At 65.1% G+C, this 225,672-nt stretch carries 216 protein-coding genes, 6 tRNA genes and 2 riboswitches (2 of these 224 only partly in view); of the genes, 156 read left to right on the top strand and 66 right to left on the bottom strand.

Features of this window, described 5'->3' with window-relative positions:
- The 9 genes from eno to rpoS form a co-directional block, all read left to right on the top strand.
- On the top strand, nt 1–99 hold the 3' end of the coding sequence (gene eno / locus KUV81_RS00270; protein ID WP_222541845.1) for a phosphopyruvate hydratase. The gene continues 1,197 nt to the left of window position 1, outside the view; 99 of the gene's 1,296 nt are visible here — the last part of the coding sequence; the start codon falls outside the window, past its left edge; the stop codon is at nt 97–99.
- Nucleotides 100–203: 104 nt separating this feature from the next.
- A complete protein-coding gene (gene ftsB / locus KUV81_RS00275; protein ID WP_222541846.1) occupies nt 204–485 on the top strand; it encodes a cell division protein FtsB in 282 nt (93 codons plus the stop codon).
- A 19-nt stretch (nt 486–504) separates the two neighbouring features.
- Entirely contained in the window at nt 505–1,200 is a 696-nt protein-coding gene (gene ispD, locus KUV81_RS00280) for a 2-C-methyl-D-erythritol 4-phosphate cytidylyltransferase (protein WP_222541847.1), read from the top strand.
- Nucleotides 1,197–1,676 carry a 2-C-methyl-D-erythritol 2,4-cyclodiphosphate synthase gene (gene ispF, locus KUV81_RS00285; protein WP_222541848.1) on the top strand — a complete coding sequence of 160 codons (480 nt, stop codon included), beginning with the start codon at nt 1,197–1,199 and terminating at the stop codon, nt 1,674–1,676. Before ispD ends, ispF begins: the two co-directional genes overlap by 4 nt.
- The gene (gene truD / locus KUV81_RS00290) at nt 1,669–2,721 is read left to right on the top strand and encodes a tRNA pseudouridine(13) synthase TruD (protein ID WP_222541849.1); all 1,053 of its coding nucleotides are present in this window, start codon (nt 1,669–1,671) and stop codon (nt 2,719–2,721) included. Before ispF ends, truD begins: the two co-directional genes overlap by 8 nt.
- 10 nt (nt 2,722–2,731) lie before the next feature.
- The gene (surE, locus tag KUV81_RS00295) at nt 2,732–3,481 is read left to right on the top strand and encodes a 5'/3'-nucleotidase SurE (protein ID WP_222543315.1); all 750 of its coding nucleotides are present in this window, start codon (nt 2,732–2,734) and stop codon (nt 3,479–3,481) included.
- The gene (locus tag KUV81_RS00300) at nt 3,478–4,116 is read left to right on the top strand and encodes a protein-L-isoaspartate(D-aspartate) O-methyltransferase (protein ID WP_222541850.1); all 639 of its coding nucleotides are present in this window, start codon (nt 3,478–3,480) and stop codon (nt 4,114–4,116) included. Before surE ends, KUV81_RS00300 begins: the two co-directional genes overlap by 4 nt.
- Entirely contained in the window at nt 4,117–5,025 is a 909-nt protein-coding gene (locus tag KUV81_RS00305) for a peptidoglycan DD-metalloendopeptidase family protein (RefSeq protein ID WP_222541851.1), read from the top strand.
- A 77-nt stretch (nt 5,026–5,102) separates the two neighbouring features.
- Nucleotides 5,103–6,092: an RNA polymerase sigma factor RpoS gene (rpoS, locus tag KUV81_RS00310; RefSeq protein ID WP_222541852.1), complete on the top strand. Its 990-nt coding sequence runs from the start codon at nt 5,103–5,105 to the stop codon at nt 6,090–6,092.
- Between the two features lie 56 nt (nt 6,093–6,148).
- Here the strand turns inward: rpoS and mutS are convergent, their stop codons facing one another.
- Nucleotides 6,149–8,671, bottom strand: coding sequence for a DNA mismatch repair protein MutS (gene mutS / locus KUV81_RS00315; RefSeq protein WP_222543316.1), 2,523 nt, complete (start codon nt 8,669–8,671; stop codon nt 6,149–6,151).
- A gap of 238 nt (nt 8,672–8,909) precedes the next feature.
- Between mutS and recA the strand changes: the two genes are divergently transcribed.
- The 14 genes from recA to KUV81_RS00385 all read left to right on the top strand — a co-directional run bounded on the left by recA (nt 8,910) and on the right by KUV81_RS00385 (nt 19,093).
- Entirely contained in the window at nt 8,910–9,950 is a 1,041-nt protein-coding gene (gene recA, locus KUV81_RS00320) for a recombinase RecA (protein WP_222541853.1), read from the top strand.
- 6 nt (nt 9,951–9,956) lie between these two features.
- Entirely contained in the window at nt 9,957–10,415 is a 459-nt protein-coding gene (locus tag KUV81_RS00325) for a regulatory protein RecX (protein ID WP_222541854.1), read from the top strand.
- A 137-nt stretch (nt 10,416–10,552) separates the two neighbouring features.
- The gene (alaS, locus tag KUV81_RS00330; protein ID WP_222541855.1) at nt 10,553–13,177 is read left to right on the top strand and encodes an alanine--tRNA ligase; all 2,625 of its coding nucleotides are present in this window, start codon (nt 10,553–10,555) and stop codon (nt 13,175–13,177) included.
- 12 nt (nt 13,178–13,189) lie between these two features.
- Nucleotides 13,190–14,413, top strand: coding sequence for an aspartate kinase (locus tag KUV81_RS00335; protein WP_222541856.1), 1,224 nt, complete (start codon nt 13,190–13,192; stop codon nt 14,411–14,413).
- Between the two features lie 98 nt (nt 14,414–14,511).
- Complete coding sequence (csrA, locus tag KUV81_RS00340) at nt 14,512–14,709, top strand: carbon storage regulator CsrA (RefSeq protein ID WP_013344374.1); 198 nt, start codon at nt 14,512–14,514, stop codon at nt 14,707–14,709.
- A 193-nt stretch (nt 14,710–14,902) separates the two neighbouring features.
- Nucleotides 14,903–14,993: transfer RNA gene (locus KUV81_RS00345), tRNA-Ser, on the top strand.
- 4 nt (nt 14,994–14,997) lie between these two features.
- Nucleotides 14,998–15,074 (top strand) — tRNA-Arg (locus KUV81_RS00350).
- 67 nt (nt 15,075–15,141) lie between these two features.
- Nucleotides 15,142–15,218: transfer RNA gene (locus KUV81_RS00355), tRNA-Arg, on the top strand.
- A 99-nt stretch (nt 15,219–15,317) separates the two neighbouring features.
- A tRNA-Arg gene (locus tag KUV81_RS00360) sits at nt 15,318–15,394 on the top strand.
- Nucleotides 15,395–15,433: 39 nt separating this feature from the next.
- A tRNA-Arg gene (locus KUV81_RS00365) sits at nt 15,434–15,510 on the top strand.
- Nucleotides 15,511–15,549: 39 nt separating this feature from the next.
- A tRNA-Arg gene (locus KUV81_RS00370) sits at nt 15,550–15,626 on the top strand.
- A gap of 287 nt (nt 15,627–15,913) precedes the next feature.
- On the top strand, nt 15,914–16,153 hold the full coding sequence (locus KUV81_RS00375; RefSeq protein WP_222541857.1) for an OadG family protein: 240 nt from the start codon (nt 15,914–15,916) through the stop codon (nt 16,151–16,153).
- A gap of 12 nt (nt 16,154–16,165) precedes the next feature.
- Complete coding sequence (gene oadA / locus KUV81_RS00380; RefSeq protein ID WP_222541858.1) at nt 16,166–17,953, top strand: sodium-extruding oxaloacetate decarboxylase subunit alpha; 1,788 nt, start codon at nt 16,166–16,168, stop codon at nt 17,951–17,953.
- Nucleotides 17,954–17,962: 9 nt separating this feature from the next.
- The gene (locus KUV81_RS00385; protein WP_222541859.1) at nt 17,963–19,093 is read left to right on the top strand and encodes a sodium ion-translocating decarboxylase subunit beta; all 1,131 of its coding nucleotides are present in this window, start codon (nt 17,963–17,965) and stop codon (nt 19,091–19,093) included.
- Nucleotides 19,094–19,102: 9 nt separating this feature from the next.
- On the opposite strand, the gene KUV81_RS00390 is transcribed toward KUV81_RS00385, so the two are convergent.
- The gene (locus KUV81_RS00390; protein ID WP_222541860.1) at nt 19,103–19,285 is read right to left on the bottom strand and encodes a hypothetical protein; all 183 of its coding nucleotides are present in this window, start codon (nt 19,283–19,285) and stop codon (nt 19,103–19,105) included.
- Nucleotides 19,286–19,445: 160 nt separating this feature from the next.
- Between KUV81_RS00390 and KUV81_RS00395 the strand changes: the two genes are divergently transcribed.
- The 6 genes from KUV81_RS00395 to KUV81_RS00420 all read left to right on the top strand — a co-directional run bounded on the left by KUV81_RS00395 (nt 19,446) and on the right by KUV81_RS00420 (nt 25,715).
- Nucleotides 19,446–19,835 (top strand): hypothetical protein, encoded by a 390-nt coding sequence (locus KUV81_RS00395; protein WP_222541861.1) that lies wholly within the window; start codon nt 19,446–19,448, stop codon nt 19,833–19,835.
- Nucleotides 19,836–19,914: 79 nt separating this feature from the next.
- Entirely contained in the window at nt 19,915–20,352 is a 438-nt protein-coding gene (gene nsrR / locus KUV81_RS00400) for a nitric oxide-sensing transcriptional repressor NsrR (protein ID WP_222541862.1), read from the top strand.
- Nucleotides 20,353–20,359: 7 nt separating this feature from the next.
- A complete protein-coding gene (locus KUV81_RS00405; RefSeq protein ID WP_261389169.1) occupies nt 20,360–20,797 on the top strand; it encodes a YqaA family protein in 438 nt (145 codons plus the stop codon).
- 23 nt (nt 20,798–20,820) lie between these two features.
- Nucleotides 20,821–23,667: a M16 family metallopeptidase gene (locus KUV81_RS00410; protein WP_222541864.1), complete on the top strand. Its 2,847-nt coding sequence runs from the start codon at nt 20,821–20,823 to the stop codon at nt 23,665–23,667.
- A 74-nt stretch (nt 23,668–23,741) separates the two neighbouring features.
- Nucleotides 23,742–25,286, top strand: a complete 1,545-nt coding sequence (gene gshA / locus KUV81_RS00415; protein WP_222541865.1) for a glutamate--cysteine ligase — start codon at nt 23,742–23,744, stop codon at nt 25,284–25,286.
- 12 nt (nt 25,287–25,298) lie between these two features.
- Nucleotides 25,299–25,715, top strand: coding sequence for a hypothetical protein (locus tag KUV81_RS00420; RefSeq protein ID WP_222541866.1), 417 nt, complete (start codon nt 25,299–25,301; stop codon nt 25,713–25,715).
- 32 nt (nt 25,716–25,747) lie between these two features.
- On the opposite strand, the gene KUV81_RS00425 is transcribed toward KUV81_RS00420, so the two are convergent.
- On the bottom strand, nt 25,748–26,365 hold the full coding sequence (locus KUV81_RS00425) for a LysE family translocator (RefSeq protein ID WP_222541867.1): 618 nt from the start codon (nt 26,363–26,365) through the stop codon (nt 25,748–25,750).
- 231 nt (nt 26,366–26,596) lie between these two features.
- Here KUV81_RS00425 and KUV81_RS00430 point away from each other — a divergent pair, with 231 nt between their 5' ends.
- Together KUV81_RS00430 and KUV81_RS00435 are read left to right on the top strand one after the other, a co-directional pair.
- Nucleotides 26,597–27,223 carry a hypothetical protein gene (locus KUV81_RS00430; RefSeq protein WP_222541868.1) on the top strand — a complete coding sequence of 209 codons (627 nt, stop codon included), beginning with the start codon at nt 26,597–26,599 and terminating at the stop codon, nt 27,221–27,223.
- 58 nt (nt 27,224–27,281) lie between these two features.
- Complete coding sequence (locus tag KUV81_RS00435; RefSeq protein WP_222541869.1) at nt 27,282–27,647, top strand: DUF952 domain-containing protein; 366 nt, start codon at nt 27,282–27,284, stop codon at nt 27,645–27,647.
- Nucleotides 27,648–27,708: 61 nt separating this feature from the next.
- Here the strand turns inward: KUV81_RS00435 and dxs are convergent, their stop codons facing one another.
- From dxs to xseB, 3 genes are read right to left on the bottom strand one after another with little or no spacing between them, the layout of a single operon-like run.
- On the bottom strand, nt 27,709–29,574 hold the full coding sequence (dxs, locus tag KUV81_RS00440; RefSeq protein ID WP_222541870.1) for a 1-deoxy-D-xylulose-5-phosphate synthase: 1,866 nt from the start codon (nt 29,572–29,574) through the stop codon (nt 27,709–27,711).
- Between the two features lie 26 nt (nt 29,575–29,600).
- On the bottom strand, nt 29,601–30,488 hold the full coding sequence (gene ispA / locus KUV81_RS00445) for a (2E,6E)-farnesyl diphosphate synthase (RefSeq protein WP_409995551.1): 888 nt from the start codon (nt 30,486–30,488) through the stop codon (nt 29,601–29,603).
- A complete protein-coding gene (gene xseB, locus KUV81_RS00450) occupies nt 30,485–30,721 on the bottom strand; it encodes an exodeoxyribonuclease VII small subunit (protein WP_222541872.1) in 237 nt (78 codons plus the stop codon). Before xseB ends, ispA begins: the two co-directional genes overlap by 4 nt.
- Before the next feature lie 198 nt (nt 30,722–30,919).
- Here xseB and pomA point away from each other — a divergent pair, with 198 nt between their 5' ends.
- The 4 genes from pomA (at nt 30,920) to aroG (ending at nt 35,402) form a co-directional block, all read left to right on the top strand.
- On the top strand, nt 30,920–31,684 hold the full coding sequence (gene pomA / locus KUV81_RS00455) for a flagellar motor protein PomA (protein ID WP_222541873.1): 765 nt from the start codon (nt 30,920–30,922) through the stop codon (nt 31,682–31,684).
- Nucleotides 31,684–32,631: a flagellar motor protein MotB gene (locus tag KUV81_RS00460; RefSeq protein WP_222541874.1), complete on the top strand. Its 948-nt coding sequence runs from the start codon at nt 31,684–31,686 to the stop codon at nt 32,629–32,631. Before pomA ends, KUV81_RS00460 begins: the two co-directional genes overlap by 1 nt.
- 128 nt (nt 32,632–32,759) lie before the next feature.
- A complete protein-coding gene (gene thiI, locus KUV81_RS00465; protein WP_222541875.1) occupies nt 32,760–34,214 on the top strand; it encodes a tRNA uracil 4-sulfurtransferase ThiI in 1,455 nt (484 codons plus the stop codon).
- A gap of 129 nt (nt 34,215–34,343) precedes the next feature.
- Nucleotides 34,344–35,402 (top strand): 3-deoxy-7-phosphoheptulonate synthase AroG, encoded by a 1,059-nt coding sequence (gene aroG, locus KUV81_RS00470; RefSeq protein ID WP_222541876.1) that lies wholly within the window; start codon nt 34,344–34,346, stop codon nt 35,400–35,402.
- Between the two features lie 39 nt (nt 35,403–35,441).
- On the opposite strand, the gene KUV81_RS00475 is transcribed toward aroG, so the two are convergent.
- Both KUV81_RS00475 and KUV81_RS00480 read right to left on the bottom strand, forming a co-directional pair.
- Complete coding sequence (locus KUV81_RS00475; RefSeq protein ID WP_222541877.1) at nt 35,442–36,311, bottom strand: ketopantoate reductase family protein; 870 nt, start codon at nt 36,309–36,311, stop codon at nt 35,442–35,444.
- Nucleotides 36,308–36,676: a VanZ family protein gene (locus KUV81_RS00480; RefSeq protein ID WP_222541878.1), complete on the bottom strand. Its 369-nt coding sequence runs from the start codon at nt 36,674–36,676 to the stop codon at nt 36,308–36,310. The genes KUV81_RS00475 and KUV81_RS00480 overlap by 4 nt, the downstream gene beginning before the upstream one ends.
- 121 nt (nt 36,677–36,797) lie before the next feature.
- On the opposite strand from KUV81_RS00480, the gene KUV81_RS00485 reads away from it, so the two are divergent.
- Together KUV81_RS00485 and KUV81_RS00490 are read left to right on the top strand one after the other, a co-directional pair.
- Nucleotides 36,798–37,283, top strand: coding sequence for a YajQ family cyclic di-GMP-binding protein (locus KUV81_RS00485; RefSeq protein WP_222541879.1), 486 nt, complete (start codon nt 36,798–36,800; stop codon nt 37,281–37,283).
- Between the two features lie 137 nt (nt 37,284–37,420).
- Nucleotides 37,421–37,780, top strand: coding sequence for a nuclear transport factor 2 family protein (locus KUV81_RS00490; RefSeq protein ID WP_222541880.1), 360 nt, complete (start codon nt 37,421–37,423; stop codon nt 37,778–37,780).
- 50 nt (nt 37,781–37,830) lie between these two features.
- Here the strand turns inward: KUV81_RS00490 and KUV81_RS00495 are convergent, their stop codons facing one another.
- The 6 genes from KUV81_RS00495 to KUV81_RS00520 all read right to left on the bottom strand — a co-directional run bounded on the left by KUV81_RS00495 (nt 37,831) and on the right by KUV81_RS00520 (nt 43,220).
- Nucleotides 37,831–38,949 carry a GGDEF domain-containing protein gene (locus tag KUV81_RS00495; protein WP_222541881.1) on the bottom strand — a complete coding sequence of 373 codons (1,119 nt, stop codon included), beginning with the start codon at nt 38,947–38,949 and terminating at the stop codon, nt 37,831–37,833.
- 68 nt (nt 38,950–39,017) lie between these two features.
- Nucleotides 39,018–40,412, bottom strand: a complete 1,395-nt coding sequence (locus tag KUV81_RS00500; protein ID WP_222541882.1) for an AmpG family muropeptide MFS transporter — start codon at nt 40,410–40,412, stop codon at nt 39,018–39,020.
- Nucleotides 40,409–40,774, bottom strand: coding sequence for a DUF4156 domain-containing protein (locus KUV81_RS00505; RefSeq protein WP_222541883.1), 366 nt, complete (start codon nt 40,772–40,774; stop codon nt 40,409–40,411). Before KUV81_RS00505 ends, KUV81_RS00500 begins: the two co-directional genes overlap by 4 nt.
- Nucleotides 40,775–40,871: 97 nt before the next feature.
- Complete coding sequence (locus KUV81_RS00510; RefSeq protein WP_222541884.1) at nt 40,872–41,462, bottom strand: peptidylprolyl isomerase; 591 nt, start codon at nt 41,460–41,462, stop codon at nt 40,872–40,874.
- Between the two features lie 10 nt (nt 41,463–41,472).
- Nucleotides 41,473–42,027: a YajG family lipoprotein gene (locus KUV81_RS00515; RefSeq protein ID WP_222541885.1), complete on the bottom strand. Its 555-nt coding sequence runs from the start codon at nt 42,025–42,027 to the stop codon at nt 41,473–41,475.
- A gap of 86 nt (nt 42,028–42,113) precedes the next feature.
- Nucleotides 42,114–43,220: a methyltransferase gene (locus KUV81_RS00520; protein WP_222541886.1), complete on the bottom strand. Its 1,107-nt coding sequence runs from the start codon at nt 43,218–43,220 to the stop codon at nt 42,114–42,116.
- Nucleotides 43,221–43,260: 40 nt separating this feature from the next.
- On the opposite strand from KUV81_RS00520, the gene KUV81_RS00525 reads away from it, so the two are divergent.
- The 18 genes from KUV81_RS00525 (at nt 43,261) to KUV81_RS00610 (ending at nt 61,062) form a co-directional block, all read left to right on the top strand.
- Complete coding sequence (locus KUV81_RS00525) at nt 43,261–43,845, top strand: alpha-ketoglutarate-dependent dioxygenase AlkB family protein (RefSeq protein ID WP_222541887.1); 585 nt, start codon at nt 43,261–43,263, stop codon at nt 43,843–43,845.
- A gap of 54 nt (nt 43,846–43,899) precedes the next feature.
- Nucleotides 43,900–44,196 carry a BolA family protein gene (locus KUV81_RS00530; RefSeq protein WP_222541888.1) on the top strand — a complete coding sequence of 99 codons (297 nt, stop codon included), beginning with the start codon at nt 43,900–43,902 and terminating at the stop codon, nt 44,194–44,196.
- Nucleotides 44,197–44,274: 78 nt separating this feature from the next.
- The gene (locus KUV81_RS00535) at nt 44,275–44,790 is read left to right on the top strand and encodes a TRAP transporter small permease subunit (protein ID WP_222541889.1); all 516 of its coding nucleotides are present in this window, start codon (nt 44,275–44,277) and stop codon (nt 44,788–44,790) included.
- Nucleotides 44,787–46,151: a TRAP transporter large permease subunit gene (locus KUV81_RS00540; protein WP_222541890.1), complete on the top strand. Its 1,365-nt coding sequence runs from the start codon at nt 44,787–44,789 to the stop codon at nt 46,149–46,151. Before KUV81_RS00535 ends, KUV81_RS00540 begins: the two co-directional genes overlap by 4 nt.
- 16 nt (nt 46,152–46,167) lie before the next feature.
- On the top strand, nt 46,168–47,259 hold the full coding sequence (locus KUV81_RS00545) for a TRAP transporter substrate-binding protein (protein WP_222541891.1): 1,092 nt from the start codon (nt 46,168–46,170) through the stop codon (nt 47,257–47,259).
- A 73-nt stretch (nt 47,260–47,332) separates the two neighbouring features.
- Nucleotides 47,333–47,842, top strand: a complete 510-nt coding sequence (luxS, locus tag KUV81_RS00550; RefSeq protein ID WP_222541892.1) for an S-ribosylhomocysteine lyase — start codon at nt 47,333–47,335, stop codon at nt 47,840–47,842.
- Nucleotides 47,843–48,356: 514 nt separating this feature from the next.
- Nucleotides 48,357–49,697, top strand: a complete 1,341-nt coding sequence (locus KUV81_RS00555; protein ID WP_222541893.1) for a Na(+)-translocating NADH-quinone reductase subunit A — start codon at nt 48,357–48,359, stop codon at nt 49,695–49,697.
- Entirely contained in the window at nt 49,697–50,923 is a 1,227-nt protein-coding gene (locus KUV81_RS00560) for an NADH:ubiquinone reductase (Na(+)-transporting) subunit B (protein ID WP_222541894.1), read from the top strand. Before KUV81_RS00555 ends, KUV81_RS00560 begins: the two co-directional genes overlap by 1 nt.
- Nucleotides 50,916–51,695 carry a Na(+)-translocating NADH-quinone reductase subunit C gene (locus KUV81_RS00565; protein WP_222541895.1) on the top strand — a complete coding sequence of 260 codons (780 nt, stop codon included), beginning with the start codon at nt 50,916–50,918 and terminating at the stop codon, nt 51,693–51,695. Before KUV81_RS00560 ends, KUV81_RS00565 begins: the two co-directional genes overlap by 8 nt.
- Nucleotides 51,688–52,317: an NADH:ubiquinone reductase (Na(+)-transporting) subunit D gene (locus tag KUV81_RS00570; RefSeq protein ID WP_222541896.1), complete on the top strand. Its 630-nt coding sequence runs from the start codon at nt 51,688–51,690 to the stop codon at nt 52,315–52,317. The genes KUV81_RS00565 and KUV81_RS00570 overlap by 8 nt, the downstream gene beginning before the upstream one ends.
- A 9-nt stretch (nt 52,318–52,326) precedes the next feature.
- Nucleotides 52,327–52,935: an NADH:ubiquinone reductase (Na(+)-transporting) subunit E gene (nqrE, locus tag KUV81_RS00575; RefSeq protein ID WP_222541897.1), complete on the top strand. Its 609-nt coding sequence runs from the start codon at nt 52,327–52,329 to the stop codon at nt 52,933–52,935.
- Nucleotides 52,936–52,969: 34 nt separating this feature from the next.
- Nucleotides 52,970–54,193 carry an NADH:ubiquinone reductase (Na(+)-transporting) subunit F gene (gene nqrF, locus KUV81_RS00580; RefSeq protein ID WP_222541898.1) on the top strand — a complete coding sequence of 408 codons (1,224 nt, stop codon included), beginning with the start codon at nt 52,970–52,972 and terminating at the stop codon, nt 54,191–54,193.
- Between the two features lie 32 nt (nt 54,194–54,225).
- Nucleotides 54,226–55,251 carry an FAD:protein FMN transferase gene (locus tag KUV81_RS00585; protein ID WP_222541899.1) on the top strand — a complete coding sequence of 342 codons (1,026 nt, stop codon included), beginning with the start codon at nt 54,226–54,228 and terminating at the stop codon, nt 55,249–55,251.
- Nucleotides 55,248–55,481 carry a (Na+)-NQR maturation NqrM gene (nqrM, locus tag KUV81_RS00590; protein WP_222541900.1) on the top strand — a complete coding sequence of 78 codons (234 nt, stop codon included), beginning with the start codon at nt 55,248–55,250 and terminating at the stop codon, nt 55,479–55,481. Before KUV81_RS00585 ends, nqrM begins: the two co-directional genes overlap by 4 nt.
- Before the next feature lie 173 nt (nt 55,482–55,654).
- The gene (locus KUV81_RS00595; protein ID WP_222541901.1) at nt 55,655–57,655 is read left to right on the top strand and encodes a methyl-accepting chemotaxis protein; all 2,001 of its coding nucleotides are present in this window, start codon (nt 55,655–55,657) and stop codon (nt 57,653–57,655) included.
- A gap of 167 nt (nt 57,656–57,822) precedes the next feature.
- Nucleotides 57,823–58,896, top strand: coding sequence for a DNA polymerase IV (gene dinB / locus KUV81_RS00600; protein ID WP_222541902.1), 1,074 nt, complete (start codon nt 57,823–57,825; stop codon nt 58,894–58,896).
- 236 nt (nt 58,897–59,132) lie between these two features.
- Nucleotides 59,133–59,546, top strand: a complete 414-nt coding sequence (locus tag KUV81_RS00605; protein WP_222541903.1) for a hypothetical protein — start codon at nt 59,133–59,135, stop codon at nt 59,544–59,546.
- Between the two features lie 127 nt (nt 59,547–59,673).
- Entirely contained in the window at nt 59,674–61,062 is a 1,389-nt protein-coding gene (locus tag KUV81_RS00610; RefSeq protein WP_222541904.1) for a metal-dependent hydrolase family protein, read from the top strand.
- Here the strand turns inward: KUV81_RS00610 and KUV81_RS00615 are convergent.
- Nucleotides 61,059–61,667, bottom strand: coding sequence for a TetR/AcrR family transcriptional regulator (locus tag KUV81_RS00615; protein ID WP_222541905.1), 609 nt, complete (start codon nt 61,665–61,667; stop codon nt 61,059–61,061). The genes KUV81_RS00610 and KUV81_RS00615 overlap by 4 nt on opposite strands.
- Nucleotides 61,668–61,824: 157 nt before the next feature.
- Between KUV81_RS00615 and KUV81_RS00620 the strand changes: the two genes are divergently transcribed.
- The gene (locus tag KUV81_RS00620) at nt 61,825–62,877 is read left to right on the top strand and encodes an MBL fold metallo-hydrolase (protein ID WP_222541906.1); all 1,053 of its coding nucleotides are present in this window, start codon (nt 61,825–61,827) and stop codon (nt 62,875–62,877) included.
- Here the strand turns inward: KUV81_RS00620 and KUV81_RS00625 are convergent.
- The 3 genes from KUV81_RS00625 to KUV81_RS00635 are packed head-to-tail and all read right to left on the bottom strand — an operon-like array spanning nt 62,874 to nt 64,686.
- Nucleotides 62,874–63,569, bottom strand: coding sequence for a putative DNA-binding domain-containing protein (locus tag KUV81_RS00625; RefSeq protein WP_222541907.1), 696 nt, complete (start codon nt 63,567–63,569; stop codon nt 62,874–62,876). The two genes, KUV81_RS00620 and KUV81_RS00625, sit on opposite strands and share 4 nt — an antisense overlap.
- Entirely contained in the window at nt 63,566–64,393 is an 828-nt protein-coding gene (locus KUV81_RS00630; RefSeq protein ID WP_222541908.1) for a DUF692 domain-containing protein, read from the bottom strand. Before KUV81_RS00630 ends, KUV81_RS00625 begins: the two co-directional genes overlap by 4 nt.
- A 2-nt stretch (nt 64,394–64,395) precedes the next feature.
- Complete coding sequence (locus KUV81_RS00635) at nt 64,396–64,686, bottom strand: DUF2282 domain-containing protein (RefSeq protein ID WP_222541909.1); 291 nt, start codon at nt 64,684–64,686, stop codon at nt 64,396–64,398.
- Between the two features lie 188 nt (nt 64,687–64,874).
- Here KUV81_RS00635 and KUV81_RS00640 point away from each other — a divergent pair, with 188 nt between their 5' ends.
- Together KUV81_RS00640 and KUV81_RS00645 are read left to right on the top strand one after the other, a co-directional pair.
- The gene (locus KUV81_RS00640) at nt 64,875–67,535 is read left to right on the top strand and encodes a M14 family metallopeptidase (protein ID WP_222541910.1); all 2,661 of its coding nucleotides are present in this window, start codon (nt 64,875–64,877) and stop codon (nt 67,533–67,535) included.
- A gap of 72 nt (nt 67,536–67,607) precedes the next feature.
- Entirely contained in the window at nt 67,608–68,381 is a 774-nt protein-coding gene (locus tag KUV81_RS00645; protein ID WP_222541911.1) for a hypothetical protein, read from the top strand.
- A gap of 65 nt (nt 68,382–68,446) precedes the next feature.
- On the opposite strand, the gene KUV81_RS00650 is transcribed toward KUV81_RS00645, so the two are convergent.
- On the bottom strand, nt 68,447–69,904 hold the full coding sequence (locus tag KUV81_RS00650) for an aminoacyl-histidine dipeptidase (RefSeq protein WP_222541912.1): 1,458 nt from the start codon (nt 69,902–69,904) through the stop codon (nt 68,447–68,449).
- A 133-nt stretch (nt 69,905–70,037) separates the two neighbouring features.
- Between KUV81_RS00650 and KUV81_RS00655 the strand changes: the two genes are divergently transcribed.
- From KUV81_RS00655 to KUV81_RS00670, 4 genes are all read left to right on the top strand, one after another.
- The gene (locus tag KUV81_RS00655) at nt 70,038–71,558 is read left to right on the top strand and encodes a leucyl aminopeptidase family protein (protein ID WP_222541913.1); all 1,521 of its coding nucleotides are present in this window, start codon (nt 70,038–70,040) and stop codon (nt 71,556–71,558) included.
- Nucleotides 71,559–72,212: 654 nt separating this feature from the next.
- Nucleotides 72,213–73,502, top strand: coding sequence for an NCS2 family permease (locus KUV81_RS00660; protein ID WP_222541914.1), 1,290 nt, complete (start codon nt 72,213–72,215; stop codon nt 73,500–73,502).
- A gap of 123 nt (nt 73,503–73,625) precedes the next feature.
- A complete protein-coding gene (gene proB, locus KUV81_RS00665; RefSeq protein WP_222543317.1) occupies nt 73,626–74,765 on the top strand; it encodes a glutamate 5-kinase in 1,140 nt (379 codons plus the stop codon).
- On the top strand, nt 74,762–76,018 hold the full coding sequence (locus KUV81_RS00670; protein WP_222541915.1) for a glutamate-5-semialdehyde dehydrogenase: 1,257 nt from the start codon (nt 74,762–74,764) through the stop codon (nt 76,016–76,018). The genes proB and KUV81_RS00670 overlap by 4 nt, the downstream gene beginning before the upstream one ends.
- Nucleotides 76,019–76,077: 59 nt before the next feature.
- On the opposite strand, the gene KUV81_RS00675 is transcribed toward KUV81_RS00670, so the two are convergent.
- Complete coding sequence (locus tag KUV81_RS00675; protein WP_222541916.1) at nt 76,078–77,619, bottom strand: methyl-accepting chemotaxis protein; 1,542 nt, start codon at nt 77,617–77,619, stop codon at nt 76,078–76,080.
- Between the two features lie 136 nt (nt 77,620–77,755).
- Here KUV81_RS00675 and KUV81_RS00680 point away from each other — a divergent pair, with 136 nt between their 5' ends.
- Together KUV81_RS00680 and KUV81_RS00685 are read left to right on the top strand one after the other, a co-directional pair.
- Nucleotides 77,756–80,620 (top strand): M16 family metallopeptidase, encoded by a 2,865-nt coding sequence (locus tag KUV81_RS00680; RefSeq protein ID WP_222541917.1) that lies wholly within the window; start codon nt 77,756–77,758, stop codon nt 80,618–80,620.
- 133 nt (nt 80,621–80,753) lie between these two features.
- Nucleotides 80,754–81,422: a hypothetical protein gene (locus KUV81_RS00685; protein WP_222541918.1), complete on the top strand. Its 669-nt coding sequence runs from the start codon at nt 80,754–80,756 to the stop codon at nt 81,420–81,422.
- On the opposite strand, the gene KUV81_RS00690 is transcribed toward KUV81_RS00685, so the two are convergent.
- Together KUV81_RS00690 and KUV81_RS00695 are read right to left on the bottom strand one after the other, a co-directional pair.
- On the bottom strand, nt 81,419–82,315 hold the full coding sequence (locus KUV81_RS00690) for a U32 family peptidase (RefSeq protein ID WP_222541919.1): 897 nt from the start codon (nt 82,313–82,315) through the stop codon (nt 81,419–81,421). The two genes, KUV81_RS00685 and KUV81_RS00690, sit on opposite strands and share 4 nt — an antisense overlap.
- Nucleotides 82,312–83,307, bottom strand: a complete 996-nt coding sequence (locus KUV81_RS00695; RefSeq protein ID WP_222541920.1) for a peptidase U32 family protein — start codon at nt 83,305–83,307, stop codon at nt 82,312–82,314. Before KUV81_RS00695 ends, KUV81_RS00690 begins: the two co-directional genes overlap by 4 nt.
- Nucleotides 83,308–83,448: 141 nt before the next feature.
- Here KUV81_RS00695 and KUV81_RS00700 point away from each other — a divergent pair, with 141 nt between their 5' ends.
- From KUV81_RS00700 to KUV81_RS00715, 4 genes are all read left to right on the top strand, one after another.
- Nucleotides 83,449–83,850, top strand: a complete 402-nt coding sequence (locus KUV81_RS00700; protein WP_222541921.1) for an SCP2 domain-containing protein — start codon at nt 83,449–83,451, stop codon at nt 83,848–83,850.
- A 44-nt stretch (nt 83,851–83,894) separates the two neighbouring features.
- Nucleotides 83,895–84,281, top strand: a complete 387-nt coding sequence (locus KUV81_RS00705; protein ID WP_222541922.1) for an MAPEG family protein — start codon at nt 83,895–83,897, stop codon at nt 84,279–84,281.
- 101 nt (nt 84,282–84,382) lie between these two features.
- Complete coding sequence (locus KUV81_RS00710) at nt 84,383–85,381, top strand: plasmid segregation protein ParM (RefSeq protein ID WP_261389170.1); 999 nt, start codon at nt 84,383–84,385, stop codon at nt 85,379–85,381.
- Between the two features lie 10 nt (nt 85,382–85,391).
- A complete protein-coding gene (locus KUV81_RS00715; protein WP_222541924.1) occupies nt 85,392–86,030 on the top strand; it encodes a plasmid partitioning/stability family protein in 639 nt (212 codons plus the stop codon).
- 52 nt (nt 86,031–86,082) lie between these two features.
- Here KUV81_RS00715 and KUV81_RS00720 read toward each other — a convergent pair whose 3' ends face one another.
- A complete protein-coding gene (locus KUV81_RS00720; protein ID WP_222541925.1) occupies nt 86,083–86,334 on the bottom strand; it encodes a YfhL family 4Fe-4S dicluster ferredoxin in 252 nt (83 codons plus the stop codon).
- A 1-nt stretch (nt 86,335) separates the two neighbouring features.
- Complete coding sequence (gene yegQ, locus KUV81_RS00725) at nt 86,336–87,703, bottom strand: tRNA 5-hydroxyuridine modification protein YegQ (protein WP_222541926.1); 1,368 nt, start codon at nt 87,701–87,703, stop codon at nt 86,336–86,338.
- 146 nt (nt 87,704–87,849) lie between these two features.
- On the opposite strand from yegQ, the gene KUV81_RS00730 reads away from it, so the two are divergent.
- On the top strand, nt 87,850–88,719 hold the full coding sequence (locus KUV81_RS00730; protein ID WP_222541927.1) for an HDOD domain-containing protein: 870 nt from the start codon (nt 87,850–87,852) through the stop codon (nt 88,717–88,719).
- Nucleotides 88,720–88,766: 47 nt separating this feature from the next.
- On the opposite strand, the gene queF is transcribed toward KUV81_RS00730, so the two are convergent.
- Nucleotides 88,767–89,624, bottom strand: a complete 858-nt coding sequence (queF, locus tag KUV81_RS00735; protein WP_222543318.1) for an NADPH-dependent 7-cyano-7-deazaguanine reductase QueF — start codon at nt 89,622–89,624, stop codon at nt 88,767–88,769.
- A 71-nt stretch (nt 89,625–89,695) separates the two neighbouring features.
- Here queF and syd point away from each other — a divergent pair, with 71 nt between their 5' ends.
- The 4 genes from syd to KUV81_RS00755 all read left to right on the top strand — a co-directional run bounded on the left by syd (nt 89,696) and on the right by KUV81_RS00755 (nt 96,322).
- Nucleotides 89,696–90,325 (top strand): SecY-interacting protein, encoded by a 630-nt coding sequence (syd, locus tag KUV81_RS00740; protein WP_222541928.1) that lies wholly within the window; start codon nt 89,696–89,698, stop codon nt 90,323–90,325.
- 148 nt (nt 90,326–90,473) lie between these two features.
- Nucleotides 90,474–91,391, top strand: coding sequence for a LysR family transcriptional regulator (locus tag KUV81_RS00745; RefSeq protein ID WP_261389235.1), 918 nt, complete (start codon nt 90,474–90,476; stop codon nt 91,389–91,391).
- Between the two features lie 222 nt (nt 91,392–91,613).
- Nucleotides 91,614–93,908 carry an OmcA/MtrC family decaheme c-type cytochrome gene (locus tag KUV81_RS00750; protein ID WP_222541930.1) on the top strand — a complete coding sequence of 765 codons (2,295 nt, stop codon included), beginning with the start codon at nt 91,614–91,616 and terminating at the stop codon, nt 93,906–93,908.
- A gap of 212 nt (nt 93,909–94,120) precedes the next feature.
- Nucleotides 94,121–96,322 (top strand): OmcA/MtrC family decaheme c-type cytochrome, encoded by a 2,202-nt coding sequence (locus KUV81_RS00755; protein WP_222541931.1) that lies wholly within the window; start codon nt 94,121–94,123, stop codon nt 96,320–96,322.
- Between the two features lie 61 nt (nt 96,323–96,383).
- Here KUV81_RS00755 and KUV81_RS00760 read toward each other — a convergent pair whose 3' ends face one another.
- The 3 genes from KUV81_RS00760 to KUV81_RS00770 all read right to left on the bottom strand — a co-directional run bounded on the left by KUV81_RS00760 (nt 96,384) and on the right by KUV81_RS00770 (nt 99,097).
- A complete protein-coding gene (locus tag KUV81_RS00760) occupies nt 96,384–97,904 on the bottom strand; it encodes an aldehyde dehydrogenase family protein (protein WP_222541932.1) in 1,521 nt (506 codons plus the stop codon).
- A gap of 76 nt (nt 97,905–97,980) precedes the next feature.
- Complete coding sequence (locus tag KUV81_RS00765) at nt 97,981–98,763, bottom strand: Zn-ribbon-containing protein (RefSeq protein ID WP_222541933.1); 783 nt, start codon at nt 98,761–98,763, stop codon at nt 97,981–97,983.
- A 52-nt stretch (nt 98,764–98,815) separates the two neighbouring features.
- Nucleotides 98,816–99,097, bottom strand: coding sequence for a hypothetical protein (locus KUV81_RS00770; protein WP_222541934.1), 282 nt, complete (start codon nt 99,095–99,097; stop codon nt 98,816–98,818).
- Nucleotides 99,098–99,251: 154 nt separating this feature from the next.
- On the opposite strand from KUV81_RS00770, the gene KUV81_RS00775 reads away from it, so the two are divergent.
- Nucleotides 99,252–99,635 carry a DUF3192 domain-containing protein gene (locus KUV81_RS00775; RefSeq protein ID WP_222541935.1) on the top strand — a complete coding sequence of 128 codons (384 nt, stop codon included), beginning with the start codon at nt 99,252–99,254 and terminating at the stop codon, nt 99,633–99,635.
- Nucleotides 99,636–99,637: 2 nt separating this feature from the next.
- Here KUV81_RS00775 and KUV81_RS00780 read toward each other — a convergent pair whose 3' ends face one another.
- Nucleotides 99,638–99,868, bottom strand: coding sequence for a DUF2789 domain-containing protein (locus KUV81_RS00780; protein ID WP_222541936.1), 231 nt, complete (start codon nt 99,866–99,868; stop codon nt 99,638–99,640).
- 84 nt (nt 99,869–99,952) lie between these two features.
- On the opposite strand from KUV81_RS00780, the gene KUV81_RS00785 reads away from it, so the two are divergent.
- A complete protein-coding gene (locus tag KUV81_RS00785) occupies nt 99,953–100,573 on the top strand; it encodes a GNAT family N-acetyltransferase (protein ID WP_222541937.1) in 621 nt (206 codons plus the stop codon).
- A 1,193-nt stretch (nt 100,574–101,766) separates the two neighbouring features.
- On the opposite strand, the gene KUV81_RS00790 is transcribed toward KUV81_RS00785, so the two are convergent.
- Together KUV81_RS00790 and KUV81_RS00795 are read right to left on the bottom strand one after the other, a co-directional pair.
- On the bottom strand, nt 101,767–102,177 hold the full coding sequence (locus tag KUV81_RS00790; protein ID WP_222541938.1) for a DUF3301 domain-containing protein: 411 nt from the start codon (nt 102,175–102,177) through the stop codon (nt 101,767–101,769).
- A 4-nt stretch (nt 102,178–102,181) separates the two neighbouring features.
- Entirely contained in the window at nt 102,182–103,198 is a 1,017-nt protein-coding gene (locus KUV81_RS00795) for a DUF3549 family protein (RefSeq protein WP_222541939.1), read from the bottom strand.
- A 91-nt stretch (nt 103,199–103,289) separates the two neighbouring features.
- On the opposite strand from KUV81_RS00795, the gene KUV81_RS00800 reads away from it, so the two are divergent.
- On the top strand, nt 103,290–103,625 hold the full coding sequence (locus tag KUV81_RS00800; protein ID WP_222541940.1) for a YqcC family protein: 336 nt from the start codon (nt 103,290–103,292) through the stop codon (nt 103,623–103,625).
- Nucleotides 103,622–104,374 carry a tRNA pseudouridine(65) synthase TruC gene (gene truC / locus KUV81_RS00805; protein ID WP_222541941.1) on the top strand — a complete coding sequence of 251 codons (753 nt, stop codon included), beginning with the start codon at nt 103,622–103,624 and terminating at the stop codon, nt 104,372–104,374. Before KUV81_RS00800 ends, truC begins: the two co-directional genes overlap by 4 nt.
- On the opposite strand, the gene KUV81_RS00810 is transcribed toward truC, so the two are convergent.
- Nucleotides 104,352–104,489, bottom strand: coding sequence for a hypothetical protein (locus KUV81_RS00810; RefSeq protein WP_222541942.1), 138 nt, complete (start codon nt 104,487–104,489; stop codon nt 104,352–104,354). The two genes, truC and KUV81_RS00810, sit on opposite strands and share 23 nt — an antisense overlap.
- Nucleotides 104,490–104,572: 83 nt before the next feature.
- Between KUV81_RS00810 and KUV81_RS00815 the strand changes: the two genes are divergently transcribed.
- Together KUV81_RS00815 and KUV81_RS00820 are read left to right on the top strand one after the other, a co-directional pair.
- The gene (locus KUV81_RS00815) at nt 104,573–105,046 is read left to right on the top strand and encodes a flavodoxin (protein WP_222541943.1); all 474 of its coding nucleotides are present in this window, start codon (nt 104,573–104,575) and stop codon (nt 105,044–105,046) included.
- Between the two features lie 3 nt (nt 105,047–105,049).
- Nucleotides 105,050–106,471: a PTS transporter subunit EIIC gene (locus KUV81_RS00820; protein ID WP_222541944.1), complete on the top strand. Its 1,422-nt coding sequence runs from the start codon at nt 105,050–105,052 to the stop codon at nt 106,469–106,471.
- A 35-nt stretch (nt 106,472–106,506) separates the two neighbouring features.
- On the opposite strand, the gene KUV81_RS00825 is transcribed toward KUV81_RS00820, so the two are convergent.
- The 4 genes from KUV81_RS00825 to map all read right to left on the bottom strand — a co-directional run bounded on the left by KUV81_RS00825 (nt 106,507) and on the right by map (nt 111,441).
- The gene (locus KUV81_RS00825) at nt 106,507–106,851 is read right to left on the bottom strand and encodes a DUF3718 domain-containing protein (protein WP_222541945.1); all 345 of its coding nucleotides are present in this window, start codon (nt 106,849–106,851) and stop codon (nt 106,507–106,509) included.
- 358 nt (nt 106,852–107,209) lie between these two features.
- Nucleotides 107,210–108,034 carry a 2,3,4,5-tetrahydropyridine-2,6-dicarboxylate N-succinyltransferase gene (dapD, locus tag KUV81_RS00830; protein ID WP_222541946.1) on the bottom strand — a complete coding sequence of 275 codons (825 nt, stop codon included), beginning with the start codon at nt 108,032–108,034 and terminating at the stop codon, nt 107,210–107,212.
- A 9-nt stretch (nt 108,035–108,043) separates the two neighbouring features.
- Nucleotides 108,044–110,611 carry a [protein-PII] uridylyltransferase gene (gene glnD, locus KUV81_RS00835; RefSeq protein ID WP_409995552.1) on the bottom strand — a complete coding sequence of 856 codons (2,568 nt, stop codon included), beginning with the start codon at nt 110,609–110,611 and terminating at the stop codon, nt 108,044–108,046.
- Nucleotides 110,612–110,646: 35 nt separating this feature from the next.
- The gene (map, locus tag KUV81_RS00840) at nt 110,647–111,441 is read right to left on the bottom strand and encodes a type I methionyl aminopeptidase (RefSeq protein WP_222541947.1); all 795 of its coding nucleotides are present in this window, start codon (nt 111,439–111,441) and stop codon (nt 110,647–110,649) included.
- Between the two features lie 268 nt (nt 111,442–111,709).
- Here map and rpsB point away from each other — a divergent pair, with 268 nt between their 5' ends.
- The 19 genes from rpsB to KUV81_RS00935 all read left to right on the top strand — a co-directional run bounded on the left by rpsB (nt 111,710) and on the right by KUV81_RS00935 (nt 134,019).
- Nucleotides 111,710–112,438: a 30S ribosomal protein S2 gene (gene rpsB / locus KUV81_RS00845; RefSeq protein WP_222541948.1), complete on the top strand. Its 729-nt coding sequence runs from the start codon at nt 111,710–111,712 to the stop codon at nt 112,436–112,438.
- A 111-nt stretch (nt 112,439–112,549) separates the two neighbouring features.
- The gene (gene tsf, locus KUV81_RS00850; RefSeq protein WP_222541949.1) at nt 112,550–113,422 is read left to right on the top strand and encodes a translation elongation factor Ts; all 873 of its coding nucleotides are present in this window, start codon (nt 112,550–112,552) and stop codon (nt 113,420–113,422) included.
- 69 nt (nt 113,423–113,491) lie between these two features.
- Nucleotides 113,492–114,223, top strand: a complete 732-nt coding sequence (gene pyrH / locus KUV81_RS00855; protein WP_222541950.1) for a UMP kinase — start codon at nt 113,492–113,494, stop codon at nt 114,221–114,223.
- A 23-nt stretch (nt 114,224–114,246) separates the two neighbouring features.
- On the top strand, nt 114,247–114,804 hold the full coding sequence (frr, locus tag KUV81_RS00860; RefSeq protein ID WP_222541951.1) for a ribosome recycling factor: 558 nt from the start codon (nt 114,247–114,249) through the stop codon (nt 114,802–114,804).
- Between the two features lie 91 nt (nt 114,805–114,895).
- Nucleotides 114,896–115,645, top strand: coding sequence for a polyprenyl diphosphate synthase (gene uppS, locus KUV81_RS00865; RefSeq protein ID WP_261389171.1), 750 nt, complete (start codon nt 114,896–114,898; stop codon nt 115,643–115,645).
- Nucleotides 115,646–115,712: 67 nt separating this feature from the next.
- Nucleotides 115,713–116,567 (top strand): phosphatidate cytidylyltransferase, encoded by an 855-nt coding sequence (locus KUV81_RS00870; RefSeq protein ID WP_222541953.1) that lies wholly within the window; start codon nt 115,713–115,715, stop codon nt 116,565–116,567.
- A gap of 4 nt (nt 116,568–116,571) precedes the next feature.
- The gene (ispC, locus tag KUV81_RS00875; protein ID WP_222541954.1) at nt 116,572–117,762 is read left to right on the top strand and encodes a 1-deoxy-D-xylulose-5-phosphate reductoisomerase; all 1,191 of its coding nucleotides are present in this window, start codon (nt 116,572–116,574) and stop codon (nt 117,760–117,762) included.
- Nucleotides 117,762–119,111 carry a sigma E protease regulator RseP gene (rseP, locus tag KUV81_RS00880; protein WP_222541955.1) on the top strand — a complete coding sequence of 450 codons (1,350 nt, stop codon included), beginning with the start codon at nt 117,762–117,764 and terminating at the stop codon, nt 119,109–119,111. Before ispC ends, rseP begins: the two co-directional genes overlap by 1 nt.
- 29 nt (nt 119,112–119,140) lie before the next feature.
- On the top strand, nt 119,141–121,639 hold the full coding sequence (bamA, locus tag KUV81_RS00885) for an outer membrane protein assembly factor BamA (RefSeq protein ID WP_222541956.1): 2,499 nt from the start codon (nt 119,141–119,143) through the stop codon (nt 121,637–121,639).
- 41 nt (nt 121,640–121,680) lie between these two features.
- Entirely contained in the window at nt 121,681–122,184 is a 504-nt protein-coding gene (locus KUV81_RS00890; protein WP_222541957.1) for an OmpH family outer membrane protein, read from the top strand.
- Nucleotides 122,185–122,189: 5 nt separating this feature from the next.
- Nucleotides 122,190–123,227 carry a UDP-3-O-(3-hydroxymyristoyl)glucosamine N-acyltransferase gene (gene lpxD, locus KUV81_RS00895; RefSeq protein ID WP_222541958.1) on the top strand — a complete coding sequence of 346 codons (1,038 nt, stop codon included), beginning with the start codon at nt 122,190–122,192 and terminating at the stop codon, nt 123,225–123,227.
- 20 nt (nt 123,228–123,247) lie between these two features.
- Complete coding sequence (gene fabZ / locus KUV81_RS00900) at nt 123,248–123,697, top strand: 3-hydroxyacyl-ACP dehydratase FabZ (RefSeq protein ID WP_222541959.1); 450 nt, start codon at nt 123,248–123,250, stop codon at nt 123,695–123,697.
- Between the two features lie 4 nt (nt 123,698–123,701).
- Entirely contained in the window at nt 123,702–124,472 is a 771-nt protein-coding gene (gene lpxA / locus KUV81_RS00905; protein WP_222541960.1) for an acyl-ACP--UDP-N-acetylglucosamine O-acyltransferase, read from the top strand.
- 16 nt (nt 124,473–124,488) lie between these two features.
- Nucleotides 124,489–125,649 carry a lipid-A-disaccharide synthase gene (lpxB, locus tag KUV81_RS00910; protein WP_222541961.1) on the top strand — a complete coding sequence of 387 codons (1,161 nt, stop codon included), beginning with the start codon at nt 124,489–124,491 and terminating at the stop codon, nt 125,647–125,649.
- Nucleotides 125,646–126,221, top strand: coding sequence for a ribonuclease HII (gene rnhB, locus KUV81_RS00915; protein ID WP_222541962.1), 576 nt, complete (start codon nt 125,646–125,648; stop codon nt 126,219–126,221). Before lpxB ends, rnhB begins: the two co-directional genes overlap by 4 nt.
- A gap of 11 nt (nt 126,222–126,232) precedes the next feature.
- Nucleotides 126,233–129,730, top strand: a complete 3,498-nt coding sequence (dnaE, locus tag KUV81_RS00920) for a DNA polymerase III subunit alpha (RefSeq protein ID WP_222541963.1) — start codon at nt 126,233–126,235, stop codon at nt 129,728–129,730.
- 38 nt (nt 129,731–129,768) lie between these two features.
- A complete protein-coding gene (accA, locus tag KUV81_RS00925) occupies nt 129,769–130,728 on the top strand; it encodes an acetyl-CoA carboxylase carboxyl transferase subunit alpha (protein WP_222541964.1) in 960 nt (319 codons plus the stop codon).
- Nucleotides 130,719–132,056, top strand: coding sequence for a tRNA lysidine(34) synthetase TilS (gene tilS, locus KUV81_RS00930; protein WP_222541965.1), 1,338 nt, complete (start codon nt 130,719–130,721; stop codon nt 132,054–132,056). The genes accA and tilS overlap by 10 nt, the downstream gene beginning before the upstream one ends.
- Before the next feature lie 19 nt (nt 132,057–132,075).
- Nucleotides 132,076–134,019, top strand: coding sequence for a cation:proton antiporter (locus tag KUV81_RS00935; protein ID WP_222541966.1), 1,944 nt, complete (start codon nt 132,076–132,078; stop codon nt 134,017–134,019).
- A gap of 34 nt (nt 134,020–134,053) precedes the next feature.
- Here KUV81_RS00935 and KUV81_RS00940 read toward each other — a convergent pair whose 3' ends face one another.
- Both KUV81_RS00940 and KUV81_RS00945 read right to left on the bottom strand, forming a co-directional pair.
- Entirely contained in the window at nt 134,054–135,175 is a 1,122-nt protein-coding gene (locus KUV81_RS00940; protein WP_315900022.1) for a patatin-like phospholipase family protein, read from the bottom strand.
- A 319-nt stretch (nt 135,176–135,494) separates the two neighbouring features.
- Nucleotides 135,495–137,207, bottom strand: coding sequence for a proline--tRNA ligase (locus tag KUV81_RS00945; protein ID WP_222541968.1), 1,713 nt, complete (start codon nt 137,205–137,207; stop codon nt 135,495–135,497).
- 180 nt (nt 137,208–137,387) lie between these two features.
- On the opposite strand from KUV81_RS00945, the gene KUV81_RS00950 reads away from it, so the two are divergent.
- Entirely contained in the window at nt 137,388–138,968 is a 1,581-nt protein-coding gene (locus KUV81_RS00950; protein ID WP_222541969.1) for a CHASE domain-containing protein, read from the top strand.
- Here the strand turns inward: KUV81_RS00950 and KUV81_RS00955 are convergent.
- From KUV81_RS00955 to KUV81_RS00980, 6 genes are all read right to left on the bottom strand, one after another.
- Entirely contained in the window at nt 138,965–139,531 is a 567-nt protein-coding gene (locus tag KUV81_RS00955; protein ID WP_261389239.1) for an acyltransferase, read from the bottom strand. The genes KUV81_RS00950 and KUV81_RS00955 overlap by 4 nt on opposite strands.
- 41 nt (nt 139,532–139,572) lie before the next feature.
- Nucleotides 139,573–140,277, bottom strand: a complete 705-nt coding sequence (gene tsaA / locus KUV81_RS00960; protein ID WP_222541970.1) for a tRNA (N6-threonylcarbamoyladenosine(37)-N6)-methyltransferase TrmO — start codon at nt 140,275–140,277, stop codon at nt 139,573–139,575.
- Complete coding sequence (gene rcsF / locus KUV81_RS00965; RefSeq protein ID WP_222541971.1) at nt 140,267–140,647, bottom strand: Rcs stress response system protein RcsF; 381 nt, start codon at nt 140,645–140,647, stop codon at nt 140,267–140,269. The genes tsaA and rcsF overlap by 11 nt, the downstream gene beginning before the upstream one ends.
- Before the next feature lie 45 nt (nt 140,648–140,692).
- The gene (locus KUV81_RS00970; protein WP_222541972.1) at nt 140,693–141,961 is read right to left on the bottom strand and encodes an amidohydrolase family protein; all 1,269 of its coding nucleotides are present in this window, start codon (nt 141,959–141,961) and stop codon (nt 140,693–140,695) included.
- Between the two features lie 12 nt (nt 141,962–141,973).
- Nucleotides 141,974–145,030, bottom strand: coding sequence for an amidohydrolase family protein (locus tag KUV81_RS00975; protein ID WP_222541973.1), 3,057 nt, complete (start codon nt 145,028–145,030; stop codon nt 141,974–141,976).
- 163 nt (nt 145,031–145,193) lie between these two features.
- Entirely contained in the window at nt 145,194–145,589 is a 396-nt protein-coding gene (locus KUV81_RS00980) for an H-NS family nucleoid-associated regulatory protein (protein ID WP_222541974.1), read from the bottom strand.
- A gap of 359 nt (nt 145,590–145,948) precedes the next feature.
- On the opposite strand from KUV81_RS00980, the gene KUV81_RS00985 reads away from it, so the two are divergent.
- From KUV81_RS00985 to KUV81_RS01000, 4 genes are all read left to right on the top strand, one after another.
- Complete coding sequence (locus KUV81_RS00985) at nt 145,949–146,698, top strand: electron transfer flavoprotein subunit beta/FixA family protein (protein ID WP_222541975.1); 750 nt, start codon at nt 145,949–145,951, stop codon at nt 146,696–146,698.
- Nucleotides 146,698–147,624, top strand: coding sequence for an FAD-binding protein (locus KUV81_RS00990; protein ID WP_222541976.1), 927 nt, complete (start codon nt 146,698–146,700; stop codon nt 147,622–147,624). Before KUV81_RS00985 ends, KUV81_RS00990 begins: the two co-directional genes overlap by 1 nt.
- Nucleotides 147,625–147,728: 104 nt before the next feature.
- Nucleotides 147,729–147,926: riboswitch (Lysine riboswitch) on the top strand.
- An 82-nt stretch (nt 147,927–148,008) separates the two neighbouring features.
- On the top strand, nt 148,009–149,595 hold the full coding sequence (locus KUV81_RS00995; RefSeq protein ID WP_222541977.1) for a Na+/H+ antiporter NhaC family protein: 1,587 nt from the start codon (nt 148,009–148,011) through the stop codon (nt 149,593–149,595).
- Between the two features lie 78 nt (nt 149,596–149,673).
- The gene (locus KUV81_RS01000) at nt 149,674–150,252 is read left to right on the top strand and encodes a thymidine kinase (RefSeq protein WP_222541978.1); all 579 of its coding nucleotides are present in this window, start codon (nt 149,674–149,676) and stop codon (nt 150,250–150,252) included.
- A gap of 56 nt (nt 150,253–150,308) precedes the next feature.
- Here KUV81_RS01000 and KUV81_RS01005 read toward each other — a convergent pair whose 3' ends face one another.
- The 9 genes from KUV81_RS01005 to KUV81_RS01045 all read right to left on the bottom strand — a co-directional run bounded on the left by KUV81_RS01005 (nt 150,309) and on the right by KUV81_RS01045 (nt 159,536).
- The gene (locus KUV81_RS01005) at nt 150,309–151,019 is read right to left on the bottom strand and encodes a transporter (RefSeq protein ID WP_222541979.1); all 711 of its coding nucleotides are present in this window, start codon (nt 151,017–151,019) and stop codon (nt 150,309–150,311) included.
- Between the two features lie 166 nt (nt 151,020–151,185).
- Nucleotides 151,186–151,851 carry a CoA transferase subunit B gene (locus KUV81_RS01010; protein WP_222541980.1) on the bottom strand — a complete coding sequence of 222 codons (666 nt, stop codon included), beginning with the start codon at nt 151,849–151,851 and terminating at the stop codon, nt 151,186–151,188.
- A gap of 12 nt (nt 151,852–151,863) precedes the next feature.
- Nucleotides 151,864–152,565 (bottom strand): CoA transferase subunit A, encoded by a 702-nt coding sequence (locus KUV81_RS01015; RefSeq protein ID WP_222541981.1) that lies wholly within the window; start codon nt 152,563–152,565, stop codon nt 151,864–151,866.
- Between the two features lie 17 nt (nt 152,566–152,582).
- Nucleotides 152,583–153,494, bottom strand: a complete 912-nt coding sequence (locus tag KUV81_RS01020; RefSeq protein ID WP_222541982.1) for a hydroxymethylglutaryl-CoA lyase — start codon at nt 153,492–153,494, stop codon at nt 152,583–152,585.
- On the bottom strand, nt 153,491–155,446 hold the full coding sequence (locus KUV81_RS01025; protein WP_222541983.1) for an acetyl/propionyl/methylcrotonyl-CoA carboxylase subunit alpha: 1,956 nt from the start codon (nt 155,444–155,446) through the stop codon (nt 153,491–153,493). The genes KUV81_RS01020 and KUV81_RS01025 overlap by 4 nt, the downstream gene beginning before the upstream one ends.
- Nucleotides 155,443–156,243 carry an enoyl-CoA hydratase-related protein gene (locus KUV81_RS01030; RefSeq protein WP_222541984.1) on the bottom strand — a complete coding sequence of 267 codons (801 nt, stop codon included), beginning with the start codon at nt 156,241–156,243 and terminating at the stop codon, nt 155,443–155,445. Before KUV81_RS01030 ends, KUV81_RS01025 begins: the two co-directional genes overlap by 4 nt.
- Nucleotides 156,244–156,246: 3 nt before the next feature.
- Nucleotides 156,247–157,854 (bottom strand): carboxyl transferase domain-containing protein, encoded by a 1,608-nt coding sequence (locus tag KUV81_RS01035; protein WP_222541985.1) that lies wholly within the window; start codon nt 157,852–157,854, stop codon nt 156,247–156,249.
- A gap of 72 nt (nt 157,855–157,926) precedes the next feature.
- Entirely contained in the window at nt 157,927–159,090 is a 1,164-nt protein-coding gene (locus KUV81_RS01040) for an isovaleryl-CoA dehydrogenase (RefSeq protein ID WP_222541986.1), read from the bottom strand.
- 53 nt (nt 159,091–159,143) lie between these two features.
- Nucleotides 159,144–159,536 carry a MerR family transcriptional regulator gene (locus KUV81_RS01045; protein ID WP_222541987.1) on the bottom strand — a complete coding sequence of 131 codons (393 nt, stop codon included), beginning with the start codon at nt 159,534–159,536 and terminating at the stop codon, nt 159,144–159,146.
- Between the two features lie 200 nt (nt 159,537–159,736).
- Between KUV81_RS01045 and KUV81_RS01050 the strand changes: the two genes are divergently transcribed.
- Nucleotides 159,737–161,644, top strand: a complete 1,908-nt coding sequence (locus KUV81_RS01050; RefSeq protein WP_222541988.1) for a propionyl-CoA synthetase — start codon at nt 159,737–159,739, stop codon at nt 161,642–161,644.
- Between the two features lie 72 nt (nt 161,645–161,716).
- On the opposite strand, the gene KUV81_RS01055 is transcribed toward KUV81_RS01050, so the two are convergent.
- Nucleotides 161,717–162,607 carry a 1,4-dihydroxy-2-naphthoate polyprenyltransferase gene (locus tag KUV81_RS01055; RefSeq protein WP_222541989.1) on the bottom strand — a complete coding sequence of 297 codons (891 nt, stop codon included), beginning with the start codon at nt 162,605–162,607 and terminating at the stop codon, nt 161,717–161,719.
- A 182-nt stretch (nt 162,608–162,789) separates the two neighbouring features.
- Here KUV81_RS01055 and KUV81_RS01060 point away from each other — a divergent pair, with 182 nt between their 5' ends.
- The 4 genes from KUV81_RS01060 (at nt 162,790) to KUV81_RS01075 (ending at nt 166,820) form a co-directional block, all read left to right on the top strand.
- A complete protein-coding gene (locus KUV81_RS01060) occupies nt 162,790–163,692 on the top strand; it encodes an SDR family NAD(P)-dependent oxidoreductase (RefSeq protein WP_222541990.1) in 903 nt (300 codons plus the stop codon).
- A 58-nt stretch (nt 163,693–163,750) separates the two neighbouring features.
- Nucleotides 163,751–164,614, top strand: coding sequence for an acyl-CoA thioesterase II (tesB, locus tag KUV81_RS01065; RefSeq protein ID WP_222541991.1), 864 nt, complete (start codon nt 163,751–163,753; stop codon nt 164,612–164,614).
- A 184-nt stretch (nt 164,615–164,798) separates the two neighbouring features.
- Nucleotides 164,799–164,891: riboswitch (glycine riboswitch) on the top strand.
- Nucleotides 164,892–165,005: 114 nt separating this feature from the next.
- The gene (locus tag KUV81_RS01070) at nt 165,006–166,367 is read left to right on the top strand and encodes an alanine/glycine:cation symporter family protein (RefSeq protein ID WP_222541992.1); all 1,362 of its coding nucleotides are present in this window, start codon (nt 165,006–165,008) and stop codon (nt 166,365–166,367) included.
- A 60-nt stretch (nt 166,368–166,427) separates the two neighbouring features.
- Entirely contained in the window at nt 166,428–166,820 is a 393-nt protein-coding gene (locus KUV81_RS01075) for a YbaY family lipoprotein (protein ID WP_222541993.1), read from the top strand.
- A 208-nt stretch (nt 166,821–167,028) separates the two neighbouring features.
- Here KUV81_RS01075 and KUV81_RS01080 read toward each other — a convergent pair whose 3' ends face one another.
- The 6 genes from KUV81_RS01080 to KUV81_RS01105 all read right to left on the bottom strand — a co-directional run bounded on the left by KUV81_RS01080 (nt 167,029) and on the right by KUV81_RS01105 (nt 173,222).
- The gene (locus tag KUV81_RS01080; protein ID WP_222541994.1) at nt 167,029–167,745 is read right to left on the bottom strand and encodes a DNA-binding protein; all 717 of its coding nucleotides are present in this window, start codon (nt 167,743–167,745) and stop codon (nt 167,029–167,031) included.
- On the bottom strand, nt 167,742–168,296 hold the full coding sequence (locus tag KUV81_RS01085) for a core component of ECF transporter (RefSeq protein ID WP_222541995.1): 555 nt from the start codon (nt 168,294–168,296) through the stop codon (nt 167,742–167,744). Before KUV81_RS01085 ends, KUV81_RS01080 begins: the two co-directional genes overlap by 4 nt.
- Nucleotides 168,293–168,919 carry an energy-coupling factor transporter transmembrane component T gene (locus tag KUV81_RS01090; protein WP_222541996.1) on the bottom strand — a complete coding sequence of 209 codons (627 nt, stop codon included), beginning with the start codon at nt 168,917–168,919 and terminating at the stop codon, nt 168,293–168,295. The genes KUV81_RS01085 and KUV81_RS01090 overlap by 4 nt, the downstream gene beginning before the upstream one ends.
- Entirely contained in the window at nt 168,906–170,147 is a 1,242-nt protein-coding gene (locus KUV81_RS01095) for an ABC transporter ATP-binding protein (protein WP_222541997.1), read from the bottom strand. Before KUV81_RS01095 ends, KUV81_RS01090 begins: the two co-directional genes overlap by 14 nt.
- Nucleotides 170,144–172,105: a TonB-dependent receptor plug domain-containing protein gene (locus KUV81_RS01100; protein ID WP_222541998.1), complete on the bottom strand. Its 1,962-nt coding sequence runs from the start codon at nt 172,103–172,105 to the stop codon at nt 170,144–170,146. Before KUV81_RS01100 ends, KUV81_RS01095 begins: the two co-directional genes overlap by 4 nt.
- Before the next feature lie 217 nt (nt 172,106–172,322).
- Nucleotides 172,323–173,222, bottom strand: coding sequence for an aldo/keto reductase family oxidoreductase (locus tag KUV81_RS01105; RefSeq protein WP_222541999.1), 900 nt, complete (start codon nt 173,220–173,222; stop codon nt 172,323–172,325).
- A gap of 200 nt (nt 173,223–173,422) precedes the next feature.
- Between KUV81_RS01105 and ompW the strand changes: the two genes are divergently transcribed.
- Nucleotides 173,423–174,043, top strand: coding sequence for an outer membrane protein OmpW (ompW, locus tag KUV81_RS01110; protein ID WP_409995540.1), 621 nt, complete (start codon nt 173,423–173,425; stop codon nt 174,041–174,043).
- A 54-nt stretch (nt 174,044–174,097) separates the two neighbouring features.
- Here the strand turns inward: ompW and KUV81_RS01115 are convergent, their stop codons facing one another.
- A complete protein-coding gene (locus tag KUV81_RS01115) occupies nt 174,098–174,826 on the bottom strand; it encodes an SDR family NAD(P)-dependent oxidoreductase (RefSeq protein ID WP_222542001.1) in 729 nt (242 codons plus the stop codon).
- Nucleotides 174,827–174,980: 154 nt separating this feature from the next.
- On the opposite strand from KUV81_RS01115, the gene metA reads away from it, so the two are divergent.
- Complete coding sequence (gene metA / locus KUV81_RS01120; RefSeq protein WP_222542002.1) at nt 174,981–175,922, top strand: homoserine O-succinyltransferase; 942 nt, start codon at nt 174,981–174,983, stop codon at nt 175,920–175,922.
- Nucleotides 175,923–176,016: 94 nt separating this feature from the next.
- On the opposite strand, the gene KUV81_RS01125 is transcribed toward metA, so the two are convergent.
- Nucleotides 176,017–176,412 (bottom strand): hypothetical protein, encoded by a 396-nt coding sequence (locus KUV81_RS01125; RefSeq protein WP_222542003.1) that lies wholly within the window; start codon nt 176,410–176,412, stop codon nt 176,017–176,019.
- Between the two features lie 118 nt (nt 176,413–176,530).
- On the bottom strand, nt 176,531–178,027 hold the full coding sequence (locus tag KUV81_RS01130) for an FMN-binding glutamate synthase family protein (RefSeq protein WP_222543321.1): 1,497 nt from the start codon (nt 178,025–178,027) through the stop codon (nt 176,531–176,533).
- A 413-nt stretch (nt 178,028–178,440) separates the two neighbouring features.
- Between KUV81_RS01130 and KUV81_RS01135 the strand changes: the two genes are divergently transcribed.
- From KUV81_RS01135 to KUV81_RS01350, 44 genes are all read left to right on the top strand, one after another.
- Nucleotides 178,441–179,625 carry a thiolase family protein gene (locus KUV81_RS01135; protein WP_222542004.1) on the top strand — a complete coding sequence of 395 codons (1,185 nt, stop codon included), beginning with the start codon at nt 178,441–178,443 and terminating at the stop codon, nt 179,623–179,625.
- A gap of 69 nt (nt 179,626–179,694) precedes the next feature.
- On the top strand, nt 179,695–181,188 hold the full coding sequence (locus tag KUV81_RS01140; RefSeq protein ID WP_222542005.1) for a CoA-acylating methylmalonate-semialdehyde dehydrogenase: 1,494 nt from the start codon (nt 179,695–179,697) through the stop codon (nt 181,186–181,188).
- Nucleotides 181,189–181,198: 10 nt separating this feature from the next.
- On the top strand, nt 181,199–182,356 hold the full coding sequence (locus KUV81_RS01145; protein ID WP_222542006.1) for an acyl-CoA dehydrogenase family protein: 1,158 nt from the start codon (nt 181,199–181,201) through the stop codon (nt 182,354–182,356).
- A gap of 53 nt (nt 182,357–182,409) precedes the next feature.
- Complete coding sequence (locus tag KUV81_RS01150; protein ID WP_222542007.1) at nt 182,410–183,183, top strand: enoyl-CoA hydratase; 774 nt, start codon at nt 182,410–182,412, stop codon at nt 183,181–183,183.
- Complete coding sequence (locus tag KUV81_RS01155) at nt 183,183–184,310, top strand: enoyl-CoA hydratase/isomerase family protein (protein ID WP_222543322.1); 1,128 nt, start codon at nt 183,183–183,185, stop codon at nt 184,308–184,310. The genes KUV81_RS01150 and KUV81_RS01155 overlap by 1 nt, the downstream gene beginning before the upstream one ends.
- Complete coding sequence (gene mmsB, locus KUV81_RS01160) at nt 184,307–185,197, top strand: 3-hydroxyisobutyrate dehydrogenase (protein ID WP_222542008.1); 891 nt, start codon at nt 184,307–184,309, stop codon at nt 185,195–185,197. The genes KUV81_RS01155 and mmsB overlap by 4 nt, the downstream gene beginning before the upstream one ends.
- Before the next feature lie 20 nt (nt 185,198–185,217).
- On the top strand, nt 185,218–185,979 hold the full coding sequence (locus KUV81_RS01165; RefSeq protein WP_222542009.1) for an SDR family oxidoreductase: 762 nt from the start codon (nt 185,218–185,220) through the stop codon (nt 185,977–185,979).
- 237 nt (nt 185,980–186,216) lie between these two features.
- The gene (locus tag KUV81_RS01170; protein ID WP_222542010.1) at nt 186,217–187,599 is read left to right on the top strand and encodes a flagellin; all 1,383 of its coding nucleotides are present in this window, start codon (nt 186,217–186,219) and stop codon (nt 187,597–187,599) included.
- Nucleotides 187,600–187,956: 357 nt separating this feature from the next.
- A complete protein-coding gene (locus tag KUV81_RS19815; RefSeq protein ID WP_222542011.1) occupies nt 187,957–189,354 on the top strand; it encodes a flagellin in 1,398 nt (465 codons plus the stop codon).
- 135 nt (nt 189,355–189,489) lie between these two features.
- Entirely contained in the window at nt 189,490–189,894 is a 405-nt protein-coding gene (locus KUV81_RS01180) for a flagellar protein FlaG (RefSeq protein WP_222542012.1), read from the top strand.
- A gap of 18 nt (nt 189,895–189,912) precedes the next feature.
- Entirely contained in the window at nt 189,913–191,298 is a 1,386-nt protein-coding gene (fliD, locus tag KUV81_RS01185; protein WP_222542013.1) for a flagellar filament capping protein FliD, read from the top strand.
- Nucleotides 191,295–191,624, top strand: coding sequence for a hypothetical protein (locus tag KUV81_RS01190; RefSeq protein ID WP_222542014.1), 330 nt, complete (start codon nt 191,295–191,297; stop codon nt 191,622–191,624). Before fliD ends, KUV81_RS01190 begins: the two co-directional genes overlap by 4 nt.
- Nucleotides 191,624–192,025: a flagellar export chaperone FliS gene (gene fliS, locus KUV81_RS01195; RefSeq protein WP_222542015.1), complete on the top strand. Its 402-nt coding sequence runs from the start codon at nt 191,624–191,626 to the stop codon at nt 192,023–192,025. Before KUV81_RS01190 ends, fliS begins: the two co-directional genes overlap by 1 nt.
- A gap of 285 nt (nt 192,026–192,310) precedes the next feature.
- Nucleotides 192,311–193,741: a sigma-54 dependent transcriptional regulator gene (locus tag KUV81_RS01200; RefSeq protein ID WP_222542016.1), complete on the top strand. Its 1,431-nt coding sequence runs from the start codon at nt 192,311–192,313 to the stop codon at nt 193,739–193,741.
- Between the two features lie 87 nt (nt 193,742–193,828).
- Complete coding sequence (locus KUV81_RS01205) at nt 193,829–194,863, top strand: sensor histidine kinase (protein WP_222542017.1); 1,035 nt, start codon at nt 193,829–193,831, stop codon at nt 194,861–194,863.
- Nucleotides 194,856–196,208, top strand: a complete 1,353-nt coding sequence (locus KUV81_RS01210) for a sigma-54-dependent transcriptional regulator (RefSeq protein WP_222542018.1) — start codon at nt 194,856–194,858, stop codon at nt 196,206–196,208. Before KUV81_RS01205 ends, KUV81_RS01210 begins: the two co-directional genes overlap by 8 nt.
- A gap of 103 nt (nt 196,209–196,311) precedes the next feature.
- Nucleotides 196,312–196,626, top strand: coding sequence for a flagellar hook-basal body complex protein FliE (gene fliE, locus KUV81_RS01215; protein ID WP_222542019.1), 315 nt, complete (start codon nt 196,312–196,314; stop codon nt 196,624–196,626).
- 18 nt (nt 196,627–196,644) lie between these two features.
- Nucleotides 196,645–198,396, top strand: a complete 1,752-nt coding sequence (fliF, locus tag KUV81_RS01220) for a flagellar basal-body MS-ring/collar protein FliF (protein WP_315900028.1) — start codon at nt 196,645–196,647, stop codon at nt 198,394–198,396.
- Nucleotides 198,389–199,432: a flagellar motor switch protein FliG gene (gene fliG, locus KUV81_RS01225; protein ID WP_222542020.1), complete on the top strand. Its 1,044-nt coding sequence runs from the start codon at nt 198,389–198,391 to the stop codon at nt 199,430–199,432. The genes fliF and fliG overlap by 8 nt, the downstream gene beginning before the upstream one ends.
- Before the next feature lie 3 nt (nt 199,433–199,435).
- A complete protein-coding gene (locus KUV81_RS01230) occupies nt 199,436–200,398 on the top strand; it encodes a flagellar assembly protein FliH (protein WP_222542021.1) in 963 nt (320 codons plus the stop codon).
- Nucleotides 200,395–201,735 carry a flagellar protein export ATPase FliI gene (gene fliI / locus KUV81_RS01235; protein WP_222542022.1) on the top strand — a complete coding sequence of 447 codons (1,341 nt, stop codon included), beginning with the start codon at nt 200,395–200,397 and terminating at the stop codon, nt 201,733–201,735. The genes KUV81_RS01230 and fliI overlap by 4 nt, the downstream gene beginning before the upstream one ends.
- A gap of 6 nt (nt 201,736–201,741) precedes the next feature.
- Entirely contained in the window at nt 201,742–202,182 is a 441-nt protein-coding gene (gene fliJ, locus KUV81_RS01240) for a flagellar export protein FliJ (protein ID WP_222542023.1), read from the top strand.
- Nucleotides 202,183–202,245: 63 nt separating this feature from the next.
- Nucleotides 202,246–203,736 carry a flagellar hook-length control protein FliK gene (locus tag KUV81_RS01245; RefSeq protein WP_222542024.1) on the top strand — a complete coding sequence of 497 codons (1,491 nt, stop codon included), beginning with the start codon at nt 202,246–202,248 and terminating at the stop codon, nt 203,734–203,736.
- Between the two features lie 61 nt (nt 203,737–203,797).
- Entirely contained in the window at nt 203,798–204,313 is a 516-nt protein-coding gene (gene fliL / locus KUV81_RS01250) for a flagellar basal body-associated protein FliL (RefSeq protein WP_222542025.1), read from the top strand.
- An 8-nt stretch (nt 204,314–204,321) separates the two neighbouring features.
- Nucleotides 204,322–205,380: a flagellar motor switch protein FliM gene (gene fliM / locus KUV81_RS01255; RefSeq protein ID WP_222542026.1), complete on the top strand. Its 1,059-nt coding sequence runs from the start codon at nt 204,322–204,324 to the stop codon at nt 205,378–205,380.
- A gap of 11 nt (nt 205,381–205,391) precedes the next feature.
- Nucleotides 205,392–205,781, top strand: a complete 390-nt coding sequence (gene fliN / locus KUV81_RS01260; protein WP_222542027.1) for a flagellar motor switch protein FliN — start codon at nt 205,392–205,394, stop codon at nt 205,779–205,781.
- Nucleotides 205,778–206,158 (top strand): flagellar biosynthetic protein FliO, encoded by a 381-nt coding sequence (fliO, locus tag KUV81_RS01265; RefSeq protein WP_222542028.1) that lies wholly within the window; start codon nt 205,778–205,780, stop codon nt 206,156–206,158. Before fliN ends, fliO begins: the two co-directional genes overlap by 4 nt.
- 1 nt (nt 206,159) lies before the next feature.
- Nucleotides 206,160–206,903 (top strand): flagellar type III secretion system pore protein FliP, encoded by a 744-nt coding sequence (gene fliP, locus KUV81_RS01270; protein WP_222542029.1) that lies wholly within the window; start codon nt 206,160–206,162, stop codon nt 206,901–206,903.
- On the top strand, nt 206,900–207,169 hold the full coding sequence (gene fliQ / locus KUV81_RS01275) for a flagellar biosynthesis protein FliQ (RefSeq protein WP_222542030.1): 270 nt from the start codon (nt 206,900–206,902) through the stop codon (nt 207,167–207,169). The genes fliP and fliQ overlap by 4 nt, the downstream gene beginning before the upstream one ends.
- Nucleotides 207,169–207,954: a flagellar biosynthetic protein FliR gene (gene fliR, locus KUV81_RS01280; protein WP_222542031.1), complete on the top strand. Its 786-nt coding sequence runs from the start codon at nt 207,169–207,171 to the stop codon at nt 207,952–207,954. The genes fliQ and fliR overlap by 1 nt, the downstream gene beginning before the upstream one ends.
- The gene (gene flhB / locus KUV81_RS01285) at nt 207,954–209,099 is read left to right on the top strand and encodes a flagellar biosynthesis protein FlhB (RefSeq protein ID WP_222542032.1); all 1,146 of its coding nucleotides are present in this window, start codon (nt 207,954–207,956) and stop codon (nt 209,097–209,099) included. Before fliR ends, flhB begins: the two co-directional genes overlap by 1 nt.
- A gap of 81 nt (nt 209,100–209,180) precedes the next feature.
- Entirely contained in the window at nt 209,181–211,280 is a 2,100-nt protein-coding gene (gene flhA / locus KUV81_RS01290; protein ID WP_222542033.1) for a flagellar biosynthesis protein FlhA, read from the top strand.
- A gap of 22 nt (nt 211,281–211,302) precedes the next feature.
- Nucleotides 211,303–212,742 carry a flagellar biosynthesis protein FlhF gene (gene flhF / locus KUV81_RS01295; RefSeq protein ID WP_222542034.1) on the top strand — a complete coding sequence of 480 codons (1,440 nt, stop codon included), beginning with the start codon at nt 211,303–211,305 and terminating at the stop codon, nt 212,740–212,742.
- Complete coding sequence (locus tag KUV81_RS01300) at nt 212,735–213,625, top strand: MinD/ParA family protein (protein ID WP_315900029.1); 891 nt, start codon at nt 212,735–212,737, stop codon at nt 213,623–213,625. Before flhF ends, KUV81_RS01300 begins: the two co-directional genes overlap by 8 nt.
- On the top strand, nt 213,618–214,331 hold the full coding sequence (locus KUV81_RS01305; protein WP_222542036.1) for an RNA polymerase sigma factor FliA: 714 nt from the start codon (nt 213,618–213,620) through the stop codon (nt 214,329–214,331). The genes KUV81_RS01300 and KUV81_RS01305 overlap by 8 nt, the downstream gene beginning before the upstream one ends.
- A gap of 37 nt (nt 214,332–214,368) precedes the next feature.
- Complete coding sequence (gene cheY, locus KUV81_RS01310) at nt 214,369–214,752, top strand: chemotaxis response regulator CheY (protein WP_222542037.1); 384 nt, start codon at nt 214,369–214,371, stop codon at nt 214,750–214,752.
- Between the two features lie 14 nt (nt 214,753–214,766).
- Nucleotides 214,767–215,495 carry a protein phosphatase CheZ gene (locus KUV81_RS01315; RefSeq protein ID WP_409995553.1) on the top strand — a complete coding sequence of 243 codons (729 nt, stop codon included), beginning with the start codon at nt 214,767–214,769 and terminating at the stop codon, nt 215,493–215,495.
- A 10-nt stretch (nt 215,496–215,505) separates the two neighbouring features.
- On the top strand, nt 215,506–217,683 hold the full coding sequence (locus tag KUV81_RS01320) for a chemotaxis protein CheA (protein ID WP_222542039.1): 2,178 nt from the start codon (nt 215,506–215,508) through the stop codon (nt 217,681–217,683).
- A gap of 33 nt (nt 217,684–217,716) precedes the next feature.
- Entirely contained in the window at nt 217,717–218,829 is a 1,113-nt protein-coding gene (locus tag KUV81_RS01325; RefSeq protein ID WP_222542040.1) for a chemotaxis response regulator protein-glutamate methylesterase, read from the top strand.
- Complete coding sequence (locus tag KUV81_RS01330; protein WP_222542041.1) at nt 218,822–219,163, top strand: hypothetical protein; 342 nt, start codon at nt 218,822–218,824, stop codon at nt 219,161–219,163. Before KUV81_RS01325 ends, KUV81_RS01330 begins: the two co-directional genes overlap by 8 nt.
- 8 nt (nt 219,164–219,171) lie before the next feature.
- Entirely contained in the window at nt 219,172–219,978 is an 807-nt protein-coding gene (locus KUV81_RS01335; RefSeq protein WP_222542042.1) for a ParA family protein, read from the top strand.
- Nucleotides 219,947–220,705: a chemotaxis protein CheW gene (locus tag KUV81_RS01340; protein ID WP_222542043.1), complete on the top strand. Its 759-nt coding sequence runs from the start codon at nt 219,947–219,949 to the stop codon at nt 220,703–220,705. The genes KUV81_RS01335 and KUV81_RS01340 overlap by 32 nt, the downstream gene beginning before the upstream one ends.
- 3 nt (nt 220,706–220,708) lie before the next feature.
- Entirely contained in the window at nt 220,709–221,203 is a 495-nt protein-coding gene (locus KUV81_RS01345; protein WP_222542044.1) for a chemotaxis protein CheW, read from the top strand.
- Nucleotides 221,200–221,613, top strand: a complete 414-nt coding sequence (locus KUV81_RS01350) for a DUF2802 domain-containing protein (RefSeq protein WP_315900030.1) — start codon at nt 221,200–221,202, stop codon at nt 221,611–221,613. Before KUV81_RS01345 ends, KUV81_RS01350 begins: the two co-directional genes overlap by 4 nt.
- 20 nt (nt 221,614–221,633) lie before the next feature.
- Here the strand turns inward: KUV81_RS01350 and KUV81_RS01355 are convergent, their stop codons facing one another.
- Nucleotides 221,634–221,930: an EscU/YscU/HrcU family type III secretion system export apparatus switch protein gene (locus tag KUV81_RS01355; RefSeq protein ID WP_222542045.1), complete on the bottom strand. Its 297-nt coding sequence runs from the start codon at nt 221,928–221,930 to the stop codon at nt 221,634–221,636.
- Nucleotides 221,923–222,987: a hypothetical protein gene (locus tag KUV81_RS01360; RefSeq protein WP_222542046.1), complete on the bottom strand. Its 1,065-nt coding sequence runs from the start codon at nt 222,985–222,987 to the stop codon at nt 221,923–221,925. The genes KUV81_RS01355 and KUV81_RS01360 overlap by 8 nt, the downstream gene beginning before the upstream one ends.
- A gap of 350 nt (nt 222,988–223,337) precedes the next feature.
- Here KUV81_RS01360 and KUV81_RS01365 point away from each other — a divergent pair, with 350 nt between their 5' ends.
- Both KUV81_RS01365 and KUV81_RS01370 read left to right on the top strand, forming a co-directional pair.
- The gene (locus KUV81_RS01365; protein WP_315900031.1) at nt 223,338–224,096 is read left to right on the top strand and encodes a VacJ family lipoprotein; all 759 of its coding nucleotides are present in this window, start codon (nt 223,338–223,340) and stop codon (nt 224,094–224,096) included.
- A gap of 40 nt (nt 224,097–224,136) precedes the next feature.
- On the top strand, nt 224,137–225,258 hold the full coding sequence (locus tag KUV81_RS01370) for a response regulator (protein WP_222542048.1): 1,122 nt from the start codon (nt 224,137–224,139) through the stop codon (nt 225,256–225,258).
- A gap of 68 nt (nt 225,259–225,326) precedes the next feature.
- On the opposite strand, the gene KUV81_RS01375 is transcribed toward KUV81_RS01370, so the two are convergent.
- A protein-coding gene (locus KUV81_RS01375) for a peptide MFS transporter (RefSeq protein WP_222542049.1) crosses the window boundary here: on the bottom strand, nt 225,327–225,672 show its end. The gene runs 1,124 nt beyond the window's last position; the window shows 346 of its 1,470 coding nt (coding positions 1,125–1,470); the start codon falls outside the window, past its right edge — the gene reads right to left on this strand; the stop codon is at nt 225,327–225,329.

Raw genomic sequence — 225,672 nt, forward strand, 5'->3', positions numbered from 1 at the left:
GACCGCGTCGCCAAGTACAACCAGCTGCTGCGCATCGAGGAGCAGCTGGGTGAGCAGGCCCCCTACCGCGGCCGCTCCGAGGTGAACGGCCAGACCTAAGGGCACTGCTCCTGACCAGAAAAGCCGCCTTCGGGCGGCTTTTTGCTTTTCTTTTTCCGGCGCTTGCGCCAAGATCTTTTGAATAACGGAGTGGGGCAGGACAGATGCGGATCCTTTTGCTGGTGTTGACCATATTGCTGCTGGCTTTGCAGTACCGCCTGTGGGCGGGGGAGAACAGCCTGCGCGAGGTGGTGCGCCTGCAGGAACAGATCCAGCGCCAGCTGGACGGCAACGCCGAACTGGTGGAGCGCAACCAGGTGCTGCAGCGGGAGATCGACGATCTCCGCGAAGGGCTCGATGCCGTCGAGGAGCGGGCCCGTCATGAGCTGGGCATGGTCCGCGAAGGCGAGCAGTTCTACCGGGTGATCCGCCGGCCCCAGTCCTGATGTTGTTTGCGGAGTCTTCATGCCCCTGAATCCCACCTCTCTCCTCTACGCCGTGGTGCCCGCCGCCGGTGTCGGCAAGCGCATGGGCGCCAACCGGCCCAAGCAGTACCTGACGCTCAACGGTCGGCCCATCCTCTCTCACACCCTGGCACTGCTGCTGAACCACCCGAGGATCCATCGGGTGATCGTGGCGCTGGGGCCGGAGGATGGGTATTTCGCTGACCTGGAGGAGGCGAACCACCCCAGGCTGTTGCGGGTCGAGGGTGGCGCCGAGCGCGCCGACTCGGTGCGCCTGGCCCTGGCGGCGATCCCCGAGCCCGAGGCGTGGGCGCTGGTGCACGACGCCGCGCGCCCCTGCCTGAGCCACTCGGACATTGACAAGCTGCTGGCCTTTCCCGGCGAGCAGGGCGCCATCCTGGCGGCGCCGGTGCGCGACACCATGAAGCGGGCCAACGGTGAAGGTGGCATCGACCATACTGTGGCAAGGGAGCGCCTGTGGCACGCCCTGACGCCACAGCTGTTCCCGGCCCAGGCCTTGCGCGACGCACTGACGCGGGCCGAGCAGGCGGGGGCGGTCATCACCGACGAAGCCTCCGCCATGGAGCGGGAGGGCTGGCACCCGGCCCTGGTGGCCGGTCGCCCGGACAACATCAAGATCACCCACCCCGACGACCTGCGCCTGGCGCAGCTGTTTTTAGCCAGTCAAGAGGCTTGAGAATGCGAATTGGACACGGATTCGACGTACACAAATTTGGTGGTGATGGGCCCCTGACCCTGGGGGGCGTCAGCGTGCCCTTCGAGCAGGGCCTGCTGGCCCACTCCGATGGAGACGTGGTGCTGCACGCGGTCAGCGACGCCCTGTTGGGGGCCCTGGCCCTGGGCGACATCGGGCGCCACTTTCCCGATACCGATCCCGCCTTCGAGGGGGCCGACAGCCGAGTGCTGCTGCGCCACTGCTTCGAACTGGTGCGGAACAAGGGCTACCGCCTGGGCAACCTGGACGTCACCATCATTGCCCAGATGCCCAAGATGGCCCCGCACATCGAAGCGATGCGCGATACCCTGGCCGCGGATCTCGACACCGAGCGGGATCGCATCAACGTTAAGGCAACCACCACCGAACGCCTGGGCTTTACCGGCCGCGGTGAGGGGATCGCCACCGAAGCTGTGGTGCTGCTGACCCATGACTGATTACACCCTGCCCCAGTGGCACCATCTGTACGGCCTCCCCGAGGCCGAGGGCCGGATCCGCAGTCAGGCCGAACATTTCCAGGTGGACGAGCTGCTGCCCTTCACCCCGGACGGCGCCGGTGAACACCACCTGCTGCACATCGAGAAACGGGACCTCACCACCCATCATCTGGCCAAGACCCTGGCCCGCTTCGCCGGCGTGCCCGCCCGGGACGTCAGCTGGGCCGGCCTCAAGGACCGACACGGCGTCACCCGCCAATGGCTGTCGGTGCGGATCCCCGGCAAGGTGGAGCCCCAGTGGCACGAGTTGAACGACGAGCGCATCACCCTGCTGGCGGCCCACCGCCACGGCCGCAAGCTGCGCACCGGCGCCCTGGCCGGCAACCGCTTTCGCATTGCGGTGGCGGGACTGAGTGAGAGCCCGGCCCTGACCGCCCGCCTGGCCCAGGTGGCCCAGGGGGTGCCCAACTACTTCGGTGAGCAGCGTTTCGGTCACGGCGGTCAGAACGTCGAGCGCGCTGCCCAGATGTTCGGCGGTCGCAAGGTGAAGGATCGCAACAAGCGCAGCATCTACCTCTCCGCCGCCCGTAGCTACCTGTTCAACCAGGTGGTCTCCGCCCGGCTGGCCAACCAGGGGCTGGCGCCCCTGGCCGGTGACGCCGTCATGCTGGCCGGCAGCAACAGCTTCTTTGTGGCCGAGCAGTGGGACGCGACCCATCTCGCCCGCCTCGAGGAGGGCGACATTGAGCTCTCCGCCCCCATGCCCGGCGATGGCCCTCTGTTGAGTGCCGGCGATGCGGAAGCTTTTGAAGCCGAGGTGCTGGCGCCCTTCGCACCCCTGCTGGAGGGCCTCAAGGGGGCCCGGGTGGATCCGGACCGGCGCCGGTTGCTGCTCAAACCCGAGCAGTTCCGCCACCAGTGGCAGGAGGGTCTGCTGTGGCTGGAGTTTGTCCTGCCACCGGGGGCCTTTGCCACCAGCGTCCTGCGGGAACTGGTGCGCTATCAGGATGCGCAAGCCGTTGAGCTGCGTACTGAAAATGAATAACAATAGGCGGATTATGAAGATACTTGTCAGCAACGACGATGGCGTCCACGCCCCGGGGATCAAGGCCCTGAGCGACGCCCTGTCCGCCCTTGCCGAAACCGTGACCGTGGCGCCGGATCGCAACTGCTCCGGGGCGTCCAACTCCCTGACGCTGACCAACCCCCTGCGGGCCCAGCAACTGGACAACGGCTACATCCAGGTCAACGGCACCCCCACCGACTGCGTCCATCTGGCGATCCGCGAGCTGATGGACGGTGAGCCGGATCTGGTGGTTTCCGGCATCAACGCCGGGGCCAACCTGGGGGACGATACCCTCTACTCCGGTACGGTGGCGGCCGCCATGGAGGGGCGCCACCTGGGCCTGCCCACCATTGCCGTCTCCCTGGTGGGGCGCAAGTTGGAGCACTACGACACCGCCGCGGCCATCACCGCCCGCATCGTCAAAGGCCTGCTCCACAATCCGCTGCCCCGGGAGCAGATCCTCAATATCAATGTGCCGGATCTGCCCCTGGCGGAGATCCAGGGGATCAAGGTGACGCGCCTCGGTGCCCGCCACAAGGCGGAGGGGATGGTGAAAACCCAGGACCCCGCCGGCCGAGACGTCTACTGGCTTGGTCCCCCTGGGGTGGAGCAGGACGCCGGCGAGGGCACCGACTTTCATGCGGTGGCCAACGGCTTCGTGTCGGTGACGCCACTGACGGTGGATCTCACCGCCCACAGCCAGCTGACCACTCTGTCCCGCTGGTTCGACGCCCTATGAACGGACCCGCCATGGCTTACGGTTCTCGATTGAGTCAGCAACTGCAGGAGGGGGGGATCCGAGACCCTCGCGTGCTGCAGGCGATCACCCAGACCCCGCGCCAGCTGTTCGTGGACGGCGGCCTGGCGCTGCGGGCCTGGGAGAACACCGCCCTGCCCATCGGTCAGGGCCAGACCATCTCCCAGCCCTACATTGTGGCCCGCATGACCGAACTGCTGTTGGAGCGCTTGGGCCCGGGTCCGGTGCTGGAGATCGGCACAGGCTCCGGATATCAGGCGGCGATCCTGGCCAGCCTGGTGCCGCAGCTGTGCACCGTGGAGCGGATCAAAAGCTTGCAGATCCTGGCCCGGCGCCGCCTCAAGCAGCTGGACCTGCACAACATCGCCTTCAAGTACGGGGATGGTTGGCAGGGGTGGCCCAGTAAAGCCCCCTTCGGCGGGATCCTGGTGACCGCGGCGGCCAGTGAGGTGCCGCCGGCGCTGCTGGCCCAGTTGGCCGACAGCGGACGCCTGGTGATCCCGGTGGGGGATCACTACCAGGTGCTGCGGGTGATCGATCGGGTGGGCGACGAGTGGGTCAGCCAGGACGTCGAGGCGGTGCGCTTCGTGCCCCTGGTGCCGGGAGAGACCGAGTAGATGGCCCGGCTCGGCAGCCTCGCCCAGCGGATCAGACGGTTCGGACCGCTGACGCTGCTGTTGCTCGGGGGCTGCAGTTTTCACAGCCAAGACCCGGCGCCGGTGGAGAGCCTCTACACCGGCCAGACCTACCGGGAGCGCCCCAAGGGCAGCCTGCAGGGCCAGAGCTACCGGGTGCAACCGGGGGACACCCTCTACTCCATCGCCTGGGCCTCGGACCAGGATTTTCGCTCCCTGGCGGAGCGCAATAACCTCAGCGCCCCCTATCTGATCCGACCAGGTCAGATGCTTAGATTATCTGGATCTGACCAAAGAGCTAACAATTCATCAACAGCCCCTACGCCGCGTCCGGCACCCGCCAAACCCAGAGCTGGCGCGGCCTCCACAGGGCAAGTCGCTAAAACACCCACAGAAAACCAACAGATCAAACCGGTTGATCCTGCCTCGCAGCCTAGTTATTCTGGATCGGCGTCTTCACAAACCGGCAACAAGCCCGGTGCGCTGTCGACGCCGCGAGACACCGCATTACCGGACCGCGTTGCCAAGTGGCGCTGGCCTGTTCAAGGCAAGATCGTTCGCCGTTTTTCGGCCACGGAGCAGGGCAACAAGGGACTCGATATTGCTGCCGCAGCGGGAACCCCGGTGCGCAGTGCCGCCGAAGGGCGGGTGGTGTACGCGGGGAGCGCTCTGCGTGGCTATGGCAAACTGATCATCATCAAACACTCCGATGAGTACCTCAGTGCCTACGCCCACAACAGGCGGATCCTGGTCGAAGAAAAACAAAGGGTCAGTGCTGGACAGCAGATCGCCGAAGTGGGGAACAGTGACGCCGACAGGGCCATGCTGCACTTCGAGATACGCTACAAAGGCAAGTCGGTCGATCCGTTACACTATTTACCCCGAAAATGACGGGGTCAGGGTTGTCAAACATGGAGGAAAAAACCGTGAGAATTGATTAGGTTTGGGACAAATTGGGAGATTAGCCAATGAATCGCAAGAGCAACGCTTTTGATGATGTGGCTGCCGTCGATTTAAGCTGTACCGAGGTTGTGGGGACCCCGGCAGAAGTCGAAGCCAACGAAACTGAGGAAAAAACCACCTCAGCCACCATAGACCAACTGGTCCAGGATGACCTTCAGAAGAACCTGGACGCCACCCAGCTGTACCTCAGCGAGATCGGGTTTTCCCCCTTGCTGACGGCCGAAGAGGAAGTCTACTACGCCCGTCGGGCGCAGCGAGACTGTGCGAAGTCCCGAAACCGGATGATCGAGAGCAATCTGCGTCTCGTGGTCAAGATTGCCCGCCGTTACAACAATCGAGGCCTGGCACTGCTGGATCTGATTGAAGAGGGGAACCTTGGATTGATCCGCGCCGTGGAGAAGTTCGATCCGGAACGCGGCTTCCGCTTCTCAACCTACGCCACCTGGTGGATCCGTCAGACCATAGAGCGGGCCATCATGAACCAAACCCGCACCATCCGTCTGCCGATCCACGTGGTCAAAGAGCTGAACGTTTACCTGCGGACCGCTCGGGAGCTGGCCCATACCCTGGACCATGAGCCGACGGCCGAAGAGATCGCCATGAAGCTGGACAAGCCGGTGGAAGACGTCAGTCGGATGCTGAAGCTGAACGAGAAGATCAGCTCCGTGGATACCCCCATCGGGGGCGATTCGGATAAGGCACTGCTGGATGTGATCGCCGACGACGATCGCGTTTGTCCCGAGGTGCAGGCCCAGGATGACGACATCAAGGGCTCCGTGGTGCGCTGGCTGGGTGAACTGAACTCCAAGCAACGCGAAGTGCTGGCACGGCGGTTTGGTCTGCTGGGTTATGAGCCCTCCACCCTGGAGGACGTGGGACGGGAGATTGGCCTGACCCGGGAGAGGGTGAGGCAGATTCAGGTGGAGGCGCTGCGTCGTCTGCGGGAGCAGATCGGCTCACAGGGCCTGTCGGTGGAATCCCTGTTCAAACCTTAAAGGGCAACCCGTCCAAATGAGAAAACGCCGCTCAGTGAGCGGCGTTTTTTGTGGTCTCAGAGCTGGCCTTTGAGCCGGTAGAGGCAATCCAGGGCCTGGCGGGGGGTCAGGGCATCGGGATCCAACCGTTCCAGTTCCCCCACCACCGGGTGGGGCTCCGGCAGCAGGGCCAGTTGCGCCGGAGCGCTGGCGCTGCCCGGGTCACGGGTCGGTTGCTGCTCCAACAGGGCCAGACGGTTTTTCGCCGCCTGCACCACGACCTTGGGCACCCCGGCCAGGGCCGCCACCTGCAGGCCATAACTGCGGCTGGCCGGCCCCTCCTGCACCGCGTGCATAAAGGCGATGGTGTCGCCGTGTTCCACCGCGTCCAGGTGGACGTTGTACACCCCGTCGAGCTGCTCCGGCAACTGGGTCAACTCGAAGTAGTGGGTGGCAAACAGGGTCATCGCCTTGATCTGGCTTGCCAGGTGCTGGGCCGCGGCCCAGGCCAGGGAGAGCCCATCGTAGGTGGAGGTGCCCCGGCCAATCTCATCCATCAGCACCAGGCTGCGCTCGGTGGCGTTGTTGAGGATGTTGGCGGTTTCGGTCATCTCCACCATAAAGGTGGAACGACCCGAGGCGAGATCGTCCGAGGCGCCGATTCGGGTGAAGATCCGATCCACCGGACCGATGAGCGCGTGCTCGGCGGGAACGAAACTGCCGATGTGGGCCATCAGGGTGATGAGCGCGGTTTGGCGCATGTAGGTGGACTTGCCCCCCATGTTGGGGCCGGTGACGATCAGCATGCGCCGCTCGGGGGAGAGCAGCACCGGGTTGGCGATAAAGGGTTCGCTCATCACCTGCTCGACTACCGGGTGGCGGCCACCGTCGATCTGCAGGCCGGGTTGCTCGCTCAACTGGGGGCGGTGGTAGTCCAGGGTGTCGGCCCGCTCCGCCAGGTTTTGCAGCACGTCCAGCTCAGCGCAGGCCGAGGCGCACTCCTGCAAAGCCGGCAACACCGGCAGCAGCAGGTCGAACAGCTCGTCGTAGAGGCGCTTTTCCAGTGCCAGGGCCTGGCTTTGACTGGTGAGCACCTTGTCCTCGTGCTCCTTGAGCTCAGGGATGATGTAGCGCTCGGTGTTCTTGAGGGTTTGCCGACGGATGTAGTTGGCCGGCACCAGGGCGGATTGGGCCCGGCTCACCTCGATAAAGTAGCCGTGCACCTTGTTGTAGCCCACCTTCAAGGTGGCGATGCCGCTGCGCTCCTTCTCTCGCTGCTCCAGCTCCTGCAGGTAGTCGGTGGCCCCCTGAGAAAGCGCCCGCAACTCATCCAGTTCGGCGCTGTAGCCGTCGGCCAGCACGCCGCCGTCGCGAAGCACTACCGGCGGGTTCTCCTTGATGGCCCGACTCAGCAGGTCGAACTGCTCGGGAAACTCGCCGAGCTGTTGATGAAGCTGGGCCAACTGGCGTCCCTCCAGGGCGCTGAGCTGATCCCGCAGCAGGGGTAACTGCCCCAGCGCCTGGCGCAGCCGGCTCATGTCCCGGGGGCGGGCGCTGCGCAGGGCCAGGCGGGCCAGCACCCGCTCCAGATCCCCCACAGGCTTGAGATCTTCGGCCAGCGCCAGGTAGGCGGCGTCGACCTTCAACCGGCTGACGGCATCCAGTCGCCCCTCCAGCACGCTGCGCTGGGTCAACGGCTGGTGTAACCAGCGTTTGAGCAGCCGGGCGCCCATGGCGGTGGTGGTGCGATCCAGTACCGAGGCCAGGGTATTGTCCATCCCACCGGAGAGGTTTTGAGTTAGCTCCAGGTTCCTGCGGGTGGCGGCATCCAGTACGATGCTGCCGCCATCGCGTTCTTTGAGGATGGCGCGGATGTGGGGCAGGGCGGTGCGTTGGGTGTCCTTGACGTACTGCATCAGACAGCCGGCGGCGCACAGGGCGCGCTCGTCCTGCTCGACACCAAAACCGCTCAGATCCCGGGTACCAAACTGGTCGTTCAACAGTGCGCGGGCGGTGCCCAGTTCAAACTCCCACTCCGGTCGCCGGCGGCACCCCTTGATGGACTCGATAAGGTCCATATGGGCAAAGAGTTCGGGATAGAGCAGCTCCGCCGGTCGGGTGCGCTGCAGCTCCGCCTGCAGGGCTTCGGCGTCGTTCAGTTCGGTTACCACGAAGCGGCCGGAACCGATGTCCAGGGTGGCGTAACCGTATTGGCCCCGCAGCTCATAGACCGCTGCCAGCAGGTTGTCCTGGCGCTCCTGCAGCAGCGCTTCGTCGGTGACGGTGCCCGGGGTGACGATGCGCACCACCTGACGCTCCACCGGCCCCTTGCTGGTGGCCGGATCGCCGATCTGTTCGCAGATGGCGACCGACTCCCCCTGTTGAACCAGCCGCGCCAGGTAGCCCTCCACTGCGTGGTAGGGCACCCCGGCCATGGGGATGGGGTCACCGCCGGACTGACCGCGGGCGGTGAGGGAGATGTCCAGCAGCTCCGCCGCCCGCTTGGCGTCGTCGAAGAACAGCTCGTAGAAGTCCCCCATGCGATAAAACAGCAGGACATCGGGATGCTGGGCCTTGATGGTCAGGTATTGGCGCATCATCGGCGTGTGCTGGTCCAGGTTGGCCGGGCTGAGCTGAGTCACAAGGTCTCCTGAAGACGAAGTTGAGCAAGCCCGCTATCATACCGGAAAATGCCGCTGTGGCGGGGCATGGCGGGGAAAAATCCCCCTGTTTGGCCACTTGCTGTTCAGCCAGGGTTGATACTGTATGATTGTACAGTATACTACTGGCATTACATCGAATCCTGTCGCCGCCAAGGCATCTTCATTGGAGCTTGAAATGGACGAGAACAAAAAACGTGCCCTAAGTGCCGCACTGGGTCAAATCGAGAAGCAGTTTGGTAAAGGGTCGATCATGCGTCTTGGCGATGCGACCACACTGGACATCGAGTCCGTCTCCACCGGTTCCCTGGGGTTGGACATCGCCCTGGGCATTGGCGGCCTGCCCTACGGCCGGATCGTGGAGATCTACGGGCCGGAATCCTCCGGTAAAACCACCCTCACCCTGCAGGTGATCGCCGAAGCCCAGAAGCAGGGCAAGACCTGCGCCTTCGTCGACGCCGAACACGCCCTGGATCCGGTGTACGCCGAGAAGCTGGGGGTCAACGTGGATGAACTGCTGGTGTCCCAGCCGGACACCGGTGAACAGGCCCTGGAGATCTGCGACATGCTGGTGCGCTCCGGCGCCGTGGACGTGGTGATCGTCGACTCCGTGGCGGCTTTGACGCCCAAGGCGGAGATCGAAGGTGAGATGGGCGACTCCCACGTGGGCCTGCAGGCTCGCCTGATGTCCCAGGCGCTGCGTAAGCTGACCGCCAACATCAAGCGTTCCAACACCCTGTGCGTTTTCATCAACCAGATCCGGATGAAGATCGGCGTGATGTTCGGCAGCCCGGAAACCACCACCGGCGGTAACGCCCTGAAGTTCTACTCCTCCGTACGCCTGGACATCCGTCGCATCGGCGCTGTTAAGGACGGTGACGAGGTGGTGGGCAACGAAACCCGCGTCAAGGTGGTGAAGAACAAGGTCTCCCCGCCGTTCAAGCAGGCAGAGTTCCAGATCCTCTACGGTGAGGGCTCCTCCAAAGAGGGCGAGCTTATCGACTTGGGGGTCAAGCAGAAGCTGGTGGAGAAATCCGGCGCCTGGTACAGCTACCAGGGCGAGAAGATTGGTCAGGGCAAGGCCAACAGCATCCGCTTCCTCAAGGAGAACGTGGCCATCGCCCAGGAGATCGAGCAACAGCTTCGCGCCCAACTGCTGGTGAAAGCCACCCCGCAGCCGGAGAACGAAGAAGATCTCGAGGCGCCGGAGCTGAGCTAAGCCCCGGTGGGTCAAGAGAAGGGCGGCCAGGACGCGGTCGCCGCGGCGGTGGGGCTGCTGTCCCGCCGTGATCACAGCCGCGAAGAGCTCAGGCAGAAGCTGCGCTCTCGCGGCTTTGTTGCGTCTGAGATAGAGCAGGCTTTGAGCCGGGCCGACGACTGGGGCTACCTGGACGATGCGCGCTTTGCCGAGGGCTTTGTGCGCTACCGCTCGGCCCGCGGTATGGGGCCCATCCGCCTGGCCAACGAGTTGCGCGAACGGGGCGTGGCCAGCGACATCATCAAGGCCGCGATCGGAGAGTGCGAGCAGGACTGGTTTGCCCTGTGTGAGACCACCTGTGAGCGCAAGTTCGGCCGCCGTCCTCCCACCGATTTCAAGAGCCGCGCCAAGGTGCAGCGCTACCTGGCTTACCGCGGTTTCGACATGGAACAGATCCGCTACGCCCTGGACGCCTTGACCTCCTAGGCCCCATTTTCCCACCCCGGTCCGGGATTCTGCCCCCGGGGTGCTGGTTTGAGCGCCGCCGATGCGCATATAATTGGCCGTTTACATGGCCGCTGGCGGTAAGCCGGCACACTTGTCAGTTTTTTCAGGATGACCTCATGCACATGACCACCGCCGAGATCCGGACCGCGTTTCTGGAGTATTTCCGTTCTCAAGGCCACGAAGTGGTGGCATCCAGCTCCCTGGTGCCCCATGACGATCCCACGCTGCTGTTCACCAACGCCGGTATGAACCAGTTCAAGGATTGCTTCCTGGGTGCGGAGAAGCGGGCGTACACCCGGGCGACCACGTCGCAGCGCTGCGTTCGAGCCGGTGGTAAGCACAACGATCTGGAGAACGTGGGCTTCACCGCCCGTCACCACACCTTTTTCGAGATGCTGGGCAACTTCAGCTTCGGCGACTACTTCAAGCGCGACGCCATCCAGTACGCCTGGCAGTTCCTGACCGAGGTGCTGCAGCTGCCCAAAGAGAAGCTGTGCGTGACCATCTACCACACCGACGACGAGGCCTTCGACATCTGGGCCAAGGAGATCGGCGTGGCGGAGGAGAACATCATCCGCATCGGTGACAAGCCCGGTGGGCCGGCCTATGCCTCCGACAACTTCTGGCAGATGGGCGATACCGGCCCCTGCGGCCCCTGCACCGAAATCTTCTACGACCACGGTGAAGGGATCTGGGGCGGCCGTCCGGGCACCCCGGAAGAGGACGGTGACCGCTTTATCGAGATCTGGAACATCGTGTTCATGCAGTTCAACCGCCAGGCCGATGGCACCATGGAGCCGCTGCCCAAGCCCTCCGTGGATACCGGCATGGGGATCGAGCGGATCGCCGCCATCATGCAGGGCGGTCACTCCAACTACGACATCGACATCTTCCAGCGGCTGATCAAAAAAGCCGCCGAGGTCACCGGTGCCAGCGATCTGGACAACAAATCCCTGCGAGTGGTGGCGGATCACATCCGCTCCTGCGCCTACCTGATCGTCGACGGCGTGATGCCCTCCAACGAGGGGCGGGGCTACGTGCTGCGCCGCATCATCCGCCGCGCCATCCGCCACGGCCGCAAGCTGGGGGCTAACGACACCTTCTTCTATCAGCTCGTCGGCGAGTTGGCCGAGGTGATGGGCCCGGCCGGCGACGAGCTGAAACAGCAGCAAGCTATGGTGGAGAAGGTGCTGCGCATCGAAGAGGAAAACTTCGCCCGCACCCTGGATCGCGGCATGCAGCTGCTGAACGAATCCCTCGACGGCCTGGACGGCGAGGTGCTGGACGGCGCCACCGTGTTCAAGCTGTACGACACCTACGGTTTCCCGGCGGATTTGACCAACGACGTGGCCCGTGAGCGCGGCGTCAGCATCGACGAAGCGGGCTTCGAAGCCGAGATGGCGCAGCAGCGCCAGCGCGCCCGCGACGCCAACCGCTTCTCCGTGGACTACAACCAGCTGACCCAGGTGGGTGTGGCGAGCGAGTTCACCGGCTACGACGAGCTGAAGCAGTGGGCCAAGGTGGTCGCTCTGTACAAGGACGGCGAGTCTGTGGGCCAGCTGCTGGAAGGGGAGGAGGGTCAGGTGATCCTCGATACCACCAGCTTCTACGCCGAGAGTGGCGGCCAGGTGGGCGACACCGGTGAGCTGCTGATGACCGACGGGGCCTTTACCGTCACCGACACCAAGAAGTCCGGCGACGCCATCCTGCACATCGGGTACGTCTCCGGTGGCGAGATCCACGTGGGCGAGGAGCTGACCGCCTCCGTGGACGGCGGCCGACGCCAGGCGATCCGCCTGAACCACACCGCCACCCACCTGCTGCACGCCGCGCTGCGCAAGGTGCTGGGCGAGCACGTTACCCAGAAGGGCTCCCTGGTTTCTGCCGATGGCCTGCGCTTCGACTTCAGCCACTTCGAGGCGGTGGGCACCGGCGTGCTGCAAACCATCGAGAAGCTGGTGAACGACCAGATCCGGGAGAACCACCAGGTGGGCACCCGACTGATGAACATCGACGACGCCAAGGCCGCCGGTGCCATGGCGCTGTTCGGCGAGAAGTACGACGACGAAGTGCGCGTCGTGGGCTTGGGCGAGTTCTCCACCGAGCTGTGTGGTGGCACCCACGTCGAGCGCTCCGGCGACATCGGCTTCTTCAAGATCGTCTCCGAGGGGGGCATCGCTGCCGGCGTGCGCCGCATCGAGGCGATCACCGGTGAGCGGGCCATCGACGCCATGCACGAGATGGGCGAGCAGCTGCTCGACCTGGTCGGTGTGCTGAAAAGCGACAGCCGCAACATCGGTGACGCGGTGCGCTCCCTGGTGGATCGCACCCGCTGGCTGGAGAAGGAGCTGGAGCGTCTCAACGCCAAGATGGCCGGTCACGAGGTGGCCCTGCTGGCCGAAGACGCGGACAGCATCAACCAGGTGCCTGTGGTGCTGGCCAAGCTGGACAGCGTGGATCCCAAGGCGCTGCGCGACACCATGGACCAGCTGAAGAACCGGCTGGGCAGTGGCGTTGCCGTCCTGGCCGCGGTCAAGGAGGGCAAAGTCAGCCTGGTGGCCGGCGTCTCCAAGGATCTGGTGGGTAAGGTGAAGGCCGGCGAGCTGGTGAACCTGGTGGCCCAGCAGGTGGGTGGCAAGGGGGGCGGTCGTCCCGACATGGCCATGGCCGGTGGCACCGACGCCGCGGCGCTGCCTCAAGCCCTGGAGGCCGCCAAGGCCTGGCTGACCGAAAAGTTGTAATTAGGACACTCTGTGACACTGTTAGTACAGAAGTTTGGCGGCACCTCGGTGGGCTCTTTCGAGCGCATCGAGGCCGTGGCGGACCGCATCGCCCGCAGTGCCCGCGCCGGGCACCGTCTGGTGGTGGTGTTGTCGGCCATGGCCGGGGAGACCAACCGCCTGTTGTCTCTGGCTAAGCAGGTGGCGGCGACCCCTTCTCCCCGTGAGCTCGACATGTTGGTGAGCACCGGGGAGCAGGTCTCCATCGCTTTGATGGCCATGGCACTGCAGAAACGGGGCCTCAACGCCGCGTCGTTGCTTGGCGAGCAGGTGGGGATCCTCACCGACGACCGCCACGGCCGTGCGCGGATCCGCGAAGTGGCCACCGAACGTTTGACCGGCCTGCTGGATCAGGGGATCATCCCCATAGTGGCGGGCTTCCAAGGCCGCTGTGACGCCAACCAGGTGACCACCCTGGGGCGGGGCGGCTCGGACACCACGGCCGTGGCCATCGCCGCGGCATTGGGGGCCGACGAGTGCCAGATCTTCACCGATGTCGACGGGGTCTACACCACGGATCCCCGGGTGGAGCCCAAGGCCCGCAAGATGGACAGCATCACCTTTGAGGAGATGATGGAGCTCTCCAGCCTCGGCGCCAAGGTGCTGCAGATCCGCTCGGTGGAATACGCCGGTCGGTTCAACGTGCCGCTGCGGGTGTTGTCGAGCTTTCGCGATGGCGAGGGCACCCTGATCACCTACGAGGAGGGCAACATGGACGCACCCCTGGTTTCCGGCATCGCCTTTAGCCGTGACGAAGCCAGCCTGACCCTGGTGGGCGTACCGGATGAGGCCAACGTGGCCGCCACCATCCTGTCCCCCATCGGGGATGCCGGCATCGACATCGACATGATCGTTCAAACCGCCACCGGTGACGGCAAGGCGGACTTCACCTTCACCGTGGCACGCCATGACCTGGACCAGGCCAAGGCGCTGCTCAACCCGGTTCTGCCCCAACTTGGGGTGGCCAGCCTGCGCAGCGATGATACCCTGTGTAAAGTCTCTGTGGTTGGGGTGGGGATGAAGAACCATTCGGGTGTGGCCAGTCGCATGTTCCAGACCCTGGGGCAGGAGGGGATCAGCTTGCAGTTGATCTCCACCTCCGAGATTAAAATTTCCGTGGCCATCGACGAGAAGTATCTGGAGCTGGCGGTGCGCAGTTTGCACCAATCATTTGGACTGGCGGGCGAAGAGAATTAGTCCCCGGTAGCTCTAGATTTAATCTAGTCTAACTTTATAATACTGTTGAAAGATTCAACCGCCGCTGCGGAATGAGTTGGAGAGAGAGGAGCAATAGAATGCTGATTTTGACTCGCCGTGTTGGCGAAACCTTGATGATCGGTGATGAAGTCACCGTTACCGTACTGGGTGTCAAGGGCAACCAGGTACGTATCGGGGTGAACGCTCCGAAAGAGGTTTCCGTTCATCGCGAAGAGATTTACATGCGCATCCAGGCCGAGAAAGACGGCGGCGCTGCCCCCAGCGGCAATTTCTGAGTTCGAAAGACCGGCCATCGCGCCGGTTTTTTTCTGCCGGTTTCCCGCCTCAAAACGCCCCCGAAAGCTCACAAAAACACCGGCCTTTGACGGCCTTGCCAGCAGTCTGTCGGAATTCCGTGCAAACGCTTTGCGGCGGCAGAAAAAGCGTTTGACTTATTTCCCTTAGGCCGTAATATACGCCCCACGAAACGGTGAGGTGGCCGAGTGGCTGAAGGCGCGCCCCTGCTAAGGGCGTATAGGCTTATCCCCTATCGAGGGTTCGAATCCCTCCCTCACCGCCATTGCGCGTCCGTAGCTCAGCTGGATAGAGTACCTGGCTACGAACCAGGCGGTCGGAGGTTCGAATCCTCCCGGACGCGCCACTATCTCAAGGAGCCGCGCGCAGCGCGGCTCCTTGGTTTTCATCGGAAGAAAACCCACCAGAATTACGCATCCGTAGCTCAGCTGGATAGAGTACCTGGCTACGAACCAGGCGGTCGGAGGTTCGAATCCTCCCGGATGCGCCATTTCTTCGCCAACCCCGTTGGCAATTTTGCTTCGCCCACCCAGAAGGGCAGTGCGGAGCACTATACTTCGCATCCAATGCGAACGACAAAGTTTGATGCGCGTCCGTAGCTCAGCTGGATAGAGTACCTGGCTACGAACCAGGCGGTCGGAGGTTCGAATCCTCCCGGACGCGCCATCTTCCCCCTTGTGGCTGGGGCAATCGCCACATCGATGCGCGTCCGTAGCTCAGCTGGATAGAGTACCTGGCTACGAACCAGGCGGTCGGAGGTTCGAATCCTCCCGGACGCGCCATCTTCCCCCTCGTGGCCGGGGCAATCGCCACACCGATGCGCGTCCGTAGCTCAGCTGGATAGAGTACCTGGCTACGAACCAGGCGGTCGGAGGTTCGAATCCTCCCGGACGCGCCATCTTCCCAACCCGGCCTCAGGCCGGGTTTTTTTATCCCCCGTTTTTGCCTGTCTTTTGCTCCCTGAGCGCGCACTTCGGCTGCCTGACTCCGGATCCCCAATCTCATTCAGCTCGTTCAAATTGGTAAGGCCAATTTATAAGCTGTTGTTCATCATAGGTAAGCTTCTGAATTTCAGCGGCTGAATTGGTAAAGCCACTGGGATTTTTACCGCCCGGCCTTTGACATTTTTATTCTCTCCATGTGAATATCGATGCCCTGATTAACAAAGGTGCAACCGGTGAGAGTATGGAAACGTTGACGCCGCTGCTTGTTCAAGCCGCCAGTTTGATGGTGATGGGGATGGTGCTGGTGTTCCTGTTCCTGGGCACCCTGGTGCTGGCCTTGAAGCTACTGGCGCATTTCTGCGCGCCCAAGGCGAGCGAGGCGCCGACAATGCCCCCTGCTGCGCCCGGGGCACTGACCCCGCAACTCAAGGCCGCCATCACCGCCGCCGTGCACCAGCACCGCCAGCGAACCACAGGATAAGGAGAACCGACGATGACACAGCCTTTGGCCCTCACCGATGTGGTGCTGCGCGATGCCCACCAATCCCTACTGGCCACCCGGGTGCGCCTGGATGATATGCTGCCGGCGGCGGAGCTGCTGGACAAGGTGGGATTCTGGTCGCTGGAAAGCTGGGGCGGCGCCACCTTCGATGCCTGCATCCGCTACCTGGGCGAAGACCCCTGGTACCGGATCCGCGCCCTCAAGGAGGCGATGCCCAACACCCCCCAGCAGATGCTGCTGCGGGGCCAAAACCTGCTGGGGTACCGTCACTACGCGGACGACGTGGTGGACACCTTTGTGCGCCGGGCCTACCACAGCGGGGTGGAGGTGTTCCGCATCTTCGATGCCCTCAACGACACCCGCAACCTGGAGACCGCCATCCGCTCGGTCAACGCTGTGGGGGGCCACGCCCAGGGCACCCTCTCCTACACCACCTCGCCGGTGCACCACCTGGAGACCTGGCTGACCCTGGCCAAGGAGCTCGAGGCCCTGGGCTGCCAGTCACTGTGCATCAAGGACATGGCGGGTCTTCTGACCCCCTACGCGGCCGATGAGCTGATCACCGCCTTGAAGAGCGAAACGGCGCTGCCCATCGCCATGCAGTGCCACGCCACCACCGGCCTCTCCACCGCCACCTACCAGAAGGCGATCGACGCCGGCATCGACATGCTGGACACCGCTATCTCCCCCATGAGCATGACCTACGGCCACACCGCCACAGAAACCGTGATGGCCATGGTGGCGGGCACCGAGCGGGACACCGGCTACGATCCAGCCCTGCTGGAGGGGATCGCCAGCCACTTCCGCCAGGTGCGCAGCAAGTACGCCCAGTTCGAGGGCAGCCTCAAGGGGGTGGACGCGCGGATCCTGCGGGCCCAGGTGCCCGGGGGTATGCTCACCAACATGGAGAACCAGTTGAAGGACCAGGGGGCCTTGGACCGCCTGGACGAGGTGCTGGAGGAGATCCCCCGGGTCCGCGAGGAGCTGGGCTTCCTGCCCCTGGTGACCCCCACCTCTCAGATCGTCGGTACCCAGGCGGTGCTCAATGTGCTGACCGGCACCCGCTACCAGAGCATCACCAAGGAGACCCAGGGGGTGCTCAAGGGCGCCTACGGCCGCACTCCGGCTCCGGTGGACGCCGAGCTGCAGGCCCGGGTGCTCGACGGCCAGCCCCCCATGACCCAGCGCCCGGCGGACGAGCTGGCGCCGGAGATGCCCCGACTGACCGAGGAGCTGGCCCAGATGGCCAGCAACGAGGGCTTCACCCTGGCCAAGGAGACGGTGGACGACGTGCTCACCTACGCGCTGTTCCCGCAGATAGGCCACAAGTTCCTGGTCAACCGGGAGCGGCCCGAGGCCTTTGAACCGGCCCCGGGCAGTGAACCGGCGGTCCCGGCCGCGTCCGCCGCGCCGAGCGCCGGCGGAGCCCCCGCCGGCCCCGCGGTTTACCAGGTCAAGGTGGACGGCCAGGCCTTTACCGTCGAGGTGAGCGACGGCGGTGAGGTGGGGGCGATCACCCCGGCGGCGCCCACCGTCGAGCCCGCCGCGGCACCGGCGACGGCGGTGGCCAGCTCGGTGACCGCGCCCCTGGCGGGCAACGTGTTCAAGATCCTGGTGCAGGATGGACAGGCTGTTGCCGCCGGTGAGGTGGTGATGGTGATGGAGGCGATGAAGATGGAGACCGAGATCCGGGCCAGCGAGGCGGGCCGGGTGCAGAGCCTTCACGTCAAGGAGGGCGACGCGGTCGCCGTGGGCGATACTCTGGTCAGCCTGGGCTAAGGAGCAGTCGTGGAAGGGATCCTCGCGTTTTGGCAGCAATCCGGCATCGCCAACTTCACCTGGGGCCAGGCCATCATGATGGCTGTGGGGGCGCTGCTGCTCTACCTGGCCATCGCCCGGCGATTCGAGCCCCTGTTGCTGCTGCCCATCGGCTTCGGCGCGGTGCTGGCCAACATTCCCGGGGGGGGCTTCACCGAGCCCGGGGGCCTGCTCTACTACGTCTACTACGTCGGCATTGAGAGCGGCGTCTTTCCCCTGCTGATCTTCATGGGGGTGGGGGCCATGACCGACTTCGGCGCCCTGATCGCCAACCCCCGCACTCTGTTTCTCGGCGCGGCGGCCCAGTTCGGGATCTTCGGCACCCTGCTGGGGGCCATCGCACTGAACCTGGTGCCCGGGTTCCAGTTCAGCATCCAGGACGCGGCGGCCATCGCCATCATTGGCGGGGCCGACGGCCCCACCGCCATCTTCCTGGCTTCCCGCCTGGCACCGGATCTGTTGGGGGCCATCGCCGTGGCGGCCTACTCCTACATGGCGCTGGTGCCCCTCATTCAGCCGCCCATCATGAAGGCCCTGACCACGGAGTCGGAGCGGCGCATCGAGATGGCGCAGTTGCGGGAGGTGAGTCAGCGGGAGAAGGTGCTCTTTCCCCTGCTGGTGCTGGGGCTGACCATCCTGGTGCTGCCGGCGGCCACTCCCCTGGTGGGGATGTTCTGCCTGGGTAACCTGATGCGCGAGGCGGGGGTGGTGGAGCGCCTCTCCAGCACCGCCCAGAATGAGCTCATCAACATCGTCACCATCTTCCTGGGACTGGCGGTGGGCTCCAAGCTGTCGGCGGAGCAGTTCTTGACGCTCAACACCCTGGGGATCCTCGCCCTGGGGGCGGTGGCCTTCTCAGTGGGAACCGCAACCGGAGTCTTGCTGGCCAAGCTGATGTGCCGCCTCTCCGGGGGCAAGATCAATCCGCTTATCGGCGCGGCCGGGGTGTCGGCGGTGCCCATGGCGGCACGGGTGGTGAACAAGGTGGGACTGGAAGCCAACCCCCACAACTTCCTGTTGATGCACGCCATGGGGCCGAACGTGGCCGGGGTGCTGGGCAGTGCCGTGGCCGCCGGTGTGCTGCTGGCGGTGCTGGGCTGATCGAGGGGGCTAGAGGGCGGGGGTGTTGGTGAGCCAGAGCAGCAGGCTCATGACCCCCAGCAGGCCACTGGAGAAGACCAGAATGTAGATGAACCCCTGTTTGCCCTGCTTCAGGCTGTAACCGTTGACCTGAAGGTACACGAACCACAGCAGGCTGAGCACCAGGGGGATCAGAAAGAGCCGGGCGATCATGTCATTTTTTCCTGTCGTTTTTCCTTAGCTTATCACCAGAATCCGACCTCTGTCAGGGGATGTAAACGGGGTGTCAACAAGTCGCGGGCTGTGATCGGGATCACGCAGGGGGCACGGCAGAATGGGTAGCATGGCCGCTGCCCAATTCAAGGAGCCGCCCATGCGCACCCCGTTGTTGTTACTGCTGTTTCCCCTGACCGCCCAGGCGTTTTGGGGCTTGAGTCTGCCGGAGTGGCTGGACCGGGAGAGCAAGCAGCTGGCCCAGGAGCTCAACAAGGGAGTGGGCCAGAGCCAGAACCCCAACTTCCTCAAGGCGGAGTACCGGGGCGGGGTGATGACCTTCTACTACAAGGCCACCAGCGCCGACGCCCTGGCGCCCTTCGGGGCCGTGGTGGAGGACCAGAGCGAGGCGGTGATCCAGCGCTACTGTCAGAGCGCCTACTACCGGCAGCGGCTGGAGGCGGGGCTGGTGTACCGGCACATCTACCAGGGGCCCAATGCCCCGGACTCGCTCACCGTTAACGCCGCCGCCTGCCAGGGCCACTATTGAGGCCCAGCTCAAAGTTGCACCGACAAGTCATGTTCCTTTCCCGCAATTACGGTAAACTGGGCGGTCGGAGGTACTCTCAGTGCAATTAACCAGTTTCAGCGACTTCGCCTTTCGGGCCCTGCTCTATCTCGGCACCCTGCCGGAGGGAGAGCTCACCAGCATCAGCAAGGTCACGGACATCTACGGGGTGTCCCGCAACCACATGGTGAAGGTGATCAACAAGCTGGGCCACGCCGGCTTCGTCACCACGGTGCGGGGCAAAAACGGCGGGATCCGCCTGGCCAAGGCCCCCTCCGAAATCGTGCTCGGTGACGTGGTGCGGGCGCTGGAGCCGCTGAAACTGGTGGACTGTGGTAGCCCCTTCTGCCACATCGTGCCCGCCTGCCGCCTCAAAGACGTGCTGCAGGAAGCCACCGAGGCCTTCCTGTCCTCCCTGGATCAGTACCGTCTGTCCGACATGCTCAAGGACAACCCCCAGCTGGTGAACCTGCTGAACACTCCGCCTGTTCGCGCCTGACGCCATGATGACCAGCATGACCCTGTGGGGGCTGTTCATCAGCGCCTTCGTCGCCGCGACCCTGGCCCCCGGTGGCTCGGAAGCGATCCTGGCCTACCTGGTGACCCAGGGGGAGTGGTCCCTGCCGGTGCTGCTGCTGGCCGCCACCGTGGGCAACACCCTGGGATCCATGACCAGTTACGCCATCGGCCGCTACGTCCACCGCCACAAATCCCCCGAAGATCTGGTCTCCGGTCGTGAGAGCCGGGTGCTAGGCTGGGTACAAAGGTACGGGATCTGGTCACTGCTGTTGGCCTGGTTGCCGGTGGTGGGCGACGCCATCCCCCTGCTGGCGGGTTGGTTTCGTTTTCCCATCCTCTTTAGTACCCTGTTGATCTTTATAGGCAAATTTCTGCGTTATCTGGCTGTGGCCGGATTGACTCTGGGGGTGTTTGGCGCCCTCTGAGCCCCCGTTAGCATGGAGGTTACATGAAGGGTTGGCATTCACTCACCTTGGCCGCCGCGGCCTCGGCTCTGTTGCTGGCGTGCGCCGGCGAACCCCGCTCCCCCGCACTGCCCCAGGGCTTCACCCTGGTGGAGGAGGTCAAAGCCGCCCCGGGGGAGGTCCGCATCCCCTACCAGAAATACGAGATGGCCAACGGCCTGACGGTGATCCTCCACCCGGACGACTCCGACCCCCTGGTGCACGTGGACGTCACCTACCACGTGGGCTCCGCGAGAGAGGAGCTGGGCAAGTCCGGCTTTGCCCACTTCTTCGAGCACATGATGTTCCAGGGCTCCAAGCACGTGGCCGATGAGCAGCATTTCCAGCTGGTCACCGAGGCCGGCGGCACCTTGAACGGCACCACCAACACCGACCGCACCAACTACTTCGAGACCGTCCCGGACAACCAGCTGGAGAAGATGCTCTGGCTGGAAGCCGATCGCATGGGCTTCTTGCTGGACGCCGTCACCGAGGAGGCGTTCGAGATCCAGCGGGCCACGGTCAAGAACGAACGCGGCCAGCGGGTGGACAACCGCCCCTACGGTCGCCTGAGCGAGCGGGTGGGGCAGGCGATGTACCCGCAAGGGCACCCCTACTCCTGGCCGGTGATCGGCTGGCTGGAGGATCTGGACCGGAGCAACGTCGAGGATCTGCGCCGCTTTTTCCTGCGCTGGTACGGCCCCAACAACGCCACCCTCACCGTCGGTGGCAACATCGATATCCCCCAGACCCTGGCCTGGGTGGAGAAGTACTTCGGCCCCATCCCCACCGGCCCCGAGGTGCGCTCTGCGCCCAAGCAGCCGGCGACCCTGGACGCCGACCGCTATATCTCCATGGAGGACCGGGTGCACCTGCCGCTGCTCTACATGAGCTTCCCCACGGTGTACGCCCGTCACGAGGATGAGGCGGCGCTGGATTTGCTGGCTAACATCCTCGGCGGCGGCCGCACCTCCATCTTTTACAAAAACCTGGTGCAGGAGGGCTACGCGGTGCAGGCCCAGGTCAGTCACCCCTGCCGGGAGCTGGCCTGTGAATTCACCCTCTACGCCCTGGCCAACCCCGCCCGCCAGCTGGACCTGGCCGCCATGGAGACCCTGATCCGCCAGTCCATCGCCGAGTTCGAGCAGCGCGGTGTCACCGCCGACGACCTGCTCAAGGCCAAGGTGCAGCACGAGGCGCGCACCCTCTACGGCCTGCAGAGCGTCCGCGGCAAGGTCAGCACCCTGGCGTTCAATGAGACCTTCTTCGGCAACCCGGATCTCATCGCCGAGGAGCTGGAGCGTTACGACTCGGTCACCGCCGACGACGTGGTGCGGGTGTTCAACACCTACATCAAGGACAAGGCCGCGGTGATCATGAGCGTGGTGCCCCAGGGGCAGCTGGGGATCATCGCCGCCGAGGACAACTGGACCCCGGCGCCGCTGGCCCTGGACCCGGCACCCCAGACTCTGCAGGCGGTGCAGCCGCCGGTGATTGAGGACAGCTTCGATCGCAGCCAGGTGCCGCCGGCCGGCCCCAACCCCCAGGTGGAGGTGCCCAGCCTGTGGCGCAGCGAGCTGGCCAATGGGATCCCGGTGATCGGCACCCAAACCCTGGAGACCCCCACGGTGGAGCTGCTGATCGCCCTGGACGGCGGCAACCGGTTGCTGGACCCGGCCCAGGCCGGCTTGGCCCAGCTCACCGCCGCCATGATGGGGGAGTCCACCGAGCGCTTCTCCACCCCACAGTTCGCCGAGGAGCTGGAGAAGCTGGGGTCACGGATCAGCGTCGGCGCGTCGGGCTACCGCACTTACGTCAGCGTCAGCGCCCTGAGCCGCAACCTGGCGCCCACCCTGGCGCTGCTGGAGGAGCGTCTGTGGCATTCGGCCTTTAACGAGACCGACTTCGCCCGGGTCAAGGAGCAGCACATCCAGGGTCTCAAACACTCCATGAATGAGCCCGGCTGGCTGGCTTCCGCCGCCTGGAGTGCCCTGGCCTACGGGGAGGGTAACCCCCAGGGCCACCCTTTGGATGGCACCGTCCAGAGCGTGTCCGCCCTCACCCTGGATGACGTCAAAGCCTTCTATCGTGACCAGTTCCAGGCCGGCAATGCCGCCATCGTGGTGGTGGGTGACCGGCCCCAGGCCGAGCTGATGGCCGCCCTCAAGCCCCTGGGACAGTGGCAGGGGGCCAAGACCCCCTGGCCGGTAATGCAACCGATGCCACAGATGGGCGGGCCCATCATCTACCTGTTGGATAAGCCGGGCTCCGCTCAGTCGGTGATCCGCATCGGCAAGCGCACCGTGCCCTTCGACGCCACCGGTGAGCACTTCCTCTCCACCTTGATGAACTACCCCCTGGGTGGGGCGTTCAACAGCCGCATCAACTTGAATCTGCGCGAGGACAAGGGCTACACCTACGGCGCCCGCAGTCGCTTCGATGCCGGGCCGGAGCTGGGCCAGTTCCTGGCCTCGGCGGACGTGCGCTCCGATGCCACCGCCGCATCTGTATCGGAGTTCATCATGGAGATCACCCGTTTCCAGGCCGAAGGCATGAGCGAGGCGGAGCTGCGCTTTATGCAGTCCTCTATCTCCCAGTCCGAAGCACTGAAGTTCGAGACCCCGGGTCAGAAGGCCCGTTTCCTCGGTAAGCTGCAGCGGTATGGGCTCAGCGACGATTACGTCAAGCAGCAGGGGCGGATCATCGCCGATGCCACCCTGGCCCAGCTCAACGCGGTGGCGGCCCGGGAGCTGAAGCTGGAGGAGATGGTGATCCTGGTGGTGGGCGATAAGGCCAGCAACGAGGCGGCCCTGCGTGAGCTGGGCTATGACGTCCGCCTGATTAGCCTGTAAACTACCGGCCAGACCTTTTCACACACGGTACGCGGGTGACCCCGGTCGCCCGCGACCCAAACTAGAGATTGGCTTTGAACGCCTTCAATACAGCTGTAGAGCGGTTGCGCCAGCCCCAGTGGCAGGCGGCCCTGCGAGGCCTCAACCGCGGCATCGAGCGGGAAGCCCTGCGCATCGAGTCTGACGGCCGCCTGGCCCAGAATCCCCACCCCGAGGCCCTGGGCTCGGCCCTGACCCACCCCTGGATCACCACCGACTTCAGCGAGTCCTTGATGGAGCTGATCACCCCGGTGTTCCAGGATCCCAAGGCCCTGCTGGACCACCTGGCGGACACCCACACCTACGTGCTGCGCCACATCGATGAACAGCGGCTCTGGCCCCTGTCGATGCCCTGTTTCATCAGTGCCGAACAGGCGATCCCCATCGCCCAGTACGGCGCCTCTCACGTAGGCCGGATGAAAACCCTCTACCGGGTCGGGCTGCAGCACCGCTACGGGGCGATGATGCAGGCGATCGCCGGGCTGCACTTCAACTTCTCCCTGCCCACGGCCCTGTGGCCGGCGCTGGGGGTGGATGGCGACGACCAGGCGGCGGTGTCCGACCGCTACTTCTCGCTGCTGCGACACTTCAAACGCCACGTCTGGGTGCTGGCCTACCTGTTTGGCGCCTCCCCCAGCCTGTGCCGCTCCTTCCTCCAGGACAAAGTGCCGGCGCTGCCGTTCGAAGAGCAGGGGGGCACCCTCTACCTGCCCTACGCCACCTCACTGCGGATGAGTGATCTGGGCTACACCAACCAGGCCCAGGACAGCCTGTCGGTCAGCCTGGACTCGGTGGATGCCTACGTGCGGGATCTGAAAAAGGCGATCAGCCTGCCGTCGGAGCAGTACGCCGAGATTGGCGTCAAGGTCAACGGCGAGTACCGTCAGCTCAACGCCAATATCCTGCAGATCGAGAACGAGCTCTACTCTCCGGTGCGCCCCAAGCGCACCGCCCAAAGCGGCGAGACCCCGTCCGAGGCCCTGGCCCGGGGGGGCGTGGAGTACATCGAGGTGCGGGCGCTGGACGTCAACCCCTTCGCCCCGCTGGGGATCACCGAAGATCAGGTGCTGCTGCTGGATCTCTTCCTGCTCGACGGCCTGTTGGAGCCCCAGCCGAGTCAAACCGACGAGGGGATCGCCGAGTCCAAGGCCAACTTCGAAGCGGTGGTCCTGGACGGCCGCCGGCCGGGCAAAACCCTGAGCCGGGACGGTCAGAGCGTGGCGCTGGCGGACTGGATGAGCGAGCTGATGGCCCGCTGGGCCGAGCTGGCCCAGGTGATGGACGCCGCCGCAGGCGACCAGCGCTACCAGCAGGCACTGGCCCGCTGGCAGGGCGCCGCCCGGGACCCGGAACAGACCCTGTCCGCCCAGGTGCTGGCCCAGAGTCTGCACGAGGGGCACGGCCACTGGGCGGCCCGCCTGGCGAAAGAACACCGCGACACCCTGCTCAATCGGGATTATGCTCGGTTAAGCAAGGCGATGCTGAGTGAGGCCGCGGCGACCTCCCGGGTCGAGCAGGCCCAGCGGGAAGCGGCGGACAGCGGTAGCTTCGACGAGTTCCTGGCGGATTACTTTCGATAACGAGGAGGGGATATGGTGAGAGCCGGATGGAGTGCGGCGCTGGTGTTGGCCCTGGCCGGGTGCGCCAGTCAGACGGAGGTGGTCCAGCCCTGTGGTGAGCTGTCCACCTTCCACCAACCCCCGCAGACCCAGGATCTGTTCAAGGTGATCGTCACCCGCATCGACGACAACAACGTGGTCAGCAAGCCCACCTACAAGTTGGCGCCGGGCACCTACCAGCTGCGTCTGGTGGAGCTGATTGACGATCCCCGGCTGTCGGTGACGCTGCGCAACCGGGGCTACAAGGATCTGACGGTGACGGTGGAGGCCGGGGTGCGTTACCACCTGGCGGCCCAGTTCAACAGCGACAAGCGCTACCAGGGGGTGTCCCGGCAGTACTGGGACCCAATAGTCTGGCGGGAGTCCCCCACCGAGTGCACCATGAAATAAACCAACGCCCCGCATCGCGGGGCGTTGTGCTATCAGGAGAGCAGCATCACACCACCCAGGGCGATGAACACCCCGCCGCAGAGGCGGTTGAAGCCCCGCTGGGCGCTGGGGCTGGCCAACTGGTTAGCCAGGGCGCAGCCCCCCAGGGCCACCAGGTTGAGGATCAGAAAATCCACCAGGGTGAAGGTGAGGCTCAGCAGCGCAAACTGCTGGGGGAGGTTGTCGCCGGATTGGATGAACTGGGGGAAGAGGGCGGCAAAGAACAGCAGCCCCTTGGGGTTGGCCAGGCCCACCAGCAAGGTCTCACGGAACAGCTTGCTCCGACTGCGGCACTGGTGCTGGTAACCCTCGGCGGTGCTGGTGGCCTTGCGCACCCGCCAGGCGTTGATCCCCAGCCAGATGAGGTAGGCAGCGCCGCCGTATCGCAGCAGCTCGAACAGCAGAGGCTGGGCGGTGATCAGGGCGCCGATCCCGGTGGCGGAGAGGATCATCAGGATCAGGCCGGCGGCGTTGGAACCCAGGACGGTATAGAGGGCGCGGCCGTGGCCAAAACGCACGCTGGTGGACAGGGTCATCATGGTCATGGGGCCCGGCGCGGCCAGGAGCACCACGACGGTGGCCAGGTAGACCAGGTACAGCTCGGTGGACATCTGGAATACAAACGAGGTTCAAAGCAGGCGCGCAATTTAATCAGTCGCGGGGTCGTCTGTAAAGTGGTGGGCAAAAAAAACGGGAACCCCTGCCAAGGTTCCCGGAAAATTAGGAGGATAATGATGAACACAGTAAATCGGTTCACTATTTCAGACTGTGCCCCTTTCCTTAAGTTCCACTTGCAGGCAAACTTTTTTTATAACTGACAAAAAGGCTGATTAAACAGGCTGATGCACCCACTATCCATACGACGCACTTTCCTGGTGGCCACCCTGGCCCTCACCCTGGCCGGCTGTGCCACCCCGCCGCCCCGGGACCCGGAAAACCTGTGCAACATCTTTAAAGAGAATCGAAGCTGGTATAAAGCGGCGAAAAGCACCCGGGACAAGTGGGGGGTGCCGGTGCACGTGCCCATGGCGATGATGTACCAGGAGAGCTCCTTCCGGCACAACGCCCGGCCGCCGATGCAGTACTGGCTGGGCTTTATCCCGGTGGGCCGGGCGTCCAGCGCCTACGGCTACGCCCAGGCCAAGACACTGACCTGGGACGATTACGTGCGGGAGAACAACCGCCGCTTCGCCAGTCGCACCAATTTTGCCGATGCCCATGATTTTATGGGCTGGTTCATCTATAAGTCTCACCAGGTCAACGGCGTGTCCAAGTGGGACGCCTACGCTCAGTACCTCAACTACCACGAGGGGTGGGGCGGCTACCGGCGGGGCACCTTCAACCAGAAGCCCTGGCTCATCAAGGTGTCAAGAACCGTTGACGAGCGGGCCAAGCGTTACGCCGCTCAATACCGCCAATGCGAAAAAGATTTGGACCGCAGCTGGCTGTGGCGGTTGTTTTTCGGGTAAGCAGACAGGATTTCAGGGCGCCTTCGGGCGCCCCAGTTATAGCCACAGGGAGGGGACCATGACCGTACTCTATCGAGTGCTGGGACGAGACGACTGGGAGCAGGCGCAGCTGCTGGGCAGAGTGCCACTGTGCGGCAGCGACCAACGGGCGGGCTGGGTGCACCTCAACTGCCCGGAGGACGTCACCCTGGTGACCGGCCGCTACTTCTTGCCGGAGGAGCAGCCCCTGGCCCTGGAGCTGGATCTGGCGGGTCTGGAGGGCAAGCTGGAGTGGTTGGCCCCGACCCGGGAGAAGAACTGGCAGCAGCCGGTGCTCAAGGTCGCCGCCATCGAGGTGGCCTGGGTGCGGGCAGTCCACGAACTGACCCCCCGTCGCCAGGGGGAGAGCATCCAGTACCGCCTGGGGGTGGCCGAACCGGTCTGAGCCTCGGCGAAAACACAAAAAGCCCGGTCGAAACCGGGCTTTTTTTGTGTGTGGGCGAACCTTACAGGTCGAAGAACGCCTTGGCCTGCTTGACGATGCCGGGGCCGTCCAGCTCCAGCACCGCGTGCATCTCCTCCTGGCTGCCCTGCTCGATAAAGCGATCCGGCAGGCCCAACTGCAGCAGGGGCTTGGCCAGCCCCTGTTGGGCCAGGGACTCCAGCACCGCGGAGCCGGCACCGCCCATGATGGCGTTCTCTTCCAGGGTGATGAGGCGGTCGTGGCCTTCGGCCATCCGCTTGACCATGTCGTGATCCAGCGGCTTGACGAAGCGCATGTTGACCACGGTGGCGTCCAGGGCCTCGGCGGCCTCCAGCGCGTAGGGCAGCATGGTGCCGAAGCTGAAGATGCACAGCCCGGCGCCCTCGCGGCGGACTTCTGCCTTGCCCAGGGGCAGGGCGGTCATCTCGGCCACTGGCTCGGTGCCCATGCCGTTGCCCCGGGGGTAGCGCACCGCCACCGGACCGTTGTGGATATGGCCGGTGTAGAGCATCTGGCGGCACTCGTTCTCGTCCGCCGGGGTCATCACCGTCAGGTTGGGGATGGCGCGCAGGTAGCTGAGATCAAACGCCCCCTGGTGGGTCTGACCGTCGGCGCCCACCAGGCCACCGCGGTCGATGGCGAACAGCACCGGCAGGTTCATGATCCCCACATCGTGGATCACCTGGTCGTAGGCCCGCTGCAGGAAGGTGGAGTAGATGGCCACCACCGGGTTGAGCCCCTCGCAGGCGAAGCCGGCGCCCAGGGTCACCGCGTGCTGCTCGGCGATGGCGGCGTCGAAGTACTTGTCCGGGAAGCGCTGGGAGAACTCCACCATGCCGGAGCCTTCGCGCATCGCCGGGGTGATCGCCACCAGCTTGTCGTCCTGCTCGGCCATGTCGCACAGCCAGTCACCGAACACCTTGGAGAAGGTGGGTTTGCCGGGGGCGGACTTGGGCAGCTTCCACTCCTCGGGGTTGAACTTGGGCACCCCGTGGTAGCCGATGGGGTCCTCCTCCGCCGGCTGGTAGCCTTTGCCCTTCTTGGTCATCACATGGAGGATCTGGGGGCCCTTCAAGTTGCGCATGTTGCGCAGGGTGTCCACCAGCCCTTCCACATCGTGACCGTCGATGGGACCGATGTAGTTGAAGCCCAGCTCCTCAAACAGGGTGCCGGGCACCACCATCCCCTTGAGGTGCTCCTCGGCCCGGCGGGCCAGCTCCTTGATGGGGGGCATGGCGCCCAGCACCTTCTTGCCGCCTTCGCGGATGCTGGTGTAGAGATTGCCGGAGAGCAGACGGGCCATGTGCTTGTTCAGCGCCCCGACGTTCTCCGAGATGGACATCTCGTTGTCGTTGATGATGACCAGCATGTCCTTGTGGATGTCACCGGCGTGGTTGAGCGCCTCGAAGGCCATGCCGCCGGTCAGGGCGCCATCGCCGATCACCGCCACCACCTTGCGGCCCGCCGCTTCGCGGTCGGCGGCGATGGCCATGCCCAGGGCCGCACTGATGGAGGTGCTGGAGTGGCCCACGCTGAAGGTGTCGAACTCGCTCTCTTCCCGCCAGGGGAAGGGGTGCAGGCCATCCTTCTGGCGGATGGTGTGCATCTGCTCCGCCCGGCCGGTCAGGATCTTGTGGGGGTAGGCCTGGTGGCCCACGTCCCACACCAGACGATCGAAGGGCGTGTTGTAGACGTAGTGCAGTGCCAGGGTGAGTTCGACGGCGCCGAGGCCCGAGGCCAGGTGGCCGGAGGAGCGGCTGACCGAGCGCAGCAGGAAGGTGCGCACCTCATCGGCCAGCGGGGTCAGTTGTTCTTGGGGCAACTGCCGCAGCTGCTCGGGCATCAGGGCTTTCGACAGCAGCGGGTAGTCAGACAGGTCCTGGCTCATTATCCGTGTTCGCTTTGGTGTGACTGTTACTGGCCGCGCTCGATGATGTAGCGAGCGAAGGCCTGAAGTTGTTCGGTATTGTACGGCAACTGGTCCAGGGCTGTCAGGGCGTCCTGGTACAGAGTCTGCGCCGCATCACGAGCGCCGTCCAGGCCGAGCAGGGCGGGGAAGGTGCTCTTGTCCGCCGCCAGGTCCGATCCCTGGGGCTTGCCCAGCTGGTCTGTATCGGCGGTGATGTCCAGGATGTCGTCCTGAACCTGAAACGCCAGACCCACCTTTTCGGCGTACTGCAGCAGGGCGCTTCGGTGGGCCGGGTCCAAATTGGGTACGCCGTAGCTGCCCAGCTCCACGGCGGCGCGGATCAGGGCGCCGGTCTTGAGTCTGTGCAGCTGGGTCAGCTGGTCAAGCTCGATACGCTGGCCGGTGCTGGCCAGATCGATCGCCTGGCCACCGCACATGCCGTTGTACCCGGAGGCCCGGGCCAGGGCCCGGATCATGGCGATACGCTGGGGTTCCAGCTCTGCCGGCAGGGGGGACTCGGCCAGCAGCTCGTAGGCCAGCCCCTGCAGGGCGTCACCGGCCAAGATGGCGGTGGCCTCGTCGAAGGCGATGTGCACCGTGGGCTGGCCCCGGCGCAGGTGATCGTCGTCCATCGCCGGCAGGTCGTCGTGGATCAGGGAGTAGGCGTGGATGCACTCGACGGCGGCGGCCAGGGGATCCAGCGCCGCTTCGTCGGCCCCCAGCATGGTGCCGGTGGCGTAGACCAGGAAGGGGCGGGCGCGTTTGCCCCCCAGCAGGGTGCCGTAGCGCATCGCCTCCAGCAGTCGGGTGTCGGTCACCGGCATCTTGGCGAACAGATCCGCCAGCACCCCGTTGACCCGGGTCTGGTAGTGGCCCAGTGCCTGATGCATCAGGCCTCCTCGGTGCCGAAGGGCTGAAGGGGGGCGTCCGGGCTCTGGCTCAGGATGCTGACCTGCTGCTGCGCCTGCTCCAGCTTCTGCTGGCTGGCGCGCACCAGGCCGATGCCCCGTTCAAACTGGCTGAGGGCCTGCTCCAGGGGGATCTCCCCCTGCTCCAGCTGGGCCACAATCCCCTCCAGCTCGGCCAGGGCCGCCTCGAAGCTCATATTTTCCGGTTTTTTCGCCACAGTGGGACTCCCATCAACTAAGGGGCTAAAAGGTACTGCTTTGGGCCCCCTGGATCAATGAAGCAGCGCCCAGCTTCGGGATTTTTCTCTAAACTTGCCAGTGCCGGAACCGATAAGGACAATAGGGCAGCATTTTCAACTCGCTGCGGCCGTCTTTGGTCAAGTAACCCCTTAACTGGATTGTAGCTAGGAGCATCTGTGGATCTGGCAACCCTCATCGGCCTTATCGGTGCCTTTGCCTTTGTGATCATGGCCATGGTCCAGGGCGGTGACGTCATGATTTTCTTCAACGTGCAGTCGGTGCTCATCGTGATGCTGGGCTCGCTGTTCGTGGTGATGATGAAATTCAACCTGCGACAGTTCCTGGGGGCGGTGAAGATCGCCGCCAAGGCCTTCATGTTCAAGCTGGACAAGCCGGAGGAGCTGATCGACCAGTCGGTGACCATGGCCGACTCCGCCCGCAAGGGGGGCTTCCTCGCCCTGGAGGAGGCGGAGGTCAACAATAGCTTTATGAAGAAGGCGGTGGATCTGCTGGTGGACGGTCACGACGCCGAAGTGGTGCGCGGGGCCCTGTCCAAGGACATCGGCCTGACCGCCGAGCGTCACACCCAGGGGATCGACATCTTCCGCAAGCTGGGGGACGTGGCCCCGGCGATGGGGATGATCGGCACCCTGATCGGTCTGGTGGCCATGCTCAACAACATGGACGACCCCAAAACCATCGGTCCGGCCATGGCGGTGGCCCTGCTGACCACCCTCTATGGGGCGATCATCGCCAACATGGTGGCCCTGCCCATCGCTGACAAGCTGGAGCTGCGGATGCAGGAGGAGATGCTCAACCGCCGGCTCATCATGGACGCGGTGCTGGCGATCCAGGACGGTCAGAACCCCAGGGTGATCGAGGGCTTCCTCAAGAACTACCTCAATGAGAAGAAGCGCGCCATCGACACCACGGAGGATTGATGTCGGATCTGACCCCCAAGCGACAGAAGAAGGCCGGCGCCCCGGCCTGGATGGCCACCTTCGCGGACCTGGCCACCCTGCTAATGTGCTTCTTCGTGCTGCTGCTGGCCTTCTCCGAGATGGACGTGCTCAAGTTCAAGCAGATCGCCGGCTCCATGAAGTACGCCTTCGGGGTGCAGAATAAGCTGGATGTGAAGGACATCCCCCGGGGCACCTCGGTGATCGCCCAGGAGTTTCGCCCCGGCCGCCCCGAGCCCACCCCCATCGACGTGATTCAGCAGCAGACCGTGGAGTTCACCCGCGACATGCTCAACTACCAGCCCGGTGAGTCCGACGAGGCCGGTGGTCAGCAGAACCAGAGCGGCAACAGCCGCGGCGGAAGCTCGACCCAGACCGCCAACCAGCCCCGCGAGCAGGCCCGGGCGCCCCAGTCCGCCCAGGCCGCCTCCGCCTCGGACGCCGACCACGTCAACGATCTGGCCAAAAAGATCGCCCACCAGCTGGAGGATCAGATCCTCGACGGTGCCATCGAAGTGGAATCCCTGGGCCAGCAGATCATCATCCGCATCCGCGAGAAGGGCGCCTTCCCCGCCGGCTCCGCCTTCCTGCAACCCCGTTTCCGTCCGGTGATCCACGCGGTGGGCAACCTGCTTAAGGACGTGCCCGGCATCGTCAGCGTCACCGGCCACAGCGACAACACCAGCATCGACAACGAGCTGTACCGCTCCAACTGGGAGCTCTCCAGCCAGCGGGCAGTGGCGGTGGGCCACGAACTGTTGCGGGTGCAGGGGTTTGATCCGGGGCGGATGGAGCTGCGCGGTGTGGCGGACAACGAGCCGCTGGTCAGCAACGACACCTGGGAGGGGCGGGTGCGCAACCGCCGGGTGGAGATCGCCATCAACCAGGGTAAGCCCAAGACCTCCGAAGAGATCCAGGTGATGCCCTGAGCCGGCCGCGGCCGCCTTTGCGCAGCCGCGGGGGGAGTTCTATGCTCCCAAAAGCACCGGGAGGCTCCCGCGCCGTGCCGCCCTGGGGTATAATCCCGCGCTTTTAGAGCTTAGGTGTCAGACAGGTCATGAAATTTATCGTCAAGCTGCACTCGGAAGTGATGATCAAATCCAAGCCGGTGCGCAAGCGTTTCTCCAAGATGCTGGTGTCCAACATCCGCAACGTGCTGCGGAAAGTGGACGAGGAGGCGCGGGTCCGGTTCAACTGGGATCACATCGTGATCAGCAGCCGGAATGACGACAGTGACCTGCGTGATCGCTACGTGGCCAAGCTCCAGTGCATCCCCGGGATCACCCACTTCCTCGAGGTGACCCAGCACCCCTTCGAGACCGTCGACGACATCTACCAGCACACCCAGCGGATCTTCGGCGAGCGCCTGGCGGGCAAGACCTTCTGCGTGCGGGTCAAGCGCTCCGGCAACCACGAGTTCAGCTCCCTGGACGTGGAGCGCTACGTCGGTGGCGGCCTGAACCAGCATTGCGATACCGCCGGAGTCAAGCTCAAGAACCCGGACTTCACCGTCCACATCCAGATCGAAGAAGACAAGTGCTACCTGGTGGAGCATCGCCACGAGGGGCTGGGGGGCTTCCCCATCGGCACCCAGGAGGACGTGCTCAGCCTGATCTCCGGCGGCTTCGACTCCGGCGTCTCTACCTACCAGGCGATCAAGCGGGGCACCCGCACCCACTACTGCTTCTTCAACCTCGGCGGCGCCGACCACGAGCGTGGCGTGAAGGAGGTGGCCTACTACCTCTGGCACAAGTACGGCAGCTCCCACAAGGTGCGCTTCATCTCCGTGCCCTTCGAACCGGTGGTGGAGGAGATCCTGGAGCGGGTCGATAATGGCCAGATGGGGGTGGTGCTGAAGCGGATGATGATGAAGGTGGCGGCGGAGGTGGCGGCCCGGTTCGACATCCCCGCGCTGGTCACCGGCGAGGCGATGGGCCAGGTCTCCTCCCAGACCCTGTCCAACCTCAACGTCATTGACCGCGCCACCGACACCGTGATCCTGCGTCCGCTGATCACCTGGGACAAGCAGGAGATCGTCGACACCGCCCGGCACATCGGCACCGCGCCCTTTGCCGAGGTGATGCCGGAGTACTGCGGGGTGATCTCCCAGCGCCCCACCGTCAAGGCGGTGCTCAGCAAGATCGAAGCCGAGGAGGCCAAGTTCTCCGAGGATCTCATTGAGCGGGTGCTGGAAGCTGCCCAGGTACAGGACATTCGGGAGTTGGCCATGGCACAAACCACTCAGACCGTGGAGATGGAAACCGTCCAGCAGGCGGCCGATGGCGAGGTGATCCTCGACATCCGCGCCCCGGAGGAGGAGGAGCAGAGCCCGCTGGAGGTGCCCGGCAGCGAGGTGATCACCCTGCCGTTCTTCAAGCTGGCCAGCCAGTTCGATTCCCTGGACCCCCAGCGCACCTACCTGCTCTACTGCGACCGTGGGGTGATGAGCAAGCTCCAGGCCCTCTATCTGCAGGAGCAGGGACACCAGAACGTTAAGGTATACCGGCCCTGAGCCCGGCTCCTCCCCTAAGCGGCGCCCTCGGGCGCCGTTTTTTGTTGGCTTTCCTCAAGGCTGTGATAGGGTACAGGAGTCAAAGCCATCCAGAAGGCCAAATTTTCCTCCAATCACAGTGTGGTAGCCATGTATTACAAGAATGACGATGTTCGCATCAACGAAATCAAAGAACTCCTTCCCCCCATCGCCATTCTGGAACGATTTCCGGCTACCGAAGTGGCCTCCGAGACCGTGTTTAACGCCCGTCGGGCGATCCACAAGCTGCTGCAGCGGGAGGACGATCGCCTGCTGGTGGTGATCGGGCCCTGCTCCATCCACGACCCCGAGGCCGCCCTGGAGTACGGCCGCCGCCTCAAGGCGCTGCGGGACCAGTACCAGGACACCCTGGAGGTGGTGATGCGGGTCTATTTCGAAAAGCCCCGCACCACCGTGGGCTGGAAGGGGCTTATCAATGACCCGGGTCTGGACAACAGCTTCCGCCTCAACGACGGTCTGCGCACCGCCCGCAAGCTGCTGGTGGATCTCAACGATCTGGGCCTGCCCACTGCCGGGGAGTACCTGGACATGATCACCCCCCAGTACGTGGCAGACATGATGAGCTGGGGGGCCATCGGCGCCCGCACCACCGAGTCCCAGGTACACCGGGAGCTGGCCTCCGGCCTCTCCTGCCCGGTAGGGTTCAAAAACGGCACCGACGGCACCATCAAGATCGCCATCGACGCCATCGCCTCCGCCAGTGCGCCGCACCACTTCCTCTCGGTGACCAAGTACGGTCACTCCGCCATCGTTGCTACCGCCGGCAACCCGGATTGCCACATCATCCTGCGGGGGGGCAAGGCCCCCAACTACCAGGCGGAGCACGTGCAGCGGATCAGCGCCGAGCTGGCGGACGCCGGGCTGCCCCAGAACCTGATGATCGACTTCAGCCACGCCAACAGCCAGAAGCAGTACCAGCGTCAGCTCAACGTCTGCGAGGACGTCGCCGGCCAATTGGCGGCGGGGGAGCGGGCGATCTTCGGGGTGATGATCGAAAGCCACCTGGTGGAGGGGCGTCAGGATCTGGCTGCCGGCAAGGCCCTGACCTTCGGCCAGAGTGTCACCGACGCCTGCATCGGCTGGGCGGACACCGAGCGGGTGCTGGCCCAGCTCTCCGACGGGGTGGCCCGTCGCCGACAGGCCGGCTGAGCCTACAACGAAAAAAGGCCCGCGATTGCGGGCCTTTTTTTATGCCGGGGCGAGCGAGGCCATCAGGCGCCGGTGATGGGGGCAGGGCAGTTCAAGTCGCCGGGCTTCGGCCAGCAGGTAGCCGGTGATGGCGGGCAGCTCGGTGGGCCGGCCCGCCTCCACGTCCTGCAGCATGGAGGAGCGGTTGGCGGCGGTGGCCTGGGCCACAGTCAGCACCCGGTCGCGGACGGCCTCGGCAGGCTCCGGGTAGCCCAGGGCCTGGCCCAGTGCGGTGATCTCCTGGCACAGGGCGGCGATCTCCGGCTGATAGGCGGCCTTGAGCAGCGCGCCGTTGGGGACCCGGTCCCGGGCGGTCAGCGGGTTGATCACCAGATTGACCGTCAGTTTCTGCCACAGGGCGGCGAGGATGTCGGGGTCGGACTCGAACCCCAGGGTGGCCAGGGCCGGGGGGATCGGAGCATCGGGGCCCAGTGGGCCGGCCCGGCGCACGCCCTGACCGGTGTGGCGAACCTGTCGGGGGGCCAGGCGCAGGGCGCCGTCGGTCAGGCTGCCCGCCCACCAGGAGTGGGTAGGCCAGCGCTTGGGGGCCTCGAACTGGGGGCCCAGGCCGTTGTGCAATAACACCACGGGCACCGAATTCGGCAGCCAGGTCATCAAGGGGGCCAGGGCCTCCAGGCAGTGGTGGGCCTTGGTCAGCACCAGCACCAGGCTGAGTGGGTTGGGGCGGTCGCTGGGATGGCGGGGCAGCTCGGCCTGCCGGGTTTGGCCGTCAAGGCCGATAAGCTGGTGCGGGAGGGTTTCTGGCTGGCCGCCGGGGCGGGTCAGCAGGTGCGCCGGGAGCCCGTGCTCAATCAATTGGTGGGCCAGAAGCTGACCCAGGGCACCGGCACCGAGGACGCCAACGGTCATGGGCGGTGCCAGCGGCGCAACAGCAACAGCAGCAGGTGGAAGCCCAGGGCGCCGGCCATGTCCGCCGCCAGATCCGCCAGATCGGCGCTGCGGTAGGGCAGTTGGGATTGCACCACCTCGATGGCGGCCGCATAGGCCAGCAGCAGGGTGAGCTGGGTCAGGGGGCGCCAGTTGGTGGCCAGTTGCAGCAGGGCGGCCAGGAAGAAGAAGGCGCCCAGGTGGCCCAGCTTATCGAAGTGATCGAACGGCTGTCTGTAGCCCGGCTTGGAGAACACCATCACCGAGGTCACTACCAGCGCCAGCAGCAGCATCATCTGGCCGAGTCGGCGCTGATCCCGGTTGGGTTGTACGATTAATTGCAACATGGGCGCATCTTAAGAGGCTTGCTCCTCGGTGTCATTAAAAAAGCGTAGGCGGTGATCCCTCGCGGTGCGGGCACCGGGCCGATGGGGTACACTTGCCCAAAAATTATGGTAGGAGAATCCCATGCCGTCATTTGACATCGTGTCCGAGGTGGACGCGGTCGAGATCAAAAACGCCGTCGACAACGCCAGCCGCGAGCTGGACACCCGCTTCGATTTCCGCGGTGTCGAGGCCAGCTTTGCCTATAAGGATCTGGTGGTCACCATGAAGGCGGAGGCGGAGTTTCAGATCCAGCAGATGGAAACCATCCTGCGGGGCAACCTGGCCAAGCGCAAGGTGGACGCCGACGCCATGCAGCTGGCGAGCAAAGCGGAGTTCTCCGGCAAAACCGTCTCTCGCAACGCCACCTTCCGGGAGGGGATCGAGCAGGACTTTGCCAAGAAGCTGGTGAAACTCATCAAGGACGCCAAGCTCAAGGTGCAGGCCTCCATCCAGGGCGACAAGGTGCGGGTCACCGGCAAGAAGCGGGATGATCTGCAGGCGGTGATGGCCCTGCTGCGCGGCGAAAACCTGGATCAGCCGGTTCAGTTCAACAACTTCCGCGACTGAGCCGCCCTGGCCATGATGACAACGGGCTGCCCTGGGGCGGCCCATTTTTTTTCGTTTAACCCCGCTTAAACGGTGGCATTGGGCCCGGTCTGTGTGGGAGGTTGGTCCGTCGATGATGTTCCAGAAGAGGTGATGTAATGACGCCAAAAGCGCTGGTGGAGAAGTGGGTTGAGGCGTTTAATGCCGGAGATGCCCGGGTTATTGGCGATTTTTATGCGCCGGATGCGGTCAACCATCAGGTGGCCAATGAGCCTGTGGTGGGCAAAGAGGCGATCACCGCCATGTTCGAGGTGGAGTTTGCCCAGGCGGAGATGGTCTGCCTGGTGGAGAACCTCTTCGAGGACGGTGACTGGGCGATCCTGGAGTGGAAAGACCCCCTGGGCCTGAGAGGCTGCGGCTTCTTCCAGGTCAAAGCGGGCAAGATCGTGTTCCAGCGTGGCTACTGGGACAAACTCAGCTTCTTACGCCAGCACCGGCTGCCGCTGCCCACGGAGTGAGGGGGCCCTGACAACGTAAAACGCCGGCGTGATGCCGGCGTTTTACGTTGTCAGGCGGTCATGGCGGCAAACTGGGTGTTGTTGCGGCCCTGTCGCTTGGCGTGGAGGAGGCGCTGGTCCGCCTCCTCCAGCAGCTGTTGGGGTGTGGCGTGGTCGTCGGTCAGGCCGCTGACCCCGGCGCTGAAGGTCAGGGACAGCGGCTTGGCCAGCCCCAGCTCGAAGGGGGCGTCGTTCACTGCCCGGGTCAGCTTGCGCATCACCTGGCGGGCTTCCACCATGGAGGTCTGGCTCAGCACCAGGCAAAACTCCTCTCCCCCCACCCGGGCCAGCAGGTCACCGCCACGCAGCGCGCCTTGCAGCCGCTGGCCGAAGGCCACCAGGGCCTTGTCTCCCACCCCGTGGCCGAAGCGGTCGTTCACCGACTTGAAGTTGTCCAGATCCAGCATCACCACAGACAGGGGCTGTTGGTTGCGTCGGGCCCGGTGCAGGGTCAGCTCCAGGTGCTGACTCAAAAAGGCGCGGTTGTAGAGCCCGGTCAGGGGGTCGTGCAGGGCGTCCTGCTCCAGGGCGCTGGCCCGTTTGACCAGCACCCAGGCCAGGATCGCGGCCATCAACAGGAAGATGAGCCGGCTGGCCTGGTCCGGCAGGTAGAGCTCACCATAGCGGGCCAGCCAGCGGGGATCCGTGGTGGCCGGATCGTACCGGGGCAGGGCAACCGCCAGCAGGGCCAGGTAGGAACCGATGGCCAGGACGCCGCCGTAGAGGCTCAGCCGCCGATCGTAGCGCAGCGCCGTGGTGGTGATGGCCAGGAAGTAGAGGCAGAAGGTGCCCTTGTTGTTCACCAGCGCCAGCGGCGTCTCCCGGCTGAGGTAATCCAGCCACAGCCCCAGGGTGATAAAGGAGATGTCCAGGGTGACCGAGAAGAAGGCCATGGCTGGGACATACTCCCGCCGTTTCAGGAAGGTGCGCCACAGCAGGGCCACCCCGAGGGCGCCGTAGCTGACGCCCAGGGCCAGGGTGAGATCGCTGCCGGTCAGCAATTTGTAGCTGGGCACCAGGGTGATGAGCAGGATCAGCACCACCCGAAGCCGTGCCATGGTGTGCTCGCCTGACGACGCTGCCGCCAGGGTGCTGTGACCAGGCCCCTGCCAGAGCCGCGAAACCTTCATTGCCCAAGTCCTTGGCAAATGTTGGAAGTATGTTAATTAAAACAGGTCGTTGCGTTCAGGTCGAGCAATTATCCACCAGCGTCCTGGGGCTTGGCCTGGGCGGCATCGGGGGTGGGGGAGAGGGGTTGGCGCTGCAGCAGGGCAATCAGCCCCAGCACCGGCACCCCCAGCAGGCTGGCAAACACGAAGAACCACTCGTAGCCGACGGCGTCCACCACCACCCCGGAGAAGCCCGCCACAAACTTGGGAAACAGCAGCATCATCGAGGAGAGCAGGGCGTACTGGGTGGCGGAGTAGGCGGTGTTCACCAGGCTCGACAGGTAGGCGATAAAGGCGGAGGTGGCGATCCCGGCGCTCAGGTTGTCGGCACTGATGGCGAACACCAGCAGGGTGAGGTTGTAGCCGACGTGGGCCTGGACGGCGAAAAGCAGGTTGGTGGCCGCCACCAGCAGCGCGCCGAGAAAGAGGATGCGGATGGTGCCGAAGCGGTACACCAGGGCGCCGCCCAGGGCGGCCCCCACCAGGGTCATGATCACCCCGAACACTTTTGAGACCGCGGCGATCTCCGCCTTGGAGAAGCCCATGTCGATGTAGAACACGTTGGCCATCACCCCCATCACCACGTCGGAGATGCGGTAGCAGGCAATCAGGGCCAGGATCAGCAGCGCCTGGCGGCCGTAGCGGGCAAAGAAGTCGCGGAAGGGCGCCACCAGTGCGCTGTAGCCCCAGGCCAGCAGCCGGGCCAGGGGCGCCGGCAGGTGGGCCAGTCGGGCCAGCTGCGCGGCCTGATCCGACTCCGCCTGGCGGCGGTCCACCTCAGGTTCGCTGGCCAACAGGGTGGTGAGCAGTCCCACTCCCATGGCGGCGGCCATCACCAGGTAGGCGGTGCGCCAGGCTTCCACCCGATAGACGTCGGGATCGGGATCCGCCCAGGCGGCGATGGCCAGGGCACCGGCGCTGGAGAGGATCATCGCCAGGCGATACCCCATCTGGTAGGCGGCGGCCAGGGCGGCCTGCATCTTCTCCGGGGCCGCCTCGATGCGAAAGGCGTCCACCACGATGTCCTGGGTGGCGGAGGCGAAGGCCACCAGCAGGGCAAAACCCACCAGGGTAAACAACTGGGCGGTGGGGTCGGTGCCCGCCATCCCCACCAGCCCCAGGATCAGGGTCAGCTGGGCCAGCAGCAGCCAGGCCCGGCGTCGGCCGAAAAAGCGGGAGAGCAGCGGCAGGGGCAGGCGATCCACCAGGGGGGCCCAGAGAAACTTAACGCTGTAGGCCAGGGTCACCCAACTGAGAAAGCCGATGGTGGCCCGCTCGATCCCCGCTTCCCGCAACCAGGCGGAGAGGGTGCCGAACACCAGCATCAGGGGCAGGCCGGAGGAGAAGCCCAGGGCCAGCAGCACCAGCACCCGCTTGTGGGCGTAGACCTTGAGGGCGCCGAGCCGGTCCATCAGGCCGGTCATGCGTCGGGCCCGTCATGCCCGGTGTCGTCCGGGCAATGGTAGATGTGGCCGACGTAGGTCACCGAGGTGGCGAAGTCCATCATCTCCTTGATCTCCACCAGATTGCCGCCAATCTCGGCGGCGTGGTTGCGCAGCTGGTTGAGGGCGCCGGTGGTCAAATCGAAGTTGCTGATGAACAGGTAGGTGTACCAGTGGCCTTCGGAGCCGACCCAGGTGTCCAGGCGTCGGCACTGGGTCAGTGGCGTGGCGTTATCGAACACCATGGTGATCGCCTCGGCCTCCGAGTCTCTGGGGGTGACCTCGGTGAAGGTGGCGCAGCCGGTCAGCGTCAGCGCCGCAAGGAGGGCGGGCCAGATTCGCATGGGCACTCCAGAGCCAGAGCCGGCCAGGGCCGGCGCAATTGAGGAAGGGGTCTGCCGCTAGGGTACGGGAGAAGCGCCGCTGGGTACAAGGTCGGGCTCACTCCGGCAGCAGGGTGGCTTTTTTCAGCACCAGCGGGGTCACCGGCACGGTGCCGCCGGCGATCTCGGCGTGATCGCCGGTCTCCACCGCGGCCATGGCTTCGAGCACCTCCAGCCCCTCCACCACTTCGCCGAACACCGCGTAGCCCCAGCGGCGGCTGGAGGGATCCAGACGCTCGTTGTCCGCCACGTTGAAGTAGAACTGGTTGGTGGCGCTGTGGGGATCGTCGGTGCGGGCCATGGCGATGGTGCCCATCTGGTTGGACAGGCCGTTGCCGGACTCGTTAACCACAGGATCCCGCTCCGTCACTGCCGCGTAGTCAGTGAGGTAGCCGCCGCCCTGGACCACAAAATCGCCGATCACCCGGTGGAACACCGTGTTGTCGTAGGCGCCGTCCACCACGTAGAGCAGGAAGTTGTCCACGGTGCGCTCCGCCCGGCTGCGATCCAGCTCCACCACCAGGGTGCCAAGACTGGTCTCCATCTGCACCTTGGGAAAGAGATTGCCGGGTTGAATGCGGGGGTCATCGGCGGCCTGGACCAGGGCGGTCAGGCTGAGGGTGAAAGCCAGGAGGAGGGCGCGCATCATCGAGGTGTCCTTACTGAATGAATTGGTGCAGTTCCGGGTCGTTCAACATGCTGTTGAGCAACTGGTTGAGGCGGTCGTTGACCTCCCGCTCCAGGCGGGCCATGTCCACCCGCATCACCCCCTTGAGGGTGCCCCTGGCCTGGTAGCGTTTGACCAGCTGCCGACCGTCCTTGTCCACCACCACGCTGGCGATGGCGTAGCTGGTGGCGGTGTGGTTGAGGCTGCCCTGTTCCACGTCCACCAGCAGCTGCTCCAGGGTCAGGTTCAGGCGCACCTCCCCCAGACGGTCCAGGTCGTAGCCCTGGCCCTGCAGCCCCTGGCGCAGGCCGGACTCCAGCAGCGCCCGGGGGTTGCTGCCGGCACTGACCAGCTGGGCCGGCTGATCCTCCCGCTGGATCCGCACCAGGAAGGTCTCGGTGCGGTGGTCCTGGCTGGTCAGGTCGATGCCCACCTGGTGGTCGGCGCGCAGGGTGGGGAAGGGTTCGGTGGGGGCCAAAATCAGCTGCTCCGGCTGACTGGCGCAGCCGCCCAGGGCGAGGGCGGCAATCAAAAACAGTCTTTTCATCAAGTTACCCCTGAATCAATCGATGCCAAGCAGGATACCCGATTCTGAAACACAGATCTTGTGGTCGCCGTGGCCCTCGGGAACGTTCAACGCTTTTGGGCCTCCAGCACCACAAACTTGGCGTTGGCGGCCACCGTGGTGCAGCCGCCGAACAGGCGGGTCAGCTTGATGTGGTAGCCCAGGTGCCGGTTGCCGACGATGCGCAATCGGCCACCGGTCTTGAGCACCCGCTTGGCGTCGCGGAACATCTGCCAGGCGATGTGATCGGTGATCGCCTGCTGCTGGTGAAAGGGCGGGTTGCACAGCACCCAGTCCGCCTGGCCGCCCTCGACGCCGCTGAGGCAATCGTTCCACAGCAGCTCGATGCGCGACGGATCCGCCAGGGGCGTCAGATTCTGACGACAGGACTGGATGGCGTCCCAGGACTCGTCCACCGCCAGCACCCGCGCCTCGGGGTTGGCCTGCAACAGGCCCATGGAGAGCACGCCGTTGCCGCAGCCCAGATCCACTACCAGACCCTGGGTGCTGGGCAGGGACTTGAGCAGCAGCCGCGCCCCCAGGTCCAGCCGGCTACCGCCGTAGACGTTGGGGTGGTTGTGCACCGTCAGGCCCAGCTCCGGACAGGGCCAGCTGACCACCTGGGGCAGATCGCTGCTGCGCCCGCTGAGCTGGCCGTAGACCAGACGGGCCTTCTTGACCGCCCGGGAGGGGTGCACCTGGTCCAGCAACTGGCGGGTCAAATCCGGCAACGTGGAGGGCATGTCCCGCTGGCGGGCACCGATCACCACCGGGGTGCCCGCCGGCAGCTGGCGGTTGAGCCAGTCCAGCTGGGCGGTGAGCAGGCGCAGGTTACGGGGCAGCTTGAGGATCACCCCCACCGGGGCCGGCCAGGCCGGGTCCGGGGTGGGGGCGGTGTGCTCCAGCGGGTCAAGCTGGTTCAGTTCCAGGTTCTGGGCCAGGGCCTGGTGGGCGACAAAGCTGTCGTTAACCCAACAGAGGGAACGCTCCTGCAGGCGCAGGCCGCAGCCCAGGGCGCCGAAGTGGTCGTTCAGCACCCACAGGGGGCCGTCCGCCAACTGGTGTGCCGACAGCAGCAGCTCGTCCGCCGCGTCCCAGGCCTGCAGCGGATCCTGGGGTTGGGGCGGGTAGCGCTCGAGGCGCAGTTCGGTGTCGTTGACGGTAAACTGGGTCATGGGGACTCGTTGTCGATGCAAAGGGAAAATTTTCGCAAAAATGATCAACGCTGAACAGAGTATTACCGATGATAGCGGCCGTGTGTTGGCCCGTTACTGGCCCCAGTGGCTGGCCCCCTCGGAGAGTGAACGCCTGGGCCCGGTGCTGGCGGCGTTGCCCTGGCAGCAGCCCCAGGTGCGGATCTTCGGGCGCACCCACCCCATTCCCCGCCAGCAGTGCTACCTGGGGGCCCCGAATTGTCACTACCGCTACTCCGGGCTGCTGCTGGCCCCGGAGCCGGTGCCGCCGGTCATTGCGGCGCTGATGACCCGGCTGGCGCCCCTGGGCACCGAGTTCAACGCGGTGCTGGTGAACCGCTACCGGGACGGACAGGACCGCATGGGCTGGCACAAGGACGACGAGCCGGAGCTGGATCCCCAGTTGGCGATCCTCTCCCTGGGCGCCAGCCGTCGGCTGCGTCTGAGGTTCGAACCCAAGGACAGCCGGGCGGTGGAGCTGGCTCACGGCAGCCTGTTGTGGCTGGCCCCGGGGGTCTACCACAGCCTGCCCGCCACCGCCCGGGCCAAGTCGGAGCGGGTCAGCCTCACCTTTCGGCGGGTGACGCCGGGTTTCCACCTGCCTTGAGCCCCGGGGTCAGACCCGGTATAACAGCGCAAACCGCGAATCAAGGAGTGCCCCATGAGCATGCATGCCACCATCGAAACCAAGGTGCGCGACGCCTTTGCCCCCAGTCACCTGGAGGTGCTGAACGAGAGCCATATGCACCGCGGCCCCGCCGAAGAGAGCCACTTCAAGCTGGTGCTGGTCAGTGAGGCCTTCGAGGGGCAGCGTCTGCTGGCCCGTCACCGTGCGGTCAACGCCGTGCTGGCCGAGGAGCTGGCCGGCAGTCTGCATGCCCTGGCGCTGCACACCTACACCCCGGCGGAGTGGGCTGAACAGCAGTCAGCGCCCCGCACCCCCAGCTGCCTGGGATAGGTCGTCGCACCAAGGGCGTATCTTTCGCTCCCGGGATTTGTTATCAAAAGGTAAACAAAGCTTTAGGTAACGGATCCCATGACGGTAATCCGATCCGCTCAACGGGGGATTGAGCGTTTCAGCCAGGCCCTGGGCTGGCTCTGCGGCCTGTTGATGCTGGTGATGCTGCTGCTGGCGGTGCTGGTGGTGGTGTTGCGCTACGGCCTGGCCTCCGGCTCCATCGCCCTGCAGGAGGGGGTGCTCTACCTCCACGGCGCCCTCTTTACCCTGGGCGCCGGCTTCACCCTCAAACACAACGCCCACGTCCGGGTGGACATCTTCTACCGCAACTGGTCGGCCCGGCGCCGGGCCTGGGTGGACCTGTTGGGCACCCTGTTGCTGCTCTTGCCCTTTTTGCTGTTCATCGGCTGGCAGAGCTGGGGCTACGTGAGCGCCAGCTGGGTTCGGATGGAGGGCTCGGTGGAGGCCGGGGGACTGCCCCTGGTGTACCTGCAAAAATCCCTGATCCTGGCGCTGGTGGTGACCCTGGGGCTGCAAGCCCTGGCGGAGATCGCCCGCGCCCTGGCGGTGCTGCGCGGGGAGGCCGAGTCATGATGGCCCTGGTGCTCTTCCTCTGCGTCTGCCTGGTGCTGCTCAGCGGCTTTCCCGTGGCCTTTGCCCTGGGGGGCACCGCCCTCTGGTTTGCCCTGATCGGCTCCGCCACCGGCCACCTCGACGCCGCCTTCCTCGGTGCCCTGCCCAATCGCCTCTACGGCATCATCAACAACCAGACCCTGATGGCGGTGCCCCTGTTTGTGCTGATGGGGGTGATCCTGGAGCGTTCACGCCAGGCGGAACAACTGCTGGACGCCATGGGCAAGCTGTTCGGCCGGGTGCGGGCGGGGATGGCGATCTCGGTGATGCTGGTGGGGGTGCTGCTGGCGGCCAGCACCGGCATCGTCGGCGCCACCGTGGTCACCATGGGGCTGCTCTCCTTGCCGGCCATGCTCAAGCGCGGCTACCACCCGGCCTTTGCCTCCGGGGCGATCTGCGCCACCGGCACCCTGGGCCAGATCATCCCCCCCTCCATCGCCCTGGTGCTGCTGGGAGACGTGCTCTCCTCCGCCTACCAGCAGGCGCAGCTGAAGATGGGGATCTTCTCCCCCCGCACGGTGTCGGTGGGGGATCTCTTTGCCGGGGCGCTGATCCCCGGTCTGGTGCTGGTGGGGCTCTACATACTCTACACCCTGGTGCTCTCCTGGCGCCGGCCGGATCTCTTCGCTCCCGCCACGCCCACCCGCCTGGATCTGGCCTTCCTGAAAACGCTGCTCAAGGCATTGGTGCCACCTATTTCCCTGATCTTATTGGTTTTAGGGTCTATTCTCATGGGATTGGCGACCCCCACCGAGGCGGCCGCGGTGGGGGCTTTCGGCGCCCTGGCCCTGGCCCTGGTACGCCGAAGCCTGGACTGGCCGGCACTGATGTCGGCGCTGCAGGAGTCGGTGCGGGTCACCGCCATGGTGTTCATGATCCTGTTCGGTGCGGCGCTGTTCTCCCTGGTGTTTCGGGGCCTGGGTGGCGAGACCCTGATTCACAGTGCGCTGTCGGATCTGCCCGGCGGGGTGATCGGCGCCACCCTGGTGGTGATGACGGTGATCTTCCTGCTGGGGTTCATTCTCGATTTCATCGAGATCACTTTCGTGGTGGTGCCCATGGTGGCGCCCACCCTGTTAATGCTGGGGCTGGACCCGGTGTGGCTGGGGATCATGCTGGGACTTAACCTGCAGACCTCCTTCCTCACCCCGCCATTCGGGTTCGCCCTGTTTTACTTGCGTGGCGTGGCGCCGCCGGAGCTGGACAGCGCCACCCTGTACCGGGGCGTCGCCCCCTTTATTGCCCTGCAGATCCTGATGATGTTGTTGCTGGCGCTGTGGCCTGAGTTGGCCACCTGGCTGCCGGAACGGATCTACGGCTAACCACTAGGAGACCAAGATGAAACGGATAGCCTGCAGTCTGCTGTTGACCACCCTGACCCTGATGGGGTGCCAGCCGGCCCCCCAGGGGGACGCCCAGGCCCCCGCGGCCGAACCCCAGCAAACCCACCAGTGGAAACTGGTGACCTCCTGGCCCAAGAACTTCCCCGGCCTGGGGATGGCCCCGGAACGCTTCGCCGAAAAGGTCAACGCCATGTCTGGCGGTCGCCTGACGGTCACCGTCTACGGCGCCGGCGATCTGGTGCCGGCCTTCGAGGTGTTCGACGCGGTCAGCCAGGGCACCGCCGAAATGGGCCACAGCGCCGCCTACTACTGGAAGGGCAAGGCGCCGGCCACCCAGATCTTCACCTCCATCCCCTTTGGCATGAACGCCCAGGAGATGAACGGCTGGCTCAACTACGGCGGGGGCATGGCCCTGTGGCGGGAGGTGTACGCCCCCTTTGGCATCATCCCCCTGGTGGGGGGCAATACCGGCGTCCAGATGGGCGGCTGGTTTAACAAGGAGATCAACAGCATCGACGATCTCCAGGGGCTCAAGATGCGCCTGCCGGGGCTGGGGGGCGAGGTGCTTTCCCGGGTCGGTGGCGTGCCGGTGGCCCTGCCGGGCCGCGAGCTGTTCACCGCCCTGCAGACCGGCGCCATCGACGCCACCGAGTGGGTCGGCCCCTACAATGACCTGGCCTTTGGCCTCTATAAGGCCGCCAAGTTCTACTATTACCCCGGTTGGCACGAGCCTGGCACCACCCTGGAGTTTTTGATCAACCAGGCCGCCTACGAGAGCCTGCCGGCGGATCTGCAGGCCATCGTCGAGACCGCCGCCCAGGCGGTGAACCAGGACATGCTGGACGAGTACACCACCCGCAACATCGCCGCGCTGGACACCCTGGTGAACGAGCATGGGGTGGAGCTGCGCCAGTGGCCGGAGGAGGTGATCCTGGCCCTGCGGGAGGCCAACGCCGAGGTGATGGCGGAGCAGGTGGCCACGGATCCCATGATGAAGAAGGTGTATGAGCACTACCGGGCCTACCAGGCCGGGGTAGGGCGCTACCACAGCATCTCCGAGGAAGCCTACAACGCCATCCGCCGCTGAACCATTGACCCCGCCGCACCGGCGGGGTTACCTTTTGCCCAGCGGATGGATAGACGTATAGAAGGAGATCGCCATGCCCCTGTTAGACAGCTTTACCGTGGACCACACCCGGATGGAAGCCCCGGCGGTGCGGGTGGCCAAGACCATGGCCACCCCCAAGGGGGACACCATCACGGTGTTTGATCTGCGGTTTTGCCTGCCCAACGCCGAGATCCTGAGCGAGAAGGGGATCCACACCCTGGAGCACCTGTTCGCCGGCTTTATGCGCGACCACCTCAATGGCGACGGGGTGGAGATCATCGACATCTCCCCCATGGGCTGCCGCACCGGCTTCTACATGAGCCTGGTTGGCACCCCGGACGAGGCCCAGGTGGCCGGCGCCTGGCGGGCCAGCATGGAGGATGTGCTCCAGGTGGCGGATCAGAGCCAGATCCCGGAGCTCAACGAGTACCAGTGCGGCACCGCTGCCATGCACTCCCTGGCGGAGGCCCAACAGATCGCCCGCGGGATCCTGGAGCGGGGCATCGGGGTGAACCGCAACGACGTGCTCACCTTGAGTCCGGAGCAGCTTAAAGGTTTGTGACTCAAGCGATTTTGAAAAGGCGCCCCTGGGGCGCCTTTTTTGATCCTGGACCTGCGGATGAGGACGTCGCCCCGGGGCGGTGCCGGGAAGGGAAAAAGGGGCTTTTCGGACCCCTGTGAGGCAGCGGCGGCCCAAGGGCTCATTTTGACCGATTTTGATTCGAAAATGGGCCTGAATCGGCCTCACCTATTGCCACTGGCTTCTGTGAGCTGCTTCGGCTGTTTGGCCCGTTAGGAGTGAAAAAGGCTGCCCAAGTGGTGCAAAAGTGGTCAATTGGCCGCGAATTTCGGCGACTAACTTGTCGCCACTAAAGGTAAGGCCATTTTTCATGGCAGCCCCTGGGCCTTTGCGGTATGATGCGCCCGAGTCGCCGTGACGCAGGTCGCAATTATTGGGATTTTTTGCGCCACCGGGTGTCCAGCGACGTAAGTGAGAACGATGTCAAGAAAGCCGCCGGGCTGTGATGCCGAAACGGCGACGAGATGGACTTCCCAGACAAAGCAGTGCAGTGAGTATGATTACAATAAAACAAGGATTGGACCTGCCCCTGACCGGCGGTCCAGAACAAGTAATCCAGGATGGTCCCGCCATCGCTCGCGTTGCGATCCTGGGTGAAGAGTATATTGGCATGCGCCCCACCATGTCCGTTCGTGAGGGGGATCGCGTTAAGAAAGGCCAGGTGATCTTCGAAGATAAGAAGAATCCCGGCGTCCAATATACCGCCTTCGCCAGCGGGGTTATCAGCGCAATCAATCGAGGCGCCAAGCGGGTGCTCCAGTCCGTGGTCATCGACGTAGACGGTGACGAGGCGGAGCAGTTCGCCAAGTACGACGCCGCCGAACTGGCCTCCCTGGAGCGTCAGGCCGTGCAGGACAACCTGGTGGCCAGCGGTCTGTGGACCGCCCTGCGGACTCGCCCCTTCAGCAAAGTGCCCGCCCTGGACAGCGTCCCGGCGGGCATTTTTGTGACCGCCATCGACAGCAACCCGCTGGCGGCGGACCCCAAGGTGGTGATCGCCGAACAGGCCGAGGCCTTCGCCCACGGGCTGACCGTGCTGACCAAGCTGACCGACGGTCAGCTGTACCTGTGCGGCGCCGGTGACACCCTGCCGGGCGCAGAGCTCGACGGCGTGGAGAGCCACCAGTTTGCTGGCCCCCACCCGGCCGGCCTGCCGGGCACCCACATCCACACCCTGCTGCCGGCCAGTGCCACCCGCACCGTCTGGCACATCGGCTACCAGGACGTCATCGCCGTCGGCAAGCTGTTCACCACCGGTGAGCTGTTCACCGATCGCGTGGTGGCCCTGGCGGGTCCCTCCGTGGTCAAGCCGCGCCTGGTCCGCAGCCGCCTCGGTGCCGATGTGGTTCAGCTGACCCAGGGCGAGCTGAACCACAGCCACGTTCGAGCCATCTCCGGCTCCGTGCTGTCCGGCACCAACGCTCAGGGGCCCCACGCCTTCCTGGGCCGTTACCACAACCAGGTAACCGTGCTGGCGGAAGGGGACGAGAAGGAGCTGTTTGGCTGGGTGCTGCCCGGTGCCAACAAGTTCTCCTTCACCCGCACCTTCCTGTCCCACTTCAGCCCCGGCAAGCTGTTCAACATGACCACCAGCACCGGCGGTTCCGACCGCGCCATGGTGCCGATCGGCAACTACGAGCGGGTCATGCCGCTGGACATTCTGCCCACCCTGCTGCTGCGGGATCTCATCGCCCGGGACACCGACAACGCCCAGAAGCTGGGTGCCCTGGAGCTGGATGAGGAAGATCTGGCCCTGTGCACCTTCGTCTGCCCCGGCAAGTACGACTATGGCCAAGAGCTGCGCAGCTGCCTTGAGATCATCGAGAGGGAAGGCTAATGAGTCTGAAGCAATTTATTGAGCGTATTGAGCCCGACTTCGAGAAGGGCGGGAAATACGAGAAGTGGTATGCGCTCTATGAAGCGGCCGCCACCATCCTCTACACCCCGGGCAAAACCACCCGAGGTGCCACCCACGTCCGTGACAACATCGACCTGAAGCGGATGATGATCACCGTCTGGCTGTGCACCTTCCCGGCGATGTTCTTCGGCATGTACAACGTCGGTTGGCAGGCCCAGGCCGCGCTGGCCGCCGGCTTCGGCACCCCCGACGTCTGGCAGGTCGCCCTGTTCGAACTGCTCGGCGGCAGCCTGAGCGCCGAGTCCGGTGTGCTGGGCCTGATGTTCTACGGCGCCTGTTTCTTCCTGCCCATCTACGCGGTGACCTTCGCCGTCGGGGGCTTCTGGGAGGTGCTGTTCGCCTCGGTGCGCAAGCACGAAGTGAACGAAGGCTTCTTCGTGACCTCGGTGCTGTTTGCCCTGACCCTGCCCGCCACCATTCCGCTGTGGCAGGTGGCCCTGGGCATCACCTTCGGTGTGGTCGTGGCCAAGGAGCTGTTCGGTGGCACCGGTCGCAACTTCCTGAACCCCGCCCTGGCCGGCCGTGCCTTCCTGTTCTTCGCCTACCCGGCGCAGATCTCCGGTGACGCCGTTTGGGTGGTGGCCGATGGCTTCTCCGGCGCCACCATGCTGGGTCAGGCCGCCGCGGGCACCGTGGAGTTCGCCAACTACGCCTGGTACGCCGCCTTCTCCGATCCGGCCTGGCAGGACGCCTTCTTCGGCTTCATCCAGGGTTCCGTTGGTGAGACCAGCACTCTGGCGCTGGCCATTGGTGGCCTGGCCATCATGTACACCCGCATCGCCGCCTGGCGCATCGTGCTGGGTGTGATGGTCGGGATGATCGCCATGTCCGCCCTGTTCAACCTGATTGGCTCCGACACCAACCCCATGTTCCACCTGCCGTGGACCTGGCACCTGGTGCTGGGGGGCTTCGCCTTCGGCATGTTCTTTATGGCCACCGATCCGGTCTCCGCCTCCTTTACCAACCAGGGTAAGTGGGCCTACGGCCTGTTGATCGGCGTCATGGTGGTGCTGATCCGGGTGGTGAACCCCGCGTTCCCCGAGGGGATGATGCTGGCGATTCTGTTCGCCAACCTGTGGGCGCCGCTGTTTGACCACTTCGTGGCGCAGTCCAACATCAAGCGGAGACTGGCACGCAATGTCTAAGAATAACGATACCTTCGGTAAAACCCTGGGCGTGGTGATCGGCCTCTGCCTGGTGTGCTCCCTGGTGGTTTCCTCCGCGGCGGTGGCCCTCAAGCCCCTGCAGGAACGCAACAAGGCGGAAGACACCCAGCGCTACATCCTGGAAGCGGCGGGCATGCTGGACAAGATTGACGGCGGCATCCAGGCCACCTTCAAGCGTTACATCGACGCCCGCGTCATCGACTTCGCCACCGGCGAGTTCGATACCGAGATTGACCCCCTGACCTACGACCAGCGCAAGGCTGCCCGTGAAACCGCCACCTCCACGGTGCCGGCCAACGACATCGCCTCCATCAAGCGCCGGGCGGACAAGGGTCTGGTCTACCTGGTCAACGACCAAAGTGGTGCCCTGGAAACCGTCATCCTGCCGATCCACGGCTACGGCCTGTGGTCCACCATGTACGCCTTCGTGGCCCTGGAGCCCGACTTCAACACCGTCAAGGCGCTGGTGTACTACGACCAGGGGGAAACCCCGGGTCTGGGCGCCGAGGTGGAAAACGCACGCTGGAAAGCCCAGTGGGTCGGCAAGCAACTGTTTGACGCCAACGGCGACATCGCCATCAAGGTGGTCAAAGGCGGTGCCCGCGAAGGTGACATCCACGGCGTGGATGGCCTCTCCGGTGCCACCCTGACCAGCAACGGTGTCCAGAACAGCCTCGACTTCTGGATGGGTGAAGAAGGCTACGCCGCCTTCCTGGCCAAGGCCCGCAAAGGAGAGCTGAACAATGGCTGAGAAATCCTTGAAAGAGGTCCTGGTCGGACCGATCTTCGGCAACAACCCCATTGCCCTGCAGGTGCTGGGTGTCTGTTCCGCCCTGGCGGTGACCACCAAGATGGAAACCTCCGCCGTAATGACGATGGCGCTGATCTTCGTGACCGCCTTCTCCAACCTGTTCATCTCGCTGATGCGCCACCACATCCCCGGCAGCGTGCGGATCATCGTCCAGATGACCGTCATCGCCTCCCTGGTGATCGTGGTGGACCAGGTGCTCAAGGCCTACGCCTATGACATCTCCAAGCAGCTGGCGGTGTTCGTTGGTCTTATCATCACCAACTGCATCGTGATGGGCCGCGCCGAGGCCTTCGCCATGAAGAGTCCGCCGCTGGTGAGCTTCGTGGACGGCATCGGTAACGGCCTGGGTTACGGCTTCATCCTGCTGACCGTGGGTTTCTTCCGCGAGCTGTTCGGCTCCGGCACCCTGTTCGGCGTGGAGATCCTGGCCAAGGCCTCCGAAGGCGGCTGGTACGAGCCCAACGGCCTGATGCTGCTGGCCCCCAGCGCCTTCTTCCTGATTGGCTTCATCATCTGGGCCCTGCGCACCTGGAAGCCGGATCAGGTTGAGCCCAAGGAGTAAGGAGCGAACATGGAACATTACATTAGCCTGCTGGTGCGGGCGATCTTCATTGAAAACATGGCCCTCTCCTTCTTCCTGGGGATGTGCACCTTCCTGGCGGTGTCCAAGAAGGTCACCACCGCCATGGGCCTGGGCGTGGCCGTTATCGTGGTACTGACCCTGGCGGTACCGGTCAACCAGGTGATCTACACCAACATCCTGGCGCCGGGCGCCCTCAAGTGGGCCGGCCTGCCGGACGCGGACCTGAGCTTCCTGCAGTTCATCACCTTTATCGGGGTGATCGCCGCACTGGTTCAGATCCTGGAGATGACCCTGGATAAGTACTTCCCGCCGCTGTACAACGCGCTGGGGATCTTCCTGCCGCTCATCACCGTGAACTGCGCCATCTTCGGGGCCGTCTCCTTTATGGCGCAAAAGGACTACAGCTTCGGCGAGTCCGTGGTCTACGGCTTCGGCGCCGGCCTGGGCTGGGCCATTGCGCTGGTCTTGCTGGCGGGGCTGCGTGAAAAGATGAAGTACTCCGATGTGCCGGACGGCCTGCGTGGCCTGGGCATCACCTTCATCACCGCGGGCCTGATGGCCTTGGGCTTCATGTCCTTCTCCGGGGTGTCGCTGTAAGCGGCCGTCGCATAGGAAGTAAAAGGATAAGTCGATGGAAATTGTACTCGGCGTAGGAATGTTTACCGCGATTGTGACCGTGCTGGTGCTGGTGATTTTGTTCGCCAAATCCAAGCTGGTGGCCAGCGGTGACGTTCAGATCAGCATCAACGGCGATCCCGACAAGGGGATCATCACCAACCCCGGCGACAAACTGCTGGGCAGCCTCGCCAACAACGGCGTCTTCATCTCCTCCGCCTGTGGTGGCGGCGGCTCCTGCGGCCAGTGCCGCGTCAAGGTGAAATCCGGTGGCGGCGACATCCTGCCCACGGAGCTGGACCACATCACCAAGCGTGAAGCCCGCGACGGCTGCCGTCTGGCCTGCCAGGTGGCGGTGAAGAGCGACATGGATATCGAACTGCCCGAAGAGGTGTTCGGCATCAAGAAGTGGGAGTGCACCGTTATCTCCAACGATAACAAGGCCACTTTCATTAAGGAGCTCAAGCTTGGGATCCCCGAGGGCGAGTCCGTGCCTTTCCGGGCCGGTGGTTACATCCAGATCGAGGCCCCGGCGCACCACGTCAAATACAAGGATTTTGACATCCCGGAAGAGTACCGTCCGGACTGGGAGCGCTTCGGTTTCTTCAATCTGGAATCCAAGGTGGATGACGAAACCATCCGTGCCTACTCCATGGCGAACTACCCCGAAGAGCACGGCATCATCATGCTCAACGTGCGGATCGCCACTCCGCCGCCGAACAACCTGTCCCTGCCCTGCGGTAAGATGTCCTCCTACATCTGGAGCCTCAAGGCCGGCGACAAGGTGACCATCTCCGGGCCCTTCGGTGAGTTCTTCGCCAAGGAGACCGATGCCGAGATGGTGTTTATTGGCGGTGGTGCCGGCATGGCGCCCATGCGCTCGCACATCTTCGATCAGCTCAAGCGCCTGAACTCCAAGCGTAAGATCAGCTTCTGGTACGGTGCCCGTTCTAAGCGCGAAATGTTCTATGTGGAAGATTTCGACGGCCTGGCGGCGGAGAACGACAACTTCCAGTGGCATGTGGCCCTGTCCGATCCTCAGCCCGAGGACAACTGGGACGGCTACACCGGCTTCATCCACAACGTGCTGTTTGAGCATTACCTCAAGAACCACGAAGCGCCGGAAGATTGTGAGTTCTACATGTGTGGTCCGCCGGTGATGAACGCCGCCGTGATCAACATGCTCAAGGACCTGGGCGTGGAAGAAGAGAACATCCTGCTGGATGACTTCGGCGGCTGATCGGCCCATCGAGAATGAATAGAGGGTTCACGTTGTACCGAACCACACTGCAATGGCTGGCCCCACTGGGGCTGGCCCTTTTGCTCTTAGGCTGCACCCCGGCGCAGGAGGTGATCTCCATCCAGGGCCGCACCATGGGCACCACTTACCACATCTCCTGGGTTCAGCCGGCCAAGCCGGTGGAGAAGCTGACCCTTCAGGCGGCCATCGACACCCGTCTGGAGCAGGTCAACGACTCCATGTCCACCTGGCGCCCGGACTCGCTCATCAGCCAGTTTAACCGCCACCAGTTCACCACCCCCATGCGGGTCGACTCCGACTTCGTCCGGGTGGTGCGCGAAGGGGTGCGCCTGGCTGAGCTGACCGACGGGGCGCTGGACGTCACCGTGGGCCCGCTGGTCAACCTCTGGGGCTTCGGCCCGGACGGTCGAATCGAGTCGGCCCCCAGTGCCGAGGCGATCCGCGAGGCCCAGGCCCGGGTCGGGGTGAGCCACCTGGTCCTGGACGGCCATTTCCTGCGCAAGGATCGGCCGGACATCTACCTGGATCTCTCCGCCATCGCCAAGGGCTACGGCGTTGACGTGGTTGCACAGGTGCTGGAAGATAGGGGCATCCACGACTACCTGGTTGAGGTGGGCGGTGAGCTGCGACTCAAGGGGGTCAAGCCCGACGGCCAGCGCTGGCGCATCGCCGTGGAGCAGCCGGACGAGTCGGGTCGGGAAGTTTTCAAGGTGATCGAGCCGGGTGAGATGGCGGTGGCCACCTCGGGGGACTACCGCAATTTCTTCGAAGAGGACGGCCGTCGCTTCTCCCACCTGATCGATCCCCGCACCGGGGAGCCGGTCAACACCCGCCTGGCTTCGGCCACGGTACTGGCCCCCTCGTCGATGACCGCGGACGGCCTGGCCACCGCCTTCATTGTCATGGGCACCGAAGCGTCCCTGGCCCTGGCGGAGCGCCAGAACCTGCCGGTGATGCTGATTGAGAAATCGGAGCAGGGGTACCAGGTGTACTACTCCTCCACCTTTAAGCCTTACTTGTTGGAGTCCAATCCATGAGTACCTTTATCGCCACCTTCGGCTTTATGTTGTTGCTGTTTGGCCTGATGTCGGTGGGTTACCTGGTCAAGAAAAAATCGATCAGTGGCTCCTGCGGTGGCCTGGCCGGGGTCGGCATCGACAAAGAGTGCGACTGCCCCGAGCCCTGCGACAAACGCAAGGCCAAGATGGCCAAAGAAGCGGCGGAAGCCGAGCGCCGAGAACGCCTGGTCCAGCACCGCATCATCTGATGCCCCCCTCTTATCCACGCGGCCTTCGGGCCGCGTTTTTCGTTTCGCCGCCCCCGTCCGCAGTCCCCTCCTCCTTCTCGTTGTTTTTTCTAAATTAGTCGGTATTTTGTTATCAAAGCGTTGCGCATGACGCCGATAACGATAAGACACAGACAGGGTTTTGGGAGAGAGGGATGGAGTTCCTACGTCGTTCCATCACGCGACAGCTGGTGGCCGCCATCGGTGGCAGCGTGTTCGCGATATTGTTGCTGGCCAGCGTGGTGCTGGTCATGAAAACCGCCGATCAGACCCGGGCCGAAGTGGCCCAAGAGGTCAGCCAGATGGTCAAACGGCAAAGCACCGCGGTCACCGGCTTTTTCGAGTCCCGTGGCCAGGTGATCCACAGCGTCTTCGCCAATCCCCAGGTGGTGGACTTCTTCCGCGATTACGACAGTCGCGGTGGCAGCCTGGCGGGGAACGCCGACTACCCCAAGGTAGTGGAGTACTTCCGCTTCTTCTCCGACAACGACAGCAGCATCAAGAGCGTCTTCTTCGGCAGCGAGAACACCCACGAGTACTTCGATCTCAATGGTCGCTACGAGGGGGATCCCAACTACTACACCGCCAAGCGCCCCTGGTGGGGCGAAGCCATCGCCCAGGGTCGGCTGTTCGTCGGGGATCCGGCGGTGGACGCCAATGACGGCTCCATCTCCGCCACCATCAAGCTGCCCCTCTACCAGGAGGGACGCTTTCTCGGCATCGGCGGCATGGACATCCTGATCTCCACCATCGGCGCCCAGCTGCTCTCCGAGGTGCGCTACCAGGACCAGGGTCAGGCGTTTCTGGTGACCGAACAGGGCAAGCTGGTGTTCTTCCCCGGCTTCAGCGACGCCTTCCCCCCCGGCTCCCCCATGGCGGAGGTGGATGGCCACTTCGCCGACACCCAGGGTTTCGGTGCCCTGGCCGCCGCCCTCAAGCAGGCCCCCGCGGGGCAGTCCGAGGTGCAGTTCCAGGGTCAGAGCATGGTGGTGAACTGGGAGAGCGTCTCCAGCGACTACCCCCATCTGCGCTGGCAGCTGGGCTTGATGCTGCCGGAGTCGGTGATCGCCGAGCAGGTGGCGGACGCCGCCTGGTCCACCGCCTGGGGCAGCATCGGCTTCACCCTGCTGCTGTCCGCCCTGGTGTGGGTGTTGCTGCTGCCGCTGCGCACCCAGCTGAATCGTCTGCTGGGGGCGATGGAGGAGATCGCCGACGGCGATGCCGATCTGCGCCGCCGCATCGAGCTGGACCGCATCGACGAGTTCGGCCGACTGGGCACCGCCTTTAACCGGTTTGCCGAGCGGGTCCACGGCCTGGTTCGCCAGACCGCCAACATGACCAGCTCGGTCACCTCCGCCAGTCGCAACGCCACCGGGGTGTGGCAGCAGACCATGCAGGCCATTGAGGACCAGAAGCTGGAGATCGATCAGGTCTCCACCGCCACCACCGAGATGGCCCAGACCAGCCACGAGATGGCCGAAGCGGCCAGCCGGGTCAGCGATCACGCCGAGTCCGCCCAGCGCCGGGTGGGACGGGCCGCCGATGAGGTGGTGGCGGCCACCGAGGGGCTGCAGAGGTTGAATCAGCAGGTGCAAAGCGCCGCCAACGTGGTGGCGGACCTGCGGGCCAACTCCGAGCAGATCGGCGAGGTGCTCAGTGTCATCCGCACCATCGCTGAGCAGACCAACCTGCTGGCGCTCAACGCCGCCATCGAGGCGGCACGGGCCGGGGAGCAGGGCCGCGGTTTTGCCGTGGTGGCGGACGAGGTGCGCACCCTGGCCTCCCGCACCCAGGACTCCACCGCCAACATCCAGCAGATCATCGAGCGGCTGCAGCACGCCTCCGAGGCGGCGGAGCAGGCGATGCAGGACAGCTGCGACGAGGCCCAGAACAGCGAGGAGATCAGCGACAAGATCCGTCAGGCCCTGGGCCGCGCCAACGAGGCGGTGAGCGGGATCCAGGGGCAGATCCATGAGATCAGCGCCGCGGTCAGCCAGCAGGCGACGGTGGCGGAGGAGATCGACGCCAAGGTGATCCGGGTGCGGGAGCTGTCCGACACCACCGCCCAGGCCTCCGAGGCCCTGGAGGGCGCCGTGGGTGAGATGACCTCCTCCGCCCGGGAGATCGGCGTGCAGCTGGAGCAGTTCAAGGTCTGAGTTGCCGGCCGCACCCACAAAAAGGGGGCCCTGGGGCCCCCTTTTTGTGGGTGCGGCGCGATTTATTGGTGCGGCGCGATGCTGGAGCTGGACTGGTCCGTTTGCCCCACCCGGGGGCTGTGGTACCATGGTAACTGGATATATATACAGTTATCGGGCAACCGGCAATGACCGACGCGGCCAGCCCCGGCCAAACGGGGCGCAAGATCATTCACGTGGACATGGACTGCTTCTACGCCGCGGTGGAGATGCGGGACAATCCGGCCTACCGGGGCAAACCCCTGGCGGTGGGCGGGGCGGCGGACTCCCGCGGGGTGATCGCCACCTGCAACTACGAGGCGCGGGCCTTCGGTGTGCGCTCCGCCATGGCCAGCAGCGAAGCCAAGCGCCGCTGCCCAGAGCTTATCCTGGTGCGCGGCCGCATGGCGGTGTACAAGGCGGTCTCGGCCCAGATCCGCGCCATCTTCGAGCGCTACACCGACCTGATTGAGCCCCTCTCCCTGGACGAAGCCTACCTGGACGTCACTCAATGCACCGCCTGTCGGGGCAGCGCGACGCTGATCGCCGAGGCGATCCGGGCAGAGATCTTGGCGGAAACCGGCCTCACCGCCTCGGCAGGCATCGCCCCCAACAAGTTCCTCGCCAAGATCGCCTCCGATGAGAACAAGCCCAACGGCCAGTGCGTGATCCCTCCGGGCCGGACCGCCGAGTTCGCCGCCGGCCTGGCGCTGCGCAAGATCCCCGGGGTGGGCCCCAAGACCGCCGAGCGCCTGGCGGCGCGGGGGCTGCACCAGGGGGCGGACCTGCTCAAGCACAGCCCACAAGAGCTGGCGCAGTGGCTGGGCAAGTTCGGTCCGGTGCTGCACCAGCGGGCCCAGGGGATCGATCCCCGCCCGGTGCAGCCCCACCGGGAGCGCAAGTCCGTAGGGGTGGAGACCACCCTGGCGGAGGATCTGGTGGACGCCGGCGCCTGCCAGCGGGTGCTGGACGGCTTGCTGCCGGAGCTGACGCGGCGACTCAATGGCCGGGCCTACAAGGGGGTGCAGGTGAAACTGAAGTTCCACGATTTTCAGCAAACCACCCTGGCTCAGCAGGCCACCGGGCTGGACCCGGTGCAGCTGGACGCCATGGTGGAGGCGGCCTTCGCCCGGGGGGCGGGACGCCGGGTGCGCCTGGTGGGGGTCAGCGTCACCCTGGCCTCGGAGTGCACCCGCGAACAGCTGACGTTGGGACTCGGCTGAACATTCAGTTTAACTTGCTATTTATTCTGCACTTTATTGGCAAAAGCCACTGCGGTGAGCGGCTTTGGGCAGCGACCCTAACGCCGATGCCGCTGAAATTGAATACTTATGTTGCGCAACTGTTGTTTTGTTGATCGGGATCAACGGGCGATCCGCCGGTTCGGCCTAGTCTGAAATTGAGGCCCCGTCGCCAGCAGATCAAAGGGGCTGACCCGAGCAGCGAAAGGAGGCCCAACATGAGAATACGAAGCCTATACCGCCAACTTGTGACCGCCGTGATGATGCTGGGCGTGGTCAGCGTCGGGCTCTTCGCCCTGGCGGTCCAGTTCACCGATGCCCGTCCCCTGCGGGATCATGAGCGGTTCGATCTCTACACCGGCGAGAAAACCTACTGCCGCACCCTCAACCACTACGCCGCCAGCGCCGAGCAGAAGACCGTGGATCGCCTCATCGACTACGGCGACCAGAACGCCATGCGATTCATCCTCTGGCGCTTCGGCAAGGAGAAGGGGCGCGACATGGTCGATACCTGCGAAAAGGCCAAGAAAGCCCACATCATTGAGCGCTGTCAGCAGGCGCCGGATCTGGCCATCGAGCAGGTGATCCTCGAATACAATCGCCCGGCCATTAAGGAGAAGGGCTACATCTGACACCACGGGGACCTCGGTCCCCGTTGCTTTACCTGCCTTTTTCGCTCCCTCCACTACACTTATCTGCCCCGGCCCAGCCTCTGGGCTTCCCCTTTGGCGCCCATAGAGGCGATGTCAGGAGCGGATCATGAGAACCCTGTGTGGCCTGTTATCCCTGGTGCTCGTTACCCTAACCGGTGCGGCCATGGCCGAGGAGGCGCCCCCCAGCCGGGTGCTGTTTCGCAACGTCAACGTGTTCAACGGCGTCGACGCCAAGCTGATGACCAACCACCACGTGCTGGTGGAGGGCAACCGCATCGTCACCGTGTCCGCCAACCCCATCGGCTCCGAGGGCGCGGAGATCATCGACGGGGCGGGCCGCACCCTGATGCCGGGGCTCATCGACGGCCACGCCCACGTGATGATCAATGCCCACTTCGACACCGTCGAGAAGGACATGGATCTGGGGGACATCAGCATCCGCTCCATTCGGGTGGCGGAGCGCTTCTTGATGGACGGCTTCACCTCGGTTCGGGACATGGGCGGTCCCGCCTTTGCCCTGGCCCGCAACATCGACAACGGCCGCATCATCGGGCCGCGGATCTACCCCTCCGGCGGCTTCATCTCCCAAACCTCCGGCCACGGCGACTTCCGCGACCGGGCGGATCCGGGCTTCTCTCAGCACGATGGTGGCGATCTCTCCAATTTCGAGCGGATGGGGATCGGTAACGTGGCCAATGGCGTGCCCGAAGTGCTCAAGGCGGTGCGACTGAACCTGCGTAACGGCGCCACCCAGATCAAGATCATGGCCGGCGGCGGGGGCAGCTCCCGCTTCGATCCCATCGACACCACCCAGTTCTCCACCGAAGAGGTGTGCGCGGCGGTGGAAGCGGCGGCGGACTGGGGCACCTACGTGGCGGCCCACGTGTTCACCGACCGGGCGGTGAATCGCCTGCTGGATTGCGGGGTGAAAACCATGGAGCACGGTTTCTTCATCAGCGAGGAGACCATGAAACGATTGGCCAAGGAGGGGGCCTTCGTGGTGCCGCAGATGTGGGGGATCTCGCCGGATCTGGCGCGCAACCCCCTGATGCCTGCCGCCAAGATCCCCATGGTCAAGGCGCTGGGGGAGCAGTACGCCGACTTCGGCGAGAAGCTGCTCAAACACGATGTGAAGGTGGTGTTTGCCTCGGATTACGTGGGGGTGCCGGAGGACGCCGAGCGGGCCCGGCGTTACGAGATCTGGTGGCGCACCCAGAAGTTTGGCGGCAACTTCGAGGTGCTCAAGCAGCTGACCTCCACCGCCGGTGAGATGCTGGCCCTGTCCGGCCCTCGCAACCCCGCCAAGGGCAAACTCGGAGTGGTGGAGGAGGGCGCTTTGGCGGACTTGCTGCTCATCGACGGCAATCCTCTTGAGGACATCAGCGTCATTGGTGGCACCGAGCAGTGGTTTGATGCCGATCCCGAATATCGCCCCATCGACACCCTGGTGGTGATCATGAAAGACGGGGTGATCTACAAGAACACGCTGCGCTAGGGCAACTCGTAACGGCCCAGGATCAGGGCCACGGTGTCCGCCACCAGGGCGGCGCGGGCCTCGGGGGGCGGCGCCGGTACGTGGGCCAACAGCTGCGGCCAGAGGGCGAAGGTCTTCAGCAGTCCGTAGAACTGGTGGGCCACCACCTTGGGGTCCCCCGGGGCTAACCGGCCGTCCGCCATTGCCGCGGCAAACCATGCGCTGGCCCCATCTTCACTCTGCTCAAAGCGGGCCATCGCCGCCTGGGCCAGCTCCGGGCTGCGCATGTACTCCCCCATCACCGAACGGGCCAGGCCGATGTAGCCGGGGGCCGCCATCAGATCCAACTTCTTCACGGCCAGGGCGCTGAGCTGCTCCGCCAGCGGGGCGTCGGGACGGTACTCCAGGGCATCATCCTGCTGCCAGAGGCACTCGGTGATCTGGCCAAACAGCGCTTCTTTGTTGGCAAAGTGGTTGTACAGGGTGCGCTTGGACACCTCGGCCCGGGCGCTGATCCCATCCATGCTGGCGCCCTGAAATCCCTTCTCCTCGAACTCCAATCGGGCGGCAGCCAGGATGGCCGCGCGCTTTTGCTCGCTGCGGGTGGGGCGGGGTGATTGGGACATGGGGCAATCCTGTGGGTAATGATGAGGCCATTTTACACTGGTGGGTTTACTTTTCAAAAATTCAAAGTAAACTGCACCGAGTAGTTTACTTTTGTTCCCCGGGGGAGTCATGAAATCAGGTGCCAAGCTCGCCCTGCTGTTCACTGGAGTCGTCATCATGTCCTTATCCGTTTTCTCCTGCGCCCAGACCCCGAAGCGGGACTGGGGATCTGATCAGTTCCGCGAGGGGCGTTTCCACAACGCCGACGCCACCGCCACCGCCGGCGGCAACATGGGACGGGTGCTCTACCGCTTCCTATTTGAGAAGCGGGTGGACCCGGTGCCCCAGGCCCCCATCCCGGTTCAACCCTTGGATCGGACCAAGCTGGATGAACAAAGTGGCGATCTGGCGGTGCGTCTGGGCCACTCCACGGTGCTGCTGCGTCTCTCTGGCCAGTATTTCCTGACCGATCCTGTGTTCGGCGAGCGCGCCTCCCCGGTGCAGTGGGCCGGCCCCAAGCGTTTCCACGACAGCCCCATCCCCCTGGAGGGCCTGCCCACCCTGGCCGGGGTGATCCTCTCTCACGATCACTACGACCACCTGGACAAGGCCACCGCCCTGGCCCTGGCCGAGCGGGGTACCCCCTTCTACGCCCCCCTGGGGGTCGGCCAGCGCCTGGTGCGCTGGGGCGTGGACCCGGCGCAGGTCACCGAACTGGATTGGTGGCAGAGCGTCCAGGTGGGCTCGGTCAAGCTGGTGGCCACCCCAGCTCAGCACTTCTCCGGGCGCAGCCTGAGCGACAGCAACCGCACCCTGTGGGCGTCCTGGGCGCTGCTGGGGGAGGAGAGCCGGGTGTTCTTCAGTGGCGACAGCGGTTACTTCGATGGCTTCGCCGAGATTGGCCGCCGCTTCGGGCCCTTTGATCTGACCCTGGTGGAGACCGGCGCCTACGACGAGGATTGGCCGGACATCCACATGAGCCCGGAGCAGAGCGTGCAGGCGCACCGGGACCTTAACGGCCGGGTGATGATCCCCATTCACAACTCCACCTTCGACCTGGCGCTGCACGCCTGGTACGAGCCGATGGAGCGGGCGCTGGCGGAAGCGGCCCGGGACCAGCAGGTGCTGAGCCTGCCGATGATCGGTGAGCCCCTGACCCTGGGCAGCGCCCCGCAGATCAGCCACTGGTGGCGGGCCCCCGAGGGGGAGTGGGCGCTGAGCCAGCCCTAAGGGACGGACACCAGCCAACCTCGCGCCAGGGCCTGGGCCAGGGTGTCGGGGTGGGGCAGGGGGGCCTGAAGCGGCTCGCGCACCCAGCGCAGCCAGGGCCAGATGGTCGCCTCCTCCTCGGCCAGGCCCACCGCCTCCGGCGCTGGCCACAGGGCCCAGTGCCGGCGGGGGCCGGGACAGATGGTCAGCTCTTCGGTGGCCTGCCCCTCCCGCAGCCCCTTGAGGGTGCGGTGGATGGCGTCGATGGGGTAGCGGGAGCTCACCACCGTCAGGGCCGGCTGAGCACGCCAGGGGCAGGGACGTTTGGGTGCCTGCAGCCACCGGAAGCAGGCCTCGGCGCAAAGCGGCGCCAGCGCCGGACTGTGGTAGGCCCGGTGCCAGCCCCACTCGAAGCGCAGCAGCGCCGGCAGGAAGGGGTAGTCGGACAGCAGGGCGCTGGATTGGGGCTGGGCCAGCAGCCAGGGCAGGAAGGCCTCGCCGGTGCGGTTGAGATCCCGCTGACTGGGCTGGGCCCGGGTGAAATGCCAGGCCAGGGTGGTCATCAGGGATTCCCCCAGCAGCTGCTCCGTCATGGGGAAAGTCAGCTGCACCGCCCGGGCGCGGGCCCCCTCGCGGTTGGCCCGGTAGATGGCCTGGGCCTTGGCCAGGCGAGGATCTTCGCCATCATCGGGCAGCGTCAGGGGGTCTCTCATGCCACCACCTGCGCCTGCAGCAACCAGCGCTGGGCCCGCTGGGCCTCATCCAGCAAGCGGGGCAGGGGCGGCAAATTGTTGTCCCACTCGATGATGGTGGGGTGGCAACCCACCGTCTTGAGGCAGTGTCGATAGAGCACCCACACCGGTTCGGCCACCTCGGCGCCGTGGCTGTCCACCAGCAGGGGCGCGTTTTGGTGGTGTCCTGCCAGGTGGTACTGGCGCACCGCGGACAGGGGGTAGCTGGCCAGCAGGGTGTAAGGGTCCGACTCCAGGTTGTGGGCGGTGACGTAGAGGTTGTTCACATCCAGCAGCAGGCCGACTCCGGTCTGCGCCACCAGCTCCTGGCACAGGGCTCCCTCCTCCAGTTCGTCATCCGGGTAGCGCAGGTAGCGGGAGACGTTCTCCAGCAACAAAGGCACCGGCAAGGCCGCCTGCAGGGCCGCCACCTTGGCCACCAGGCCGGGCAGGAAGCGTTTTTGGTAGTTCAGCGGCAACAGGTCATGGACAAAGCCGTGGGGGGTCTGGCTGAGGCTCAGGTGATCGGACACCGTGACGGCGTTCAGCTCCCTGGCCATCCGGGCCACCCGGGCGAGGTAATCCGTTTCCAGCGGGGTGTCGGAGCCGATGGAGAAGCCCACGCAGTGCAGCAGCACCGGGTAGCGCTCCGCCAGGGCCCGCAGCTTGGCGTAATGGGGGCCCCGCAGGGCCAGGAAGTTGTCCGCCAGGACTTCGATAAAGGGCAGTTGAGGGGGCCGCGCCAGCAGGGTCTCCAGGTGGCTTTCCCGGAGGCTGATGCTGGCGCCGGCCAACAGGGCGCTCATCCTTACGCGTCTTTCGCGGGCTTGACCTTGGCGACGGTGCCACCGAGCTTCTTACAGGTGCCTTCGGGCACGTACACCCACTCATTGGGGTCGTTGTCCATCTTGGCCTGACCGGCACAGCCGTGGCTGCCGTCCAGGGAACCGCAATCGTTCATCCCCTTCTTGGCCACACCGGCGCACTTTTCCCAGGCTTTGGGTTGATCCGGTACCGCCAAGGCCTGGCTGGTGGCCAGGGTAAAACTGGCCACCATAATGCCGGCCAGGGTGGAACTCATCGAGAGGGGCTTTGCCATAACGTCGTCTCCGTTTTGAAGGGCAAAGACAAAGATAGGGACGGGGCCGGTTCCCTTGCGTCCCGGCTGATAACGATTTGTTTGAGCCCACAATCGATTGGCTATATATCATGCGATCCGCTGGTGGCCAGCGGCCCCTCCCGGGTATCATCTTCCCTTTAGGCGATAAGAAATCACAAGGAAAGACAATGCCTTCAGGGAAGATTGCCGGCCTGTTGCTGGCCCTTATGCTGCTGAGCCGACCGCTGGGGGCCGAGCCCCTGGCCTGGCCCGAGGTGGCCTACGACCCGGCCATCCCCACGGTGGCCGAGGTGCTGGGGTACCCGGTGGGGGCGCGGATCTCCACCCCGGCCCAGGCCCGACGCTATTTCGACGCCCTGGTGGCCGCGGCCCCTAACCGCATCCGCCTGGTGGAGTACGCCCAGAGTTGGGAGGGCCGCCCGCTCTACTACACGGTGATCGGCACCCCGGAACGGCTGGCGGACCTGACCGGCTTTGCCGCCGACATGCAGGCCCTGGCGGATCCCCGTCAAACCGACGAAGCCCAGGCCGAGGCGCTGATCGGCCGCCTGCCCGCCTCGCTGTGGCTGGGCTACGCGGTGCACGGCAACGAGATCAGCGGCACCGACGCGGCCATGCTCACCGCCTATCACCTGCTGGCGGCCCAAGACCATCCCATGACGCAGACCATCCTGGCGGACAGCCTGGTGTTTATCGACCCGCTGCAAAACCCCGATGGCCGTGCCCGCTTCACCAGCCGCTACTACGCCACCGTGGGTCTGGCCCCCTCCGACGACCGGCTCAGCGCCGAGCACAACGAGCCCTGGCCCCGTGGGCGCACCAACCACTACCTGTTCGACATGAACCGGGACTGGCTGGCCCAGACTCAGCCGGAGACCCGGGGGCGGATCGCCGTCCTCAACCACTACCTGCCCCTGGTGGTGATCGACCTGCACGAGATGGGGGGCGACGAAAGCTATTACTTCGCCCCGCCGGCCCAGCCCTTAAACCCCCACATGAGCCCAACCCAGCTGGCCAACATCGGCGCCATCGGTCGCAACCACGGCCGCCACTTCGACGCCTTCGGCTTCGACTACTTCACCCGTGAGGTGTTCGACGCCTTCTACCCCGGCTACGGCGACAGCTGGCCGGTGTTCTACGGTGCCGCCGCCTCCACCTACGAGGTGGGCTCGGCCCGGGGCCACCACTTCCGCCGCCGCACCGGGGAGCAGTTGACCTACGCCGACACCGTGCTGCAACACTTTGTCGCCTCCCTCTCCACCGCCGAGGCGGTGGCGGCCCAGCGCCAGAAACTGCTGAGGGACTTCCACCAGTACCAGAGGGACGCCATCGCCGCCGGCCGATCGGACTCCGAGCGTCTGGTGATCCTGCCCCCGCAATCCGACCGGGCCGGTCAGCACCGGCTGGCCACCCTGATGGCCCGCCACGGGGTCGAGGTGCACCGGGCCAGCCAGGACTTTCGTGCCTGCGGCCAGGACCACCCGGCGGGCAGCGTGCTCATCGATCTGGCCCAGCCCCGGGGCCGTTTCGCCAAGACCACCCTCACCGAGCAGGTGGCCATGGACGCCGAGTTCGTCGCCGAGCAGGAGCGGCGCCGGGCCCGCCGACTGGACAACGAGATCTACGACGTCACCGGCTGGTCGCTGCCACTGATGTTCAACCTGGACGTGGCCCGCTGCAACCGCGTGCCCAAGGTGGCCACCACGGCGGTGACCGACGCCACCCCCCTGGTGGGGGAGGTGGTGAATCCTGAGGCCAGCGTGGCCTTTTTGGTGCCCTGGCAGGACATGGCCGCCGGACGCTTCCTGGCGGCGGCCCTGCAGCGGGGCTTGACGGTCAAAAGCGCGGAGAAGGCGTTCACCCTGGAGGGGGGGCAGGGTTTCGGCGCCGGCACCCTCATCCTGGAGCGCCGTCGCAACGGCGAGGACCTTGCGGCGCAGGTTCAGGCCCTGGCCCGGCAAACCGGCGCCCGGGTCCTGGGGGTGGACACCAGCTGGGTGGTGGCGGGGCCGAGCTTTGGCAGCGGCCACACCCCCACTCTGATGGCCCCCAAGATCGCCCTGGCCTGGGACGAGCCGACCGAGGATCTCAGCGCCGGCAACACCCGGTTTGTCATCGAGCGCCAGCTGGGCTACCCGGTTACCGCCATCCGCACCACCACCCTGGCCTCGGCGGACCTGTCCGGCTACCAGGTGCTGGTGCTGCCCAGCGGCGACTACGCCGAGCACCTGGATCCCGAGCGACTGACCGCCTGGATGGAGCGCGGAGGGGTGCTGATCACCCTGGGGGAGGCCACCGTGTTCGCCGCCGACAGCGGCCTGTTGGCCACCCGCCTGGAGTCCGCCCTGGCCCCGCAAGGGGCGGCCGAGCCCGACGCCGAGAACGAGCCCGAGGTGACCCGGGCCCCGGGCAGCCAACTGGCCAGCGCCGACGCCCTGGCCGAGGCGGTTCAGGCCGGGCAGAGCGAGCCGGACCATGTGGCCGGGGTCTTGGCCCGGGTCAGCGTGGACACCGAGCACTGGCTTACCGCCGGGGTGAAACCCGAGCTTATCGCCCTGGTGGAGGGCAATGACATCTTCGCCCCCCTGACGCTGGAACACGGCCGCAACCTGGCCTGGTTTAACGACGCCGATACCCTGCTGGCCAGTGGCCACCTGTGGCAGGAGAACCGTGAACAGCTGGCCTACAAACCCTTCCTGCTTCAGCAGGGCCACGGCAAGGGGATGGTGATTGGCTTTACCCAGGCGCCCACCACCCGGGCCTACCTCGAGGGCCTGAACCTCTTGTTCACCAATACCCTGCTGCGCAGCCCCGCCCACACCCGTTGACCCTGCCGACGGGGCGCAAAGCGCCCCGTCGGACTATCTTTGTTACACGACCGGCTCATTGGGAGAGACGATATGCGTTCTGTGGTCCCCTTGTTCGCCGTACTCTGGTTGGCCGCCTGCGGAGGCGGCGACTCCGATCTCGAGACCCGCCCTAACAGCGTTGAGCGTCAGGCGCGGGTCAGCGTCTTTAACTTCTCCGAAAGGCCCATCTCCGCCGTTCCGGCCAGCTTCGTCGATGTGGAGGCGCTGGTGGACATCCAGGATGAGAGTCAGGACCTGTCGAGCAACCTGGGCTACCTCTTTATCGATAACGCCAATCTCCGCTGGTTCCAGATCTACCTGGGCAGCACGGTGCCGGCCCCGGAGCCAGTGGTGAGCACCTACCGGCTGAGGGACAGCAACAGCCGGGTGCAGCTGGCCCAGTTGCAGGTGGAGGTGGAGCACGTCGGCCACTACTGGTTGTTCGCCACCGGGGTGCACCAGGACAACGTGGTTCTGCAGCAGTTCACCGCCAACAACCTCCTGCCACCGCCGGGCCATGTGGCGATGCAGCTGTTCCAGGGGGACGGCCGCCAGAGCGCCCGACGATTGGATCTCTACATCGACCGTCAGCTGCGTTTCGCCGACGTGCCCTGGGGCAGCCTCAGTGCGGTGATGACCCTGACTCTGGAGGAGGCCAACGGCGAAGTGGACATCCTGGAGGCGGGAACCGAGCCCAGTTTCGACCAGCCTCTACGCCACCTCTGGCACAGCAACTCCCTGGGGCTCTCCGGCGATCAGCGCTACCTGCTGGCCACGGTCAACGACAGCAGTGGCAAGCTGACCCTCTTTGTCCATGGCTACTGAGCCGGGCATCGGCCCAAAAAAAAGCCGCCCATCGGGGCGGCTTTTTGCGCAAAGCGACAAACGGATTATTTGGCCGGAATGGCCTTGAGCACCGCCAGTAGCAGCTGCCAGTACTTCTCCACCGAGGCGATCTCCACCTTCTCGTCCGGGGAGTGGGGGAAGCGGATGGTGGGGCCGATGGAGACCATGTCCAGCTTGGGATAGGGCTCCTTGAACAGGCCACACTCCAGACCGGCGTGGATCACCTGGATGTTGGGCAGTTTGCCGAACAGGCCCTGGTAGGTCTCGCGCACCACCGCCATGATGGGGGAGCTGGGGTCCGGCTGCCAGCCCGGGTAGGCGCCGCTGATGGTCACCTCGGCACCGGACAGGGCGCCCAGGGCCTGGATCATGTTCTCCACCATGCTGCGACCGGAGTCGACGGTGGAGCGAATCAGGCACATCACCCGCACGCTGTCCGCCTTGGTGGTGATGACGCCCATGTTCAGGGAGGTCTCCACCACGCCAGGGAAGGCGTCACTCATCCGGATCACCCCGTTGGGGCCGGCGTGGATCAGCGCCAGCAGACGGGACTGGGCGTTGGCCTCGAACACCTCACTCGGCATCTCGATGGGGCCCAGCGCCAGGCTCAGATCGGTTTCGATCGCCTTGAGCTCGTTCTCCAGGATGGCGCGGTAGTGGCCCACCAGGCGCTCCAGCTCTGCCACCTTGTCCGCTGGCAGCACGAACTCGGCCACCGCTTCCCGGGGGATGGCGTTGCGCAGGCTGCCGCCCTTGAGCTTGGCCAGGCGCAGCCCCAGCTCGGCAGCGTGGCCGAACAGGAAGCGGCCCAGCAGCTTGTTGGCGTTGCCCCGGCCAGTGTGGATGTCGCAGCCGGAGTGGCCGCCTTTGAGGCCGGTCAGGGACAGCTGCAGGGCGACGTGATCCGCCGGGACCGCTTCGCGGCCCACCGCCAGCTTAAGCTCGGCGTCAACGCCGCCGGCGCAGCCCATGTACACCTCGCCCTCCTCCTCGGAGTCGGTGTTGATCAGGATCTCCCCCTCCAGCACGCCGGCCTCCAGGCCGAAGGCGCCGGTCATCCCCGCCTCCTCGTCGATGGTCAGCAGCACCTCCAGGGGGCCGTGCTCGATGCTGTCGTCCGCCAGCACCGCCAGGGCGGAGGCCATGCCGATGCCATTGTCGGCGCCCAGGGTGGTGTCCTTGGCGGTCACCCAGTCACCGTCGATGTAGGCCTGGATGGGGTCGCGGTCGAAGCGGTGATCGGTCCCGGAGTTCTTCTGCGGCACCATGTCCAGGTGGGCCTGGAGGATCACCCCTTTGAGGTGCTCGTAACCCGGGGTAGCGGGCTTGCGCAGGATCAGGTTGCCGACGCCGTCGAGGGTGACGCCCAGCCCCTGGGTGTCGGCCCATTGCTGGATGTGATCGCGCAGGGCGATCTCCCGCTTGGAGGGGTGGGGGATGGAGCAGATGGTTTCAAACCAGGTCCACAGGCCCTGGGGTGACAGGGTGCGCAATGACGACACGGCACTCTCCTTATGGTGGTCAATGGGGGATTACAAACCGCGCCAGTGTATCACAGCGCCGCCGGTGGCGAAGGGGGGAGGGCAGCTGCTAAGGTGAGGCTCACCAATGGCCTGAAAAGATAGGAAAAGGACAATGAGCAAGCTGCTGATTCAGGGGGTGGACCACCCCGAGGCGCTGTTTGGCGAAGGGGGCTGGGACGCCGTGGTGGTGGTCAGCGACGGGTTTGAGCTGGCGGCGAATCCTGAGATCCGCCAGCTGGTGAGCCACGCGGCCAGCGTCGATGCCCGGGTGAGCCGCGAAGCGCTGATGCTGATGGCCCCGGGCCTAGCCGGTGGCCGCCTGGTGCTGGCCCCCACCGGGGATCTGGACGGCGAGTACGAGGACGTCCGCCGCTTCGCCGAGGCGGCCCAGGCCGGGGTGGGGATCGCCCTGCGGGCCGGGGCCCGGGCGCCGCTGCTGCTGGTGGAGGCCCCGGAGGGGGACCTGCGCTTCGCCGAGGCGCTGTCGGTGGCGTTGCTGGGGGCGGGCCATGAGATCTACCGCCCCTTCGATGTGGCCGGCGACGCGGTCACCCTGGGGGTGCTGGGGCTGGCGGACGCCGCCCGGGCCAACGCCCTGGAGAACGGCCGCATTGCCGCCCGGGACCTGTGCGGCGGCGATCCCGAGCAGATGGCCCCGCCGGCCTTTGCCGATTACTGCGTTGAGCTGTTCGAGGGCGGACCGGTCAGCGTGTCGGTGATCGACGATGCCGAGACCCTGGTGCGGGACTACCCGCTGCTGAGCGCCGTGGCCCGGGCCTCCTTTGCCGTACCCCGTCATGCCCCCCGGGTGGTGCGTCTGGAGTACGTGGGCGAGGGCGTGGTGAGCCGCAACTGGTTCCTGGCCGGCAAAGGGGTGACCTTCGACACCGGCGGCGCGGACCTGAAGATCGGCGGTGCCATGGCCGGTATGAGCCGGGACAAGGGGGGCGCGGCGGCGGTGGCTGGCCTGATGGCCACCCTGGCCCAGCTTCAACCCAAGGGCGTTCGGGTGGTGGCCGAGCTGGGCCTGGTGCGCAACAGCATCGGCTCCGAGGCCTTCGTGCCCGATGAGATCATCCAGAGCCACGCCGGGGCCAAGGTGCGGATCGGCAACACCGACGCCGAGGGGCGCCTGGTGCTGGCGGACGTGCTCAGCCACCTGCGGGAAACGGCAGCGGAGTGCGAGAACCCGGTGATGATGTCTCTGGCGACCCTGACCGGCCACGTGGGTCGCGCCTACGGCCCCTACAGCGCGGTGATCGAAAATGCCGTGGCCCGGGGCCAGGCGATGGGCGGTCAGTTGCAGCTGGTGTCGGAGCTGTGGGGCGAGCCCTTCGAGCTCTCCCGCCTGCGTCGGGAGGACTTTGCCCAGGTGGCCGCCCGCTCCCCCTCCGAGCGGCTGCTCTCCTCCAACAACGGCCCCTCGGTGGCGATCTCCCGTGGCCACCAGTTCCCCATGGCCTTCTTGATCCAGGCCGCCGGCCTGGACCGCCACGGTTTGGGCAGCGACCACCCTATCGCCTACCTTCACCTGGACATCGCCGCCTCCGCGGTGGAGAAGCGCGATCCCCTCTACGGTCAACCCACCGCCACGCCGGTGGCCAGCTTGCTGGCTAACCTGCTGGATCACTAGGGTTTTAGGCCCCCGGGTGAATCTCGGGGGTCTTCGCATTACAAACCTTCATGCGGTAATAAATTTTCATCCTGAAGGAATATGACCTTTAGGGTGGGGGCTGGGTTGTAATAAAACTACATTTTGCTATGATGCCTGCCATCGGAAGCTGACGACTTCCGACCACGTTAGGCTAGGAAAGCCCCTGATCTCCAAGGAACCGAGTAACGATGACTCCAAGGAACCGACTTGAGTGTTAAGGAACAACACGGTTGTCATTTGTCATCCAATTACTGATTGTCGGAGTGCTTTATGAACTACCCGTTTTCCTATGACGTGACCCTGTACAACACCTGGTACAGCCAGAGCTGGACCACCGGGGCCCTGTACAGCCTGGGTCGCTGATCGTCACGATTTTGCTTCATCAACCTGTAATTCGAGTGATCTGGTGAGCGGTCAGGCAGGCCGTTTTGGACACTCCAGAAGAGTTTCTCTTCCTTCGGCGCCCTAGTGGCGCCATTTTTTTGCCCGTAACACTCTCAATTCTGCGCCCTTCTTGTGGCGATCGACCCGCAAAACAGGGATAATCCCGCGCCAACTTCCCCGCGCCTTGGTTGCGGCGGCGAGTTTGCCTCTCTGTACTATATAAATGATATAAAAATCAAAGGTCTAACCATGTTAGAGTCGATCTTCAAGATCCGCGCGAACCAGACCAGCGTTCGCCAGGAAGTTGTGGCGGGGGTCACCACCTTCCTCACCATGGCCTACATCATCTTCGTCAATCCCGCCATGCTGGCCGACGCCGGCATGGATCACGGCGCCGTCTTTGTCGCCACCTGCGTGGCCGCCGCCATTGGCTGCCTGGTGATGGGCCTGGTGGCCAACTACCCCATCGCCCTGGCGCCGGGCATGGGCCTCAACGCCTTCTTCACCTACACCGTGGTGCTGGAGATGGGCCACAGCTGGGAGACCGCCCTGGGGGCCGTGTTCCTCTCCGGTGTGCTCTTCCTGCTGCTGTCGGTGCTCAAAATTCGCGAGTGGATCGTCAACGCCATCCCCATGTCCCTGCGCCTGGGGATCGCCGCCGGTATTGGCCTGTTCCTGGCGCTCATTGGCCTGAAAAACGCCGGCATCGTGGTGGCCAACCCCGCCACCATCGTCGGCCTGGGGGACGTCACCAGCTTCCCGGTGGTGATGGCGGCCCTGGGCTTTGCCCTGATCATCGCCCTGGTGCACTTCGGCCTGAAAGCCGCGGTGATGATCTCCATCCTCAGCATCACCGTGCTGGGCCTGCTGTTCGGTGACGTGCAGTACGGTGGCCTGGTCTCCCTGCCGCCCTCCGTCTCCCCGACCCTGGCGGCCCTGGACATCCGCGGCGCCCTGGAAGTGGGAATGCTCTCCGTGGTGTTCGCCTTCCTGTTCGTGGACCTGTTCGACACCTCCGGCACCCTGGTGGCCGTGGCCCAGCGTGGCGGCATGCTGGACGACAAGGGCCGTCTGCCCCGCGCCAACCGCGCCATGATGGCCGACTCCTCCGCCACCCTGGCCGGCGCCTTCCTCGGCACCTCCACCACCACCAGCTACATCGAGAGCACTGCCGGCGTTTCCGCCGGGGGCCGCACCGGCCTGACCGCCGTCGTGGTCGGCCTGCTGTTCCTCGGCTGTTTGTTCCTGGCCCCGCTGGCGGGCATGGTCCCGGCCTACGCCACCACCGGCGCCCTGGTCTACGTGGCCATTCTGATGATGTCCGGCCTGGTGCATCTGGAGTGGGACGACCTGACCGAAGCCGCTCCGGTGGTGGTCACCGCCATCATGATGCCGCTGACCTTCTCCATCGCCCACGGCATCGCCATCGGCTTCATCACCTACGCCGCCATCAAGCTGCTGAGCCGTCGCTTCCAGGACGTCAGCCCGGCGGTGGCGATCCTCGCCGTGCTCTTCGTGCTTAAGTTCATCTACTTGTAAGTTAAGCCACAACGGTCTGAGCACCGTACGCCCCTGAACACCGCCTCCCCCTGGGAGGCGGTGTCGTTTCTGTGGCCTGGCGCGGCTGTGCTTTGCCCGGATTTTCGGTATAAAGAAAGGTTCCTGTATCTACCCGAGTTCTTTGTTCGAGTGAATCCGCTACGTTACCGCCGGATCGTGGTCAAACTGGGCACCAGCGTCCTGACCTCCGGCAGCCCCCGCCTGGACCGCGCCCACATGGTGGAGCTGGTCCGCCAGATGGCCCGCCTGCGTCAGGCCGGGTGCGAACTGATCCTGGTCACCTCCGGCGCCATTGCCGCCGGCCGCGAGCACCTGGGCTTTCCCGAGCTGCCCGACTCCCTGGCCAGCAAGCAGATGCTGGCGGCGGTGGGCCAGAGCCAGCTTATCCGCAGTTGGGAGCAGCTGTTCAACCTCTACAACCTGCACGTGGGGCAGATCCTGCTGACCCGCGCGGATCTGGACGATCGTGAGCGTTACCTCAACGCCCGCGACACCCTGCAGGCGCTGCTGGACAACGGCATCATCCCGGTGATCAACGAGAACGACGCCGTGGCCATCGCCGAGATCAAGGTGGGGGACAACGACAACCTCTCCGCCCTGGCGGCACTGCTGGGGGAGGCGGAGCTGCTGATGCTGCTCACCGACCAGCCCGGGCTGTTCGACGCCGATCCTCGCAGCAACCCCCAGGCCCAGCTGATCCCCGAAGTGGCCCACATCGACGACAGCCTGCGCCGCCTGGCCGGCGGCAGCGGCACCAACCTGGGCACCGGGGGCATGGCCACCAAGCTGCAGGCCGCCGATGTGGCTCGCCGCGCCGGTGTGGAGGTGGTGATCGCTGCCGGTCACGCCGAGGGGGTGATCGAAGGGCTGGCCCGGGGCGAGGCCCTGGGCACCCGCTTTCCGGCCCTGGCCTGTCCGCTGGACGGCCGCAAACGCTGGATCCTGGCCGGTCCGCCGCCGGCGGGCAGCCTGCATTTGGACGCCGGTGCCGTGAACGCCCTGGTGGCCAAGGGCTCCAGTCTGCTGCCCAAGGGGATCACCGCGGTGGAGGGGGAGTTCGCCCGGGGCGAGACCTTGATGCTCAAAGACCCGGAGGGCCAATTGATTGGCCGCGGCATCGCCCGCTATGGGGCGCCGGAGCTGCGCCGTTTGGCGGGCCAGCACTCCAACGACATTGAAACCCTGCTGGGCTACAGCTACGGCCCGGTGGCGATCCACAGAAACGACCTGGTGGTGTTATGACAACCAACCCGCTTTTGCCGATGGGCCAGCGCGCCCGTCAGGCCAGCTACGCCCTGCTGGCCCTGGGGGCGGCCCAGAAGAACGCCCTGCTGGGCGCCATCGCCGACGCCCTTGGTGAACACGAGGCAGCCATCCTGGCCGCCAATGAACAGGACATGGCCCTGGCCCGCGACGCCGGCCTCAGCGGTGCCATGCTGGACCGTCTGTTGCTGACCCCGGAGCGCCTGGCGGCGATCCGCGCCGACATCGGCACGGTGATCGCCCTGGCGGATCCGGTGGGCGTGGACATCGACAGCCGCCTGCTGGACAACGGCATGCGCCTGGCCCGGCGCCGCATCCCCCTGGGCGTCTTGGGGGTGATCTACGAGGCCCGGCCCAACGTCACCGTCGATGTGGCGGTGCTGGCGCTCAAAACCGGCAATGCCGCCATCATGCGCGGCGGCAAGGAGACCCTGCACTCCAACCGGGCCCTGCTGGCGGCCATCCACTCGGCCCTGAACGCCCAGGACCTGCCCACCGACGCGGTGCAGCTCATCAACAGCCCGGACCGGGCCCTGGTCACGGCCCTTTTGAACCTCGACAGCCACATCGACATGGTGATCCCCCGGGGTGGGGCGGGCCTGCATCAGCTGTGCAAGGAGCAGGCGCGGATGCCGGTGATCACCGGCGGCATCGGGATCTGCCACATGTACATCGACCGGGCGGCGGATCTCACCCGTGCCCTGCCCCTGGTGGAGAACGCCAAGGTGCAGCGCCCCACGGTGTGCAACGCCTTGGACACCCTGCTGGTGCACCAGGCCGTGGCCGCCGAACTCTTGCCCCAGGTGGCGGCCCGACTGGGCCCGCTGGGGGTCACTTTCAAGGCCAGTCCCGGTGCCTTGACGCTGCTGGGTACGGCCGCCGAAGCGGCGGGCGAGGGGGACTTTGACACCGAATGGCTGGCGCTGGTGCTGGGGGTGAAGGTGGTGGCCGACGTCAATGAGGCGATCGACCACATCCGGGCCCACTCCTCCGAACACTCCGAGAGCGTCATCACCGAAGATCGTCGCGTGGCCGACCAGTTTGTGGCCGCCATCAACTCGGCGGCGGTTTACGTCAACGCCAGCACCCGCTTTACCGACGGCAGCCAGTTTGGCCTGGGGGCGGAGGTGGCGGTGAGCACTCAGAAGCTCCACGCCCGCGGCCCCATGGGCCTGGAAGCCCTGACCACCTACAAGTGGGTGGGCACCGGCGACTACCACGCCCGGGGCTGATCCCGGCAACGCAAAAAGGGACGCCGAGGCGTCCCTTTTTTTGTCTCTGTGTGGTGGGCTCAGCCGAAGGTGCGGCCCAGGTTGCCGATCACCGCCACCTCCTCCTTGACCTGCTCGGCGGTCTGCTCCACCTGCTCGGCCTGGGTGAGGATGGTCTGGGTCAGCTGATGGATGGAGTCCAGGTTCTGGGCGATCTCGCCGGCGGCCATCCGCTGCTGACCGGCGGCGGTGGCGGTCTCCCCGGCCATCTGCTCCACCTGCTGGATCTGGCCGTTGATGGTCTCCACCTGGGCGGCGCTGTCCCGGGCGTGGCTGGCGCACTCGTCCGCCTGGGCCCGGTTGGCCTCCATCTGGGCCACCCACTGGCCCAGGGTCTGGTTCATCTCCTGCACGCTGGCCTGGATGGCGGTGGTGGCCTGCTGGGTGCGGCTGGACAGCGCCCGCACCTCGTCCGCCACCACGGCAAACCCCCGGCCCTGCTCCCCGGCCCGGGCCGCCTCGATGGCGGCGTTGAGGGCCAGCAGGTTGGTCTGCTCGGCGATGCCGTCGATCTCCTGCATCGCCGCCTCCACCTTCTCCGCCTCCTGGTGCAGTGAGCCGGCCCGGTTGGCGGCTTGGTCCACGCTGCGGGCCAGGGCGTCGATCCGCTCGGAGCTCTCCAGCATCGCCTGACGGGTCTGCTGGCAGGTGTGGTGGGTCTGCTGTACCTGCTCGGAGTTGCTCTCGGCGTGCTGGGCGATCTCGCCGATGGTGGCGTTCATCTCCTCAACTGCAGCGGCGATCTGCTCCAAACGGCAGCGTTCGTCGTCGATCCCCTCGCGAGCCTGGTGGGCGATGGCCACCAGATCCCGGGCCGAGTCGTCCAGCCGGCGACCGGCGTCGGCGGTGCGCCCCAGCACCCCCTGCATCCGGGCCTGGGCCAGGCCCAGCTGGAAGCGGGCCACGCTGGCGCTGCCGGTGCCCTCGTACACCCGGCGGCTGACGCTGTCGTACTCCTGTTGCAGCTGGGCCAGCAGCGCGGGCACCCGCACCGCCTCGTCCCAGAACAGGCCCGCCAGCAACGCGAAGCTGGCCAGGGCCGGCACCACCACCCAGGGGGAGAAGGCCCAGGCGCAGGCCCCCAGGATCCCAAGCCCCAGTACTGCGGCGATCCCCTGCTTCTGCCCCAGGGTCATCTCCCGGGACAGGGCCTTGCCCGATTGGACCCGCCCGTAGAGGGCGCTGGCGCGGCGGATAAGCTCGGGGCTGGCCTGGCGGCGCACCGACTGGTAACCGGTGATCCGGCCACCGTCGAAGATGGGGGTGACGAAGGCATCCACCCAGTAGTAGCGGCCATCCTTGCAGCGGTTTTTCACCACCCCGCGCCAGCTGCGACCCGCCTTGAGGTGATCCCAGAGGTCCTGGAAGGCGGCGGCGGGCATGTCCGGGTGACGCACTCTATTGTGGTTGTGGCTGACCAGCTCCGACTCGCTGTAGCCACTGATGCGGATGAAGTCGGCGTTGGCGTAGGTGATGATGCCGCGGGTGTCGGTGGTGGAGACCAGCTCGTCCTCGGGGCGGACCGGAACCTCTTGGTCGATGCAGTGGAGCGTCCTTGCCATGGTGATTTACATCCTGTTACGGGGAGTTTGTGTGAGCGCGATCCATTTTATCGGCTCGTTGTGGGAAAATCTTTATGATCACAAGCTAAGAGATTGAAATTTATTCATCTTTGTCGCAACAAGGAGAGGCGAAATCATGACGTTTCGGCACTGGCCCCTGGCGGGACTGCTGACCCTGGCCCTGTGGGGCTGTGGCAGCACCCCGGACAGCGCGGCACCCCAACCGACCCCCGATGAACCGACCGACCGGCTGTTCACCCTGGACTATCGCCAGCTCACCCTGGACAACGGCCTGACCCTGGTGATGGTGCCCACCGCCTACCCGGACGTGGTGGCGATGGAGATGACCGTGGGCACCGGCTCCCGCAACGAGGTGGAGCCGGGCAAGACCGGGTTTGCCCACTTTTTCGAGCACATGATGTTCAAGGGCACCGAGACCCACCCCCAGGCGGTGTACCAGGCGATGCTCAAAGAGCGCGGGGTGGATAACCGGGCCTACACCACCGACGACTACACCAACTACCACCAGGTGTTCGCCAAGGACCATCTGGAGACTATGCTGGCCCTGGAGGCGGACCGCTTCCAGAACCTGAGCTACGACGAAAGCACCTTCCGCACCGAGGCGCTGACGGTAAAGGGCGAGTACCTGAAAAACTTCGCCAGCCCGGTCAACAAGCTGTACGCCGGGCTGCGGGAGCGGGCCTACGTCCGCCACACCTACCGCCACAGCACAATGGGCTTCTTCGAGGACATCGAGGCGATGCCGGACCAGCTCGACTACGCCGAGCTGTTTTTCGAGCGCTACTACAAGCCCGAGTACGTCACCCTGACCCTGGTGGGGGACTTTGATCCGGACCAGGCCGAGGCCTGGGTGAAGCGCTACTGGGGCGAGTGGGCCCAGGGGGATTACCAGGTCACGGTGCCGGCCGAACCGACCCAGGTGGCCGCCAAGTACGATCACCTGCAGGAGGCCAGCGGCGGCCAGTACTGGTACGCCATCGGCTTCCACGGCCCCGCCTTCAGCGACCGCACCACGGAGTTTGCCGCCGTGGCCCTGCTCGGGGAGCAGTTCTTCGGCCCCAACTCCGCGCTCTACCAGCAGCTGGTGGTCAACGAGCAGGTGGCCAACCAGATGTTCCACTACTTCCCCCAGCGCACCGATCCCGGCCAGCTGATGCTGTTCTTCCGCTCCGGCTCCGAGGCGGATCTGCTGCGGGTGCGTGAGGCCCTGGTGGAGACCCTGGCCCAACTGCGCACCCAACCGATGGACGAGGCGGATCTGGAGCGGCTGAAAAGCCACCTCAAATACCGCTTCGCCAATGGCCTGGACAGCTCCAAGGCGATCGCCGATGTGCTGGCCACCTACCTGCACTTCGACCGGGACCTGGAGACCCTCAATCGCTACTACGCCCAGCTGGACCGGGTGACGCCGGCCGAGATCCAGGCCGCCGCCAACCGCTTCTTTATCGAGTCCGGCAGCACCGGATTGACCCTGGGCAGCGGTCCCGAATTGCCGGGCTTCGACGCCCCCCTGGGCCTGGAGGCCCGGGTCGCGGCCCTGGGTGAGGCCCCCGAGGTGGGCTTCGCGGTGCTGGATCAGCGCTCCGCCTCCCCCATCATCGATCTCAACCTGCTGTTCCACACCGGGGCCGCCTGGGATCCCGCCGAGGCCAAGGGGCTGGCCCAGTTCACCGCCCGGATGCTGGTGGACGCCGGCTCCGCCCAGCGCAGCTACCGGGATCTGGAGCAGGCCAACTACCCCTTGGGGGGCAGCCTGAGCGTCCAGGTGGACAAGGAGATGGTCAGCGTCCGGGGCCGGGTGCACAAGGACAACTTCGACGCCTGGTACCCGCTGTTTGCCGAGCGGGTGCTGAGCCCGGGGTGGCGCGAGGAGGACATCAACCGCCTGCGCACCGAGCTGGTCAACGCCATCCAGTCTGGCCTCAAGGCCGCCAACGACGAGGAGCTGGGTAAGGAGGCCCTGTACCAGCAGATCTACCAGGGTCACCCCTATCAGAGCCTCAACCTGGGCCGGGTCAGCCACCTGGAGGGGATCACCCCGGCGCAGCTGGAGACCTTCTACCGAGATCACTTCACCCAGGCCAACCTGACCCTCGGGGTGGCCGGGGATCTCTCCGACGCCCAGTTGGCCCGCCTGAAGGCGGATCTGGCCGCCCTGCCCGGTGAGGGGGCACAGCAGCCCGCCATTAAGGCCCCGGCACCCTTGGCCGGTCGCCAGGCGCTGGTGATCAGCAAGCCAGAAACCAAGGCCACCGCGGTGAGCTTCGGCTTCCCCATCACCTTGAACCGGGCGGACTCGGACTGGGTGGCCCTGTGGCTGGTGCGCTCCTACCTGGGGGAGCACCGCTCCGCCAACAGCTTCCTCTACCAGCGGATCCGGGAGCTTCGGGGGATGAACTACGGCGACTACGCCTACATCGAGTACTTCCCCCGGGGGATGTTCCAGACCCGGCCGGACGCCAACCTGGGGCGCTCCAGCCAGATCTTCCAGGTGTGGCTGCGGCCGCTGCGGGACAATCAGGACGCCCATTTCGCCACCCGGGTCGCGATGCACGAGCTGGAAAAATTGGTGAGCGAGGGGATGAGCGGCGAGGCCTTCGAGGCCACCCGCAACTTCCTCACCAACGCGGCGCCGCAACTGGTGGCCAGCCAGGACCGGCTGCTGGGCTACGCCCTGGACAGCGCCTACTACGGCACCGACGCCTTCGTCGAGACGGTGCGCGCCGGCCTGGCCTCCCTCACCCTGGAGCAGGTCAACCGGGTGATCCGCGAGCAGCTGGTGCTGGACAATATCCAGTTCGTTTTCGTCAGCCCCGAGGCCAATAAGATGGCCGAGCGCCTGCGCAGTGAGCGGCCCTCGCCCATGCGCTACAACACCGAGATGCCGGAGCCGGTGCAGGCGGAGGACGCGCGGATCCAGGCACTGCCTTTGGGGATCCGACGGGTGGAGGTGGTGCCTCTGGAGGGGCTATTCCAGTAAAATCCAACGGCACATCAACAGGATGAGAGCCGAAACCCAGAACGACAAACGCAGCCGATGGCTGCGTTTTTTCTTGCGGCGCTTTCGAGTATGCTGCCTGTTGGACCCGATTCAGAGAGTGTGCCGAACGGCGATGGCCAGCAACGACGGACAAACCCTGCTACGACTTGCCAACCGGCTGGGATCCCTGGGGATCATCATGCTGGTGCTGCCTTCGCTGCTGGCGTCGCTGGTGTACGTGGGCGAGGCGGGGGAGGCGTTCAACTTCCTCAACCACTCCCTGTCGGAGCTGGGTCGCTACGACTCCTCCCCCCTGGCGTTGCTGGTCAACGGCGGGCTGTTCTTCGGCGGCCTGTTCCTGGTGGTCAGCTTCACCTCCCGGGGCTGGCTGCGCCGGCGTCGGCCCATCAAGCTCTCCCTCAACCTCTCCGGGGTGCTGATGTCCTTGAGCGTCGCCGCCTGCGGCCTCTTTCCGGTCAACGTCGGCATGGTACACGCCTGGGCCATGACCGCCTTCTACGTCATGACCCCCATCTGCGCCGTGCTCTACTGCTTCGCCATCCTCACCGAGATCCCGCCCCGTTGGGGGGTGATCCCCGCCCTGGCGGCGGCAGGCTGCGCCATCGCCCTGTTGATGCGGCCGGACCGATTGCTGGCGCTGATGGACCGCTACCCCTATGGCCTGTTCGGGGCCGACCGGCCGCTGATCTGGTGGCCGGCCCTGCTGGGCTGGATGTTGCTGGGCTTCGTGGCCATCTGGCTGCTCTACGCCCTGGTGCTGGTCAAGCGCCGCAACGCCTAGTCGTTGGACAGCGCCACCGTCTGCTGCTGACGCTGCCAGAACTGACGCATCCCCACCACCGGCGGGTCAAACCGCTCCGCCCCCGCCTTCAGGGCGGATTGCAGATCCCAGGCCCATTGCCACTCCAGTGAGGGGCCCGGATCCAGCCGCAGCCAATCCAGTTTGAGTGCCCGCAGCGTGGCCAGGCTGTCCAGCAGATCGATGGGCCGGTCGCCGTGCACCTGCACGCCGTTGAGGGTCAGCAGGGGCTGGCCCTCCAGGGAGTGGGCCGGCTGGGCCCCCACCTGCTGACACACCGTCTCGCAGCGTTTGCGGTTGCGTCCGGCCACCCGGGCGGTGGCGCAGCGGGCGGAGACCGCCAGGGGCGGTTGGCCGTAGCCCAGCAGTTCCAGTTCGAAGCGCTCGCGCACCCCGGTCTGCTCCGCCTGGGCCATCAGGGCGCTGAGCACCGGCTGGGCCATCTCCAGCGGCGGCTGGTAGGTGGTCATCCCCAGCTCCAGCAGCCAGTTGAGGCTGTCCAGGTTGTAGATATTGAGGCCACTGCCGGCGACAAAGGGCAGGCCCGCTTCGGCGGCCGCCCCCACGGCGCCCATCTCGTTGGCCTCCAGGGTGATCCCCTCCAGCTGGCAGAGTGACTCCAGCAGGGCCAGATCCCGGGGGCCGGCCAGCAGGCTCAGGCTGGTCAGCACCACCTCCTTGCCGGCGTCGCTCAGGGTGCGGGCCAGGGTCATCAGGGTGCGGGGGGCCAGACGGTCACGCAGGGCGCAGACGCTCTCCCCCAGGTAGAGGCGCTCGAAGGGGCTGTCCAGCAGGGCATCCAGGTGGTCGTGCTGGGCGGTGCGGTCCATGGGCCACCAGTTGGGGGCCAGGCTCAATCGGATGGGGTGGGTCATTGCCATGGGTTCAGGTAGGGTCCGGTGGTCAGGGTCTGGCCCTCCGCCAGCTGGCGCAGGCGGGCCTGGGCGGTGGGATCGGTGCGGTAGCGTTCGGGATCGCGCCGGTAGGCGTCGATGGCCTGGCGCCACACCGCGGTCACCTCGGCACTGTAGTGGGCGCTGCGCTGGCGTCCCTCCAGCTTGAGCGCCGCCACACCGGCCCGGGCCAGGCGCGGCATCAGGGGCAGGGTGGAGAGGGAGCAGGGGCTGGAGATGGGGTGCTGGGTCTGCCCCGCCACCTGGTATCGTCCCTTGCACACCGTGGGGTAGCCGCCGGGCTGGCCCGGGGCGGCCCGGTCCAGCAGCACGCCATTAAGCCGGGCTTCGCGCCCCTTGGGGGTCTCCTGCCAGCGCACCAGGCTGGCCGGCGAGCAGGCGCCGCCGGAGTTGGGGGAGTGGCCGCTGACCCAGGTGGAGAGCTGGCAGCGCCCCTCGGCCATGACACAGAGTGAGCCGGAGGCGAACACCTCGATCTCCACCGGCGCGTCGGCCGCGATCCGCTCGATCTGCTCGATGTCCAGCACCCGGGGCAGCACCGCCCGGGTGATGCCGAACTGGCGCTGGAACAGCCTCAGGGCCGGCAGGTTGGCGGCGCTGGATTGCACCGACAGGTGGCGCTCCAGGTCCGGATGGCGGCGACTGGCGTAGCCCAGCAGGCCGGGATCGGCCATGATCACCGCGCTGACCCGGGCCTCGGCGGCCAGGTCCACCGCCCGGTGCCAGCGTGCTTCCTGGCCCGGCTGGGGGAAGGTGTTGATGGCCACGTACAGTTTGCGGCCGGCGTCCCGGCACAGTTGAGCCGCCCGAGCCAGCTCGTCCGGGGTGAAGTTCAGGCCGGCAAAGCGCCGGGCGTTGGTGTCGTCCTTCAGGCCGACGTAGACGGCGTCGGCCCCCTGGGCCAACGCGGGGGCCAGACCGGCCAGGTTGCCCACCGGGGCAAGCAGCTCCATGGCGAAACTCCGAAAGTGGGGGAGAAAAACTCAATCGCTCACCTTAGCAGCGGGATCGCGGTCATTTCTTGATGTAAAACAGGATCGGGATCGAACTGCGGCGTTATCATCCAGCGATCCCGGTTCCTTGTTGGAGATGCCATGCTGCCCCGCCCCCCCATTGCCCCGATTCGGGCGCTGTTGTTGCCCCTGTTTCATCATCGCCTGGCAGACCCGCTGGCGGCGGGGGAACTGGCCTTTCTCGAGGGGCGCAGCGTGGCCCTGGCGGTGACCGGGCTGCCGCTGGGCTTGGAGGTGGGGGTACAGGATGGGGCCTTCTGGCTGGATTGGGCCCGAGCCGACGCCGAAGCGCAACTGACCGGCGAGGCCCGGGCGCTGCTGCTGATGGCCCTGGGGATCGCCGACGGGGATGCCCTGTTTTTCCAGCGCCGGCTGGCGATGGAGGGGGATACCGAACTGGCGATGGAGCTCAAATCCCTGCTGGCCCGCTACCCCCTGCTGCCCCGGGCCCCCAAACCCCTGGAAACCCTGCTGGCCCGGTAACGGGTCTATACTCTTAAGGCATTCAATTCCTTAGGAGAAATCCCATGCCCCTGGTGCTCTGGTCACTGGTCCTGCTGCTGTTGCTCCCCTATGTGCTGGCGGGACTGGGAGGCTATTACAAGATGCGCCACCTGGGGGGGCTGGACGTTCACCATCCCCGGCTGCAGGACGCCGGCCTGGCGGGGATGGGCAACCGCATCCGCGCCTCACAAAGCAACGCCTGGGAGGCCCTGGCGTTTTTTGGCGCCTGCGTGCTGGTGGCCCATCTGCGCGGTGCCGACCTCGACGCCCTGGACCTGCCCGCTTTGCTGTTTGTCGCCACCCGCCTGGCCCACCCGCTGCTCTACGTGGGCAATCTGCCGCCGCTGCGCACCGCCGTGGTGCTGCTTGGGGTGGGGCTGGGCCTCTATTTGGCCATTTGGGCCGGATAACATTTCAGTTTTCCCGATCCCCTGTCGCATTAGCCCACGTAAGTGGGCTTTTTTCCTTTGGGCTTTTCTTTTTTGAGGGATTTGGGATGGCGTTAGCCAAGATGAAATTTGCCATTGATGATGGTTCCACCAACGTCAAAATCAGCTGGATCGAGGGGGGGCAGCTGCGCAGCGTGATCTCCCCCAACTCCTTTCGTAAGGATTGGAAGAGCGCGGCGCTTTTGAGCGACAAGAAGGTGTTCAACTACCAGGTGGGCACCACCAAGTACACCTTCGACGCCACCTCCGACAAGGCGCTGGCCACCACGCACGTGGCCTACCAGTACGACGATCTCAACCTGCTGTCGGTGCACCACGCCCTGCTGCAGACCGGCGTGACACCGGGCCCGGTCAGCATCATGGTGACCCTGCCGATCACCGAATACTACAACGCCGACGATTGCCAGAAGAACGAGGTGAACATCGCCCGTAAGAAGGCCAACCTGATGCGGGCCATTGAGCTCAACAAGGGGGAGCTGTTCGACATCGTCGAGGTGGAAGTACTGCCGGAGAGCCTGCCGGCGGTGCTCACCACCTTGATGGACTCCGGCGTCAACGAGTTCACCAAGTCCCTGGTGATCGACTGCGGCGGCACCACGTTGGACATGGGCGTGGTGGTGGGGGAGTTTGACGACGTCTCCGCGGTGTACGGCAACGCCGAGATCGGGGTCTCCATGGTCACCGACGCCGCCCGCAAGGCCCTGGCCGCCGCCGACAGCGACGCCAGCTACCTGGTGGCCAACGAGCTGATCAAGCGCCGAGACGACCGCGCCTTTGTCGAGCAGGTGATCAACGACCTGTCCAAGGTGGAGTGGGTGATGGGTCGCATCGAGGAGAAGATCGCAGAGTTGGGGGCGGCGGTGGCCTACGAGGCCAAGACCTTTGCCCGCAACCCCAACCGCATCTACCTGGTGGGCGGCGGCGCGCACCTGGTGGCCCCGGCCATCCGCGACGCCTACTCCACCCTGGGGGACAAGGTGGTGGTGGTGGACGAGCCCCAGTCCGCCCTGGCCCGGGAGATCTGCTGCTACCACGCGGCGGACGCCGCCGAGGCCAGCTAAGGAGGCCCCCATGCGGTTAAGTTGCAGTTTTACCCTGAGCCCGGACCAGCACGAGGCGGACGCCTTCGCGGTGCAGACCCTGAAGGCCTGGCAGCTGGCGGAGCAGGGGCGGGGCGACAGTGCCGAGGTGCAGCGTCAGCGGCGCAATGCCTTTCACCGCCAGATCTACCTCTCGGGCCTCTTCCTGCATCAGCTGGCCCCCAAGCTGCCGGCGCTGCTGGCCGAGGCGTTGGGGGAGCGGGTCAGCGCCCAGACCCTGACCGCCCTGGCCGAAGGGGCCGGCGTCAGCCTGGACAGTCAAAGTGGCCTGTCCGAGCCCCAGTGGCAGAAGCTCACGGCCCTGATGGCCACGGCGCCGGCTCCGGCGCCCAATCCGGAGCCCGGGTTTGATCCTGCGCCCCTGCTGGCGGCGATGGAGGCCCTGGGCCAGGCACCGGCGCTGGGCGATGGCAATGCCGAGGTGCTGATGGCCCTGGCCTCGGAGATGGAGGCGCTCAAGGAGGGGCAGGACACCGCCCTGGCCCAGCTGTCGGCACTGAAGCGTCAACTGGCCGAGCAGGACCGTCCGGTGACGGCCCCGGCGGAGGCGGGAGCCCTCTCCAGCCAGCTGGACAAGGCGCGCAAGGTCAAGGAGAAGGGGCTCTGGTAAGCCCCTCAGCACCATCAAAAAAGGCAGCCCGTGGGCTGCCTTTTTTGATGGTTCAGGCCTTACCTGTAAGGATCAGGTACTTGGCCATCAGGGTGTCCTGGTCTTCGGTGTGTTCCGGGTCCACCTCGATGCAATCGATGGGGCAGACGCTGACACAGGTGGGCTTGTCGTAGTGGCCCACGCACTCGGTGCAGCGGTCCGGATCGATCTCGTAGATCTCCTCCCCCATGGTGATGGCGGCATTGGGACACTCCGGCTCACACATGTCGCAGTTGATGCAGGTGTCGAGGATCACCAGCGCCATCTTAACCCTCCTTGGCCTGGGGGTTGCGGGTGGTCTGCCCCTCCCCGAGGTTGCGCATCAGGATGGCGTGGGAGAGATCCAGCTGCTCCGGCAGGGGCAGGTACATGGTGTGGCCGTTGCCCGGCGCCACTTCCACGGATTCGCCCTTGCGGTTCTCGATGTGGCCCAGGCTCAGGTTGAGGTTGCCCTGGGGGGTCATCAGCTCCACCTGGTTGCCCACCTCGAAACGGTTCTTCACCAGCACCTCCGCCAGGCCCTGGGCGTTGCGCTCGCCGGTGAACTCGCCCACAAACTGCTGCTTGTCCGACACCGAGTAGCCGTAGTCGTAGTTCTGGTAGGCGTCGTGGGTGTGGCGGCGCAGGAAGCCCTCGGTGTAGCCCCGGTGGGCCAGGGACTCCAGACTGTGCATCAGGCTGGCGTCGAAGGGGCGGCCGGCGGCGGCGTCGTCGATCGCCTTGCGGTAGAGCTGGGCGGTGCGGGCCACGTAGTAGAAGCTCTTGGTGCGCCCCTCGATCTTAAGGGAGTGCACACCCATCTTGGCCAAGCGATCCACGTGCTGGATCGCCCGCAGGTCCTTGGAGTTCATGATGTAGGTGCCGTGCTCGTCCTCGAAGGCGGGCATGTACTCACCGGGGCGGTTCTCCTCCTGCAACAGGAAGATGCGGTCGGTGGCCGGGCCTTCGCCCAGGGTCGGCTGCTGGATCTGCACCTCGGGCTGCATCGCCACCACATCGCCGGAGGCGTCCTCCTTGGCTTCGTGGACGTCGTACTTCCAGCGGCAGGCGTTGGTGCAGGTGCCCTGGTTGGGATCCCGCTTATTGATGTAGCCGGATAGCAGGCAGCGGCCGGAGTAGGCCATGCACAGGGCACCGTGGACAAACACCTCAAGCTCCATCTCGGGCACCTGGGTGCGGATCTCCTCGATCTCGTCCAGGGACAGCTCCCGGGAGAGGATCACCCGCTCCACCCCCATCTGCTGCCAGAACTTCACCGACGCCCAGTTGATGGCGTTGGCCTGCACCGACAGGTGGATGGGCTGATCCGGCCATTTTTCCCGCACCATCATGATCATCCCGGGGTCGGACATGATCAGCGCATCGGGCCCCATCTCAATTACCGGTGTTAAATCTTTGATAAAAGTTTTAAGTTTGGCGTTGTGAGGGGCGATATTGGAGACCACGTACAGCTTCTTGCCCTGGCCGTGGGCTTCTTCGATCCCGGTGGCCAGGTTCGCCAAATTGAAGTCGTTGTTGCGCACCCGCAGACTGTAACGGGGCTGGCCGGCGTAGACCGCATCGGCCCCATAGGCGAAGGCGTAGCGCATGTTCTTCAAGGTCCCGGCGGGGGAGAGCAGTTCGGGTTTGTGCATGGTGGCCTCAAGGGGAATCATCGCGGCCGGCAATTCTACTGCCGGGCCTGGCCTGTTGCAAATGTAGACAAGGGGCCGGGGTGAGCGGTTCCCGACCTGCCCTATACTGGGTATTACAACTCAGGGAATGAGAAAAAGAGTTTGATATGTCGAGCGATCACGCACTACTGGTTCAGCTGTTAGGAAAGGTCAAAAGTGGCGACATGGTGCTGCCCAGTCTGCCCGAGGTGGCCATCGCCGTGCGTGAACTGGCCCGTCAGCCGGATTGTGCCCTGTCGGATCTGGCCTCGGAGATAAGCAAAGACCCGGCCCTGGCGGCCCGCATCGTCAGCCTGTCCAACAGCGCCGCCTTCGGTGGCGTCAGCAAATCCACCAGCGTCATCGCTGCCGTCACCCGGCTGGGTCTGGACCGGACCCGGGACCTGGCGGTGGCCGCGGCGATGCAGCAGCTGTTTCGCTCCTCCCGAAGCATGACCTGGGACCTGATGGACGAAATTTGGCGCCACAACGTCGAGGTGGCCTCCTGCGCCTGCGCCGTGCTGGCCTGCCAGCAGGAGCTGGGCAACCTCACCGGCCTCTCCGCCGACACCCTGCTGCTGGCGGCCCTGATCCACAACATCGGCGCCCTGCCGGTGCTGGAGGAGGCGGAGACCCAGCCCAAGCTGTTCGCCGAGCGGGAGCAACTGCGTCGGGTCACCCAGTTGCTCAAGGCCCCCATCGGCCGCACCGTACTGCTGGAGTGGGGGTTCGAGGACGAGATGGTGGAGGTGGTGCACCGCTGGAACGACTTCAGCTTCCAAAGTCCCGAAGTGGGCTACCTGGACCTGGTGCGTCTGGCCGCCATCTACACCCGGGAGGTGGTGCTGGCGGATCCCTTCCATTCGGTGCTGGAGATGTTTGTCACCAAGGGGGTGATCCCAAGCCTCGACCTGTTCGGTATGGAGACCTACTTCCTGACCTACAACGAGATCAAGGCCAGCTTCGACAGCGGGCCGGGATTTCGGCGCACCGGCTGAGGCCGGGGCACCCAAGGAAAAGGGCACCGAAGGGTGCCCTTTGTCGTTTATTGCCGTGCCAGGCGCACGTTGTCCGGCAGGGGCTCGAAGTCCGAGCGGAAGGGGTTGATGTCCAGCCCTCCGCGCCGGGTGTAGCGGGCGTACACCGTCAGTTTCTCGCACTGGCAGTAGCGCTTGAGGTCCATAAAGATCCGCTCCACGCACTGCTCGTGAAACTCGTTATGGCGGCGGAAGCTGATGAGGTAGCGCAGCAGGGCCTCGCGGTCGATCTGCGGGCCCTGGTAGCGGATCTGCACGCTGCCCCAGTCCGGCTGAGAGGTGATGAGGCAGTTGGACTTGAGCAGATCCGAACGCAGGGTCTCGTTGACCACGGGGCCGTCCGGGTTGGCGGCGCCCTCCAGGTGGGCCGGCTCGAAGCTGTAATCGGCGATCTCGATGTCCAGGTCGTCAATCAGCTCGCCCTCCAGCTCCGACAGGGGCTGGCGGCCAAAGTCGCTGGGCAGGATCAGGCTGACCTCGACCGGCCCCTCGGCGCAGCGGGAGAGATCCTCGCTCAGGGTACGCTGCAGGGCCTCGACGGAGGCCACCTTGGTCTGGTTGAAGCTGTTGAGGTAGAGCTTGAAGCTCTTGGACTCCACCAGGTTGATGCTGCTGGCGGGCAGCACGAACTGGGCGATGGCCACCATGGGCTTGCCCTTTGGGTTGAGCCAGGACAGCTCGTAGCCGGTCCAGATGTCGGCCCCGTCGAAGGGCAGGGCGTCGCCCAGGACCAGGGCGTCCCGGTTCAGGGAGCGGGGCACCGGTTGCAGCAGGCTGGGATCGTATTGGTCCTGGTATTCGGTTTTCTGGCCCAGGGTCAGGCCATCAAGCGCCTTGGCGCCGGCGTAGGGATCGTGATGAGGCATGGGGTTGTCGTCCGCGGGGCGGGTTTTCTGGCACACTATGGCCTCATTGTACCTCAACTGGATGCGAGAACATGTCCCAGGACGCCTTGGCCCACTTTTTCCAACGTTACCACGCCAGCTGGCAGCAGAGCCTGGGGCAGGACCCGGTCAGCGAACAGACCGAACAGGGGCCGGCGCTCACCGGGCGGGATGACCAGGGCCGGGCCCTGTGGCAGGCCCATCACCGGACCAAACCGGGCCAGTTCGATAACGTGGCGGAGGCGCTGGAGCTGACGCTGCACCCGGCACTGACCGAGTTCTACGGCCATTACTTTGCCGGCCACCTGGCCTTCGACGCCCCCTTCGGCCGCGGCGAGCTGCTGCAGCCCTGGAACCAGGCGGATTTCGAGTACCTGCAGGAGAACCTCATCGGCCACCTGCTGATGAAGCGCAAGCTCAAACAGCCCCCCACCCTCTTTATCGGCGTGGTGGGGGAGGGGATGCTGGTGCTGGACAACGCCGATGGCTCGGTCTGGCTCGAGGTGCCCGGCCAGGAGCCCCACCAAAGGGTGGCCGATTCCGTCGCCGCGCTGCTGAGCGAGCTGACCCCCTGCGCCGAGCTGCCCAAGGCGGCCCCCGAGCCGGACCAGGCGCCCTCAACCGGATTCTGGGCGCGGGTCAAGACCATGGTGTCCCACCTGATGCCGAAATCACGACGCTGATTTTCCATAATTTCGCCGGAGAGGATCACGAATTCCGATGTTTGCAATTGCGGGGGGGCAGCGGGTTAATTACTTTGCATGCACCCCCCCAATAAAAGTCGGAAGGGATATGTTGGAACGACTTAGAGAACTGGATGTTTTCAGCATGATGGTGTTCAAAGCGATCTTTGAAACCGGACATGCCAATCAGACCGCCAAAGTATTATCGGTCTCCGCACCTAAAATCAGCCGCTGTTTAAACCACATGAGGGGAATATTTGACGACGAGCTGTTTTATCGCCGTCAATATGGCCTCAAACCCACTCCCCTGGCGGAAACCCTCTATCCCAGCATCTGCCGGGCCCTGTCCACCCTGCTGGGCCTCTCCCAGGGCACGCCCCTGGGGCAGAACCCCGACGGCCCCTGTTTGACCCTGGCGGTCCACTCCCACCTGCTGATCCCACTGAGTCAGCGGATCCGTCAGCAGCAGCGGGCGGGGCAGCTGGGGCCGGTGCACCTGCAGCTGTGGCGGGATGACACCGCCGAGCGACTGCACCGGGGGGATCTGGACCTGGGCATCGCCCTGGAAGCCCCCAACTTCGATGATCTTGAGGCCCAGCCACTGGGGGAGGTGGCCAGCGTCTGTGTGGTGGCCCGGGAGGACCATCCGCTGTGGAGCCTGCCCCAGCCACTGACCCTGGAGCTTCTAAGCCAGTACCCCTTCCTCTACTACATCGGCCAGGGGTTCAATGAGCGCATGGATCCCCTGGAGGCCTACTGCCGCCGGGAAGGGCTCACCCTGCCCCGGGTGGATGGCGTCACCGACCGGGAGGAGTGGGTCGCCCACTTGCTGACCATGGACAGCTTCGCCTTTGCCGGGCCTGCCGCCTGCTGTGGCCCATTGGCCCAGCTGCCGGGCCTGCAGTGCCAGGTGCTGCCCGATGAGCAGGTGGCGCGGCTGCACGGCGCCATGGTGGCCCCCAGGTACTACCTGGTGGAACGTCGTGCCGCCTATCGGCGCTATGACGACGCGGTCCGGGCCCAGGTATTGGGTTGGCTGGACGGCGTATTGGACTCACCGAAATAAGTGGCGCTTATTTAATGGTGTGTATGGGATATTAATCCGCGAAACTTTATGGCCATTTTTGATAAGGCGAATATTCAATTTCAATTGCCAAAATTGGTGAAATGGAATCTTTAAATTCATTTCACAAAGCCAAAGGAAAGGGCCCATCAGGGCCTTTTTTCATCTCCCGCCCTTTTTTACAGTCGAGTCACTGCAACTGCAGGTGATAAAAAAAAGGACGTGATGATGAAACGCTTCAATCTCTCAATACTGGCGTTGGCCCTGGGTGGCGCCTTGGCCCTCGCCGGGTGCAGCGACGGCAAAGACGGGGCCGATGGGGCTCCGGGAGCCCCGGGTGAACCGGGTGCACCGGGCACCCCCGGTGCCCCCGCCGGCGCCTTCGTGGACACCGTGGCCAGCGCGGCGGACTTCGCCCTGACCCTGGCTCCTGGCGACATCGTGGTGAACGGGGAGGAGCCCTTCCACGTGGCGTTCTCCGCCCAGGGGCGCAACGCCAAGGGCGAGATGGTGCCCTTCGTCGGCCTGGACAAGGTGGCCTTCTACGTCTTGAACCAGACCGAGAACCCGGAGGCGGTTGGCGCACCCGTAGTGTGGACCAACCACGCCATGGCCAACGACGCCAGCTACTACCTGACCTGTACGCCGGAGGGGGTTTACACCTCCCGCGGGGAAGAGAAAGAAGCCTGCACCCTGGTGGAGGACGAGGCCAACCCCGGTCACTACACCGGCACCTGGGAGCACGAGGGCACCGCCCCCATCATCCTGGACAGCGACCCCAACGCCCTGCACCGGGTGATGGTGCGCACCTTCAACCTGGTGGACGCCGAGGGCAACGGTGTGGCGGACAAGGTGCTCACCGCGGCGATGGACTACATCCCCGCCACCGGCGAACTGGCGGTGTCCCTCAAGGACAGCGTCTCCAGCGAAGCCTGCATCCGCTGTCACGGCCAACTGGACGGGTACCCGGAGGGGGATGGCCGTTTTGCCAACGTCCACGCCCACCACAACTACCAGAAGGTGGAAAACTGCGTGATGTGCCACAACCCGGCCATCGCCGGCGGTGAGGACGATCCCGAGAAGGGCTGGAACGCCGACTTCGCGCCCATGGTGCACCGCCTCCACGCCGGCCACCGCATCGCCGACAGCCTGACCGGTGAGGCGGCGGAGCTGTTCGCCCACATCGGTTTCCCGGCGGAGCTGAACGAGTGTGCGGTCTGCCACGACGGCGAACCGACCTGGCAGTTCAACGTCTACGCCGACGCCTGTGAGGCCTGCCACGTGGACGTCAACTTCGCCACCGGCGAGGGCCACTCCGACATGTCCATCCCCCAGGCCGACGACAGCGCCTGCGGCGCCTGCCACACCGGCAACCTCTCCCCCATGGCGGTACACCAGCCCGGCCGACGTGACGCCATGATGGCCAACGGCGCCTTCAAGGTGGCTGTCCAGTCCGTCGAGAAGGTGGACAACGGGGTGGATGACGACATGAGCCTGCTGCGGGTGACCGCCGAGATCACCCTGAATGGGGCGGCTCCGGCGGACGACATCGACTTTGCCGAGTACATGACCAGCACCTCCCGCGGCCTGCTGATCGGCAACCTGGACGCCAAGGGCACCGTGACCCGGGGCCTGGGGATGTCCATCCTCACCGACGCGGTCAGCCTGACCAATGGCGTGCTGATCACCGAGAAGGCGTTTGATGACGCCCGCCTGGTGGGCAGCCTGTACGCCACTGCCGAAGTGCAGGTGTGCGGCAACGGCATTGAGGCGGTCAAGTGCGACGCCGAGGACGCCCTGGATGCCGGCTTCGCCAACGAGGCCCCGGTGTTCTACGTCAACCTCGATGGCGGTGACGCGGTGATGGCCCGCCTGGACCAGCCGGAGCGCACCACCGTGGATGAGGCTAGCTGTAACGTCTGTCACGACAACCTGACCCACATCAAGGGCACCCACGGCGCCTACGACTTCACCCAGTGCATGGACTGCCACAACGAAACCTGGGGCGGCTCCTACCACCCGGTGGTCGAATACATGACTGACGAGGTGGACGCGGATGGCAACCCGGTGTTCAAGGAGATTGAGGGCCTGAGCTTCAGCACCCGTGACCTGGTGATCGTGGCCCACCGCTTCCACAGCGGCCTGTGGGACGACAACCGGGGTGTTCCGGCAATCTACCTGGATGCCAACGGCAGCCTGCACGGCTACCCGGCGCCCCAGAGCGACTGCCAGGCCTGTCACCTTGAGGGTGCGCCCCTGTTCGCCCCGGACGGCGGTCTGCACTCCGGCAAGCGGGCCATGAACGTCGGCACCGATGCGTACATCTCGCCGGTCTCCGAGGCCTGCCGCAGCTGCCACCAGCACGCCGACGCGGCGGCCCTGGCCCACTTCGAGGCCAACGGCGCCTACGTCGAGGGCAAGCCGGCCAGCACCGCGGATCTGCCGGTGGAAAGCTGTGCCACCTGCCACGCCGAGGGCAAGACCTACGGCATCGACAAGGTGCACGGCGGCGGCCACTGAGGCGAGGCGCCTGTTTCCCCCGAGCGGCCCTGCAACGCTCGGGGGATGACCCGAAAAAGGGGGCCAGTCGGCCCCCTTGCTTGTTCCCCCTGCCGGTCAAAATTGCGACAGGTCAACGTTCCCATAAATAAAGTGTGGGTTAACCTGTCGGTTGCGCAAAAGCTGACCTACCTTTACCAGCGCTGAATTGCATTCGGTAGGGAATAATCATGATGAATACCCGTAATCTTCCCCTGAGTTTGCTCCTGGTGAGTGCCCTATTGGGGCTGGGCGCCTGTGACGGTGACGACGGCGCGGATGGGCCTCCCGGTCCTCCCGGTCCAGTGGGACCGCCCGGTCAACCCGGCTTGCCCGCCGGCTCCTTCACCACCACCGCCGAGAGCGCCTCTGACGTGACCCTCTCCCTGGCCCCCGCCGACATCGTGGTGGTGGGCAGTGAACCCTTTGCCTTGACCTTCCAGGCGATGGGCACCTCCTCCTCCGGTGAAATGGTGCCCTTTGTCGGCCTCTCCCGCATCGCCGTCTACGTCCTGAACGAGTCCGCTCGCATGGACGACATGGGCGCGCCGATGCAATGGCAGAGCCACACCCAGGCTAACGGGGCCGGCTCCTCCATGGAGTGTACCCTCACCGGCATGACCTCCAGTGACGGCATGGCCTGTACCCTGGTGGAAGACGCGGAAAACCCCGGCACCTACACCGGGAGCTGGACCCATGAGGGTAACGCCCCCGTGGTGCTGGCCGATGGCGATCCCAACAACCTGCACCGGGTAGTGCTGCGCGGCTACGACATCGTCGACAGCATGGGGCAGGGGGTGGCCGATAAAGTGTTGTCCACGCCGCTGGACTTCATCCCCGCCTCGGGCGAGGAGGGGATGTCGATGAAGGACACGGTGACCAACGCCGCCTGCATTCAGTGTCACGGCATGCTTGATGGCTACGCCGAGGACGACATGCGCTTCGCCTACATCTCGGCCCACCGCAACTACCAGAAGGTGGAGCAGTGCGTGGCCTGTCATACCCCGGCCCTGGGGATGGCGGACTTTGCCCCCATGGTGCACGGCATCCACTCTGGCGTACGAGAAGGATATGAGACCGTCGGATACCCGGCGGAGATCTACCAGTGCCTGCACTGCCACGGCGAAGGGGACAGTTGGGAAGCCAACGTCTGGGGCATGGCCTGTGAGTCCTGCCACACCAGCGCGGCGGAGCACATCGCCAACGTCGGCAACGACGCCAGCTGCGTGAACTGCCACGGGGTGGATTCGGTGCCCGGCACCGGCGTGCCCGGCCCGGTGGCCATGAGCCACGTGCCCACCCGGCGCATGGATCTGATGACCAACCAGGCGCTCAAACTGACCATCGAGTCCGCCGAGGTGACGGCGGCGCCCACCGAAGGGGTCAGCACCCTGACGGTCACCACCGATGTGGTGTTCAATGGCGCTCCGGCTCCGGATGACTTTGATTTCACCCCCTACATGACCAACGCCAACCGCGGTCTGCTGATCGGGAATGTCGACGCCAACGGCTTCGTCACCCGCAGCACCATGGGGATGAACATCCAGACCGATCGGGTCAGCCTGACCGGCGGCAAGCTGGTCACCGCCCGGGAGATCAGCGACACCCTGTTGACCGGCACCCTCTACCTGACCGCCGAGGTGCAATACTGCGGCGACAAGATGATGGCGGCCCTGTGCGGGGAAACCTCGGACGGCGTGGGTTACGCCAACGAGGCCAACATCCTCTACGTCAACCTGGACGGCGGCGAACCTGTGATGGCCCGCCACAGCATGCCCGAGCGGGTGTCGGTGACCGTGGAGAGCTGCAACAGCTGCCACGAGAACCTGACCCACGTTAAAGGCACCCATGGCGCCACCGAGTTCACTCAGTGCATGGCGTGTCACAACAGCACCTGGGGCGGCTCCTTCCATCCCACCGTCAACCTGGTGAACTCCGACGGCAGCGGCTTTACCACCCTGGAGGGGCTGACCTACAGCAACCGGGACCTGGTGACCGTGGTGCACCGCTACCACAGCGGTGTCTGGGACAACGAGGCGATCGGCGGGGTCTACCTGGATGAGAACCAGGCGCTGAACGGCTACCCCAGTGGCATCAGCAGCTGTCGTGAGTGCCACACCGAGGGCGCATCGCTGTTCGCGGCCGACGGTGGCCTGCTCTCCGGCAAGCGCGCCATTTCGGTGGTCGAGGGGATGCAGTACATCTCACCGGTGGCCGAGAGCTGTCGCTCCTGCCACGCCCACTCCTCCGCCGCTGCGCTGGCCCACTTCAGCAGCAACGGCGCCACCATCGAAAGTGACATGGCGACCACACCGGACTTGCCGGTGGAAAGCTGCGCCACCTGTCACGCCGAAGGTAAGAGCGTGGGCATCGACAAGGTCCACAACTGGCAATAAGCCGGTCGGATGACACAGTGAAAAGGGGGCCCGAGGGCCCCCTTTTTTTAAGGATGTGCGTTCAGAAGAAGCCCAGGGGGTTGGGATCGTAGCTGACCAGCAGGTTCTTGGTCTGCTGATAGTTGCCCAGGGCCATCTTGTGGGTTTCCCGACCGATGCCGGAGCCCTTATAGCCGCCAAAGGCGGCGTGGGCCGGGTAGAGGTGGTAGCAGTTGATCCACACCCGCCCGGCCTGGATCCCGCGACCCAGGCGGAAGGCCCGGTTCTGGTCCATGGTCCAGACGCCGGCCCCCAGGCCGTAGCTGGTGTCGTTGGCGATGGCCAGGGCCTGCGCCTCATCCTTGAAGGTGGTCACCCCCAGGGTGGGGCCGAAGATCTCCTCCTGGAACACCCGCATCTCGTTACGCCCCTTGAGCAGGGTGGGCTGGATGTAGAATCCGCCGGCCAGCTCGGCCTCCAGGTTGGCGGCCTGACCCCCGAGCAGGAACTCGGCCCCCTCCTCCCGGGCGATCTCCATGTAGGAGAGGATCTTGTCGAACTGCTCCTGGGAGGCCTGGGCCCCCACCTGGGTCTCGGTGTCCAGCGGGTTGCCCTGGCGGATGGATTGGGCCCGGGCCAGCACCCGCTCCATAAACTCGGGGTAGATGGACTCCTGCACCAGGGCCCGGGAGGGGCAGGTGCACACCTCGCCCTGGTTGAAAAAGCCCAGCAGCAGGCCCTCGACGCACTTGTCCAGGTAGGCCTCACCCTGGTCCATCACGTCTTCGAAATAGAGGTTGGGGGACTTGCCGCCCAGCTCCAGGGTCACCGGGATCAGGGCATCGGCGCCGCAGCGCATGATGTGCCGGCCCACGGCGCTGGAGCCGGTAAACGCCAGCTTGGCGATGCGATTGGAGCTGGCCAGGGCCTGTCCGGCCTCCTCGCCCAGACCGTTGACCACGTTCACCACCCCCGGCGGGATGAGATCCCCCACCAGCTCCATCAGCACCAGGATGGAGACCGGAGTCTGCTCCGCCGGTTTGAGCACCACTGAGCAGCCCGCCGCCAGGGCCGGCGCCAGCTTCCAGGCAGCCATCAGCAGGGGAAAGTTCCAGGGGATGATCTGCCCCACTACCCCGATGGGCTCATGAAAGTGGTAGGCGGCGGTGCCGGCGTCCAGATCCGCCGCGCTGCCTTCCTGGGCGCGGATCGCCCCAGCGAAGTAGCGGAAGTGGTCGACGCACAGGGGCAGATCGGCGTTGAGGGTCTCGCGGATCGCCTTGCCGTTGTCCCAGGTCTCCACGTAGGCCAGGGTCTCGCTGTGTTGTTCGATGCGATCGGCGATCTTTAGCAGCAGATTGGCGCGCTCGGCGGCGGCGGTTTTGCCCCAGCTCGACTGCGCCTGGTGGGCGGCGTCCAGGGCCAGCTCGATGTCGCTGGCGTCGGAGCGGGGGATCTCACAGATGGCGGCACCGGTGACCGGACTGGGATTGACGAAGTAGCGGCCGGCCCGGGGCGGCTGCCACTGGCCTCCGATGTAGTTGGCGTACCGGCTTTGGAACTGGAACAGGGCACCTTCGGTGCCGGGTTGGGCGTAGATCATCAGACATCCTCCGTGATTGGGGTCCGTCTAAGTCTTAGCCCATATTTCCCTACCCGGCTGAAAACTCACACTGAGATCAACCGTTTTGCAGATCCCAGGAGAGGTTGGAGACCAGTCGGCAGGGCTCGCACTGAAAGGCGAACAGATCGTGCAGGGGCTGTTCCAGTGCCCAGCTGGGGTTGCCGCAACGGGGGCAGGGGCGAGAGCGCTCCTCGGCCAGGCTGGTGCCGCCCACCCGGTAGAGGTAGTAGTAGGTGGGCACCCCGGTGAGGTACTCGAGGCGGCCGCGCAGGTCCCAGCCGCGGCGAAACAGCACGCTGCGGTGGTCGGCGATCTCGCCAAGGGCGGCAAACTCCACCGCCCCGCTGCCGGCCATCTGCAGCTCGTCACAGGCCTGCCACTCGGTTTGCCACTTCACCAGCGCCTTATGGTCGCCGTTAAAGCTGTTGGGCAGACGGTACAGGGGGACCGGCATCAGGGTGTCGCCGTCGCGCAGCGGCGAGCAGCTGTGGACGTAGGTGGTGTAGAGCAGCTGCCAGTTCTCGGGCAGTTGCTCGGCGCTGGCTTCGGAGTTGATGTCGCGCCCCAGCAGCTTCACCCTTGGCTGCAGCAGCTTGGCCTCGGTCAGTGCGGCTAGGGCCTGGCGGGCCCAGGGGGAGTGAAACCGGCTGTGCAGGCTGTCCTGCTCAGGACACATTGCCCGCAGGCGAAACTCGGCGTCGTGCTGGACCAGGGGAAACTCCCGGCCCAGCAGCTGGCCGTTGTGGCGCCAGGCCTCCACCAGGCCGTTGATGGCGCGCTCCACGGCGCTGAAGGTGGTGTCGGCGAAACACTCGAATCGGATCTCAACCAGGTACATCAAGGTCTCCGGGGAAATGGGGGAAGGCGGGCGTTTGGGGCCCGCATCGGGCTCATTTGAGCCGGTCGATCTCTTGGCGCAGTTCGGCCACGGTTTTGTGCAGCGCATCGATCTGCTGCTGCAGGGAGGCCAGGGTGGGGGCCTGCGGCTCCCGAGTGGCGCTGGGCAGGGGGCCGTCCAGCGGTTGCGGGGCCACCTTCCACTGCTTCAGCGCCTGGATCAGCACCGGCATGGGGTAGGCGTTGGGGCCCAGCTGGGCTTTGAGCAGGGCCAGGGTGGGGGCTTTGCCGGCCCGCTCCAGCCTCGTCAGGGCGATGCGAAGGGCGTCGTCCATGGGGATCTCGGTGGTCAAATTTCCCAATAGTTTGCCTTATCCCTTACTTTACCGCCAACCAGGATTCCTAAGCTTATGAAAGTGAAGGGATTTAATTTGTGGCACAATGCCTGCTAACTCTCTGTCGAACCCACTGATCACTAAAGGATTAATGATGAATAAGAGAACCTTGCTGGCGGCGACTGTGGCTATGGCCCTGACGGTAAACCTGAGCGGCTGCATCGTGGCTGTCGATAAGGGCGGCTGGGACTACCAGACCAACTCGGACTGGGAGAAGACCCAGGAGAAGAACCGCCGCCATCTGGAGCAGGTGGAGTTGGGGATGGCCCTGAGCCAGGTGCGCACCATCATGGGCACCGCCGACTTTAACGAACTGCACCAGAACGACGGCGCGCAGGTTCAGGTGCTCTTCTACCGCACCCACCGCTCCCACGGCGACGGCAAGACCAGCAAAGACGAGTGCACCCCCATTGTCCTGACCGATGGCATCGTCACCGGCTGGGGGGACACCGCCTACCAGAAGGCGGTGCAGCTCTAGATCTACTGCCGTAACAGGCTGTCCAGGACGTCGATGGTTTCACTCCACTCGGCGTCCTGGGCACGCTCCTCCAATAGGAACGCCCGCTGACTGGCGTTCCAAAACGCCGCCTTCTCCAGCGCTTCGCCTCGACCCAGCCGATGCTGGCGTAGGAAGCGCCCAATGGCGCCGGGGGAGCTGTCCAGGCCGAGCTGGTCGAACAGGTGACTCAGATCGTTCGGGGTGGTGTCCATGATGGAGCGCCCTCAAGACTTGCCTTTTGACTAAGTTTTAGTCGATGTTTAGCCAGGACATGCCGGAGATTGAGGAGCCCAGCCATGGAATTGGCCAACGAACTGCCCCCCCAGCCCCACATCGCGTATCTCGAGACGGAACACCTGCGGGTGGCCGCCTCGGTCCTGCTCACCGCCTACAAGGACGACCCCTTTTTTCGTTCCGTCCTGCCGGCGGAGGACTACGAGCAGCGGCTCAGAGCCGCCCTGCGTGAGGAGCTGCAGGCACTGTGGCAGGGGGAGCAGCGTCTGCCCGGGCTGTTTCTTGGCGAGACCCTGGTGGGGGTCGCAGCGCTGCTGGACGACGGCTATCCCCAGGGGCAGACCCGTTACTGGAACTGGCGCCTGAAGATGGCCCTGGGGGCGGGCTGGACCAGTGCCCGGCAGTGGATGGCCCGGGAAGAGGAGATCCGGGACATGGCGCCGGCGCAGCCTCACTGGTTGCTGCCCTTTATTGCCATCGCCCCCAACTACCAGGGCAAAGGGTACGGTCGCCTGCTGATCGAGGCGATCTGCCGCGAGGCGGGCCTCAGTGGCCAGTCGGTGGCGGCCTATGTCTACCAGGGCCCCCACTTGGCGCTGTTCAAGTCTCAGGGTTTTGAAACTATTGGAAAAATTCTTTCTTCCGGGGTTGAAGGACAGCTGATGCATTGGCAAAAGCCTTAAAGTTACTAAGGTTATGTTGTGGGTGATGAGCCTGGGTTTGCGTAAGAGATATCTCACACGACTGTAGGAGATATGAAGTTTGCTAACTGGAGATAAACTGCAAACCATATGTTAAATGTCAGTCTAAACATACGGTTATCTCGATTTGATGCCGATCACGTTTTGAATGACATTTCTGATGCCGTCCGCCGGGGGTTGCCGGCAGGGCGCTGAGCGATAGAATGGCGGTGTGTCAAAGGAAAGGCATCCAAAAGCGCCAGACCGGTACTGACAGGGAGTCGGAACCACGTCAGCGGGATTGGGAGTAAGGGAAGCCAATCTAACAGGGAGTTGGAGCGGCGGATACTGCTCACTGTCAGGAAGACAGTTTCAAGGACGGTTAAGGACACCTCCAGGACGGAGAGGCGATCGGCAATAGGACGTTGTCGACACAGGGAGATTCAGTACCTCTGGTACAGGGAAACCGACGGAACGGTACAAGGAAGACGCCAGGCAGGCAGCACGTACGCAAGGATGGGCCAGGGTAGGCATCAATTTAAGCGGGATGGCTTAGCGTAAAAACAAGGGGCGCAACTTCGGTTGCGCCCCGTTCTCGTTTTGGGCCCCCAAACCCGTCCCACCGCAGCGGATACGCAGCCGTTGCCCATCCTGTCTGATGGCACTGTGCGAGATGGCTAACAAGGGTGTAAGCCGCCGCCGTTAGTGTCCCCCGGCATTGACTCCCGCCCGCAAGTAAAATCCTTTTAAAACATTGGTTTATATCTTTGATTTGGTCCCTGTTCGCCAATTTTGCCTGGCCGGTTATTTCACCCTGGCTTGAGGGATCTTCCCTTTGTTCTACAATGAGTTGTGTATCGAGATTGAATTGATTGAGGCGTCGGCCCGGGTAACAGGATGTGACCCAAACCGGCGACTTGCCCCGCCCCCGGGACAGGAGGTCTCGGCCAGGGAGCAGCACTTTTCAAGGACGGTACAGGAGATCTCCAGGAAGGAGAACGTTCGACGACAGGATGTTGTCGTGGAAGGGAATCTCAGTACGAAAGTACATGGAAGCCGAAGGACAGGCTCAAGGAAGACGCTAGGAAGCAGCAGTACGCATGGAAGACTAGGGAAGACAATCTGCACACGGATGGCAGCGTAAAGGCAGTACCCGAACCGCAACAGACTCTCTGTTGCGGTTCTTTTTTGTGGGCTTAACGGCAGCCGGTGTTGCAGCCGCTTTTCGGGGCACAGCTGCCACCGCCGCAGCCGCCCATGCCGACCTTGCCCCGCGCCATGGGGGCCTGGTCCCATTCGGGTTCCGGGTAGAAGGGCATCTGTACCGCCTTCAATCGGTTGCCCATCATCTCCAGGGTGGCGGTCAACTGGTTCATGCCATCGGTGCTGAACTCGCACTGGTATTCGCAGTGCCAACCGATGCCGCCCCCGGGGATCCAGCCCAGGCGCGCCTTGCTGCGGGCCACGTTCAGCAGCTGCAACCGGCGTTGCCGGCAGGCCCGCTGGGCGTGAAACTGAGCCACTTCGGAGATCCGTCGCAACTGCCAGAACAGGGCACCGATCCCCACCAGCACCATGACGATCACCAGGTCGAACAGATCAAACATCCTTTTACCCCTTTACCGACTGAACCAGTTGTGAAATTGCGGCGCTCAGCGCCTCGGAACGCTGGGGCGATCTCAAGGCGGTGAGCACCCAGGCGCGCTGGCCCGGCACCGCCACCAGATCGCTGTAGAGCTGATTGAACAAGGGCCCCGGGTGGGCCGCCAGGTGCTCGAGGTAGCGTGGCATCCGCGCCGCATCCAGGCTCTCCCACAATCGGGCGGTGATGAGCACCAGCCACTCGGGGGCCAGGGCATCACAGGCCAGCAGCCGTTCGACCGCCTGGTCTCGCCGTTCCGGCGCGCCGGCCAGGGCCCGCAGGCAGATCTGACGTTCGTCGTCCCCTTCGGCCCCCTGCCAGCGATCAAACCAGGCCTGGGCCACCGGCTGGGCCAGGGCGGTGTGCTCCATCACCGAGCCCAGGGCCGCCAAAGGCGCCAGGGGCAGCTTAGCGATGCTTTGGGCCAGACGCTCCGGCTCGACACTCTGGCCCCGGCAGACCAGGTCGGCAAAGCCCTGCAGACCCAGTTGCTGCCATTCGTCCCAGGGGCGCTGGCCACTCAAGTATTGCTGAACCGGCTCGAAGTAGACCGACGCCGGCTGGGCCAGGAGCTGGCGTACCCGGGCGTGGAACACCGCCATCTTCTCCTGGCTGGGGGTGAAGGTGAAGGGGTTGTTGTTCAACCGCTCCTGCTGCGCTTCGCTGAGCGCCGCGGAGGGATCCTGACCCAGAGCTTCGACCACCATCTGCAGGAACTGGTTGCGGGCGGCGGGATTCAGCAGGCCCCGTTCGTCCAGGGGCAACTTGAGAAACCAGACGTAGTGCTGCTGTGAGGCGGTGGTGTTCCAGAACAGCACCGCCAGCCAGGCGCAACCGGCGCGAGGCGTGGGGTAGGGCAGGGTGCCCGCTTCCACCTGGGCAAACTGGATGGGGTCCAGCGCCGTGACTCGGCGGCCCAGATCGTACACCTGGAACTGGGTGCCGGCCTGGGTCAAAAACTGGCTGAGTGTGGTGATCGCTTCCATAACGGCTCGATTGCGAATTTTGCCGCCATTATAGGGGCAAGGGGGCCCGGATGGTATGATCCGGCGCCCAGGTTCCCATTCGGAGAAAGTGATGCCCCAAGGTGTCCAGGTTCGGACCGCACTCGAGGCCATCGAGCAGGAGATGAAACGCCACCGGCTGTGGCAGGCGGCCACGCCTTCGGCCGAAGCCCTGGCCAGTGTCCAGCCCTTTTGCTGTGACACCCTGGCCTTCGAGCAGTGGCTGCAGTTTGTGCTGCTGCCCCGAATGCACGCCCTGCTGGACGCGGGGGCGGCGCTGCCCACGCAGGTGAGCGTCTGCCCCATGGCGGAGGAGGCGTTTCGCGGTCAGCGTCAGTTGATGCCGCTCATCGAGCGGATCGCCGATCTGGATGAGTTGCTGTCCGGTCGACGGGTGCGCGAGTCATGATTGAGATCCTCTACGAAGACGACCACCTGGTGGCGGTGCACAAGCCCTCCGGCCTCTTGGTGCACCGCAGCTGGCTGGATCGCCACGAAACCCAGTTTGCCATGCAGATGACCCGGGATTTGGTGGGGTGCCACGTCTTCCCGGTGCATCGCCTGGACCGACCGACCTCCGGCGTGCTGCTGTTCACCAAAAGCGCCGAGACCGCCAATGCCCTGATGGAGCAGATGGTGGCGCGGACGGTGGAGAAACGCTATCTGGCCCTGGTGCGGGGCTACGTGGACGAGGCGGGCGAGCTGGATTATCCGCTTAAGCGGGAGTTGGATGACATTGCCGACAAGCGGGCCAACCCGGATCAGGCGCCGCAAGAGGCGGTCACCCGATACCGGCCCCTGGCCCGGGTGGAGTTGCCGTTCGAAGTGGGGCGCTACCCCACGGCCCGCTATACCCTGATGGCGATGGAGCCACTCACCGGTCGCAAGCATCAGCTGCGCCGTCATATGGCCCATCTGCGCCACCCCATCATCGGTGACACCACCCACGGCGATCGCCACCACAACAAGTTTTACCGGGCCCAGTTCGGCCGACAGCGGTTGTGGTTGATGAACAAGGCAATGGGGCTGGACCACCCGGTCAGTGGCGAGCGCCTCTGGCTGGAGGCGCCGATGGAGGCGGAGTGGTTGGCGCTGTTCGAGCGCTTTGGCTGGCCGACGTCGGACGACGCCTATCTCAGCCGCTCTTGGGGCGATTAGACCACAGCACGACCACCTCTTTTTGCTCCGCGCCGAAGAACAGCGCCCGGCGGATCTGCCGGCGGTGGTGGACCTTCCGTTGGGCCTGGCGACGCCTGAGGCTTCGCTGTTGCATGGTGTTGGCTCCCTGGGGCCTGGTTGCGCCCCGCTGGCCCTTACAGTAAGTTGGAAACCAGTCGGTTTCAAGTGGGTAACCCAATGGCAGCATTTTATCTGGTCGTCGGCAGTGTGTACGGCGCCGCAGAGCACGTGAGCGAAGAAGTGATGGCCGCCCTGACGGCCCAGGGACACCAGGCGTCCCTGCTTGAGGGGGATGACCCTGAATTGATTAGCGGATTGGGGGAGGGCAGCCTGCTGGTGATCACCTCCACCACCGGCAGCGGTGACCTGCCGGACAACCTGGCGCCCCTGTTTTTTGCCCTCAAAGACCGGTTTCCCTTGCTGCCCAATCTGCGCTACGGGGTGATCGCCCTGGGGGACTCCAGCTACGGGGAGACCTTCTGTGGGGCAGGCCGCCAGTTCGACGAGCTGCTGACCGAGCTGGGCGCCAAGCGGGTGGGGGAGCGGTTGCAGATCGACGCCTGCGAAACCTTCGAGCCGGAGGCGGAAGCCCTGAAGTGGCTGCCCCAGTGGCTCGAGCAACTGGAGCGCCTGCCCGTCAGCGCCGCCTAACCCATGCACCGCACCTGGTTCCATCGCCTGCAACGGATCGGCAAGGCCTTGATGGTGCCGGTGGCGGTATTGCCCGCCGCCGGGCTGCTGGTGGGGCTGGGCACCAGCCCCATCCCCTTCATTCCCGATCTGCTCCACGACCTGCTGCTCTACTGCGGCGCCGCCGTCTTCTCCCTGCTGCCGTTGATGTTCGCCATCGCCGTGGCGCTGACCTTCTGTCACCAGGACGGCACCGCCGCCCTGGCCGCCACCACAGGCTACGCCTCCATGCTGGCGGGGATGGCGGCCCTGGCCAAACATTTCGAGTGGCCCACCCGGGCGGTGTTGGGGTTTGAGACCCTGGATACCGGGGTGCTGGGTGGGGTACTGATGGGGTTGGTGACCAGCTGGGTCTACCGCAAGTTTCACCGGGTGACCCTGCCCGAGTTCCTGGCGTTTTTCTCCGGCCAGCGGTTGGTGCCCCTGGTCAACGTGATGGCCGGGATGGCGTTGGCGGTGGTGCTGGCCTCTTTATGGCCCCTGCTGGCCCTGTGGCTGGAGCGATTCTCCGACTGGGCCGTGTACCAGCAGCCGGCCCTGGCCTGGGGGATCTACGGGGCGGTGGAGCGACTGCTGATCCCCCTGGGGCTGCACCACATCTGGAATCTGCCCTTTTTCTATGAGATTGGCAGTTACTCCACCGCCGGCGGTTACCTGGTGCAGGGGGAGGTGGGACGCTTCCTGGCCGGGGATCCCAACGCCGGTCATCTGGCCGGCGGCTACCTCATCAAGATGTTCGGCCTGCCGGCGGCGGCCCTGGCGATCTGGCGCAGTGCCGAGCCGCGTCAGCGTGCCCAGACCGGCGGCATCATGCTGTCGGCGGCCTTCACGTCCGGGCTGACCGGGGTGACCGAGCCCATCGAGTTTGCCTTTCTCTTTATCGCCCCCACGCTGTTTCTGCTGCATGCCCTGCTCACCGGGCTGGCCTACGTGCTGGCGGTGCAGCTGGCCATCCACCACGGCATCGTTTTCTCCCAGGGCATGGTGGATTTCCTGCTCTATTTCCACCTGGGGGACAATCTAGGGCAGCTATTGTGGCTGGGCCCGGCTTACGCGCTGCTCTACTACGGGATCTTCCGCATCGCCATCGTCCGCTACAACCTGGCCACCCCGGGGCGGCAGCGGCAACGGCCGGCCAAGGTGTCTCGAGCCGAACCCAACGATTTGCTGGCGGCCCTGGGGGGCGCGGCCAACCTCAAAGATCTGGACGCCTGCCTGACCCGGCTGCGGCTGTCCGTATGGGATCCGGCCAAGGTGGACGCCGACGCACTGCGGCGGCTGGGCGCCAAAGGGGTGGTGCAGCACGGCAGCGGGGTTCAGGTGGTGGTGGGGCCCCAGGCCGACGGCATCAAAACCGCCCTGGACCGATATATTAAGGGGGGATAGCAATCAGCCCGGCGATGCCGGGCTGATGGGGGGATTCACTCTTCGAACCAGACCTGAACCGGTTGGTTCATGGCGATGTCCTGGATGGTCACGGTACCCGGCAGGTAGCGCTGGATGTGCGCCGCGGTCTTGTCGGCGCCGCGATTCAGGGCAAATTCCTGGATCTCTTCACCGTTGCACATCAGGTTGGGCAGGATCCGCTGACCGTTCACCCGATAATCCTTCATGGTGTTGTTAAAGGTCACCACCCGGTTGCTCAGGCTGGCCTTGCACACGGCCACCAGTGACTGTTCCATCCAGCCGCCGATCTCGGCCTGGCTGACCCCGCTGAAGCTCATGCCCACGACCAGCGCGGACAGCAATACGGTGCGCTTTCTCATCTTCACGCTCCCCTGTTTCAGTCAAGAATGTTGCCACCTAAAGATGGCCACCGGGGGAGGCATTTTCCTTGTTGCAGCTGTTGCAATCCGTTGCCCCTGCACGTCGAGCCCAGTGCGCGGGATAAAAGGGTTTGGGAATGCGTCAGATGGGGGCCACAACTGGTTACAAAGGGCAGGGGAGAGGGCCTAAATCGGCCACCAAAACCGGGAGGTCGAGCGGGAGCTGTGTCCGGTTGTAATCAAGGACGTCAGCGGACACAAACGGGGCCATTATGAAATGGAATTTACACCGGCTTACAGCATGGGAAAAAAAGCGGAGAAAAAAGCACGGGCCCCGTGATGGGGCCCGTGTTGGGGATCACTCGGCGCTGCGCAGCAGCTCGTTGATGCCCACCTTGCCGCGGGTCTTGGCGTCCACCTTCTTGACGATGATGGCCGCGTACAGGTCGCAGGTGCCGCACTTGGAGGGCAGGGTGCCGGAGACCACCACGGAGCCGGCCGGAACGCGGCCGTAGTGGATCTCACCGGTTTCCCGATCGAAGATGCGGGTGGATTGGCCGATGTAGACCCCCATGGAGATCACCGATCCCTCTTCGACGATCACCCCTTCGACCACCTCGGAACGGGCGCCGATAAAGCAGTTGTCTTCGATGATGGTGGGGCTGGCCTGCAGCGGCTCCAGCACACCACCGATCCCCACGCCACCAGACAGGTGCACGTTCTTGCCAATCTGGGCACAGGAGCCCACGGTGGCCCAGGTGTCCACCATGGTGCCTTCGTCCACGTAGGCGCCGATGTTGACGTAGGAGGGCATCAGCACGGTGTTCTTACCGATAAAGGCGCCCTGGCGAACGGCCGCCGGCGGCACCACACGCATCCCCTCGGCGCGGAAGCGGGCGTCGTCGTACTCGGCAAACTTCATGGGCACCTTGTCGTAGAAGCGGGTTTCGGCCCCCTCCATCACCTGATTGTCGAACAGACGGAAGGAGAGGAGCACCGCTTTTTTCAGCCACTCGTTCACCACCCACTGGCCGTCCTGCTTCTCGGCCACCCGGGCTTCACCGCTGTCCAGCATGGTCAGCGCGGCTTTCACGTCCGCCACCAGGGCGGCGTCGGCGTTGGCGGGGGTGATCTTGGCGCGGTCTTCGAAGGCCGCTTCGATGCGTTGTTGCAGTTCGGTCATTCCGTACTCCTAGGGTTGTTCTTGCTCCAGCGCGCCGACCAAAGCGCGGCTGAGGGTGTCTTGTTGTTCCTGGGTCAGCGCTTCTCCGTCCGGGGTGGAGAGCATAAAGAAATCCTCGGCTTTCTCACCGACGGTGGTAATTTTTGCGGCCTGAATGGAGAGACCGCACTGGTCAAAGACCTTGGCAATTTGGGCCAGCAGTCCGGGTCTGTCCAGGGTCACCAGCTCCATCATGGTGCGCTGTTTGCGCTGGCTGGACAAAAACTGCACCCGGGTGGGCACCCGGAAAGAGCGCATCCGGCGCGACAAGGGTCGCAGCGGAGAGGCCGCGGCGCCCCCCTTGGTCAGGGTGGCGATAAGGCCGGTTCGGATGCTGTTGATCCGGGACGGGTCGCGGATCGGATTGCCATCATGCTCAAGGATCACCAGGCTGTCCAGTGCGTAGCCGTCCCGGGTGGTGAAAATCTGGGCGTCGTGCACCGAGACCCGCTTGTTGTCCAGGTAGGCCATCACCATGGCGAAGAACCCGGGGCGGTCCGGGCCATAGACCAGCAGTTCGCTGCCGCCGCGGGTGACGTGGGTGGAGATCTGCACCTGGTAGCCCTGGGGATCGCTGTTGAGCAGCACTTCGCTGTGCCACTGGATCTGGGCCGGGGTAAAACGCAGGAAATAATCCGCCGACAGCCGCTGCCAGAAGGCGTCGATGGCCTCCGGCTCCAGGCCCTGGCGGATCAGCTGGTTGCGGGCCTTGCCCTTGTGCTCGCGGATGCGGGCCCGGCTGTCCACCGGCTTGGCCATGCCCGCATTGAGACGCTCCCGGGTGGCGTGGTAGAGCTCCCGCAGCAGCGAGCCCTTCCAGTTGTTCCACAGCGAGTTGTTGGTGGCGCAGATGTCCGCCACCGTCAGGCAGTAGAGGTAGGAGAGGCGGTCGGCGTCCTGGACCTGCTGGGCGAAGGTTTCGATCACCTCAGGATCCGTGATGTCCCGGCGCTGGGCGGTGACCGACATCAGCAGATGCTGCTCCACCAGCCAGGCCACCAGGCGGCCGTCGTGCTCGTTGATGCCGTGTTCCTGGCAGAAGCGGCGAGCCTCCTCGGCGCCGATCTCGCTGTGGTCCCCGCCCCGGCCCTTGCCGATGTCGTGGAACAGCGCCGCCAGCACCAAAAGCCCCTTCTTGGGCAGCTGGTCGATAAGGACGCTGCCCAGGGGGAAGATCTCCTTGTGTTCCGGGTCGGAGAAGCGTTCGATGAACTGCAGCAGGCGGTGGGTGTGCTCGTCCACGGTGAAGGCGTGGAAGAGGTCGAACTGCATCTGGCCGACGATCCGCAGCCAGGGCTTGAGGTAGGTGCCGAGGATCCCGTGGTGGTGCATCATCGACAGCGCCTTGATCCCCTCCGGGTGTTTGAGGATCGCCATAAACTGCTGGCGACACGCCGGCAGTTCGGAGAGGGATTGCTTCTGCTTGCGTCGAGCCTTGCGCAGCAGGCGCAGGGTATCGGCGGAAACCGTGTCCACCTCCCGCTGACCGGCGATGTGGACAAAGAGGCTTAAGATCTGTTCCGGCTGCTCGAAGACGTCGTCGTGGGCCGCCTGGATCAGCCGGCCCCGGGTCTGAAAGTGCGCATCCAGGGCATGGGGCGGCGGCAGGGCCCGCTGGCGCAGGGTGGAGCGGAACAGCCACAGCAGCATCTGGTTGAGCTCCCGCACGGCACGCACCGTCCGGTAGTAGCGCTTCATCATCTGCTCCACCGCCAGCTGGGTGCCGTCCTCATAGCCCATCAGGCTGGCGACGGTGCGCTGGTGGTCAAACAGCAGCCGGTCCTCCGCCCGCTCCGCCACGCAGTGCAGGGCAAAGCGCAGGCGCCACAGGTAGTCACGGCAGGCGTTGAGCTCCTCCAGCTCCTCCGGGGTGAGGAAGTCGTGGCTCACCAGCTCTGCCAGGCAGGAGGCGTTGAAGTGGCGCATCGCCACCCAGCTGATGGTCTGGATGTCCCGCAAGCCACCGGGGCAGGACTTGAGGTTGGGCTCCAGGTCAAAGGCGCTGGCCTTCTTGTGGCGGGCCTGCTGTTCGGTCAGCTTGGCTTCGAAAAAGGGGGCGCTGGGCCAGAAATCCGGCAGGAGGATCGCTTCCTGCAGCGCGCCGTAGAGAGCCTGGCTGCCCACCAGCAGGCGGGATTCCAGCAGATTGGTGGCGATGGTGATGTCGTCGCCGGCCTGGCGCAGGGTTTCGCTGACGGAGCGGACGCTGTGGCCGATCTCCAGCTTGGCGTCCCACAAGGCGGTGAGCAGCCGGGTGAGCTTCTCCTCCAGGCGCAAGGAGGGCTGCTCCGGGGTCAGCACCAGCAGATCGACGTCGGAGTGGGGGTGCAGCTCGCCGCGGCCGTAGCCCCCCACCGCCACCAGGGCCGCCGATTCCTGATCGAGGCCGAAGTGGCACCACAGCCTGATCAGGTTCTGATCCACCTCGTAGGCGCGCTCCGCCAGGAGCACGCCAATCGCCTCGCCATCGGCGAACTTCTGCTTGGCCATCACCGCCTGGGCCCGGAGGTTGTCCCGGCACAGGGCGATGGCGTCCATGTCTGTCATCATGCTGGCCGTCCCTTGCTGCCGACTCAGGCGTGCTCGATGACGCGGGGCAGCTTACCCTCTTCCTCGGCTCGCAGGGTCAGCACCTCGCAGCCGTTGTCGGTCACCAGCAGGGTGTGCTCGTATTGGGCGGAGGGCTGACCGTCTTTGGTGGTGGCGGTCCAGCCGTCTTTCTTGCTGACCTTACAGCGGTAGTCACCGGCGTTGATCATCGGCTCGATGGTGAAACACATCCCCGCCTTGAGCTCCAACCGGGCCTTGTTGCGGTAGTGGACGATCTGCGGCTCCTCGTGGAAGGTGGCGCCAATGCCGTGACCGCAAAAATCCCGCACCACGGAGAAACCGGCTCGTTCGGCGATGGGCTGGATCACCCCGCCAATGTCGCTGATGCAGGCGCCGGGTTTGACCGTCTTGATCGCCTCGTACAGGCACTGCTGGGTCACTTCACAGAGCTTGCGGTTGCGCGGAGCGGTGTTGCCGACGATGAACATCCGCGAGGTGTCGCCGTGGTAGCCGTCCTTGATCACCGTGATGTCGATGTTGACGATGTCGCCCTCTTTGAGCTTCTTGTGGCTGGGGATCCCGTGGCACACCACCTCGTTGATGGAGATGCAGGTGGACTTGGGGAAGCCGTGGTAGTTCAGCGGCGCCGGAACTGCCTGCTGCTCATTGACGATGTACTCGTGGCAGATGCGGTTCAGCTCGTCGGTGGTGATTCCCGCTTTCACATGGGGCTCGATCATCTCCAGCACTTCGGCCGCCAGTCGGCCGGCGACGCGCATTTTTTCGATCTCTTCAGGGGTCTTGATGACGATGGTCATTAGGCTACTCTTTAGTCGATTTTGGACCGCAAAAAACGCCCTCCGAATTTGAGCCTGAGGACGCGTTATGGTATAAAGCGCGCCGACTCTGGCGAGTCTGTGACGGTAGGGGCCCTTGGGCAACTGCGGTTCGGGCTCAATGGGCGTCATTATATCTGTAAATTTGTATCTATAAACCACACACGTACCGGCACATGCTCCGGGGTGCCCGAAAGGGTCGGGACATGGGGTACGTGGAGGCCTAACCCCAAACACATTGAGGAATATCATGGCTACTGTTTCCATGCGCGACATGCTGAAGGCCGGTGTGCACTTCGGTCACCAAACCCGTTACTGGAACCCCAAGATGAAGCCCTTCATCTTCGGCGCTCGTAACAAAGTTCACATCATCAACCTGGAACACACCGTTCCGATGATGAACGAAGCCCTGGCGTTCCTGGGCGGCGTGGCTTCCAAGAACGGCAAAGTGCTGTTCGTTGGCACCAAGCGCGCTGCTGGCCAAGCGGTTCGCGAAGCGGCTCAAAGCTGTGACCAGTACTACGTCGACAACCGCTGGCTGGGCGGCATGCTGACCAACTGGAAAACCGTTCGTCAGTCCATCAAGCGTCTGAAGGACCTGGAAGCTCAGTCCCAAGACGGCACCTTCGAGAAGCTGACCAAGAAAGAGGCGCTGATGCGCACTCGTGAAATGGCCAAGCTGGAGAAGTCTCTGGGTGGTATCAAGGACATGGGCGGTCTGCCGGACGTGCTGTTCGTGATCGACGCCGAGCACGAGCACATCGCCATCAAGGAAGCCAACAACCTGGGCATCCCGGTTGTGGCCATCGTTGATACCAACACCAACCCTGACGGTGTGGACTACATCGTTCCGGGTAACGACGACGCCATCCGTGCCATCCAGCTGTACACCGGCGCCGTGGCTCAAGCCGTGAAAGAAGGCCGTTCCCAGGATCTGGCTGTTCAGGCTGAGCAAGACGGTTTCGTTGAAGCCGAGTAATAGGGCTGATTGATTTCAATCTCCCTCAGACCAAGCTGAAAGATTGGTTTAACGGGGGCCCTGTGGCCCCTGTTTTTTTAAATCCGACGATTCTCGAAGAGGAATAGGACAATGGCAGTTACTGCTTCCCTGGTTAAAGAGCTGCGTGAGCGCACCGGCGCCGGCATGATGGATTGCAAAAAAGCCCTGGTAGAAACCAACGGCGACATTGAGCAAGCCATCGAGAACATGCGCAAGTCCGGTCTGGCCAAAGCCGCCAAGAAAGCCGGTCGTGTTGCCGCCGAAGGCACCATCGTGATCAAGCAGGAGAACGGTGTGGCCGCAATGGTTGAAGTGAACTGCGAAACCGATTTCGTAGCCATGGACGCCTCTTTCCAAGCCCTGGCCAACGGCGTTGCCGACATCGCCCTGGCTGGCAAGATCACCGACATCGACACCCTGCGTGCCGCCCCCATGAACGAGTCCACCGTGGACACCGTTCGTGCCGAGCTGGTGGCCAAGATCGGTGAGAACATGAACGTTCGTCGCGTTCAGATCATCGAAGGCAGCAACCTGGGTGCCTACATCCACGGTCGTAAGATCGGTGTGGTTTCCGTACTGGAAGGTGGCGACGAAGAGCTGGCCAAAGACATCGCCATGCACGTGGCCGCTTGCAGCCCGCAGTTCGTGACTCCGGAAGACGTTTCCGAAGAGGTGGTGGCCAAGGAGCGTGAGATCCAGGTTGAGATCGCCATGAACTCCGGCAAGCCCAAAGAGATCGCTGAGAAGATGGTGGAAGGCCGTATGCGCAAGTTCACCGGCGAAGTGTCTCTGACCGGTCAGGCTTTCGTGAAGGATCCCTCCATCACCGTAGGTAAGCTGCTGGAGCAGAAGGGTGCCAAGGTAGTAAACTTTGTGCGCCTGGAAGTGGGCGAAGGCATCGAGAAAGAAGAAGTGGATTTCGCTGCAGAAGTGGCTGCTCAGGTAGCCGCGGCCAAGTCCTAAGGACACGCTTCTTATTTCAATTCAGACCGCAGCCCGTGCTGCGGTCTTTTAGCATCAGGAAAACAGTCAATGAGCACCAATCCAAAACCTGCATACCGTCGTATTCTGCTGAAACTCAGTGGGGAAGCCCTGATGGGCGAAGAGGGCTTCGGCATCGATCCCAAGGTCCTGGACCGCATGGCCCAAGAGATCAAGGAGCTGGTCGAGCTGGGAGTGCAAGTGGGTTTGGTGATCGGCGGCGGTAACCTGTTCCGCGGTGAAGGGCTGGCCAACGCCGGCATGAACCGCGTGGTGGGCGACCACATGGGCATGTTGGCTACCGTAATGAACGGCCTGGCCATGCGCGATGCTCTGCACCGTGCTTATGTGAACGCGCGCCTGATGTCCGCCATTCCCCTGAATGGCGTGTGCGACAACTACAGCTGGGCCGAGGCGATCAGCCTGCTCAAGTCCGGTCGCGTGGTGATCTTCAGTGCCGGTACCGGCAACCCCTTCTTCACCACCGACTCCGCCGCCTGCCTGCGTGGCATCGAGATCGAAGCCGACGTCGTGCTCAAGGGCACCAAGGTGGATGGCGTCTACTCCGACGACCCGGTTAAGAACCCGGAAGCGACGAAGTATGATAAGCTCAGCTATCAAGAAGTCTTGGAAAAAGAACTAAAAGTGATGGACCTGTCCGCCTTCACCCTGGCCCGGGACCATCAGCTGCCGATCATGGTGTTCAACATGAACGAGCCGGGCGCCCTGCGCCGGGTGGTGATGGGCGACCCCATCGGCACCGTGATCTGTAAACTGGATTAATTCGCTTCAGATAGGACGTAATCGTGATTAACGACATCAAACAAGACGCCCAGACCCGCATGAGCAAGAGCGTAGAGGCCACCCAGACCCAGATGGCCAAAGTGCGCACCGGTCGTGCCCACCCCAGCCTGCTGGACAGCATCGTGGTGTCCTACTACGGCGCGGACACTCCGCTCAAGCAGGTGGGCAACGTCACCACCGAAGACTCCCGTACCCTGGCGATCACCCTGTTCGACAAGAGCATGACCCAGGCGGTTGAGAAGGCGATCATGGCCTCCGATCTGGGCCTGAACCCCAGTTCCGCCGGCACCGTGATCCGCATCCCGCTGCCGCCGCTCACCGAAGAGCGTCGTCGCGACCTGGTGAAGGTGGTGCGCGCCGAAGCCGAGCACGGCCGAGTGGCGATCCGCAACGTCCGTCGTGACGCCAACAGCGACATCAAGGCGCTGGAGAAGGAGAAGGAGATCTCCGAGGACGACGCCCGTCGCGGTGAGGACGAGATCCAGAAGCTGACCGACAAGTTTGTGAAGGAGATCGACGCCATCCTCGCCGACAAGGAAAAAGAGTTGATGGAAGTCTGAGCGGACGCCCTTCGTCCCTAGAGATACAACGCCGTGTAGGGGTATACTACGCGGCGTTTGTGTTTTTATGCCATTCAGGAAGTTTCACCCCATGTCTCAATCGGATCTGCATCGTAGTGCCGTTGCCACGCCCCGCCACATCGCCATCATCATGGATGGCAATGGTCGCTGGGCGGAGAGCCAGGGCAAGCCGCGGGTGCTGGGCCACCGGGCTGGAGTGAAATCGGTTCGAGAAGTGGTCGCCCTGTGCCGTGAGCGCAAGGTGGAGTCCCTGACCCTGTTTGCCTTCTCCAGTGAGAACTGGCGCCGCCCCGAGCGGGAGGTGCAGCTGCTGATGAAGCTGTTCACCACGGTATTGCGTCGCGAAGTGCGCCTGCTGAAGAAAAACGGCGTGCGGCTGAAGATCATCGGCGACATCTCCGGTTTCGAGCCCAAGCTGCAGGAGCGGATCCGCCTGGCCGAAGCCCAGACCGCCGAGTGCGGTCAGATGGTGCTGAACATCGCCGCCAACTACGGGGGCCGCTGGGACATGGTGGACGCCGCCCGTCAGATGGCCACCCTGGCGCTGCAGGGGGAGATCACCCCGGAGCAGATCGACGAGGCGCTGATGGATCGCTTCACCTGCCTGAGCGATCAGGCCGAGGTCGACCTGCTGATCCGCACCGGTGGCGAGCAGCGCATCAGCAACTTCCTGTTGTGGCAGGCCGCGTACAGCGAGCTGTTCTTCTCCGACACCCTGTGGCCCGACTTTGGTGAGGCCGCCTTCGAGGAGGCCCTTGAGGCCTTCGCCAGCCGACAGCGTCGTTTTGGGCAGACCGGTGCCCAGGTGACCCCGCGCTGAGTGATGTCGGAAAAGCCCTCTACACTTCGCTCTGGCACCAAGAAAAAAATGAGAAAAAGAGGTTTTTTTGCTTAAGCAACGTGTTCTAACCGCTCTTATCCTGCTGCCGGTCGCCCTGGCCGGCATCTTCCTGTTGCCCCTGCCGGGCTTTACCCTGGCGGTGGGCGCCATCATCGTCCTGGCGGCCCGGGAGTGGGGCGCCCTGATCCGTCCCCAAGACGGCTTCATCAAGATCGCCTACGCGGGGGCCGTGGCGGCCCTGGTGGCCGCGCTGATTGTGCTGGTGCCCGAGGATCTGCTGTGGAGTGAGCAACGACTGCATCCGCTGGCCCACGGTGTGCTGCTGGCCGGTGCCCTGTGGTGGCTGGTGGGGCTGGCCCTGGTGCTCAGCTACCCCCGCAGCGCCCGGATGTGGAGCCGCTCCGCCGGGCTCAAATCCCTGTTTGGCCAACTGACCCTGCTGCCCTGCTTTGTCGCTCTGGTGGTGCTCAAAAGCTGGCCGGGCATGGCCAACGACAACGGCGCCTGGCTGGTGCTGGCGGTGCTGCTGCTGGTCTGGGGCGCCGACACCGGGGCCTACTTTGTCGGCAAGGCGGTGGGCAAGAACAAACTGATCCCCCGAGTCAGCCCGGGCAAAACCCGCGAGGGACTGCTCGGTGGCATGGCGGTTTGCGCCCTGCTGGGGGTGCTGGGCGCCTACCTGGTGCCGGGCCTGAGCCTGGTCGAGGCCCTGGCGCTGGCGTTGATCACCGGCCTGGCCTCGGCGCTGGGGGATCTGACCGAGAGCATGTTCAAGCGGGCCGCCAACATCAAGGACAGCGGCCGACTGCTGCCGGGCCACGGTGGCATCCTGGATCGCATCGACAGTGTGACCGCCGCCATGCCGGTGTTTGCCCTCCTCTATCTCTACTTCGGGATCTGATCTCATGCAAAACCTGGCGGTAATGGGGGCGACCGGTTCCATCGGTACCAGCACCCTGGACGTGATCCGTCGTCACCCCGACCGTTACCGGGCCTACGCCCTGTCGGCCCACAGCAACGCCGAGGCGATGGCCCGGCTCTGCCTGGAGTTCACCCCCGCCTACGCGGTGATGGTCTCGCCGGACGCCGCTGCCGAGCTGGAGAAAGCCCTGGCGGGCAAGGTGCCCACCGAGGTGCTCTGCGGTGAGCAGGCGCTGATCGAGGTGGCGGGCCTGGATGAGGTGGACACCCTGATGGCCGCCATCGTCGGCGCCGCCGGCCTGCGCTCCACCCTCAGGGCGGTGGAGCAGGGCAAGCGGGTGCTGCTGGCCAACAAGGAGTCGCTGGTGGTCTCCGGCCGACTGTTTATGGACGCGGTGGCCCAAAGCGGCGCCACCCTGCTGCCGGTGGACTCCGAGCACAACGCCATCTTCCAGAGTCTGCCCGAGGGGGTTCAGACCCGCCTCGGCCACTGTGACCTGGATGCCGAGGGGATCTCCCACCTGCTGCTGACCGGCTCCGGTGGCCCCTTCCGCACCCGGGATCTGACCACATTCGATGTCATCACGCCGGAGGAGGCCTGCGCCCACCCCAACTGGAGCATGGGCCGCAAGATCTCCGTCGACTCCGCCACCATGATGAACAAGGGGCTGGAGTACGTGGAAGCGCGCTGGCTGTTCAATGCCCGCGAGGCGCAGATCCAGGTGGTGGTGCACCCGCAAAGCGTCATCCACTCCATGGTGCAGTACAAGGACGGCTCGGTGCTGGCGCAGATGGGTCAGCCGGACATGCGCACCCCCATCGCTCACAGCCTCGCCTATCCGGAGCGGATCCGCGCCGGCGTGGAACCATTGGACTTTTTCCGGGTCGGACAATTGACCTTCGAGCAGCCGGATTACGCCCGCTACCCCTGTCTCAAGCTGGCGATCGACGCCTGCCACCAGGGGCAGGAGGCCACCACGGTGCTCAACGCCGCCAATGAAATTGCGGTGGACGCGTTTTTGAACCGCCAGATCCGATTTAGTGACATCGCCCGGGTAAACGGGTACTGTCTGGAAACCGCGGATCTGACGGTACAGACGAGCCTGGAAGGCTTGTCACAACTGGATTCACAGGCTCGGGCCCTGGCCCGCAGCTGGCTTAGCAGAGGACATTGATGCTGGCATTCATCTGGAACCTTGGCGCCTTTATCATTGCGCTGGGGATCCTGGTCACCGTTCACGAGTTCGGCCACTTCTGGGTGGCCCGTCGCTGTGGCGTCAAAGTAGAGCGTTTCTCCATCGGCTTTGGTAAAGCGATCTGGCGCCGCATGGGCGCCGACGGCACCGAGTACGTGGTGGCGGCCATCCCCCTGGGGGGCTACGTCAAGATGCTGGACGGGCGGGTTGATGACCTGACCGAAGAACAGATGAGCCAGGCCTTTGACCGCAAGCCGGTGTGGCAGCGCATCGCCGTGGTGGCCGCCGGCCCTCTGGCCAACTTTGCCTTTGCCCTGGTGGCCCTCTATCTGATGTTCCTGGTGGGCGTACCGGCGGTCAAACCGGTGCTGGACACCCCCGCTGCAGGCTCCATCGCCGCCGAGGCCGGGGTGGAACCCAAGGCGCTGATCACCGAAGTCGGCGGTCAGACGGTGCTGGACTGGGAGGCGGTCAACCTGGCGCTTATCGGCTACATCGGCAATGAGCGCATCCCCCTGACCGTGGAGTCTCCCGGTGGCGGCACCCGTCAGCTGGTGCTGGACACCCGCGCCTGGCAGGTGAACCCGGAGAGCGAATCGATTCTGCAGAGCCTGGGGCTCATCCCCTGGTCGCCCAAGGCCACCAACGAGCTGGCCTTTGTGGACGAGCGCGGCGCGGCTTACGCGGCGGGCGTGCGTCAGGGCGACAAGCTGCTCTACCTCAACGACCGCCCCTACGAGGGCTGGGACTCCCTGGTGGAAACGGTTCAGGCCCACGCCGACCGGCCGCTGTCCATGGAGGTGGATCGCCAGGGCGAACGCCTCGCCCTGACCGTGGTGCCCAAGGGGGAGCTGCAGGATGGCCAGTTGGTGGGCAAGATTGGCGTGGCCCCGGGCCGCGACGCCTGGCCAGACGCTTACCGCATCGATCTCAAGTACGGTGTGGGTGAAGCCCTGGTCAAGGGGGCCGAGCGCACCTGGGAGCTGACCGCGCTGACCTTCAAGATGATCGGCAAGCTGTTTACCGGCGACGTGTCGGTGAAAAGCCTGAGCGGCCCCATCTCCATCGCCCAGGGGGCCGGTGCCAGTGCCGGGTTTGGCCTGGTCTACTTCCTCGGCTTTTTGGCGCTCATCAGCGTCAACCTGGGGATCATCAACCTGCTGCCCCTGCCTGTGCTTGATGGTGGCCACTTACTCTATTACTTTATTGAACTTTTAACGGGTCGTCCGGTGCCGGAAAAGGTGCAGGAAATTGGATTCCGAATCGGCTCGGCGCTACTTCTGTTGTTGATGTCCATTGCCATTGTCAACGATGTCGCCCGACTTTAGGGACTAAGGGAATAACAAGAAACGCGTCTATGAGACTGAATAAAATCATGGCGTCGATGCTGCTGGTCGGGGCCACCTACACCGGCGCTGCCCAGGCAGCCAGCTTCGAGCCGTTTATCGTTGACGACATTAAAGTCGAAGGTTTGCAACGGGTGGCCCTAGGGGCGGCCCTGTTGAATTTGCCCGTCAAAGTCGGGGATGAGCTGGATCCCCTGTTGCTGCAGCAGGCGATCCGCGCCCTGTACACCTCTTCCAACTTTGAAGACATCCAGGTCGGTCGCGAGGGCGACACCCTGGTGGTCAAGGTCACCGAGCGGCCGACCATCTCCAGCATCGTGCTGGACGGCAACAAGGACATCAAAGACGAGCAGCTGCAGGAGAGTCTGGACAGCTCCGGCGTCAAGGTGGGCGAGCCGCTGGATCGCACCATCCTGACCGAGATTGAGAAGGGCCTGCAGGATTTCTACTTCAGCGTCGGCAAATACAATGCCCGGGTCGAGGCCCAGGTGGTGAACCTGCCCCGCAACCGGGTGGAGCTGAAGTTCCAGTTCAAAGAGGGCGATGCCGCGGAGATCCACCAGATCAACGTGGTGGGCAACTCGGTGTACGCCGATGACGAGCTGATCAGCCAGCTGGAGCTGACCGACTACGTCGCCTGGTGGGACTTCTTTGGCGATCGCCGCTACCAGAAGCAGAAGCTGGAGGGGGATCTGGAAACCCTCACCTCCTACTACCAGGACCGCGGCTACATCCGATTCCGCGTCGACTCCACCCAGGTGGCCATGACCCCGGACAAGAAGGGGCTCTACGTCACCATCAACGTCGACGAGGGTGAAAAGTACAAGATCAAGCAGGTGAACCTCACCGGCGAACTGCTGGACAAGCGGGAGCTGATGGAGCGCCTGGTGCCCCTGCAGGAGGGCGCCACCTACAACGGCGCCGAGGTGACCTTCACCGAGGAGCTGATCAGCAAGTTCCTGGGCCGTTACGGCTACGCCTACCCGGAAGTGACCACTTACCCCGAGATCGACGATGAGACCAACGAGGTGACCCTCAACATCAACGTCAACCCGGGCAAGCGGATCTACGTGCGCACCGTGGAGTTCACCGGTAACCAGGTGACCCGCGACGAGGTGCTGCGCCGGGAGATGCGTCAGATGGAGGGCACCTGGCTCAACAGCCGCAACGTGGAACTCTCCAAGGAGCGCCTGAACCGCCTGGGCTTCTTCGAAACCGTGGAGTCCACCACCACCCCGGTGCCCGGCTCCGATGATCTGGTGGACGTGGCCTACAACGTCAAGGAGCAGCCCTCCGGCTCCTTCACCTTCGGCGTTGGCTACGGCACCGAGAGTAAGCTGAGCCTGCAGCTGGGCCTGTCCCAGAACAACTTTATGGGCTCCGGTAACAGCGTCGGCATCAACGTCAACACCAACAGCTACTCCAAGAGCGTCAACCTGCAGTACCGCGACCCCTACTTCACCAAGCACGGGGTGAGCGCCGGCGGCAACGTTTACTGGTCCGCCTTCGACGCCGACCAGTACTACCTGGAGTCCTACAAGAACGACTCCTACGGCCTGGGCTTTGATCTGGGCTGGCCGGTGAACGAGTACAACCGCCTGGGGATCGGCATCGGCTACCGTCACAACGAGCTGTCCGAAGTGTCGCCCTACCAGCAGGTGCTCAAGTTCTACAACATCTACGCCGACATCAATAACCCGACCACCACGCTGGCGTTCGACAACTTCGAGCTCAACGCCAACTGGACCCGGAGCACGCTGAACCGGGGCATGTTCCCTACCGCCGGTAACAACCAGCGCCTCAGCGGTAAGATGACGGTACCGGGCAGTGACAACCAGTACTTCAAGCTGAACTTCGACACCAGCTTCTACTACCCGTTGAACCGCACCCACGAGTGGGTGTTCCTGACCCGGGGTCGTCTTGGCTACGGTAACGGTTACGGCACCTACGACAACGGCGGCGTCGAGCACGACCAGATCCTGCCGTTCTGGGAGAACTTCTACGCCGGGGGCAGCTCCATCCTGCGGGGCTTCCAGACCAACTCCGTGGGTCCGCGGGCCTTCTACGTCACCGGTGATGGCACGCCCTGTATTCCGGACCCGTCCGGCTTCCCGGGGTGTAGCCTGCCGGGGGATCCGGACACCGTGACCGTGGAAACCGGCCGCTCCGTGGGCGGTAACGCCATCGCCACCCTGAGCGCCGAGCTTATCGTGCCCACCCCGTTCCTGGACGAGGCCTACCGCAACACCGTACGGACCTCGCTGTTCGTCGACGCCGGTAACGTGTGGGACACTGAGTTTGAATACGACAGTTACCGCTTCCTGCCACAGTCAGAGTTTGATAAGTTGCAAGACTTCTCTGATCCGGGCCGGATCCGGGCGTCCTACGGCATGTCCGTCCAGTGGGTGTCGCCCATGGGGCCCATGGTCTTCAGCCTGGCGTGGCCCATTAAGAAATACGAAGGGGACAAAACGGAAGTCTTCTCCTTCAACATTGGCCGCACCTTCTGATCCCGTGGTCCCGAATCGATTTGTTTAAAGGAGTGAATGTTTTGAAAAAAGTGATTGCCACTGCCGCCCTGATGCTGGCAACCCTGGCCCCCGCCGCCATGGCCGAACAGAAGATCGCCATCGTCGACATGGGTGCCGTTGTGGCCCAGCATCCCCAGCGCGAGGCCATTGGCCAGCAGATGGAGAAAGACTTTGGTGAGCGCATGGCAGAGGTGCGTAAGCTGCAAGACGAGCTGCGTGGCCTGGCGGAGAAGAGCCAGCGCGACGCCGCCCTGATGTCTGATCAGCAGAAGACCGAACTGGAGCGCCAGGCCCAGAGCCTGCAGTCCGATCTGCAGCTCAAGGGCAAGGCCCTGGAAGAGGACATGCAGAAGCGTCAGAACCAGGAGCAGCAGAAGATCCTGATGGACGTGAAACGCGCCATCGACGCCGTTGCGGCCGCCGAAGGGTACGACATCGTACTGGAAGCCCGCGCCGCCCTGTTCGCCACGGACCAGGTGGACATCTCTGCTAAGGTTGTGGAATCCATCACCAAAGGCAACTGAAATCCATGAGCAAGATGACCCTGGCGCAGTTGGCGAGCGCCCTAGAGGCTCGTCTGCAGGGGAATGGCGACACCCTCATTGAGGGTGTCGCTACGTTGGAAAGTGCCAACGACACGCAGATCGCCTTCCTGGCCAACAGTAAATATCGCAGTCAGCTGGACAGCACCGCCGCCGGGGCGGTGATTTTGTCTGAAGCGGACGCCGAACACTTCACCGGCAACGCCCTTATCCTGGCCAACCCCTACCTGGGGTACGCCCAGGTTGCCCAACTGCTGGACACCACCCCGGCCAGTGCCGAGGGGATCCACCCCAGTGCCGTCATCGACGCCACCGCCGAACTGGGCGATGGGGTCAGTGTCGGTGCCAACGCGGTGATCGAACCCGGCGCGGTGATCGGTGACCAGGTGCAGATCGGCGCCGGTTGCGTCATCGGCCGTGGCGCCCAGATCGGTGCCGGCACCAAGTTGTGGGCCAACGTCACCCTCTATCACGAGGTGATCATCGGCCGCGACTGCCTGCTGCACAGCGGCGTGGTGGTGGGCTCCGACGGCTTCGGCTATGCCAACGAGAAGGGCCAGTGGGTGAAGATCCCGCAGCTGGGCTCGGTGCGCGTCGCCGACGGTGTCGAGATCGGCGCCAACACCTGCATCGACCGCGGTGCCCTGGACGACACCCTGATCGAAGAGGGGGTGATCCTGGACAACCTGGTGCAGATCGCCCACAACGACGTCATTGGCGCCCACACCGCCATCGCCGGGGCCACGGTACTGGCCGGCAGCACCAAGATCGGCAAGTACTGCATCATCGGTGGCAACAGCGCCATCGCCGGTCACCTGACCATTGCCGACGGCACCCACATCTCCGGCATGACCGGGGTGACCGGCAACATCAAGGAGAAGGGGCTGTACGCCTCGCCCCCGCCGCTGCAGGAAGCCAAACAATGGCGGAAGAATAGCGTGCGCATGCGCCAACTGGACGATATGTACCGTCGCCTGCGTGAATTGGAGAAACAGATGGCCGAACAGGCCACTGACCACGATTAACATCTGTTGAGGACAGTGCTTTGTCAGAGCAACTGAACACCATGGAGATCCAGGAAGTTCTGGATTATTTGCCCCATCGTCACCCCTTTGTGCTGGTGGACCGGGTGCTGGAGATCGTTCCGGGCGAGCGCCTGGTGGCGCTGAAAAACGTCACCTACAACGAGCCCTTCTTCCCCGGCCACTTCCCCAACATGGCGGTGATGCCCGGGGTGCTGATCCTCGAAGCGCTGGCCCAGGCCTCCGCCATCCTGGCCTTCAAGACCCATGGTAAGCAGGACAACGCCCTTTACCTGTTCGCCGGCATCGACAACGCCCGCTTCAAGCAGCCGGTGGTGCCCGGGGACAGCCTCACACTGGAAGTGGAATCCGTTAAGGACAGACGGGGTATCGGTTTCTACAGCGCCCGTGCCAAGGTTGATGGCAAGGTGGTCTGCAGCGCCGATTTGATGTGTGCCAAGCGCGAGATTTGATGCCGTGATTGATGCTACCGCCGTCATTCATCCCGATGCCAAGATCGGGAACAACGTCACCATTGGGCCCTTCTGCCACATCGGCGCCGACGTCGAGATCGGCGACGACACCTGGCTGAGCTCCCACGTGGTGATCAAAGGCCCGGCCACCATCGGCAAGGGCAACCAGTTCTTTCAGTTCTCCTCCATCGGTGAGGCCTGTCAGGACAAGAAATACAAGGGTGAGCCCACCCGGGTGGAGATCGGCGACAACAACGTGTTTCGCGAGTGCTGCACCGTCCACCGGGGCACCGTCCAGGACGAGGGGCTGACCAAGATCGGCTCCAACAACCTCTTTATGGCCTACACCCACGTGGCTCACGACTGCGTGGTGGGGGACAACGTGATCCTGGCCAACAACGCCTCCATCGCCGGCCACGTGCGGGTGGATGACTGGGCGATCCTGGGGGGGATGACCGGGGTGCACCAGTTTGTGCACATCGGTGCCCACGCCTTCACCGCCGGCTGCTCGCTGGTGCTGCAGGACGTGCCGCCCTACGTCATGGTCTCCGGCCAAAGTGCCGTGCCTCGCGCAATCAACACCGAGGGGCTCAAGCGCCGCAACTTCTCCAAAGAGGGGGTGGCGGCGATCCGCAAGGCCTACAAGCTGCTCTACCGCAGCGGCCTGACCACCGCCGAGGCGCTGCCGCAAATTCGCGAGCTGGCCGACGCCCACCCCGAGGTGGCCGCCATGGCGGAGTTCGTGGCCAACTCCGCCCGAGGCATTGTGCGTTGAACCCAAGGAGTCGCGTTTGCGCCCATTGACCATAGCCATCGTCGCCGGAGAACTCTCCGGCGATATTTTAGGTGCAGGCCTGATCAAGGCGATCCAGGCCCGCCACCCCGACGCCCGTTTCGTCGGGATCGGCGGCCCGCAGATGACCGAGCTGGGGATGGAGAGCCTGTTCCCCATCGAGGACCTGGCGGTGATGGGCCTGGTGGAGGTGCTGGGGCGCTTGCCCCGGCTGTTGCGCATCAAGCGGGAGCTCATCGCCCAGCTGACCGAGCTCAAGCCCGACGTCTACGTCGGCGTGGACGCCCCGGATTTCAACCTGCGCATCGAGAAGGTGCTCAAGGCCCGGGGGATCCCCACGGTGCACTACGTCAGCCCCTCGGTATGGGCCTGGCGCCCCAAGCGGATCTTTAAGATCGACGCCGCCACCGACCAGGTGCTGGCCCTGCTGCCCTTCGAAAAGGCGTTCTACGACCAGTACGAGGTGAGCTGCGAGTTTGTCGGCCACACCCTGGCGGATGAGATCCCCCTGGTGAGCGACCAGGCCGAGGCCCGAGCGGCCCTGGGGCTGGGTGCCGAGGGTCAGGTGCTGGCCCTGCTGCCCGGCAGCCGTGGTGGCGAGATGAGCCGCCTGGGGCCGGAGTTTATCCAGGCAGCGGCCGAGCTGAAACGGCGCCACCCCGACCTCACTGTCCTGGTGCCCCTGGCCAACGAACACCGCCGGAGCCAGTTTGAGCGGCTGCTGGCCAACTGCCCCGAGCCGCCGGAGCTGACCCTGGTGGACGGCCAATCCCGCACCGTGATGGCCGCCAGTGACGTGATTTTGCTGGCCTCCGGCACCGCCACCTTGGAGGCGATGCTGGTCAAGCGGCCCATGGTGGTGGCCTACAAGGTGGCGCCGCTCTCCTACCAGCTGGCCAAGCGGTTGATGCTCATCGACCGCTTCAGCCTGCCCAACCTGCTCTCCGGGGAGAAAGATCTGGTGCCGGAGCTGATCCAGCACGACTGCACCGTGGCCAATCTGGTGGCCGAGGTGGAGGCCAAGCTGACGATGGACCCGGCCCCCCTGGTGGCCCGCTTTACCGAGCTGCACCAGCAGATCCGACGGGACGCCTCGGCCCGGGCGGCGGACGCCGTGCTGGCGGTGGTGGCCGCACGCCAGGGGAGCGACGCCCAATGACGCTGCTCATCGCCGGGGTCGACGAGGTGGGCCGCGGCCCCCTGGTGGGGGACGTGGTCACCGCCGCGGTGATCCTGGATCCCCACCGCCCCATCGCCGGGCTGAGGGATTCCAAAAAACTCAGTGAAAAACGCCGGGCGGCCCTTTACGATGAGATCCGGGAGAAGGCCCTGGCCTTCAGTCTGGGCCGGGCCAGCGTCGAGGAGATCGACCGGCTCAACATCCTGCACGCCACCATGCTGGCGATGCAGCGGGCGGTGGCCGGTCTGTCGGTCACCCCGGGTCTGGTCCGGGTGGATGGCAACCGTTGTCCCGATTTTGGCGGCCTGGCCGCCGAGGCCCTGGTCAAGGGGGACGACAAGGAGCCGGCCATCAGCGCCGCCTCTATCCTCGCCAAGGTCACCCGGGACAACGAGATGAAGGCCCTGGACGCCCGCTATCCGGCCTACGGCTTCGCCAGCCACAAGGGCTACCCCACCGCCGCCCACCTGGCGGCCCTGGCCGAACACGGTGCCCTGGTTGAGCACCGCAGCAGTTTCAAACCGGTCCGCCGCGCGCTGGGCCTGGAGTAACATAGGACGCCATGAGCGAACCGACATTTATCCACCTTCGGGTGCACTCCGATTTCTCCATGGTCGATGGCCTGGCCAAGGTGGGCCCCCTGCTGTCCCGGGTGGCCGAGCTGGGCATGCCGGCGGTGGCCTTGACCGATCAGACCAACCTCTGCGGATTGGTGAAGTTCTACGGCGGGGCCCACGGCAAGGGGATCAAGCCGATCATCGGCAGCGATTTCTGGATGCTGAGCCCGGCGCTGGAGCTGGAGCCGGTGCGCCTGGTGGCCCTGGCGATGAACAACACCGGCTACGCCAACCTCACCGAGCTCATCTCCCGGGCCTACCTGCGGGGCCACGTGGACGGCCGGCCCGTGCTGGACAGAGAGTGGCTGGCGGAGCTCAACGAAGGGCTGATCCTGCTCTCCGGCGCTAAGGACGGGGAGCTGGGCAAGGCCCTGCTCAAGGGCAACCAGCCCCTGGCGGAACAGATCGCCGCCTTTTATCAGACGCATTTTCCGGACCGCTACTACCTGGAGCTGCACCGCACCGGCCGAGCCGAGGACGAAAGCTACCTGCACGCGGCGGTGGCCTTTGCCGACGCCCAGGGGCTGCCCCTGGTGGCCACCAACGAGGTGGTGTTCCTGGAGCAGGGGGATTTCGACAACCACGAGATTCGGGTCTGCATCCACGACGGCTACCCCCTGGACAACGCCCGCCGTCCCCGCCTCTATTCGGATCAGCAGTACCTGCGCAGCGCCGAGGAGATGGCTGCGCTCTTCGAAGACATCCCCGAGGCGCTGGAGAACACCGTTGAGATCGCCAAGCGCTGTAACGTCACCGTGCGCCTGGGCGAGTACTTCCTGCCGGATTTCCCCACCGGGGATCTGAAGATCGAGGACTTCCTGGTCAAAGTCTCCGAGGAGGGGCTCCAGGAGCGGCTCGAGTTCCTCTTCCCCGACCCGGAGGAGCGGGCCGCCAAACGGCCGGAGTACGATGAGCGCCTTAAGATTGAGCTTGAGGTGATCAACAACATGGGCTTCCCCGGGTACTTCCTCATCGTGATGGAGTTTATCCAGTGGTCTAAGGACAACGACATCCCGGTGGGCCCAGGGCGGGGCTCCGGCGCCGGCTCTTTGGTGGCCTACGCGCTGAAGATCACCGATCTGGACCCACTGGAGTTTGACCTGCTGTTCGAGCGCTTCTTGAACCCGGAGCGAGTCTCCATGCCCGATTTCGATGTCGACTTCTGCATGGACCGACGGGACGAGGTGATCGAGCACACCGCCGAGCTCTACGGTCGCGACGCGGTCTCCCAGATCATCACCTTCGGCACCATGGCCGCCAAGGCGGTGGTGCGGGACGTGGGCCGGGTACTGGGCCACCCCTTCGGTTTTGTCGACCGCATCTCCAAACTGATCCCGGGCGATCCCGGGATGACCCTGGCCAAGGCGTTTGAGGTGGAGCCCCAACTGCAGGAGGTCTACGACGGCGATGAGGAGGTGCGCACCCTCATCGACATCGCCCGCAAGCTCGAAGGCACCACCCGTAACGCCGGCAAGCACGCCGGTGGGGTGGTGATTGCCCCCACCAAGATCACCGACTTTGCGCCGCTGTACTGCGACGACGAGGGCAAGAACCCGGTCACCCAGTTCGACAAGAACGACGTGGAAACCGCCGGCCTGGTGAAGTTCGACTTCCTGGGCCTGCGCACCCTGACCATCATCCAGTGGGCCCTGGACATGCTCAATCCGGCCCTGGAGAAGCATGGCAAAGCCCCGGTGCGCATCGAAAGCATCGACTTGACCGACAAGCGCTGCTTCGATCTGCTGCAGCGCTCGGAAACCACCGCGGTGTTCCAGCTCGAATCCCGCGGCATGAAGGAGCTCATCAGCCGACTCAAGCCGGACTGTTTCGAAGACATGATCGCCCTGGTGGCCCTGTTCCGTCCGGGGCCGCTGCAGTCGGGCATGGTGGACAACTTCATCGACCGTAAGCACGGTCGCGAGGCGATCTCCTACCCGGATGAAACCTGGCAGCACGAGAGCCTTCAACCCATCCTCGAGCCCACCTACGGCATCATCCTCTACCAGGAGCAGGTGATGCAGATCGCCCAGACCCTTTCGGGGTACACCCTGGGGGGCGCCGACATGTTGCGCCGGGCGATGGGGAAGAAGAAACCCGAGGAGATGGCCAAGCAGCGGGCCACCTTCGAGGAGGGGGCGATCAACAACGGCGTCGACGGCGAGCTGGCGATGAAGATCTTCGACCTGGTGGAGAAGTTCGCCGGGTACGGGTTCAACAAATCCCACTCCGCCGCCTACGCCCTGGTCTCCTACCAGACCCTCTGGATGAAGACCCACTACCCGTCCTACTTTATGGCGGCGGTGATGTCCGCGGACATGGACAACACCGACAAGGTGGTGACCCTGGTGGACGAGTGCAACCGCATGGGGCTGCCGGTGCTGCCGCCGGACGTGAACCAGGGCCTGTACAAGTTCAACGTGAACGAGAAAGAGGAGATCGTTTACGGCATCGGCGCCATCAAGGGCGTGGGTGAAGGCCCGGTGGAGGAGATTCTGGCGGCCCGGGAGAGCGGGGGGGCCTTCCTCGACCTGTTCGATTTCTGCAACCGCATCGATCTCAAGAAGGTCAACCGACGCACCATCGAGAAGCTGATCCTGGCCGGGGCGATGGACAACCTGGGCCCCCGGTTGCCCGACGGCGCCCCCCACCGGGCCAGCCTGATGGCCACCCTGGAAGAGGCGATGAAATCCGCCGCCCAGAACGCCCGCAATGTGGCCCAGGGGATGGACGATCTGTTCGGCACCCTGACCCCGGAGCCGGAGCAGGCCCACCACGCCTTCGTCAAAGTCGCTCCCTGGGCGGACAAGGAGTGGCTGGATGGCGAGCGGGAGACCCTGGGGCTCTACCTCACCGGTCACCCGATCAATCAATATCTCAAAGAGTTAAAAAAGTTCACCAGCGGGCGCCTTAAGGATATGTCCCCCACCGGTCGGGGTAAGACGGTGCGGGCCTCCGGGCTGGTGATCGCCTCGCGCATCATGATCACCAAGCGGGGCAGCAAAATGGGGATCTTCACCCTGGACGACAAGTCCGGCCGCCTCGAAGTGATGCTCTTTGCCGAGGGGGTGGAGAAGTACCAGGACCTCATCGGCACCGACAACGTTTTGGTGGTTGAGGGAGAGGTCAGCTTTGATCAGTTCAGCGGCGGCAATAAAATGTCCGCCAAAGAAGTCTTGGACATTGGTCAGGCGCGAGAGCGGTATGCCCGTGCTCTGATACTGACACTGGAGCAGCCCGGGCTGGCCCCGCCGCTGCTGGAGCAACTGAAAACCCTGGTGACCGAGCACGGTGCCGGCGGTTGCCCGGTGCAGATCCATTACCAGCGGCCGGACGCCCATGGGGTGCTGGAGCTCGGGGATCCCTACCGGGTGCTGCCCTCCGACGATCTGCTCGGAGCGTTGGGTAAGCTGCTTGGGTCTGACAAGGTAACTGTGGCATTTTAACGGTCGGGGCTGGATGGCCCACCGAATAGAGTAATGGTATGAGCCTGGAATTTCTGGAATTTGAACAACCGATCGCCGAACTGCAAGCCAAGATCGACGAGCTGAAGAACGTCACCGAGAACGGCGACCTGGATCTCGACCTGCAAAAGGAGATCAGCCAGCTGGAGGAGAAGCGTGAAGGGCTGACGAAGAAGATCTTCGCCTCCCTGGAGCCCTGGCAAGTGGCCCAGATGGCCCGTCACCCGCTGCGTCCCTACACCGAAGACTACGTCGCGGCGCTGTTTACCGAGTTTGATGAACTGTGCGGCGACCGCGCCTACGCCAACGACGAGGCGATCGTCGGCGGCACCGCCCGCTTCAATGGCCAGCCGGTGATGGTGATTGGTCATCAGAAGGGCCGGGACACCAAGGAGAAGATCCGCCGCAACTTCGGCATGCCCCGCCCGGAAGGCTACCGCAAGGCCCTGCGCCTGATGGAGATGGCGGAGCGCTTCAAGCTGCCGATCCTGACCTTTATCGACACCCCCGGTGCCTACCCCGGTGTTGGTGCCGAGGAGCGCGGTCAGTCCGAGGCGATCGCCCGCAACCTCAAGGTGATGGCCGGCCTTAAGGTGCCCACCATCTGCACCGTGATCGGCGAAGGGGGCTCCGGCGGCGCCCTGGCCATCGGCGTGGGGGACCGGGTCAACATGCTGCAATACTCCACCTACTCGGTGATCTCGCCGGAAGGGTGCGCCTCCATCCTGTGGAAGGACGCGGGCAAAGCCTCCCTGGCCGCCGAGGCGATGGGGATCACAGCCGAGCGCCTGCATGAGCTGGGGCTGGTGGACAACGTCATCCGCGAGCCCATGGGAGGCGCCCACCGGGACGTGCCCACCATGGCCGGTAACCTCAAGGCACGCCTCGAGGAGGACCTGGCGATCCTGCAGGGGATGGACACCGACACCCTGCTGTCCCAGCGCTACGAGCGCCTGATGGGGTACGGTTATTGCCGCTGAGTGATGCCCTGGCGCGGCTGCAGGCCGCGCTTGCCCAGGCCCTCGAAGGGGCGACGCCGCCGCGTCGCCTGCTGGTGGCCTACAGCGGGGGCGTCGACTCCCAGCTTCTGGTGCACTGCCTGGCCTCTGGGTCAGGCAGTGCCGTATCTGCCCCCATCCAGCTTATCCACGTGCACCACGGCCTGTCGGCCCAGGCCGACCGCTGGGCCGAGCACTGCCAGACCCAGGCCGAGGCGCTGGGCCTGCCGCTGGAGGTGGTCCGGGTGCAGCCCAAACAGGGCCCTCGCATCAGCCTGGAAGCCAGCGCCCGAGAAGCCCGTTACCAGGCCCTGGCGGCGCGCTGCCAAACCGGGGATTGGCTGCTGACCGCCCACCATCGGGATGACCAGGTGGAAACCCTGCTGCTGGCCCTTAAACGTGGCTCAGGGCCTTTGGGGCTCTCCGGCATGGCGGAGCGTCAGCCCTTCGCCTCGGGTTCTCTGGTGCGGCCCTGGTTGCGCCAGAGCCGGGCCCAGATCGAGGCTGCCGCGGCCAGCCTGGGGCTGGCCCACATCGAAGACGACAGCAACGCCGATGAGCGTTTCGACCGCAACTTCCTGCGTCGCAGCGCCTTGCCCCTGCTGAACACCCGCTGGCCCGGCTTCAGTCAGAGCGTGGCCCGCAGCGCCGCCCTTTGCGCCGAGCAGCAGCAACTGGTGGATGAGCTGGCTGGCGAGGATCTGGCCCACCACCGCCAGGAGGACGGTGCCCTGTCGGTGCGAGCCCTGGCACAGATGAGCGCGCCGCGGCGCAACAACCTGGTGCGCTTCTGGCTGCGTCAGCAGGGGGCGCAACTGCCCAGCCAAGCCCAGATGGGGGCGATGGCGATGCTCTGGCAGGCCCGGGAGGATGCCCAGCCGCAACTGGACTGGGGTGAGCACAGCCTGCGCCGCTTCCGCGATGGGCTCTACCTGGTGGCGCCGCTGCCAGGCCTGGGTGAGCGCTGTGAGACTCTGGTCCTGGGCCAGGCGACCACCCTGGCCAATGGCGAGTGCTGGCGGCTGGTCGAGCAGAGCAGCGGGCCCCGAATTATGGCCCCGGCGCCGGGCCAATCCGTCCAGGTGCGCTACGATCTGCCAGGCAGTCTTCGCCTGCATCCGGCGGGGCGAGACCGCGCCCGCAGCCTGAAGAAGCTGTGGCAGGAGTGGGGGATACCGCCCTGGCGGCGTGGCCAGGTGGCCCTGCTCTGTTACGATGACAAGGTGGTGTCGGCCCTGGGGCTCTGGCTGGAGCGCAGTGCCCTGTGTGACACCGGGCCCGGATGGGTGCCCATCAAGGAAAACGACTGAGGGAGAGGACGCAGTAACCATGGATCACGGTTGGTTGGAATTGGGGTTGGCGATGGCCGCCATGGCGGTGGTGGCGATCTGGATGTGCCGTCGCCTGGGTCTGCCGGTGATCCTGGCTTGGCTGGGGCTGGGCCTGCTGGCCGGCCCCCAGGGGCTGAACTGGCTGGGTCCGGACCAGATCCATTTGGTGGCGGAGCTGGGCATCGTCTTTTTGATGTTCTCCCTGGGCCTGGAGTTCTCCCTGCCCAGGCTCTGGGCGATGCGCAGCCGGGTATTCGGCCTGGGCTCGGCCCAGGTGCTGATCACCGGCGGGATAGGCTGGCTGATTGCCCTGGCCTTCGGCATCGATCTGCGCTCCGCCATCGTGGTGGGGGCCGCCATCGCCCTCTCCTCCACCGCCATCGTGCTCAAGCAGCTGGATGAGCTGGGCTGGCTCAACCGCCGTCACGGCGAGCTGTCGGTAAGCATCCTGCTGTTCCAGGACCTGGCGGTGATCCCCCTGCTGATCGTCATCCCCATGCTGGGCTCAGAGAGCGCCGGTACCGTGCTGCTGATTGAATTGGGCACCGCCCTGCTCAAGGGGCTGGCGGCCTTCGCCATCCTGCTGTGGGCCGGGGGTTATCTGCTGCCGAGGCTGTTCGACCAGGTGGCCCGCTCCCGCTCCGACGAGCTGTTCGTGCTCACCACCCTGGTGGTGGCCCTGGCCACCGGGTTCATCACCCTCTGGCTGGGCCTCTCCATGGCCCTGGGGGCCTTCCTGGCCGGGATGCTGCTGGGGGAGAGCCAGTACCGCCAGCAGCTGGAAGCGGACATTCGCCCCTTTCGCGATCTGCTGATGGGGCTGTTCTTCGTCTCCGTCGGCATGCTGCTGGATCTCTCCTTGGTGGGGGAGCACTGGCTCACCCTGCTGGGACTGCTGGTGGCGGTGATGGTGGGCAAGAGCGCGGTGATCATGGCCCTGGGGGTGAGCAGCGGCGAGAAGTTCAAGGACGCCCTGGCCACCGGCTTGTGCCTGGCACAGATCGGCGAATTCAGCTTTGTGCTGATTGGCCTGGCACTGACCTGGCAGGTGATCGATCCCACCCTGGCCAACCTGCTGGTGGTGACCGGGGTGATCTCCATGGCCCTGGCCCCCAGCCTTATCGCCCGCTGCCTGGATCTGGCCAAGGGGCTTATTGGACAGGGCCACCAGTGGACCACGGAGGCGGATGAGGCGGAGCCGGTGCCGAGCCAGGATCACGTGGTGCTGCTGGGCTACGGCCGGGTGGGGCAGACCATCGCCCGCTTCCTGCGCCGGGAGGGGATCCCCTACACCGCGCTGGACTTGGATCCCATCCGGGTGAGCGAGGCCCGCCGCGGTGGCGAGCCCATCCTGTTCGGCGACGGCCGCCGGGCGGAGATCCTCAAGGAGACCGGCATCGGCAACGCCAAGCTGGCGGTGATCACCTTCGACAACCGCCGGGGGATCTTCAACCTGCTGGACTGCATCAAGGAGCTGGCCCCCCAGTGCCGGATCCTGGTGCGCACCCGGGACGACGACACCCTGATGGCCCTGGAGCAGGCCGGCGCGGACCAGGTGATCCCGGAGAGCCTGGAGGGCAGCCTGATGCTGGTTTCCCAGGTGCTGTACCAGTCCGGTGTTCCCCTGCCGGTGATCCTCAAGCGCCTGGAGCGGGAGCGTCGACGCCACTACCGCACCCTGCACGGATTCTTCTCCGGCGAAGCCGGCGGCAGTGAGCAGCTGCACGGAGTGACCCTGCCGGAGGGGGCCTGGGCGGTGGGCCGCTCCCTCTCCAAGGTCTCCTTGAGCCACTGGCAGGTGAGCATCGAGGGGGTCCAGCGGGAGCGGGAGCGTCTCGAGGCCCACGACGACCTCACCCTGGCGCCGGGAGACACCCTGCTGCTGATGGGGGCCTCCAGCAAGCTGGAGCGGGCCGAGCGGCGCCTGCTGGACGGCTACTGAGCGACGATTTCGCCTGGGCGTCCCACGCCCGGGCTTACAAGCGGAAGAAGTGCTTGAGCTCACCCTTGCGGGCCAGGGCATCCTGGTAGCCCAGTTCGATAAGCTCCAGGCAATAGGGGGCTTCGAACATCAGGTAACTGAGCAGGCTGGAGTCGCTGTCCCGTTTCACCCCGATCCCTCGCAACAGCAAACGCACCGCCCTGGGCAGGCGCCGGTAATGGCGCCGGGCGATGAGATCCAGATCCTCCGAGGGCTTGATCACCAGCGTCTCGATGGGCTTGAGGGGCTGATTGAGCCGCTCCGGCTCCGGCATCAGTGCCAAGGATCGGTTGATCCGCTCCAGCCGTTCCAGATCCGAATTCAGGGTGTCGGAGAAGATGGTGTCCAGCAGGTGGCCGGCGATGTCACTGGTGGCGGGCGCCCGGTGACGCCGGGTCATGGGTTGATCCCCGTGGGGGCTGTCCAGGTTCACCACCAGCAAGCGCGAGGCCCCCAGGTGGATGGGGGGGCTCAAGGGCGAGAGCTGCAGCACCGAGCCGTCGCCGTAGTGATCGTCCCCCAACCGCACCGAGGGGAAGATCAGCGGGATGGCGCTGGAGGCCATCAGGTGGTCGATGGTGAGGCGGGCCCGCTCGCCATGGCGGCGAAACCGCTGCCAGGTGTGGATCTCAGGGTGGCCCTGGAAGAAGTTGACCGAGCAGGGGTGGTAGTAGCGGGTGGCGGACAGGGTGATGGCCCGCAGATAACCTCGCTCGATGTGCCGGTCCAGGCGGTCCAGGGGCAGCACCTGTTCCATCAGCGCCCGCAGGGGCCGGTTGTCGAACAGGCAGGGGGGCCGCTTGCTGCCGGGCTTGAAGGCCAGGGAGCCGAAGTGGCGGGCGATCCCCAGGGCGTCGGCCCGGTAGACCTGGTGGGTGCTGAAGTGCTGCCACACCCATTCGAGCTTGCGCACCCCCAAATGGAAACAGCTGGCAAAGCAGGCCAGGGTGGTGGCGTTGATGGCGCCGGCGGAGGTGCCGCAGAGGATGGGGAAGGGCAGACCGTGGTTACGGGGGTAGAAGCTGGCGATCGCCTTGAGCACGCCCACCTGGTAGGCGGCCCGTCCGCCGCCGCCGCTCAGTTGCAGTCCGTACTGGGGTTTGGGGGAATCAGTCACGTCCCGTTTTTCCCTGAAAATCCGATCGTTAGAGCTAATTTTAGTCAGCTTAGCGGGAGGGGAGAGCCAGGGGCAAGGGGAAAAAAAGGATCCGGCTTCCTGCCGGCAAGGGTCCTCCAACTGACGCATCGAACACAAGACGATGGGCACCGATGTGGCCTATGGGCGGGGCCTTGGGTGCCGACGGCAGCGCGCTCTGAGCCAGCGCACCACCTGGCGGGCATCATAACTTTGGGCCGACGCATTGGCCCCTTAATTGTGGATTAAGGCACAAAAAAGCCAGGGCCTGGGCCCTGGCTTTTCCTTGTATCACGAGAGTTTAGCCAAACTTCGCGGCGAAGAAGGGCACCACCTCGTCGATGGCCAGATCGGATTTTTCACCGCTTTGGCGCACCTTGTACTCGACGTTGCCGGCGTCGATGCCGCGTTCGCCGATGACGATGGTGTGGGGGATCCCGATCAGCTCGTGGTCGGCAAACATCACCCCCGGACGCTCTTTGCGGTCGTCAAACAGCACTTCCACTCCGGCCGCAGTCAGCTCGGCGTAGAGCTTCTCCGCCAGCTCCGCCACCCGGTGGGACTTGTGCATGTTCATCGGCAGGATCGCCACCTGGTAGGGGGCGATGGCGTCGGGCCAGATGATGCCGCGGTCGTCGTGGTTCTGCTCAATGGCCGCCGCCACGATGCGGGAGACGCCCACGCCGTAACAGCCCATGATGAGCGGGGTGGCCTTGCCGTTGGGGTCCAGCACCTGAGCGTTCATGGACTCGGAGTACTTGGTGCCCAGCTGGAAGATGTGCCCCACCTCGATGCCCCGGGCGATCTTCAGCGTGCCTTGGCCACAGGGGCTGGCGTCGCCCTCCACCACGTTGCGCAGGTCCGCCACTTCCGGCAGCGCCACGTCGCGCTCCCAGTTGATGCCGAAGTGGTGCTTGTCGTCCACATTGGCGCCGGCGCCGAAATCGTTCAGGGTGGCGACGGAGCGGTCGATCACCAGCGGGATGGGCAGGTTGACCGGCCCCAGGGAACCCGGGCCGGCGCCGATGGCCGCGCGGATCTCCTCCTCGGTGGCGAAGGTCAGCGGGGCCGCCACCTGGGGCAGTTTTTCCGCCTTCACTTCGTTCAGCTCGTGGTCACCGCGCACCATCAGGGCCACCAGGCTGTGCTCGCTCTCTTCGGCGGCCTTGACGATCAGGGTCTTGACCGTTTTCTCAATGGCCAGGTCAAACTGCTCCACCAGCTCGGCGATGGTTTTGGCGTTGGGGGTGTCCACCAGGGTCATCGCCTGGGTGGGCTCACCGCGCTCGCCCAGGGCCAGTGCTTCCGCTTTCTCGATGTTGGCGGCGTAGTCGCTGTCGGTGCTGTAGGCGATGGCGTCCTCACCGCTTTGGGCCAGTACCTGGAACTCGTGGCTGTGGCTGCCGCCGATGGCGCCAGTGTCCGCCAGTACCGGGCGGTAGGCCAGGCCGATGCGCTCCAGGATGCGGCAGTAGGCGTCGTACATCCCCTGATAGGTTTCATCCATGGAGGCCTGATCCAGGTGGAAGGAGTAGGCGTCCTTCATCAAAAACTCGCGGGCGCGCATCACGCCGAAGCGGGGGCGGCGCTCATCGCGGAACTTGGTCTGGATCTGGTAGAGGTTGATCGGCAGCTGCTTGTAGGACTTGATCTCGTCCCGGACGATGTCGGTGATCACCTCTTCGTGGGTCGGACCCAGGACGAAGTCCCGCTCATGGCGATCCTTCAGGCGCGCCATCTCGGCCCCCATGTCGTCCCAGCGACCGGTCTCCTGCCACAGGTCCGCCGGCTGAACCACCGGCATCAGGGTTTCCACGGCGCCGGCTCGGTTCATCTCCTCGCGCACGATGTTCTCCACCTTGCGCATCACGCGCAGACCGCTGGGCAGCCAGGTGTAGAGACCGGCGGCAAGCTTTCGGATCATGCCGGCGCGCATCATCAGCTGATGGCTGACGATTTCCGCATCGGAGGGAGTCTCCTTCATGGTGGAGATCAGGGTTTGGCTGGTACGCATGGTCGTGGGATCCAACTGCAGAAAAGTAGCCGAGTATTTTAGCAATTCAGGGGTACAAGTCTATCGGTGCCAAGCGTCTGTTTTAGCAGCCTCGCATTCCACTCATCGGGGATGGCGACAAAATCGACAATCACCTACTATCTAGTTTTCAGCCCAGCCCCCAATTGCGTAAGGACGCGCGTGCACCGTTACCTTTCCCTTGTCGCCATCCTGATGGCCGGCTCCAGCCTGTTTCTGTTCGTGGCGTACCGCATCGCCCTGGGCGAGCAGGCGCTGCTGGAGGAGGAGTATCGCCACCTGGCCAGCAACCAGGCCCAGACGGTGAGCTGGCACATGAACAGCGCGTTCGACACCTTGAACCAACTGGGAGTCCTGTTCCAGGGCTCCGAGTCGGTCAGCGCCGAAGAGTTTGGCCGGGTCGCCGAGGGGATGCTGGGCCGACACCGGGAGATCCGGGCCCTGGAGTGGATCCCCGTGGTGCCCCAGGCCCAGCGGACCGAGATGGAGGCGGTGTGGCGCCAGCGCTTCCCCGGCTTCACCTTCACCGAGCTGCACGACGGCGTCATGGTCACCGCCCGGCCCCGCAACTTCTACTACCCGGTCTACTACCTGGCCCCCCTGGCGGGCAACGAGCGGGCCTTCGGCTTTGACCTGGGCTCGGAGCCAGTGCGCCTGAACACCCTGATGCAGGCCCGGGACGAGGGGCGGCTACTTTCCTCCGCCTCGGTGCAGCTGGTGCAGGGCCCCTCTGCGGTCAAGGCGGTGCTGGTGTTCCTGCCGGTCTACCGGGGATTGCCCGCCACCTTGAGCAACCGACGGGCCAACCTTATGGGGTTTGTGCTGGGGGTGTTTGAGGTGGAGACCATGGTGCAGACGGTGCTCTTTGACCGGGAGCAGAGCCGCATCGATTTTCGCCTCTACGACGACAGCGCCGACGGCGAGGTGCTGCTGACCGTCGGCCAGTTTGACCCGTCCATGGCGGCCTGGGACTACGATTTGCCCCTGTCCCACAGCGGGGGCCGCCAGTGGCGCTTCCAGGCCCGCCCCCAGGAGGCATTTTTCGAGCAACAGCGCAGCTTGTTGCCCTGGGCCATCGCCCTGGGCGGCCCCTTGATGATGCTGTTGCTGGTGGGCATGGTGCATCAGCTCAGTCAGCGCAACCGGGCCATCGCCGCCCTGGTGGAGGAGCGCACCCAAGAGCTCGATGAGGTCAACCGCAAGCTGATGCAGCTGTCGTTGACCGACAGCCTGACTGAGGTGGGCAACCGGCGCCAGTTCGATCACTGGCTGAACGCCGAATGGGACGCCGGTCGGCGCACCAGTCGGCCCCTGACCTTGATGCTGGTGGATGTCGACCACTTCAAGGCGTTCAACGACAACTACGGCCACAGGGCCGGGGACAAGGCGCTGCGCAAAATTGCCGCCTCACTCAAGGGGCGACTCAATCGTCCCCGGGATCTGGTGGCTCGGTACGGTGGGGAGGAGTTTGCCATCCTGCTGCCGGAATCCTCCGACAACGTGGTGGTGCTGGCCCAGGCCCTGTGCGATGGCATCACTGAGCTTGGGATCCGCCACGAGTACGGTGCCGAGGTGGGGGTGGTGACCGTCAGCATCGGCGTGGCCACGTTGGTGCCCGGCAGCGAGCAGCGACCGGACACCCTGGTGGAGCTGGCGGATCAGGCCCTCTACCGGGCCAAGGCGGAGGGGCGCCACCGGGTGGTCAGCTACGGCGGCCAGGTGCACCTCAAGCTGGCGCCCTAGGCCGAATCCCGTCGGTCGCCAATCACCCGGGCCGGGCTGCCGGCCACCTTGGCGTAGGCCGGCACATCCTTTGTCACCACCGCCCCCATGCCGATGATGGCGTGATCGCCAATGGTCACGCCATCGACGATGCCCGCCCGGGCCCCAATCCACACGTCCCGCCCTATGGTGACCCCCTTGGAGCTCACCGGCTGCTGATACAGCGGCTGATCCAGAGCCATGCCGTGGTTGAAGGCGTAGATGGTGACTCCGTGGGCGATGCGGGTCTGGGCACCGATGCGGATCCCCGCCCGGCCGCCGTCCAGGCTGCAGCCGTGGTTGATGCTGACCTCCCCTTCGATGTCGATGGGGCCGTGGAGGAAGCATCCGGCGGCGATCATGGTGCGGGGGCCGAGGGTGACCGGCCGGCCCGGCTCGGCAAAGAGCGCCAGGTCCGGGGCGATAAAGCACCCCTCGGCGATGGTGACCGTTTCCAGGGCCATCAGCTGGGCCTGGAGCTGCGCCTGCCAGGGCTCGGCCCAGGCCCGATGCTTGGGTTTGAGGCGGTAGTAGAGCCAGGGCATCCAGGCCAGGCGGCGCTGGTGCTGCGCGCGGTAGCGATCGCTCACACCGGCACCACAGCGCAGAGGTGGTTCACGCCGTCGCGCACTTGCCAGCGCAGATCCCAGTCGTACAGCTGCACCCCGTAAACCCGGCCCGGCTCCGCGTCCTGGTAGGCCGGGCGCGGGTCCTGGGCCAGCACCTGGCGGGCCAGCTCGGTGAACCCCGGCTGGTGGCGCTCCGCCTCGGCCAGCTGAGCTTCGGCCTCGGGCGCGATCACCAGGGCCATGGCCGTCGGTGCTGCCTGGGCGTAGCCGCCCTCGGCATCAGGGTGGGCGTCGGAGTAGGGGATGTAGGGCTTGATGTCGTAGATGGGGGTGCCGTCCAGCAAGTCGATGCCGCTGACCTCGACAAAGTGTTGCTTGCCCTGCTGGCCGATGCGGTGCAAACGCACCACCGACAGACCCAGGCCATTGGGGCGAAAGGTGGCGCGACTGGCGAACACTCCCAGTCGGGCGTTGCCCCCCAGCCGGGGCGGGCGCACCGTGGGTTTCCAGCCCTGCTCCAGGTTCTGGTGGAAGCTGAAGATGAGCCACAGGTGGGAGAACTGCTCCAGCCCCCGCAGGATCTCCCCCCGGTTGCACTCCCCCTGGAGATCCAGTCGACCGATGGCCGCGGGCACCAGGTTGGGTTGGCGGGGGATGGCAAACTTCTGGCGGTAGGGGGAGCGGCACAGGGCCACCGGGCTCAGGCGGTGCTCAGCGCTCATCTTGGGAGACCATCTTCAGCGCCTGGCCATAGCAGGCCCGGGCGACCACGCAGCCCGGGTGTTCCTCCAGCACCATGCACTGATGCAGGCGGACGGCGTTGGCCCCCAGTTTGCCCGCTTCCAGGCGCATCTGGGTCCGGGCATCGGCGTCGCTGGCGGGCACGGAGCGGGCGCTCTCCTGGCAGCTGATCCCCTCCACCACCCCTAGCACCTCGGCGTTGCCGATGGCGGTCTCCGGGCCCAGCAGCTTGACCTGCCCAGGCTGGAAATAGTCATCGAAATTGGCCGGATCCAGGTTGCTGGAGAAGTGGTAGTCGCCGGCACAGCCGGCCAGCAGCAGAATGGGGAGAAGGGAGCGGAGCAGGGGCATAACCACACCGAAGTTGTCGAATATGCCCCTGATTGTATCAAGCTTTTATTGGCGCTGACGGTACTTTTGGTAGAGCCGCTCGTGGCGGTTGTCCAGGTCCACCGGGCGGCCGTCGAGGTAGAGGGCGATAACGTCCGCCTCGGCCATGTCCAGCAGATCCCCTTTGCTGATCACCAGGCTGGCGCGCTGGCCCACCGCCAGATCCCCCAGATCCTCAGCCCCCATCAACTGGGCCGGCACCCGGCTGATGGCGGCCAGGGCTGCCTCCCTGGGCAGGCCGTAGGCCACCGCCTGACCGGCGGCGAACGCCAGGTTGCGGCTGTCCCAGCTGCCGGTCCAGGCCAGAGCCAGGGTCACCCCCGCCTGGTGCAGCAGTGCCGGCTGGGCAAAGGCGTGGTCGTAGGCTTCATCGGCGCGCCGGGGCAGGCCGTTGGCGTGGGTGTAGACCACGGGCACCGCCAGCTGGGTCAGGCGCGGGGCCACCCGCAGGGCGTCATAGCCTCCCACCAGCACCGCTTTGAATCGGTAACGCTCTACCAGATCCAGAGCCTGTTCGATCTGACGCTGGTCATCGGCGTGGATGAACAGGGTCAAATCCCCCTCGAACAGCGGGCCCATGGCGTGCCAGCGGGTGTCCACCGGGCGGCTGCCGTCCTGGGCCAGGTGGTAGCGGTAGGCGGATTCGAAACTCTGCCAGAGGGCGTCCAACTGCTCGGTACGGGCCTGTATCGCCTCATCGCGGTCGTCCGGATCCCGCTGGGGCAGTCCCGCCTCGGGCCAGTAAAGGTGCAACCCGGTGTCCTGGCGGACCAGGGCGTCCCCCAGGTTCCAGCCGTCCAGGCCCACCAGGGCGGAGCGGCCCGCCAGCCGGTTGCCCTGGGGCACCAGCTGGGCGTAGCCGATGCCGTTGCGCCGTACCGTGGGGATCACCTCGGAATCCGCGTTGAAGGCCACGGTGGCCCGCAACTGGGGGTTGTGATCCCCCACCTCGTAGGAGTCCACGGTGCTGCGCACCATGCCGATCTCCCGAAGCCCCAGTTGGCTGTCCAGGGCAATCAGGGCGGGGTAGAGGTGGTGGCCGCTGAGATCCGCCACCCGGGCGCCCTCCGGTGCCGGCAGATCCACGCCGATGGCCTGGATCACCCCGTCAACGAACAGCAGATCCGCTTGGGGCAGCACCCCCTGCTCGGCGGTGTGGATGGTGGCGCCTTTGAGCAGCACCGGCTGACTCTGGGCCGGCCCGGGCAGGATGTCGTGGGCCTGGGCGGTGATGGGGCTGACCAGCAGGGCCAGCATCAAGGTCAAAACTCGCATCGATGGGGCTCCTCAGTGATGGTGATGATGCAGGACCAGGCGGCCATTGACGAAGTGACTCAGGGAGTCGCAGTGCCACTCCGGGGTCTCATCCGGGGTGATGTCGTGATCCCCCAGTGATGCCGGGGCGTCATCTTCCAGTGCCTTTTGCAGCAGGGCCTGACGCTCCTGAGCCACGGCCCGGCGCTCGGCCTGGTCACGCTGGCGGTCAAAGTAGGGCTTACCGGCGATCCAGGTGGTCTTGGCCCGGGCGTACACCGACAGGGGGGAGGCGTCCCAGAGCACTAGATCCGCCTGTTTGCCCTTCTCGATGGAGCCCACCAGGTGGTCCACCTTAAGCTGTTGAGCCGGGTTGAGGGTCACCATCTTCCAGGCCTCCTCCGGACTCATGCCGCAGTACATCACCGACTTGGCCGCCTCCTGGTTCAGCTTGCGGATAAGGTCGCGGCTGTCGGAGTTGATGCTGGTGTTCACCCCCTGCTCGGTCATCAGGCAGGCGTTGTGGGGGATGGCGTCGTACACCTCGAACTTGTAGGCCCACCAATCGGAGAAGGTGGAGGCGGTGGTGCCGGCGGCGGCCATCTCCTTGGCCACCTTGTAGCCCTCGAGGATGTGGGTGAAGGTCTGCACCTTGAAGTCCATCTCCTCGGCCAGCTCCAGCAGGGCGAGGATCTCCGACTGCACGTAGGAGTGTACGTGGATGTGACGCTCCGACTCCAGGATCTCCGCCAGGGCCTCCATACGGTAGTCCGGGCGGGGGGCCAGGGTCTGGCGCTTGTCGCCGCGGCGCAGGCGGTCGTAATCCTCTTGCGCCTGGCGGTACTCCCGGGCGGCCTGGAAGGCGTCCTGGATCAGGGCCGGCACCCCCATGCGGGTCTGCGGGTAGCGGGTGATGAACTCATCCCCCCAGTTGGACTGCTTGACGTTCTCCCCCAGGGCGAACTTGATGCTGGGCGGGGCGGCGTGGAACTTGAGCCCCTCGGCGTCCTCTCCCCAGCGCAGCTGGATGGTCTGGGACTGGCCCCCGATGGGGTTGGCGCTGCCGTGGAGGATCTGCGCCGTGGTCACCCCACCGGCCAGCGCCCGGTAGATGTGGATGTCGTTGGGGTCGAGCACGTCGCCGATGCGCACCTCGGAGGTGATGTTGTCGGACCCCTCGTTGGTGCCGCCGTAGAGGGCGATGTGGGAGTGCTCATCGACGATGCCGGCGGTCAGGTGCAGACCGGTGGCGTCGATCACCCGGTAACCCCGGGGGGTCTTGAGCGCCGTTCCGATGGCTTTGATCTGGCCATCCTCCACCAGCACGTCGGTGTTGGTCAGGATCCCCGCCTCGGCGGAGGTCCAGACGGTGGCGTTCTGGATGTGCAGCGACTCGGCGCGGGGGGGCTCGGTGAGGCCGTAGGCCCGGTTGGGGAAGGTCAGGCGGCTCAGATAGGGCGCCGGGGCCTCGGTGTCCCGGGGCGTTTCGGCCGTCTTGCCTCCCACGGCGGTGAGCACCAGGGGGCGCAGCTCGCCGCCGGGCAGCATCAGTTCACCGCGCAGCCCCTCGGGGGTGGGGGCCAGGGTAAACAGGCTGATCCCCTCATGGCCCTCCAGGCGCACCTTGAAGCTCAGCTGATGGGCGCTGGGGTTAAGGTCAAACAGCTCCAGGGCGGCTTCACCCAGGGCCAGGTGGCCGCTGAGACTGCCCTCGATGTTATCCAGGGTCAGCAACCACTGGAGCTCCTCCAGGGGCAGGTCCCACTCCCCCAGATAGGGGCGCAGGTGGTCCGGTGCGATGGGGTGATACTGACCCTGCAGATAGAGCGCCTCGATGTGGCCGCCGGCGAAGAGATCCCCCTTGGCCACCACCAGATCCGCCCGGTATCCAGGGGCGATCCGACCGGACTGATCGGCTACGCCGGCGATCTTGGCCGGCACCGTAGTCAGGGCCGCCAGGGCCTGCTGGGGGCTTAAACCGTGGGCCAGGGCCCGCTCCAGGCGGGGCCAGAACTGGTCTGAGTCGATGCCGTGCTGGGTCAGGGCGAAGCTGAGCCCGGCCTCGGCCACCGCGGCGGGGTTGCCGGGGGTGCGCTCCCAATGACGCAGTTGCTGAAGGCTGATGTCCAGGGCGTCACCGGTGTCCGACAGGCTGGGTTTGGCGGCCTGTTTCAGGGGCAGGATAAGCTGGGTTTTCTGCGCGCGCAGCTGGGGCAGGCGTTCGAACTCCAGTCCGGTGCCCACCACTACGGGGCGCACATTGAATGGCGACAACAGGCCCTGGGCCCTTAGGGCATCGTCGGGATGGCGGCCGGCAAAGATCACCGGCTCCGCGTCGATGTTGGCAAGGGCCGCCAGGCTCAGCTGAGGCTGCAGGGCCACGCTCAGGGCCTTGTCCTGTTGGGCTCGGTACCAGCGCGCGTCCGACAGGGTCTGGCGGATCAGCGCCATGGCCCCCATGATGGAGGCGGGGTACTCCTGGTGGGCGCTGCCACGATCAAAGGAGAGCTGGTGGGCGCCCTGGGCCTGGTAGATCAGGGTGTGGCTGGGGCCCTCGGCCAGGGACACCGTGGTGCCGCGGCCCTGGAAGATCCCATCCTGGAAGGCGGTGTGCACCGTGGTGAACCCGTTGGCTCGCCAGGTCTCGGCGCTGTCGTCGGGGTGGAAGTGTTCGGACCAGCGCATCTCACTGTGCACCGCGCCGTTGTAATGGCGCGCACCCTTGGGGCTGATGCTGTAGAGCGGGCCGCCATCGGCGTGGCTGGGATATTGCCAGTCCAGGCCGTACTGGGTGTAGGGATCAATAAAACCCGGGTAGAGGGTGTAGCCGGTCATATTGATTTCGAACGCCCCATCCGGCACCCGGTTATTGTTGGAAACGGTGCGAATAATGCCGTCTTCCAACACCAAAGTGGCGTTTTCCATTACGGTACCGGGTTCGGTAACGATGCGGGCGTGAGTCAGCGCGGTGATATTGGGGGTCTTATCTCGGATCCCTAATTCCGGCTCGGTTTGATTGATGGCCAGGGCGGGCTGGGTCAATCCCAAAGCGGCGGCCGCTCCCAGTAGCCAACGACGTTCCACAACCATGTGGTGCTCCCTGTTGTAATTATTGCTTCGTCGGGAGGCACATTATCCAGTTTCTTGCGTGAGGGTGGCAACGTCGAGATCACCCGGCGGCAACACAAAGTGTAACTATTGATGAAACAAAAACGGCTGCCCGGAGGCAGCCGCTTTCTTTAATGGGGAAGGATCACTTAATCAGGAAATCTTCCAGGGTGCGGCCGGCGTCCAGCTGCTCCTTGATGGCCTTGGGGGTGCGGCCCTGGCCGGTCCAGGTGATGCGCTCGCCATCCACCATGATTTCGTATTTCGGCGGACGCGGTGCCCGCTTTTTACGGGGGGCGGCTTCGGTGGCCACATTCAATTCATCGAGGCTGATGCCGTCTTCAGCCAATTGCTTGCGGATCGCTTCGATTTTGGCAATGCGCTCGGCGTTAGCGGCTTTTTCTTCAGCCAGTTCTTCTTCACGCTCTTCAGCGATCTTCTGCATCTTCTCGATTACTTCTTGCAGTTCGTCCAGGGTCAGACCTTTTAATTGAGCCTTTAGGCGACGTCCGTGGGTCAGGATCTCAAGAAACTCTGCCATGCTTTTTCAACCTTTGATGAACTAAATGGGGAGGGATTGCTTATTAGACTAGCACCAGATTATAGACCTGTCCCCTGTAAAATTAAATAACTTATCCCTGCTAATAAATATATCCAGATTGCCGACAATGTTTTCCACTCATTTTGATTCAGGTTGAGTTAAATAAAGGGCAAAAGTGGCGAACATCTAATCAATTCCGAGCTCAATATCGGCACCGCCCTGGCGTTGTCGAACCGCGAGAAACCGCCGGAAGACCGGGTGTTTTCGCCCTCCCCATGTCATGTTGACGTTTACGTTAACAGTAAGTAGAGTGGGCCGAGGATTGCGGCACTGTGCCGGTACGCAATAAAGGACAAAAAATGAAGATTCTGGTTCCCGTCAAACGGGTAGTGGACGCCAATGTTAAAGTGCGCGTCAAAGCGGATGAATCCGCGGTGGAGCTGGCCAATCTCAAGATGGCCCTCAACCCCTTCTGTGAGATCGCCGTCGAAGAGGCGGTGCGATTGAAAGAACAAGGCAAGGCCACCGAGGTGGTGGTGGTGTCCATCGGCCCCAAAGCGGCCCAGGAGCAACTGCGTACCGCCATGGCGCTGGGGGCCGACCGGGCCATCCACATCGAGACCGACGAGGAGCTGGTGCCCCTGTCCGTGGCCAAGCTGCTCAACGCCGTGGTGAACAACGAGCAGCCCCAGCTGGTGCTGCTGGGCAAGCAGTCCATCGACGGCGACAACAACCAGACCGGCCAGATGCTGGCGGCCCTGATGGGCGCCGGCCAGGCCACCTTCGCCTCCAAGGTGAGCGTCGAGGGCGAATCCGTTGAAGTGGTTCGGGAAGTGGACGGCGGCCTGCAGACCCTGAAGCTGGCCCTGCCGGCGGTGATCACCACGGATCTGCGTCTCAATGAGCCGCGCTACGCCTCCCTGCCCAACATCATGAAGGCCAAGCGCAAGCCCCTGGACACTCAGTCCGTGGAGGCGCTCGGGGTGAGCCTGGGTCAGCACCAGAAGGTGCTCAAGGTGGCCGCACCCAGCGAGCGTCAAGCCGGGGTGATGGTGGCTTCCGTCGAGGAGCTGGTGGACAAGCTGAAAAACGAAGCGAAGGTGGTCTAATGGCGATCCTGGTAATTGCAGAGCTGGATGGCCAGCTCAAGGCGGACACCGCCAAGGTGGTGAACGCGGCCCGGGCCCTGTCCGGTGAGATCCACCTGCTGGTGGCCGGTCATCAGGTGAGCGAGGCGGCCCAAGCGGCGGCGACCCTGGAAGGCGTGAGCAAGGTGCTGGTGGCGGAAGACGCCGGTTTCGAACATGGCCTGGCCGAGGGCCTGGCCAATCTGGTGGTGAGCCTGGGGGGTGAGTACAGCCACATCCTGGCGGCGGCCTCGGCCCAGGGCAAGGATCTGTTGCCCCGCGCCGCGGCACTGCTGGACGTCTCCATGTTGTCCGATGTGGTGCAGGTGGTCAGTGACGACACCTTTGTGCGCCCCATCTACGCCGGGAACGCCATGGCCACGGTGCAGTCCCTGGACCCCATCAAGCTGATGACGGTGCGCACCGCCGCCTTTGATGCCGTGGGCAGCCAGGCGGCCGCCGAGGTGGCCCAAGTGAGCGCCGAGACCGGCCAGGTTCTGTCCGAGTTTGTGGCCCTGGAGCGCATCGAGTCCGAGCGTCCGGAGCTGGGGGCCGCCCGAGTGGTGGTGTCCGGGGGTCGCGGTGTCGGCAGCGGCGAAAACTTCGCCCTGATTGAAGCCCTGGCCGATAAGCTGGGCGCGGCCGTGGGCGCCTCCCGGGCGGCGGTGGACGCCGGCTTTGTGCCCAACGACTACCAGGTGGGCCAGACCGGTAAGATCGTGGCGCCGGAGCTCTACATCGCAGTGGGGATCTCCGGAGCGATCCAGCACCTGGCGGGGATGAAGGACTCCAAGGTGATTGTGGCGATCAACAAGGACCCGGACGCCCCCATCTTCCAGGTGGCGGACTACGGCCTGGAGGGGGATCTGTTCGAGATCCTGCCCCACCTGACGGAGCAGCTCGGCTAAAACCGAGATCTGCGTCACAAAACGGCGGCCTGTTCTGGTTTCACCCCCCAAAGGTGTGATTAGAATGCCGCCGTTGTTTTGTCAGCCAGACAATTCAACTGCCTAAGCAAGGTAGAGGCGCACTGCCTATCAGTACTTCGGAGTAGGGTGATCCCCGAGCATCCCGAAGGAAAGGAGTCAGTGCCGAAGTGAACCGGGCGTCATCCCGTTTCGCTGGGGTCGTATCGAACAGGTGCGGCACTGCCATAGTAATCTCTGTCAGGACGACAGCAGTGGGTTTACTATGGAGCGCTACTGAAAGGACGGTGGATCACTTCATCATATCCCCCCTCGGCCCCGCGCCGTGTCAGTTGCTCTCCATCTCAATAACGACGACAACAAAAGATGGTTTCCTTTGACTTCGCCAACTCGGCGTTCGCTCTGTTGCCGCCTCTGGTGGCGATCCTGATGGCGGTCTTCACCCGCCGTGTCCTGCTCTCTTTGGGTGTGGGGGTGCTGATCGGTGCCCTGATGCACAACGGTTTCGGCCCCGTGGCCACCCTGACCGACATCGGCAGCCGGGCCATTGGCCTGTTTATCGATGACGGCGCCATCGACACCTGGAACGTGCCCCTGCTGGGCTTCCTGGTCGTGCTGGGCATGACCATCGCGATGATCAACGCCTCCGGTGCCGCCAAGGCTTTTGCCCGCTGGGCCCGCCGCCGGGTGAAAACCCGCCGTGACGCCCGCCTGATGACCATGGCACTGGGCTTTGTGGTGTTCATCGACGACTACTTCAACACCCTGGCGGTGGGCTCCGTAGCCAAGCCGGTGGCGGACGACCACAAGATCTCCCGCGAGGAGCTGGCCTACGGCGTGGACTCCACCGCGGCTCCGGTGTGCGTTATGGCCCCCATCTCCTCCTGGGGCGCCTACATTGTTGGCCTGATTGGCACCATCTTCGCGGCCCGTGAGATCAGCGACATCGGCGCCCTGAACGCCTTTATCCAGATGATCCCGATGAACCTCTATGCCCTGTTCGCCCTGGGCCTGCTGGGCTGCGTCATCGTCTTCAACCTGCAGATCGGTCCCATGGCCAAGGCCGCCCGCCGTGCCACCGAAACCGGTGAACTGTGGGATGGCAGCAAGGGCCTGCCGCCGGGCGCGGATCTGGACCTGCCGGAGGCGGACAACGGCTCCGTCTGGGGTCTGCTGCTGCCGATCCTGGGTCTGGTGGTGGCGTCCGTCTACTTCATGCTGGCCACCGGCGCTGCCAACCTCGGCGACGCGCCCTTTACCCTGATGGGGGCCCTGGAGAACACCGACACCACCATCGCCCTGTTCTACGCTGCCCTGGTGAGCCTGACCATCGCCCTGGGGATGGCCCTGCGCCAGAAGCTCTCCGGTGCGGTGATCGGCCGGGCCCTGATCAGCGGCGCCAAGTCCATGCTGCCGGCGGTGTACATCCTGCTGTTCGCCTGGACCATCGCCGGAGTGATCGGCGACCTGGAGACCGGCACCTACCTGGCCTCCCTGGTGGAGAGCTCCATGCCGATGTGGGTGCTGCCGCTGCTGATCTTCCTGCTGGCCGGCGTGACCGCCTTCGCCACCGGCACCAGCTGGGGCACCTTCGCCATCATGCTGCCCATCGCCGCGGACATCGCCCTGGCGGCGGACGTGGCCATGCTGCTGCCGCTGATGGCCGCGGTGCTGGCCGGTGCGGTGTTCGGTGATCACTGCTCCCCCATCTCCGACACCACGGTGCTCTCCGGCACCGGTGCCGGCTGTCACCACATCGACCACGTCACCACTCAGCTGCCCTACGCGCTGTCCGTGGCGGCCATCGCCGGCCTGGGTTACCTGGCCATCGGCATCACCCACTCCGCCCTGGCCGGCTTCCTGGTCAGCCTGGTGGCCCTGGTGGCCTGGGTGGTTGTGGTGCGTGGCTACTGCGCCCGCCAGGCCCCGCTGCCGGCGGCTTCACAGGCCTGAGGATTGGTCCCGACCGGCGGTGGTTCCCACCGCCGGTTTTCTATAAACTGGCGCGAACGACATTTTGGGGACCCCGCCTTGGCACAGCTCTACTTCTACTACTCGGCCATGAACGCCGGCAAATCCACCTCCCTGCTGCAATCCGCCTACAACTACCGTGAGCGTGGCATGGTGCCCTTGGTGCTGACCGCCGGCCTGGACGACCGATACGGCGTGGGCAAGATCACCTCCCGCATCGGCCTGGAGTCGGACGCCCTGATCTACCGCCGCGAGGACAACCTGGTGGCGCTGATCAAGGGGGAGCTGGCCCGGGGCGCGGTGCACTGCATCCTGGTGGACGAGAGCCAGTTCCTGACCAAGGCCCAGGTGCAGCAGCTGACCCACATCGTCGACACCCTGGACATCCCGGTGCTCTGCTACGGCCTGCGCACCGACTTCCAGGGGGAGCTGTTCGAAGGGGCCCAGTACCTGTTGGCCTGGGCGGACAAGCTGGTGGAGCTGAAGACCATCTGTCACTGCGGCCGCAAGGCCAACATGGTGGTGCGCATGGATGAGCAGGGCAACCCGGTGCGCGACGGCGACCAGGTGCAGATCGGCGGCAACGACAGCTACGTCTCCATGTGCCGCACCCACTTCCGCCAGTTGGTGTGGGACTGACCCCAACACAACGAAAAAACGCCAGCACAATGCTGGCGTTTTTTATGGCGTCGCGGTCATCGCCGGCGCGGGCCGGATTTAAGCTGTTCCAGTACGTACCACAGCGCCGCGCAGAAGATGAGTGAGTAGGCGGCCAGCTCGGTGCCCTCCTCGGCCAGGCTTTTCACCCCACGAACGTACTGCTCCCCCATCAGGGTGTCCCACAGCACCCCCATGCCAAACAGGCGGGAGAACACCATCAGCAGCGCCATGCCCGCCAGCATCAGGCCAAAACTCTGGTGCTGGGTGTAGCGCACCAGGGGCTGGGCACTGCTGTCGCGATGTTTCACCGCATAGTAGATGGCGGCAAAGGCGACGGTGTAGGCGGGGACTTTCCAGGCGCCGTGGTAGATCGCATCAAACAGCTGATCCAGCTCGCGGATCAGCAGGCAGAGAAAGAACCCCCCCACCAGGACCGCGAAGCCGCGCAGATCGGGGCGCCGATAGGCCAGGGCGCCAAACAGTCCGACGATAAGCGCCAGCAGGGATTCCTGCATGTACTCGATCAGGGAGGACTCGGGCACATGGCTGCCCAGGGCCACCACCTCGAAGTGGATGACACCGGCGGCCAGGGCGAGAAAGAGCGACAGGCCCAGGAATCGGTAGACCGCCGGTCGCATCTGCTGCCACAGGGAGGGCGCGACCGCCCGCGCCGCGCTGGGCGGGACGCTGTCCTGTGGCCAGGTGGTGTCGATGGGCCCCATGGGGGCGGATTGACTGCTGTGCATGGGGGTTCCCCTTGGTGATAACGGCAGCAGGGTAGGGCGGGGGCGCTGTACGCGAGTTGAACGCCTCAGTGCAGCGGCGGCCGGGGCGGCAGGATGGGAGGACGTTTACGGCAAGGCAAGAAAAAAGCCGCCTTTGGGGCGGCTTTTGTAGGGGGTGTGCCCAAGCTTAGGCGTTGTCGAAGCGCATCTCCGGCACCTCGTCCGGCACCACCAGCTCACCGGCGGTCTTGCTGATGATCTCCTCGACGCTGACCCCGGGGGCCCGCTCCACCAGGTGGAACTGGCCGTCGCGGATCTCGATGTAGGCCAAGTCCGTCACCACCTTGTTGATGCAGCCGGCGCCGGTCAGGGGCAGGGTGCACTGGGTCAGCAGCTTGGAGTTGCCCCGCTTGTCGGCGTGGGTCATGGTGACGATGATGTTGTCCGCCCCGGCCACCAGATCCATGGCGCCGCCCATCCCCTTGACCAGCTTGCCCGGGATCATCCAGGAGGCGATGTTGCCCTGCACGTCCACCTCGAAGGCGCCCAGCACCGTCAGGTCCACGTGGCCGCCGCGGATCATGGCGAAGGACTCCGCCGAGTGGAAGATGGAGGCGCCGGTGATGGCGGTGACCGTCTGCTTACCGGCGTTGATCATGTCGGCGTCCACCTCCTCCTCGGTGGGGAAGGGGCCCATGCCCAGCAGGCCGTTCTCCGACTGCAGCATCACCTGCATCCCCTCGGGCACGTAGTTGGCCACCAGGGTGGGGATCCCGATCCCCAGGTTGACGTAGTAGCCGTCCTTCAGTTCCTGGGCCACCCGCATGGCCAGTTGTTCACGACTCAGTGCCATGTTGGTCTCTCCTTATCCCTGACGCACGGTGCGTTGCTCGATGCGCTTCTCGAAGCGCCCCTGGATCACCCGGTTGACGTAGATCCCGGGGGTGTGGATCTGACTGGGATCCAGCTCGCCGGGCTCGACGATCTCCTCCACCTCCACCACGGTGATCTTGCCCGCGGTGGCCGCCATGGGATTGAAGTTCTGGGCGGTGTGGCGATAGATGACGTTGCCGAAGCGGTCCGCCTTCCAGCCTTTGACGATGGCGAAATCGCCGGTGATGGACTCCTCCAGGATGTAGGGGCGGCCGCTGAACTCCCGCACCTCCTTGCCCTCCCCCACCGGGGTACCGTAACCGGTGGCGGTAAAGAAGGCGGGGATCCCGGCGCCGCCGGCCCGCATCTTCTCCGCCAGGGTGCCCTGGGGCGTCAGCTCCACCTCCAGTTCCCCGGAGAGCAGCTGCTGCTCGAACAGGGCGTTCTCCCCCACGTAGGAGGCGATCATCTTCTTGATCTGGCGGTCCTCCAGCAGCAGGCCCAGGCCGAAGCCGTCGACCCCGGCGTTGTTGGAGACCACGGTCAGCTCCCGGGTGCCCATCGCCTTGATGCGGGCGATCAGCCCCTCGGGAATGCCGCACAGGCCGAAGCCGCCGGCGATGATGGTCATGCCGTCGGTCAGGCCCGCCAGGGCCTCCTCGTAGCTGCCGACCACTTTGTCGAATCCAGACATCCTTATTCTCCGTTCCGTTAGGCTTGCTGGGCGGTGCCGCGGCCACTTAAGGCGCGGGCCACCTTGGCGCCGTTGGGGCGCCCCAGTCGTTGGCTGATGGCGTTGCCCGCCTGTACCAGGGCCTCCAGATCCACCCCGTGGCGGATCCCCAGGCCGTTCAGCAGGTACACCAGATCTTCGGTGGCCAGGTTGCCACTGGCGCCGGCGGCGTAGGGGCAGCCCCCCAGGCCCGCCACCGCGCTGTCGATGGTGCTGACCCCCAGCTCCAGGCAGGCCAGTACGTTGGCCAGGGCCTGACCGTAGGTATCGTGAAAATGCAGGGCCAGGGCGCTCAGGGGCACCCGGGCCGCCACCGCTTCCACCATGGCCACCGCCCGGTCAGCGGTGCCCACCCCGATGGTGTCTCCCAGGGAGATCTCGTAACAGCCCATGGCATAGAGGGCATGAGCCACCTCCGCCACCTTGGCCGGGGCCACGGCCCCCTCGTAGGGGCAGCCCAGCACGCAGGAGACGTAGCCCCGCACCTTAAGCCCGGCCTCCTCCGCCGCCACCATCACCGGCTCGAAACGGGCCAGGGACTCGGCCACCGAGCAGTTGATGTTCTTCTGGCTGAACGCCTCCGAGGCGGCGCCAAACACCGCCACCTCGTCCACCCCGGCGGCCTGGGCCGCGTCAAACCCCCTGAGGTTGGGGGTCAGGGCGGCGTAGCGCACGCCGCTGCGACGGGTGATCTGCGCAAACAGCTGGTCCGCCTCGGCCATCTGGGGCACCCACTTGGGAGAGACGAAGCTGCCCGCCTCGATGTGGCGCAAACCGGTGCCCGAGAGGGCGTCCACCAGGGCGATGCGATCCGCCAGGGTCACCTGGGCTTCGTTTTGCAGACCGTCCCGGGGGCCGACCTCGACGATCTTGACCTCTCTTGGCCTCATGCCTCGGCCTCCCCGTCCAAGGCCACCAGGGCGGTGCCGTCGCTGACCTGGTCGCCTTCGGCAAAGGGCAGGGCGGTGACGATGCCATTGAAAGGCGCACTGATGGTGTACTCCATCTTCATCGCCTCCATCACCACCAGGGCCTGGCCGCTGCTGACCTTATCGCCCACTGCAACCAGGTTGGTCACCAGGGTGCCGTTCATAGGCGCCTGCAGCGCCTTGTCGGCGTCGCCGGCGCTCTGCTCCCCCTGGTGGCTCACCTGGCTGAAGCGCAGCGGGCCGCCGGGCAGCAGCACGGTGACGCCGGTCTCGTCGCGATGGCAGGGCCAGGACTTGAGGTGGCCGTTGAGCTCCAGGCGCATCCGGTCGGCGCTGTTCACCAGCGCCACCTGGGCGGTGATGCCGTTCAGCTCGGTCTGCCAGCCATGTTCGGAGGCGGTGAGGACCATGGGGTAGTGCTCGCCGTGCTCATCTTCGAGCAACAACTGGGCCCGGGCCGGGGCGTTCAGGCGCCAGCCGGTGGGCGCGGCGCCGCTGTCCGACTCGGCCAGCAGGCTCAGGGCCACCGCCCAAGCGGCGGGCCAGGCGTCGTGACTGGGGGCCAGCAGGGCGTCGCTGTGCTGTTCAATAAAGCCGGTGTGCAGCTCGGCCTCGGCAAAGGCCGGGTGATCGGCGATGCGGTGCAAAAAGGGCAAGTTGGTGGTGATCCCCGCCAGTTCGCTCTGGGCCAGGGCCTGCACCAGGCGGCGGATCGCCATGCGGCGGTCGTCGCCGAAGCAGATGAGCTTGGCGATCATGGGATCGTAGTAGGCGGTAATGGCGTCGCCCTCCACCACCCCGGTGTCCACCCGCACCCCGTCCCCTTCCGGCCAGCGCAGGCGGGCCAGGGTGCCGGTGGCGGGGAGGAAGTCCCGCTGGGGATCCTCGGCGTAGAGGCGCACCTCCACGGCGTGACCGCGGATGGCGATCTGCTCCTGGGTCAGGGGCAGGGGTTCGCCGGCGGCCACCTTGAGCTGCCAGGCCACCAGGTCCTGGCCGGTCACCAGCTCGGTAACCGGGTGCTCCACCTGCAGCCGGGTGTTCATCTCCATAAAGTAGAAGTGGCCCTGGTCGTCCACCAGGTACTCCACGGTGCCGGCCCCCAGGTAGTCGATCGCCTTGGCGGCGCGCACCGAGGCTTCGCCCATCTCGGCCCGCAGGGCGTCGGAGAGCCCCGGTGCCGGCGCCTCCTCCACCACCTTCTGGTGGCGGCGCTGGATGGAGCAATCCCGGTCCGACAGGTAGACGGCGTTGCCGTGGCTGTCGGCGAACACCTGCACCTCCACATGACGGGGTGCGGTGAGGTAGCGCTCCAGCAGCAGCTGGTCGTTGCCAAAGGCACTTTGGGCTTCGCGGCGGGCGGTGGCCAGGGCGGCGGCCAGTTCCTCGCTGCGCTCGACGATGCGCATCCCCTTGCCGCCGCCACCGAAGGCGGCCTTGACCAGCAGGGGGTAGCCGATCTTTTCCGCTTCCTCGGTTAGACGCTCATCGGACTGCTCGTCACCGTGGTAACCCGGCAGCATGGGCACCCCAGCGGTGGCCATGATCGCCTTGGCGGCGCTTTTCGACCCCATCTTGGCGATGGCGTCGGCCTTGGGACCGATAAAGTGGATCCCCGCCTGCTCGCAGGCCTCGGCAAACTCCGGGTTCTCAGACAGGAAGCCGTAACCGGGGTGAACGGCATCGCAGTGGGACTCCCGGGCCACCTTGAGCAGCAGCTCGGCGTCCAGGTAGGAGAGGCGGGCTTCCGCCGGCCCCAGTCGGAAGGCTTCGTCCGCCATGGCCACATGGCGGGCGTGACGGTCGGCGTCGGAGTAGACGGCCACTGTGGCGACGCCAAGGCGACGGCAGGTGTCGATGACCCGACAGGCGATCTCACCGCGGTTGGCGATGAGGACTTTATTGATGTTCATTGGGCCTCCTGCCGCTTTGAGTGTTGCCATGCCGGTGGGCGCTTGTCGAAAAACGCCTGCAGCCCCTCCTGCCCCTCCGGGGTGACCCGGATGGCGGCGATGCGACGGGCGGTCTCTTCGCAGAGGGCCTCGTCGATGGGGGCGTCGCTGACCAGGGCCAGCAGGGATTTGCCGGCGCGCAGGGCCTGGGGCCCATTGGCCAGCAGCGCGTCGATGAGCGGCTGGGCGGCCTCGGCCGGCTGCTCCGCCAGTTCGTGTACCAGCCCCAGGGCCTGGGCCTGGGCGCCGTCGAAACGCTCGGCGGTCAGGGCGTAGCGGCGCATCTGACGCGGGCCGATGGCGCGGCTGACGTAGGGGCTGATGGCCGCGGGAATGAGCCCCAGTTTCACCTCGGAGAGGCAGAACAGGCTGTCCGGTTGGGCCACCACGACGTCGGCGCAGGCGATGAGCCCCAGGGCGCCCCCGAAGGCCGCTCCCTGGACCTGGGCCAGCACCGGGATGGGCAGGGTGTCGAGGCGGCGCATCAGCTCGGCCAGCTGGCGAGCGTCCGCCAGGTTGGCCTCGGCGTCCATCTGGGCCTGGGCCTTCATCCAGGCCAGATCGGCCCCGGCACAGAAGTGTTTGCCCCGGGCGTCCAGCACCAGCAGGCTCAGGGCGTTGTCCTCGGCCACCCGGGCCAGGGCGTCCAGCAGCTCGGCGATGGTTTCGGCGTTGAAGGCGTTGTGCTTGTCCGGCCGGTTCAGCGTCAGCCGGGCCAGGGGCCCCTGCTGGGTCAGTTCAATGTATTGGTAGGCCATGGGTCACATCCTGAAGACGCCGAAGCGGGTGGGGGTGGCCGGGGCGTTCATGGCAGCGGAGAGGGCCAGGCCCACCACATCTCGGGTCTGGGCCGGATCGATGATGCCGTCGTCCCACAGCCGGGCGCTGGCGTAGTAGGGGTGGCCCTGGCGCTCGTACTGCTCGACGATGGGGGCTTTGAACGCTTCCTGCTCCGCCTGGGGCCACTCGACCCCCTTCTTGGCCAGCTGATCGGCCTTAACCTGGGCCAGCACGTTGCCGGCCTGCTCGCCGCCCATCACAGAGATGCGGGTATTGGGCCAGCTCCACATCATGGTGGGGTCGAACGCGCGGCCACACATGCCGTAGTTGCCGGCGCCGTAGCTGCCGCCGATCACCACGGTGAACTTGGGCACGGTGGCGCAGGAGACCGCGGTCACCAGCTTGGCGCCGTGCTTGGCGATCCCTTCGTGCTCGTACTTCTGGCCCACCATAAAGCCGGTGATGTTCTGCAGGAACAGCAGCGGGATCCCCCGCTGGCAGCACAGCTCGATAAAGTGGGCGCCCTTCTGGGCGGACTCGGAGAAGAGGATCCCGTTGTTGGCGAGGATGCCGATGGGGTAGCCGTGCAGGCGGGCAAAGCCGCACACCAGGGTGGAACCGAAGCGGGCCTTGAACTCGTCGAAGTCGGAGTCGTCCACCAGGCGGGCGATCACCTCGCGCACCTCGAACGGCTGCTTCAGGTTGGTACCAACGATGCCGTACAGCTCCCGGGCATCGAAGCGCGGCGGCTTGACCGGCGCCGGGCTCAGGGGGTTGGCTTTTTGGTGGTTCAGGCGGGTCACCGCCTGGCGGGCCAGCTGCAGGGCGTGCTGGTCGTTGTCCGCCAGGTGATCGGCCACCCCGGAGATCTCGGTGTGGACGCGGCCGCCGCCGAGATCCTCGGCGCTGATCTCCTCCCCGGTGGCCGCTTTCACCAGCGGCGGACCGGCCAGGAAGATGCTGGCCTGCTCCTTGACCATGATGGACTCGTCCGCCATGGCCGGCACATAGGCACCACCGGCGGTGCACAGCCCCATCACCACGGCGATCTGGGGGATCCCCTCCGCGGACATCTGGGCCTGGTTGAAGAAGATGCGGCCGAAGTGGTCGCGGTCCGGGAACACCTCGTCCTGGCGGGGCAGGAAGGCGCCGCCGGAGTCCACCAGGTAGATGCAGGGCAGGTGGCAGCGCCGGGCGATCTCCTGGGCACGCAGGTGCTTTTTCACCGTCAGAGGGTAGTAGGTGCCCCCCTTTACGGTGGCGTCGTTGGCGATGATCATGCATTCGACGCCGCTGACCCGACCGATGCCGGCGATCACCCCGGCGGCGGGCACCAGGTCTTCGTAACACTCGAAGGCGGCCATCTGGCCGATCTCCAGGAAGGGGGCGCCGACGTCGAGCAGCTGCTCGACCCGCTCCCGGGGCAGCAGCTTGCCGCGGCTGGTGTGCCGCTCGCGGGCGACCTCAGAGCCGCCGGGGAGGATCGCCGCCAGTTTGGCGTTGAGATCCGCCACCAGCTCGGCCATGGCGTCATGACGCAGCCGAAAGGCACCGTCATGCTGATTGATGGTGGAGTGCAGTTGGGTCACTGTCTGGTTCCTTGTCGTTGACGACACTGCACACCGGACCCCTTGTCGGGGCCCGGTGCGGAAGGGGGCGGCTCAGCGGGTTTCGCTGACCAGTTCCCGGCCGATCAGCCATCGGCGGATCTCCGAGGTCCCGGCGCCGATCTCGTACAACTTGGCGTCCCGCAGCAGGCGGCCGGTGGGGTATTCATTGATGTAGCCGTTGCCCCCCAGCAGCTGGATGGCGTCCAGGGCGATCTGGGTGGCCAACTCGGCGCTGTAGAGGATGGCACCGGCGGCGTCCTTTCGGGTGGTTTCGCCGCGGTCGCAGGCGGCGGCCACGGAGTAGACGTAGGCCCGGGCGGCGTTGGCGCGGGTGTACATGTCCGCCAGTTTGCCCTGCACCAGCTGGAAGTTGCCGATGGGCTGGCCGAACTGTTCGCGCTCGTTGACGTAGCTCATCACGGTGTCCATGCAGGCGGCCATGATCCCCAGCGGTCCGCCGGAGAGCACCACACGCTCGTAGTCCAGGCCGCTCATCAGCACCTTGACGCCGTTGCCCTCGCCGCCCAGCACGTTCTCGGCGGGCACTTCGCAGTCCTGGAACACCAGCTCACAGGTGTTGGAGCCGCGCATCCCCAGCTTGTCCAGCTTCTGGGCCTGGCTGAAGCCGGCGAAGCCGCGCTCCACCAGAAAGGCGGTGATCCCCTTGGAGCCACCGTCCGGATCCGTCTTGGCGTAGATCACGTAGGTGTGGGCGTCCGGACCGTTGGTGATCCACATCTTGTTGCCGTTGAGCAGGTAGGTGTCCCCCACCTTGCGGGCGGTCAGCTTCATGGAGACCACGTCGGAGCCGGCGTTGGGCTCGCTCATGGCCAGGGCGCCGATGTGCTCACCGCTGACCAGACCCGGCAGGTACTTGGCCTTCTGGGCGTCGTTGCCGTTTTTGACGATCTGGTTGACGCAGAGGTTGGAGTGGGCGCCGTAGGAGAGGCCCACCGAGGCGCTGGCACGGGAGATCTCCTCCATCGCCACCACATGGGCCAGGTAGCCCATGTCGGCACCGCCGAAGGCTTCCGGTGCGGTGATCCCCAGCAGCCCCATCTCGCCGAGCTGGGGCCAGAGTTCGTTGGGAAAGGCATTGGCCTCGTCAATCTGCGCGGCCCGGGGGGCGATCTCCCCCTGGGCGAACTCCCGTACCGCATCGCGCAGCATGTCCACGGTCTCGCCGAGACCGAAGTTAAAACTTCCTAGATACATTCGCTTCTCCCCATTGTGCGAATCGGCCTGCCTGGCCTACGGATCCCTGGTTGTTATTTTTGGATCTCGGTCAGGGCCTGGCGGCATTGGTTTTCGGCGGAGTTGAGCTCCATCATGATGACCTTGATGTCATCCATCTGTTGCTGCAGATCCGCCTTTTTCTCTTCGATCAGTTCCAGCATGGTGCGCAGCTGGGTCTGGCTGCTGCGGTCGGCGTCGTACAACTCAAACAGCCGGCCGGTTTCCGCCAGGGAAAACCCCAGTCGCTTGCCCCTCAGGATCAGTTTCAGCCGCACCCGATCCTGCAGGCTGTAGATCCGGGTCTGGCCGCGGCGCTTCGGCTTCAGCAGGCCCTGATCTTCGTAGAAACGGATGCTGCGGGTGGTGATGTCAAACTCCCGCGCCAACTCACTGATGGAGTAAGTGGCTTGTGAACCTTTGGTCATGGTGAATCCAGTCTGATGACAGTTTCGCTCACGATATATGAAGTTTACGTAAAGGTAAAGTTGGCGCCAGTGCCCAGCGCCCCATCGGCCCGCCGGACGGGGGCTGGGCGGCGGGCGATAGCCATAGGTCTAATGGGGGTTTTGGCACCAGACTGCTAAAACCGGGGGATTCCAAAGACAGTGGCAGGGGAGAGGGAGAGATGACGTCATTAAGCGCACTGCAGCAGCGGGCACAGGAAGATCCGCAGGGGTTTTGGGCCGATGCGGCCGCGGCCATCGACTGGCACCGGCCCTGGGAGACGGTACTGAGTCGCGACAACGCGCCGCTGTTTCGCTGGTTCGAGGGCGGCGAGCTCAACACCTGCTACAACGCCGTGGACCGGCACGTCGAGGCGGGCTTCGGGGACCAGGTGGCGATCCACTACGACAGCCCGGTGACCGGCAGCGCCTACGGCATCACCTACGCCGAGCTCCAGGCCCAGGTGGCCCGACTGGCCGGCGCCCTCAAGGCCCAGGGCGTGACCAAAGGGGACCGGGTGGTGATCTACATGCCCATGGTGCCGGAGACCGTTTACGCCATGCTGGCCTGCGCCCGACTCGGGGCGATCCACTCGGTGGTGTTCGGCGGCTTTGCCGCGGCGGAGCTGGCCACCCGCATCGACGACGCCAAGCCCAAGCTGGTGCTCTCCGCCTCCTGTGGTGTGGAGCCCTCCGGGGTGGTGGCCTACAAGCCGCTGCTGGATCAGGCCCTGAGCCTGGCCAGCCACGGCGTCGAGCGTTGCCTTATTCTGCAGCGACCCCAGTGTGAGGCCAGTCTGCAGGCCGGTCGGGATCTCGACTGGCACGCCGCCCAGCAGGGCGTGACCCCCGCCGACTGCGTGCCGGTATCGGCCACGGATCCCCTCTACATCCTCTACACCTCCGGCACAACCGGAACCCCCAAGGGGGTGGTGCGGGACAACGGCGGCCACGCGGTGGCCCTGGCCTGGTCGATGAAGGCGATCTACGACATCGACGCCGGCGACACCTTCTGGGCCGCCTCCGACGTGGGCTGGGTGGTGGGCCACTCCTACATCGTCTACGGCCCCCTGCTCGCCCGGGCCACCACGGTGCTCTACGAGGGCAAACCCGTGGGCACCCCCGACCCCGGCGCTTTCTGGCGGGTCATCGAACAGTACCGGGTGAAAAGCTTCTTTACCGCCCCCACGGCGATCCGCGCCATCAAGCGGGAGGATCCCCAAACCGAGTATCTGGGCCGCTACAACCTCGATTGCCTCAAGGCCCTCTACCTGGCGGGGGAGCGCTGCGATCCCGACACCCTCAACTGGGCGATGGAGACCCTTCGGGTGCCGGTGATCGATCACTGGTGGCAGACCGAGACCGGCTGGGCCATCTGCGCCAACCTGATGGGGGTGGAGCCCCTGCCGGTCAAGGCGGGCTCCCCGGCCCGCGCCGTGCCCGGCTACCAGGTGGAGGTGCTGGACGAGGAGGGCCAGGCGGTGGCCGCCGGGAAAAGTGGCGCCATCGCCATCCGCCTGCCCCTGCCCCCGGGTACCCTGCCTACTTTGTGGGGCAACGATCAGCGCTACATCGACAGCTACCTCAGCCGCTATCCGGGCTACTACCTGACCGGCGACGCCGGTTACCAGGACGAGGAGGGCTACCTCTACATCATGAGCCGCATCGACGACATCATTAACGTGGCGGGCCACCGGCTCTCCACCGGTCGCTTCGAGGAGGTGCTGGCCCAGCATCCGGCGGTGGCCGAGGTGGCGGTGATCGGCGTGGCGGACAAGCTCAAGGGCCAGTTGCCCCTGGGGCTGGTGGTGCTCAAGTCCGGGGTGGAGATGGCCGAGGGGGCCCTCTACCAGGAGCTCATCGCCCTGGTGCGTAAGGAGATTGGGCCGGTGGCGGCGTTCAAGCTGGTAAGCGTCATCAACAAGCTGCCCAAGACCCGTTCGGGCAAGATCCTACGGGGCACCATGCGCAAAATTGCCGACAACAAGGAGTACGCGGTGCCCGCCACCATTGAAGACCCCGCGGCCCTGGATCTGGTGCACAACACCCTGGTGCGCATGGGCTACGGCAAGGGACGGGTGCCGGTTTAAGGCGCCTTACCCCAGCCTCGTACCCACCAAAAAGCCGCCCCAGGGGCGGCTTTTTCTATGCCGGGTGACCGGTCAGGTGCTGAACTTGGCCAGCACCAGGCCCAGGGTCACCAGTACGCTGTAGACCAGGGTGAGCTGGGCGGTGCGGCCCAGCAGCGGGTTCAGGGCGGCGCCTTCGGTTTGTTCGAAGGCACCGGCCAGTCTGACCGCCAGGGGGGCGGCCAGGGCCGCCAGCAGCACCGCCTGGCCGGGCAGGGCGCCCAGCAGCCAGGTCAGGGTGATGATGAGGTAGGGCAGCAGCACCAGGGCCCGGTAGAGCAGGCGGCTGCTGTGCTGGCCAATGCGCACCGCCAGGGTGCGTTTGCCCGCCTGGGTGTCGGTGACGATGTCCCGGGTGTTGTTCACCAGCATGATGGCGGCGTTGAACAGCCCCAAGGTGGCCGCCAGCACCCAGGCGGTCAGGTCGGTGTGGCCGGTCTGGATGTAGTAGCTGCCCACCACGGCCACCAGGCCAAAGTAGACAAAGGCCGCCACCTCACCCAGGCCCAGGGAGGCGATGGGGTAGGGCCCACCGGAGTAGCCCAGGGCCCCGGCCACGGCGAAGGCCGCCAGCAGGGCGATGGGCCAGCCGCCGACGTAGATGAGGTAGAGGCCCACGGCCACTGCCAGCACCAGGGAGAGGATCATGGCGTTGCGTACCGCGCTGGGGGCCAGCAGGCCAGCCTGGGTGACCCGGGTGGGGCCCAGGCGCTGTTCGGTGTCGACGCCGCTTTTGAAATCGAAGTAGTCGTTGGCCAGGTTGACCCCGACCTGCAGCAGCAGGCCGCAGAGCATGGCGCAGGCGGCCACCAGCGGGCTGAACTGCCCCTGGTACCAGGCCAGGGCGTTGCCCAGCAGCAGGGGGCTGATGGCGGCCGGCAGAGTGCGGGGACGGATGGCCATCAGCCAATAGTTGAATTTCATGGTGTTGATTCAAGGTGTTGGAACTTATGAAAAGCTATTCTACCGAAATTGCCTGCAAAAGACTCAGATCACGTTCACGCCGCCGCGCCCGGTTGGAGAGCGGCTTTGCTTTTACGATCACAGAAATTTGCCGAGTGTTGAGCCAAAGTGACCGCATGATGACAAGGTTTTTGTGAGGGACTGTGATCCAATTTGCTGAACAGGTGATCCTGGTTACCGGTGCCGCACGGGGATTGGGGCGGGCTTACAGCCTGGCCCTGGCGGAGCGTGGCGCCCACGTGGTGGCGCTGGATCTGGGCTGCGACGCCGACGGCGAGGGCCAGGATCCCAGTTTCATCGAGGACGTGGTGGACCTGGCCCACGACATGGGGGCCGAGGTCATCGGCCACTGCATCGACGTGCGCGACCGCGAGGCGTTCAACGCCGTGGTGCAGGACACCCTCAAGCGCTTTGGCCGCATCGATGGTTTGGTGTGCAATGCCGGGGTGCTGATCTGCCAGGAGGAGCTGGGCACCGACACCGGTCTGTACCGACGCCAGATGGAGATCAACCACTACGCCACCCTGGAGGCGGTGCAGGCGGTGTGGCCCATCATGGCCGAGCAGGGCTACGGCCGCATCATGGTGACCTCCGGTTTCTCCGCCCTCTACGGCGACGATCGCATGGCCGGTTACGCCGCCTCCAACGCCGCCAATCTGGCACTGATGCAGAGCCTGGCCCCCCAGGGCGAGGCGGTGGGGGTGCACATCAACGCCCTGTGCCCCTCCTGCTTCAGCCAGCTCTCCCAGCGCTGGGTGCTGCCGGAGCAGGCGGACGAGATGCGTCCGGACACCATAGTGCCGGCAATGCTCTGGCTGATGTCCAAGCAGGCCCCCAACGGCGCCACCGTCACCGCCGGTGGCGGTCACTACTCGTTGGCGGCGGCCCAGGAGGGGGTGGGGATCCGCCTCGAGCCCTCGGAGCGGCGGCCGGAGACCCTGGCCAGCCTCTGGCCCACCCTGAAGAACAGCCCCAAGACCCAGGGCTACCAGAACTTCGCCCAGCGCCTGGCGCGCACCATGCGCAGCGTCATCGAGAAGAGGTAGCAATTCCCCCGCGGAGCCAGTAGCGTAGGACGATTCGCAGTTGACTGAATGAATACCGATGTCTGAAACGCTCAATCGGCTCCTCGGGGTGTTGTCCCTGGAGCAACTGGAAGATGGCCTCTACCGGGGTCAGACCCTGGACCTGGGCTTCGGCCACCTGTTCGGTGGCCAGGTGCTGGGCCAGGCGCTCAGCGCCGCCAAGGCCACCGTGGCCAGCGAACGGGCGGTCCACTCCTTCCACTCCTATTTCCTGCGCCCCGGCGATCTGAGCCGGCCGGTGGTCTACGAGGTGGAGAACCTGCGGGACGGGGGCAGCTTCAGCGCCCGCCGGGTCAGCGCCATCCAGCACGGCCGCCCTATCTTCTACATGACCGCCTCCTTCCAGGGGGACGAGCCCGGGGTGAGCCACCAGGATCCCATGCCCCAGGTGCCCGGCCCCGAGGGTCTGCCCAACCAGCACGATCTGGCCCAGCTGATGGGGGACAAGCTGCCCAAGGGGATGGTGGAGCGCTACCTGGACAACGCCGCCATCGAGATGCGCCTGGTGGAGCAGGTTGACCCCTTCAAGCCCAAGGTCACCGAGCCCAAGCGCTACGTCTGGATGCGCACCCAGGGTCAGCTGCCGGACGATCCCCGGTTGCACCGCTACCTGCTGGCCTACGCCTCGGACTTCAACTTCCTGGTCACCGCCTTGCAGCCCCATGGCCTCTCCTGGCTGGATCGCCGCCTCAAGGTGGCCACCATCGACCACGCCATGTGGTACCACCGGCCGTTCCGCTTCGACGACTGGGTGCTCTACGCCATCGACAGCCCCAACGCCAACAACAGCCGCGGCCTGGTGCGCGGTCAGTTTTTCAACCGCGATGGTGAATTGATCGCCAGTGCGGTGCAGGAGGGGCTGATGCGCCACCTGGGCGATTAACAAAGTGTGCACTGGCTCACAACGGCGGCCCTCGACGGGTCGCCGTTTTTTGTTACTCTGCCGGTTCGCTCGTTTTAATAACGAGTTACTCGGATGAAGGTATCAGGAGAGTGGCGGCCCACGGGCTGCCCGCCGAAGAAGTAAATCTTTCAGGCGTCGGGATGGCCCGATGAGGACTGATACTGGACGAGCCTCTGGAGAGATCCATTGATTTGGACGCCGAAGGCGCAAGCGGCCCCGCCGTGAAACGCTCAGGCAAAAGGACAGAGGTGCTGATCACCGCGGCCATTCGGTCGCGGTTCGCACTGCCGCTGTATCTCGGGCGCCCCCGCCCGGTCCATCAAGGTTTCTCCTCTTTGTGTAGTGAGTCGTCACACAGGAGGAAAATGCCATGAACTCACTCGAAACTGCGTTAGCCACCCTATCGTCCTGGGTCTGGGGTCCGCCCCTGCTGATCCTGCTGCTGGGCACCGGCCTCTATTTCACCCTGCGCCTGGGGATGCTGCAGATGCGCGGCCTGCCCCTGGCCCTCAAGCTGATGTTCAAAAAGGGCGACCAGCCCGGCGACGTCAGCCGCTTCGGCGCCCTGTGCACCGCCCTGGCCGCCACCATCGGCACCGGCAACATCGTCGGCGTGGCCACCGCGGTCAAGCTGGGCGGCCCGGGGGCCCTATTCTGGATGTGGCTGGCGGGGTTTCTGGGCATGGCCACCAAGTACGCCGAGTGCATGCTGGCGGTGAAGTACCGCCGCACCGATGAGCGGGGCGAGCAGGTGGGCGGGCCCATGTACTACATCGCCGAGGGCACAGGTCTGCGCTGGCTGGCCAAGCTGTTTGCCCTGTTCACCCTGCTGGTGGCCTGCTTCGGCATCGGCACCTTCCCCCAGGTCAACGCCATCGTCGACGGGGCCCGCATCGCCTTTGCGCTGCCCAACACCCTGACCATGGTGGCCCTGACGGCGCTGGTGGCGGCGGTGGTGATCGGCGGGATCCGGCGCATCGCCCAGGTGGCCACCGCGCTGGTGCCCACCATGGCCATCGGCTACGTGGTGGCCTGCAGCGTGCTGCTGATGCTCAACTGGCAGGCGGTGCCAGCGGCCTTCGCCCTCATCTTCGAGTCCGCCTTCAACCCGGTGGCTGCCGGGGGCGGCTTTGCCGGAGCCACCGTGATGATGGCGATCCAGTTCGGCATCGCCCGGGGGGTGTTCTCCAACGAGGCGGGCCTGGGCAGCGCGCCTATGGCGGCGGCGGCCGCCAAGACCAACTCCCCGGTGGAGCAGGGGCTGGTGTCCATGACCGGACCGCTGTTCGATACCTTGATCATCTGCACCCTCACCGGCCTGGCGCTGGTGATCAGCGGCGCCTGGCAGGGGGAGGCGGCCGGTGCGGCCATGACCTCCGCGGCCTTCAACGGCGCGCTCTCCGCCTTTATCGGCACCAAGATCATCACGGTGGCGCTGCTGTTCTTCGCCTTTACCACCATCCTGGGCTGGTGCTACTACGGTGAGCGGGCGGTGCTGTTCCTGATGGGGGAGCGGGGTCGCTACCCCTACCGGGTGATCTTTGTCGGCCTGGTGGCCATCGGCGGCCTGCTGCACCTGGAGCTGATCTGGCTGCTGGCGGACGTGGTCAACGGTCTGATGGCGGTGCCCAACCTCATCGCCTTGCTGCTGCTGCGCCGAGAGATCATCGAGGACACCCGGGCCTACCTGGCGGGGGTGACCCTACAGGCCCTGAACGCCAAGACCGCCTGACTTGTGGCGGCCTGGGCCCTTGTTTACACTGGGCCCAGAACCACCAAGGAGCCATTGGGCATGATTAAGCGTTTGCTGTGTATCCTCTTTTTGGTCAGCCTCAGCGGCTGTGTCACCGTTACCGAGGACGATGAGGTCTTTGTCCGGGTGACCGGGGTGGCCGCCTTCAAAGAGGCCACCCTGCTGCCGGAGGGCTCCCGCATCGTGGTGGCGGTGATCGACGCCGCCACCCCGGGGGTGATCCTGACCCAGAAGGAGTTCGAGGTGGCCAAGCTGCCGGTGCCCTTCTACCTGTCGGTGCCCGAGTCGATTTTGGACAAGAAAGCGGACTACGTGGTGTGGGCCGCCATCCGGGTCAACGGCCGACCGGTGCTGCAGACCTTCAAGCGGTACCCGGTGATCAACAACGGTCAGCTCACCACCGAGCTGTTGCTCGAGCCCATCGAGCAGTAAACCCAACGCCCCGCCTCAGCGGGGCGTTTTTGTTTTGGGCCTCAGACACTCATACCCCGTTCGCAACCAGCGTCGATAGCCGCAGTTGTAGCAACTGACCCCTTCACTGTCGGTGTGTTCATCTTCGTCATCCAGCACGAAGTCGGGGCAGGCCCGGGCGAGGGCCCGAACCTCAAGGTAGGCGTCGAATCCTATCGGCAGGGTCATCTCAGTAGGCCTTCAATTGCGCCGCTTGGGCGTTGATCCAGTCGTTGCCCTGAGGCACCACCAGCAGGGTGTTGGCGTGGTTCAACCAGACGGTTTTGACTTTGCCCGTCAGGCGGATGGGCGTATCCGGGGCCAGGGGCTCGCCGTCGATGGTGCGCACTTGGTCCACCCCCGGCAGGGCGCTCAATTCGGCCACGCTCATCCGCTGGGCCGGGACCGCCAACTGCCCTTTGCAGCGGCCGTCGTTGCCACCGTGGCGCAGCCCCACCCCGGCCAGGGCGCCAATCACGCCATCCCCGGTGCCGCCATGCTCGCTCAGGTGCAGCCCCAGTTCGAAGGCCAGGCGGTAGGCGTCCGCCTTGGTCAGCACCCGGCGTTTGGCCGATTGGCCAAAGGTGAGTATCCGTTCGTCCAGGCGGGCCTTGGGCGCCAGGCAGAGGCCCGGATCCGAGCCGGGGGCCGAATGGCGCAACAGGAACTGCTGGGCCAGGGCCAACAGGGTGCCGATGCGCTGCGGCGGGATCGCCACCTCGAAACACATGGCGCTGTTGTGGGAGGTGTAGGGGATGTCGGGGTGGACGTAGAGCTGGTGGCGGGTGATCCCGGAGCAGTGCCCCAGCCCCTGTTGATGGGTGGCGTCGATCAGCTCCTGGGCCAGCTCGCCGGTGCCCTTGCTGCCGATCTCGTCGGTGTCGTCGATGCAGAGGTAGAGGCTCATCGGGCAGTCTCCGCGGTGGGCTGACGGTGTGGTGGGATCAACTGGTGATGGGCCAGGTGGCGCAGCAGCCTGGGGACCATCAAACAGGCCAGGCCCGCAAACAGGCTGCCGCCGAGCAGCTTCCAGCCCACCTGGACCAGGAGCACCTCAGAGGCGGCCCCGGCCAGCCACAACTCCAGTGCCCCTTTGCCGACCCAGGCCAGCACCCCGGCGAACCCCACCACCATCGCCTGGCCCCGAAACCAGGGCGCCAGGGGCAGTAGCCACAGCGCCAGTTCCACGGCCAGGGCGGGCATCAGAAATTTCAGCAGCACCAGGGGGCCGCCTTTGCCCACCCCAAGCACCATCGCCAGCAGCCCCGCCAAAAAGCCGCAATAGAGCACCGAGCCGCGCCTGGGCACCAGGCCCCAGGCCAGCAGCAAGGTGGTGATCAAAAAGAACATCGAATGGCCGGTGAGGCCGAGCTTAAAGCGAAACACGGACTTGATGGCGATAAAGAGCAGGGCCAGGGCCCCGAGCAGCAGGGCGTCATTCAGTGGTCGAGCGTTCATGGGGTTTCCTCGAATCGCGTCAGGGGGCGGTCCTCGCGGTAGCCGCGGCTTTGCAGGGCCAGGGCTTGTTGTTCGGAGAATCGCATCAGTTGCACTAGCAGCGGCAGGAGCACCGTCTGGCCCAGCTCGGCGTAGCCTCGGGGGCGCAGGAAGTCCCTTCCACGCAGGTGGGCGCCGCGCAGGCGGGCCAGTCGAAACAGCAGTTGGGCCTCGTTGACCAGGGTGGGCAGCAGCGCCAGTGCGGCCTGCAATACCGTGGCGTGGCGGCGCGCCAGCCAGGGATCCAGAGCCCGGATCAGGGTCTGTCCCGGGGTGGAGAGGTAGAACCACAGACCCGGCAGGATCCCCAGCAGGATGCGCAGGCTGACCTGGGCGGCGTCCGGCAGCCCCGCCCACCCCAGCTTGATGCCGTAGACGGCGCTGATCAGCAGCCAGTTGGGCAGCATAAACAGCAGGGTTTTGCGCAGTTGCCGCAGGCCATTGGGGGCGCACCACAGCAGCCCCAGCCAGGTAAGGGCCAGAGGGCCCAATGCCCACAGTGGGCCGGACAGGCCCAGCAGGGTCAGCAGGGGTACGGCCAGCAGCTTGGCCTGGGTCAGGCGTACCGGGTCAAGGGGCTTCATGCACGCTGCCCTCGGCAATACGCCAACGCAGGCCGGTGGTCGGCAAAGTTCGGTGACTGGCGATGACGATGGCCATCCCCTGCTGGCACTGGGTCATCAGCAGCTGCCAGAGTCGGGCCTGGGTCTGGCCATCCAACCCCGCCAGGGGGTCGTCCAGCAGCAGCAAGCTCGGCCGGCTGACCAGCTGCGCCAACAGCGCCAGCAGATGCTGTTGGCCATAGGAGAGGCGCAGGGGGGAGCGGTCCGCCAGCTCGGCCAGGCCCAGGCTTGCCAGCCAGCGGGGCAGGCTGTCCAGCGGTTGACCGGACCGGCTGAGGCTGAAGGTGATTTCTTCCGCCACGGTGGCGGCGAAAAGCTGTCGGTCGGGGCGCTGCAGCAAGCAGCCGATGCGCCCCTGGGGCGGAGCCGGGCGCGTCAGGGGCTCCTCCAGGCGGTGATCCAGCCCGGCCAGGGCCTGCAGCAGGGTGCTTTTACCGCTGCCGTTGGGGCCACAGAGGGTGACGCATTGGCCGGCCCTGAGGCTCAGCCTGGGGATTGTCAGCAGCGGTTGCCCCGCGGCCAGCAAGCGCCCGTCCTGGATTGTCAGAACCGGCGCCCCCTGGGGCAGGGTGGGCCAGGGGGGCAGGGCCACCTGGCGGGTCACGCCCAGACTCAGTATCCGCGGCCGCAGGGCCTCGAAGGCTTGGGCCCGGTGCTCGGCGATCACCAGCATGGTGCCTTGAGCCTGCAGCGCCTTCAGGGTTTGGAGCACCGCCGCCAGGGCCTCAGGGTCCAGCTGGGCCCAGGGCTCATCCAGCAACAGCAGTGGCGGCCGGGCCACCAGCTGCGCCGCCAGCAGCAAGCGGTACTTTTGCCCCTGAGACAGGGAGGCCACTGGGGTGTCCAGTGGCAGGGGCAGGGCCACCTGGGCGAGGGCGTGCTCGATGCGCGGTCGCATCCGCTCTGGGGGCAGCCCCAGGTGCTCCAGCCATAGGGCCACCTCGGGACCGACCCGCTCGCGCATCAGCTGCAGCGCCGGGTCCTGCATCACCAGGCCGACTCGCTCCGGCCGGTCCAGGGTCCCCGCCGGCGTTGGCAGCAGACCGGCGATCTGAAGCAGCAGACTGCTTTTGCCTGAGCCGGTGGGACCGGTGACGATGAGCGCCTCTCCCGGGCGGAGCGTCAGCGACAGCGGCGGCCTTGGGCCGCCCCGTGCCAGGGGCAGCCGTTTCAGATGCAGGCCGGTCACCACTGGCCCTTGAGCTGCATCAGCCACTGTCGGCCCGGCTGGGGCAGGGCGCGGCTGGTTTCATACCATTCGTCCAGCAGGTTGGTGACGGTCAGCTGCCAGCTGAGCCCGGCCCAGGGCAGGGGCTGACTGAGGCTGAGATCCACCAGCAGGTAATCGTCCAGGTCGAAGGATTCACCATCCAGGTAGTAGACCTGATCCATCACGTACTGGCTGTCCAGGCGGGCGGTCAGCTGCCAGGGCAGGAAGGCGGTGAGGTTGGCCTTGATGTTGTGCTTGGGCCGGTACTGCAAGGTGGTGCGGTTCTGGTTGTCCTCCCCGCGGTTTTGCGCGTCCAGGTAGCTGTAACCCAGCATCCAGTGCAGGGCCGCCAGGCTCTGGTTGTGCCAACTGGTGTCCACGCCGGTGAACCGGTAGTGGGCGTAGTTGCGCAGCACCCCGTCGTTGTCCTTCTCGATGTAGTTGCTCACGTCGCTGTAATAGGCGCTGAGCGTCAGGCGATTGGTCTGGCCCAGGTACTGGGTCAGCCCCGCTTCGTAGTGGTCGGTGGTCTCCGGGGTCAGTGTTATGCCGGGGGTCGCTTCGTACTGGTTCTCCAGTGTGGGGTAGCGCACCTTCCGAGCCCCGCTGACACTCAACTTGGTGTCCTCGGTCAGGTAGTAGTACCCCGAGCCCAGCAGGCTGTGGCGCAGTCGGTCGTCCAGGTCGTTGTCGTGCAGGGCACCGCTTAGGGTCAGGCCGCCGTGCTGGCTGGGCTGCCACTGGTACTCGGCGACCAGGGACTGGGTGCTCTGGCGCTGGGTTTGGGGGCCGTCGCTCTCTCCGGAACCGCCACCGGAACCGCCACCTGAGCCCCCACCGGAGCCGTCCCCGGCCCGGGCAGCGGGGGCCGTCAGGTCATGCTGCTCGGCGCGCCAGCGCTGCTGTTCCAGCAGGTAGGCGGTGGTCAGCAGATGGGCACCCTGTTGCCAGATCCACTGCAGGTTCATCCCCTGATTCGCCAGGCGGGCGTCGGTTTGCGTCAGGGCCTGGGCCAGGGAGTCATCCTGGTAGGTCCGCGTCTCCTCCTCCTGCTCGTGGTAGAAGAGGTAACCCCGCAGTTGATGCTGGTCACTGAGGCGATGGCTGGCGCGGGCCTGCAGGCCGAAACGGTCCTGGGCCTCGATGCGCTCCACCTCGCTTTTCTTGTGATCCACCCGGATGGGGTTGCCCTTCTCCAGGGTGCCCCAGTTCGCGGTCAGGCCCAGTTGGGTGTCATCACTGAGCTGCCAGTCCATCTCCCCCAGCAGGCTGTGCTGCTCATAATCGCTGTTGTTGCGGGTGCCGCCGTCCTCCTGTGGCGCGCTTTGGAAGTCGGAGGGCAGCCGGAACCCGTCACGGCCGTACCCCTGGTACTGCAGCAGAGCGGACCGTCCTTGATCCCCCAGGGCCACCCCGGCACCGGCTTGCCAGTTACCGTCGTTGCCGCCGCCGACGTTGGCGCTCAGGGCGTGGCCGCCAAACCCCTTGCGGGTGAGAATGTTGATCACGCCCCCGGCGCCGCCGGGCCCGTACAGCAGAGAACCGCCGCCGGTGACCACCTCGACGCGCTCAATCAGGGCCACCGGCAGGGTGGCGGGGTCAAACTCGCCGTCGCTGCCGTTGTTGTAGGGCACGCCGTTGATCAGGAAGGTGATGTGACGGGTCTTGAAACCCCGGGCTTCGATGCGGGCCGGCCCCTTGTTGGCGACCCGCACGTGCAGGCCGGGCACCTCCTGGAGCACCTGCTCAAGGCTCTGGGCACCGGACAGCTCGATGTCGCTGCGGGTCAGGGTGTACTGAGTGGTGGCTTCCCGTTGCGCCGAGGGGCGCTCGGCTTGCACCACCACTACCTCGTCGATGCCCGCGTCCGATGCCGCCAGGGCCGGCCAGGGCAGCAGCATGGCCGCCAGAACCGGGTTGAGTCCTTGTTTCAACATTCTGAATATCCTCGAAAAATTTCGAGATATTCTGGTGACATTGGATACGGGCCGACAACGGCGCGAGTGTCGATTTCAGAGATTGATCAACCTGAAATGACCGATTTTGACCTCAGGGGTGAAAAGTCCGAGCGGAAGGGGACAGGATGTCGCAGCTGGGGACAAGCTGCCCCATCCGAACAGACAGAATGGGGCAGGGCAAAAAACCGGCGGGGGGTCAGGGCACGTTGTGGCCGGTGGAGGCCACCCAGATCCGGAACCACTGCTCCCGGGTCAGGTTCACCTCCAGGGCGCCCACCGCCTGGCGGACCCGCTCGATGCGGCCGCTGCCGAGGATCGGCAGGGGGCCGCAGGGCAGGGCCAGCAACCAGGCCAGGGCCACCTGGTCGACCCCAGCGGCGCCGGTCTCCTCGGCGATCTGAGTCAGCTCATGGCGCACGCTGCGGGCCTGGGGATCGTCGGGGCTGAACAGGCGCCCGCCGCCGAGGCAGGACCAGGCCATGGGGCGGATGCGGTGCTGCTGCAGGTGGTCCAGGGTGCCGTCGTGCAGCGGCGACAGCTGCAGGGGGGAGATCTCCACCTGGTTGGTCATCAACGGGAAGCTCAGCCGGGATTGCAGCAGGTCCCACTGGTGGGGGGTGAAGTTGGAGACCCCGAAGTGGCGCACCTTGCCCTCGTTGCGCAGCTGCTCAAAGGCGTCGGCCACCTCGTCCGCCTGCATCAGGGGATCGGGGCGGTGGATCAGCAGCAGATCCAGGTAGTCGGTGCCGAAGTGGCGCAGGCTGCTTTCCACCTGGTGGAGGATGTGGCCGGCGCTGGTGTTGTAGTGGGGCAGATCGTAGCCCTTCTGGCCCGGCAGGCAGATCCCGCACTTGGTGACCAGTTCCAGTTCATGGCGCAGGCTGGGTTTGAGCGCCAGGGCCTCCCCGAACGCCGCCTCGCAGCGGTAATCCCCGTAGATGTCGGCGTGGTCGCAGCTGGAGATCCCCATCTCCAGGTGGCTTTGCAGAAACGAAAGCCGCTCTTGCGGCGTCATCTTCCAATCCAGAAGACGCCAATAGCCGGCAATAAATCGTGAGAGTTGAAGACCTTGGGGGTGAAGGGAGACTTTTTCCATAACGGGTTCCGAACTTCCTGGTGCCAATGGAGAGCGACAATAAACGTGATATAGATCACGCCCCTTTTTGTTGTTGATCAATTGTTTCAAAGAGGTTGTTCGAGATCAAAAAAATCGTTGCGATGCTCCTTTAGGGTGGGCGCCAAGTGGTATTGGAATCCCTTAGCGGCCCCCTTGGCCGCCCCTCATGGAGTGATATGATGAAAACGAAACTGCTGTCCCTGGCCCTGCTGACCGCCCTCTCTGCCCCTGCCTTTGCCCACAACGCCGGTGACTTCATCATCCGCGCCGGCAGCGCCACCGTGGCCCCCAACGAGGGCTCCGAGGACGTGGCCACCCTGGGTGAGTTCGGCATCAACACCAACACCCAGCTGGGCCTGAACTTCACCTACATGGTGAGCGACAACTTCGGCGTCGAGCTGCTGGCGGCCACCCCCTTCAGCCACGAAGTCAGCCTGCCGGACATCGGTCAGATCGCCAAGGTGAAGCACCTGCCGCCCACCCTGATGGCCCAGTACTACTTCGGCAGCGGCAACCTGCGTCCCTACATCGGCGCCGGGGTGAACATGACCGTCTTCTTCGATGAGAAATTCACCAATGACCTGGGCGTGCTCTCCGATCTGGACCTGGACACCTCCTTTGGCCTGGCGGGCCAGGTGGGCGTGGATTACCAGATCAACGACAACTGGCTGGTGAACGCCTCCGTCTGGTACCTCGACATCGGCACCGACGTGAACTTCAAGCTGGACGGCACCCCGGTGAGCATCGATACCGACATCGACCCCTGGGTCTACATGCTCTCCGTTGGCTACAAGTTCTAAGCCGAACCTCGCAAGAAAAAAGCCACCCATCGGGGTGGCTTTTTTGATGTCGGCTCAGCCTTTGTACTTGCGCTTGTTGTAGACAAACTCCGGCAGCAGGGCGGTCAGCCAGCTGATAAAGCGCCAGCGTCGGGTGACGTAGGTGGTGGGCCGGGCCTTTTTCAGCGCCCGGGTAATCTGGCCGGCGATCTTCGGCAGGGGAGCGGCCCAGAAGCGGCTGCCCCGGCCCTGCATCTTCTCCAGGTAGCCCAGGCGCAGGTCGCTGACGGTGATGGGCAGCTTGAGGCGCTGGGCGTGCAGGCGCAGACCCTGCAGGTAGTTTTGCTGGAACGCCTTGGAGGCGTGGAAGGCCACCTGGGGACCGCCCCGCTCGCCGGCGATGGAGGTCAGGGCCGCCAGCTGACCGTACTTTTGCTCGACCATGTGGTTGAAGGCGGCGTTGGCCAGGGCGGTAAAGCCGGTGACGTTGACGTCGATGACGCCCTTGTCCAGGGCCCAGGGCAGCTCCAGATCCAGGCCCGCGGCGGCGGTGTTGATCACCACCAGGGCGGCACCGTCCAACTGCGCCCAGAGGGCGTCAAAGGCGGCCCGGCAGGCCTCGGGATCCTGGATGTCGATGGCCACCAGCTCGGTCTGGGGCCCCAGTTGCTCTGCCAGGGGGGCCAGGGCGTCGATGTCGGCGGCCATCAGGCCCAGGCGAACGTTGTCTTTGGCCAGTTCCAGGGCCAGGGCTTGGGACAGGCCCGAGTTGGCGCCGATGACGATGGCGCTTAATTGGCTCATACAATTGGGATACTTGTTGGGGTATGGGCCGATTCTAGAGTTGGGGGGAGAGGCCCACAAGGGGCGGATCGACAAAAATGAAGAGATGTCTGGGCTTGTGGACGTCCAGATGTCTTGATATAACAGGGGCTCGATCCCAGCCCAAGGAGTGACCATGCCGGTTAAGGTGCCCGACCGTCTGCCCGCGTCCGCGATTCTGCGCGGCGAAAACATCTTCGTGATGTCCGAGACCCGGGCGGAGTCCCAGAACATCCGGCCGCTCAAGCTGTTGATCCTGAACCTGATGCCCAACAAGATCGAAACCGAAACCCAGCTGCTGCGCCTGTTGGGCAACAGCCCGCTGCAGGTGGACGTCGAGCTGCTGCGGATCCACAACCGCCCTTCCAAGCACACCCCCTGTGACCACATGAACGCCTTCTACCGGGACTTCGAGGCGGTCAAGGGCAACAACTACGATGGGCTTATCATCACCGGGGCCCCCCTGGGGGACCTGGAGTTTGAGCAGGTGGCCTACTGGGACGAGATCCGGGCGATCATCGACTGGTCCCAGACGCATGCCACCTCGGTGCTCTTCCTCTGCTGGGCCGCCCACGCCGCCTTCTACCACCTCTACGGCATCAAGCGTTACCTGCGTCAGGACAAGATCTCCGGCGTCTATCGCCACCGCCGGGTGCATGAGCACGTGCCCCTGCTGCGGGGCTTCGACGACGAGTTCTGGGTGCCGCACTCCCGCTACGCCCAGGTCTCCCTGGACCTGCTCAAGGCCCACCCCCAGCTCACGGTGCTGGCCGAGTCCGATGAGGCGGGCGCCTACCTGGTGGTGGACAGCAGCAACCGCAACCTCTTTGTCACCGGGCACCCGGAGTACACCCGCACCACCTTGCAGGACGAATACCGGCGGGACCTGGCGGCGGAGCTCGCCCCCAAGGTGCCGGACAACTACTACCCCCAGGACGATCCCACCCGGCCGCCCCAGGCCAGCTGGCACGCCCACGGCGCCCTGCTGGTGTCCAATTGGCTGAACTACTACGTGTATCAGCGCACGCCGTTCGACTTGCAGGGGAACATTGAGCAGGGTCTGATGGAGATCGAATGAGGGCCGGTGCGCCTCTGCCGGTTCAGGGGGATTAAAGCGAAGCGCGCCCGCCGGGCCGCCTGAACGACAAAGGGCCCCCAGCGGGGCCCTCCGTTTAGAACGGCATCCGGGTGTGGCCCCGGGGCAACGCCCAAAGCCGCTCGTCGGCAAAGGCGTACTGCCACACCGGATAGAGCAGCACCAGCACCACGCCGAAATGCACCGTCAGGTAGATCAGCGCCTGGGGATTGGGCCGCTGCAACCAGAGGATGATCCCCATCACCAGGGTGAACTGGAAAGTCACGAACAGTACGGTGGCGCAACCGATGGCGAACCAGCGGGGCACTATGGGGTAGTGGTAGGCGAAGCCGAAGGCCGGCAGCAGCAAAAACGCGCCGCACCAGACGAACATCCACTGCAGCATCGACAGACCGCCGGTGAACAACCAGATCAGAAGCTGGCTGCCCATCAGGGCGGCGACCAGGGCGATCATCACGCGCCAAAACAGCATGGCAGGCTCCGCAAAAAGGGGAATGCTCCACTTTTAGCAGCGGTATTTTCGCCCGACAACTCAAACCCTTGAGTAACTTAATTCAGATCATGCCCCGGGCATTTTGCGCCCCTTAGCCTCAGTCCTGGCCGGTCATCTTGGGTGGGAACTGGCGCGCCAGGGGCACCGGCAGGCCGTGGTCGTCGATGATCATGGCATGGCGGGGGCGCAGCTCGTGGGGCCCCTTGACGCCGCAGGAGTGGGCGATCACCCCCACCTCGTGCATCAGGTTGCGGGCGTACTGGGCCACCCTGTGGCTCTTGTCGGTGACCACCAGTCCCTTTTGCAGCTTGGGGTCGTGGGTGGTGATCCCGGTGGGGCAGCTGTTCTTATTGCACTGCAGCGCCTGGATGCAGCCCAGGGCAAACATGAACCCCCGGGCGGAGGCCACGGCATCGGCCCCCACGCACAGGGCCCAGGCCACGTCCGAGGGGTTGATGAGCTTGCCCGAGACGACCACCCGCACCCGTTCGGCCAGACCGTGCCGCTCCCGCCAGTCAATCAGCAGGGGCAGGCTGCGCCGGATCGGCAGCCCCATAAAATCCATCAGCGACTGGGGGGCCGCGCCGGTGCCGCCATCGGCGGAGTCCAGGGTGATGAAATCCGGGGCGCTGGCCAGACCCCGCGCCTGGATGGCGCTGGCCAGGCTGTCCAGCCACTCGGTGCTGCCCAGCACCGCTTTGAAGCCCACCGGCTTGCCGGTCACCTCGCGGATCCGCTGGATAAGGTCCAGCAGGTCTTCCACCGAGCGGATCTCCGGGTGGCCGTTGGGGCTGATGGAGTCCTGGCCCACCGGGATCCCGCGGATCTGGGCGATCTCCTCGGTCACCTTCTCCCCGGGCAGGATCCCCCCCTTACCGGGCTTGGCCCCCTGGCTGAGCTTGAGTTCAAACATCTTCACCTCGGGGTGCTCGGCCACTGCCTTGAGCCGCTCGTCGCTCAAGCGCCCCTGGGCATCCCGTACCCCGTACTTGGCGGTGCCGATCTGAAACACGATGTCGCCGCCCCCCTCCAGGTGGTAGGGGGAGAGGCCCCCCTCACCGGTATTGAGCCACACCCCCGCTTCGGCCGCCCCCAGGGAGAGGGCCCGCACCGCCGGCACCGACAGGGCGCCAAAGCTCATCCCGGAGACATTGAAAAAGCTGGTGGTGGTGTAGGGCGTGCGGCAGTGCCCCTGGCCGAAGTGGATCGGCTCCGGGGCCACGGCGTCCTCTTTCAGGGTGGGCAGCAGGCAGTTGAGGAAGATGATGTCACCGGGTTGGTTCAGCGGCCGGGTGGAGCCGAAGGCCACGGTGGCGTCCAGGTCCTTGGCGGCTCGGTAGACCCAGCTGCGCTGGGCCCGGTTGAAAGGCATCTCCTCCCGGTCCTGGGCGAAGAAGTACTGGCGGAAAAACTCCCCCATGTGCTCGAACCAATATCGAAAACGCCCCACCACCGGGTAGTTGCGGCGGATCGCCTGGCGGGTCTGGGTGACGTCCCGCACGTAGAGCACCAGCACCAGCAGCATCAGGCTGCCGATCAGAAAGACAAAGAGCGCGGCGCTCAACTCCAGGGCCCGGAAGGCCCAGCTGCTCATGGTGTCCATATCGCCTCCGGCCAGAAACCGCTTAAGCATAGGAGCGGGTCAGGCCGATGACGATTTCACCCTTTGGGCTATCGAGTCATCGCCGGTGTTTATCCCCCGACCAAGGGGGGATTGAGAAATGGCGCCAAAGGCCTTTAATGGAGTGGTCAACTTTTCGCCGGCAACGCCGTACTCGCCGGGAGCCATCGATCTGGTAGGAGCAGTCATCGCTGCCACTGCCATGTCATTTGCCGATGGGATACTGCCAGCGGCTGGCGTCAACGCCCACTCCCAGGGGCTTTGCGCTTTTCAGCCCGCGCACTGCAACCGGTTTTGACGCCGGCGATCACGCCGAAACTTTACGTTGCCGTAAACGTCAAAACTAAAGTAACCTTGCAACAGTCGACTTACATTGGAGAGTGAAAATGGCTAAGGAACAGGCGATCGTCATTGCCGCCGCGACCCGGACCCCCATGGGGGGCTTCCAGGGCAGCCTGAGCACCGTCCCCGCATCGGATCTGGCCGCCACCGCCATCCAGGCCGCCCTGGGCCAGGCGGGCCTGGCCGGCGAACAGGTGGATGAGGTCCTGATGGGCTGCGTCCTGCCCGCCGGTCAGGGCCAGGCCCCGGCCCGACAGGCCACCCTCAAGGCCGGCCTGCCGCTGGCGGTGGGCGCCACCACCGTCAACAAGGTGTGTGGCTCCGGGATGAAAACCACCATGATGGCTCACGACCTCATCAAGGCCGGCAGCGCCGAGGTGGTGCTGGCCGGGGGCATGGAGAGCATGTCACTGGCCCCCTACCTGCTGGACAAGGCCCGCGGCGGTTACCGCATGGGTCACGGCAAGGTGATGGACCACATGTTCCTCGACGGCCTGGAAGACGCCTACACCGGCGGCGCCATGGGCACCTTTGCCCAGGCCACCGCGGACGGCTTTGGCCTGACCCGGGAGCAGATGGACGACTACGCCCTGGAGAGCCTGCGCCGCGCCAACGCCGCCATCGAGTCCGGCGCCTTTGACGCCGAGACCACCCCGGTGACCATCAAGACCCGCAAAGGTGAGGTCACCGTTGCCGTGGATGAGCAGCCGGGCAACGCCCGTCCGGAGAAGATCCCCGCCCTGCGCCCGGCCTTCGCCAAAGACGGCACCATCACCGCCGCCAACTCCAGCTCCATCTCCGATGGCGCCGCGGCCCTGGTGGTCACCTCCGAGTCCTACGCCGAGGCCAATGGCCTGCCGATGCTGGCCCGCATCGTCGGCCACAGCACCCACGCCCAGGAGCCCGGTGAGTTCACCATCGCCCCCATCGGCGCGGTGACCAAGCTGCTCAACGCCCTGGAGTGGACCACCGCCGACGTCGACCTGTGGGAGATCAACGAAGCCTTCGCCATGGTCACCATGCTGGCCATCCAGGAGCTGGGCCTCGATCACGCCAAGGTCAACATCCACGGTGGCGCCTGCGCCCTGGGGCACCCCATCGGCTGCTCCGGTGCCCGGGTGATCGTCACCCTGATCCACGCGCTCAAGGCCCAGGGCCTCAAGCGCGGGGTGGCCACCCTCTGCATCGGTGGCGGCGAAGCCACCGCCCTGGCGGTTGAACTGCCGTAACGCTTAATCTCCGCCGGCCCAATAACAACAACACCGGCCGGCGGATTTTCTATCTGGGAGAAGCACAACATGACGCAACAAGTCCATCATCTGATCGGCGGTGAGTACGTGGCCGGTCAAGGTTCCTCGGTGATCACCGTCACCAACCCCGCCAACAACGGTCCCATCGCTCAGCTCAACTGCGCCACCGAGGCGGAGATCAACCAGGCGGTGGCCGCCGCCAAGGCCGCCCAGCAGCAGTGGAAAGAGGTGGCCGTCTCCGAACGCGCCCGGGTGATGCTGCGCTACCAGCACCTGCTCAAGGAGCACCACAACGAGTTGGCCACCATCCTGGCCAAGGAGACCGGCAAGACCTTCGAAGACGCCAAGGGCGATGTCTGGCGTGGCATCGAGGTGGTGGAGCAGGCGGCCAACATCGCCAGCATGATGATGGGCGAGACCGTGGAAAACGTCGCCCGCGGCATCGACACCTACAGCTACATCCAGCCCCTGGGCGTGTGCGTGGGGATCACCCCGTTCAACTTCCCCGCCATGATCCCCCTGTGGATGTTCCCCATGGCCATCGCCTGCGGCAACGGCTTCGTGCTCAAGCCCTCCGAGCAGGATCCCATGACCCCCATGCGCCTGGCGGAGCTGTTTGAAGAGGCCGGCGCGCCCAAGGGCCTGCTCAACGTGGTGCACGGCACCAAGGACGCCGTGGACCAGCTTCTGACCCACAGCGACATCAAGGCGATCTCCTTCGTCGGCTCCGTGCCCGTGGGCCAATACATCTACAAGACCGGCACCGACAACATGAAGCGGGTGCAAGCCTTCGCCGGCGCCAAGAACCACATGGTTATCATGCCCGATGCGGACAAGCAGACGGTGATCAACCAGCTGGTGGGGGCCTCCGTGGGCGCCGCCGGTCAGCGCTGCATGGCGATCTCCGTGGCGGTGTTTGTCGGCAACACCAAGGAGTGGATCCCCGAGGTGGCCCAGGCCATCGCCGAGGTGCGTCCCGGCCTGTGGGACGACCCGGACGCCGGTTACGGCCCGCTCATCAACCCCGCCGCCAAGGCCCGGGTGCTGGAGCTGATCGAATCCGGCAAAGCCGAGGGCGCCAACTGCCTGGTGGACGGCTCCGACTTCACCGTACCCGGCTTCGAAGAGGGCAACTGGGTGGGCCCCACCGTGTTCTCCGGTGTGACCCCCGAGATGCGCATCTATAAAGAGGAGATCTTCGGCCCGGTGCTCTCCTGCACCGAGGTGGAGACCCTGGCCGACGCCATCGCCCTGGTCAACGCCAACCCCTTCGGCAACGGCACCTCCATCTTCACCAACTCCGGCGCCGCCGCCCGCAAGTACCAGCACGAAATCGAAGTGGGCCAGGTGGGGATCAACATCCCCATCCCGGTGCCGCTGCCGTTCTTCTCCTTTACCGGCTGGAAGAACTCCTTCTACGGCGACCTGCACGCCTACGGCAAGCAGGCGGTGCGTTTCTACACCGAGACCAAGACGGTCACCGCCCGCTGGCCGGAGTCCGGCATTGTCGAGGGTCAGAACCTGACCATCGCCCTGAAGTAAGGAGAGCGGCATGAACTTCAACCTGACCGAAGACCAGCAGGCCTTCATCGACGCCGCGCGCCAGTTCGCCGAGGCGGAGCTGGCCCCCCATGCCGCCGAGTGGGACGAGACCCACCACTTCCCCAAGGAGGTGATCCAGCGGGCCGGTGAGCTGGGCTTCTGCAGCCTCTACACCCCGGAAGAGGCCGGTGGCCTGGGGCTGCCCCGCCTGGACAGCGCGCTGATTTTCGAGGAGCTGGCCAAGGGCTGCACCGCCACCACCGCGATGATCACCATCCACAATATGGCCACCTGGATGGTGGCCAGCTGGGGCACCGAGTCCCTCAAGGAAGCCTGGTGCCCCGAGCTGGTGACCGGCGAGAAACTGGCCTCCTACTGCCTGACCGAGCCCGGTGCCGGCTCCGACGCCGCCAGCCTGCGCACCAAGGCGGTGCGAGAGGGGGACGAGTACGTCATCAACGGCAGCAAGATGTTCATCTCCGGCGCCGGCGCCACCGAGCTTCTGGTGGTGATGTGCCGCACCGGCGAGGAGGGGCCCAAGGGGATCTCCGCCATCGCCGTGCCCGCCGATGCCGAGGGGATCAGCTACGGCAAGGCCGAGGACAAGATGGGCTGGAACGCCCAGCCCACCCGCCTGGTGACCTTCGAGAACGTGCGCGTGCCGGTGGCCAACCTGCTGGGCGACGAGGGCCAGGGCTTTACCTTCGCCATGAAGGGGCTGGACGGCGGCCGCATCAACATCGCCGCCTGCTCCTTGGGCACGGCGCAAGCCGCCCTGGAGCGGGCCCAGCAGTACATGACCGAGCGCAAGCAGTTCGGCAAACCGCTGGCGGCCTTCCAGGCGCTGCAGTTCAAGCTGGCGGACATGGCCACCGAGCTGGTAGCAGCCCGGCAGATGGTGCGCCTGGCGGCGTTCAAGCTGGACAGCAATGACCCGGAGAAAACCGCCTACTGTGCCATGGCCAAGCGCTTTGCCACCGACGTGGGCTTCACCGTCTGCAACGAGGCGCTGCAGATCCACGGCGGCTACGGTTACATCCGGGAGTACCCGCTGGAGCGTCACGTGCGTGACGTGCGGGTGCACCAGATCCTGGAGGGCACCAACGAGATCATGCGTTTGATCGTGGCCCGCCGCCTGCTGGACGAGCACGCCGGCGCCATCCTCTGAGCCCCCGCCCGGGCGCCGAGGCGCCCGGGCCACATCAACAGGAATTCACCGAGATGGATTTTTTGAAACTGGAGACGCGGGGCCACACCGCGCTGGTGACCATCAGCAACCCCCCCGCCAACACCTGGACCGAGCAGAGCCTGGGCGAACTGCACAGCCTGGTGGCGGAGCTTAACGCCAACCGCGACATCTACGCGCTGGTGATCACCGGTGAGGGGGAGAAGTTCTTCTCCGCCGGCGCCGATCTCAAACTCTTTGCCGACGGCGACAAGGCGGTGGCGGTGACCATGGCCCGCCGTTTCGGCCAGGCCTTCGAGGCTCTCTCCGGCTTCCGCGGTGTCTCCATCGCCGCCATCAACGGCTACGCCATGGGCGGCGGCCTGGAGGTGGCGCTGGCCTGTGACATCCGCCTGGCGGAATCCCAGGCGCAAATGGCCCTGCCGGAAGCCACCGTGGGGCTGCTGCCCTGCGCCGGCGGCACCCAGAACATCACCGCGCTGGTGGGGGAGGGCTGGGCCAAGCGGATGATCCTCTGCGGCGAGCGCATCGGCGCCGAGCAGGCGCTGCGCATCGGCCTGGTGGAAGAGGTGGTGGAGCCCGGCAGCGTGGTGGACCACGCCCTGGCTCTGGCCGAGAAGGTGGGCAAACAGAGCCCGGTGGCGGTCAGCGCCTGCAAGACCCTGATCCAATCCGGCCGCACCATGCCCCGCAGCCAGGCCCTGGGTCTGGAGCGGGAGCTGTTTGTCGACCTGTTCGACAGCGAAGATCAAACCGAAGGGGTGCAGGCGTTTCTGGACAAGCGCCCCGCCCAATGGAAGAACCGATGATGACGGCCCCCGTACTCTTTACCACGCGCCCGACCGACAACGGCCGCCAGATTGGGGTGGCCACCCTCAACAGCGAAAAGTCCCTGAACGCGCTGTCGCTGGAGATGGTGGACCAGCTCCACGCCCAGCTGCTTCAGTGGCAGGCGGACGAGCAGATCGCCTGCGTCTGGCTGCAGGGGGCCGGGGAGAAGGCGTTTTGTGCCGGTGGCGACATCCGCGCCATGCACCAGGCCGCCTCCGAGCGCCCCGGTGAGCGCACCCCCGAGGTGGAGGCCTTCTTCACCCGGGAGTACCGGCTGGATCATCTGATCCATCGCTTCGGCAAGCCCATCGTCCTGTGGGGCAGCGGCATCGTCATGGGCGGCGGCCTGGGCCTGATGGCCGGTGCCAGCCACCGTCTGGTGACCGAAACCTCCCGGGTGGCGATGCCGGAGATCACCATCGGTCTCTACCCGGACGTGGGCGGCACCTGGTTCTTGAACCGCATGCCCGGCCACTGCGGCCGCTTCCTGGGGCTGACCGGCTACAGCATGAACGGCGCCGACGTGCGCTACGTGGGCCTGGCGGATCACCTTGTGGCCAGCGAGCGGCGCGACAGCCTGCTGACCGCCCTGACCACCTTAAGCTGGCACGAGGATCCCCGGGCCAACCACGATCTGCTCAGCGGGTATTTGCGGGGCATCGAGGAGCAGGACCTGCCGGCCATGCCCCACAGCACCCTGCACGAGGCCCAGGGGCAGATCGACGAGCTGATGGCCGGCAGCAGTTTAGCGCTCATCGCCGAGCGGATCGCCGCGCTGAACAGCGAGGAGAAGTGGCTGGTGCGGGCCCGCAAGAGCTTTTTGGCTGGCAGCCCCATCACCGCGCACCTGGTCTGGCACCAGCTGACCCAGTGTGCCGAACTCTCCCTGGAGCAGGTGTTCCAGCAGGAGCTCATCTGGTCGGTGCGCTGCGCCGAGCTGGGGGACTTCGTGGAGGGGGTGCGCGCCCTGTTGATTGACAAGGATGGGCAACCTCAGTGGCGCTGCGCCGACATCGCGTCGGTGCCGGAGCGACTGATGGCCCAGATGTTCACCAGCCCCTGGGAGGAGCACCCCCTGGCTGACCTCACGGAGACCCAATCATGAGCACTATCGCATTCATTGGCCTAGGCAACATGGGGGGCCCCATGGCCCGCAACCTGGTCAAGGCCGGCCGCACCGTGCGGGTGTACGACCTCAACGAGCAGGCGGTCCACGAGCTGGCCGAAGCTGGCGCCTTTGCCTGCCACAGCGTCTGTGGTGCCGTGGCCGGAGCCGACGTGGTGATCACCATGCTGCCGGCGGGCCAGCACGTGCGCAGCCTCTACCTGGGGGATGAGGGGATCATCGCCACCGTGGCGGCGGACACCCTGCTGATCGACTGCTCCACCATCGACGCGGCCAGCGCCACCGTGGTGGCCGAGGCGGCCTCCGCCAAGGGACTGGAGTTTGTCGACGCACCGGTCTCCGGCGGCACCGCCGGGGCCGCGGCGGGCACCCTGACCTTTATCTGTGGCGGCTCCGACGCCGGCTTCGCCGCCGCCGAGCCGGTGCTGGCCCAGATGGGCGCCAACATCTTCCACGCCGGGGGCCATGGCGCCGGCCAGGTGGCCAAGATCTGCAACAACATGCTGCTGTCGGTACTGATGGTGGGCACCAGCGAAGCGCTGCAGCTGGGCCGTCATCACGGCCTGGATCCCAAGGTGCTGTCGGAGATCATGAAGGTCAGCTCCGGTGGCAACTGGACGCTGGAGAAGTACAACCCCTGTCCCGGGGTGATGGAGGCCGCGCCGGCCAGCAACGGCTACCAGGGCGGCTTTATGGTGGACCTGATGGCCAAGGATCTGGGCCTGGCGATGGAAACCGCCAGCCAGAGCCGCAGTGCCACCCCCATGGGGGCCCTGGCCACCAGCCTCTACCGGATGCACGCCGCCGCCGGCAACGGCAAGCGCGACTTCTCCAGCATCTTCGAACAGTTTGACAAGGACGCCTGAGGACAGGCGAGGACGACAATATGGATTTGAACAACAAGATCGTCGCCATCACCGGCGGGGCCCGTGGCCTCGGCCTGGCGATGGCCCAACGACTGGGGCGGCAGGGCGCCCGTCTGGCGCTGCTGGACATCAACGGCGAACAGCTGGAAACCGCGGTGGCCACCCTGGCTGCCGACGGCATCGAGGCTCGCTGCTACGCCCTGGACATCACCCAGGAGGCCCAGGTGGAGGGCGCCTTCGACGCCATCCGCCGGGACTTTGGTGCCCTGAACGTGCTGGTGAACAACGCCGGCTTGCTGCGTGACGGCATGCTGGTCAAAGCCAAAGAGGGCAAGATCAGCGACAAAATGTCCCTGGCCCAGTTCCAGTCGGTGATCGACGTTAACCTTACCGGTACCTTCCTGTGCGGCCGGGAAGCGGCGGCGCTGATGATCGAGTCCGCCAGTCCCGGGGTGATCATCAACATCTCTTCGCTTGCCCGCGCCGGCAACATGGGCCAGACCAATTACGCCGCCTCCAAAGCGGGGGTGGTGGCCATGACCGTCTCCTGGGCCAAGGAGCTGGCCCGCCACGGGATCCGCACCGGCGCCGTGGCCCCGGGGGTGATCGCTACCGACATGACCGCCGCCATGAAGCCCGAGGCGCTGGAGCGCCTGGAGAAGATGGTGCCCGTCGGTCGACTGGGTCAACCGGACGAGGTGGCCCAGGCGGTGGAGTTCATCCTGGCTAACGACTACTTCAGTGGTCGGGTGGTGGAGGTGGACGGCGGCATCCGCCTCTAAGCTGTCATTAACCCCGCTCATAAGGCCGGCGCATTGCGCCGGCCTTTTTTGTTTCCAAATAATTGAAAAGGTTTCATTTGCTGTGGTGATGTTGGTTCGCGAGCCCAAAGATCACTAGTAGGAAAAAAAGATCAAAAAAACGTTAAAGCTTCGTTTGGAGGTGGCGATAAACAGGTTGAGTGTTTGAAATGGCCACCACCTGTCAGGGAAGGCCGATTGATAAAGAGGACATCAGCCATGGCTGTTACCGTAAATACCAACGTCACTTCCATGACGGCTCAACGCAACTTGAACACCTCCAACAGCAACCTGCAGCAGTCCATGGAGCGTCTGTCTTCCGGTCTGCGCATCAACTCCGCTAAGGACGATGCCGCTGGCCTGCAGATCTCCAACCGACTGACCTCCCAGGTTCGCGGCCTGGACGTAGCGATGCGCAACGCCAACGACGGCATCTCCATCGCCCAGACCGCCGAAGGCGCCATGCAGGAGTCCACCAACATCCTGCAACGGATGCGTGACCTGTCCCTGCAGTCCGCCAACGGCTCCAACTCCGCCGACGACCGCGCGGCCATGCAGAAAGAGATCACCGCTCTGCAGACCGAGCTGACCCGTATCGCCGAAACCACCTCCTTCGGTGGCCAGAGCCTGCTGGACGGCAGCTACGGCAGCCAGAGCTTCCAGGTGGGTTCCAACGCCAACGAAACCATCGGCATCAGCCTGGGTGACGTCTCCGCCAACGCCATCGGCGCCAACACCATCTCCGGTGCCGGTACCGTGTTCGGCACCACCACCGCCACCGGTGGCTTTGCCGGCGTCTCCGCCAACGGCAACCTGATCGTCAACGGCTCCAACAGCAAGGCCGACATCAGCCTGACCGCCGGTGACACCGCCACCACCGTGGCCGACGCCATCAACGCCGCCGGTACCGGTGTGACCGCTGAAGCTTCCGTCAGCACCACCATCGCCAACCTGACCGCCGATTCCGACGCCACCCTGACCGTGGGCAGCGACACCTTCAGCCTGGCCGACTACGCCGGCTCCACCAAGTACCTGGCGGAAGACCTGGCCAAGGCTGGCTACGACGCCACCTACGACAGCGCCACTGATACCATCACCCTGAACGCCTCCGACGTGGACGGTGTGGGCGTGAGCGGCGGTACCGCCGGTTCCGTTGACTTCGCCGGTGCAACCGTCGCCGGTGGTGCCGACTCCGAGGTGAACGCCAGCATCACTCTGACCTCCGGTGAGTCCTTCACCCTGGGTGGGACCCTGCAGGGCGAGATCACCAGTGGCGCCGCTTCCACCCTGGATGACGTGGCTTCCGTCGACATCTCCAGCGCCTCCGGTGCCCAGGACGCCATCGCCGTGATTGACGCCGCCATCGCCGGCATCGATTCCCAGCGTGCCGACCTGGGTGCGGTTCAGAACCGTCTGAGCCACACCATCAACAACCTGGGCAACATCCAGACCAACGTGGCCGACGCCCGCAGCCGGATTCAGGACGTGGACTTCGCCAAGGAGACCGCCGAGATGACCAAGCAGCAGGTGCTGCAGCAGTCCGGCTCCGCCATGTTGGCCCAGGCCAACCAGATCCCGCAGCTGGCTCTGTCCCTGCTGTAATCTGGACTCGGGCCGGCCCGGTACCGGCCCAACATCTCAGACGGATCTCGCCGCTTTCCCTTACAGCTGGCCGCGTTATCTGGACGAGTCCCGACCCCGAGTCGGGCCCCAACGGGAGACCTCAGGTCTCCCGTTTTTCTTGGTTAACAAAAAGATAATGAGGTGAGTTCTTTGGGGTTTGGGTTGGGGTGGCGTTTGTGTCGTGTAAATGATGGGTAAAACATTGGAAATTTAAGGCTTTTTTTCTCAAGGCCAATATTTGGGCGCCGAAACAGCGGGTGTAAGGGAAAGCGGTGCCACAAGGCACTGGTAAGTCAGTGACTTACATCGTTGTATCTGTACTGAGGAAGCAAGCCCATGGCTGTAACAGTAAACACCAACGTCACTTCGATGACGGCCCAGCGCAACCTGAACTCGTCCAACTCTTCGTTGCAAACCTCCATGGAGCGCCTCTCCTCCGGTTTGCGCATCAACTCCGCCAAGGATGACGCGGCCGGTCTGCAGATCTCCAACCGCCTGACCTCCCAGGTTCGCGGCCTGGACGTGGCGATGCGCAACGCCAACGACGGCATCTCCATCGCCCAGACCGCCGAAGGCGCCATGCAGGAGTCCACCAACATCCTGCAGCGGATGCGTGACCTGTCCCTGCAATCCGCCAACGCCTCCAACTCCACCGAAGACCGCGCTGCGATCCAAAAAGAGATCACCGCGCTGCAGGATGAGCTGACCCGGATCGCCGACACCACCTCCTTCGGCAGCCAGAAGCTGCTGGACGGCTCCTACGGCACCCAGTCCTTCCAGGTGGGCGCCAACGCCAACGAGACCATCTCCATCAGCCTGGGTGACGTGTCCGCCAACGCCATCGGTAACAACACCATCACCGGTGCCGGTTCCGTCTTCGGGGTGAACACCGCGAACGACGCCGCCTACGCCACCGGTGCCACCGCCGGTGACATCACCATCAGCGGTCCCCTGGGCAGCGGCACGGTTGGCATCACCGCCACCGACACCGTTACCGACATCATGAGCAAGATCAACGGTGCCAACACCGGTGTGACCGCCGAGACTTCGGTGACCACCACCATCGGGGCCCTGAGCGCCACCGATACCGGCACCCTGACCATCGGCAACGACACCTTCGATCTGGCCAAGTACGGCGGCGACATGGCCAAACTGGCTGCCGACATCGGCTCCGCCGGCCACGACGCCACCTACAATGCCGACAATGGCGAGATCACCCTGACCGCCAAGAACGTCAACGGTGTGGACATCCAGGGCGGCGGCGCCGGCAACACCGTTGAGCTGAACGGTTGGGTTGCCGACGACACCAACGATCAGTTCATCAACGCCGAACTGAGCCTGAAGTCCAGCAGCAGCTTCACCGTAGTGGGCGACGGCACCACTGATGTGGCCGAGTTCCTGGGCGCCTCCGCCTCCAGCCTGAACAGCGTCTCCACCATCGACGTGACCACCGCCGCCGGTGCTCAGGCCGCGGTGGATGTGATTGACGCCGCCATCGCCGGCATCGACGCCAACCGGGCGGACCTGGGTGCGGCCCAGAACCGTCTGAGCCACACCATCAACAACCTGGGCAACATCCAGGTGAACGTGGCCGACGCGCGCAGCCGAATTCAGGACGTGGACTTCGCCAAGGAGACCGCTGAGCTCACCAAGCAGCAGGTGCTGCAGCAGTCCGGCTCCGCCATGCTGGCCCAGGCCAACCAGATCCCGCAGCTGGCCCTGTCTCTGCTGTAAAGTCTCTGGTCTTTCGGTCGATAACAACGGTAGGGGAATCCCCTACCGTTTTTTTATCCCGTCGGCCCAGGGGGGCTTCGGCGGGATCCGTTCGGCCGGTACAGGAAGTCCGCCCTCATACAAGGAGTCCACGCCATGACGGTTATCGACACGTCACTGCTTTCTGGTACGAATCCTGCAAAAAGCCCTGGGGCTGCAGGCACCGCCACCTCCACGCCCCAGGCCCCGACCGGGGGCACCAAGGCGGTGGCCCCGGCCACCCCGGGCAGCGTCAGCCAAAGCGCGGCCACCCGCGGCGAAGGTGATGCGGCGCTGGAACGCGACCAGCTGGCCCGCATTGCCGAGGAGCTGGAGCACTTCCTGGGGGGCGCCCAACGGGGGCTCTCCTTCCACGTGGACGAGGCCACCGGCCGGGACGTGGTGGTGGTCAAAGACATCAAGAACGACCAGGTGATCCGGCAAATTCCTGCCGAAGAGGTGCTGGAACTTGCCGCCCGCCTGTCGGATCTGACCGGATTGTTGGTGAAAACCGAGGCGTAACCGCCTGAGGATGGAAATATGGGCTTAACCGCCGCCGGCATTGGCTCCGGACTGGACATCAATGGCATCGTCACCGCCCTGGTGGACGCCAGCTTTGTGCCCCGCCAGGTCACCCTGGATCAGCGCGAGGCCAAGGTACAGACCGAGATCTCCGCCATCGGGGCCCTGAAGTCCGCCATGAGCGACTTCCAGGACAAGCTGGAGAACCTGCAGAAGCTGGACAGCTTCGACAAGCGCAAGGCCAGCACCAACATCAGCGATTACCTCACCGCGGAGGCGGACAGCACCGCCACCGCCGGCAGCTACAACGTGGTGGTCAAAACCCTGGCGGAGAGCCACAAGGTGGGCTCGGCGGCGGTGGCCGACGCCAACACCCCGGTGGGGGAGGGGCAGCTGACCATCGCCGCGGGCATTGACGAAAACGGCGATCCGGTCGACTTCACCCTGGACGTGGAGGCGGACGACACCCTGGCGGACATCGCCGCCAAGATCAACAGCGCCGAGGACAACCCCGGGGTCACCGCCACCATCATTACCGGCGACAACGGTCCCCGCCTGGTGATGACCGCCGACAAGACCGGCACCAACAACCAGATCACCGTCACCGCCACCGACACCAATGGCACCGGCCTGAGCGACACCTTCGGCAACATGGAGGAGCTGGTGGCCGCGGCCAACGCCACCCTCACCATCGATGGCATGGACGTCACCTCCCAGTCCAACGAGGTGAGCAGTGCCATCCAGGGGGTGACCCTCAGCCTCAAGGACGCCGACGTGGGCAAGACCACCAAGGTGACCATCGAGCAGGACACCGGGGCCGCCACCGCGGCGGTGAAGGGGTTTGTCGAGGCCTACAACGCCCTGCAGGAGGTGGTGACCAACCTCTCCAAATACGACGCCGAGACGGAAACCGCCGGCCCGCTGCAGGGAGACAGCCTGCCCCGCTCCATCTCCAGTCAGCTGCGCAACGTGATGACCGCCAGCTACGACATCGGCAATGGCGAGACCGCCTCCCTGGCCCAGTTTGGCGTCAGCTTCGACCGCTACGGTGCCCTTCAGGTGGACGACGATCGCCTCAAGGAGGCGGTGGAAAACGACATGGCGGGCCTGGCTCAGCTGTTCGCCAAGGAGGACGAGGGCCTGGCCTTCGCCCTGGATAACGCCGTCGACATCTACACCCAGACCGGGGGCCTGCTGTCGAGCCGGGACGACACCCTGCAAAGCCAGCTTAAGCGCATCGAGTCCGACCGCGAGCAGCTCAACCTGCAGATGGCGTCCTACGAGGCGCGGTTGTACAAGCAGTTCAACGCCATGGATTCGGTGGTCTATCAACTCAATGCCCAGGGGGCGATGCTGAGCGAGCGTCTCAACAGCCTGCCGGGCCTGGTACCCAATAACCGATGAAAGACATTGAACAGCGGCTCGAACAGCTCAGCGGCGACATCGATCAGTGCCTCAAGGCCCTGGACAGCGCGGACGACGACGATCGCGATCGCCTGCTTGAGCAGCTGCAAACCCAGGTGGCCGAGCGCAAGGCCACCCTGGCCGAGGCCCTGGCCACCGAGCGGGGGCAAGATCCCCAGTGGCTGCAGTTTCAGCTCAAACTGACCCTGGCCCTGTCGGCCCGGGCCAACGAACAACTGGCGGCCCAGCGCGTGCGCCTGGGCGGCTACCGAAAGGGCCGAAAACAGGTCCAGACCTACCAGCAAATTGAATCAGGAAGAGGCTAATGCGAGGTTCACTCAAGGCGTACAACAAGGTCAACATCTCCAGCCAGGCCGCCGAGGCCAGCCCTCACCGGGTGGTGCAGATGTTGCTGGCGGGCAGCATTGAGAAGCTGCTGCAGGCCAACCTGGCCATCGAGCAGGGCGAGGTGGCCAAGAAGGGCGAGCTGATCAGCCGCACCATGGAGATCATCGCCCACCTGCAGGCGGCCCTGGATTTCGACCAGGGCGGGGAGATCGCCCAGAACCTGTCCGCCATGTACGACTACATGGTGCGTCGACTGGGGGACGCCAGCCGGGATAATGACACCGCCGCGCTGCTGGAGGTGGTGGATCTGCTTAAGACGCTGAAATCCGGTTGGGATGCCATCCCGGCGGAGCAGCATCATCTGAAGCAGCCGGCATAAAGGTTTTAGGAAACAGCTGGTTAGATGAGCGGCGCCGCCGCTCATCTGACTGGCAGACTTCAGAAGCGTCGAATTTCCGTCGTTTTCCCCATGCGACCGCGAGATTTAACATCAGGTTGAAAAGTAATCGCTGGAACTTGAGTAGCTTGCGCGGATGGTTCCGGTCGTTAAAATGTGGCAAAAGCTATTCGCACTCGAAGGCGGGAACACCCGCCCGTTTATCCACGTTCCACTTTGAAGAGAACCGACCAGGGCTAAGGGATTGCACCCCCGGTAAGCGTAACCATGCAGATTGATCAGCGCATTTTGCTCGTAGACAACGACGATGCTCGTCGCGAGAAACTCAGCTACCTGCTGGAGTTTCTCGGTGAGCAGGTGGAGCTGTCCTCCCTCTCCGCCCTGGACAGCCAGCTGGATCAGGAGCGTTACCGTTCGGTGATCCTCGGTGGCTCCTCGGGCGCCGGTTCACAACTCGAACCCCTGCTGAAGAAGCACAGCCGTCAGCCCTTCCTTACCATGGGGCAGAACGGCGTGGAGGCCCCCAACCTGGTGGGCGCGCTGGATGAACCCTTTGTCTACGGTCAAGTAACCGAGCTGCTGCACTACTGCCAGGTGTACCAGCGGGTGCGTTACGAGGTCTCTCCCACCAGCCCCAATCAGACCAAGCTGTTCCGCTCCCTGGTGGGGCGCAGCGAGGCGATCTCCCGGGTGCGGCACCTGCTGGCCCAGGTGGCGGAAACCGACGCCTCTGTGCTGGTCACCGGCGAGTCCGGCACCGGCAAGGAGGTGGTGGCCCGCAACATTCACTACCTCTCCAAGCACCGCGACGGCCCCTTTATCCCGGTCAACTGCGGCGCCATCCCGCCGGATCTGCTGGAAAGCGAGCTGTTTGGCCACGAGAAGGGCGCCTTTACCGGGGCCGTGGCCACCCGCAAGGGCCGCTTCGAGCTGGCCGAGGGGGGCACCCTGTTCCTGGATGAGATCGGCGACATGCCGCCCCACATGCAGGTCAAAATTCTGCGGGTGCTGCAGGAGAAGTGCTTCGAACGCGTCGGTGGCAGCAAGGCGATCCAGTCCAATGTCCGCATCGTCGCCGCCACCCACCGGGATCTGGAGAAGATGATCGGCAACGGCGAGTTCCGTGAAGATCTCTACTACCGCCTCAACGTCTTCCCCATCGAGATGCCCGCCCTGCGGGAGCGTTCCGCCGACGTGCCGCTGCTGCTCAACGAGCTGGTCAGCCGCATCGAAGGGGAGGGCAAGGGCACGGTACGCTTCACCAAGCGGGCCATCGACTCTCTGGTGGAGCACCCCTGGTCCGGCAACGTCCGTGAGCTGTCCAACCTGGTGGAGCGGATGGTGATCCTCTTCCCCGGTGGCCTGGTGGACGTCAACGATCTGCCGGTGAAATACCGCCATGTAGAGGTGCCGGAGTTCACCCCCGAATACCCGGAAGAGATGCAGGAGCGCGATGCCCTGGCGGCGTTGTTCAGCGGCGAAGAGCCGGTGGAGATCCCCGAGCAGCGCTTCAGCAACGAACTGCCCGAAGACGGCGTCAACCTCAAGGACATGCTGTCCGAGCTGGAGGTGGACATGATCCGTCAGGCCCTGGATCAGGGCAGTGGCGTGGTGGCCCGGGCCGCCGAACTGCTGGGCATGCGTCGCACCACCCTGGTGGAGAAGATGCGCAAATACGGCATGTCCAAAGAGGGCTAAGCCCCCGCAACTCGCCCGTCTGGTACGGTATCTGCATATCCCTGCAGAATGAGTGACTTCGTATCGACTTTTTGACGGGAAGAATGGATGCCCTGTGCCGTAGCCGAGCCCCTGACTGACTCCCCCTCCGAGGTGGCTGCCAGCCGCCTGCACCACCTGATGCAACTGCTGCCTGCCGGCGTCCTGGTTCTGGACGAGGCCGGCAGCGTCCGCGAAGCCAACCCCCAGGCCCATGCCCTGCTGGGCGAGCCCCTGCTGGGGGAGCCCTGGCGTGCGGTGATCGGCCGGGCTTTCGCCCCCCAGGCCGACGACGGCCACGAGATCTCCCTCAAGGACGGCCGCCGGGTGCGCCTGGCCACCCGGGCCCTGGATCCGGAGCCGGGGCAGCTGGTGATGCTCACCGATCTGACGGAAACCCGTCAGTTGCAGCACAACCTCTCCCATCTGCAGCGGCTGTCGGCCCTGGGCAAGATGGCCGCCTCCCTGGCCCACCAGATCCGCACCCCGCTCTCCGCCGCGCTGCTCTACGCCGCCAACCTGGGCAATCGCAACCTGGACGAGGCGGGCCGGGTGCGCTTCCAGGACAAGCTGATGGCGCGCCTGGGGGAGCTGGAGCAGCGGGTCAATGATCTGCTGCTGTTCGCCCGCGGGGGCCACACCCAGCAACTGGAGCAGCTGCCCCTGGCGCAGCTGGCCGAGCGGCTGTCCAGCAGCTGCGAAGCGGCCCTGGAGCGGCGCCAGGCCAGCCTGAGTGTCCAGGTGCCGGCAAAGATCCTGGTGCGAGCCAACCCCGATGCCCTGGTCAGCGCCCTGCAAAACCTGGTCAACAACGCCCTGGAGGCCGGTGCCGATGCCCTGCGCCTGGAGGCGGAGATCCAGGGGGCCTTCGTGGCCTGCCGTCTGATGGACAACGGCAAGGGGATGAGCCCCCAGGAGCAGGCCCAGGTGCTCACCCCCTTCTTCACCACCAAGAGCAACGGCACCGGGCTGGGGCTGGCGGTGGTGCACTCAGTCAGCCGGGCCCACGGTGGCCGGCTGGAGCTGCAGTCGGTGCCCGGGCAGGGCAGCTGCTTTACCCTGGTGTTGCCCCTGGCAATGGATAAGGACCCTTCTGATGACTAAGCCGCTGATCCTGGTGGTGGAAGATGACCTGGGCTTGCGTGAAGCCCTGGTGGACACCCTGATGCTGGGCGGTTACCGCTGCCTGGAGGCCGGCAATGGCGACGAGGCCCTGCTGGTGCTCAAGCAGCACCCGGTGGCGCTGATGATCTCCGACGTGCAGATGGCGGGCATGGACGGCATGACCCTGCTCAAGCGGGTGCGTGCCGGCAACAGCCAGCTGCCCATCCTGCTGATGACCGCCTACGGCAGCATCGACGCCGCAGTGGAAGCGATGCGCTTCGGCGCCAACGACTACCTGGCCAAGCCCTTCGCTCCCCAGGTGTTGCTGGACCAGGTCAGCCGCTACCTGGTGAGCGAACCCGAGGCGGCGGGCACGCCGGTGGTGGGGGATCCCCAGAGCCAGCAGATGCTGGCCCTGGCCGACCGGGTGGCCCAGTCCGACGCCTCGGTGATGGTGCTGGGCCCCAGCGGCTCCGGCAAGGAGGTGCTGGCCCGCTACATCCACGACCGCTCTCCGCGCAAGAAACAGCCCTTCGTGGCGCTCAACTGCGCCGCCATCCCGGAGAACATGCTCGAAGCCACCCTGTTCGGCTACGAGAAGGGGGCTTTTACCGGCGCCGTTCAGGCCTGCCCCGGCAAGTTCGAGCAGGCCCAGGGGGGCACCATACTGCTCGATGAGATCACCGAGATGGACCTGAGCCTCCAGGCCAAGCTGCTGCGGGTGCTGCAGGAGCGGGAGGTGGAGCGCCTGGGCAGTCGCAAGACCCTGAGCCTGGATGTGCGGGTGCTGGCCACCTCCAACCGGGACCTCAAGCAGGCGGTGGCCGATGGCCGCTTCCGCGAGGACCTCTACTACCGGCTTAACGTCTTCCCCCTGACCTGGCTGCCCCTGGCGGAGCGCCCCGGCGACATCCTGCCCCTGGCCAATCATCTGCTGGCCCGCCACGGCGCCCGCAGCGGCCGGGCCACGCCCCGCCTGAGCGGTGAGGCCCAGGCCAAGCTGCTAAGCCACCCCTGGCCAGGCAACGTCCGGGAGCTGGACAACGTCATCCAGCGGGCGCTGATCCTCTGCGCCGGCGACACCCTGACCGCGGCGGATCTCTTTATCGACGGCCAGGTGGGCCATCCGGTGGTCTCCACGGCCCCGGTTACCCCCAAGGCCCCGGAGCCGGCCGCCGAAGACCTGGGCAGCGAGCTCAAGCACCAGGAGTTTCAGATCATCCTCGATGCCCTGGCCAGCTGTCAGGGCAGCCGTAAAGCGGTGGCGGAGCGCCTGGGGCTCAGCCCCCGCACCCTGAGGTACAAGTTGGCCAAGATGCGAGAGGCTGGGATAGAGATCCCGTAACACACGGATCCACTGGTAAATGTGCTGAACTGGCAGGCGCCTTGCATTACAATGCCCCGGCAAGCCAAGGCGTCAAGACTCTGACAAGGGATAGGAATCAGGAATGGAAATCGGACACAACCAGTTGCTCGTCGAGATGCAGAGCCTGGCCAAGGAGGCCGGCAGTGCCACCGAACTGGCCGTCGCCCCGCCGCAACAGGACTTTTCCACCTTCCTGGCCGATGCCGTCAACCACGTCAATGGCTTGCAGATGAACGCCAGTGATCTGGCCACCCGCCTCGAACTGGGGGATCCCCAGGTCTCCCTCTCCGACGCCATGATCGCCAAGGAGAAGGCGGGGGTAGCCTTTGAAGCGACCGTGCAGGTACGCAACAAGTTGGTGGAAGCGTACAAGGAAATCATGAATATGCCGGTCTAACCGGCGTGAGGTGAAGCGGTGGCAGAGGCGAATACGTCAACCGAATTGATGGTCAATGACGGCGCACCGGCGGTGCCGGCGCCGGTGACCGGCACCCTGGAGAGCGGGGCCGGCAAAGAGATTGAAGAGAACAAGGTCAGCCCCCTGGCCAGCCTGGGCAACATCGACGTCCTGCGCCAGGTCAGCCTGGTGCTGGCGCTGGCCATCTGTCTGGCCATCGCCGTGTTTCTCATCATCTGGGCCCAGGAGCCCGCCTACCGCCCCCTGGGCAAGATGGAAACCCAGGAGCTGGTGGAAACCCTCGACTTCCTCGACCAGCAGAAGATCCCCTACCAGCTCAGCGGTAACACCGTCTCGGTGCCTGAGGACCGCTTCGCCGACATCCGTCTGACCCTGACCCGCAACGGCCTGGGGCCCGCCCGAGTACAGCAGGATTTCCTGCGCCAGGACAGCGGCTTTGGCGTCAGCCAGCGGATGGAGCAGGCCCGCCTCAAGCACAGCCAGGAGCAGAACCTGGCCCGGGCGGTGGAGGAGCTGCGCAGCGTCCAGCGGGCCCGGGTGATTCTGGCCCTGCCGCAACAAAACGTCTTCGCCCGCCAGCAGCGGGAGCCCTCCGCCACCGTGGTGGTCACCCTGGGGCGGGGCGCCGAGCTGCGCCAGTCCGAGGTGGATGCCGTGGTGGACATCATCGCCTCCGCCGTGCACGGCCTCAAACCCGCCCGGGTGACGGTGACCGATCAGCACGGCCGCCTGCTCAACTCCGGCAGCCAGGACGGGATCTCAGCCCAGGCCCGCCGCGAGCTGGAGCTGCGCACCCAGCAGGAGCAGCTCTACCGCGAGAAGATCGACAGCATCCTTATCCCGGTGCTGGGCCTGGGCCAGTACAGCGCCCAGGTGGACGTCACCATGGACTTCTCCAAGGTGGAGGAGACCTCCCGCCGCTTCAACCCGGACCTGCCGGCGGTGCGCAGCGAGATGCTCATCGAGGACAACCAGAGCGGCAACGGCCCCATCGGGATCCCCGGTGCCCTGACCAACCAACCCCCCATCGCCTCGGAGATCCCCCAGCAGGTGGATGGCGCCGGCCAGGACGAGCGCCTGGCCCAGGGCCGCAACCGCAGCGAGGTGACCCGCAACTTCGAGCTGGACTCCACCATCAGCCACACCCGTCAGCAGGTGGGCACGGTACGTCGGGTGACCCTGTCGGTGGCGGTGGATTACAAGCCGGTGGTGGGCGCCGATGGCACCAGCACCCTGGAGCCCCGCAGCGAAGCGGAGCTGGCCAACCTGCGCCGGCTGCTGATGGGCAGCGTGGGTTTCAGCACCGCCCGGGGCGATGTGCTGGAGGTGGTCTCCGTGCCCTTCGCCGAGGATCTGGCCCTGGCGCCGCTGGAGGTGCCCATCTACGAACAGAGCTGGTTCTGGCGCGCCGTGAAATGGGGCACCGGGGCCCTGGCGCTGGTGCTGCTGGGTTTCCTGGTGGTGCGGCCCCTGGTGCAGCGCCTCTTTAACCCCGAGGCGGGCAAAGCCGAGGAGCCGGGCCTGGCCATCGGCAACGAGCTGGCGGAGCTGGAGGACCAGTACGCCGCCGAGACCCTGGGGATGTTGAGCCAGGGCGACAGCGACTACAGCTACGCCGAAGACGGTTCCATCCTGCTGCCGGACCTGCACAAGGACGACGACATGCTGCGGGCGATCCGCGCCCTGGTCGCCAACGAGCCGGACCTCTCCACCCAAGTGATCAAGAGCTGGTTGACCGAAGATGCCTGAGCAAGCCACCGCCCCCAGCCTGCCCGCAGGCTACGACGTCAATAAACTGACCGGGATCGAGAAGACCGCCATCCTGCTGCTCTCCCTGAGCGAGTCCGACGCCGCCCAAATTCTGAAAAACCTCGAGCCCAAGCAGGTGCAGAAGGTGGGGATGGCGATGGCGGGGATGCGGGACTTCAGCCAGGAGAAGGTCTCCGCCGTACACCGATTGTTCCTTGAGCAGATCAAGCAGTTCTCCTCCATTGGTCTGAACAGCGAGGACTTTGTCCGCAAGGCCCTGACCCACGCCCTGGGCGAGGACAAGGCGGGCAACCTCATCGACCAGATCGTCATGGGCCACGGCGCCAAGGGGCTGGACTCCCTCAAGTGGATGGATGCCCGCCAGGTGGCCAACATCATCCAGAGCGAGCACCCGCAGATCCAGACCATCGTGCTCTCCTATCTGGAGCCGGACCAGGCCGCCCAGATCCTCAGCCAGTTCAACGAGCGGGTGCGGCTGGACCTGATGCTGCGCATCGCCAACCTCGAAGAGGTGCAACCGGCGGCGCTGCAGGAGCTCAACGACATCATGGAGAAGCAGTTTGCCGGTCAGTCCGGCGCCCAGGCGGCCAAGATGGGCGGCCTGAAGGCGGCGGCCAACATCATGAACTACATGGACACCGGCGTGGAGGGGATGCTGATGGAGTCCATCCGCGAGACCGACGAGGAGCTGGGTCAGCAGATCCAGGATCTGATGTTCGTGTTCGAGAACCTGGCCGATGTGGACGACCGCGGCATCCAGGTGATTCTGCGCGAGGTGCAGCAGGACGTGCTTATCCGCGCCCTCAAGGGGGCCGACGACGGCCTGCGGGAGAAGCTTCTGGGCAACATGTCCAAGCGCCAGGCGGAACTGGTGCGGGACGACCTGGAAGCCATGGGACCCATTCGCCTCTCCGAGGTGGAAGCGGCCCAGAAAGAGATCCTGGCCATCGCCCGACGCCTTGCCGATGCCGGCGAGATCATGCTCGGCGGTGGCGGCGGCGAAGAGTTCCTCTAAGCCATGTCCCAAAGCCTCAGACCCCGGGTCCTTCGCACCGGCTACATCGAAACCAAGGAGTGGGAGCTGCCCGACGTGGCCGAGCCCGACGCCGAGCTGCCGGACTCGGCGCTGCACCGGGTGGTGCAGCCCAAGCCGGAGCCGGAGGCCGAGGAGGCGGTGCCACCGCCGCCCACCCTGGAGGAGATCGAGCGGATCCGCGAGGATGCCTACCAGGACGGGTTCGCCGAGGGTAAGAGCGCCGGTGAAGCCAGGGGGCTGGAGGAGGGGCGCCTCAAGGGCGCCGAGCAGGGCCACGCCGAGGGCTACCAGCAGGGGCTGGAGCAGGGGCTGGCCCAGGGTCAATCGGAGATCCTAAGCCGCAGTGCCCAGTGGGATGCCCTGCTCAACGAACTCATCACCCCGCTGGAGGCGGTGGACGAGCAGGTGGAGCGTGAGCTGGTTACGCTGGCGATGCGTCTGGCCCAGGCGGTGGTGCAGGTGGAGCTGACCACCTCCCCGGCGGCGGTGCTCGAAGCGCTGCGCCAGGGGATCAACGCTTTGCCCTCCCAGCGTCAACAGGTGGCGGTGCACGCCAGCGATCCGGATCTCAACCTCATTCGCGACACCTTCGGTCCCGAGGCCCTGGCTCAGCGCCAGTGGTCGCTGGTGACCGAACCCGGTCTGGCCCAGGGCTCCCTGACCATCAAGACCGAGCGCAGCGAAGTGCCGGTATTGGAGGAGGACCGCCTGCGCAAAGTGCTGGAGGGCTTTGCCCAGCGTCCCCGCGAAGCGGTGGATGAGCCGGTTTACCCCCGCCAGGAGGTGGCCCCCGCCGCCGAGCCGCCCGCCCAAAATGCCAATGCCTCCGATTCGCCCCCAGGGGAGGCCGAGGCCACCGGTGCCGACCCAGCGAAGACCGAGTCGGGCCCGGCCAGCGACCATCCGGACGCCCCCGCCAGCGGGGCGGATAAGCCCGACCCATGAGTCTGCGCAGCCAGCGGCTGATCAGCCGGGTGCGCGGCTGGCAGAACAACGTCCAGAGCGTCGGCGCCGTGGCCTCCGGCCAACTGCTGCGAGTGGTGGGCCTGACCCTGGAAGCGGTGGGCTGCCGGGCCCCGGTAGGCTCCCTGTGCCAGATTGAAACCCTGGGCGGCCAACTGACCGCCGAGGTGGTGGGCTTTGACGATCAGGTGCTCTACCTGATGCCGGTGGAGGAGCTTAAGGGGGTGCTGCCCGGGGCCAAAGTCACGCCCCTGGGCCAACGCCAGGGCCTGGCGGTGGGGCCGGAGCTGCTGGGCCGGGTGCTCGACGGCAACGGCGCACCGCTGGATGGCCTGGGCCCCCTGGTCACCCGCCAAAAAGCCGCCCACCACGCCACCTTGCTCAACCCCATGGCCCGCCGGCCCATTCAGCAACCCATCGACGTCGGGGTGCGCACCATCAACGCCATGCTCACCGTCGGCCAGGGCCAGCGGATGGGCCTGTTTGCCGGCTCCGGGGTGGGCAAGTCGGTGCTGCTGGGGATGATGACCCGGGGCACCAACGCCGACGTCATCGTCGTCGGTCTGGTGGGGGAGCGGGGCCGGGAGGTGAAGGAGTTTATCGAGGAGATCCTGGGTCCCGAGGGTCGGGCCCGGGCCGTGGTGGTGGCCGCCCCGGCGGACAACAGCCCGCTGATGCGTCTGCGGGCCTGCGAAACCGCCACCCGCATCGCCGAGTATTTCCGCGACATGGGCAAGAACGTCCTGCTACTGATGGATTCCCTGACCCGCTACGCCCAGGCCCAACGGGAGATCGCCCTGGCCATCGGCGAGCCGCCGGCCACCAAAGGGTACCCGCCTTCGGTGTTCGCCAAGCTGCCGCAACTGGTGGAGCGGGCGGGTAACGGCGGCCCGGGGCAGGGCAGCATCACCGCCTTCTACACGGTGCTCACCGAGGGGGACGATCAGCAGGACCCCATCGCCGACGCGGCCCGGGCGATCCTCGACGGTCACGTGGTGCTCTCCCGGGCCCTGGCCGAGGCGGGCCACTACCCGGCCATCGACATCGAAAGCTCCATCAGCCGGGTGATGCCCATGGTCACCGAGCCGCTGCACCTGGAGGCGTCTCAGCTGGTCAAGCAGCTCTGGTCCGCCTACCGACAGAACCAGGATCTTATCGCCATCGGCGCCTACAGCGCCGGCTCGGATCCCCAGCTGGATAGGGCGATCGCCCTGCAGCCGGCATTCAATGCCTTCCTGCGCCAGCCGATGAAAGCACCGGTGGACTACGAGCAGAGCCTGACTCAACTGGCCCGCCTCGCGGCCCAGTGCAAGGGCTAACCGGTTATGAGTGACCCGAAGCAATTGGCCCGGGTGCTGGAGCTGGCGGACAAGGCCCTGGAGGAGGCGGCCTTGAACCTGCGCAGCGCCAACTCCGCGGTGCAGGCGCTCAAGCAGCAGCTCTCTCAGCTGCAAAACTACCGCTGGGACTACGTCAAACAGGCCCAGCAGCAAGCGGGCACCACCCTGCAGGCTTCCCACTACCAGCAGTACCACCACTTTATCGCCAAGCTGGACGCCGCCATCACCCAGCACAACAGCAAGCTGCGCCAGGCCGAAGCCGCCGCCGAACAGCGCCAGGGGCTCTGGCAGCAGGCCCACCAGCGCCAGCAGGCGATCGCCCTGCTGATCGACAAGGCCAAGCGGGCCCAGCAGAGCCGTCAGGAACAGCGTCAGCAGCGAGAACTGGACGAGTTTGCCCTGCAGCAGTTTGTCCGCCGCCGTTAATTCGGAGTTTGGCCTGATTCTTGCTGCTTTGTGACCATTGCGAACGCTTTGACACAGGCTGCCATGTCCCAACTGCCCATGACGCCCGCCGCGGGCCACCCCCTGCTCAAGCCCGGCCCCAGTGCCGAGCCCGGGGCCTTCCGGTCGGCGAGCCAAACCCTCACGCCCAACGCTCAGGCCCAGGAGGGGTTTTCCGATCTGGTGGCGGACGCCCAACAGCGCCAGTTGAGCCCGGTCGCCCCCGGCAGCGACAAGGCCCCGGGCGCCGGGGTTTTGACGCCCAAGGGGCGTCGAGGCGAGAGCGAGGTGGCCCTGGTGGGCGGACAGTCCCCGGTGACGGCGCCCGAGCCGCGCCTGCCCGGCGAGCCGCAAGGCGAGGCGCGGATCCAGCCGGTATTGCCGGCCCCGGATGGCGCCACCGAGGTGACCGTCGCACCCCCGCCCGAGGATGGCACCCCGCCTGCCGAGGCGACCCCACAGGAGACGACGCCAGGGCGGCAACAAGTTGCCACCCCGGTGGCGCAGGAGAGGGCCACGCCCGCCCTGCCTATCGATCAGGAGATGACCACGCCACTGAACCCCAAGCCGGACAATGGGGGAAGCAGTGCACCGGAGGCGACCGCTACGGACGAGTCCGGTGAAGCCCTGTTGGCCCAGCTGCAGGCGGTCAACCACGCCAAGCAGCAGCTCGATGACAAGCCCCGCCAACCGGGCCCGTCGGTGAAAAGCACCGCGGAGCCGGCCTCTGTCCTGACCGTACAGACGCTGCCGAATATTGGTGAAGCGAGCACTCACACGCCGCCTGGGGCACTGGATGCTGAGGGGCGCCCTCTGGCCGCAACAACGGTGTTGAGCCCCGCAGCGCCCACGGTGAGCGCCGCCATGAGCGCCTCCCCGGTCAAGGCCGGTGGGCCTGAAGGGGTGGGCCGCAGCGCCTTGGTGGGGACCAGCGCGCCCCTGGGGCGGACCCAGCTAACGTCCACCGAACCCCTGACTTCACCGGTGCCCACGTCGGCCGAGTTGGCGGATCCCTTGCTGGATGGACACCTGGAGCTGGAACCGGAGGCCCAGCGTCCGCTGGGGGCGGAGACGGTGCACCGGCCGCACCTGCAGCGGGCCGGAGTGGCCCAGGCGGCGGAGTTGGCCCTGACCCGGCAGCCGGTGGCGGCGGATCGTCTGGCCCCGGAGCTGCGCGAGCGTCTGGCGGTGATGATCAACAGCGAGCGGATGAGCGCCGAGTTGCGCCTGGACCCGCCGGAGCTGGGGGCCTTGCAGGTGCGCATTCAGATGCAGGGGGATCAGGCCCAGGTGCAGATCCAGACTCAGAACCCCCAGGCCCGGGACCTGCTGGAGCAGGCCCTGCCCAGGCTGCGGGAGATGCTGGAGGGGCAGGGGATCCAGCTGGCGGACGCCAACGTCTCCCAGGGGGGCGGTGAAGGAGCACACACCGGCGGTGACGGCAGTGACGGCGGCGAGCATGCCGAGGAGGAGGGGCAGATCGCCCACTTGGTGAGCAACCGTAACCGCGACGGTGGCATTGATTTCTACGCCTGAGAACCGCTGTGATAACCTAGCGGCCGCAGGCAAGTAACGGATTTAAATTTGGGCAGAAAAGATGGCAGATGACAGCCTTAAAGTGGATGTGAGTGCCGGCTCGACCAAGGGACGGTTGCGCTGGGCTCTGGTGGCCGGTGGCGGTGTGCTGCTGTTGCTGGCCGGGGTCTTTGCCATGGTCTCCCTGTTGGGGGGCAACGATGAAGCCGGCGATCCCAATACCGCCGCCGTGCAGAGCACCCCGGAATTGGAGAAGGGCAACGCATTGTACGTGCCCATGCCACGCCCCTTCCTGTTCAACCTGCCCGGCCCGGACCGCACCTTCCTGGTCCAGATCAAGGTGCAGTTGCAGGTGCGGGGTACCGACGCCCAGAGCGCGGCTCGCAAGCACATCCCCCTGATTGAGGACACCCTGCTCACCACCTTCAGCGCCGCCGAGGTGGATCAGCTGAAGAGCAAGGAGGGCAAGGAGGAGCTGCGCACCCAGGCGTTGCTCAACGTGCAGAATGCCCTGCAGTCCATCACCGGCCAGACCCAGATCGAGCGGGTACTGTTCACCGGCTTCGTGATGCAATAGGGGGCCCGATGAGTGATCTGCTGAGTCAAGACGAGATCGATGCCCTGCTCCACGGGGTGGACGAGGTCGAAGAGGAGCACCTGGAGGGCGACAACGACGGCGCCACCATCTACGACTTCACCTCCCAGGACCGCATCGTTCGCGGGCGCATGCCCACTTTGGAGCTGGTCAACGAGCGCTTTGCCCGTCACCTTCGGATCAGCCTGTTCAACATGATGCGCCGCAACGCCGAGGTCTCCATCAACGGCGTGCAGATGGTCAAATTCGGCGAGTACGTCCACACCCTGTTCGTGCCCACCAGCCTCAACATGGTGCGCTTCCGTCCGCTCAAGGGCACCGGCCTCATCACCATGGAAGCCCGCCTGGTGTTCATCCTGGTGGACAACTTCTTCGGCGGCGACGGCCGTTTCCAGGCCAAGATCGAGGGCCGGGAGTTTACCCCCACCGAGCGGCGCATCATCCAGCTGCTGCTCAAGACGGTGTTCGAGGACTACAAGGAGTCCTGGGCCCCGGTGATGGACGTGGAGTTCGAATACCTGGACTCCGAGGTGAACCCCGCCATGGCCAACATCGTCAGCCCCACCGAGGTGGTGGTGGTCTCCTCCTTCCACATCGAGCTGGACGGCGGGGGCGGCGATTTCCACATCACCTTGCCCTATTCGATGATCGAGCCCATCCGCGAGCTGCTGGACGCCGGGGTGCAGAGCGACAAGCAGGACACCGACATGCGCTGGGCCAAGGCGCTGCAGGACGAGATCATGGATGTGCCGGTGGACGTCTCCACCACCTTGCTGGAGCAGGAGCTCTCGCTTCGGGACATCATGGAGATGCAGGCCGGCGACATCATCCCGGTGGAGATGCCGGAGCACCTGCTGGTGCGGGTGGAGGACCTGCCCACCTTCCGGGGCAAGTTGGGGCGCAGCGGTGACAACGTGGCGGTGCGCATCGAAGAGCGCATCCCCCGGCCCAAGTCCTACAAGAACGAACTGCAACTGATTAACCGTCACGGCGCGGTGGCGCTGGAGCCCGAGGTCACCATCGATGGCCTCGACGACAACCAAGAGTGAGAAGCTGAACGATGATCGACGATCAGGACCCTAAGGACCAGGATCTGCTGGCGGACGACTGGGCCGCGGCACTGGAGGAGCAGGCCGAGACCGTGGAGCTGGAGCAGTTCGACGCGCCCGGCCTGAGCGATGGCGAGCAGCAGCGCAAACTGGACGCCATCCTGGACATTCCGGTCACCATCTCCATGGAGGTGGGTCGCAGCCAGATCAGCATCCGCAACCTGCTGCAGCTCAACCAGGGCTCGGTGGTGGAGCTCGACCGGGTGGCCGGTGAGCCCCTGGACGTGATGGTCAACGGCACCCTGGTGGCCCACGGCGAGGTGGTGGTGGTGAACGACAAGTTCGGCATCCGCCTGACCGACGTCATCAGCCAGACCGAACGGATCAAGAAACTGCGATGAGAGCCCTGTTGTTGTTGGCCCTGCCCGCCATGCCCCTGTGGGCCGCGGAGCCGGCCGGGGCGAGCTCCAGCGACCAGATGGCCACCATGGTGGCCAGTTTGCTGGGGGTGGTGGCCCTGATTGTGGTGCTGGCGATGATGGCCCGGCGGTTCAACCTGCCCACCCCCATGGGAGGGCAGATGAAAACCGTGGCCATGATGCCGGTGGGCGCCAAGGAGCGGGTGGCGGTGATCCAGGTGGGGGAGCAGCAGTACCTGGTGGGGATCACCAGCCAGAACATTGCCCTGCTGGACAAGCTGGAGACCCCGCTGGACAGCAGCGCCGCGCCGCAATTTGCCTCGGTGCTGGCCAAGTTCAACAAGAAACGGGAGTCCTGACGTGCGACCCCTGTTGATTGTGCTGCTGGCGTTGCTGCCCGGCCTGGCCTGTGCCGACCCGGGGATCCCGGCGATCACCCTGACCACCGGCCCGGACGGCACCCAGGAGTACAGCGTCAGCCTGCAGATCCTGGCGCTGATGACGGCGCTGACCTTCCTGCCGGCCATGGTGATCCTGATGACCAGTTTCACCCGCATCATCGTGGTGCTGGCGATCCTGCGTCAGGCCCTGGGTCTGCAGCAGACCCCCTCCAACCAGGTATTGCTGGGGATCGCCCTGTTCCTGTCGCTGTTCATCATGACCCCGGTGCTGGATCGGGTCTACGAGGACGCCCTGGTGCCCTACATGGGGGAGCAGATCGGCGCCATGGAGGCGCTGGAGCGAGCCAAGGCCCCGGTCAAGGACTTCATGCTTTCCCAGACCCGCATCACCGACATCAACACCTTTGTGGAGATCAGCGGCCGCACCGACATCGCCTCGGTGGAGGAGGTACCCATGACGGTGCTGATCCCCGCCTTTGTCACCTCGGAACTCAAAACCGCCTTCCAGATCGGCTTTATGCTGTTCGTGCCCTTCCTGGTGATCGATCTGGTGGTGGCCTCGGTGCTGATGGCCATGGGGATGATGATGCTGTCGCCGATGATCGTCTCACTGCCCTTTAAGATCATGCTGTTCGTGCTGGTGGACGGCTGGAACCTGGTGATGGGCACCCTGGCCACCAGCTTTGGCCTGGGGGGCCCATGACCCCGGAGGCCTTTGTCGACATCTTCCGCCATGCTCTCCAGGTGATCGTGATCCTGGTGAGCGCCATCATCCTGCCGGGCCTGCTGGTGGGCCTGGTGGTGGCGGTGTTCCAGGCCGCCACCTCCATCAACGAGCAGACCCTCTCCTTCCTGCCCCGCCTGCTGGTCACCCTGGTGACCATGATGACCCTGGGCCACTGGCTGGTGCAGACCCTGATGGAGCTGATGTACGACATGGTGGATCTCATTCCCCAGATGGTGGGCTGATGGAGTACCCGCTGCCCGTCATCTTCGACTGGCTGCGCAGCGTGCTCTGGCCGCTGTTTCGCATCGGCGCCATGCTGATGGTGATGGTCACCGTGGGGGGCAGCTCGGTGCCCGCCCGAGTGCGCCTGCTGCTGTCGGTGATGATCACCGCCGCGGTGGCCCCCATACTGCCGCCGCCCCCGGCGGTGGATCTGCTGAGCGCCGAAGGGCTGCTCATCTCCGCCCAGCAGGTGCTCATTGGCATCGCCATCGGTTTCGTCTCTGTACTGGTGCTCAACACCTTCGTCCTGGCCGGCCAGATCATCGGCATGCAGACCTCCCTGGGCTTCGCCTCCATGGTGGATCCCAGCAACGGCCAGCAGGTGCCCCTGGTGGGGCAGTTTTTCCTACTGCTCAGCACCCTGTTGTTCTTCGGCGTGGACGGTCATCTGCTGATGATCCGCATGCTGGTGGCCAGCTTCGAAACCCTGCCCATCGGCGAGGGACTGACCCCGGCGGGACTGGACGCCATCGTCAAATTCGGCGGCCTGATGTTCGCCAGCGCCCTGACCCTGGCCCTCTCCGCCGCCACCGCGCTGCTGCTGATCAACTTCTCCTTCGGGGTGATGACCCGGGCGGCGCCCCAGCTCAACATCTTCGCCATCGGCTTCCCCATCACCATGCTGTCGGGGCTGCTGATCCTCTGGCTGACCCTGGGGGGGATCCTGCCCCATTTCTACAGCGTCTGGGGCGAAGGCCAGGTGCTGATCTGTGACCTGCTCAAACTGGACTGCGAGGCGCCCTGATGGCGGAGAACGACAGCAGCCAGGAACGCACAGAAGAGGCGACCCCCCGAAGGCGCCAGCAGGCCCGGGACAAGGGCCAGGTCCCCCGATCCAAGGAGCTGGGCACCGCCTCCGTGCTGGTGGCGGCGGCCGCCTGCATGCTGATGCTGGGGGCACAGATCGGCGAAGCGATGCTGCAGGTGGCGCGCAATCAGTTTGAGCTCTCCCGGGCTGAGGCCTTTGATCTTGGGCAGATCAGCCTGCTGTTCGGTCGGGTGTTGACCGAGCTGATGTTCCCGGTGCTGGGTTTCGTGCTGGTGCTCTTTATTGCCGCCTTTCTCGGCAACATCGGCCTGGGGGGGATGAGCTTCAGCTGGCAGGCCGCCGCCCCCAAGGCCTCCAAGCTGAGCCCCCTGAACGGTTTTAAGCGGATGTTCGGGGTTCAGGCCCTGGTGGAGCTGGTCAAGTCCATCGCCAAGTTCTCGGTCATCGCCCTGGTGGCCTGGTTCCTGTTGAGCCTTAACTTCGACGAGATCCTGCAGCTGTCCCGGGGCAACCCCGAGGGGGCGGTGCGCGATGCCCTGGTGCTGCTGCTCAAACTCTTTGTCCTGCTCTGCTCCTCGCTGCTGCTCATCGTGGTGATCGACGCCCCCTACCAGCTGTGGAACCACAACAAGCAGCTGAAGATGACCAAGCAGGAGGTCAAGGACGAGTACAAGGAGACCGAGGGCAAACCGGAGGTGAAGGGCAAGATCCGTCAGTTGCAGCGGGAGATGGCCCAGCGGCGGATGATGGCAGAGGTGCCCAAGGCCGACGTGGTGGTGGTCAACCCCACCCACTACTCGGTGGCCCTGCGCTACGACAAGACCCAGTCCAATGCGCCCTTGCTGGTGGCTAAGGGCACCGATGAAATCGCGTTGAAAATCAGAGAAATTGCGCGCGAGCATGAGGTACCCGTGGTATCCTCACCGGCACTGGCTCGGGCGGTGTACTACTCCACCAAGCTGGACAAACCCATCCCGGAGGGGCTGTTTACCGCGGTGGCGCAGATCCTGGCCTACGTCTACCAGCTCAAGCAGTTCCAGACCGGGCGGGGACGTCGCCCCATCCCTCTGCCGTCCGAGCTGCCCATCCCCGAGGAGTTGCGCGCGGACCAGCGGGAGTAACGGCGCAAACCCTTGCCCTCTGCTGGAACAGATGGCGCGCTAATTGCAGACACCCTCAGGACGTCAATCATCAGTCGCAGCATGGACCTGAAAGCAACCCTCCACTCCCTCTACCAGAACCGGACACTGCACCTGCAGGGGATCGGCACGCCGCTGCTGGTGCTGGCGGCGCTGGCCATGGTGATCCTGCCGATGCCGGCGCTGATGCTGGACATGCTGTTCACCTTCAACATCGCCCTGGCCCTGGTGGTCCTCCTGGTGGCCATCTACACCCTGCGGCCGTTGGATTTTGCCGCCTTCCCCACGGTCCTGCTGGTGGCCACCCTGCTGCGCCTGGCCCTGAACGTGGCCTCCACCCGGGTGGTGCTGCTGGAGGGCCACAACGGCCCGGACGCCGCGGGCAAGGTGATCGAGGCCTTTGGCTCGGTGGTGATCGGCGGCAACTACGCCGTCGGCCTGGTGGTGTTCCTCATTCTGGTGATCATCAACTTCGTGGTGGTCACCAAGGGGGCGGGGCGGATCTCCGAGGTGAGCGCCCGCTTCACCCTGGACGCCATGCCCGGCAAGCAGATGGCCATCGATGCCGACCTCAACGCCGGGATCCTCAACCAGGAGCAGGCCCGGGACCGCCGGGCGGAAGTGGCCAAGGAAGCGGATTTCTACGGCTCCATGGACGGGGCGTCCAAGTTCGTCAAAGGGGACGCCATCGCCGGGATCCTGATCCTGCTGATCAACATCATCGGCGGCTTCATCATCGGCATCGCCCAGCACGGCCTCTCTTTCGGCGACGCGGTGGAGATCTACACCCTGCTGACCATCGGGGACGGCCTGGTGGCCCAGATCCCCGGCCTGCTGCTCTCCATCGGCGCCGCCATCATTATCACTCGTCAGAATGAATCCCAGCAGATGGGGGACGAGGTGGTGCGTCAGATGTTTGACAACCCCCGGGTGCTGGTGATCTGTTCCGCGGTGCTGATCATCATGGGCCTGGTGCCCGGCATGCCCCATATGGCCTTCCTCTCCCTGGGTCTGACCCTGGCGGGCACCACTTGGTACCTCAAGCGCAAGAAGGAGAAGGCCCAGGCGGAGGCCGAGGCGGAGGAGGCCCGCAGCAACACCGAGCGGCTGGAGAGCGAGCCCAAGGAGCTGGGGTGGGACGACGTCAACCACGTCGACATCATCGGCCTGGAGGTGGGCTACCGGCTGATCCCCCTGGTGGACAAGGCGCAAAACGGCGAACTGCTGAGCCGAATCAAAGGCGTGCGCAAGAAATTGTCACAGGAATTTGGTTTCCTTATCCCGGCGGTGCACATCCGGGACAACCTGGACCTGGCTCCCAACAGCTACCGCATCAGCCTGATGGGCGTGGTGGTGGGGGAGGCGGAGATCCGCCACGACGGCGAGCTGGCCATCAACCCGGGCCAGGTGTTTGGTCAGCTGGAGGGGCAGCCCACCACGGATCCCGCCTTCGGCCTGGAGGCGGTGTGGGTCAACCCGGACCAGAGGGACTACGCCCAGACCCTGGGCTACACCGTGGTGGACGCCTCCACCGTGGTGGCCACCCACCTCTCCCAGCTGCTCAGCAACAACGCCGCCCAGCTGCTGGGTTACGAGGAGGTGCAGCAGCTGCTGGACCTGCTGGCCAAGCAGACGCCCAAGCTGGTGGAGGGGCTGGTGCCCGACACCCTGAGCCTGGGAGTGGTGGTCAAGGTGATGCAGAACCTGCTCAACGAAGGGGTGCCCATTCGCGACACCCGTACCCTGATCCAGACCCTGGTGGAGTACGGGCCCAAGAGCCAGGACCCGGACGTGCTCACCGCCGCCTGCCGCATTGCGATGAAGCGGCTGATCGTCCAGGAGATCAACGGGGCCGAGCGGGAGATCCCGGTGGTCACCCTCTCCCCGGAGCTGGAACAGATATTGCATCAGTCGTTGCAGGCCAGCAACGGCGAGAACAGCGGCCTGGAGCCCGGTTTGGCCGAGCGCCTGCAGCGCACCCTCAGCGAGGCGGCGCAGAAGCAGGAGATGGTGGGCGAGCCGGCGGTGCTGCTCACCTCGGGCCTGCTGCGCACCACGCTGTCGCGCTTTGTGAAGCACACCATCCCGGCGCTTAGGGTACTGTCGTACCAGGAGATCCCGGACGACAAGCAGATTAAGATTGTTCAATCCGTCGGCCAGTAGCCGGCAGTGAAAGGATGAGACGTTGAAGATTAAACGGTTTTTTGCCAAGGACATGCGTGCAGCCCTGGCCGAGGTCAAGGAGACGCTGGGCCCGGACGCGGTGATCATGTCCAACAAGCGGGTCACCGGAGGCGTCGAGATTGTGGCGGCGGTGGACTTCGATAACCGTTCCGGCACTGCCGGCGCCGAAAAACCGACGCTGGCTTCCGGCGAGGCCGATCCCCTGGCCGCCCTGGCCGGCCGGGCATTGAACGAGGACAAGGTCAGCCTGAGTCGTCGCCCCCCGGCAACGGCAACACCGGCCCAGCCCCAGGCCCCGGCGGACACCGACAACCTGCGGGCCCTGCTGGAACGTCAGCAGGAGCGGCGCCAGCAAAAAGAGGCCCGGGCGATGCTCTCCAAGCAGGAGCAGGCCCTGCCCAAGTGGGCCCAGCGGGCCTTCGATGCCCCCAAGACCTCCAGCCGCCCCGAGGCCCCCAAGGCCCAGCCTCAAGCCCAGCCCCAGCCCAGCCGCCGTCCGGCCCCGGGCAAGGCCAGCGAAGAGCTCAGCGCCATGAAGGCGGAGATGGCCTCCATCCGTCAGCTGCTGCAGCACCAGGTCTCCAACCTGATGCAGCAGGACCTGGCCCGCAGTGAGCCGGTGCGCGCCATGCTCACCGAGCAGCTGCGGGACCTGGGCTTCCACAAGGAGGTGGCGGAGCATTTTGCCCGCATGGTGCCGGAGCACAGCGAAATTCACGACGCCATCGATTACCTGCCGGAGCTGGTGGCCCAGGCCCTCAGCTGCGGCAATGAAAGCATGCTGAACGAGGGGGGCGTCATCGCCCTGGTGGGCCCCACCGGCGTGGGCAAAACCACCACGGTGGCCAAACTGGCGGCCCGTTTCGTGGCCCGCTACGGCATCAACCAGGTGGCCCTGGTGACCACGGACAACTACCGGATCGGCGCCCAGGAGCAGCTGACCACCTTCGGCAAGATCATGGGTTGCCCGGTGCGCAGCGCCGCCAGCGTGGAAGAGCTGGAAGAGGTGATCTACCAGCTGCGCAGCCGGCGGCTGATCCTCATCGACACCGCTGGCATGGGCCAGCGGGACATGCGCCTGGTGGAGCAGCTGGATCAGCTGACCCGCTCCACCCGGTTGCCGATCAAACCCTACCTGGTGCTCTCGGCCACGGCCCAGTACCGGGTACTGAAAGAAACCGTAGAACGCTTCCGTCAGATCGATCTGGCGGGCTGCATTTTTACCAAGCTGGATGAAGCTCACAACCTCGGAGAAGCACTGAGCGTGCTGATCCAAAACCAGTTACCTGTGTGTTATCTGACCGATGGGCAGCGAGTGCCGGAAGATCTCCGCACCGCCGATCCGCGCTACCTGGCGGAGCGGGCCCTGGCGGATGACAGCGGTTTGCAGGTCGGCCCGACCTCAGAACAGCAGAAGAACGTGGCAGGTCTGTATGAGTAAGTGGTTTCTCCAGGATCAAGCGAGTGGGCTGAGAAAAATGGCACAAAAGAAAGAGAACATGGTGAAGGTGATCGCGGTCACTGGCGGCAAGGGGGGCGTAGGCAAGACCAACGTCTCCATCAACACCGCCACCGCGCTGGCTGCCCAGGGGCAGAAGGTGCTGGTGCTGGACGCCGATCTGGGGTTGGCCAACGTGGACGTGCTGCTGGGCCTGCGGGTGCAGCGAAACCTCTCCCACGTGCTGGCCGGGGAGTGCACCCTGGAGGAGGTGCTGGTGGAGGGGCCCAACGGCATCTGCATCGTGCCCGCCGCTTCCGGTACCCAGGATATGGTGGAGCTGACCCCCTCCCAACACGCGGCGCTGATCCAGTCCTTCTCCGCGCTGGAGGAGCAGTTCGACGTGCTGATCGTCGACACCGCCGCTGGGATCTCCGACATGGTGCTGAGCTTTGCCCGCGCCTCCCAGGAGGTGCTGGTGGTGGTCTGTGATGAGCCCACCTCCATCACCGACGCCTACGCGCTGATTAAGCTGCTCTCCCGAGAGCATGGGGTGTTCCGCTTCCGCATCGTCGCCAACATGGTGCGGAGCCTGCGGGAGGGGATGGAGCTGTACGCCAAGCTTTCCAAGGTGACCGACCGCTTCCTGGACGTGGCCCTGGAGCTGGTGGCCACGGTGCCCTACGACGAGAACGTCCGTAAGGCGGTGCGCCAGCAGCGGGTGGTGGTGGAAGCCTTCCCCCGCACCCCGGCCTCCATCGCCTACCAGGGGCTGGCCAACAAGATCATGAGCTGGCCGACGCCGCAAAACCCCAGCGGTCACCTGGAGTTCTTCGTCGAGCGCCTGGTGCGCCGCAACATGTACGGAGAAGCGGTTGGTGAATAAGGCGGCGGCCTACACCCAGTTCGACAACCGGGCGGCGGTAGTGGAGCGTCACACCCCCCTGGTCAAGCGGATCGCCCACCATCTGCTGGCCAGGCTGCCCGCCAGTGTGCAGCTGGACGACCTGCTGCAGTCCGGCATGATCGGCCTGCTGGAAGCGGCCCGCAACTTCGATGGCACCAAGGGCGCCAGCTTCGAAACCTTCGCCGGGATCCGCATCCGCGGCGCCATGCTGGATGAGATCCGCCGGGGGGACTGGACCCCCCGTTCCGTGCACCGCAACAGCCGCCGGGTGACCGACGCCATCGAGAGCCTGGAACGGGCCCTGGGGCGGGACCCAACCAACACGGAAGTGGCTGATTATCTTGAACTCTCTATCGATGAGTATCATCATATCCTGCACGATGTCAGCGCCGGAAAACTGGTCGGCCTGGAGGACCTGGGCGTCTCCGAAGACGCCATCGGCCCGGGTGATGATCAGTCCTGCAATTTCAATGACTTGGCAGATACGCGGTTTCAGTCTGCCCTGGTCGACGCGATCAAGACCTTGCCGGAAAGGGAAGCCTTGGTTTTGTCGCTTTACTACGACGAAGAACTCAACTTGAAAGAGATTGGACAGGTGCTGGGCGTCAGTGAATCCCGCGTCAGCCAGATCCACAGCCAAGCCATGGTCCGTCTCAAATCCAAATTGCGCGCCTGGCGAGAGTGAGCCTTGCCGATTTGCCCGTACTTTGCCGGAGGAACACTTGGACAAGAACATGAAGATCCTCATCGTCGACGACTTCTCGACGATGCGCCGAATCATCAAGAACCTGCTGAGGGATCTGGGGTTCAATAACACCCAGGAAGCGGACGACGGCTCCACCGCCCTGCCAATGCTGCAAAACGGCGACTTCGATTTCGTGGTCACCGACTGGAACATGCCCGGAATGCAGGGCATCGACCTGTTGCGCGCCATCCGGGCCGACGAGAACCTCAAGCACCTGCCGGTGCTGATGGTGACCGCCGAAGCCAAGCGCGAGCAGATCGTCACCGCGGCCCAGGCCGGCGTCAACGGCTACATCGTCAAGCCCTTCACAGCGGCGACCCTCAAAGAGAAGCTGGACAAAGTCTTCGAACGACTGAACTGAATCACAAGGACGTGATAATGAGCGAAGAGAAAGCGCTTATCTCGGTCGAAGAAGCCCGGGAACTGGTCCTGCTGCTGGAGCAGGGCGAAACCGCGCAGGCCAACATGCTGATCCAGCAGGTCAGCACCCCCCTCAATCAGCAACTGTTCGACGAAGTCGGCAAGCTGACCCGCCAACTGCACGACGCCCTGCGCGACTTCCAGGTGGACGATCGCATCAGCGAGCTGGCCAACCAGGAGATCCCCGACGCCAAGGAGCGCCTCAACTACGTCATCGGTATGACCGAGCAGGCCGCCAACCGCACCATGGATGCGGTGGAGGAGAGCCTGCCGCTGGCCGACGCCCTGCAGGACAAGCTTGGCCAGGTGCAGCCCCGCTGGCAGCAGCTGATGCGCCGCGAGCTGGCCCTGGATCAGTTCAAAAGTCTCTGCCACGACGTGGACGGTTTGCTTGGCAACACCGGCAACGACGTCGAGCGCCTGCGGGATCTACTTAACCAGATCCTGATGGCCCAGGACTACCAGGACCTCACCGGCCAGGTGATCCGCAAGGTGATCGAACTGGTCCAGGAGGTGGAGCTGAGCCTGGTGGAGATGCTCACCATGTTTGGCGAGCGCCCCTACGAGAGCAAGGAGCGGGATCGCATCGCCGCCGAGGGCCCCGCCATGAACGCGGCCGCCCGGGACGACGTGGTCAGCGGTCAGGATGAGGTGGATGACCTCTTGTCCAGTCTCGGTTTCTAGGAGTTAGCCGATGGGTTTCGATCTCGACGACGACATTCTGCAGGATTTCCTCATTGAAGCGGCGGAGATCCTCGAGCAGCTGCAGGCCCAGTTGGTGGACCTGGAGCAAAACCCCACCGACCGGGAGCTGCTCAACGCCATTTTCCGTGGCTTCCACACCGTCAAGGGTGGGGCGGGCTTCCTGGCTCTCAACCCCATGGTGGACGTCTGCCACGGCGCGGAGAACGCCTTCGACCTGCTGCGCAACGATCAGCTGAGCGTCAGCGCCGGCCTGATGGACGTGGTGCTCAACGCCCTGGACACGGTCAACGCCATGTTCGCCGAGCTGCAGGCCGGTGAGACGATCACCCCGGCGGATCCGGCCCTGCTGAGCCAGCTCGAGCAGCTGTGCAGTGGCGAGCCGGTGGCGGCCCCTGCGCCCGCGCCGGCCATCGCCGCGGCGGATCCCGTTCCGCTGTCGGAGCTGGTGCCGGAGTTGCCGGTGACCGAACCCGAAGCGGCCCGCGAGGGGGGCATCGACGCCCTGAGCGAAACCGAATACCAGGCCTACCTGGCTGAGCTGGCCCCGGCGACTCAAGCCGAGCAGGCCGCCGGCGACGAGATCAGCGACGACGAGTTCGAATCCCTGCTGGATCAGCTGCACGGAAAGGGCGCCTTCAGTGGCGACGTGGCCGCGCAGCCGGCCACGCCCACCGCCGACGAGATCACCGACGACGAGTTCGAGGCGTTGCTGGATCAGCTCCACGGCCAGGGCCAGTTTGGCGCCAGCGTGAGCGAGCCGGCCGGTGCGCCGGTGGCCGAGGGCAACGTCAGCCCGACGGATCTCATCAACGACGACGAATTTGAGCAGCTGCTGGATCAGCTGCACGGCAAGGGCGGTGCCCCGGGCCTGCCGGCGGATGCGCCGGCCCCGGCCGCTGCCACACCGGCGGCGACACCCGCCGCGCAGCCGGCTCCGGCACCCAGCGAGCCGGCCCCGGCCAAGCCTGCCGCCAAAAAGGCCCAGGTGCAGCCCCAGGGGGACACCACGGTGCGGGTGGACACCCGCCGTCTCGACGACATCATGAACATGGTGGGCGAGCTGGTGCTGGTGCGAAACCGCCTGATGACCCTGGGCATCGACCGCGAAGACGAGGAGATGTCCAAGGCCCTGGCCAGTTTGGACATCGTCACCGCGGATCTGCAGGGCGGGGTGATGAAGACCCGCATGCAGCCCATCAAAAAGGTGTTTGGCCGCTTCCCCCGGGTGGTGCGGGATCTGGCTCGCAGCCTTAATAAGGAGATCCAGCTTCAGCTGGTGGGGGAGGAGACCGACCTCGACAAGAACCTGGTGGAGGCCCTGGCGGATCCCCTGGTGCACCTGGTGCGCAACTCCGTGGATCACGGCATCGAGATGCCCGAGGTCCGGGAAGCGGCCGGCAAGCCCCGCTCCGGCACCATCCTGCTGAGTGCCGCCCAGGAGGGCGACCACATCCAGCTGGAGATCCGCGACGACGGTGGCGGCATGAACGCCGACAAGCTTAAGCAGATCGCCATCGACCGCGGGGTGATCGACGCCGACGCCGCCGCCCGGATGTCCGACAGCGACGCCTACAACCTCATCTTTGCCCCCGGCTTCTCCACCAAGACCGAGATCTCCGACATCTCCGGTCGCGGGGTGGGGATGGACGTGGTCAAAACCCGCATCGCCCAACTCAACGGCTCCGTCAGCATCGACTCCACCCCCGGGGAAGGCACTGTCATCCAGATCAAGGTGCCCCTGACTCTGGCGATCATGCCCACCCTGATGGTGAAGGTGGCCAGCCAGACCTTCGCCCTGCCTTTGGCCTGTGTGAACGAAATTTTTCACATGGACCTGAGCCAAACCAACGTGGTGGACGGTCAACTCTCCATCACCATTCGAGAGAAGGCGATCCCGCTGTTTTATCTCGATAAATGGTTGGTAAAAGGGCAGGGGCGCGACGAGCGCGATGGCCAGGGTCACGTGGTGATCGTCCACATCGGCAACACCGTGGTGGCCTTCGTGGTGGACGCCCTCATTGGCCAGGAGGAGGTGGTGATCAAGCCGCTGGGCAGCATGCTTCACGGCACCCCTGGCGTGGCCGGGGCCACCATCACCTCCAACGGGGGCATCGCCCTCATCCTGGACGTGCCCGGGTTATTGAAACACTACGCCCGCCGCCGCTGAGGCGACGGGCGAGCAACGGATTTAAGGAACGACATGACCATTCGGGTATTGGTGGTCGACGACTCCAGCTTTTTTCGCCGTCGGGTGGCCGAGATCCTCGGGGCCGATCCGGAACTGGAGGTGATCGACACCGCGGCCAACGGCCAGGACGCCCTGGACAAGGTGCGCCGATTGCGACCGGACGTGGTCACCATGGACATCGAGATGCCGGTAATGGACGGCATCACCGCCGTGCGTCACCTGATGCGCGAGCGCCCGTTGCCGGTGCTGATGTTCTCCTCACTGACCTACGATGGCGCACGCGCCACCCTCGAGGCGCTGGACGCCGGCGCGGCGGACTTCCTGCCCAAGCGATTTGAGGAGATCGCCAACGATCGCCAGGAGGCGATCCGCCTGCTGCAGCAACGGGTCAAGGCGATCGCCGGCAAGCGCACTCCTGTGCCGCCGCCCCCGTCTCGGGTCAGCCGTCCGACACAGAGCCGGGTCAGCACCCCCAGCGCCCCGGCGTCCCGTCCGGCCCCCGCCAAGGCGGTGGGCGAACCCAAGCTGCCGGGACGGGCCAGCGGCAAACGCTACCGGGCACTGCTCATTGGCACCTCCACCGGTGGTCCGGTGGCCCTGCAGACCATCCTCACCCAGTTGCCTAAAGAATACCCCCACCCCATTTTGCTGGTGCAGCACATGCCCGCCGCCTTCACCCCGGCCTTTGCCCAGCGCCTCAACAGCCTGTGTCAGATTGAGGTCAAGGAGGCGGCCCAGGGCGACCGGCTGCGTCCCGGCACCGCCTACCTGGCGCCCGGCGGCAAGCAGATGCTGGTGGAGGGCAGTGGCATGAACACCCGTTTGGTGATCCGCGACGGCGATGACCAGATCAACTACAAGCCCTCGGTGGACATCACCTTCGGCAGCGCCGGCCGAGCGTACGGCGGCGACATTCTCGGGGTGATCCTCACCGGTATGGGGGCCGACGGGCGCGAAGGCTGCCGATTGCTGAAAAAGCACGGCGCCAACATCTGGGCCCAGGATGCCGCCAGCTGCGTGGTCTACGGCATGCCCCAGGCGGTGGCCGCCGAGGGGATCGCCAGCCACTCCATTCCCCTCGACCAGATGGCGGAGGCGATCCTGCGTGAAACCCACCGTGGCTAACTGGACCTTGAAGATCTACATGGGCCTGACCTGGGCCAGCACCCTGTGCGCCCTGGTCAGCGTGGTGTGGGCCCTGGACAAGCACTTCTACGCCAAGGAGCTGCACCAGCAGATGGCGGAGGTGCACGCCCAGGCGACGGCGGAGCACGAGAAGATGGTGGCCTTGATGGCGCGCAATCGCGAGCTCAACAGCCGCCTGGCGGAGTACCAGCGACGGGACGCCGTGCGCCTCAAGGCCCAGCAGACCGGCGAAGCCCAGCTGCTGGAGACCCAAGACAACGGCATCAAGGTGATGGCGCAGCCCCATGGCGGCGTGCGCATCACCAGCCAGTAGGGGGCCGGATGCGGGTCTGGACCATCGTCAATCAAAAAGGCGGCGTCGGCAAAACCACCTCGGTGGCGACCCTGGCCGGCCTGCTGGTCCAACGCGGCCAGCGGGTGCTGATGGTGGACACCGACCCCCACGCCTCCCTGGGATACTACCTGGGGCTGGACCCGGAGGAGCTGCCCGGCTCGCTGTTTGACCTTTTCTACCACCACGCCAACCTGAGCACCGAGCAGGTGGCCTCGGTGATCGTCCCCACCAACGTCGAGGGGCTGGACCTGCTGCCCGCGGCGACGGCGCTGGCCACCCTGGATCGCAGCCTGGGCGGCCAGGCCGGCATGGGGCTCATTCTCAAATCGATACTGGCCCGGGTGGCGGACCGCTACGATGCGGTGCTCATTGATTGCCCGCCGGTGTTGGGGGTGCTGATGGTCAACGCTCTGGCCGCCTGCAGCCAGATCATCGTCCCGGTGCAGACCGAGTTTTTGGCACTTAAGGGTCTGGATCGGATGATCCAGACCCTGGAGCGGCTGGGGCAGGGAGGCCGGCCGGTGCCGCCCTACGTCATCGTTCCCACCATGTTCGACCGCCGCACCAAGGCGTCATTGCTGGCGTTGTCGGAGCTGGTGCGCAGCCATCCGGCCCGTTTGTGGCACTCGGTGATCCCGGTGGACACCCGGTTTCGTGACGCCAGTCTCGCCCATCTGCCGGCGCCGCAATACGCGGGTGATTGCCGTGGCGTGAAGGCATACAATGACTTACTGGATGAATTGATGAGCCGGGAGGGGGCCGATGTCGCGGGTCGCGCAGCAAGCGGTCACTGATTATTTCGATGTGCTGCTGAGCGAGCCGGAGGCAAAACCGGCCCTCGATGCGGCGCCGCAGCCGGACCCGTTGCAGCGGGCCCGGCTCAGTGCCCTGTTGGCCCAGGCGACGCCGGTAAGCGAGCCCGACCCGGTGGCGGTGGAGCCAAGCCTACAGCTCGAGCCTGAGCCGGCTCCAGCCGAGCCGGCCCCGGCCAGGTTCGAAGCGACGGTTGCGCTAAAGAGCGACGAAACCATAGTCACTCCGGGCGAGGTAGCCGAAGCCGACTGGAAAGCGGCTTTGGAGTCGCGCTTCCAGTGCCTCTATTTCAAGGTGGCCGGCCTGACCCTGGCGGTGCCGCTGCAGCTGCTGGGGGGGATCAAGCGCCTCGGTGAGCTAAGCCAAATCCCGGGCTCGGCGCCCTGGATGCTGGGGATCCAGGCGGAGCGGGAGCGCAAGCTTCAAGTGGTGGACAGCGGCCGCTGGCTGATGCCCCAGAAAGCGGCGCAAGAGCGGCCCTATCGCTACCTGGTGCAATTGGGCAACAGCCCCTGGGCCCTGGCCTGCGAATCTTTGGTGAACGCGGAGCCTTTGGATAAGGCTCAAGTACAATGGCAACAACCCGGAACGGACTCACGCCGCTACCTCGCCGGCATCGTGCGAGAGCGGATGTGTGTGGTCCTGGATGTGCCCCAAACCATTAGCCTGCTGGAAGCGGGAAAGGACATAAGCATAAAGGAGTCCTGACGGATGAGCATTCAACAAGCCAACACCGCCGAGTCTGTCGAGCGCAACGACGAAGTGCTGCAGTGGGTGACCTTCCACCTGGAGCAGGAAACCTATGGCATCAACGTGATGCAGGTGCGCGAGGTGCTGCGCTACTCCGACATCGCCCCGGTGCCCGGTGCCCCAAGCTACGTACTGGGGATCATCAATCTGCGCGGCAACGTGGTGACCGTGATCGACACCCGGGCTCGCTTCGGCCTGGCGGACGCGCCCATCACCGACCACACCCGCATCGTCATCATCGAGGCGGAAGACCAGGTGGTGGGGATCCTGGTGGACAGCGTGGCGGAGGTGGTGTACCTCAACAGCTCGGAGATCGACTCCGCCCCCAACGTGGGCAACGAGGAGAGCGCCAAGTTCATCCAGGGGGTCTGCCACCGGGATGACAAGCTGCTGATCCTGGTCGACCTGGAGAAGCTGCTCAGCGACAACGAGTGGCAGGAGCTGGCGACGCTGTGAGCACTTTCCAACTGGCCGGCATCGCCGCCCTGGTGGGGTTGGCGCTGCTCAATCTGGCGGGCCTGGCCTGGGCCCGTCGACGCCTGGCGGACCTGGAGCGCAAGGACGACGCTCACAAGGTGGTGCTCAAGGCCGCCCAGAAGCAAAACGACGCCCTCAAGCGGGAGCTGGCGGAAGTGCGCTCCGGTGCTTTGGGGGTGGGCAAGCGAGTGAAGGAGCTGGAGGAGGCGATTCAGCTTCTGCAAGCGCGCCAGGATGAGGTGGTGCAGCAAGATCCGGAAGCGCGCCTCTACACCCGGGCCATGAAGATGGTGGAGCTGGGGGCGGACGTGGAGGAGATCATGCGCGAGTGTGAGCTGCCCCGGGCCGAGGCCCAGTTGCTGGTGACCCTCCATCAACGGGGCGAGTAACCCCGCCTTTCAACCTCCGCTCAGGCTTTGTCCCGGATCCGCTGGTGGATGTTGTCCCACTGCTCCGGAAAGCGTCCTTCGATAAGGTAGGCGTAGGCAATCAGCTCCGCGATCACCAGGTAGAGCTGGGGCGGGATCCGCTGACCCAATTCCAGCTTGGCCAGCAGCTCGGCCAGCTGGGGGTCCTGGTGCACCAGCACGCCGGCCTCCTCCGCCAAACGGCGGATCTCCATCGCCACCTTCCCCTCGCCGCTGGCGGTCACCGTCGGCGCGTCTTTGCCATCGTATTGCAGCGCCACCGCTTTGCGTTCAGTCATGATGTTGTCCGTAGGTCAGTCGGGTCTGCGCGGCGCCCAGCCGCTGCGGCACCTCGCCCACCCGGCACTGCACCGGGTTAACTTTAAGCCCCGCCGCTTCCAGCCGGGCCTGCAAGGCGTCGAATTGGGCGCTGAAGCTTTGGCTTAACGCCTTGGTGCTGGCCAGGGCATCCAGGTGCAGATCCGGTGCGCGGTAACGCGCCTTAATCAATAGCTCACCGCTGCTGAGCTCGAAGCGCAGGGTCAAAAGCCAGCTGGGCTCGCGCTCCTCGGCTCGGGCCTGGTAGGACTGCAGCGACAGTTGCAGCTCTCGCTGCTCCCGCTCCTGCCCGTAGGGAAGGGCCAGGTAGAGCAGGGGATGGTCCGAGTCGCCCTGGCTCTGCTGCTGAAACTGGGCCAGCTCGCCGATCATCGGGGTGAATCGCTCCAGCAAAGCCCGGCGCTCAGCGCCCCCCAAACCCGCCAAGAGCTCCTCCTCCTGCGCAGCCGATGCCCCTTTATCACGACTCCTCACCCCCAGCAGGCGCTGCCAGGTGGTCGCCAAGGGCCCCAGGGGCGGGGCCAGGCGTCCCCCGAAGGGGAACTGTCCGATTTGGCTGACCAGACTCGCCAGCAGGGCCGGATTGGCCAGTTGCGCCAGGCTGGGCAGGGGCAGTTGGGAGAGCTGACTAGCCCCCTGGCCCTGGGTCATGGCCCGTACCAGGGCTTGCCAGGCGTTGGTCCCTCCTCCTTCGAAGGGGCGACTGGGCAGGGCCGCAGTCGGTGGGGGCGTGTTTGAGGCCGGGGCGGTGGCATCGGATTGCGGGGTCAGCGCCTGGGCGGGGCCGGGACGCACCAGTTGGAAGGTGCGCGGGTCCAGCATCCGCAGCCACCATTCGCCCCCGGCGGGTAGGGGGCTGGGCAGCGTCAGGGGCAGGGCACCGGCGGGGGTCATCACCACCGGCCCTTGGCCCGGCAACTGGCGCACCGGCAGCAGCGTCGCCGTCTGGCTCGACAGGGCCTGCTGGGTGGTGCTGGCCTGGCTACTCAGGGGAATGGGACGGCCCTGGGCAAGCAATCCATGCAGTGATGCCTGGAGGCCTTTGTAGGCGATCGCGACTGGACTTTGTGGGAGATTGGCCAGCGGTTGAAAGCGTTGCAGCCCTTTAGAGGTCTCGATAATCAGTGCCGTGGACTGGCCCAACACCCTGGCCTGCACCAGTGTGACCAGGCTGTTGGCAGCCTGGGGGGCAAGTTGAACTGGGGCTGAACCGTTAATCTGGATCATTAGAACCGTCTACACTGTGTTGCGTATGTGCTTATACAATGTCATGCAAATGATAAGCTTGATATTTCTTTCCATGACCTGCCCATCTTGGGTCATAGGATCATATCGGCAGGATGCGCCGAGACTTTGAGGGAGTTGGGGTGAAAGGAAGAGTGACACGCGCCGGCCTGTTGGGGCTCGCCCTGATGATCAGCGCCGGGGCCTGGGCCGAGGATCTGGACATGGAGGTCAGCTACAAGGACCCCAGGGATCCCATCGAACCCTTCAACCGCCTGATGTGGGACTTCAACTACAAGTTCCTCGACCGCTACTTTTTCCGTCCCGTGGTCCACGTCTACGCCGACTATGTGCCCCGTCCGGCCCGCGACGGGGTGGAGAACTTTGTCCGCAACCTCGACGAACCCTACAGCGCGGTCAACAACCTGCTGCAGGCCAAGCCGGATTGGGCTGCCAATGCCACCGCCCGCTTTTTGATCAACTCCACCTTCGGGGTGGTGGGGATCTTCGATGTGGCGGGCCATATGGGCCTGCCCCGCAAGCAGGATGAGTTCGGTGAGGTGCTGGGTTACTGGGGCGTGCCCAACGGCGCCTATTTGATGCTGCCGGTGCTCGGGCCCAGTTCCGTCCGTGAAGAGGTAGGGGAATTCGTTGATAAACTATACTTTCCCCACAGCCTGTTTAATTTCTGGCAGCGCGCGGGCCTGTGGGCCCTGGATGGCCTGTCGGTGCGCAGCAAGCTGATTGAACAGGAAGCACTGCTGGATAACTCCCTGGACCCTTACGTCTTTACCAAGGAGGCCTACTTCCAGTACATCGAGTTTCAGCTGTACGACGGCAATCTGCCGGAGCAGGAGGAGGAGGACGACCTGCTCGACGATTTTCTCGACGAAATCGACTGATAACGACGATAACGAAGTGACGTATTGAGGCGGCGAACGAATGGAGTTAGATGGACTTAAGGTGCTCGTGGTCGAGGATGACCCGGTCTTTCGTCAGCTGGTGAGCGATTACTGCGCTCAGCTGGGACTGGAGGTCCATACCGCAAACGACGGGCAGGAGGGGGTGGAGCAGTTCCACGAGCAGCAACCGGATCTGGTGCTGGTGGATTTATGCATGCCCCGAATGGGGGGCTTGGACCTGCTCAAGGTGATCTCCCGCATGGCCCCGGATGTGCCCAGCATCGTCATCACCGGCAACAAGGCGATGTCCGACGTGGTGGACGCGCTGCGCCTGGGGGCCTGGGATTACCTGATGAAACCCCTAAGCGACCTGACGGTGCTGCGCCAGGCCATAGAGGATTGCCTGAAGGAAACCGGCGAGGTGGAGAGCTTCAGCCCCACCGAGTCCATTCCCGGCTGGGAGGACCCCGGTCAGGCCATCGAGATGGCGGACAACTTCGATGCCCTTAAGCAGGACACCCAGACCGCCCAGCTGATCCAGGCCCAGCTGTTTCCCGAGTACCGGCAGCGGCGCAAGGGCTACGACTTCGGCTACAACCTCTATAAATCGGAGCCGGTCAGCGATCGCCTCTGTGACGGCTTTGAGTGCGGCGAGCACTACTACTGCGCCTACCTGGCCCGCGTGACCCCCAGTGGCAATGTCGGCGCCTTCGTTAGCGTCATCATCCGCAGCTTCTTCAACCAGAAGCTTAAGCGCTACCGCCAGGGCGGCAGCGAAGCGATCCTCGAACCCTACGCCATGCTCGGCTACCTGAACGAACAGCTGGTCAAATCCGGCCTGGGGTGCCAGCTGGACATCGCCTACCTGGTGTTTGACCGTCGCACCCGCCGGGTGGCCATCGGACGGGCCGGGGCTAAGGTGAAGGTCTACCTTCGGGCCGGTGACGTCCTCTCCCCCCTGGCGCTGCCGGAAAGCCCACCAGTGGGGCAGGTCAGCTGGGGTCAGCCCAATTGTCACTATCGGGATCTGGCTCCGGGACAGGCCCTGGTGCTGCTGGAGGGGGCGGCGATCGCCCGCGAAGCGCTGCTGGCGGAGGAGTTTGCCGGGGTGCAGCAGCAGACCCAAAGCGGCGGCTGTGTGCAGCTGAAAAGCTCGGCTTAAACTGGGTACGGTTCTCGCAGCAATAAAAAAGCCCGGCCAATTGGCCGGGCTTTTGCTGTCTCTATGGATTAGGAGCGACGCATCGCTTCGTGCTCGGCGGTCACCGCCACTTCCTCTTCCAGGGCTTCCAGCTCGTCTTTGTGGTGCGGGCCTTCGGCACCGTGCATCCAATCCACCAGCTTGTCCGCCATAAAGTAGAGGATCACGCCGGAGACGGTGGCGGTGATGGCGATGCCAGCGAAGATGGACAGGGCGTTGGCCAGCTGTTCCTCTTTGGCGCCACCGTGGCCGATAAAGGAGCCCACGATCCCGCCAATCTTGTTGGCGGCCGCGATAAACAGGAACCAGGCACCCATCATCAGGGAGGCGATGCGCAGGGGCGCCAGCTTGGTCACCATGGACAGACCGATGGGG

The organism is Ferrimonas balearica (assembly GCF_019802085.1).
Taxonomy (GTDB): domain Bacteria; phylum Pseudomonadota; class Gammaproteobacteria; order Enterobacterales; family Shewanellaceae; genus Ferrimonas; species Ferrimonas balearica_B.

Coding starts and splice junctions, on each gene's coding strand:
- recA (WP_222541853.1), top strand. CDS start 8,910: ATGGACGAGAACAAAAAACGTGCCCTAAGTGCCGCACTGGGTCAAATC.
- KUV81_RS01045 (WP_222541987.1), bottom strand. CDS start 159,536: ATGACCAAAGGTTCACAAGCCACTTACTCCATCAGTGAGTTGGCGCGG.
- pyrH (WP_222541950.1), top strand. CDS start 113,492: ATGAGCACCAATCCAAAACCTGCATACCGTCGTATTCTGCTGAAACTC.
- KUV81_RS01190 (WP_222542014.1), top strand. CDS start 191,295: ATGAAAGACATTGAACAGCGGCTCGAACAGCTCAGCGGCGACATCGAT.
- KUV81_RS01145 (WP_222542006.1), top strand. CDS start 181,199: ATGAACTTCAACCTGACCGAAGACCAGCAGGCCTTCATCGACGCCGCG.
- bamA (WP_222541956.1), top strand. CDS start 119,141: ATGAGACTGAATAAAATCATGGCGTCGATGCTGCTGGTCGGGGCCACC.
- truD (WP_222541849.1), top strand. CDS start 1,669: ATGACTGATTACACCCTGCCCCAGTGGCACCATCTGTACGGCCTCCCC.
- KUV81_RS01200 (WP_222542016.1), top strand. CDS start 192,311: ATGCAGATTGATCAGCGCATTTTGCTCGTAGACAACGACGATGCTCGT.
- KUV81_RS00795 (WP_222541939.1), bottom strand. CDS start 103,198: ATGGAAGCGATCACCACACTCAGCCAGTTTTTGACCCAGGCCGGCACC.
- KUV81_RS00490 (WP_222541880.1), top strand. CDS start 37,421: ATGACGCCAAAAGCGCTGGTGGAGAAGTGGGTTGAGGCGTTTAATGCC.
- rseP (WP_222541955.1), top strand. CDS start 117,762: ATGCTGGCATTCATCTGGAACCTTGGCGCCTTTATCATTGCGCTGGGG.
- KUV81_RS01105 (WP_222541999.1), bottom strand. CDS start 173,222: ATGGAAAAAGTCTCCCTTCACCCCCAAGGTCTTCAACTCTCACGATTT.
- KUV81_RS00540 (WP_222541890.1), top strand. CDS start 44,787: ATGATGGCCCTGGTGCTCTTCCTCTGCGTCTGCCTGGTGCTGCTCAGC.
- flhB (WP_222542032.1), top strand. CDS start 207,954: ATGGCGGAGAACGACAGCAGCCAGGAACGCACAGAAGAGGCGACCCCC.
- KUV81_RS00945 (WP_222541968.1), bottom strand. CDS start 137,207: ATGCGTACCAGCCAAACCCTGATCTCCACCATGAAGGAGACTCCCTCC.
- KUV81_RS01070 (WP_222541992.1), top strand. CDS start 165,006: ATGAACTCACTCGAAACTGCGTTAGCCACCCTATCGTCCTGGGTCTGG.
- KUV81_RS00700 (WP_222541921.1), top strand. CDS start 83,449: ATGCTGCCCCGCCCCCCCATTGCCCCGATTCGGGCGCTGTTGTTGCCC.
- yegQ (WP_222541926.1), bottom strand. CDS start 87,703: ATGCACAAACCCGAACTGCTCTCCCCCGCCGGGACCTTGAAGAACATG.
- csrA (WP_013344374.1), top strand. CDS start 14,512: ATGCTGATTTTGACTCGCCGTGTTGGCGAAACCTTGATGATCGGTGAT.
- KUV81_RS00595 (WP_222541901.1), top strand. CDS start 55,655: ATGGAGTTCCTACGTCGTTCCATCACGCGACAGCTGGTGGCCGCCATC.
- queF (WP_222543318.1), bottom strand. CDS start 89,624: ATGCCTCATCACGATCCCTACGCCGGCGCCAAGGCGCTTGATGGCCTG.
- KUV81_RS00495 (WP_222541881.1), bottom strand. CDS start 38,949: ATGAAGGTTTCGCGGCTCTGGCAGGGGCCTGGTCACAGCACCCTGGCG.
- mmsB (WP_222542008.1), top strand. CDS start 184,307: ATGAGCACTATCGCATTCATTGGCCTAGGCAACATGGGGGGCCCCATG.
- KUV81_RS00615 (WP_222541905.1), bottom strand. CDS start 61,667: ATGTCCCAATCACCCCGCCCCACCCGCAGCGAGCAAAAGCGCGCGGCC.
- tsf (WP_222541949.1), top strand. CDS start 112,550: ATGGCAGTTACTGCTTCCCTGGTTAAAGAGCTGCGTGAGCGCACCGGC.
- KUV81_RS00475 (WP_222541877.1), bottom strand. CDS start 36,311: ATGACCGTTGGCGTCCTCGGTGCCGGTGCCCTGGGTCAGCTTCTGGCC.
- KUV81_RS00780 (WP_222541936.1), bottom strand. CDS start 99,868: ATGGACACCACCCCGAACGATCTGAGTCACCTGTTCGACCAGCTCGGC.
- dinB (WP_222541902.1), top strand. CDS start 57,823: ATGACCGACGCGGCCAGCCCCGGCCAAACGGGGCGCAAGATCATTCAC.
- KUV81_RS01335 (WP_222542042.1), top strand. CDS start 219,172: ATGCGGGTCTGGACCATCGTCAATCAAAAAGGCGGCGTCGGCAAAACC.
- mutS (WP_222543316.1), bottom strand. CDS start 8,671: ATGATGCGCCAATACCTGACCATCAAGGCCCAGCATCCCGATGTCCTG.
- tesB (WP_222541991.1), top strand. CDS start 163,751: ATGTCTGAAACGCTCAATCGGCTCCTCGGGGTGTTGTCCCTGGAGCAA.
- KUV81_RS01085 (WP_222541995.1), bottom strand. CDS start 168,296: ATGAACGCTCGACCACTGAATGACGCCCTGCTGCTCGGGGCCCTGGCC.
- KUV81_RS00820 (WP_222541944.1), top strand. CDS start 105,050: ATGCACCGCACCTGGTTCCATCGCCTGCAACGGATCGGCAAGGCCTTG.
- KUV81_RS01345 (WP_222542044.1), top strand. CDS start 220,709: ATGAGCATTCAACAAGCCAACACCGCCGAGTCTGTCGAGCGCAACGAC.
- ompW (WP_409995540.1), top strand. CDS start 173,423: ATGAAAACGAAACTGCTGTCCCTGGCCCTGCTGACCGCCCTCTCTGCC.
- metA (WP_222542002.1), top strand. CDS start 174,981: ATGCCGGTTAAGGTGCCCGACCGTCTGCCCGCGTCCGCGATTCTGCGC.
- fliG (WP_222542020.1), top strand. CDS start 198,389: ATGCCTGAGCAAGCCACCGCCCCCAGCCTGCCCGCAGGCTACGACGTC.
- nqrE (WP_222541897.1), top strand. CDS start 52,327: ATGGAACATTACATTAGCCTGCTGGTGCGGGCGATCTTCATTGAAAAC.
- KUV81_RS00390 (WP_222541860.1), bottom strand. CDS start 19,285: ATGATCGCCCGGCTCTTTCTGATCCCCCTGGTGCTCAGCCTGCTGTGG.
- KUV81_RS01180 (WP_222542012.1), top strand. CDS start 189,490: ATGACGGTTATCGACACGTCACTGCTTTCTGGTACGAATCCTGCAAAA.
- KUV81_RS00980 (WP_222541974.1), bottom strand. CDS start 145,589: ATGGCAGAGTTTCTTGAGATCCTGACCCACGGACGTCGCCTAAAGGCT.
- aroG (WP_222541876.1), top strand. CDS start 34,344: ATGTATTACAAGAATGACGATGTTCGCATCAACGAAATCAAAGAACTC.
- KUV81_RS00790 (WP_222541938.1), bottom strand. CDS start 102,177: ATGTTTGATCTGTTCGACCTGGTGATCGTCATGGTGCTGGTGGGGATC.
- fliO (WP_222542028.1), top strand. CDS start 205,778: ATGAGAGCCCTGTTGTTGTTGGCCCTGCCCGCCATGCCCCTGTGGGCC.
- KUV81_RS00425 (WP_222541867.1), bottom strand. CDS start 26,365: ATGTCCACCGAGCTGTACCTGGTCTACCTGGCCACCGTCGTGGTGCTC.
- thiI (WP_222541875.1), top strand. CDS start 32,760: ATGAAATTTATCGTCAAGCTGCACTCGGAAGTGATGATCAAATCCAAG.
- KUV81_RS00605 (WP_222541903.1), top strand. CDS start 59,133: ATGAGAATACGAAGCCTATACCGCCAACTTGTGACCGCCGTGATGATG.
- KUV81_RS01355 (WP_222542045.1), bottom strand. CDS start 221,930: ATGACTGAACGCAAAGCGGTGGCGCTGCAATACGATGGCAAAGACGCG.
- KUV81_RS00975 (WP_222541973.1), bottom strand. CDS start 145,030: ATGGTTGTGGAACGTCGTTGGCTACTGGGAGCGGCCGCCGCTTTGGGA.
- KUV81_RS01205 (WP_222542017.1), top strand. CDS start 193,829: ATGCCCTGTGCCGTAGCCGAGCCCCTGACTGACTCCCCCTCCGAGGTG.
- KUV81_RS01320 (WP_222542039.1), top strand. CDS start 215,506: ATGGGTTTCGATCTCGACGACGACATTCTGCAGGATTTCCTCATTGAA.
- KUV81_RS00935 (WP_222541966.1), top strand. CDS start 132,076: ATGGATCACGGTTGGTTGGAATTGGGGTTGGCGATGGCCGCCATGGCG.
- KUV81_RS01230 (WP_222542021.1), top strand. CDS start 199,436: ATGTCCCAAAGCCTCAGACCCCGGGTCCTTCGCACCGGCTACATCGAA.
- KUV81_RS00825 (WP_222541945.1), bottom strand. CDS start 106,851: ATGAGAAAGCGCACCGTATTGCTGTCCGCGCTGGTCGTGGGCATGAGC.
- oadA (WP_222541858.1), top strand. CDS start 16,166: ATGACACAGCCTTTGGCCCTCACCGATGTGGTGCTGCGCGATGCCCAC.
- KUV81_RS01100 (WP_222541998.1), bottom strand. CDS start 172,105: ATGTTGAAACAAGGACTCAACCCGGTTCTGGCGGCCATGCTGCTGCCC.
- KUV81_RS00705 (WP_222541922.1), top strand. CDS start 83,895: ATGCCCCTGGTGCTCTGGTCACTGGTCCTGCTGCTGTTGCTCCCCTAT.
- KUV81_RS00300 (WP_222541850.1), top strand. CDS start 3,478: ATGAACGGACCCGCCATGGCTTACGGTTCTCGATTGAGTCAGCAACTG.
- glnD (WP_409995552.1), bottom strand. CDS start 110,611: ATGGACGCCATCGCCCTGTGCCGGGACAACCTCCGGGCCCAGGCGGTG.
- KUV81_RS00545 (WP_222541891.1), top strand. CDS start 46,168: ATGAAACGGATAGCCTGCAGTCTGCTGTTGACCACCCTGACCCTGATG.
- dapD (WP_222541946.1), bottom strand. CDS start 108,034: ATGACCGAACTGCAACAACGCATCGAAGCGGCCTTCGAAGACCGCGCC.
- KUV81_RS00500 (WP_222541882.1), bottom strand. CDS start 40,412: ATGACCGGCCTGATGGACCGGCTCGGCGCCCTCAAGGTCTACGCCCAC.
- KUV81_RS00410 (WP_222541864.1), top strand. CDS start 20,821: ATGAAGGGTTGGCATTCACTCACCTTGGCCGCCGCGGCCTCGGCTCTG.
- KUV81_RS00775 (WP_222541935.1), top strand. CDS start 99,252: ATGAATAAGAGAACCTTGCTGGCGGCGACTGTGGCTATGGCCCTGACG.
- KUV81_RS00675 (WP_222541916.1), bottom strand. CDS start 77,619: ATGGCAAGGACGCTCCACTGCATCGACCAAGAGGTTCCGGTCCGCCCC.
- uppS (WP_261389171.1), top strand. CDS start 114,896: ATGTCTCAATCGGATCTGCATCGTAGTGCCGTTGCCACGCCCCGCCAC.
- KUV81_RS01135 (WP_222542004.1), top strand. CDS start 178,441: ATGGCTAAGGAACAGGCGATCGTCATTGCCGCCGCGACCCGGACCCCC.
- KUV81_RS00405 (WP_261389169.1), top strand. CDS start 20,360: ATGACCAGCATGACCCTGTGGGGGCTGTTCATCAGCGCCTTCGTCGCC.
- KUV81_RS01150 (WP_222542007.1), top strand. CDS start 182,410: ATGGATTTTTTGAAACTGGAGACGCGGGGCCACACCGCGCTGGTGACC.
- KUV81_RS00430 (WP_222541868.1), top strand. CDS start 26,597: ATGCACCCACTATCCATACGACGCACTTTCCTGGTGGCCACCCTGGCC.
- truC (WP_222541941.1), top strand. CDS start 103,622: ATGATTGAGATCCTCTACGAAGACGACCACCTGGTGGCGGTGCACAAG.
- KUV81_RS00985 (WP_222541975.1), top strand. CDS start 145,949: ATGAAGATTCTGGTTCCCGTCAAACGGGTAGTGGACGCCAATGTTAAA.
- KUV81_RS00570 (WP_222541896.1), top strand. CDS start 51,688: ATGGCTGAGAAATCCTTGAAAGAGGTCCTGGTCGGACCGATCTTCGGC.
- KUV81_RS01165 (WP_222542009.1), top strand. CDS start 185,218: ATGGATTTGAACAACAAGATCGTCGCCATCACCGGCGGGGCCCGTGGC.
- KUV81_RS00625 (WP_222541907.1), bottom strand. CDS start 63,569: ATGAGAGACCCCCTGACGCTGCCCGATGATGGCGAAGATCCTCGCCTG.
- KUV81_RS00745 (WP_261389235.1), top strand. CDS start 90,474: ATGGTGTTCAAAGCGATCTTTGAAACCGGACATGCCAATCAGACCGCC.
- tsaA (WP_222541970.1), bottom strand. CDS start 140,277: ATGAGCGCTGAGCACCGCCTGAGCCCGGTGGCCCTGTGCCGCTCCCCC.
- KUV81_RS01075 (WP_222541993.1), top strand. CDS start 166,428: ATGATTAAGCGTTTGCTGTGTATCCTCTTTTTGGTCAGCCTCAGCGGC.
- KUV81_RS01050 (WP_222541988.1), top strand. CDS start 159,737: ATGACGTCATTAAGCGCACTGCAGCAGCGGGCACAGGAAGATCCGCAG.
- KUV81_RS01140 (WP_222542005.1), top strand. CDS start 179,695: ATGACGCAACAAGTCCATCATCTGATCGGCGGTGAGTACGTGGCCGGT.
- KUV81_RS00970 (WP_222541972.1), bottom strand. CDS start 141,961: ATGCGAGTTTTGACCTTGATGCTGGCCCTGCTGGTCAGCCCCATCACC.
- KUV81_RS00485 (WP_222541879.1), top strand. CDS start 36,798: ATGCCGTCATTTGACATCGTGTCCGAGGTGGACGCGGTCGAGATCAAA.
- KUV81_RS00525 (WP_222541887.1), top strand. CDS start 43,261: ATGATCAACGCTGAACAGAGTATTACCGATGATAGCGGCCGTGTGTTG.
- KUV81_RS00955 (WP_261389239.1), bottom strand. CDS start 139,531: ATGCCCTGGCTCTACTACCGCCTCAAACCCAAGCATCGGGCCTGGGCC.
- KUV81_RS00620 (WP_222541906.1), top strand. CDS start 61,825: ATGTCCTTATCCGTTTTCTCCTGCGCCCAGACCCCGAAGCGGGACTGG.
- KUV81_RS00520 (WP_222541886.1), bottom strand. CDS start 43,220: ATGACCCAGTTTACCGTCAACGACACCGAACTGCGCCTCGAGCGCTAC.
- fliI (WP_222542022.1), top strand. CDS start 200,395: ATGAGTCTGCGCAGCCAGCGGCTGATCAGCCGGGTGCGCGGCTGGCAG.
- KUV81_RS00730 (WP_222541927.1), top strand. CDS start 87,850: ATGTCGAGCGATCACGCACTACTGGTTCAGCTGTTAGGAAAGGTCAAA.
- fliL (WP_222542025.1), top strand. CDS start 203,798: ATGGCAGATGACAGCCTTAAAGTGGATGTGAGTGCCGGCTCGACCAAG.
- KUV81_RS00555 (WP_222541893.1), top strand. CDS start 48,357: ATGATTACAATAAAACAAGGATTGGACCTGCCCCTGACCGGCGGTCCA.
- KUV81_RS00800 (WP_222541940.1), top strand. CDS start 103,290: ATGCCCCAAGGTGTCCAGGTTCGGACCGCACTCGAGGCCATCGAGCAG.
- KUV81_RS01020 (WP_222541982.1), bottom strand. CDS start 153,494: ATGAGGCCAAGAGAGGTCAAGATCGTCGAGGTCGGCCCCCGGGACGGT.
- KUV81_RS00765 (WP_222541933.1), bottom strand. CDS start 98,763: ATGTACCTGGTTGAGATCCGATTCGAGTGTTTCGCCGACACCACCTTC.
- KUV81_RS01210 (WP_222542018.1), top strand. CDS start 194,856: ATGACTAAGCCGCTGATCCTGGTGGTGGAAGATGACCTGGGCTTGCGT.
- KUV81_RS00515 (WP_222541885.1), bottom strand. CDS start 42,027: ATGAAAAGACTGTTTTTGATTGCCGCCCTCGCCCTGGGCGGCTGCGCC.
- KUV81_RS01370 (WP_222542048.1), top strand. CDS start 224,137: ATGGAGTTAGATGGACTTAAGGTGCTCGTGGTCGAGGATGACCCGGTC.
- KUV81_RS00990 (WP_222541976.1), top strand. CDS start 146,698: ATGGCGATCCTGGTAATTGCAGAGCTGGATGGCCAGCTCAAGGCGGAC.
- KUV81_RS01300 (WP_315900029.1), top strand. CDS start 212,735: ATGAGTAAGTGGTTTCTCCAGGATCAAGCGAGTGGGCTGAGAAAAATG.
- KUV81_RS00670 (WP_222541915.1), top strand. CDS start 74,762: ATGACAACCAACCCGCTTTTGCCGATGGGCCAGCGCGCCCGTCAGGCC.
- KUV81_RS01025 (WP_222541983.1), bottom strand. CDS start 155,446: ATGAACATCAATAAAGTCCTCATCGCCAACCGCGGTGAGATCGCCTGT.
- KUV81_RS00770 (WP_222541934.1), bottom strand. CDS start 99,097: ATGGACGACGCCCTTCGCATCGCCCTGACGAGGCTGGAGCGGGCCGGC.
- KUV81_RS00460 (WP_222541874.1), top strand. CDS start 31,684: ATGTCGGATCTGACCCCCAAGCGACAGAAGAAGGCCGGCGCCCCGGCC.
- KUV81_RS00420 (WP_222541866.1), top strand. CDS start 25,299: ATGGTGAGAGCCGGATGGAGTGCGGCGCTGGTGTTGGCCCTGGCCGGG.
- KUV81_RS00530 (WP_222541888.1), top strand. CDS start 43,900: ATGAGCATGCATGCCACCATCGAAACCAAGGTGCGCGACGCCTTTGCC.
- KUV81_RS00395 (WP_222541861.1), top strand. CDS start 19,446: ATGCGCACCCCGTTGTTGTTACTGCTGTTTCCCCTGACCGCCCAGGCG.
- nqrM (WP_222541900.1), top strand. CDS start 55,248: ATGAGTACCTTTATCGCCACCTTCGGCTTTATGTTGTTGCTGTTTGGC.
- KUV81_RS00535 (WP_222541889.1), top strand. CDS start 44,275: ATGACGGTAATCCGATCCGCTCAACGGGGGATTGAGCGTTTCAGCCAG.
- fliM (WP_222542026.1), top strand. CDS start 204,322: ATGAGTGATCTGCTGAGTCAAGACGAGATCGATGCCCTGCTCCACGGG.
- KUV81_RS01005 (WP_222541979.1), bottom strand. CDS start 151,019: ATGCACAGCAGTCAATCCGCCCCCATGGGGCCCATCGACACCACCTGG.
- map (WP_222541947.1), bottom strand. CDS start 111,441: ATGACCATCGTCATCAAGACCCCTGAAGAGATCGAAAAAATGCGCGTC.
- KUV81_RS00995 (WP_222541977.1), top strand. CDS start 148,009: ATGGTTTCCTTTGACTTCGCCAACTCGGCGTTCGCTCTGTTGCCGCCT.
- fliD (WP_222542013.1), top strand. CDS start 189,913: ATGGGCTTAACCGCCGCCGGCATTGGCTCCGGACTGGACATCAATGGC.
- KUV81_RS01115 (WP_222542001.1), bottom strand. CDS start 174,826: ATGAGCCAATTAAGCGCCATCGTCATCGGCGCCAACTCGGGCCTGTCC.
- KUV81_RS00760 (WP_222541932.1), bottom strand. CDS start 97,904: ATGATCTACGCCCAACCCGGCACCGAAGGTGCCCTGTTCCAGTTCCAA.
- dxs (WP_222541870.1), bottom strand. CDS start 29,574: ATGAGCCAGGACCTGTCTGACTACCCGCTGCTGTCGAAAGCCCTGATG.
- syd (WP_222541928.1), top strand. CDS start 89,696: ATGTCCCAGGACGCCTTGGCCCACTTTTTCCAACGTTACCACGCCAGC.
- fliR (WP_222542031.1), top strand. CDS start 207,169: ATGGAGTACCCGCTGCCCGTCATCTTCGACTGGCTGCGCAGCGTGCTC.
- rpsB (WP_222541948.1), top strand. CDS start 111,710: ATGGCTACTGTTTCCATGCGCGACATGCTGAAGGCCGGTGTGCACTTC.
- ftsB (WP_222541846.1), top strand. CDS start 204: ATGCGGATCCTTTTGCTGGTGTTGACCATATTGCTGCTGGCTTTGCAG.
- KUV81_RS01010 (WP_222541980.1), bottom strand. CDS start 151,851: ATGGCACTGAGTCGTGAACAACTGGCCATGCGGGTGGCCCAGGAACTG.
- KUV81_RS00755 (WP_222541931.1), top strand. CDS start 94,121: ATGAATACCCGTAATCTTCCCCTGAGTTTGCTCCTGGTGAGTGCCCTA.
- fliS (WP_222542015.1), top strand. CDS start 191,624: ATGCGAGGTTCACTCAAGGCGTACAACAAGGTCAACATCTCCAGCCAG.
- fliN (WP_222542027.1), top strand. CDS start 205,392: ATGATCGACGATCAGGACCCTAAGGACCAGGATCTGCTGGCGGACGAC.
- KUV81_RS01090 (WP_222541996.1), bottom strand. CDS start 168,919: ATGAAGCCCCTTGACCCGGTACGCCTGACCCAGGCCAAGCTGCTGGCC.
- KUV81_RS00505 (WP_222541883.1), bottom strand. CDS start 40,774: ATGCGAATCTGGCCCGCCCTCCTTGCGGCGCTGACGCTGACCGGCTGC.
- KUV81_RS19815 (WP_222542011.1), top strand. CDS start 187,957: ATGGCTGTAACAGTAAACACCAACGTCACTTCGATGACGGCCCAGCGC.
- fliJ (WP_222542023.1), top strand. CDS start 201,742: ATGAGTGACCCGAAGCAATTGGCCCGGGTGCTGGAGCTGGCGGACAAG.
- KUV81_RS00435 (WP_222541869.1), top strand. CDS start 27,282: ATGACCGTACTCTATCGAGTGCTGGGACGAGACGACTGGGAGCAGGCG.
- KUV81_RS01325 (WP_222542040.1), top strand. CDS start 217,717: ATGACCATTCGGGTATTGGTGGTCGACGACTCCAGCTTTTTTCGCCGT.
- ispD (WP_222541847.1), top strand. CDS start 505: ATGCCCCTGAATCCCACCTCTCTCCTCTACGCCGTGGTGCCCGCCGCC.
- KUV81_RS00685 (WP_222541918.1), top strand. CDS start 80,754: ATGGCCAGCAACGACGGACAAACCCTGCTACGACTTGCCAACCGGCTG.
- KUV81_RS01015 (WP_222541981.1), bottom strand. CDS start 152,565: ATGTCTGGATTCGACAAAGTGGTCGGCAGCTACGAGGAGGCCCTGGCG.
- KUV81_RS00305 (WP_222541851.1), top strand. CDS start 4,117: ATGGCCCGGCTCGGCAGCCTCGCCCAGCGGATCAGACGGTTCGGACCG.
- luxS (WP_222541892.1), top strand. CDS start 47,333: ATGCCCCTGTTAGACAGCTTTACCGTGGACCACACCCGGATGGAAGCC.
- KUV81_RS00690 (WP_222541919.1), bottom strand. CDS start 82,315: ATGACCCACCCCATCCGATTGAGCCTGGCCCCCAACTGGTGGCCCATG.
- rpoS (WP_222541852.1), top strand. CDS start 5,103: ATGAATCGCAAGAGCAACGCTTTTGATGATGTGGCTGCCGTCGATTTA.
- rnhB (WP_222541962.1), top strand. CDS start 125,646: ATGACGCTGCTCATCGCCGGGGTCGACGAGGTGGGCCGCGGCCCCCTG.
- KUV81_RS00720 (WP_222541925.1), bottom strand. CDS start 86,334: ATGGCGCTGGTGATCCTCGACACCTGCATCAACTGCGACATGTGTGAG.
- KUV81_RS00655 (WP_222541913.1), top strand. CDS start 70,038: ATGAGCAAGCTGCTGATTCAGGGGGTGGACCACCCCGAGGCGCTGTTT.
- KUV81_RS00695 (WP_222541920.1), bottom strand. CDS start 83,307: ATGGAGCTGCTTGCCCCGGTGGGCAACCTGGCCGGTCTGGCCCCCGCG.
- KUV81_RS00645 (WP_222541911.1), top strand. CDS start 67,608: ATGCGTTCTGTGGTCCCCTTGTTCGCCGTACTCTGGTTGGCCGCCTGC.
- lpxD (WP_222541958.1), top strand. CDS start 122,190: ATGAGCAAGATGACCCTGGCGCAGTTGGCGAGCGCCCTAGAGGCTCGT.
- KUV81_RS00480 (WP_222541878.1), bottom strand. CDS start 36,676: ATGTTGCAATTAATCGTACAACCCAACCGGGATCAGCGCCGACTCGGC.
- dnaE (WP_222541963.1), top strand. CDS start 126,233: ATGAGCGAACCGACATTTATCCACCTTCGGGTGCACTCCGATTTCTCC.
- KUV81_RS00630 (WP_222541908.1), bottom strand. CDS start 64,393: ATGAGCGCCCTGTTGGCCGGCGCCAGCATCAGCCTCCGGGAAAGCCAC.
- KUV81_RS01030 (WP_222541984.1), bottom strand. CDS start 156,243: ATGGCCTACCAATACATTGAACTGACCCAGCAGGGGCCCCTGGCCCGG.
- KUV81_RS00750 (WP_222541930.1), top strand. CDS start 91,614: ATGATGAAACGCTTCAATCTCTCAATACTGGCGTTGGCCCTGGGTGGC.
- KUV81_RS01040 (WP_222541986.1), bottom strand. CDS start 159,090: ATGTATCTAGGAAGTTTTAACTTCGGTCTCGGCGAGACCGTGGACATG.
- ispC (WP_222541954.1), top strand. CDS start 116,572: ATGCAAAACCTGGCGGTAATGGGGGCGACCGGTTCCATCGGTACCAGC.
- KUV81_RS01170 (WP_222542010.1), top strand. CDS start 186,217: ATGGCTGTTACCGTAAATACCAACGTCACTTCCATGACGGCTCAACGC.
- rcsF (WP_222541971.1), bottom strand. CDS start 140,647: ATGCCCCTGCTCCGCTCCCTTCTCCCCATTCTGCTGCTGGCCGGCTGT.
- KUV81_RS00785 (WP_222541937.1), top strand. CDS start 99,953: ATGGAATTGGCCAACGAACTGCCCCCCCAGCCCCACATCGCGTATCTC.
- KUV81_RS01340 (WP_222542043.1), top strand. CDS start 219,947: ATGTCGCGGGTCGCGCAGCAAGCGGTCACTGATTATTTCGATGTGCTG.
- KUV81_RS00680 (WP_222541917.1), top strand. CDS start 77,756: ATGACGTTTCGGCACTGGCCCCTGGCGGGACTGCTGACCCTGGCCCTG.
- KUV81_RS00640 (WP_222541910.1), top strand. CDS start 64,875: ATGCCTTCAGGGAAGATTGCCGGCCTGTTGCTGGCCCTTATGCTGCTG.
- KUV81_RS00660 (WP_222541914.1), top strand. CDS start 72,213: ATGTTAGAGTCGATCTTCAAGATCCGCGCGAACCAGACCAGCGTTCGC.
- KUV81_RS01155 (WP_222543322.1), top strand. CDS start 183,183: ATGACGGCCCCCGTACTCTTTACCACGCGCCCGACCGACAACGGCCGC.
- nqrF (WP_222541898.1), top strand. CDS start 52,970: ATGGAAATTGTACTCGGCGTAGGAATGTTTACCGCGATTGTGACCGTG.
- KUV81_RS01245 (WP_222542024.1), top strand. CDS start 202,246: ATGTCCCAACTGCCCATGACGCCCGCCGCGGGCCACCCCCTGCTCAAG.
- KUV81_RS01055 (WP_222541989.1), bottom strand. CDS start 162,607: ATGAAATTCAACTATTGGCTGATGGCCATCCGTCCCCGCACTCTGCCG.
- KUV81_RS00635 (WP_222541909.1), bottom strand. CDS start 64,686: ATGGCAAAGCCCCTCTCGATGAGTTCCACCCTGGCCGGCATTATGGTG.
- flhA (WP_222542033.1), top strand. CDS start 209,181: ATGGACCTGAAAGCAACCCTCCACTCCCTCTACCAGAACCGGACACTG.
- accA (WP_222541964.1), top strand. CDS start 129,769: ATGAGCCTGGAATTTCTGGAATTTGAACAACCGATCGCCGAACTGCAA.
- KUV81_RS00610 (WP_222541904.1), top strand. CDS start 59,674: ATGAGAACCCTGTGTGGCCTGTTATCCCTGGTGCTCGTTACCCTAACC.
- KUV81_RS00560 (WP_222541894.1), top strand. CDS start 49,697: ATGAGTCTGAAGCAATTTATTGAGCGTATTGAGCCCGACTTCGAGAAG.
- KUV81_RS00565 (WP_222541895.1), top strand. CDS start 50,916: ATGTCTAAGAATAACGATACCTTCGGTAAAACCCTGGGCGTGGTGATC.
- KUV81_RS01125 (WP_222542003.1), bottom strand. CDS start 176,412: ATGCTGTTTTGGCGCGTGATGATCGCCCTGGTCGCCGCCCTGATGGGC.
- KUV81_RS00810 (WP_222541942.1), bottom strand. CDS start 104,489: ATGCAACAGCGAAGCCTCAGGCGTCGCCAGGCCCAACGGAAGGTCCAC.
- KUV81_RS00375 (WP_222541857.1), top strand. CDS start 15,914: ATGGAAACGTTGACGCCGCTGCTTGTTCAAGCCGCCAGTTTGATGGTG.
- KUV81_RS00815 (WP_222541943.1), top strand. CDS start 104,573: ATGGCAGCATTTTATCTGGTCGTCGGCAGTGTGTACGGCGCCGCAGAG.
- fliQ (WP_222542030.1), top strand. CDS start 206,900: ATGACCCCGGAGGCCTTTGTCGACATCTTCCGCCATGCTCTCCAGGTG.
- KUV81_RS01130 (WP_222543321.1), bottom strand. CDS start 178,027: ATGAGCAGCTGGGCCTTCCGGGCCCTGGAGTTGAGCGCCGCGCTCTTT.
- alaS (WP_222541855.1), top strand. CDS start 10,553: ATGCACATGACCACCGCCGAGATCCGGACCGCGTTTCTGGAGTATTTC.
- KUV81_RS00715 (WP_222541924.1), top strand. CDS start 85,392: ATGCGGTTAAGTTGCAGTTTTACCCTGAGCCCGGACCAGCACGAGGCG.
- fliE (WP_222542019.1), top strand. CDS start 196,312: ATGGAAATCGGACACAACCAGTTGCTCGTCGAGATGCAGAGCCTGGCC.
- KUV81_RS01080 (WP_222541994.1), bottom strand. CDS start 167,745: ATGAGCCTCTACCTCTGCATCGACGACACCGACGAGATCGGCAGCAAG.
- KUV81_RS00710 (WP_261389170.1), top strand. CDS start 84,383: ATGAAATTTGCCATTGATGATGGTTCCACCAACGTCAAAATCAGCTGG.
- KUV81_RS00510 (WP_222541884.1), bottom strand. CDS start 41,462: ATGATGCGCGCCCTCCTCCTGGCTTTCACCCTCAGCCTGACCGCCCTG.